The sequence below is a fragment of the Kitasatospora sp. NPDC094016 genome (assembly GCF_040304045.1).
Lineage (GTDB): Bacteria > Actinomycetota > Actinomycetes > Streptomycetales > Streptomycetaceae > Kitasatospora.
In genome coordinates, this window is the sequence record NZ_JBEOUK010000001.1 from 283333 (window position 1) to 452699 (window position 169367).

General features: G+C 73.4%; 141 protein-coding genes, 1 tRNA gene and 3 riboswitches (1 of these 145 running past the window's edge). Of the genes, 81 read left to right on the top strand and 61 right to left on the bottom strand.

Annotated elements, in window-relative coordinates:
* Positions 1-473 carry the 3' portion of a hypothetical protein gene (locus ABT015_RS01215; protein ID WP_350875380.1) on the top strand. The gene continues 208 nt to the left of window position 1, outside the view, so only the last 473 of its 681 coding nucleotides appear in the window; the start codon falls outside the window, past its left edge; the stop codon is at positions 471-473.
* Between the two features lie 71 nt (positions 474-544).
* Here the strand turns inward: ABT015_RS01215 and ABT015_RS01220 are convergent, their stop codons facing one another.
* Positions 545-1297 (bottom strand): lysoplasmalogenase, encoded by a 753-nt coding sequence (locus ABT015_RS01220; protein WP_350875382.1) that lies wholly within the window; start codon positions 1295-1297, stop codon positions 545-547.
* Positions 1298-1531: 234 nt separating this feature from the next.
* Between ABT015_RS01220 and ABT015_RS01225 the strand changes: the two genes are divergently transcribed.
* The gene (locus ABT015_RS01225; RefSeq protein ID WP_350875385.1) at positions 1532-3373 is read left to right on the top strand and encodes a DUF2398 family protein; all 1842 of its coding nucleotides are present in this window, start codon (positions 1532-1534) and stop codon (positions 3371-3373) included.
* 151 nt (positions 3374-3524) lie between these two features.
* Here ABT015_RS01225 and ABT015_RS01230 read toward each other — a convergent pair whose 3' ends face one another.
* The 4 genes from ABT015_RS01230 to ABT015_RS01245 all read right to left on the bottom strand — a co-directional run bounded on the left by ABT015_RS01230 (position 3525) and on the right by ABT015_RS01245 (position 7417).
* On the bottom strand, positions 3525-3710 hold the full coding sequence (locus ABT015_RS01230; RefSeq protein ID WP_350875387.1) for a hypothetical protein: 186 nt from the start codon (positions 3708-3710) through the stop codon (positions 3525-3527).
* 118 nt (positions 3711-3828) lie between these two features.
* The gene (locus tag ABT015_RS01235; RefSeq protein WP_350875389.1) at positions 3829-5472 is read right to left on the bottom strand and encodes a BCCT family transporter; all 1644 of its coding nucleotides are present in this window, start codon (positions 5470-5472) and stop codon (positions 3829-3831) included.
* 256 nt (positions 5473-5728) lie between these two features.
* Positions 5729-6388 carry a TetR/AcrR family transcriptional regulator gene (locus tag ABT015_RS01240; protein ID WP_350875391.1) on the bottom strand — a complete coding sequence of 220 codons (660 nt, stop codon included), beginning with the start codon at positions 6386-6388 and terminating at the stop codon, positions 5729-5731.
* Positions 6389-6517: 129 nt separating this feature from the next.
* Complete coding sequence (locus tag ABT015_RS01245) at positions 6518-7417, bottom strand: acyl-CoA thioesterase (protein ID WP_350875393.1); 900 nt, start codon at positions 7415-7417, stop codon at positions 6518-6520.
* Positions 7418-7553: 136 nt separating this feature from the next.
* On the opposite strand from ABT015_RS01245, the gene ABT015_RS01250 reads away from it, so the two are divergent.
* The 3 genes from ABT015_RS01250 to ABT015_RS01260 all read left to right on the top strand — a co-directional run bounded on the left by ABT015_RS01250 (position 7554) and on the right by ABT015_RS01260 (position 12781).
* Positions 7554-8957, top strand: a complete 1404-nt coding sequence (locus tag ABT015_RS01250; RefSeq protein ID WP_350875395.1) for an SWIM zinc finger family protein — start codon at positions 7554-7556, stop codon at positions 8955-8957.
* Positions 8954-11719 (top strand): DUF7824 domain-containing protein, encoded by a 2766-nt coding sequence (locus ABT015_RS01255; RefSeq protein ID WP_350875397.1) that lies wholly within the window; start codon positions 8954-8956, stop codon positions 11717-11719. The genes ABT015_RS01250 and ABT015_RS01255 overlap by 4 nt, the downstream gene beginning before the upstream one ends.
* A 117-nt stretch (positions 11720-11836) precedes the next feature.
* Positions 11837-12781: a DUF389 domain-containing protein gene (locus ABT015_RS01260; protein ID WP_350875399.1), complete on the top strand. Its 945-nt coding sequence runs from the start codon at positions 11837-11839 to the stop codon at positions 12779-12781.
* A gap of 34 nt (positions 12782-12815) precedes the next feature.
* Here the strand turns inward: ABT015_RS01260 and ABT015_RS01265 are convergent, their stop codons facing one another.
* From ABT015_RS01265 to ABT015_RS01275, 3 genes are all read right to left on the bottom strand, one after another.
* Positions 12816-14000, bottom strand: coding sequence for an MBL fold metallo-hydrolase (locus tag ABT015_RS01265; protein WP_350875688.1), 1185 nt, complete (start codon positions 13998-14000; stop codon positions 12816-12818).
* 367 nt (positions 14001-14367) lie between these two features.
* Positions 14368-14820, bottom strand: a complete 453-nt coding sequence (locus tag ABT015_RS01270; protein WP_350875401.1) for a MaoC family dehydratase — start codon at positions 14818-14820, stop codon at positions 14368-14370.
* Positions 14821-14929: 109 nt separating this feature from the next.
* Positions 14930-15373 carry a pyridoxamine 5'-phosphate oxidase family protein gene (locus ABT015_RS01275; protein WP_063350036.1) on the bottom strand — a complete coding sequence of 148 codons (444 nt, stop codon included), beginning with the start codon at positions 15371-15373 and terminating at the stop codon, positions 14930-14932.
* Positions 15374-15569: 196 nt separating this feature from the next.
* Between ABT015_RS01275 and ABT015_RS01280 the strand changes: the two genes are divergently transcribed.
* From ABT015_RS01280 to ABT015_RS01350, 15 genes are all read left to right on the top strand, one after another.
* Positions 15570-16430, top strand: a complete 861-nt coding sequence (locus ABT015_RS01280; RefSeq protein ID WP_350875403.1) for a hypothetical protein — start codon at positions 15570-15572, stop codon at positions 16428-16430.
* Positions 16431-16617: 187 nt separating this feature from the next.
* Positions 16618-17190, top strand: coding sequence for a hypothetical protein (locus ABT015_RS01285; RefSeq protein ID WP_350875405.1), 573 nt, complete (start codon positions 16618-16620; stop codon positions 17188-17190).
* Entirely contained in the window at positions 17184-18128 is a 945-nt protein-coding gene (locus ABT015_RS01290) for a hypothetical protein (protein WP_350875407.1), read from the top strand. Before ABT015_RS01285 ends, ABT015_RS01290 begins: the two co-directional genes overlap by 7 nt.
* 269 nt (positions 18129-18397) lie before the next feature.
* Positions 18398-19213, top strand: a complete 816-nt coding sequence (locus ABT015_RS01295; RefSeq protein ID WP_350875409.1) for an SAF domain-containing protein — start codon at positions 18398-18400, stop codon at positions 19211-19213.
* Entirely contained in the window at positions 19213-20505 is a 1293-nt protein-coding gene (locus ABT015_RS01300) for a hypothetical protein (protein ID WP_350875411.1), read from the top strand. The genes ABT015_RS01295 and ABT015_RS01300 overlap by 1 nt, the downstream gene beginning before the upstream one ends.
* Positions 20495-22129 (top strand): TadA family conjugal transfer-associated ATPase, encoded by a 1635-nt coding sequence (locus ABT015_RS01305; protein ID WP_350875413.1) that lies wholly within the window; start codon positions 20495-20497, stop codon positions 22127-22129. Before ABT015_RS01300 ends, ABT015_RS01305 begins: the two co-directional genes overlap by 11 nt.
* Entirely contained in the window at positions 22126-23088 is a 963-nt protein-coding gene (locus ABT015_RS01310; RefSeq protein WP_350875415.1) for a type II secretion system F family protein, read from the top strand. The genes ABT015_RS01305 and ABT015_RS01310 overlap by 4 nt, the downstream gene beginning before the upstream one ends.
* The gene (locus ABT015_RS01315; RefSeq protein WP_350875417.1) at positions 23085-23963 is read left to right on the top strand and encodes a hypothetical protein; all 879 of its coding nucleotides are present in this window, start codon (positions 23085-23087) and stop codon (positions 23961-23963) included. The genes ABT015_RS01310 and ABT015_RS01315 overlap by 4 nt, the downstream gene beginning before the upstream one ends.
* 53 nt (positions 23964-24016) lie before the next feature.
* Positions 24017-24310, top strand: coding sequence for a hypothetical protein (locus ABT015_RS01320; RefSeq protein ID WP_350875419.1), 294 nt, complete (start codon positions 24017-24019; stop codon positions 24308-24310).
* Positions 24307-24723 carry a TadE/TadG family type IV pilus assembly protein gene (locus ABT015_RS01325; protein ID WP_350875421.1) on the top strand — a complete coding sequence of 139 codons (417 nt, stop codon included), beginning with the start codon at positions 24307-24309 and terminating at the stop codon, positions 24721-24723. The genes ABT015_RS01320 and ABT015_RS01325 overlap by 4 nt, the downstream gene beginning before the upstream one ends.
* Positions 24724-24776: 53 nt before the next feature.
* Positions 24777-25238, top strand: a complete 462-nt coding sequence (locus tag ABT015_RS01330; RefSeq protein WP_350875423.1) for a TadE/TadG family type IV pilus assembly protein — start codon at positions 24777-24779, stop codon at positions 25236-25238.
* 164 nt (positions 25239-25402) lie between these two features.
* On the top strand, positions 25403-25849 hold the full coding sequence (locus ABT015_RS01335; RefSeq protein ID WP_350875425.1) for a hypothetical protein: 447 nt from the start codon (positions 25403-25405) through the stop codon (positions 25847-25849).
* Entirely contained in the window at positions 25849-29871 is a 4023-nt protein-coding gene (locus ABT015_RS01340; RefSeq protein ID WP_350875427.1) for a BTAD domain-containing putative transcriptional regulator, read from the top strand. Before ABT015_RS01335 ends, ABT015_RS01340 begins: the two co-directional genes overlap by 1 nt.
* Before the next feature lie 90 nt (positions 29872-29961).
* The gene (locus ABT015_RS01345) at positions 29962-30639 is read left to right on the top strand and encodes a tetratricopeptide repeat protein (protein WP_350875429.1); all 678 of its coding nucleotides are present in this window, start codon (positions 29962-29964) and stop codon (positions 30637-30639) included.
* Positions 30640-30862: 223 nt separating this feature from the next.
* On the top strand, positions 30863-33076 hold the full coding sequence (locus tag ABT015_RS01350; RefSeq protein WP_350875431.1) for a hypothetical protein: 2214 nt from the start codon (positions 30863-30865) through the stop codon (positions 33074-33076).
* A gap of 160 nt (positions 33077-33236) precedes the next feature.
* On the opposite strand, the gene ABT015_RS01355 is transcribed toward ABT015_RS01350, so the two are convergent.
* The 4 genes from ABT015_RS01355 to ABT015_RS01370 all read right to left on the bottom strand — a co-directional run bounded on the left by ABT015_RS01355 (position 33237) and on the right by ABT015_RS01370 (position 38313).
* Entirely contained in the window at positions 33237-34607 is a 1371-nt protein-coding gene (locus ABT015_RS01355; RefSeq protein ID WP_350875433.1) for a S53 family peptidase, read from the bottom strand.
* Positions 34608-34860: 253 nt separating this feature from the next.
* A complete protein-coding gene (gene fabG, locus ABT015_RS01360; protein ID WP_350875435.1) occupies positions 34861-35658 on the bottom strand; it encodes a 3-oxoacyl-ACP reductase FabG in 798 nt (265 codons plus the stop codon).
* 134 nt (positions 35659-35792) lie between these two features.
* Positions 35793-36995 (bottom strand): thiolase family protein, encoded by a 1203-nt coding sequence (locus ABT015_RS01365; RefSeq protein WP_350875437.1) that lies wholly within the window; start codon positions 36993-36995, stop codon positions 35793-35795.
* Positions 36996-37149: 154 nt separating this feature from the next.
* Complete coding sequence (locus ABT015_RS01370; RefSeq protein ID WP_350875440.1) at positions 37150-38313, bottom strand: acyl-CoA dehydrogenase family protein; 1164 nt, start codon at positions 38311-38313, stop codon at positions 37150-37152.
* Between the two features lie 141 nt (positions 38314-38454).
* Between ABT015_RS01370 and ABT015_RS01375 the strand changes: the two genes are divergently transcribed.
* Positions 38455-39132 carry a TetR/AcrR family transcriptional regulator gene (locus ABT015_RS01375; RefSeq protein WP_350875442.1) on the top strand — a complete coding sequence of 226 codons (678 nt, stop codon included), beginning with the start codon at positions 38455-38457 and terminating at the stop codon, positions 39130-39132.
* Between the two features lie 67 nt (positions 39133-39199).
* Here the strand turns inward: ABT015_RS01375 and ABT015_RS01380 are convergent, their stop codons facing one another.
* From ABT015_RS01380 to ABT015_RS01415, 8 genes are all read right to left on the bottom strand, one after another.
* Positions 39200-40426, bottom strand: a complete 1227-nt coding sequence (locus ABT015_RS01380) for a nitric oxide synthase oxygenase (RefSeq protein ID WP_350875444.1) — start codon at positions 40424-40426, stop codon at positions 39200-39202.
* Between the two features lie 120 nt (positions 40427-40546).
* Positions 40547-41974, bottom strand: coding sequence for a sugar porter family MFS transporter (locus ABT015_RS01385; protein ID WP_502897252.1), 1428 nt, complete (start codon positions 41972-41974; stop codon positions 40547-40549).
* Positions 41975-42150: 176 nt separating this feature from the next.
* Entirely contained in the window at positions 42151-43122 is a 972-nt protein-coding gene (gene egtD, locus ABT015_RS01390) for an L-histidine N(alpha)-methyltransferase (protein WP_350875448.1), read from the bottom strand.
* A 45-nt stretch (positions 43123-43167) separates the two neighbouring features.
* Positions 43168-43917, bottom strand: a complete 750-nt coding sequence (gene egtC, locus ABT015_RS01395; RefSeq protein ID WP_350875450.1) for an ergothioneine biosynthesis protein EgtC — start codon at positions 43915-43917, stop codon at positions 43168-43170.
* Positions 43917-45260 carry an ergothioneine biosynthesis protein EgtB gene (gene egtB / locus ABT015_RS01400; RefSeq protein WP_350875452.1) on the bottom strand — a complete coding sequence of 448 codons (1344 nt, stop codon included), beginning with the start codon at positions 45258-45260 and terminating at the stop codon, positions 43917-43919. The genes egtC and egtB overlap by 1 nt, the downstream gene beginning before the upstream one ends.
* Positions 45257-46546, bottom strand: a complete 1290-nt coding sequence (gene egtA / locus ABT015_RS01405) for an ergothioneine biosynthesis glutamate--cysteine ligase EgtA (protein ID WP_350875454.1) — start codon at positions 46544-46546, stop codon at positions 45257-45259. The genes egtB and egtA overlap by 4 nt, the downstream gene beginning before the upstream one ends.
* Positions 46547-46816: 270 nt before the next feature.
* Positions 46817-47962: an aminotransferase class I/II-fold pyridoxal phosphate-dependent enzyme gene (locus ABT015_RS01410; RefSeq protein ID WP_350875456.1), complete on the bottom strand. Its 1146-nt coding sequence runs from the start codon at positions 47960-47962 to the stop codon at positions 46817-46819.
* Positions 47963-48061: 99 nt separating this feature from the next.
* On the bottom strand, positions 48062-48526 hold the full coding sequence (locus tag ABT015_RS01415) for an SRPBCC family protein (protein ID WP_350875458.1): 465 nt from the start codon (positions 48524-48526) through the stop codon (positions 48062-48064).
* 277 nt (positions 48527-48803) lie between these two features.
* Here ABT015_RS01415 and ABT015_RS01420 point away from each other — a divergent pair, with 277 nt between their 5' ends.
* The 4 genes from ABT015_RS01420 (at position 48804) to ABT015_RS01435 (ending at position 55549) form a co-directional block, all read left to right on the top strand.
* The gene (locus tag ABT015_RS01420; protein ID WP_350875460.1) at positions 48804-49610 is read left to right on the top strand and encodes an SAM-dependent methyltransferase; all 807 of its coding nucleotides are present in this window, start codon (positions 48804-48806) and stop codon (positions 49608-49610) included.
* Between the two features lie 17 nt (positions 49611-49627).
* Entirely contained in the window at positions 49628-49774 is a 147-nt protein-coding gene (locus ABT015_RS01425; protein WP_350875462.1) for a hypothetical protein, read from the top strand.
* Positions 49771-51885: a putative bifunctional diguanylate cyclase/phosphodiesterase gene (locus ABT015_RS01430; protein ID WP_350875464.1), complete on the top strand. Its 2115-nt coding sequence runs from the start codon at positions 49771-49773 to the stop codon at positions 51883-51885. The genes ABT015_RS01425 and ABT015_RS01430 overlap by 4 nt, the downstream gene beginning before the upstream one ends.
* Before the next feature lie 217 nt (positions 51886-52102).
* A complete protein-coding gene (locus ABT015_RS01435; RefSeq protein WP_350875466.1) occupies positions 52103-55549 on the top strand; it encodes a protein kinase domain-containing protein in 3447 nt (1148 codons plus the stop codon).
* Positions 55550-55569: 20 nt separating this feature from the next.
* Here the strand turns inward: ABT015_RS01435 and ABT015_RS01440 are convergent, their stop codons facing one another.
* Positions 55570-56199, bottom strand: a complete 630-nt coding sequence (locus ABT015_RS01440; protein ID WP_350875468.1) for a GTP cyclohydrolase II — start codon at positions 56197-56199, stop codon at positions 55570-55572.
* 348 nt (positions 56200-56547) lie between these two features.
* On the opposite strand from ABT015_RS01440, the gene gdhA reads away from it, so the two are divergent.
* The 4 genes from gdhA to ABT015_RS01460 all read left to right on the top strand — a co-directional run bounded on the left by gdhA (position 56548) and on the right by ABT015_RS01460 (position 60927).
* Positions 56548-57936: an NADP-specific glutamate dehydrogenase gene (gene gdhA, locus ABT015_RS01445; protein WP_350875470.1), complete on the top strand. Its 1389-nt coding sequence runs from the start codon at positions 56548-56550 to the stop codon at positions 57934-57936.
* A gap of 138 nt (positions 57937-58074) precedes the next feature.
* Positions 58075-58944 carry an AraC family transcriptional regulator gene (locus ABT015_RS01450; protein WP_350875471.1) on the top strand — a complete coding sequence of 290 codons (870 nt, stop codon included), beginning with the start codon at positions 58075-58077 and terminating at the stop codon, positions 58942-58944.
* Between the two features lie 233 nt (positions 58945-59177).
* Positions 59178-60086 (top strand): NADP-dependent oxidoreductase, encoded by a 909-nt coding sequence (locus ABT015_RS01455; RefSeq protein ID WP_350875473.1) that lies wholly within the window; start codon positions 59178-59180, stop codon positions 60084-60086.
* A 76-nt stretch (positions 60087-60162) separates the two neighbouring features.
* Positions 60163-60927: a VOC family protein gene (locus tag ABT015_RS01460; RefSeq protein WP_350875475.1), complete on the top strand. Its 765-nt coding sequence runs from the start codon at positions 60163-60165 to the stop codon at positions 60925-60927.
* 90 nt (positions 60928-61017) lie between these two features.
* Here the strand turns inward: ABT015_RS01460 and lnt are convergent, their stop codons facing one another.
* Both lnt and cobN read right to left on the bottom strand, forming a co-directional pair.
* On the bottom strand, positions 61018-62715 hold the full coding sequence (lnt, locus tag ABT015_RS01465) for an apolipoprotein N-acyltransferase (RefSeq protein ID WP_350875477.1): 1698 nt from the start codon (positions 62713-62715) through the stop codon (positions 61018-61020).
* Positions 62716-62804: 89 nt separating this feature from the next.
* Positions 62805-66455, bottom strand: a complete 3651-nt coding sequence (gene cobN, locus ABT015_RS01470; protein ID WP_350875479.1) for a cobaltochelatase subunit CobN — start codon at positions 66453-66455, stop codon at positions 62805-62807.
* A gap of 304 nt (positions 66456-66759) precedes the next feature.
* Positions 66760-66845, bottom strand: a riboswitch (cobalamin riboswitch).
* Between the two features lie 168 nt (positions 66846-67013).
* Here cobN and ABT015_RS01475 point away from each other — a divergent pair.
* Genes ABT015_RS01475 through ABT015_RS01485 form a run of 3 tightly spaced genes read left to right on the top strand, consistent with a single transcriptional unit; the run spans position 67014 to position 70482 of the window.
* On the top strand, positions 67014-68342 hold the full coding sequence (locus ABT015_RS01475) for a ferredoxin-like domain-containing protein (RefSeq protein ID WP_350875481.1): 1329 nt from the start codon (positions 67014-67016) through the stop codon (positions 68340-68342).
* On the top strand, positions 68339-68965 hold the full coding sequence (locus ABT015_RS01480) for a precorrin-8X methylmutase (protein ID WP_063350072.1): 627 nt from the start codon (positions 68339-68341) through the stop codon (positions 68963-68965). Before ABT015_RS01475 ends, ABT015_RS01480 begins: the two co-directional genes overlap by 4 nt.
* Positions 68962-70482: a precorrin-2 C(20)-methyltransferase gene (locus ABT015_RS01485; RefSeq protein WP_350875484.1), complete on the top strand. Its 1521-nt coding sequence runs from the start codon at positions 68962-68964 to the stop codon at positions 70480-70482. The genes ABT015_RS01480 and ABT015_RS01485 overlap by 4 nt, the downstream gene beginning before the upstream one ends.
* Positions 70483-70554: 72 nt before the next feature.
* Here the strand turns inward: ABT015_RS01485 and ABT015_RS01490 are convergent, their stop codons facing one another.
* Positions 70555-72294, bottom strand: coding sequence for a TIGR03767 family metallophosphoesterase (locus ABT015_RS01490; RefSeq protein WP_350875486.1), 1740 nt, complete (start codon positions 72292-72294; stop codon positions 70555-70557).
* Positions 72295-72525: 231 nt separating this feature from the next.
* On the opposite strand from ABT015_RS01490, the gene ABT015_RS01495 reads away from it, so the two are divergent.
* Both ABT015_RS01495 and ABT015_RS01500 read left to right on the top strand, forming a co-directional pair.
* Positions 72526-73800 carry a cobalt-precorrin-5B (C(1))-methyltransferase gene (locus tag ABT015_RS01495; RefSeq protein ID WP_502897251.1) on the top strand — a complete coding sequence of 425 codons (1275 nt, stop codon included), beginning with the start codon at positions 72526-72528 and terminating at the stop codon, positions 73798-73800.
* A gap of 137 nt (positions 73801-73937) precedes the next feature.
* On the top strand, positions 73938-75467 hold the full coding sequence (locus ABT015_RS01500; RefSeq protein ID WP_350875492.1) for a UDP-N-acetylglucosamine 1-carboxyvinyltransferase: 1530 nt from the start codon (positions 73938-73940) through the stop codon (positions 75465-75467).
* Between the two features lie 94 nt (positions 75468-75561).
* On the opposite strand, the gene ABT015_RS01505 is transcribed toward ABT015_RS01500, so the two are convergent.
* The 5 genes from ABT015_RS01505 to ABT015_RS01525 form a co-directional block, all read right to left on the bottom strand.
* On the bottom strand, positions 75562-76314 hold the full coding sequence (locus ABT015_RS01505) for a cobalt-precorrin-6A reductase (protein WP_350875495.1): 753 nt from the start codon (positions 76312-76314) through the stop codon (positions 75562-75564).
* The gene (gene cobM / locus ABT015_RS01510) at positions 76311-77072 is read right to left on the bottom strand and encodes a precorrin-4 C(11)-methyltransferase (protein ID WP_350875497.1); all 762 of its coding nucleotides are present in this window, start codon (positions 77070-77072) and stop codon (positions 76311-76313) included. The genes ABT015_RS01505 and cobM overlap by 4 nt, the downstream gene beginning before the upstream one ends.
* Entirely contained in the window at positions 77069-78307 is a 1239-nt protein-coding gene (gene cbiE, locus ABT015_RS01515) for a precorrin-6y C5,15-methyltransferase (decarboxylating) subunit CbiE (RefSeq protein WP_350875499.1), read from the bottom strand. Before cbiE ends, cobM begins: the two co-directional genes overlap by 4 nt.
* A 103-nt stretch (positions 78308-78410) precedes the next feature.
* Entirely contained in the window at positions 78411-78830 is a 420-nt protein-coding gene (locus ABT015_RS01520) for a gamma-glutamylcyclotransferase family protein (protein WP_350875501.1), read from the bottom strand.
* 98 nt (positions 78831-78928) lie between these two features.
* Positions 78929-79522, bottom strand: a complete 594-nt coding sequence (locus tag ABT015_RS01525) for a dihydrofolate reductase family protein (RefSeq protein ID WP_350875503.1) — start codon at positions 79520-79522, stop codon at positions 78929-78931.
* A 149-nt stretch (positions 79523-79671) separates the two neighbouring features.
* On the opposite strand from ABT015_RS01525, the gene ABT015_RS01530 reads away from it, so the two are divergent.
* Entirely contained in the window at positions 79672-80247 is a 576-nt protein-coding gene (locus ABT015_RS01530) for a TetR/AcrR family transcriptional regulator (RefSeq protein ID WP_350875505.1), read from the top strand.
* An 81-nt stretch (positions 80248-80328) separates the two neighbouring features.
* Here the strand turns inward: ABT015_RS01530 and ABT015_RS01535 are convergent, their stop codons facing one another.
* Both ABT015_RS01535 and ABT015_RS01540 read right to left on the bottom strand, forming a co-directional pair.
* The gene (locus ABT015_RS01535; protein WP_350875508.1) at positions 80329-80892 is read right to left on the bottom strand and encodes an EF-hand domain-containing protein; all 564 of its coding nucleotides are present in this window, start codon (positions 80890-80892) and stop codon (positions 80329-80331) included.
* A gap of 120 nt (positions 80893-81012) precedes the next feature.
* Positions 81013-81444: a cytidine deaminase family protein gene (locus ABT015_RS01540; RefSeq protein ID WP_350875510.1), complete on the bottom strand. Its 432-nt coding sequence runs from the start codon at positions 81442-81444 to the stop codon at positions 81013-81015.
* A 41-nt stretch (positions 81445-81485) separates the two neighbouring features.
* Between ABT015_RS01540 and ABT015_RS01545 the strand changes: the two genes are divergently transcribed.
* Positions 81486-81638, top strand: a complete 153-nt coding sequence (locus ABT015_RS01545; protein ID WP_350875512.1) for a hypothetical protein — start codon at positions 81486-81488, stop codon at positions 81636-81638.
* Between the two features lie 34 nt (positions 81639-81672).
* Here ABT015_RS01545 and ABT015_RS01550 read toward each other — a convergent pair whose 3' ends face one another.
* The 4 genes from ABT015_RS01550 to ABT015_RS01565 all read right to left on the bottom strand — a co-directional run bounded on the left by ABT015_RS01550 (position 81673) and on the right by ABT015_RS01565 (position 87315).
* The gene (locus tag ABT015_RS01550; protein ID WP_350875514.1) at positions 81673-83382 is read right to left on the bottom strand and encodes a dipeptide ABC transporter ATP-binding protein; all 1710 of its coding nucleotides are present in this window, start codon (positions 83380-83382) and stop codon (positions 81673-81675) included.
* 13 nt (positions 83383-83395) lie between these two features.
* Positions 83396-84388: an ABC transporter permease gene (locus tag ABT015_RS01555; protein ID WP_063350084.1), complete on the bottom strand. Its 993-nt coding sequence runs from the start codon at positions 84386-84388 to the stop codon at positions 83396-83398.
* Positions 84389-84522: 134 nt separating this feature from the next.
* Complete coding sequence (locus tag ABT015_RS01560) at positions 84523-86274, bottom strand: ABC transporter substrate-binding protein (protein WP_350875517.1); 1752 nt, start codon at positions 86272-86274, stop codon at positions 84523-84525.
* A 75-nt stretch (positions 86275-86349) separates the two neighbouring features.
* The gene (locus tag ABT015_RS01565; RefSeq protein ID WP_350875529.1) at positions 86350-87315 is read right to left on the bottom strand and encodes an ABC transporter permease; all 966 of its coding nucleotides are present in this window, start codon (positions 87313-87315) and stop codon (positions 86350-86352) included.
* 305 nt (positions 87316-87620) lie between these two features.
* Positions 87621-87716: riboswitch (ZMP/ZTP riboswitch) on the top strand.
* A 29-nt stretch (positions 87717-87745) separates the two neighbouring features.
* Here ABT015_RS01565 and ABT015_RS01570 point away from each other — a divergent pair.
* The gene (locus tag ABT015_RS01570) at positions 87746-89272 is read left to right on the top strand and encodes a glycine hydroxymethyltransferase (protein WP_350875531.1); all 1527 of its coding nucleotides are present in this window, start codon (positions 87746-87748) and stop codon (positions 89270-89272) included.
* A 72-nt stretch (positions 89273-89344) separates the two neighbouring features.
* Here the strand turns inward: ABT015_RS01570 and ABT015_RS01575 are convergent, their stop codons facing one another.
* Positions 89345-90775: an aldehyde dehydrogenase family protein gene (locus ABT015_RS01575; RefSeq protein WP_350875533.1), complete on the bottom strand. Its 1431-nt coding sequence runs from the start codon at positions 90773-90775 to the stop codon at positions 89345-89347.
* Positions 90776-91371: 596 nt separating this feature from the next.
* Here ABT015_RS01575 and ABT015_RS01580 point away from each other — a divergent pair.
* The gene (locus ABT015_RS01580; RefSeq protein ID WP_350875535.1) at positions 91372-92361 is read left to right on the top strand and encodes a class I SAM-dependent methyltransferase; all 990 of its coding nucleotides are present in this window, start codon (positions 91372-91374) and stop codon (positions 92359-92361) included.
* A 113-nt stretch (positions 92362-92474) separates the two neighbouring features.
* Here ABT015_RS01580 and ABT015_RS01585 read toward each other — a convergent pair whose 3' ends face one another.
* Together ABT015_RS01585 and ABT015_RS01590 are read right to left on the bottom strand one after the other, a co-directional pair.
* On the bottom strand, positions 92475-94148 hold the full coding sequence (locus tag ABT015_RS01585) for an APC family permease (RefSeq protein ID WP_350875537.1): 1674 nt from the start codon (positions 94146-94148) through the stop codon (positions 92475-92477).
* 328 nt (positions 94149-94476) lie between these two features.
* Positions 94477-94561 (bottom strand) — tRNA-Leu (locus tag ABT015_RS01590).
* A gap of 384 nt (positions 94562-94945) precedes the next feature.
* Between ABT015_RS01590 and ABT015_RS01595 the strand changes: the two genes are divergently transcribed.
* Entirely contained in the window at positions 94946-95473 is a 528-nt protein-coding gene (locus ABT015_RS01595) for an ATP-binding protein (RefSeq protein ID WP_502897253.1), read from the top strand.
* Positions 95474-95505: 32 nt separating this feature from the next.
* Here ABT015_RS01595 and idi read toward each other — a convergent pair whose 3' ends face one another.
* Positions 95506-96162 (bottom strand): isopentenyl-diphosphate Delta-isomerase, encoded by a 657-nt coding sequence (gene idi, locus ABT015_RS01600; RefSeq protein WP_350875539.1) that lies wholly within the window; start codon positions 96160-96162, stop codon positions 95506-95508.
* Positions 96163-96654: 492 nt separating this feature from the next.
* Between idi and ABT015_RS01605 the strand changes: the two genes are divergently transcribed.
* The 15 genes from ABT015_RS01605 to ABT015_RS01675 all read left to right on the top strand — a co-directional run bounded on the left by ABT015_RS01605 (position 96655) and on the right by ABT015_RS01675 (position 114356).
* Positions 96655-97410 (top strand): phosphocholine cytidylyltransferase family protein, encoded by a 756-nt coding sequence (locus tag ABT015_RS01605; RefSeq protein WP_350875541.1) that lies wholly within the window; start codon positions 96655-96657, stop codon positions 97408-97410.
* A complete protein-coding gene (locus tag ABT015_RS01610; protein ID WP_063350092.1) occupies positions 97398-98459 on the top strand; it encodes an iron-containing alcohol dehydrogenase family protein in 1062 nt (353 codons plus the stop codon). Before ABT015_RS01605 ends, ABT015_RS01610 begins: the two co-directional genes overlap by 13 nt.
* Positions 98460-98550: 91 nt before the next feature.
* A complete protein-coding gene (locus ABT015_RS01615) occupies positions 98551-99288 on the top strand; it encodes a CDP-alcohol phosphatidyltransferase family protein (RefSeq protein WP_350875693.1) in 738 nt (245 codons plus the stop codon).
* Positions 99285-100184: a glycosyltransferase family 2 protein gene (locus ABT015_RS01620; protein ID WP_350875543.1), complete on the top strand. Its 900-nt coding sequence runs from the start codon at positions 99285-99287 to the stop codon at positions 100182-100184. The genes ABT015_RS01615 and ABT015_RS01620 overlap by 4 nt, the downstream gene beginning before the upstream one ends.
* Positions 100185-100320: 136 nt before the next feature.
* Entirely contained in the window at positions 100321-101262 is a 942-nt protein-coding gene (locus tag ABT015_RS01625) for an ABC transporter permease (RefSeq protein ID WP_350875545.1), read from the top strand.
* Positions 101255-102064, top strand: coding sequence for an ABC transporter ATP-binding protein (locus ABT015_RS01630; protein WP_350875547.1), 810 nt, complete (start codon positions 101255-101257; stop codon positions 102062-102064). Before ABT015_RS01625 ends, ABT015_RS01630 begins: the two co-directional genes overlap by 8 nt.
* Positions 102065-102355: 291 nt before the next feature.
* The gene (gene hpnC / locus ABT015_RS01635; RefSeq protein ID WP_350875549.1) at positions 102356-103303 is read left to right on the top strand and encodes a squalene synthase HpnC; all 948 of its coding nucleotides are present in this window, start codon (positions 102356-102358) and stop codon (positions 103301-103303) included.
* A gap of 41 nt (positions 103304-103344) precedes the next feature.
* Positions 103345-104202 (top strand): presqualene diphosphate synthase HpnD, encoded by an 858-nt coding sequence (hpnD, locus tag ABT015_RS01640; RefSeq protein WP_350875695.1) that lies wholly within the window; start codon positions 103345-103347, stop codon positions 104200-104202.
* Between the two features lie 142 nt (positions 104203-104344).
* On the top strand, positions 104345-105781 hold the full coding sequence (gene hpnE / locus ABT015_RS01645; protein ID WP_350875551.1) for a hydroxysqualene dehydroxylase HpnE: 1437 nt from the start codon (positions 104345-104347) through the stop codon (positions 105779-105781).
* A 254-nt stretch (positions 105782-106035) separates the two neighbouring features.
* Positions 106036-107124, top strand: a complete 1089-nt coding sequence (locus tag ABT015_RS01650; RefSeq protein ID WP_402454941.1) for a polyprenyl synthetase family protein — start codon at positions 106036-106038, stop codon at positions 107122-107124.
* A 7-nt stretch (positions 107125-107131) separates the two neighbouring features.
* Complete coding sequence (gene shc / locus ABT015_RS01655) at positions 107132-109216, top strand: squalene--hopene cyclase (RefSeq protein ID WP_350875553.1); 2085 nt, start codon at positions 107132-107134, stop codon at positions 109214-109216.
* The gene (locus ABT015_RS01660; RefSeq protein WP_350875555.1) at positions 109213-109893 is read left to right on the top strand and encodes a phosphorylase family protein; all 681 of its coding nucleotides are present in this window, start codon (positions 109213-109215) and stop codon (positions 109891-109893) included. Before shc ends, ABT015_RS01660 begins: the two co-directional genes overlap by 4 nt.
* A gap of 2 nt (positions 109894-109895) precedes the next feature.
* Entirely contained in the window at positions 109896-110924 is a 1029-nt protein-coding gene (gene hpnH / locus ABT015_RS01665) for an adenosyl-hopene transferase HpnH (RefSeq protein WP_350875557.1), read from the top strand.
* Positions 110925-111049: 125 nt separating this feature from the next.
* Positions 111050-112960 carry a 1-deoxy-D-xylulose-5-phosphate synthase gene (gene dxs, locus ABT015_RS01670; protein ID WP_350875559.1) on the top strand — a complete coding sequence of 637 codons (1911 nt, stop codon included), beginning with the start codon at positions 111050-111052 and terminating at the stop codon, positions 112958-112960.
* Positions 112950-114356 carry an aspartate aminotransferase family protein gene (locus ABT015_RS01675; protein ID WP_350875561.1) on the top strand — a complete coding sequence of 469 codons (1407 nt, stop codon included), beginning with the start codon at positions 112950-112952 and terminating at the stop codon, positions 114354-114356. The genes dxs and ABT015_RS01675 overlap by 11 nt, the downstream gene beginning before the upstream one ends.
* Positions 114357-114439: 83 nt before the next feature.
* Here the strand turns inward: ABT015_RS01675 and ABT015_RS01680 are convergent, their stop codons facing one another.
* Positions 114440-114715, bottom strand: a complete 276-nt coding sequence (locus tag ABT015_RS01680; RefSeq protein ID WP_350875563.1) for a DUF6343 family protein — start codon at positions 114713-114715, stop codon at positions 114440-114442.
* A gap of 77 nt (positions 114716-114792) precedes the next feature.
* Here ABT015_RS01680 and ABT015_RS01685 point away from each other — a divergent pair, with 77 nt between their 5' ends.
* Positions 114793-114993, top strand: coding sequence for an I78 family peptidase inhibitor (locus ABT015_RS01685; RefSeq protein ID WP_063350104.1), 201 nt, complete (start codon positions 114793-114795; stop codon positions 114991-114993).
* A 105-nt stretch (positions 114994-115098) separates the two neighbouring features.
* Here ABT015_RS01685 and ABT015_RS01690 read toward each other — a convergent pair whose 3' ends face one another.
* Both ABT015_RS01690 and fabG (ABT015_RS01695) read right to left on the bottom strand, forming a co-directional pair.
* Entirely contained in the window at positions 115099-115866 is a 768-nt protein-coding gene (locus tag ABT015_RS01690) for a phosphatase PAP2 family protein (protein WP_350875565.1), read from the bottom strand.
* A 231-nt stretch (positions 115867-116097) separates the two neighbouring features.
* On the bottom strand, positions 116098-116865 hold the full coding sequence (gene fabG / locus ABT015_RS01695) for a 3-oxoacyl-ACP reductase FabG (protein WP_350875567.1): 768 nt from the start codon (positions 116863-116865) through the stop codon (positions 116098-116100).
* 375 nt (positions 116866-117240) lie between these two features.
* Between fabG (ABT015_RS01695) and ABT015_RS01700 the strand changes: the two genes are divergently transcribed.
* Positions 117241-118137 (top strand): MarR family winged helix-turn-helix transcriptional regulator, encoded by an 897-nt coding sequence (locus ABT015_RS01700; RefSeq protein ID WP_350875569.1) that lies wholly within the window; start codon positions 117241-117243, stop codon positions 118135-118137.
* Positions 118138-118379: 242 nt separating this feature from the next.
* Here ABT015_RS01700 and ABT015_RS01705 read toward each other — a convergent pair whose 3' ends face one another.
* Positions 118380-119243 carry an aldo/keto reductase gene (locus ABT015_RS01705; RefSeq protein ID WP_350875571.1) on the bottom strand — a complete coding sequence of 288 codons (864 nt, stop codon included), beginning with the start codon at positions 119241-119243 and terminating at the stop codon, positions 118380-118382.
* A 481-nt stretch (positions 119244-119724) separates the two neighbouring features.
* On the opposite strand from ABT015_RS01705, the gene ABT015_RS01710 reads away from it, so the two are divergent.
* From ABT015_RS01710 to ABT015_RS01760, 11 genes are all read left to right on the top strand, one after another.
* Positions 119725-121497, top strand: a complete 1773-nt coding sequence (locus tag ABT015_RS01710; protein WP_350875573.1) for an ABC transporter transmembrane domain-containing protein — start codon at positions 119725-119727, stop codon at positions 121495-121497.
* A 64-nt stretch (positions 121498-121561) separates the two neighbouring features.
* Positions 121562-123334, top strand: a complete 1773-nt coding sequence (locus tag ABT015_RS01715) for an ABC transporter ATP-binding protein (RefSeq protein WP_350875575.1) — start codon at positions 121562-121564, stop codon at positions 123332-123334.
* A gap of 168 nt (positions 123335-123502) precedes the next feature.
* Positions 123503-123748 carry a LapA family protein gene (locus ABT015_RS01720; RefSeq protein ID WP_350875577.1) on the top strand — a complete coding sequence of 82 codons (246 nt, stop codon included), beginning with the start codon at positions 123503-123505 and terminating at the stop codon, positions 123746-123748.
* 47 nt (positions 123749-123795) lie between these two features.
* A complete protein-coding gene (locus ABT015_RS01725; protein ID WP_350875699.1) occupies positions 123796-124524 on the top strand; it encodes an amino acid ABC transporter ATP-binding protein in 729 nt (242 codons plus the stop codon).
* A gap of 10 nt (positions 124525-124534) precedes the next feature.
* Positions 124535-125455, top strand: a complete 921-nt coding sequence (locus ABT015_RS01730) for a glutamate ABC transporter substrate-binding protein (RefSeq protein WP_350875579.1) — start codon at positions 124535-124537, stop codon at positions 125453-125455.
* A gap of 12 nt (positions 125456-125467) precedes the next feature.
* Entirely contained in the window at positions 125468-126112 is a 645-nt protein-coding gene (locus ABT015_RS01735; RefSeq protein WP_350875581.1) for an amino acid ABC transporter permease, read from the top strand.
* Positions 126109-126978: an amino acid ABC transporter permease gene (locus ABT015_RS01740; RefSeq protein ID WP_350875583.1), complete on the top strand. Its 870-nt coding sequence runs from the start codon at positions 126109-126111 to the stop codon at positions 126976-126978. The genes ABT015_RS01735 and ABT015_RS01740 overlap by 4 nt, the downstream gene beginning before the upstream one ends.
* Positions 126979-127085: 107 nt before the next feature.
* Entirely contained in the window at positions 127086-128000 is a 915-nt protein-coding gene (locus ABT015_RS01745) for a LysR family transcriptional regulator (RefSeq protein WP_350875585.1), read from the top strand.
* Positions 128001-128124: 124 nt separating this feature from the next.
* Positions 128125-128706 carry a cysteine dioxygenase family protein gene (locus ABT015_RS01750; RefSeq protein WP_350875587.1) on the top strand — a complete coding sequence of 194 codons (582 nt, stop codon included), beginning with the start codon at positions 128125-128127 and terminating at the stop codon, positions 128704-128706.
* Between the two features lie 13 nt (positions 128707-128719).
* A complete protein-coding gene (locus ABT015_RS01755; RefSeq protein ID WP_350875701.1) occupies positions 128720-129829 on the top strand; it encodes a YeiH family protein in 1110 nt (369 codons plus the stop codon).
* A gap of 85 nt (positions 129830-129914) precedes the next feature.
* Complete coding sequence (locus ABT015_RS01760; protein WP_350875589.1) at positions 129915-130622, top strand: spermidine synthase family protein; 708 nt, start codon at positions 129915-129917, stop codon at positions 130620-130622.
* A gap of 132 nt (positions 130623-130754) precedes the next feature.
* On the opposite strand, the gene ABT015_RS01765 is transcribed toward ABT015_RS01760, so the two are convergent.
* The 3 genes from ABT015_RS01765 to ABT015_RS01775 all read right to left on the bottom strand — a co-directional run bounded on the left by ABT015_RS01765 (position 130755) and on the right by ABT015_RS01775 (position 134045).
* Positions 130755-132467, bottom strand: coding sequence for a hypothetical protein (locus ABT015_RS01765; protein ID WP_350875592.1), 1713 nt, complete (start codon positions 132465-132467; stop codon positions 130755-130757).
* Between the two features lie 129 nt (positions 132468-132596).
* Entirely contained in the window at positions 132597-133502 is a 906-nt protein-coding gene (locus ABT015_RS01770; RefSeq protein WP_350875594.1) for a TetR/AcrR family transcriptional regulator, read from the bottom strand.
* A gap of 33 nt (positions 133503-133535) precedes the next feature.
* Positions 133536-134045 carry an NUDIX hydrolase gene (locus ABT015_RS01775; RefSeq protein ID WP_063350117.1) on the bottom strand — a complete coding sequence of 170 codons (510 nt, stop codon included), beginning with the start codon at positions 134043-134045 and terminating at the stop codon, positions 133536-133538.
* 156 nt (positions 134046-134201) lie between these two features.
* On the opposite strand from ABT015_RS01775, the gene ABT015_RS01780 reads away from it, so the two are divergent.
* Positions 134202-135425 carry a serine hydrolase domain-containing protein gene (locus tag ABT015_RS01780; protein ID WP_350875596.1) on the top strand — a complete coding sequence of 408 codons (1224 nt, stop codon included), beginning with the start codon at positions 134202-134204 and terminating at the stop codon, positions 135423-135425.
* Between the two features lie 22 nt (positions 135426-135447).
* On the opposite strand, the gene ABT015_RS01785 is transcribed toward ABT015_RS01780, so the two are convergent.
* From ABT015_RS01785 to ABT015_RS01800, 4 genes are all read right to left on the bottom strand, one after another.
* Positions 135448-135771, bottom strand: coding sequence for a nuclear transport factor 2-like protein (locus ABT015_RS01785; protein ID WP_350875598.1), 324 nt, complete (start codon positions 135769-135771; stop codon positions 135448-135450).
* 427 nt (positions 135772-136198) lie between these two features.
* On the bottom strand, positions 136199-137407 hold the full coding sequence (locus ABT015_RS01790) for an IS701 family transposase (RefSeq protein ID WP_350875600.1): 1209 nt from the start codon (positions 137405-137407) through the stop codon (positions 136199-136201).
* 54 nt (positions 137408-137461) lie between these two features.
* Entirely contained in the window at positions 137462-138985 is a 1524-nt protein-coding gene (exaC, locus tag ABT015_RS01795) for an acetaldehyde dehydrogenase ExaC (RefSeq protein WP_350875603.1), read from the bottom strand.
* Between the two features lie 269 nt (positions 138986-139254).
* Complete coding sequence (locus tag ABT015_RS01800; protein ID WP_350875605.1) at positions 139255-140202, bottom strand: terpene synthase family protein; 948 nt, start codon at positions 140200-140202, stop codon at positions 139255-139257.
* A gap of 323 nt (positions 140203-140525) precedes the next feature.
* On the opposite strand from ABT015_RS01800, the gene ABT015_RS01805 reads away from it, so the two are divergent.
* Both ABT015_RS01805 and ABT015_RS01810 read left to right on the top strand, forming a co-directional pair.
* The gene (locus ABT015_RS01805) at positions 140526-143537 is read left to right on the top strand and encodes an ATP-binding protein (protein ID WP_350875607.1); all 3012 of its coding nucleotides are present in this window, start codon (positions 140526-140528) and stop codon (positions 143535-143537) included.
* A gap of 182 nt (positions 143538-143719) precedes the next feature.
* On the top strand, positions 143720-144784 hold the full coding sequence (locus ABT015_RS01810; RefSeq protein WP_350875609.1) for an aldose epimerase family protein: 1065 nt from the start codon (positions 143720-143722) through the stop codon (positions 144782-144784).
* Here ABT015_RS01810 and ABT015_RS01815 read toward each other — a convergent pair.
* Entirely contained in the window at positions 144777-145370 is a 594-nt protein-coding gene (locus tag ABT015_RS01815) for a GNAT family N-acetyltransferase (protein ID WP_350875611.1), read from the bottom strand. The two genes, ABT015_RS01810 and ABT015_RS01815, sit on opposite strands and share 8 nt — an antisense overlap.
* 309 nt (positions 145371-145679) lie before the next feature.
* Between ABT015_RS01815 and ABT015_RS01820 the strand changes: the two genes are divergently transcribed.
* From ABT015_RS01820 to ABT015_RS01840, 5 genes are all read left to right on the top strand, one after another.
* Complete coding sequence (locus ABT015_RS01820; protein WP_063350123.1) at positions 145680-146957, top strand: extracellular solute-binding protein; 1278 nt, start codon at positions 145680-145682, stop codon at positions 146955-146957.
* 127 nt (positions 146958-147084) lie between these two features.
* On the top strand, positions 147085-148086 hold the full coding sequence (locus tag ABT015_RS01825; protein WP_350875614.1) for a carbohydrate ABC transporter permease: 1002 nt from the start codon (positions 147085-147087) through the stop codon (positions 148084-148086).
* Positions 148087-148126: 40 nt separating this feature from the next.
* Positions 148127-149032 (top strand): sugar ABC transporter permease, encoded by a 906-nt coding sequence (locus ABT015_RS01830; RefSeq protein ID WP_350875616.1) that lies wholly within the window; start codon positions 148127-148129, stop codon positions 149030-149032.
* 37 nt (positions 149033-149069) lie between these two features.
* The gene (locus ABT015_RS01835) at positions 149070-150788 is read left to right on the top strand and encodes a glycoside hydrolase family 13 protein (RefSeq protein ID WP_350875618.1); all 1719 of its coding nucleotides are present in this window, start codon (positions 149070-149072) and stop codon (positions 150786-150788) included.
* Positions 150789-150813: 25 nt separating this feature from the next.
* On the top strand, positions 150814-151833 hold the full coding sequence (locus ABT015_RS01840; protein ID WP_350875620.1) for a LacI family DNA-binding transcriptional regulator: 1020 nt from the start codon (positions 150814-150816) through the stop codon (positions 151831-151833).
* A 118-nt stretch (positions 151834-151951) separates the two neighbouring features.
* On the opposite strand, the gene ABT015_RS01845 is transcribed toward ABT015_RS01840, so the two are convergent.
* Positions 151952-153286, bottom strand: coding sequence for a transglycosylase family protein (locus ABT015_RS01845; protein WP_350875622.1), 1335 nt, complete (start codon positions 153284-153286; stop codon positions 151952-151954).
* Positions 153273-153443, bottom strand: a riboswitch (cyclic di-AMP (ydaO/yuaA leader). (Overlaps the previous gene by 14 nt.)
* Positions 153444-153864: 421 nt before the next feature.
* Entirely contained in the window at positions 153865-154833 is a 969-nt protein-coding gene (locus tag ABT015_RS01850) for a hypothetical protein (protein WP_350875624.1), read from the bottom strand.
* Between the two features lie 559 nt (positions 154834-155392).
* Between ABT015_RS01850 and ABT015_RS01855 the strand changes: the two genes are divergently transcribed.
* Entirely contained in the window at positions 155393-155656 is a 264-nt protein-coding gene (locus ABT015_RS01855; protein ID WP_280679710.1) for a DUF397 domain-containing protein, read from the top strand.
* 391 nt (positions 155657-156047) lie between these two features.
* Here the strand turns inward: ABT015_RS01855 and ABT015_RS01860 are convergent, their stop codons facing one another.
* Positions 156048-156569, bottom strand: coding sequence for an ATP-binding protein (locus ABT015_RS01860; RefSeq protein ID WP_350875627.1), 522 nt, complete (start codon positions 156567-156569; stop codon positions 156048-156050).
* Between the two features lie 418 nt (positions 156570-156987).
* On the opposite strand from ABT015_RS01860, the gene ABT015_RS01865 reads away from it, so the two are divergent.
* Positions 156988-157854 carry a Sco1979 family transcriptional regulator gene (locus ABT015_RS01865; RefSeq protein ID WP_063350131.1) on the top strand — a complete coding sequence of 289 codons (867 nt, stop codon included), beginning with the start codon at positions 156988-156990 and terminating at the stop codon, positions 157852-157854.
* Between the two features lie 77 nt (positions 157855-157931).
* Here the strand turns inward: ABT015_RS01865 and ABT015_RS01870 are convergent, their stop codons facing one another.
* On the bottom strand, positions 157932-158510 hold the full coding sequence (locus ABT015_RS01870; RefSeq protein ID WP_350875630.1) for a TetR/AcrR family transcriptional regulator: 579 nt from the start codon (positions 158508-158510) through the stop codon (positions 157932-157934).
* Positions 158511-158772: 262 nt separating this feature from the next.
* Entirely contained in the window at positions 158773-160287 is a 1515-nt protein-coding gene (locus tag ABT015_RS01875; protein WP_350875632.1) for an MFS transporter, read from the bottom strand.
* Between the two features lie 87 nt (positions 160288-160374).
* On the opposite strand from ABT015_RS01875, the gene ABT015_RS01880 reads away from it, so the two are divergent.
* Positions 160375-160806, top strand: coding sequence for a MarR family winged helix-turn-helix transcriptional regulator (locus ABT015_RS01880; protein WP_350875634.1), 432 nt, complete (start codon positions 160375-160377; stop codon positions 160804-160806).
* Positions 160807-160869: 63 nt separating this feature from the next.
* On the opposite strand, the gene ABT015_RS01885 is transcribed toward ABT015_RS01880, so the two are convergent.
* From ABT015_RS01885 to ABT015_RS01905, 5 genes are all read right to left on the bottom strand, one after another.
* Positions 160870-161817 (bottom strand): M56 family metallopeptidase, encoded by a 948-nt coding sequence (locus ABT015_RS01885; protein WP_350875636.1) that lies wholly within the window; start codon positions 161815-161817, stop codon positions 160870-160872.
* A 140-nt stretch (positions 161818-161957) separates the two neighbouring features.
* Positions 161958-162524, bottom strand: a complete 567-nt coding sequence (locus ABT015_RS01890; RefSeq protein ID WP_350875638.1) for a DUF5134 domain-containing protein — start codon at positions 162522-162524, stop codon at positions 161958-161960.
* Between the two features lie 188 nt (positions 162525-162712).
* Complete coding sequence (locus ABT015_RS01895; protein ID WP_350875640.1) at positions 162713-163468, bottom strand: amino acid ABC transporter ATP-binding protein; 756 nt, start codon at positions 163466-163468, stop codon at positions 162713-162715.
* Entirely contained in the window at positions 163465-164286 is an 822-nt protein-coding gene (locus ABT015_RS01900; protein ID WP_350875703.1) for an amino acid ABC transporter permease, read from the bottom strand. The genes ABT015_RS01895 and ABT015_RS01900 overlap by 4 nt, the downstream gene beginning before the upstream one ends.
* Before the next feature lie 146 nt (positions 164287-164432).
* Positions 164433-165326 (bottom strand): ABC transporter substrate-binding protein, encoded by an 894-nt coding sequence (locus ABT015_RS01905; protein ID WP_350875642.1) that lies wholly within the window; start codon positions 165324-165326, stop codon positions 164433-164435.
* Between the two features lie 543 nt (positions 165327-165869).
* Here ABT015_RS01905 and ABT015_RS01910 point away from each other — a divergent pair.
* The 3 genes from ABT015_RS01910 to ABT015_RS01920 are packed head-to-tail and all read left to right on the top strand — an operon-like array spanning position 165870 to position 169098.
* The gene (locus ABT015_RS01910) at positions 165870-167270 is read left to right on the top strand and encodes a DUF6421 family protein (RefSeq protein ID WP_350875644.1); all 1401 of its coding nucleotides are present in this window, start codon (positions 165870-165872) and stop codon (positions 167268-167270) included.
* Positions 167267-168025 (top strand): SDR family NAD(P)-dependent oxidoreductase, encoded by a 759-nt coding sequence (locus tag ABT015_RS01915; protein ID WP_350875646.1) that lies wholly within the window; start codon positions 167267-167269, stop codon positions 168023-168025. Before ABT015_RS01910 ends, ABT015_RS01915 begins: the two co-directional genes overlap by 4 nt.
* Positions 168022-169098 carry a threonine aldolase family protein gene (locus tag ABT015_RS01920; protein ID WP_350875705.1) on the top strand — a complete coding sequence of 359 codons (1077 nt, stop codon included), beginning with the start codon at positions 168022-168024 and terminating at the stop codon, positions 169096-169098. Before ABT015_RS01915 ends, ABT015_RS01920 begins: the two co-directional genes overlap by 4 nt.
* Positions 169099-169367 lie beyond the last annotated feature (269 nt).

The window sequence follows — 169367 nt, forward strand, 5'->3', positions numbered from 1 at the left end:
ACGGCGGTCCGGCCACTCTCACCCTGGGCTCCGACGGCAAGCACAGCGGCTCGGCCCGGCTGGCCGGCCAGCACTCCGGGGACAGCAGGATCGACGGCACCTGCCCGGACGGCGGGGCGTTCTCCACCAGCGTCAAGACCGTCGCGGCCGCCGGCGTCCCGGTGGCCGGCTCCGACAGGGGCTCCGAGAAAGGCCCTGAGAAAGGGCCTGAGAAAGGCCCCGAGAAAGGCCCCGAGAAGGGCCCCGAGAAGGGTCCCGAGAAAGGCCTCGGTGACTGGGGCAAGGCGGCCGGCGAGTGGGCGGGTTCGCTCGGCCAGTCCGGCGCCGGCGGCCAGCAGGTCGCCCCGCACGGTGCCGTGAACACCGGCCTCGGCGGTTCGGTCGCGGCCGATCCGGCGGAGCTGGCCGGGGGCCTGGCCCTGGTGGCAGGCGGCCTCGGAGGCTTCTGGCTGCTGCGGCGGCGCGGTGCCTGATGGGCACCGCGCCTTTTTCGTCTTTCCCGCGCGCCGTCGGACCCTGACCGGGCCGGCGGCGCACAGGCGTGTCAGCCGGCCTGCGGCGCGGGGTTCTGCTGCAGCTGAGGCCCGTGCCCGTGCCCGTGCTCGTGCTCGTGCTCGTGCTCGTGCCGGAGGGTGCCGCTGGCCAGCAGGTACTGGGCCAGGACGTACGTCGCCATGATCCAGAACTGGTGCCCGGGCAGCTCCCGCCACTTCGCCAGCTGGGTGGCGATCAGCGTGTCGGACAGCAGGAACAGCGCTCCGCCCAGCCCGGTCCGCCAGCCCAGCCCGGCCGAGGTGACGGCCGTGGAGGCGAGCAGCAGGCTGTAGCCGGCCACCGGGATCCGCAGGTCCCCGAGGTCCGGCCAGAGCTGCCCGACCATGGCCGCCCAGGCGGTTGCGTACGCGGCCGCCACCACCAGGGCCCGCCGACGGTCGGTCAGCGCCCCGCGCCGGACGAACATCGTCACGTAGCAGATGTGCGCCGCCGCGAACGAGCCCATCCCGGCCAGGAACGCGGTGTCGTTCTTCAGCTGGAGCAGCACGTCCCCGCCCGCGCTCAGCAGCAGCGCCGGGGCCAGCGGCTTCGGCGCCCGCCGCCCGGCGGAGGCGGCCGCGGCGACGCTGTGCGCGGCCAGCAGCGGCATCAGGGCCGGCTTGGTGGCGTTCTGCAGCACGGACGCGCCGGAGGCGATCGCGCCCAGGTGCGTCGCCGAGGCGGCCGCGAAGCCGCCGAGCAGACCGGCGGCCGAGCGCAGACGGCCGCCGAGGACGGCACGGGTGGTCGTACGGATGCTCATGCGGCTGCTGACCTCCGGGGTCGGGCGGTGGGGGAGTGTGACGAACCCTAGGCGACCCGGCGGTACGGCGGAAGAGCGGGTTACCGGTGCGTAACCCGGGTGGTGCGGGGCGGGTGGCCGCGTGGCGGCGGGTGCGGGCCGGCGGGCGGCGTAGCGGAGGGCCGCCGGTCACTTCGGCGCACGGCCGGTTGCTGCCACCGGGTGACGCGGCCACCGTCTAGTCTGGTCCCCGACATGGAGCAGCAGGAGTACGCGGTCGGTGCCACCCGGGTGGCTGCCGGCAGGCCGGACGGGCGCACGGGCGGGACGGGGCTGAGGAGCACCGACGCCCTCCTCGCCGTACGCGAGCCCGCGGCCGGGGCGGCGCCCGAAGCCGTGTCCGGCCCCCGTGCTGACGCCGCGCCGACCAGGCCCGCGCCCGAGCCGGGCGCCGCCCCCGCGCTCTCGCCCGACCCGGGCCTGCTCCGGCTCGCCCACTGGTTCGCCGCCGCCACCCCCGGCACCGCCGACGACCTGTGCGCCGCGTCCTTCGGCCTCTACCCGGCCCGCCATCTCGGTGCCCCCGCCGAAGCGGCGCCCGACGCCGACGTCAGCTGGTGGCACGGCCCCACCGCGCACGCCACCGCCGCCCTGCGCTCCCGGGAGCCCCGCCCCGTCGGCGGTCTGCGCCGCGCCCGGCGGGACGCCTCCGCGCTGCCCGTCGTCCGGTCAGGTGCCAAGCCGGGCAGGCCCGGCAGGCACCGCAAGCCCGAGCGCACCCGCCCGGTGCCGGGCGCGCAGGATCGTTCCGGCCAGGACCTTCCGATACCGGCCCCGGCCCTGCTTGTCGCGGACGTTTCCGCCCCGGCCCTTCCCACCGTCGACCTTCCTACCGTCGACCTGCCCGCCGTCGACCTGCCCGCCGCCGAACGCCGGATCGCCGCCCGGCTGCTGCTCGCCCACCCGCTGGTCACCGCCTCCGGCCCGCACGCCGACGGCTTCCCGTTGATCCGCCGTCACCGCGACTGGCTCGTCGAGCGCTTCGACGCCCTGCTCGGCTACCGGCTCGTCGTCGGCCCCTGGCACGCCCGGCTCTGCAAGGCCGGCCTCGGCCCCGGCGCCGCCCGTCGCCTCGAACACCCCGCGACCGGAGCCCCGTTCACCCCCGCCGGCTACGCCCAACTCGCTCTCGCCCTCGCCCTGTTGGTCGACGCCCCCGAGCAACTTCGGTACGGGCGGCTGCTCGACGCCATGCGCGCCGCGGCGCCGGGCCTCGCCGCCGGCCCGGCCGACCGTGCGATGGCCCTCGCCGCGCTCGCCGACTGGCAGGTCCTCGGCGAACTGCCGGTCGGCGGGGCCGACCCGGCCGACCCCGCCGACCGGGACGCCGTACTGACCGTCGACCGCGAACTCGCCCGCGCCGTCCCGGCCGGCCCGCCCGCCCTCGCCGACGACGCCGCCGACCTGATCCGTCGGGCCGCCGCCGCCGAACCCGCCACCGCCGTGCGCCGCCTGCTCGCCGAGACCCCCGCCGTCCTCGACGCCGATCTCCCCGAGGACCGGCGCGCCTGGCTGCACGAGCACCGGCTGAGCGGCCCGGCCGCGCTCGCCGACTTCCTCGGCCTGGAGACCGAGCTGCGGACCGAGGGCGTCGCCCTGCTCGACCCGGCCGACGAGCTCACCGACCTCGTCTTCCCCGGCGCGGGCCCCCTGTCGCAGGCCGCCCTGCTGCTGCTCGAAGGCCTGGTGGAGGAAGTCCGCCCGCTGCCCGGCGAGACCACCGCCGGCGGTGACGTCCCGATCCCCGACGCGCTGATAGACGGCCTCCTCGGCGACATCGCCGACGAGTACGGCCTCCCGGCCCGCTGGCGCCGCGACTACCTCGCCGACCGCACCGCGCTGCGCCGCGACGCCCTCGACCTGCTCCACGACCTCGGCCTGATCACCCCCACCCCCCGCGGCAGCCGCCCCCCGGGCTGGCTCCTGCGCCCGCCCGCCGCCCGCTACGCCCCCGCCCCGGACTTCCATCCCGTCCCCGGCACCGGCCGCCACTCCCGCCCCGCGCCGGCCGGGGCCCGGGAGCAGCGGCGCGCCTGAGGCCGGTCCGCCGCCCGGCTCCGCCGTCGCGCTTCGCCGCTCCGCCGTCGCCGGAAAGGCGGAAGCACCGCGTCCGGGGGTGGACGACGGTGCTGAGGGGATGGCTCGGACGGTCGGTCGGTCGCGTTCTCGCCGGTCGCTCTGTCGAGGGTCACTTTCTCGCGGTGGCCGTGGTGGCGGCGAGGGTGCCGTGCTGGACGGTCTCGACGGTGGCGCCGACGCCGAAGGTGCCGAGGGCGATGGAGGCGAGGACGGCGGTGGCGGCGAGGAGGCGGCGGTGGCGCCGGGGAAGCGGGAAGCGCGGTTCCTGGTAGGGCGCCTGAGGGCTGGCGTTCATGACAGGGAGGGTCCCAGGGTGGTGTGAACGGTCGGTACGCGCGGGTGAAGTCCGGGCGGGGGTTGGGCGTCGGTTGGCCGCGTACGCCCCACCTGCGAGGGTGGGGCGTACGCGCTGGTCAGCGGCGTGGTGTGCGTTCGGCGAGGGCCTCGCCGACGGCGACCCGGACGGCGTCGCGCAGGCCGTGCACGGGGTGCAGGCGGGACGGGCCGGCGGCCGGGTCCTCGCGGAGCTCCTTCACCAGGGACACGCAGAGCAGCAGCATCACGACCACGAACGGCAGCGCGACCAGGATCGTCGCGTTCTGCAGCGCGGTGAGCCCGCCGGCCAGCAGCAGGGCGGCGGCGACCCCGCCCATCAGCACGCCCCAGACGACCACGAGCCAGGTGCGCGGGTGCAGCGAGCCGCGGCTGGAGAGAGAGCCGAGGACGAGGGAGGCGGAGTCGGCGCTGGTGATGAAGAAGGTCATCACCAGCAGTACGGCGACGACGCTGGTGACGGAGCCGAGCGGCAGCGCGCGCAGCATCTCGAACAGCGAGGCCTCCGCGCCCTTCGGGATGGTCGCGACCAGGTCGGCCGCGCCGGTGGAGACCAGTCGGATCGCGGTGCCGCCCATCACGCAGAACCAGATCACGGTGGCTCCGCTGGGCACCAGCAGGACGCCGAGCAGGAACTGCCGGATGGTGCGGCCGCGGGAGATGCGGGCGATGAAGGTGCCGACGAAGGGGGCCCAGGAGAGCCACCAGGCCCAGTAGAAGATCGTCCAGGAGCCGAGCCAGCTCTCGTCGGTGAAGGCCCCGGTCTGGGTGGACATGCCGAGCAGGTCGGAGAGGTAGCCGCCGACGGTGGAGGGGATCGCGTCCAGCGTGAACACCGTCGGACCGAACACGAAGACGAAGAGCATGATCAGCGAGGCCAGGACGACGTTCGCGGTGGAGAGCCACTTGACGCCCTTGTGGACGCCGGAGAAGGCGGAGAGCACGAAGGCGGCGGTCAGCGAGCCGATGATGATCAGCTGGGCGTTCTGGGTGTTGCGCACGGAGGTGATGTAGCCGAGGCCGTCGGCGACCTGGAGCGCGCCGAGGCCGAGGCTGGTGGCGGAGCCGAAGACGGTGGCGAAGACGGCCAGCAGGTCGATCGCGCGCCCGGGCCAGCCGTCGGCGCCGCGCTGGCCGATCAGCGGGACGAAGGCGGCCGAGATGCGGTTGCCGCGGCCCTTGCGGAAGGTGGTGTAGGCGAGGGCGAGGCCGCCGACGGCGTAGATCGCCCACGGGTGCAGGGTCCAGTGGAACAGCGAGAACTCCAGGGCCTGCTGGGCGGCGGCCGCGCTCTGCGGTTCCAGGCCGGAGCCGGGCTGCGGGGTGGCGAACAGCTGGAGCGGCTCGCCGACGCCGTAGAACATCAGGCCGATGCCCATGCCGGCGCTGAACATCATGGCGACCCAGGCGAGGGTGGAGAACTCGGGTTCGTCGTCGTCGCGGCCGAGCCGGATGCGGCCGAAGCGGCTGAAGGCGAGCAGCACGGTGAGGACGAGGAAGACGTCGGCGGCCACCACGAACAGCCAGCCGAAGTTGTGCAGGACCCAGCCGAGCGCGCTGCTGGAGGTCCGGCCGAGCGAGTCCTCGGCGAAGACGCCCCAGGCGACCACGGCCAGCACCAGGGCGGCGCTGATCCCGAACACCACCCGGTCGGCGGGCAGGGTCGCGGCGGGTTCGTCGGGCGCCTCCGCGGGTTGGCCGGGCTGCGGCGGCTGGCTGCTCATCGGGTGGACTCTCCTGCCTCGGGGCGGACGTGGGCTTCGGCGACATCGGCGGATTAAAGCTGCATGTCGCACTATGTCCAGTTCGTGCCGCGAGGGGCGGGAGGGCGCGCCGGGGAGGCGGAGGGTGGGGACTTACGTCCCGTCAGGCCGGGTGCTCAGCCGCGTGCTCATGGGCCGGGGCGTGCGCGGCGGGCCGCAACCGCGGGCGGAAGCCGTCCGGCACCGGGGAGTTGAGCCGGCTGTCGCGTCGGACGGGTCAGGGCCGGTGGGCGCCGGACGGGACCTCGTACGGCGCCGGGTACGGCGTCTCGTACGGGTTCAGCACCAGCCGCACCACGTCCTCCAGCCGCCGCCGGGCGTCGCCGAGGGTGGTGCGGCCGGTCACCCAGGCGGTCAGCTCGCCCTGCCAGGCGTGGGCGACGATGTGCCGCACCAGGTCGCTGGCGGCGGCCGGCACCTCGGTCGTCACCGCCTGGAGGGCGGTGCTGTCGGCCCGGGCCATGCCCTGCAAGGTCTCGCTGGCGAACGGATCGGTGGAGGCGGCGACGGCCACCCGCAGCCGGGCCAGCTCGGGCTGGCGCTGGTAGGCCCGCATCCCGCCGCGGACGAAGCGGACCGCCCGGTCGGTGGCCCCCAGCCCGGCGCGCGGGCCGCGCAGCTCCGCCACCAGATCGGCCAGCAGCAGGCGGTGCCACTCGGCGATCGCCGCAGCCAGGAGGTGGTCCTTGGAGGAGAAGTAGCGGTACGCCGTCCCCAGGGCGACTCCGGACCGCTCGCAGACCTGTTTCATCTGCAGCCGTTCGACGCCGATCTCGTTCACCAGGGCGAGCGCGGCCGCGATCAGGCTCCCGCGGCGTTCGAGCTGGCGCGGAGACATCGCCTCCACCGGCCGTGGTGACAGGTCAACCTTGGTCACCCGCACCATGATACGGGCCGGGGCCGCTCAGGAGTATGACGCCGACCGGCCCCCTTGCGTTCGCCGTGCGGTCACCGTCGCCGGGGCCGGGAGCGATGACCGCTTCGTCCCGTCCCGTCCCGCGCCGGGTCAGCGCAGCCGGCGGATCAGCGACTCCTGCACGGCGGAGGCGACCAGCCGCCCGTCCCGGTCGTAGAACTCGCCGAGCGACAGCCCCCGGCCGTCCGAGGAGGACGGGCTGCGCTGGGCGAACAGCAGCCACTCGTCGGCCCGGAACGGGCGGTGGAACCACATCGCGTGGTCGAGCGAGGCGATCAGCAGCCGGGGCGGCTCGGTGCGCTGGAAGAAGTTCGGCTGCTCGTGCAGCCCGGCGGTGGAGGCCAGCGTGAGGTCGGAGAGGTAGGTGAGCGCGCAGACGTGCAGGAGCGGGTCGCCCTCGGGCAGCGGGGAGGCGATGCGCAGCCAGACGAACTGCTGCGGCATCCCCGGCACGGACGCCGGCACGCCCGGCGCGTCCGGCGGGACGAAGCGCAGTTCGAGGTCGCGGAAGCCGCCGGTGCCGGTGATCGCCGCGCGCAGGGCCGGGTCCCAGAGCGAGAAGGCGTCCGGCAGGGTCTCCGGCCCGGGCAGCGGCGGCATCGTGCGGTGGCGGTCGGTGGCGGTCTCGGGGCGCTTGAAGGAGGCGGAGAGGGTGAAGATCGCGTTCTGGTTCTGCACCGCCGTCACCCGGCGGGTGGTGTAGGAGACGCCCTCGCGGACCCGTTCGACCTCGTAGCGGATCGGCTGGGACGGGTCGCCGGGCAGCAGGAAGTAGCCGTGCAGCGAGTGCACCGCGCGCAGGCCCTCGCAGGTGCGGCCGGCGGCGGTGAGCGCCTGCGCGGCGACCTGTCCGCCGAAGGCGCGCATCGGCGCCCCGGCGTGGCAGCGGCCCCGGAACGTGTTCTCGTCCAGTCGTTCCAGCTCCAGCAGTCCGGCGAACGAGCCGGCCGGGCGGTCGGCCCGGATTTCCTGTTCGGTCAGGTCGGTCACGGGCCCATAGTGGCAGAATTCCGCCGCGCCGCGATGTGACCTGGGTAACGCCCGGGGGCTCCGGCATTCGGTAGAACCTGTTTCAGTACGGTCGCGGCCCGACGGATTGTCAGTGCCCTCACCTAGCGTGTTCGACATGACGCAATCCGCACACGCGTACGCCTATCTGCGCCCGTCCGCCGTCCTCGACGGCGCCGACGGCCGGCGCCTCGACCTGGCCACCTCCGGCGGCGCCACCCCGCTCGGGGAGGCGGCCAACCCGCGCTTCTTCGCCGGCTTCCTGGCCGACCCGGCGCCGGCCGCCGCCGCGCTGCTCGCGGTCGCGGACGTCGCCGCCGCGCGGTACTACCAGCCGCAGCTGCGCGCCTCGCTCGACCCGGTGGTCACCGCCAACGGGGACCGGCTGCGCTTCGAGTCGTTCTCCGGCTGCTGCGGCGTCTACGCCCGGCTCGACGTGCTCCAGGCCGGCCTCGACGGCGACGAGATCGGCCACGGCACCACCAACGTGGACGTCAACAACCCGCTGCGGGAGGCCCTGACCAGGATCGGCCCGACCGACCCGCTGCACCTCGCGGTCGGGCCGGACGCGCTGGAGGTCACCAGCTTCGACGGGCCGCTGGTCGAGCGGAAGGTGCCGCTGCCGCAGCGCTGGCTGCGCGGCTTCGCCGAGACCCAGGTCGTCGCCGCCGGCTTCGACCTGCGCGCCGAACTGCCCGCCGCCGAGGCGGTCCGCTTCCTGCGCTCGCTGCCGCGCGGCGGCCGCTCCAGCACGGCCTGGGTCGTTCCGGCCGGGCGGACGCTGCGGCCCACCACCCGGCCGGTGCCCGGCGCGGTCTGCCTGCCCGGGCCCGACCGGCTGGTGGCGCTCCAGCGGGTGCTGCGGCACGCGCTCGCCCTGCGGGTGTACGGCCCGGTCGCCGCCACCGGCCCGGCCGCCTCGGCGTGGGAGGTGGTCCTGCCCGGCATGCGGCTCACCCTGACCCTCTCGCCCGACGCCTCCCGGGGCTTCTCCGGCGAGGGCGGGGTGCTCGGCGCGCTCGCCACCGGCACCGCCGAGCAGGACGCCGACCTCGTCGCGGTGCTGCTCGCCTGGGAGCCGCGGATCGAGGTCACCGACCTCGCCGAGCAGTCCGGGCTCAGCCACGAGCGGGTCCGCGCCGCGCTCACCCGGCTCGGCACCGCCGGGCAGATCGGCTACGACACCGCCGAGGCCGCCTACTTCCACCGCCAGCTCCCGTACGACGCCGGGCGGGCCGAGGCCGCCAACCCGCGGCTGCGCGCCGCCCAGGCCCTGGTCGCGGCGGGCGCGGTGCGGCTGGAGCCGGGCGGCACGACGGCCGTCGTCACGGTGGACGACCACATCCAGCGGGTGCGTACGGACGAGGCGGGGTGCCTCGGCTGCACCTGCCTCTGGTGGGCCAAGTACCGCGGCGGGCGCGGTCCGTGCAAGCACGCGCTGGCGGTCGCGATGGTGCGGGAGGCGGCCCGGCGGGCGGCCGGGGAGCGGGTTTCGACGGTCGTGAAGGAGGTCCGGGCGTGAGCGGGGTGGCACCGGAGTCGGTAGCGGTACCGGAGTCGGTTGGGGTGCGGACGCCGGAAGCGGGGCAGGGCGCGACCGCGGTCGAGGACCTGCTCGCCGCCGTCCGGGGCGGGCGAATGCCGCAGATACCGGCGCTGGTCGCCGCGCTGGACCAGGCGCAGCGCCGGACGTGCCTGCCCGCGCTGAAGGCGCTGCGCAAGGAACTGCGCGAGGAGTGGTCGAAGGAGGCGCTCGCCACCAAGGGCGCCCTGATGCTGGCCGGTGCCGGCTGCCACACCGGCCCGGCCGGCGCCGCCAGCTGGCTCGGCGCCCGCGACTTCACCTCGCGGGAGTGGGCCAACCACCCCGCGTTGGCCCAACTCGTCGCGGCGCAGCCAGTGGAGTGGCAGATCGAGGTGGCCACCCGGCTCGCCGCCCGTCAGGCGCCGCGCTGGGGTTGGTCGCTGTACCCGGTGATCGAGGCCGTGGTGCGCCGCACCGGCTGCGCGGTGCCGCAGAGCGAGCCCTTCGTCCGCGAGTGGACGGACCGCAAGCGCCTGGGCAGCGGCCCGCGGCCCACCCTGCTCGCACTGCTGCGGGCCGACGCGTTCACCCCGGTACTGCTGCCCCAGGTGTTCGAACTCGCCGACGTCGGCGGGCCGTTGTCCTGGCGGTTCAGCCCCCGCCCCGGGGACGCCTGGACGGAGGCGATCGCCGAACTCGCCACCGTCGGCGACCTGGACCGGGCCGACCTGATCGACCGCTGCCTGGCCCGGCTGCTGCGCGGCGGCAAGCCGGCCGACCAGCGTTTCTTCCTCGACGTGCTGCGGGCCCTCGCCCCGACGCCGCAGGAGTACGCGGCCCGGGTACGGGACGTGCTGCCGCTGCTGGACGGGCTGTCGGTGGTCGCCGGGCACGCCCAGGACGTGCTCGCCGGGCTGGACGAAGCCGGGCTGATCGAACCCGAGGTACTGGTCGAGTCCTCCGCGGTGGTGCTGTTCCGGGCCGAGAAGAAGCTCGTCCGCGCCCAACTCGGCTGGCTGGAGCGGGCGGCCCGGCGCGCACCCGGGCGGTCCGGGCCGGTGGTGCTCGCAGCCGCCGAGGCGTTCGGGCACCCGGACCAGGCCGTCCAGGAGCGGGCGCTGAACGTGGTGGCCCGCCACCTGCGCGCGGCCGGGGAGGCCGTCCTGCCCGAACTGCGGCTCGCCGCCGAGGCGCTGAACCCCGCCCACCACCGGCGCGCCGGCGAACTGTTCGGCGCACCGGTCGGTGGCGACGGCGACGACGACCCGGACACCGGGTGGAACGAACTCCTCCCGCCCGCCCCCCAGCCCCTCCCGATCGGCCCGCCGATCGCCTCGGCGGCCGAACTCGCGCAGGAGCTGTCCGCCCTGCTCGCCGCCGACGAGCCGGAGCCGGCGGTCTTCGAGCGCGTGCTGGACGGCCTGGTCCGCCAGGCCCACCAGGACCGGGCGGCGCTCGCCGAGGCGCTGGAGCCGGTCCGGCGGGTCCACCCGTGGCACGGCGTCGACCGCTGGCGCGACTGCTCGCCCCGGGACGTCCTCCACGTCGCGGCCGCGGTGGCCGGCGAGACGCCGCCGCACCGGATCTGGGACTTCCTCGGCGGCAAGGGCCGCTCCCCGCTGCGCGGCCGGAACAACACCGCGCAGGGCACCGCCCTCGCCGCCCGGCTGGAGGAGGCAGCCTGGCAGGTGACCGCCGACCGGCCGCCCTACCTGCTGGCCATCCCGACCGACACCACCGGGGCGCTCGACCCCGGCACGCTGGTCGAACGCCTCGCCGGGTACCAGGCGGCGGGCGTCACCCCCGGCCGAGCCGACCTGTGCGCGGCCCTGCTGCGGGTCGGCCCCCGCGCCGACGCCGGGGTGCTGCGCGCCGCCGAGGCGCTCACCTCGCCGTCCGGGCGGTGGGCCGCCCAGTGGCTGCGCACCGGCGGCCTGCCCGACCAGCCGTCCGAGCGGGTGCTGTTCGCCCCCGGCCGGGGCTCGAAGCGCGGCCACCAGTACGCGGACCGCTGGTGGGAGGACGTCCGGCGGGTGGCCGTCGCCCAACCCGGCATCGGGGCCGGCCCGAAGGGCCCGGACGGCGAGCGGCTCGCCCCCGAGTTCCGGGCGCTGCTGGAGGGCACCGAGCCGAGCGTGGCCCGGGCCCGCAAGGTGGGCGACTGGACGTGGCGGCCTACGGCGCACTGGGCCGCGATGCTCCCCTGGCACCGGGAGGAACTGGCGGCCCGGTGGCTCGACCACTTCGCCGCCGGCGCCGACCGGGACGAGCGCGACGCGGGCCGGCTGCTACCCGCTCTCGCCGAGGCCGGCGGCCCGGCCGGGCTCGCCCTGCACCTGGCGCTGGCCTACGGCCTGGGCGCCCGGCACGCCGAGGACCGGACGGCGGCCGTCGACGCCCTGCTGGTGCTCGCCGCCCGCGGCGACCTGGACGGCGCGCAGCTCGGCCGCGAACTCGGCGCGCTGGTCGACTGCGGCGCGGTGAAGCTCAACCGGCTCGCGGCGGCGCTCACCCTCGCTGCCGGGACGGGCGCCTACGGCACGGTCTGGTCGGTGCTCGGGCCCGCGCTGCCGGCCCTGCTGGGCGGCGAGGGCACGCCCGCCCGGGGCCTCGGCGACCTGCTCGCCCTCGCGGCGGACTGCGCCCGGCGCACCCGCGCCCGGGGGCCGGTGGCCGAGGTGACGGCGACGGCGGAGCGGGGCGGATCGAGCCGCCTGGTCAAGGAGGCCCGCGCGCTGCGGGACGTCCTGGCGGGGTGACGCCGCAGCCGTCGGCGGGGCGAGGTGCACCACCGGGTGACGGCGGGTCGCCGGCGGCGTCGGGTCACGGCCTAGGGTGGGCGGGACTTTCGCCCGCCCCGTCCCACCGGAGTGCTCGTGTTGCACCTGCGCCTGATCGTCCCGCCCGACCTGCGGGAGCCCGTGCTCAGCAGCCTGGACGCCGTGGTCGGGGTGACGCACGTCGTGGTGCTGCCGGGCGCGGCCGTACGGCCTGCCGGGGACGTGGTGCTCTGCGACGTCGCCCGCGAGTCGGCGGACGAGGTCCTGGGGGTGCTGCGCGAGACCGGTCTGCCCGAGCGCGGGGCGATCGACGTCTCCGGCATCGAGCTGACCCTCTCGGCGGCCGCCGACGAGGCCGAGCGGCTGGCCCCGGGGGAGGGGGCGGACGCGCTGGTCTGGGAGTCGGTCTCCGAGATCACGCACGAGGAGTCCACCCTCACCTGGGTGTTCCTGGCCTTCCTCACCGTGGCGACGATGCTGGCCGCGTGCGGCGCGGTGCTGGACAGCGCGGTCCTGGTCGTCGGGGCGATGGCGGTCGGGCCGGAGTTCGGGCCGCTGGCCGGGCTGTGCGTGGCGCTGGTCCAGCGGCGGCTGCGCCCGGCGCTGCGGTCGCTGAACGCGCTGGTCACCGGCTTCGCGGTGGCGATGGCGCTGACCGTCGGGTTCTCTCTGCTGATGGACGGGCTCGGGCTGTTCAGTGAGGCCAAGTTCGCCGCCGCGCGGCCGAACACCTCGTTCATCTGGCAGCCCGACGCGACGTCCTTCGTGGTCGCCTTCCTGGCGGGCATCGCGGGCGTGCTCTCGCTGACCTCCTCGAAGGCCGGGATGCTGGTCGGAGTGGCGATCTCGGTGACCACGGTGCCCGCCGCCGCCAACGCCACCGTCGCGCTCGGGTACGGGGAATTCCGCCAGTTCTGGGGCTCCAGCGTGCAGTTGCTGCTGAACCTGCTGGGGATCGTGCTGGCCGGGGTGCTGACCCTGCTGGTGCAGCAGCGGGCCTGGGCGCTGATCCGCCGCCGGCGGCCGGGGGCGGACAAGTGACGGCGGGCAGGTGACAGCGAACAGATGACAGATGTCAGCGAACAGATCGTGAAATCTGCTCGCCGGGATCCGTCGCCCGCTCCCGGACCGGCACCGCGCTGCGGTCCCGGACCAGCGGCTCGATGCCGCGAGGCGTGGCCGCGACCGCGCGCCACCACAGCCGCAGCGCGGGCGGGTCGACCGGTTCGAAGGGCTTGCCGGGCCGGGGCACCGCCAGTCGGGCGCCGAGCGCCTGGGCAGCCGTGACCACCCGTTCGGCGGGCTCCTCCCAGGGGTGCGTCGCCAGGTTGAAGGTGCACCAGTGGATCGGCAGCAGCAGATCGCCGCCGAGGTCCAGGTGGGCCCGGACGCCCTCCTCGGGAGTCATGTGCACCTCGGGCCAGAAGTCGCTGTACGCGCCGACCTGCATCAGCGTCGCGTCGAACGGCCCGAGCCGGCGGCCGATCTCGGCGAAGCCCGGGAAGTAGCCGGTGTCCCCGCTGTGGAAGATCCGGTGCCCGCCGCCGGCCACCACCCAGGACGCCCAGAGGAACAGCGCGCTGGTGCGCGGGCCGCGGCTGCAGTAGTGCCGGGCCGGGGTGGCGGTGAGGGTGAGCCCGGCGACCTCGACCGACTCCCACCAGTCGAGTTCGGCGATCCGCCGGGCCGGTACTCCCCAGCGCTCCAGGTGCGCGCCGACGCCGAGCGGGACGGCGAACACCGCGTCCGTCCCGATCAGCGCGCGGATGGTGGCCATGTCGAGGTGGTCGTAGTGGTCGTGGGAGATCACCACCACGTCCACCGGCCCGAGTTCGGACAGCGGCAGCGGCATCGGGTGCAGCCGTTTGGGCCCTGTCCAGGCGAACGGCGAGCAGCGCTCGCCCCACACCGGGTCGATCAGGACCCGCCGCCCGCCGATCTCGGCGAGCACGGTGGCGTGGCCGAGCCAGGTGAGCCGCAGTCCGGAGTCCGGCGGCAGGGCGAGGTCGACCGGGAGCAGCCGGTGCACGGGTACGGCGGCGGTCGGTGCCCGGCGGGTCTTGTCCCCGGTCAGCTGGGCGCGGGTGATCTCCAGCGGGCTGCGCTCGTAGACCAGGCGGCGGGTGGGCAGCGGGTTGCGGAAGGCGCCGTCGGCGAACTGCGGGGAGTGGTGGATCCGGGCCAGCCGTTCGCCCCGGGGCTCGGCTCCGAAGGCCTCGGCCCGGACCCGGTGCCAGGCCGCGCGGGGCAGTCGGGCCAGGTCCGACCCGGTGCGGTTCGCCGTCGGGCCGAGGGCCGGGCTGGTGGTCGGGCTGCTGGTCGGAGGGGTGGTGAACTGCGAGGACAGACCGGCGAGGCGGGAGAACCAGGGGGCGGGGCGGGGCAAGGCTCCTCCAAGGACGGTCACGGCTACCGGGCATGCCGGGGCGCGTATCCGGGAGACTGGTGAGGCCGCTGCGATACGACAACCATCTCGTCGGAGATTACTCGTCATGGGCCGTCCGGACCTGGTGAGCGGCCCCGCGCGGGCCAATCGGCGTACCCCGCCCCGGCCTCCGCGCCCACCGCCCGGCCGCGCGCCCGGGGCCACCGCCCGGTGCCGCTACGCGGAGAACCGTCCAGGACCGCTACGCGTAGAAGCGGGTGATCGTCTCCGCGACGCAGTGCGGCTTGGCGCTCTCCGCGCTGGTGATGGTGAACCGCACCAGCGCCTGGACCCCGCCCGGCACCTCGGTGGCCGAGAGCAGTTCGGCGGTGGCCCGGATCGCGGTGCCCACCGGCACCGGCGCCGGGAAGCGCACCTTCTCCGAGCCGTAGTTCAGCGCCATGCGCACGCCCTCGACGCCGTAGCACTCCTTCGCCAGCACCGGGATCATCGACTGGGTCAGGTAGCCGTGCGCGATGGTCGAACCGAACTGGCTCTCCTTGGCCCGCTCCGGGTCCACGTGGATCCACTGGTGGTCGCCGGTCGCCTCGGCGAACAGGTCGATCTGCCGCTGTCCGATGGTGTGCCACTCGCTGGTGCCCAGTTCGGTGCCGACGGCGGCGGTCAGATCGGCGAGGGAGGCGAAGCTCGTCACGGTGCGCTCCTGGGGGAGGGGTCAGGACGCCGGAAGCGTATGCGTACCCGCCGGTATCTGTCAGCGGTACGGAACCGGGAACCCGGGGGCGCGGCGGCCCGCGGGTGTTTCAGGACCGCAGCGCCCCGCGCCCCAGCGCGTCCTGCCCGGTCGGGAACAGCCGCCGGCCGCTGACCAGTTCCGGCACCAGCGCGACGAACAGCGGTTCCGGGTCCCCCACCCACGGCCGCAGGCCGGACCGCAGCACCCGCCGCACCTGCTCGGGCTCGCGCACCACGTCCGCCCGGCCGTGGACCAGCACGCTCCAGCCCGTCCGGGTGACCGGGTCCAGCAGGTCCGCCTGGAAGGCCACCACCGTGCCGTCAAGCCCGCGCGCGGTGGCACTTCCCCGGCGCACGGCGAGCACCAACCGCCCGTCCAGGACCTCGAAGGAGACCGGTAGCACGGCCGGCAGTGCGTGCTCGGTGTACACCACGCGCCCGACGGGCACGGTGCTGAGCAGCCGCAGGCACTCGGCCTCGCTCAGGGTCTCCACACGGTCCTCACGCTCCATGCGTCCGATCGTCCTCCGGTCGGAGCGCGTGCCGATAGGGCCCATGGTCCCTGAGCGGACGGGCCGGGAGCCCCGTCGGCGGCCGCCCGGAGCGGTAGCCTGCCCGGCGGCGGTACGGTACGCGCCCCTGCTCACCACGGCAGCGGCGGGCGCGGCGGGCGGCCCCGGGTGCGCTGGGGCCGGCATGGGAGGGGGCGTGCGGATGGTGGGCGGGGTCGACCTGGTGGTGATCGGGGCGAACGGCGGGCCCGATCGGGGCTTCGGGGGCTCGGCGCTGGCGCCGGACGGCGCCCGGCTGCTCGCGCGGGTGCTGCCCGGGATGTGCTTCGACGTCGGTGCGGCCGGCTGCCGGGTCACCGAGGTGGCGCCGGACGCGGACGCCAACGCGATGCTCACCGCCGTCCGGGAGGCCGCCCAGCACCCGGGCCGGTGGCTGGTGGTCTGCCTGGTCGGCCAGTTGGCGGTCGATCCGCGCGGGCGCCGGCTCGCCCTGGTGACCGGCGGCAGCACCGCCGACAACGCCTACCGGCGCGGCCTGGCCTGGGACTGGGTGGTCAGCGCGATGGTGCACGGCGACCACGAGGAGGCCCTGCTGCTGGTCGACGCGGTGGCCGACCGGGACACCTGGGCGGCGCTGGAGCGCGGCGGCGGCGAGGACGGCGCGGGCGAACTACTGGCCTACCCGCGCGTCCCGCTGTGGGGCCGGGTCGGCCGGTACACCCCGGGCAGACGCGGCCGGGACGCCGTACTGCCGGGTGGTGAGGGTTCGTTCAGCCACGCCCTGACCACCGTGCTGCGGCAGGGTGTCCCGGGCGCCCCGGCCGCCGTCGCGCCGCTGGACCTCCAGCCGTCCGTCGCCGCGCTGCTCGACGGGGGCGAGGCGCCGGGTAGTTCGGGTGCGCCGGGCGCGCGCCTGCTCGTTCCGCCGCAGGGCGGGCGCCTGTTGATGCGCAATCGGGCCGCGGTTCGGGGCGCATTGGCCGGATTGTCGCTTTCCGAAGAACTGTTGGCCGTTCTGTGGCGGGAAAGTGCCCCGACGGAACCGCCTTCCGCGTAAGGTCAGGTGGCCTGAGGTGTTGCCGTGATGGGGTGGGTTGGCGAAGAATCGATCCCCAGCGGAAACACTTGCGGGACGACGGAATTCTTCCGGCGGCCACGGATCACGAATTGGTCGGTCGCGACGAGGTGGGGCGATGCGGCAGCGCGGAAATGTGTTGCGCCCTGGGGCGGTTGGGGTCGGTGGGGTGGTTCTGGTGTTGCTCCTCGGCGCCTGTGCGAGCGGCGGTTCCGGTGGTTCCGTCGATCGGCTCGGAACGGCTGCGCCCAGTGTCGCGGGAGTGGATCCGGTACCTCCTTCGGGTGGTTCGGTAAACACCTCGATCGCGCCGACGGACGGGCCGGAAGGTGCCATGGGGCGACTGGCCCTGAGGACGTATCAGGACTGGTGGCAGGCCCAGACCGAGGCATTCGGGCGGTCGGATTCGGACGGATTCGCTCTGGAGACGTACTCCTCCGGTCGGGCCCTCACCGACACCCTGGTCAGCCTCCGCCAACTTCGCGACGCCAAACTGGTGATGACCGGAACGCCGCGCAATTCGGCGGTGGTCAAGGCCATCGACCTGAAAGCCGATCCGCAGACCGCCGTGATCGAGGACTGCGTCGACGTATCGGGATGGCATCGCGTCGACGCCGTCACCCAGGTGGCGAAGGATCCGGGCGACCGACTGAACCGCTACGTCGCGACCGCGTCCCTGCGCTGGTTCCAAGCACGTTGGCTGATCTACGACTTCAAGCGGGAGGTGGACCGGGCATGCTGAACACGCGTAAACCGGCCCGGCGATTCGCGATCCTCGCGCCGTTGTCCGCCGGGTTGCTGTTGGCCTCGGCGGTGTCGGCGGCGGCGGACGAACCGCCGGGCGGAGGTGCCGAGCAGTGTTACCCGGACGTGATCTGCTCCGGGGTCAACACCGGTGGCACCAAACCGAAACCCGGACCGTCGCAGCCCGGCGGTGGCGGCGGGGGCGGTACGAGCGACGGGCCGCTGCTGTGCAGCTACCACGACCAGCAATGGCCCTGCCACGACCCGGAGCGCGGCTGGTTCAACAGCGGCGTCGGGTGCTACTTCCGCCCGCTGGACAACCCGCCCCCCGAGGGCGCCCCGGAGTGGCAGGGCCACAAGCCGTCCGAGGGCGCGCTCTACTCGAAGGTCTGCCCGCAGACGGGCGGCGGGCAGGACGGCGCCGAGATCGTGTTCGAGGCCACCTCGCCGGCCGGGCCGCCGGCGCTGAACCTGGTGGACGTCGGCTTCGGCTTGGCCCACGAGATGCGCTTCCCGAAGCCGACGGCGGGTGTCGCGCCCAAGGGCACGGCGGTGGTGAAGGCGCCGGTCTGGCTCTGGTTGGACGGTGTGGCGGCGCCCGCGCCCAAGACGCTGTCCGTCCCGGGCGCCTCGGTCACCGTCACGCCGGTGCTGAGGAGTGTGACCTGGGTCTTCGACAGCGGCGTCTCCGTGACCTGCGACAAGGCCGGGACGCCGTACGACGCCAAGTACGGCGCCGCCAAGTCCCCCGACTGCGGCTACGAGTTCGCCGTGGGCTCGGGCACCAGGAAGAGCGGCGTCTTCGACGGCACGGTGACGGCGAACTGGGTGGGCGAGGTCGTGGTCACGGGGCCGAACGCGAAGACCTTCGACGTCAAGATGCCGCAGTCCTCGAACTTCACGCTCAAGGTCGCCGAGGTGCAGGTCCTCAACTGACCCGGCGGCGGACGTCCGACGCCCCGCGGCCCGGCCGCGGGGCGCCGGAGGCCCGGCCGCACGCGACCACGGCACCGCAGCCCGGGCGCCGAAGCCCGGCACCGGCGACCTGACCAGCGACGGCCTGACCAGCGATGACCCGAGCAGCGATGACCCGAGCAGCGAGAACCCAGTACTGACGATCCGGAACGAGCACGAGGGAAGGGCGGAACCCGGTGGAGAACCGTACATTCGCGACGCCGGGATCCGGCACACCCGCAGGGGCCGCGGTGTCCGTGGCGGTCCCGGACCAGGGGCAGGGGCCGGGCGAGGCCCCGGGCAGCGGCGCGGGCAAGGGCAAGGGGCGCGCCGCCCCGCACGTCCCCGGCCGGACGCTGCGGGCCCGGCGGCGGCGCCCGGCGGTGCTGGCGATGGCCGTCGCGCTGATCGCCGCCGGCGGCCTGGGCGGCGCGGTGCTCTACGACAGCACCGGCCAGCGGGTCGCCGTGCTGGCGCTGGCCCGGGACATCCCGTGGGGGCAGGTGATCACCGACGACGACCTGGTGGTGGCCCGGATCGCCGGCGATCCGGCGCTGCGGCCGCTGTCCGCCACCGAACGGGACAAGGCGGTCGGCATGCGGGCCGCCACCGACCTCAAGCGCGGCGCGATGCTCACCAGGGGCGACGTCGCGCAGACCCTGGCGGTGCAGCCCGGCCAGATCGTGGTCGGCGTCTCGGCCAAGCGCAGCCAGCTGCCCGCCAGCCGGCTCCAGCCGGGGCTGCAGATCGTCGTGGTCTACACCCCGGACAACACCAAGGCCGACTCGATGCCCGCGACGGTCATCACGGTCGGCCGGGTGGACACCGACGGCAGCCAGGTGATCGACGTGGCCGTCGGCGCGGCGGACGGCCCCCGGCTGGCGCAGTGGGTGGCCGGTGGCCGGATCCAGGTCCTGCTGGCCCCCCGCGCCGCCGCGGCGGGCGGCGCGACCGGGACCGCCGCTGCGGGCACCGGCGGCAGCGCCGCGCCGACCGCCCCGTCGACCGGGACCACCCCCGGCGCTGCCACGGCCCCCGTGCCCCCGACCGGGGCGGGTGGCGCCTGATGGCGGTGATCGCGGTGGCCGGCGGCCCGGGCGCGCCCGGCGCGACCACGGCGGCCCTGGCCCTGCTGCTGGCCTGGCCGCTGGAGTCCGGGCGGCGGGTCCTGCTGGTGGAGGCCGACCCGGACGGCGGCGCGGTGCTCGCGGGCGCCCTGGAGGGCCGGGTCGACGCGGTGTACGGGCTGCGCAACCTGGCCGTCGCGGACCGCCGCGGACTGCTCGCCGAGACCATCTGGGAGCAGCTGATCGACCTCTCGCCCGAGGGCACCGCCGAGCGGCTGCTGCTGCCCGGGCTGACCGACCCCACCCAGGCCCCGGGCCTCGCCTACACCTGGGAGCCGCTCGTCGACCTGCTGCACGGCCTCGAACCGCAGGGCTACGACGTCATCGTGGACCTCGGCCGCTCCGGCGCCACCGGCGTGAGCGCCGTGCTGGCCCGCCGGGCGGACGTGGTCGCGGTGACCGTCCGCACCACACTGCGCGGCCTGAGCTCGGCCCGGCCCCGGCTGTCCGCGCTCGCCGAGGACCTCGCCACGGCCGGCACCGGGGTGGACGCGCTCGGACTGCTGCTGGTCGCGGAGGGGCCGTACTCGGGGCCGGAGGTGGCGCGCGAGTTCGGCCTGCCGGTGCTGGGGCTGCTGCCGCACGCCACCCGCACCGCCCGGGTGCTCTCCGACGGCGGTGACATCACCGACCGGCGGTTCATCCGCTCGGAGCTGATGCGGACGGCGCGTTCGGCGGCGGACGAGGTGCAGCTGCTGGTCCGCCGCCGTCGCCAGCGGCTCGCGCCGACCGCCGCGCCCGTCCCGGCCCAGCTCACCGCCGCGGCCCGGACCGGGGTTCCGGCCCAGCCCCCGACCGCGGTGCACGCCCAGTCCCCGGTGCCCGCCCCGCAGGCGGCCGCGCCGACGGCGTACCGGCCGGTGGAGGAGGAGCAGCCCTCGTACACCCCGCCGCAGCCGGTCGGGCCGGTGATCACCACCGGCCCGGTGGCGCCGCTGGCCGGGCTGGCGCCCCAGCCGGCCGCTCCGGCCCCGTTCCCGGAGCACGTCCAGCAGCAGTCGCAGCCGCCGTACGGGCCGCAGGCCGGCTACGTCGCGTACGACCAGCAGGGCGGGTTCACCCCGTACGACCAGCAGAGCGGGGCCCCGTACGGCCAGCAGCCCGGGTACGTCCGCCCGGAGGCCGAGGACGACGGCCGCTACCCGCTCCAGCAGCCCGCCGTGACACCCGATCAGACACACCCGAACGGTCCGCAGCCGTACAACCCCGGGGAGGTGCTCCGTGCGCGGTAGCCCCCTGCACCAGCACCCCGCGGCCGACCCGGCCGCACTGCCCTGGGCTACCCAGGCACAGGCACAGGCCCAGGCCCAGACGCAGGCGCCGGCGGACGCCCCGCCCCGGGCCTACCGGCCGGGCCCCGTCGCCCCGCAGCCCGCGCCACCGCCGTACGTCCAGGCGGGCGGCGCGGCCACGCCCACCGCCGTGCCCTCCCAGCTGCCCTCGCTCGACCTGCGCGGCGCCGCCACCCGGCCGGCCGTCGACCCGCAGGTCGCCCGCGAGCTGAAGCGCCAGGTCGCGGCCGAACTGCACCAGCAGATCACCCGGTTGACCGCCACCTCGGGCGCCGAACCGGACCGCGCCACCCGCCGCCAGCGCGGCCGCGCGCTGATCGAGGAGGCGGTCGCGCGCTGGTCCGACGCCTACGCGCAGACCCACGGCATCCCGCCCACCCGGGAGCAGGACCGCGCGCTCGCCGAGGCCGTCTTCGACCTGCTGTTCCGGGCCGGGCGGCTCCAGCCCTACCTGGACGACCCGGAGATCGAGAACATCCTGATCAACGGCTGCGACGACGTCTGGGTCTCCCGGGTGCACCAACCCCTGCGCCAGGTGCCGCCGGTGGCCGAGAGCGACGCCGAACTCGTCGAACTGCTCCAGGACCTGGCCCGCCAGCACGGCGGCGGCGAGCGCAGCCTGTCCACCGCCAGCCCGACCCTCGCGCTGCGCCTGGAGGGCGGCATGCGCCTCCAGGCGCTCACCGAGGTGACGCCCCGCCCGTACGTGGCGATCCGGCGCCACCGGGTGGCCTCGGCGACCCTGCCGGAGATGGTCGAACTCGGCACCCTGGACAGCACCCTGGCCGCGTTCCTGGCCGCCGCGATCCGGGCCCGCAAGAACGTGATGATCACCGGCACCCAGGGCGTCGGCAAGACCAGCCTGCTGCGCGCGATGGCCGCCGAGATCCCGCCGGACGAGCGGATCGGCACCCTGGAGTCGGAGTTCGAGCTGTGGCTGCACACCCTCGGCCACCTGCGCCAGGTCGTCCCGATGGAGGCCCGCGAGGGCAACGGCGAACGCGTCGAGGGCCGCCTGGCCGGCGAGTTGACGATCGGCGACCTCATCCCGGCGGCGCTGCGGATGACGCTGTCCCGGATCATCGTCGGCGAGGTCCGATCCGGCGAGGTCGTCCCGATGCTGCGGGTCATGACCAACGGTGAGGGCGGCTCGATGTGCACCCTGCACGCCCGCGGCCCGCACATGGTCGTCGACCGCATCGCCGAACTCTGCCTGGAGTACGGCTCGCACATGACCGACTCGCTCGCCTACCGGCTCACCGCCAACGCCCTGGACCTCATCGTGCACGTCGCCATGGTCGACGAGACCGCCGTCGGCGGTCGCCGGCACCGCTTCGTCTCCCACGTCCTGGAGGTCGCCGGCCTCGGCGAGAGCGGCCGGCCCGCGCTGAACACCGTGTTCGGCCCCCGGGTGGACCTCGGCGAGCCGCGGGCCGTCCCGCACACCCCGCCGCAGTGCCTGGACGACCTGCGCCGGGCCGGCTTCGACGCCGCCCTGCTCGGCTCCCGCTACGGCGGCTGGGCCACCCCGCTGCAACTGCGGATCGGCGGTGGCGCGCGATGATGCTGCTGTTCGCTCTGTGCGGGCTGGCCGTCGCGGGCGGCCTGGTCGCCCTGGTGGCCTGGGCCCGCGGCAGCGACCCGGCGGACGGGGACGAGACCCCGGAGCGGAGCAGCCCGCTGGCCGGCCGCGCCCACGTCTTCTGGTACGGCGCCCCCGGCGCCGCCTCGGCCCGGGTCGCCCGGCTGCGCCGGATCCAGCTGCCGCTCGCGCTCGCCGGTGCCCCGCTCGCCTGGCTGTTCACCGGCATCCCGCTGGCCGCCCTGCTGGTGCCGCTGGCCGTGTTCGGCCTTCCCTGGCTGTTCGACACCACCCGCCCGGACACCCGCCGGATCGAACGCCTGGAGGCGCTGTCCGAGTGGACCCAGCGCATCGCCGACGTGCTGCTGCTCGGCGTCGGCCTCAACCAGGCCATCGTCACCAGCCGCCGCACCGCCCCCGCCGCCCTGGAGGAGGAGATCGGCGAACTGGCCGCCCGGCTCCAGGCCCGCTGGCGGCCCGAGGAGGCGCTCCAGGCCTTCGCCGACAGCGTCGCCGACGCCACCGCCGACAAGGTGCTCGCCGCGCTCGTGCTGCGGTCCGGCGACAGCGGGCCCGGCCTGGCCCGGGCGCTGGCCGACATGGCCGACTCGGTGCGTGAGGAGGTCCGTCAGCGCCGCGCCATCGAGGCCGACCGGGCCAAGCACCGCACCACCATCCGCTGGCTGGTCGGCATCATCGTGCTGGTCGTCACGGTCGGCTCCTTCAACACCGAGTACACCCGGCCGTACGGCACGCTGCTCGGGCAGATCGTGCTCGCCGTCGTCGCCGCCCTGTTCGTCGCGATCATCGCCTGGATGCGCGCCCTCGCCTCGCACCCGCCGGTGCCTCGACTGCTGGCGCCCGACCGGCGTGGCAAGGCCGGGCGCCGCGCCCCGGTGCGTGAGGACGAGGCGCTCCAGCAGCTCGGGGAGGTCCGGTGATCTCCCCCTGGTCCGTGCTGGCCGGGGCCGTCGCCGCCGGTGGCGTCGCCCTGCTGATCGCCGAACTGCGGCCCGCGCCGCCCGACCTGCGCCAGGCCCTGGACCGGCTGCACCGCACCCCCGCCGAGCGGGCCGCGGACCCGGACGAGCGGCCGAGCTGGTACGACCGGATCGGCGAGCGCTCGATCGGCCTGCGCGGAGTGTCCCTGCCGCACCGCGAACTCGCCCTGATCGGCCGCGCCCCGGCCCGGTTCATGGTGCACAAGCTGCTGTTCGCCGCGATCGGCCTGCTGCTGCCTGCCTACCTGGGCGCGATGGCCGTGCTGATGGGCATCGGCCTGCCCTTCGCCCTGCCGCTGCTGGCCGGGCCGCTGCTGGCCGGCCTGCTCTGGTTCGTCCCCGACGCCATCGTGCGCGGCGAGGCCAAGGAGGCGCGCACCGAGTACCTGCACGGCATCGCCGCCTACCTCGAACTCGTCGCCCTGGAACGGGCCGCCGACTGCGGGCCCGCCGAGGCGCTGCGCCGCGCCGCCGCCGTCGGGCGAGGCACCGTGTTCCGGCGCATCCGCGACGCCCTCGACCGCGCCGCCACCGACCGGCTCCCGCCCTGGGCCGGACTCGACGCGCTCGCCGAGGAGTTGGGGCTCAGCCCGCTGCAGGACGTGGCGGACATCATGCGGCTGTCCGGCACCGACGGCGCCGCCGTGTACGACACCCTGCGGGCGCGCGCCAAGGGCCTGCGCGGCGAGCTGCTCGCCGAGGACCTCGCCCGCGCCAACGCCGACAGCGAGCGGATGGTCGCACCCGGAGCCGCCCTCACCCTGCTGATGACCGTCCTGATCGTCTTCCCCGCACTCCACCAGATGCTCAACTGACCCTCCTCGCAGGGCATCTGGCATCACACCGCACTCCACCCCGGGAGATCCGAATGACCGTCCGACTCGTTCACCTGGCAGGCCGGCTGATCCGGCCCGTCCTGCTGCCCGTGCAGTTCGCCCTGCTGCTGTTCACCCTGCGGCTCGGCCGGCTGCGGGCCGCCCGCGCGCGCGGCGACCGCGGTGCGATCAGCATCGAACTCGCCCTCGCCATCATCGCGTTGGTCTTCGTCGCGGGCGCCGTCGCGACCGCGCTCTACCTGCTGAAGGACAAGGTCGTGCAGAAGGTCGAGCAGGACCCGAACATGCCGGGTGCGGGCGCCGCCGCAGGAGGCGCCACCAAGTGACGTACCGACCTCGCCGCCGCGGCGACCGGGGGTCGATGAGCGTGAGCCTCGCCATCGTCTTCCCGGTCGTCCTGGTGCTCCTGATGCTCGTCGTCCAGGCCGCGCTGCTCTGGTACGACCGCCAGCTCGCGCTCACGGCCGCCCGCGAGGGCGTGGACGCCGGCCGGATCCAGGGCAACGCGACGGACGAGGTGAAGAACGAGGCGGCGCGCCGGCAGGCCAGGGACTTCCTCGACCGGCAGGGCGTGCACTCGTACACGGTGACGACCGACGGCAGCACGCCCGAAGTGGTCCGGGTGACGGTGGCGGTGCGCCCGCCGCTGCTGATACCCGGGCTGTCGGCGCCCGCCCTGAGGCAGTTCGCCGAGGCGCCGCGCGAGCGCTTCGTCCCGCCGGTGGCGGTGGCGCCGTGAGACGGCGGACCCGGGCCGATCGGTGGGCGGCGCTCCGCGCCGAGGGCCGTTCCGTGCCCCGCGCCGCGCGCCGGCCCCGGTGGTGGCCGGTCCGGCGGAGCGACGGCGGCGCGGTCGCCATCGAGGCGGCGATCGTCGTGCCCCCGGTGGTCGGGCTGGTCCTGGTGGCCATCGCCGCCGGGCGGGTGCAGACCACGGCCGGTACGGTCGAGGCCGCCGCCCGGGCCGGCGCCCGCACCGCCTCGCTGCAGCGCAGCGTCGACGGGATGACGCAGCCGGGCCGGGACTCGGCCCTCGCGACGCTGCGCCAGCAGGGCGTCTCCTGCCGCAACGGGAACGTCCAGGTCGTGCCCGGCCAACTGGACCTGCCCGGCGGCGCCGTCACGACCGTCAAGGTCACCGTGGTGTGCGACGTCGAACTGGCGGACCTGCTCGGCGGACCGTCCGGCGTACCCGTGACGAAGCACCTCGTCGGCGAGTTCACCTCCGTGGTGGACCGCTACCGGGGCACATGACGACCCGGGGCGGCACCCGGCGGGACACGGGCCGCGACGGGGGATTGGGGACGGCCCGCGCGGGGGAGACGCAAGCGGAGAGCGCACGGGGGATGACGCGACGGAACCGGCCGGCGCCCGGTGGGGGCCGGTGGCGAGGACGAGGGGCGGGAGGGGCAGGGGGGATGGAAGTGCCTGTCAGGGCGCGGCGCCGGCGCCGCTCCGACCGGGGCGCGGTCGCCCTCTTCGTGGCGATCTGCGCGGCCTACGTCGTGCTCGTCATCGCCCTGGTGATCGACGCCGGCGGCCGGTTGCGGGTCGCCGAACGCACCGACGCCTACGCCCAGGAGGCCGCACGGGTCGGCGGACAGCAGCTCGACCAGGCCGCCGTCCTCCAGGGAAAGGGCTTCAGAGTCCAGCAGGACTACGTCCGGCAGGCCGCCGACGCCTACCTGGCCCTGTACGGCCTTCAGGCCGGCGAGGTCGAGTTCTCCGGCGACGGCAAGGTCGTCACCGTCACCGTGCGGGCCGACTACCGGCCCGTCCTGCTGGGCGCGCTCGGGGAGCGGAAGGTAACGGGCAAGGGCAGTGCGACCCTCGTCCACGGAGTCGAGAAAGCGGAGACCGACTGATGGCCGCGCCACGTGCCAAGGACCAGGCCCGAACCGCCCCGGGCCGGGCTCGAACCGCCAAGGGCCGGAGCCCCGGGGCCAAGGACCAGGCCCGGGGCGCCAACGGCCGGGCCCACACCGGACACCGGGCCGCGGGCCGCCCCGCCGCCCCGGCGCCCCGCCCACCGCGCGGGCGCGGCCGCGGCGCGGCCCTGATCACCGCGCTCGCCGCGCTGGTCACCCTGCTCGCCCTGCTGCTCGGTGTCCCCGCGCTGCTGCTCTACGGCACCCGCGCGGTCGCCGCGATGGGCGACGTCGCGCCGGAGGGCGTCGGCCAGGCGCTCACCGGCCCGGACGACGGCCGGCTGTTCCTCTGGCTGCTGGTCGTGGTCGGCTGGCTCGCCTGGGCCTGCTTCGCGTTCTCCGTGCTGCTGGAGATCCCCGCGCAACTGCGCGGCCGGATCGCCCGCCGCATCCCCGCCTTCGGCTGGAGCCAGCGGATGGCGGCCGGCCTGGTCGGCTCGGTGTTCGCGCTGATGCCGGTCGCCGGCTCGGCCTTCGCCGCCACCCCGGCCCACACCGCCACCGCCCCGGCGCAGTTGGCGGCCGGCGTGCAGCGCGCCGCCCTGCCCGCCGCGCAGGCCGCGCCCGCCCTGGCGCCCGCCGCAGAGCAGAACCCCACGTACACCGTGCGGGACAGCCGGCCCGCCGACAGCCTGTGGTCCATCGCCGAACGCCAACTGGGCTCCGGCGAACGGTGGGTGGACATCGCCAAGCTCAACGACGGCCGGGTGATGGACGATTCCGGCACCCGCTTCGACGCCGACCGGCCGATCCAGCCGGGGTGGGCGCTGCTGATGCCGGGGGACGCGAAGGCGGACGGGTCGGCGCCTGCTCCTGCGCCTGCTCCCTCGTCCGAGCCCGCGCCCGCCCCTGCTCCCGGTGCCGGGTCGGCCCAGGTGCCGCAGGCCGGGACGGAGCCGGGTGCGGGCGGGCACGCGACGGTCACCGTCCAGGGCGGGGACAGCCTGTCCGCCATCGCCCAGAAGGAGTTGGGGGACGCCGAGGCCTGGCCGAAGCTGTTCGAGGCGAACAAGGGCGCCCAGGCGCCGGACGGGGAACGGCTGACCGATCCGGACGTACTGGTGCCCGGGATGGTGCTCACGGTGCCGGGGGCGGCCGCTCCCGCGCCTGCTTCTGCGCCTGCTCCCTCGTCCGCGCCCGCTCCGGCGCCGCAGCCGACGCCGTCGACCGGCCAGCCGCCGGCCGACCAGGCGCCCGCCACCCCCGCCCCCGCGCCGACCCAGGCCGCGCCGGCCCCGGCCGCGTCCCAGCCCGCCACCCCGGCACCCACCCACGCACCCACCCACGCGCCCGCACCCGCCGCGCACGCCGAACCGTCGGCCGGCGACGACTACTCCATCGCCCTCACCGCCTCCACCGTCGGTGTCCTGCTCGCCGCCGTCATGGTCGGCACCGTCGCCCACAAGCGCGGCACCCAACTGCGCGCCCGCCGCCCCCGGCACCGCATCACCATGCCCGACGCCGAGGCCGCCGCCTTCGAGAACGAGCTCAGGGCCCGTCAGGACGACGCCGGCCTCGACCTGCTCGACCGCGCCCTGCGCACCATGGCCCGCAACACCGTGCGCGGCGGCAAGCGCCTGCCCGCCATCGTCGCCGCCCGGATCACCCCCGGCCACACCATCGAACTGCACCTCTCCGGCCCGGCCACCCCGATCGCGCCGTTCCGCGCCGCGCACGCCGCCAACGTCTGGTGGTGCAGCCTCGACTCCGGCGACCTGCTCAGCGCCGCCCAGGCCCGCAAGACCGCCGCGCCCTACCCCGCCCTGGTCACCCTCGGCACCTCGCCCGACGGCTCGGTCGTCCTCGCCGACCTGGAGGCCGTCCGGCTGCTCCACCTCTCCGGCCACCCCGACGACGCCCGCGACATCCTGCGCACCCTCGCCGTCGAACTCGCGCACAGCCCGCTCGCCGACCGGCTCCACCTGCACCTGGTCGACCTCGCCGAGGAGGTGCCGATCAGCGGCCCGGCCGCCGAACGCATCCACCGCCACCCCACCCTGGAGGCCGCGCTCGCCGCCCTCGGCCCGCGCACCGCCAAGGCCCGCGCCACCCTGGTCGCCGCCGAGGCCGCCAGCCCGCGCGACGCCCGCAGCCGAGGCCAGGCCGACGAGTCCTGGACCCCCGAGATCGTGCTCTGCGCCCAGCAGCCCGGCGGCGAGGTCCCCGCCGAACTCGGCCGACTGCTCGACGCCCGGCCGCGCACCTGCGTCGCCGTCATCACCCGCGCCCCCGAACGCGGCACCGGCCCGGTCGCCCGCTGGACCCTCCCGGCCACCGGCCAGGCGGCCATCCCCGGCCTGCACCTCACCGTCGAACTCCAGCGGCTCAGCGACCAGCAGTACGACCAGGTCGCCGAACTGCTCCGCGCCGCCGACGACCTCACCCAGCACCCGGCCCCCGCCTGGACCCTGGACGGTCCCGGCCTCGACCCCGACGCGGACGACGACGCCGCCGACACGGCCGAACTGCCCGCCGCCGTACCCGTACTGGCCGCCGTCGGGGCCCCCGCGGCCGGCGCGCAGGGCGGTACGGACACGGCCGCCGGGCCCCAGCTGCTCGCCCGGGTCATCGGCACCGGCGCCAGCCCGTTCGCGGGCACCGACCCGGCGACGCCGGTGCCGGCCCCTCCGGCCGCGCCGGGGCGGTACGCGGTCAACGGGCAGGGGCGGCAGGCCGCCTCCGCCGAGACCGAGGCCGAGGCCGGGGCCGGGTCCGGTACCGGGATCGGTACCGGGAGTGGGGTCGGGACCGAGGAAGAGCTCGTGGTCGGTCAGGTCGTTGACGAGGCCGCGGACGAGGCCACCCGGGACCTGCGCCGCCCGGACGCGGTGGCGGGGGATGCGGCGGAGGCACCGCAGCAAGCCCCCGCGGCCGTCCTCGCAGTGCCGTCCGTCCAGCCCGTGCCGTCCGTGCCCGCCGTCCAGCCCGTCCAGCCCGTCGAGCCGGCCCCGGTCCACCAGCCCGCGCCCGCGCCCTCCGGCGTCGACCCGCGCGTCCCGTCCCGGCCGGAGCCCTCGCCCGACCTCGTGTCCGGTACCGAAGCCGAGGCCCTGGCCGAAGCCGGTTCCCAGGCCGGTTCCCAGGCCGATTCCTACGCCGAGCCCGGCCCCGCCGCCCCGGTCGCCCAGACCACCCCCGGGCGCAGCGACAGCGACGACCTGCTCGCCATCCTGCGCTCCCCGGAGGCCCACGCCGCCCGCAACGCCCCCCGGATCCGCCTGCTCGGCCCGGTCGACGTCGCCGGAGCCCTCGGTACCGCCGAACCCGGCGCGCTGTCCCGGCTCACCGAACTCGCCGTCTACCTCGCGCTGCGGCCCGGCGCCGACCACCACGCCCTCGACCACGACCTCCACCCCGGCGCCGCCCACCTCGACCCGCACCCCACCGCGGCCGACGCCAAGAGCCCGCTCCCCGGCAAACTCGCCGACCTGGCCGCCTGGTTCGGCACCTCGCCCGAGGGCCGCGCCTTCCTGCCGACCGACACCACCGACGGCTACTCCTTCACCCCCGTCGTCACCTGCGACTGGGACGAGTTCCGCAGCCTCTACCGGCGCGGCATGCGCAGCACCAGCGCCACCGCCGACGCCGCCCTCGCCCACGCCCTGGCCCTGGTGCGCGGCGCCCCGTTCGCCGAGGCCCCGCCCGCCTCCTACGGCTGGGCCGAGGCCGAACGCCAGGACATGATCGCGGCGATCGTCGACACCGCCCACGAACTGGCCGCCCGCCGCCTGCAGTACGGCGACCACCGCAGCGCCGAGGCCGCCGTCTTCCGCGGCCTCGCCGTCGCCCCGGACGTCGAACTCCTGCACCGGGACCTCTTCTACGCCTACGCCTCGGCCGGCGCCCGCGACCAACTCCTGCGCGCCGTCAACCGTCTCGACGCGCTCAGCCGCCGCACCGGCCGTGACCTCGACGCCGACACCGTCGCCCTGCTCCGCGATCTGCTGGCCGGTTCCTGACGTCCCGTGCATGCCCCTGCCCGGCCGCCCCTCGGGGCGACCGGGCAGCTGTAGTGCCACGCCGAGCAGAACCAGACGAGGGAAAGTCCAGTGCTCCAGCACCTCATCGACCAGGACGAGGACCTTCGAATGGTCCCCGCCGACCGCAACGAGCTGACCACTGCGGTCGGCCGACTCAACGAGGAATTGCAGGGCTTGCCCGGGGAGGCCGACCCCGCTCGTACCCGGGTCCTGACCAGGTGGATCGGCATCGGTCAGATGTGCTTGGGCCACCACGAGGAGGCCCGTAGGAACCTCCGGCGCTCGCTCGACCTCGCCGCAGCGCTTGGCAACACCCGGGCCGTCGTCGCCACCGGGCTCAACCTGGCCGACGCGCACCGCTACGCCGGGGACGTCCAGGGCGCGGACGCGCTCTACCGCGGCGCGCTGAACCTCGCGCGAAGCCAGCACCCGGAACTCGTGGACTTCGCGCTCCAGCACACCGGCAAGCACCTCATGGAACGCGGCGACCTCGCGGATGCCCACACCCATCTCCAAGAAGCGCTGTGCCTGCGGATCGCCAAGGGGGACACCGACCTGGTCGAGTCCACGCAGGCCGCACTCGACCGGGTCGAGCTGCTGATCGGCCAGGCCGCCGCATCGGCGGCGGACGGGGCGGTGCCGCCGCCAGTGGAGCGGCCAGTGGACCTCATGGCTCCAGTCCCGCACCACGGCCAAGAACCTTCCACCGGTCCCTGGGGGGTTCCGGAGCGGAAGGTGATGCCCTGAGAACCCGTTGCGGGCCCGAGGTGGATAGGGGTCGTGGCCCCTTGCACCTCAGGGAACAGGAGAGCTGTACCGGGGCCTGCCATGACGGTGCGACAGCGGGCCGTGTGGCGCGCCGATCGGAGACCCGGCCTGGATCGGGTGTGCCGGGATCTCGTAGGGTGGCGCGACGGGAGTGGTGGTAGGCACCACCCAGCAAGGGCATCAGACGCCGCGGAGCGGCGGGGTGGGCGGTGACCAGAAGATGGCGGAGACGACAGCTGTCCCCGGAGGCCCCGAACCGGCAGCGGACTCGGGCCCCTGGGACGCCGTACCGCCGCCGCGCACCCCGGCCGAGGAGCACCCGCCCGGGCCCGCCGCGCTCTACGAGCCGCCGCCCGTGCCCCCGCTCCCGCCGTCCGCTCCGGCAGCCCCGCCGACGGCTCCGACGGCGGCGGCCACGGTGCCGGGCCCGCCGCCGACCGCGCCCACCGGATGGACCCTCACCGGCATGGCCGCCGTGGGCGCGCCGCCGTCCGCGGCCACGCCGCCGCCCTTCCCGGCCCCGGCCGTGAGTGCTTCCGGTGCGGGCGGACCGGGGGCGGCGCCGCGCGGACGGATCCTGGTCGTCGAAGGCGGTTACGGCAACTCCGGGCGCCGTGCCTGGGGTCGGGGCGGTCCTGCCCAGGCGTCGGTGCTGTCCGCGATGCTCGCGGCCGTCTCACCGCAGGTGCTGCTCGCCGCGGACGCGGTGGACGCCGTCCACCTCCCCGGCGCCAGCGACCCGCACACCGTCCTCGCCCACCTGCGTGCCGCGTCCCGCCATCCGGGGCCGCTGCTCGTCCACTTGGGCGGTCACGTGGTCGCCGACAAGCGCGGCGGACAGCTCCAGCTCACCCTGCGCGACTCCAAGCAGGACGGCCTGCCCTGGCAGGCCGTCGCCGCCGAGCTGAGCCACCGCCCGGCCGAGTGGCAGACCCTCGTCGTCGCCGACCTCAGCGCCGACCAGAACGCCTGGCCGTACCTCCAGGGCGCCGCCTCGCCGCTCAGCGAGGGCATCCCGCTCTGGGCGGTCGTCAGCCCGGACCCGGAGCAGATCGGCACCTTCACCCGCGCCCTGATCGAGGCGCTGCACGGCGGCCGCCCCGGAGCGGGCGACGTGCTCGCGCCCGAGCAACTGCGGCAGCAGGTGTACTCGGTGCTGCGGCCGGACGTCGTCATCCTGGCCACGCACGCCCCGGACCGCCCGGTCTTCCGCAACACCGCCCGCCGTGGCGACGGTCCGCCGGCCGAGGTGTCGACGCCGGCCGACGCGACGCCGGCTGACACGGTGCCGCCGGTCGACGCAGTGCCGGTAGATGCGGTGCCGGTCGATGCCGTGCGCGCCGATGTGGTGTCGTCCGGGCCGACCGCGCTGTCGGTGCCGCCGGCGCCGGGCCGGGCGGAGTCACAGGACGCCGTCGTCGAACCGCCCGTGGCGCCCACGGCCCCGCCGCCGTCGGCCTCCCCGGCTCCCGCGGCCGAGGCCGGTCCGGTGAGCCTGGTCAAGGCCGGCGTGCCGCCCACCCCGCCGAGGCCGGCCCGCCCGGTCAGCCTGCTGAAGGGGCAGCCGGCCGGTCCGGCCGGCGTGACCCTGCACAAGCCCGCTCCGGCGGACGCTGCACCCGAAGCCGTCGAGGCGTCCGCGGGCGTGACGCTGGCCAAGTCCCAGCAGCCGGAGTTGGAGCCGGAGTTGGAGCCGGAGTTGGAGTCCGAGCGGGAGCCGGGTCAGACACCGGCGGACGCCGGCACGCTGACGCCGGAACCGCGGGACGCCGTCCCGACGCAGGCACCTCCCGTTGACGAGGCCCCCGCCGACGCGGCGCCGACGGCGGAGGCGGCGGACGACACGGCCCCGACCGACGACGAGGCCCCCGCCGACGCGGTACCGGCGGACGAGGTACCTGCCGATGCGGTACCCGTCGACGCTCCGGTGTCCGGTCAGCCGCGTGCCGACTACCGGGAGGCCATCGGCCGGATCGTCCGCAGCGCGGACGCCGGCGAGCACGAGGCCGCCACCGAACTCGCCTTCGCCCTCGAACTGGAGGCGATCGCCGAGCACGGCGCCGTCTCCGAACCGGTCCTCCAGGTGCGCCAGGTCCGGGCACACGTGTGCCGTCTCGCGGGCCGGCCGGCCGAGGCCGCGGACATCTACCGCGAGGTGGCCCTGACGCTGCTCGGTTCGCAGGGGCCGGACCACCCGGAGACCCAGCAGGCGGCCACCAACGCCGAGGCCTGCTGGCGTTCGGTCCCCGACCGTGCGGCGGCCCTTCGGATCGCCCCGGAGATCATCGAGCTCCGCGCCTACCTCCCGGGCCCCGACGGCCGCAAGCTCCGCGCCGCCGAGCGCTACCTCGCCCAACTGGCCGCCGCCCCGGAGCCCGCCGCGACGCCTGCCTCCGCTCCGGCGGACCGCGTCTGACCCTTCGCGCCACGCGCGGCTGGGCCGGACGACCGGCACCTGGCCGCGAACAGATGACAGCGGACAGATAACAGATAACAGAAAACAGCGAACAGATAACAGATTTCGAAATCTGTTATCTGTTCGCTGTCGGTTGTTACCTGCTACTCACTGAGGCCCGTCAGCGACCGGCGATGGCGTGGACGAACTTCGCGCCGTCGATGGTGCCGAGGCCGCTGGAGAGGTCGTAGCCCTCGGTGGCGGTGTAGCCGGTGACGCCGCCCCAGGAGTTGTCGCCCTCCTTCACGTCCGTGATGCCGCTCCACGCGCTCGGGAGCAGGTTGAGCCCGTACAGGCGCCAGTTGAGCTGGCCGAGGCGGTGGCCGGCGAGCTGGTCGGCGAGGGCGACGACGCCGGAGAACAGCGGGGTGGCCTCGCTGGTACCGCCGGTGAGGTGCCAGCCGACGGAGGTCGGGTCGTAGGACTCGTAGGTCCAGGCGCCGCCGTCGACGGCCGCGCTCATGCTGATGTCGGGCGTGCCGCGGTGGTTGCCGGTGACGTTGGCGACGCCGGCCTGGTACCACGGGCGCTCGAAGATGCCGGAGACGCCACCGCCGCCGGCGCCGGACTTGTCGTGCCACACCTTGTCGGGCGCGGTGCGCGCGCCGTTGTCGTCCAGGGTGAGCTGGGTGCCGCCGATGGAGGTGACCAGCGGGTCGGAGGACGGCCAGGAGTTGACCTTGTACGGGTACAGGTCGGTGCCGTTGGTCTGCGAGTCGGTGGCGCCGTTGTCGCCGGAGGCGGCGAGCACGGTGACGTTGTGGTCGGCGGCGGCCTGGAAGGCGTAGCGCAGGTCGGTGAGCGACTTGAAGTCGCCCTTGTCGTACCCGGGGAAGGTGTTCTCGGTGGCGCCGAAGCTCTGCGAGATGACGTCGCCGCGGCCGGCCTTGATGAGGGCCTTCTCGGCGTCCATCATCTCGGGCAGGCCGGTGGTGCCCTCGGTCTCGGCGACACCGGTCTCGACCAGGACGATGTGCGCGTCGGGGGCGATGGCGTGGGCGTACTCGACGTCCAGCGTGGTCTCCCCGGCCCAGCCGGTGTGGTCGGGGTTCTTGGGGTCGAAGGCGGGGACGTTGCCCCACTTGACCACCTCGACGTTGGTGTCCTGGATGCCCCACTGCTTGTCGAAGACCTCCAGGTCGTGCTGGATGGTCGGCGAGCCGAAGGAGTCGACGATGACGATCGTGCGGCCCTTGCCGGTGATGCCCTCCTGGTACAGCGGGTTCAGGTTGTAGGCGTTCCGGTACTGCAGCGGCGAGTAGCAGTGGATGCCGATCTGGCTGACGCACTGGGTGGTGGTCAGTGGGGCGGTGCGGCCCTGGGCGTTGTGGTGCCCGAAGGAGGCGGGGCGGACGTGGACGCCCGTGAGGTCGTGCGCGGGGGCGGCGGTCGCGGCGCCGACCGCCGGGACGGCGATGGTGCCGGCCGTGAGGGCGGTGGCCCCGACGGCGAGCAGAGCCAGGGCACGGCGAAGGGGGGCGGGGCTGCCCATGGGACTCCTTGGGGCGCAGGGCCCGACCTGGTCCGGTCGGGTCGGTCCGGCCATCCCATCGACTGCCGCATGATCATGCCATAGTCATTTGGTGGGGTCGCCCGATCAAGGGCATGGTCATGCTCGGCCACGCGAAAAGGTAAAGGCCGTCCCAGGCGAAGGTAACCCCACGCCCGGGACGGTTATGTGACGACACGTCAGTATTATCGTACTAACGCTGAAGGGTCCTCGCAGGTCCCCGCCCGGGCCAGACCTACCGCGCCCCGCCGTTGACGTACAGCGTCTGCCCGCTGACGTACGAGGCGTCCTCGCTGGCCAGGAAGGCGACCACGGACGCGATCTCCTCCGGCTGCCCCACCCGGCGCAGCGGGGTCCGGGCGGAGACCTCCGCCTGCTGGTCCTCGGCCGTGCTGCCGACCCGCTCGGCGGTGGCGGCGGTCATCGCGGTGGCGACGTACCCGGGGGCGACGGCGTTGACGTTGATGTTGAACGGCCCCAGCTCGATCGCGAGGGTCGCGGTGAGCCCCTGGATGCCGGCCTTGGCGGCCGCGTAGTTCGCCTGTCCCCGATTGCCGAGGGCGGAGCGCGAGCTGAGCGAGACGATCTTCCCGTACTTCTGCGCCACCATGTACTTCTGCGCGACGTGGCTGCAGTTGTACGCGCTGGTCAGATTGACGGTCAGGACCGCGTCCCAGTCGGCCTTCGGCATCTTGAAGAACAGGTTGTCCCGGGTGATCCCGGCGTTGTTCACCAGGATGTGCACCCCGCCGAGGTCCGCCGCGACCTGCGCGAACACCGCCTCGACGGCGTCGTAGTCGGCCACGTCGCAGCCGTACGCCCGAGCGGTGCCGCCCTTGGCGGTGATCTCCGCGGCCGTCCCGGCGGCCCGTTCGGCGGTGAGGTCGACGACGGCGACGGTCGCGCCCTCCTGGGCGAGCCGGTGGGCGGTGGCCGCGCCGATGCCCTGTGCGGCGCCGGTCACGACGGCGACCCTGCCCGCGAACCTGCCCGCCAGGCCCGTCACTTCGGCCACTGCGGCTACTTCAGTCATTCCCGGTGCTCCCTTGAACTCGGACGCGAACTCGAACTCTGACGTGAACTCGGACGCGAACTCTGACCTGAACTCGGACGTGAACTCTGACCTGAACTCGGACGTGATGGCGAGCGCGGAACGCGAGCGCGCACTCAGTCAACGTTCTCGACGAGGACGGCAGTGCCCTGACCGACCCCCACACACATGGTGGCGAGGCCGCGCCGGGCGTCGGTGCGGCGCATCCGGTGCAGCAGGGTGGTGAGGATGCGCGCGCCGGAGCCGCCCAGCGGGTGGCCGAGCGCGATCGCCCCGCCGCTCGGGTTGACCAGTTCGTCGGCCTGTTCGGGGGTGAATCCGATGCCGTCGGCGGAGGCCAGGGCCTGGGCGGCGAAGGCCTCGTTGAGCTCGGCGGTGTCCAGGTCGGCCAGCGACCAGCCGGCCCGGCCGAGCACCTTGCGGGTGGCCGGCACCGGGCCGATGCCCATCACGTCGGGGTGCACCCCGACGGAGGCGCCGGCCACGTACCGGCCGAGCGGCCGCAGTCCGAGGTCGCGCAGCGCCTCCTCGCCGACCAGGAGCAGCCCGGCCGCGCCGTCGTTCATCGGCGAGGCGTTGCCGGCCGTGACGGTGCCGCCGGGGCGGAAGGCGGGCTTGAGGCGGGCGAGCTTCTCCAGGCTGGTGTCCTCGCGGATGCCCTCGTCCTGGCCGACCGTCACACCGTCGGGCCGTTCGACCTGGATCAGTTCCGCGTCGAAGTGGCCGTCCTTGCGGGCGGCGGCGGCCCGTTGGTGGCTGCGCAGCGCGAAGGCGTCCTGGCGTTCCCGGCCGATGCCGTACCGGCCGGCCACCTCCTCGGCGGTCTCGCCCATGCTGAGCACGCCGTGCAGGTCGGTCATCCGGGGGTTGGTGAGCCGCCAGCCGAGCCTGGTGTCGTAGGTCTCGATCCGGTGCGGAAGGGCCTCGTCGGGGCGGGGGAGGACGAAGGGGGCGCGGGTCATCGACTCGCAGCCGCCGGCCAGGACGACGTCGGCCTCGCCGGAGCCGATGGCCCGGGCGGCGAGGGTGACGGCCTCCAGCCCGGAGGCGCAGAGCCGGTTGACGGTGGCGCCGGGGACGGTCTCCGGCAGGCCGGCCAGCAGGACGGCCATCCGGGCGGCGTTGCGGTTGTCCTCGCCGGCCTGGTTGGCGGCGCCCCAGTAGACGTCGTCGATGCGGGCGGGGTCGAGGGCGGGGGCGTCGGCGAGCAGGGCGCGCAGCACGGTGGCCGAGAGGTCGTCCGGGCGGACCGTGGCGAGCGCTCCGCGCAGCCGGCCGATGGGTGTGCGGCGGGCTGCGGCGAAGTAGACGGGACGCACGTCGTCGGGCTCCTATCCGGTTGAATTCGAGTGGTCCGAGTGGTGTCCGAGTGGTCCGAGCAGTCGGGACTGTCCGGGTGGTCCGGGTGGTCCAGGTGATGCGGGTGGTCCGATGGACCCTTCCTGGTTGCTCGGATGCGATGAAACGGGCTGTTCAGAAGGCGTTGACCCCGGTGAGGGCACGGCCGATGAGCAACTGGTGGATCTGGCTGGTGCCCTCGTAGAGGGTCATGACCCGCGCGTCGCGCAGGTACTTGCCGACCGGGTACTCGTCGATGAAGCCGTAGCCGCCGAACACCTGGAGCGCGTTGTTGGCGGCCCGGACGGCGGCCTCGCTCGCGTAGAGCTTGGCGACGGAGGACTCGGTGGCGAACGGCAGGCCGCGTTCGATGTGGTCGGCGACTTTCCAGGTGAGCAGCCGGGCGGCCTCGACGTCGACGGCGATGCCGGCCAGCAGTTCCTGGACGAGCTGGTGCGAGGCGATCGGGCGGCCGAACTGCTCGCGCTCGCCGGCGTAGCGGACGGCGGCCTCCAGGCAGGCGCGGGCGATGCCGACGCAGCCCGCCGCGACCGACATCCGGCCCTTGGCGAGCGCGGACATCGCCACCCGGAACCCCTTGTCGACCTCGCCGAGCCGCGCGCTGTCGGGCACCCGGACCCGGTCGAGGGCGAGTTCGGCGGTGGCCTGGCCGCGCAGGCCGAGCTTGCCGTGGATCTCGGTGCGGGTGAAGCCGGGCAGGTCGGTGGGCACCAGGAACGCGGTGATGCCCTTGTGGCCCTGCCGGTCGGGGTCGTCGCCGCCGGTGCGGGCGAAGACCAGGGCGACGTCGGCCCAGGTGCCGTTGGTGATGAACATCTTGGCGCCGCTGATCAGCCAGTCGTCGCCGTCCCGGACGGCGCGGGTGCTGAGGTTGGCCGCGTCGGAGCCGGTGCCGGGTTCGGTGAGCGCGAAGCAGCCGAGCGACTCGCCCGAGGTGAGCCGGGGGAGCCAGTGCCGCTTCTGCTCCTGAGTCCCGTGGCCGTTGACGGACTTGGCGACCAGGCCGAGCGTGACCGAGACGATGCCGCGCACGGCCGAGTCGCCGCGGCCGAGTTCCTCCAGGACGAGGCAGTACGCGAGGTGGTCGCCGCCGCTGCCGCCGTACTCCTCGGGGATGGTGAGGCCGAGGAAGCCGAGTCCGGCCAGTTTGCCGATGATCGCGCGGTCGACGGACTCGGCGCGGTCCCACGCGGCGGCGTGCGGAACGATCTCGCGGTCTGTGAAGGAGGCGGCGAGGTCCCGGACGGCGCTCTGCTCCTCGGACAGCTCCAGGTTCACGGCGGCGGCTCCAGATCCATTAAACTAGCGCTGCAAGTTTTATGGAGGGACTGTAGCCCCGGCCGGCCCGCGCTGGGAAGGGGCGCCTGCCAGAATCGGTCCCCGCCCCACCCGACCGGAGGAACCGGAGGCAGCACCCCGATGGCCCGCCCGCGCACCCCGCTGCTCAGCCGCGAGCGCATCGTCGCCGCTGCTCTGCGGCTGATCGACGCCGAGGGCCTGGCGGCCCTCTCCACCCGGCGCCTCGCCACCGAACTGTCGGTCAGCGGTCCCTCGCTCTACAACCACGTCGCGACCAAGGACGAACTGCTGGACGCGGTGGTGGACAGCGTGATCGGCGAGGTCGACTTGTCGATGTTCGGCACTCCCGACGGCACTCCCGACCGCTCGTCCGGCGGTCGGTCGACGCCCTGGCCGGACGCGCTGCGCGACTGGGCCCGCTCCTACCGCGCCGCCCTCGCCGCCCACCCCAACATCGTGCCGGTGCTCGCCCAGGGCCCGGGCCGCCGGCCGAACGCGCTGCGCCTGGCCGACGCTGTCTTCGGCCACCTGGTCGAGGCCGGCTGGCCGCGCGGCCAGGCCACCCGGATCGGCGCGCTGATGCGCTACTTCGTCACCGGCTCGGCGCTGGCCTCCTTCGCGGCCGGCTTCCCCGCGGACGCCGAGGTGTACGACGCGGCCGACTACCCGCACCTCGGCGAGGCGCACCGGCTGGCCGGGCACCGCGGGACGGTGGACGAGGGCGCCTTCGAGACCGGCCTGGAAGCGCTGCTCGACGGGCTCGTCCTGCGCTTCGAGCGCCTCGCCGAACGCTCCTAGGCGCCGCCGCCGGCCTTCCCCCCGTCCCGCTGTTCTCCCCCGTCCCGCCGTTTCCCTCCCCGCCGCCTCACCAGGGCTCGCGCGGCAGGAAGGCCGGCCGCAGCGACGGGTCCACCGGGTCGTAGTACCGGTGGTAGACGGGCGTGAGCCCGCCGGAGACCGGCGGCACGATCCAGCTCCAGTCCGCCGGGGTCGGTCGGCCGAGCCGCTTCTCCTGGGCGACGTGCCGGAGGAAGCGCTCGGACTCGGTGTGGTGGTCGGCGATCGTCACTCCGGCCTCCTGGAACGAGTGCAGCACCGCGATGTTGAGTTCGATCAGCGCGCGGTCGCGCCAGAGCGTGCGCGCGCTGGAGGTGTCCAGGCCCAGCCGTTCGGCGACGGTGCCGAGCAGGTCGTAGCGGTCGGCGTCGGCGAGGTTGCGGGCGCCGATCTCGGTGCCCATGTACCAGCCGTTGAAGGGCGCGGCCGGGTAGCGGACGCCTCCGATCTCCAGCGTCATGTCGCTGATCGCGGGCACCGCGTACCAGCGCAGGCCCAGGCCGGCGAACCAGTCGTACGCGGGGTGGGTGAGCGGCACCTCCAGGGTGGTGTCGTCCGGCAGCTCGTACTGGTGCGGGCGCTCGCCGGGGCGTTCCTGGACGAGCAGCGGCAGCACCTCGAAGCGGTCCTCGGCGCACTTCCAGCCGAGGTCGCGGGCGAGGGCGGCGAGTTCGGTGCCGGCCGGGTCGCCGACGACGGCGTCGCCGACCCGGTGGCCGGCGTAGCGGACCAGCTGCTGGTTGACGATGCGGGCGGCCGGGCGGCCCGGGCGGTCGGGGGCGAACACCGAGACCACCGGGCGGATCCGTCCGCCGTTGCCGGCCAGCCGCAGGTGCTCGAAGCACTCGGCGGCGATGTCGTCGGCCGAGCCGAGGTGGCGCAGGTCGCGCACCACCAGACTGCGCCAGTACAGCCGGCCGATGCAGCGGGCGGCGTTGCGCCAGGCGAGCTTGGCGCCGTAGGCGAGTTCGGCGGGGGTGTGCTGGTAGCTGCCGGTGCGCTCGATCTCGTCGAGGACGGCCCGTATCCGGGCGTCCGCGGCCCCGGTGGCGGGCTGCTCGCGATGGAAGCGGCGGATGAACTCGGCGGCCTGCTCCGGGTCGGTGAACGGCGACGGCGGTGGCGGTGTGGACGGCGGCGCGGGCGACGGCCGGGCCGCGGCCGGGGCGTGGGCGTGGGTGTGGGCGTACGGGCAGCCGCCGGCGGGGGCGGCGGCTGGTCTGCGGGCGCGGAGCCGGTTGAAGATCAAGGACACATCCCTCCTGGCGAACAGGAGTACCGGACGTGTCCGGGCCGCCGCAGGGAGTGAACGATTCGGCCCCCGCACCCGCGCTGATCGCGCTAGGGTGCGGGGGCCGAAGGTAGGACTGTCGGATCAGCCCATGTCCTCCAGCCGGACGCCCTTGGTCTCCTTCATGAACTTCGCCACGAAGACGATCGACAGCGCCGCGAACGCCGCGTACACCAGGTAGGTCGCCGACAGGTTCCAGCGCGACATCGACGGGAACGACACGGTGATCGCCCAGTTGGCGATCCACTGCGCGGAGGCGGCGACGGACAGCGCGGCGGCCCGGATGCGGTTCGGGAACATCTCGCCGAGCATCACCCAGACGACCACGCCCCAGGACATCGCGAAGAACAGCACGAAGGCGTTGGCGGCGACCAGCGCGACGGTGCCCTGGAGGTCGGGCAGCGTGACGTTGTCGCCGCTGCCGGTGGCGGAGGAGAACGCCCAGCCGGCCGCGCCGAGCGCGACGGCCATGCCGGCCGAGCCGATCAGGGCGAGCGGCTTGCGGCCGATCCGGTCCACCAGCAGGATCGCGATCACGGTGCCGAGGATGTTGATGACCGAGCCGACGAAGCTGATCAGCAGCGAGTTGCTCTGGTCGATGCCGACCGACTGCCACAGGATCGACGAGTAGTAGAAGATCACGTTGATGCCGACCAGTTGCTGGAAGACCGACAGTCCGATGCCGACCCAGACGATCGGCAGCAGGCCGAAGCGCCCGCCGAGCAGGTCGCCGAAGCGCGGGCGGTGGTCGGAGGCGATCAGCCCCTGGACCTCGGCGATCCGGGCGTCGGTGTCGACGCCCTGGCCCTCGACCTGGGCGAGCACGGCGCGGGCGTCGTCCAGCCGGCCGGCCTGGATCAGGTAGCGCGGGGACTCGGGGATCACCGAGGCGAGGGTGAAGTAGACCGCGGCCGGGACGACGCAGATGCCGAGCATCCACTGCCAGGCCTCCAGCCCGAGCAGCTGGCCGCGGGTGTCGCCGCCGGCCGCGTTCGCCAGCAGCCAGTTGACCAGCTGGGAGATCGCGATGCCGAGCACGATCGCGGCCTGCTGGAAGGAGGCCAGCCGGCCCCGGTACCTGGTGGGCGCGACCTCGGCGATGTAGGTCGGGGCGATCACCGAGGCGATGCCGATGGCCGCGCCGCCGAGCACGCGCCAGAAGGCGAGGTCCCAGGCGGCGAAGGGGAGCATCGAGCCGATCGCGCTGACCGCGAACAGCAGCGCGCCCGCCTTCATGACCTTGATGCGGCCGTAGCGGTCGGCGAAGCGGCCGGCCAGCGCGGCGCCGATCGCCGAGCCCAGCAGGGCGGAGGAGACGATCAGACCGGTCACGCCGTCGCCGACGCCGAACTTCTCCTGGATCCCGGAGACGGCGCCGTTGATCACGGAACTGTCGTAGCCGAACAGGAACCCGCCGAGGGCTGCGGCGGCGGTGATGAAGACGACGAAGCCGAGGCGGCCGGGCGCGGAGGCCTCGACCGCCCCGGAGGGCTGCTTGGTGACGCTCACGATCTTGACTCCTGGTACTCAACGCTGAGCTCGGTAGCCGAGATCGTAACCCCTATTCGTTTAAGTCTTGTACACCGGAAACCTCAATTTTTGCTCTGAGGATTCGTAAGGTGAACAAGCAAATTCAGCTGCGCCGACCGTCCCTAGGTAGCCGGTCGTCCCTGCGTCGCCGACCGTCCCTACGCCGGGGCGGACAGTGACAGTCCGAACCGGCCCTCCTCGTCCGTCCACCAGTGGCTCAGCCGCAGCCCGGCCGCCGCCAGCTCGGCGGACACCCGCTCCCGGCGGAACTTGGCGGACACCTCGGTGCGCAGCTCCTCGCCCCGGTCGAAGTGCACCGGCAGGTTCAGGGCCGGGATCTTCACGGTCTGCGCGCGCAGCGAGCGCAGCCGCATCTCGATCCACTCCCGGTCCGGGTCCCACCGTGCGACGTGCGCGAACGCGGCCGGGTCGAAGTCGGCGCCCAGCTCGCGGTTGAGCACGTTGAGCACGTTGAGGTTGAACTCGGCGGTCACCCCGGCCGCGTCGTCGTAGGCGGCGACCAGCACCGACGGGTCCTTGACCAGGTCGGTGCCGAGCAGCAGGAAGTCGCCCGGGTCGAGGGCCGAGCGCAGCCCGCGCAGGAAGACCGCCCGCTCCTCGGGCAGCAGGTTGCCCAGGGTGCCGCCGAGGAAGGCGACCAGCCGGGGGCCGCCCTCCGGGGGCAGGCCGAGCCGGGCGGTGAAGTCGGCCAGCACGCCGTGCACGGCGAGCCCGGGGTACTCCGCGGCGAGCGCGACGCCGGCGGCGGTCAGCGCGCTCTCGCTGACGTCCACCGGGACGTACGTCTCCAGGGTGCCGAGCGCGCGCAGCGCGTCCAGCAGCAGCCGGGTCTTCTCGGAGGAGCCGGATCCCAGCTCGACCAGGGTGCGGGCCCCGGTGGCGGCGGCGATCTCGCCGGCCCGGGCGGTGAGGATGGCCCGCTCGGCGCGGGTCGGGTAGTACTCCGGCAGCCGGGTGATCTCCTCGAACAGCTCGCTGCCCCGCGCGTCGTAGAACCACTTCGGCGGCAGCCACTTGGGTTCGGAGGTCAGGCCGTGCTGCACGTCGTGGCGCAGCGCGCTGCTGAAGTGGTCGGCGGGCAGCAGCCGGGTGAGATCAAATGTGTCCATGACAGGGTGGGTCCTCTGTTCAGAAGATGAAGGGGCGGTGGAGGATCAGTAGTGGCCGCGGAGCTGACGGACGGTGACGCCGCGCTCGTCGACCACCACCAGCGAGCCGTCCGGGACGGCCGTCCAGCCGGGGGCGTCGTCGTACGGCTCGGAGGCCACCACCGTGCCGAGCCCGGGCAGGTCGCGGTGGTGCAGGGTGTCGCCCCAGGCGGTCGCGGCGAGGGTGCGGCCGTCGGTGAGCAGCAGGTTGAGCCGACCGGTGGTGTGCGCGGTGACGTCCGCGACGGTGTCCGCCAGCGCCTCGCCGAGCCCGGCCCCCGCCCGCAGCCGGTGCAGGACCAGGGCCCACAGCAGCGCGGAGTCGGAGCGCGCCTCCAACTCCAGTAGCTCGGCCGGCGGGAGCAGGGCGGCCAGCGCGTCCAGCTTGCCCGGCCAGCCCGCCACCGCGCCGTTGTGACTGAACAGCCAGCGCCCGGCCGCGAACGGCGCCGCCGCGCTCTCGCCCGCCGCGCAGCCCTCGGTGGCGGAGCGGACCGCCGCCAGCAGCGCCCGGGTGCGGATCACCCGGGCGAGGTCGGCGAACGCGGCGTCCGCCCAGATCGGCCCGGACCGGCGGTAGCGGGCCGGCACCTCGTCGCCGTCCGCGTACCAGCCGAGGCCGAAGCCGTCCGCGTTGACCGTGCCGTACTGCTGCGCCCGGGGCGCCCAGGACTGCCGGTACAGGCCGTGCGGCGGGTGCACCAGCAGCTCCCGCGGCGCGACCGGCTCACCCAGGTAGGCGAGGTGGCGGCACATCAGGCCACCTCCAGGTCGCGGGCGGTGCGGAACCCGGCGAAGATCTGCCGCCGGACGGGGTAGTCCCAGTTGCGGAAGGTGCCCCGGCAGGCGACCGGCGCCACCGCGAAGCAGCCGCCGCGCAGCACCTTGTACTCCGGTCCGAAGAAGACCTCCGAGTACTCCTGGTACGGCCAGGCCCGGAACCCGGGGTAGGGGCGGAAGTCGCTGGCCGTCCACTCCCACACGTCGCCGATCAACTGCCGTACGCCGTACGGGGACTCGCCCGCAGGGTAGCCGCCGGCCGGGGCCGGGCGCAGGTGCCGCTGCCCGAGGTTGGCGTGCTCGGCCCCGGGGGCCTGGTCGCCCCACGGGTAGCGGCGGGAGCGGCCGCTACCCGGGTCGTGCCGGGCCGCCTTCTCCCACTCCGACTCGGTCGGCAGCCGCCGTCCGGCCCACCGGGCGTAGGCGTCCGCCTCGTACCAGCTGACGTGCAGGACGGGCTCGTCCGCAGGGACGGGCTCCACGGTGCCGAACCGGCGGCGCAGCCACTGGCCGCCGTCCAGCCGCCAGAACAGCGGGGCGGTCAGGTCGGCCCGCCGCCGGTGCTCCCAGCCCTCGGGCGTCCACCAGCGCGGCTCGTCGTAGCCGCCGTCCGCGATGAACCGCTGGTACGCGGCGTTGGTGACGGGCGTGGTGTCCAGCAGGAAGGCGGGCAGCTCGACCACGTGCGCGGGGCGCTCGTTGTCCAGCGCCCACGGCTCGGTGTCGGTGCCCATCGTGAACGGTCCTGCGGGGACGAGCACTTCGGCGGGCAGCGCGGCCGCGTCCGCCGGGGCGGGCGGCGGCGGGGGAGCGGTCAGCGCCGGCTCCCCCGGGCGGAGCTGGTGGGTGATCAGCATCGTCTCGTCGTGCTGCTGCTCGTGCTGGGCGATCATCCCGAATGCGAACCCGGCGTCCAGCAGTGGCGCCCCCTCCAGCGGACTGGCCGCCAGCAGGTCCAGCACCCGGCCGCGCACCTCGTGCGCGTACGCCCGGGCCTCGGCGGGCGCCAGCAGCGGGAGGCTCGGCCGCTCGGCCCGGGGGTGCTGGAACGCGTCGTAAAGCGGGTCGATCTCCGGGTGCATCGGGTCGCGGCCGCCGACGTTGCGCAGCAGCCAGAGTTCCTCCTGGTTGCCGATGTGTGCCAGGTCCCAGACCAGCGGGGACATCAACGGCGAGTGCTGGGCGGTGAGGTCGCCGTCCCCGACGCAGTCGGTGAGCGCGGCGGTGCGGGCGCGGGCGGCCGACAGCTCGGCCGCGATGGTCTCGCGCAACTCCTCGGTGCCCGCCGCCGGGGCGGCAGGGGGGCGGACGTCGGTCATGGTGCGGCCTCCTCCGGAGGAGTGCGTCGGGTGCCGGAGCGCAGGGCGTCCAGTTGGTCGTCGGCCGGGCAGCGGCCGCGCGCGGGGTAGCGCTCGGCGAACTCGGCGACGGCGGCGCGCAGCCGGCCGGCGCCGGGCAGGCGGCCCAGCGCGGCGTCGGCGGCGGCGAAGCAGGTCAGGGCGGCGCGGCGCAGCTCGGGATCGGTGACGGCCAGCGTCGCGGCCCGGCGCCAGACGTCGCTGCGCGGCGGGCGCGGACCGTCCGGGCGGCCCAGCGGCTCCAGCGCGGCGAGCGCGGCCTCGGCGGCCAGCGGGTCGTCCAGCAGCGCGGTCACCAGGGCGGTGGGCACCACCCAGCCGTCCCCGGGCTGGGCGTCGATCATGCGCAGCTCCAGGTGGCCGCGTGGGCGCACCGGCGGGAACAGTGTGGTCCGGTGGTAGTCCAAGTCGCCCAGCGTGGGCGGGCGTTCGCCGCCACCGCGGACCCAGTCGCGGAAGGTCAGGCCGGGCGGGGCCGTCCACGGCAGCCCCTCGGGGCGGCGCACGCACAGCACCTCGGCGTCCAGCACGTACTGCGCCCAGGCCTCGTTCGGGTCGCCGTGGTCCGGCTCCGGGGCGAGCGTGCGGGTCGGGTCCATCCGGGACCAGACGGTCTGCCGGGTGGACCGGTGACCGGTCGGCCTGCCGTCCAGCAGCGGGGAGTTGGCGAAGGCGGCGACCAGGACCGGGCCGAGCAGGTGGGTCAGCCGCCAGCGGCGCTCCACCGCGTGCGGGCCGTCCGTGTCGCCGGCGTCCAGGCACACCTGCACCGAGGCCGTGCCGGTCATCATGATCCGGCCCCAGGGGCCGGCGGAGTCGAAGAACCGCTCCATCGCGAGGTAGCGGGGGTGGTCCAGGACCATCAGGCGGGGGCGGGCCAGCGGGTCCGTCCCGGTGCCGGTGAGGCGCAGGCCCTGCGCCGCGAAGGCGGCCCGCAGGGCGGTCAGATCGCGTCGGGTGTCCTCGACGCAGGCCAGGAGGCCGGTGGCGGGCGGGGAGCTGAGCTCGACCTGCCCGCCGGGTTCGAGCGTGAGCCGCGAGCCGGAGGGGAGCGAGGCCCCGTCCGGGCCGCCGAGTGGCAGCGACTCCAGTGCGGCGTGGACCAGTTCCGGTCGGACGGGCTTGCCGGGACATCGGTCGTCGTGGACGAACCACTCGACCTCGACGCCCACCAGCCGGGGCGGTCCGATCTTGAAGCAGACGCCCGACACGTGGCTGAGCGCCCCCGACTCGGTCAGCGGGGTCACCCCCGGTGGGGGCGCTGGGGGGCTCTGCCGGTCGGGTGGAGTGGTGCGGGATGTGGGTATCACCGGACTTACCATCCTCGGGGTCAGGATTGCGGCCCGAACTACCCTGCCCAGTCTGCTACGGAGCATGCGGGGGCGCTTCGCAAATATCGCGTGAACGTTCGTTTCTGCAGGTCAGGGGTGGCGCGATCGGGTGAATCCGGGGATCCGGGGCGGCTCTCCGGGCGTGCGCGGGGGTGCGCGGGGGTGCGGTGCGGGGCGGCGGTGCGGTCACAGCCGGTCCAGGCGCTCCAGGACAGTGTCCAGCACCGGGCCCGGCAGGGCGTAGTTCAGCCGCAGCGCGCCCCGGCCGCCGGGGCCGAACTCGGCGCCGTCCGAGGCCTCCAGGCCGCAGCGCTCCAGCAGCGCCCGGCGGGCCCCGTCCGGCGGCAGCCCCAGCGCGGCGGCGTCCAGCCAGAGCAGGTAGGAGGACTGCGGCGCGGAGTGGACGGCGGGCCCCAGACGGCCGGTGAGCCGGGCGCGGGCGGCGGCGAGGTGGGCGAGCAGCGCGTCCAGCCACGGCCCGCCCTCGGCCAGCGCCGCCCGCTGGACGGTCTGCTCCAGCAGGCCGCCCTCCCAGAGGCCGAAGCCGGCCAGTACCTCGGTGAACCGGGCGCGCAGGCCCGGATCGGGGACGAGCGCGAAACTGCTCGGCAGGCCGGAGCAGTTGAAGGTCTTGCCGACCGAGTTCAGGGTGACCACCCGGGGCCGCAGCGCCGCGTCGGCGGCGGCCACCGCCACCGGGTGGACGTACCCGGGGTGGGTGAGGTCGCCGTGCACCTCGTCCGAGACCAGCAGTGCGCCGGCCTCCGCCGCCCGCTCGGCGAGGGCCCGCAGGTCGGCGGTCGGCCAGACCCGGGCGGAGGGGTTGTGCGGGCTGCTCAGCAGGACGGCTCCGGCCGGGTGGGGGAGCGGGCCGTCCGGGAGCCGGTAGCCGTCCGGGCCGGCGGCCAGGGGCAGTTCCCGGTACGGGAGGCCGGCCGCCCGGCACAGCTGGGCGAAGCCGCCCCACTCCGGCGTCGGGAACAGCACCGGCGCCTGCGGGCGCACGGTCTCCAGCAGCAGGCGCAGGGCGGTGCGCGGGCCGCACGGCAGCAGCAGCACCCAGTCCGGATCCACCTCGACGCCGTGCCGCGAGCGGTACCAGCGGGCCACCAGCGCCCGCCCGGCCGGGTCGCACACCGTGTACCCGTACGCGCGGTGGCGGGCCCGGCGCTCCAGTGCGGCGGCCACGGCCTGCGGCCCGGGCAGGTCCATGTCCGCCAGGCCCATCGCGATCACCCCGGGCGCCCCCGCGCGGGCCCACTTGCTGCTGCCCGTCCCGATCCGGTCGAAGGGGGCCGCGAAGCCGAACGCGTCCGGTGCGGTGGTGGGCATGACGGCCTCCGGTGGGTCGGGGTGCGCCGCCACGCTAGCCCCATCCTGCGGAGGACGGGGCTAGAGCCGGACGGGTGGCGGCCGCCACCGGCCGCGTGGTCACCCGCTCGCGGGCCCGCCCCGGCCGCCCAGGTGTGCCGCCAGTCCCCGCCGCCCCCGGAGCATCATCACCGCGTGGTTGGCCCGGAACAGCGGGTGCAGGGGCAGGGCGAGGCGGCGCAGCAGGGGTTTGCCGGGGCGGGTGTCCTCCTCGAAGAGCACACGGCTGCCCGGTCCGTCCGGGGTGACGGTGAACCGCGACCACCCGGTGAGATCGCCCCGCATGGCCGCCTCCAGCACTCCGGCGGCCGGGTCGCGCCGCCGCGCCTCCAGGCGGATCACCAGTCGGTACGGCAGCAGCGCGCGCACCACGACGTCCCCGGACTCCTCGTCGGTCTGCCGGACCTCGAGGACCTCGGGCCACCACAGCGGGTAACCCGGTACGTCCTCCAGTGCCGCGTACACGTCGGGCGCCGGCGCCGCGAGTCGCCACATGCCCTGAAAGCGGTAGTGGTTGGGGTCCACGTGCCCCACCCTAGAGCGCCCCGTTTCGGAGCCGGCCCGTTTCGGTCGGGTTCCCTCGTCGACGGCCGGGCCCCACGGTGGCCCGGCCGTCGGCGGGGACCGGTGTCGGTGAGACGGGAGGCGAACGCTCCGTAAACGTCGCATGCCAGGAGGGAGGTGTTCCGCTTGCAGCCGTTCGGGGTGCAGGGGAGGATCTTGTGTGCTTGTAGTCTCGTCTGTCACAGCAGTTGTCGCGAGGCACTGCATCCCCGGAAAACGGAGTGAAGGAGTCACAGGCATGCGGCGACCGAGCTGGGTACCGGAGGGCACGGACCTGGACAAACCGAACGCCGCGCGGGTCTACGACTACTACCTGGGGGGCTCGCACAACTTCGAGGTCGACCGGGAGATGGCGCGCAAGGCGATGGCCCTGTGGCCGGAACTGCCGCAGATCATGCGCTCCAACCGGGCCTTCCTGCGGCGGGCCGTGTCCTACCTGGCCGAGCGCGGCGTCACCCGCTTCCTGGACATCGGCTCCGGCATCCCGACCTTCGGCGCGGTGCACGAGATCGCCCGCGCGATCCGCCCCGAGGCGACGGTCCTCTACGTGGACCGGGACCCGGTCGCCGTCGCGCACAGCCGCCTGCTGCTGGAGGACGACCCCGGCAGCGAGGTCGTCCAGGCCGACCTGCGCGACGTCCAGGACCTGCTGGCCCGCCCCGAGGTGGCCGCCCTGCTGGCGCGGGGCGAGCCGGTGGCCGTCCTGCTGGTCGCCGTCGCGCACTTCGTCACCGACGACGAGGACCCGTGGAAGCTGGTCGGCACGCTCCGTGACGCCCTGCCGCCCGGCAGCGCGCTGGTCCTCTCGCACGCCTCCCTGGAGGGCCGCCCGGACCAGGCGGAGGACCACCAGGAGCTCTACCGCAGGACGCCGACCCCGCTGACCATGCGCACCCACGAGCAGATCAGCGGGATGTTCGCCGGCTTCGAGCTGGTCGAACCGGGCGTGGTCTACCTGCCGCAGTGGCGCCCGGACCAGCCGGAGACGGTCGGCGAGCACCCCGAGCGGATGACCGGGGTGGCTGGCGTGGGGTTCCGCCCTTGAGCGGACGGATCGGGCGAGTGACCGACGGCCGCGGGCTCCGCGAAGCGGCCGCCGGTCACCCCGCCGTGCCCGCCGCACGGACCACCGCGCCCCCCGCCCGGACCGCCGCCGTCGGCGGCGGCCACCCCGCAGCGGTGACCTCGCGCACCCGGGTGGACGCATGAGAGCCGCCCCGGTGTCCGGCAGCGCAGAGCGGTTCCACGAGGCCTGGGCGCGACTGCTCTCCGCCGACCACGGCACGGCCGTCCACCCCGGGCTGCTCGGCCGACTGATCGCCCGGACCGCCGCCCTGCTCCACCGCGCGCAGCTGGGCGAGCCGTTCGAGCCCCGGCTGGCCGAGCGGGCCGGCGCGGAACTGGTCGACGCACACTTCACCGACCCGGTGGTGCTGGCCCGGGCGGTGGAACTGCTCCAGGCGCATCCGCTCGGCGACGACCGCGGCCCGGCCCTGACCGGCGCCTTCGCGGCCGGCTGGGCCGCCGCCCTTCGCGAGCGCACGCTGCGGGAGCAGGAGGCGATCCGCACCGCCGCCGACACCGCCCGCAAGGAGGCCGAGCGGGCGCTGCGCGCTTCCGAGGCCCGGTTCCGGGCGCTGTTCGAGAGCGCGGCCATCGGGATCGGCATCGGCGACACCGACGGCAACATCCTGGCGGTCAACAAGGCGCTTCAGGAACTGTTCGGCGCGAACCCGGAGGACATGACCGGCCGCCGGGTCGGCGATCTCGTCCACCCCGAGGACACCCCGGGCGTGTGGGAGGCGTACGAGGAGCTGATCAGCGGCAAGCGGGACTACTTCCAGTTCGACAAGCCGTACTACCGCCAGGACGGCGAGGTGGTCTGGACCCATCTGACCGTCTCGCTGATCCGCGACGACGACGGCGTCCCGCAGTACCAGGTCGCGATGCTGGAGGACGTCACCGACCGCTACCGGCTCCAGGAGCGGCTGCGCCACCAGGCCACCCACGACCCGCTGACCGGCCTGCCGAACCGGGCGGCCTTCTTCGAGCGGCTGGAGAAGCTGTTCGAGGATCCGGACCCGGGCGCCAGGTTCGGCCTCTGCTACGTCGACCTCGACGGCTTCAAGGTGGTCAACGACAGCCTCGGCCACGACACCGGGGACCAGCTGCTGTCCGCCGTGGCGGCCCGGCTGAAGGCCGCGCTCAACCCGCTCGGCCACCTGGTGGCCCGGCTCGGCGGCGACGAGTTCGTGGTGCTGCTGGAGAACTGCCGGGGCGAGCAGGAGGCCGTCGCGGCGGCGAAGACGGTGCTCAAGGCGCTGGCCGGGCCGGTGCTGATCGGCGACCACAAGCTGGCCGTGGGCGCGAGCGTCGGCGTGCTGGAGCGGCGGGTGTCCACCACCACCCCGGGCGCGGCCGTCCGGGCCGCCGACCTGACGCTGTACCGGGCCAAGGAGGCCGGCCGCGGCCGCTGGACGCTGTTCGACCCCAAGGAGAACGCCCGCGCGGTCAGCCGTTACGCGGTGTCGGTGCGGATGCCGGCCGCCCTCGACCGGGGCGAGTTCTTCATCGACTACCAGCCGCTGTACGCGCTGGCGGACGGCCGGCTGGCCGCGGTGGAGGCGCTGGTGCGCTGGCGCCACCCGCAGCTCGGCGTGCTCGGCCCGGACGAGTTCGTGACCACCGCCGAGGAGACCGGGCTGATCATGCCGCTCGGCCGCTGGGTGCTGGAGCAGGCCTGCGGCCAGGCCGCGGACTGGGTCAAGCGGTTCGGCGACGCCGCGCCGCAGCTGAACGTCAACCTGGCGGTCCGCCAGGCGCGCAGCACGGCGCTCGTCACCGACCTCGGCCGGATCCTGGACACGACCGGCCTCGAACCGGCCAGGCTGCAACTGGAGATCACCGAGTCGACCGTGGTCGGGCCCGAGGACGAGGCCCTGCGCACCCTGCACGGGCTGGTGGACCTCGGCGTGTCGCTGGCCGTGGACGACTTCGGCACCGGCTGGTCCAACCTCGCGTACCTGCGCGACCTGCCGGTCTCCGGGCTGAAGATCGCCGGTTCCTTCGTCGGCGACCTGCACGATCCGGAGAAGGACGAGTCCACCGGGTGGCGGATCGTCAGCGGCCTGGTGTCGATGGCGCACGCGCTCGGGCTGACCGTCACCGCCGAGGGCGTGGAGACCCGCAAGGACGCCGAACGGCTGCGGACCATCGGCTGCGACTGGGCGCAGGGCTGGCACTTCGGCCGCCCGGTGCGGCCGGGTGAGATCGCCCGTCGGATCGCCGAGGAGCCCCGGGGGCGCCCGGTCGGGGGCTGACGCGGCGGGGCGTCGGGGGCAGGGCCGGGGCAGCTGGGGGAGGCCCGCGGCGGTGTTCGGCGGCGGTCGTGCAACCGCTCGGTCGCGTTCCGGAAAATCGGCCAACACCACGGCCCACCATGCGGGATGATGACGCGTCAAAATCACCACCCGGGGCCGTGCGGCGCGTGGCTACGGCCCCGCGCCGGCCCCGGGAAACGGGGAGGGGAGCGCCGCCATGGCCACACCGGAGGACGCCGGCCCGGCCGGCGACGACCGACCAGGCCCCTGGCCGGAGAGCGGCCCCGGATCCCGGACCGATCCCCCGACCAGGGCGGACCGGCGGCCGTGGGGGCGGCGCCTCGGTGTCGTGCCGGACCGGCCGTCCCGGCTCGGCGCCGTCCCGCACACCCGGACGGACCCCGACGCCGCGACCGGGCGGGCGCCGGGCGGCGGGGCCCGCTTCGACCCGGAGGCCCCGACCAGGGTCCAGCGGGCCGCGCCGGAGCGGGTCGACCCGGAGGCCCCGACCAAGGTCCAGCGGCGCGCGGGCACCGGGCGCGCCGCCGCCCCCGGCTGGGCCGACAACGTCGGCCCCGGGCCCAGCCGCAGCGGCGAGGGCCCCGTGGGCGAGGCGTCGAAGGGCGGGGTACCGAAGGGCGGGGTTCCGGAGGGCGAGGCCTCGAAGGGCGGGGCTCCGGAGGGTGCGGGGCCCGCCGGCGGACGGTTCGCGGGCGCTTTCCCCGACGCCCTGCGCGGCCGCTTCGACCCGCTGGGCGTGGCCGGCTCCGGCACCGAGGGCACCGTCTGGCACGTCCGGCGCACCGACGGCGGCGGCGAGGCCGCGGTGAAGGTGACGGCCGCCGGCCAGTCCATGGACGCCGACCTGCTCGGCTACCTGCGCAACGACGACTACCGCCGCCACGTCCCGCACATCGTCGACTTCGGCCGGGTCGGCCACCGCGGCGCCGAACTCGACTGGGTGGCGATGGAGTACCTGCCGGTCACCCTCGCCGACCACTTCGCCGAACTGCGCGAGCGCGGCCGGCACACCGACCCGCGGGAGGCCGAGCGGATCGTCTACGAGCTCGTCGCCCTGCTCGACTTCTGGCAACGACGGATCGAGCGCAACCCGCTGGACTTCAAACCGGCCAACGTGCTGGTCCGCCCCGGCCGCGCGCCCGGGGAGTTCGTGATAGCCGACTTCGGCGGCGTCGCCCGGCTCACCGCCAGCCGCCGCTTCACTCCCGAGACGATCGTCACCATCCCGTACATGGCCCCCGAGCTCCTGGCCGGCCGCAACCACGAGGCCGGGCCCTGGTGGGCGCTCGGCAACATCCTGTACGAGCTGTTCACCGGCCGCCCCCGCTTCCTCGGTGCGGACGGCCTGCTGATCAGTGACGAGGTGCTCCAGCTGGAACTGGTCCTGGGGGACGAGGTCGACCTGTCCGCCCTCGCCGACCCCCGCCAACTGCTCCTCCTCCAAGGGCTGTTCACCAGGAATCCGGAGGACCGCTGGACCGCCCCGCAGGTCCGCAGCTGGCTGGCCGGCGGCAGCCCCGCGGTGGTCCGGCGGCAGACCCGGGCCGACACCGGCCGCACCCACCGGCCGATCACCTTCTTCGGCTCCCCCTTCACCGACCCGGCCAAGCTCGCCGAGGTCCTGCTCCGGCGCTCCGGCGACGCGGCCCGCTGGCTCTCCGCCGGGGGAGCCGAGCGGCTGCGCGACTGGCTGCGCGACGACGTCCAGGACAACGTCTTCGACCTGCACCACCTGACCGACGTCGCCCGGGCGCCCGGCTCCCGCCGCGACGCCGTGGCCGCCCTCGCGGTGCTCGCCTTCGGAGCCGCCTTCGCCCCCTCCGCCACCCCCTACTACCTCGACCGCCCGATCGACACTCCCGGGCTGGAACGCATCGCCACCGAACCGGACGGCGCCGCGTTCATCGACGCGCTGGTCCGGGGCGGCGCCCCGGCCGTCGCCGCCCGCTACGACTGCTTCCACCCCGAGTGCTCCGGCGAACACTGCTCCCGACTGCTCGCCCTGGCCCGACTCCCGGACGTCCTGGCCGAAGTGGACCGTGCCGCCCGCACCGTCGGCGGCGGCCGGCGGGGCGGCGACGGGCTCAGCCCGCAGGAGCGCGAGGAGGCACACCGGCTGGTGGTGTGGCTGAGCGTGCGCCCCGAGGAACGCGACCGGCTGCTCGGCCGGCTCTCGCCGCTGCCCACCGCCCTGCACCGGCTGCCGCTGCCCGAACGGGCGGCGGAGCTCGCCGCCCTGGTCGCGGCGGTGGTGGTGGACGCGGCCCTGGCCGCCGGCTCCGGGATCCGCACGGCCGTACGCGCCGCGGCGCGCCGGCCCGCGCCGGACCCGATCGCCGCGCCGGAGGCGGTCCGGCGCCGCTGGTCGGCGCTGCGGCGGCGGGCGGTGGGCGCCGACCCGGGGGACGACGCCGGGCGCGCTGCCCTGGTCGCCGCCGAGACGCTGCGCCCGCGCGGCCGGGGCCGGGGCGAGCGATCCGACGGCGCTGACGGCCGGGAGGGCGGTGCAGGGCGGGAGAGCCGGGCCGGCCGGGACGGGTGGCCGGGGCGGCTGTGGCAGGGCGGGCGTGAACGGACGCCGGTGGACTGGGCGGCCCGGCTGCGGGCGTGGTGGCCGCACGCCCGGACCGGCCTCCCGCGCCGGGCGGGCGCCGTGCTGCTGCTGTTCCTCGCCCTCGGGTCGCTGCTGTGGGCGGGGGCGGTGTTCCGCTATCCCGTCGAGGCCGGGGTCCAGCTCAAGATCTCGCCGGACGGCGCCTTCGGCGGGCCGTTGAAGAAGGCCGGCGAGCACGCGGCGCAGCAGGTGGTCGGCCAACTGGGAGCGGCGCTGGTCGCCGCCGCCGTCCTCGCCTTCTTCCCCGCCCGGATCGGCCTCGGCACGGCGGCCCTGACCGGAGTCGGGGCCTTCGCCATCGGCTACCTGCGGCTCGGACCGCCGATGACGGGCCTGGAGATGCCGAGACCGGTGACCGAGCGGGTGGTCATGTTCGAGGGCGGGATGGGAAGTTGGGCCGGCCTCGCGGCGGTGGCGGCGATCGTGGCGTCGCTCGTGCTGACCGAGCGCGCGGCGAACCGGCTGCTGAAGCCCGCGCACGAGGCCCGGCGGCAGGTGCGGGAGGCCTGGCGGCGGCTCGCCGGGCGGGGAGCGGCGCCGCGGTGGGACGGCAAGCAGTGGCGGCCGGGCCCCGTGGGCGCCCGCGACCGCGCGCTGTTCGCGCTCGGGAGCACCTGTGTGCTGGCCCTGCTGCTGTGGGCGGCGGTCGAGGTTCGGCTGGCGGCCACCGGGCACCACCCGACGCCGGACTCCTGGGGGACCGGCCGGACCGGCGCGGCCTACCAGTCCGGGTTCGTCGTCCTGCTGGCCGTCGTCTCCCTCGCGAGCACCCTGGGGACGCCGGGCACCGCCCGGGCGCTCCTCGGCTGCTGGATCCCCGCCACCCTGGTGCTCGGTGCCTGGCCCGGACCGCTCGGCCCGGTCGAGGCGCTGCGGATCCCGGTGTTCCAGGGGCAGTTCGCGGCCGTCGCGGAGTTCTGGGGGCACGGCGCGTTCTGGGCCGCGCTGCTGGTCGCGCTCCCGCTCGCCGGGTACGGGCTGCTGCGCACGGTCCGGGCACGGGTGGCGGGTACGGGGGCGGGCGGCTGACGGTCCAGTCGCCGTCCGGCTCAGCCGACCAGCCGGGAAAGTTCGATCGAGTGCCCGGTCCGCTCCGCCTTCGCTCGCAGGTAGCGCACGTTGCTCGCGGACAGGTGCACGCCGGTCGGCACCCGCCGCAGCACGTTGATCCCGAGGTCGGCCAGTTGCTGCGCCTTGTCCGGGTTGTTGCTCAGCAGGTCGATGCCGGTGGTGCCGAGGGTGGTGAGCATCTGGGCGGCGGCGGTGTAGTCCCGGCCGTCCTCGGGCAGGCCGAGCGCCGTGTTGGCGTCGTACGTGTCCAATCCGGAGTCCTGCAAGGAGTAGGCCTCCAGCTTGTTGTAGAGCCCGATGCCCCGGCCCTCCTGCCGCAGGTACAGCAGGTAGCCGCCGGCCTCGGTGATCCGCTCGACCGACTCGCGCAGCTGCGGGCCGCAGTCGCAGCGGTCCGAGCCGAAGACGTCGCCGGTCAGGCACTCCGAGTGCAGTCGCACCAGCGGCGTCCCGCCCTCCGGCACCTCGCCGAACGCGAGCGCCAGGTGCTCGGCGCCGTCGGTGAGGCCGTGGAAGGTGACGGCCTCCGCCTCGGCGCGGTAGCCGTCGGAGAAGGTCAGCGGGATGCGCACACGCGAGCGCACCGTGGCGGGGCCGGGCTGCGGCATGGGTGGGCCTCCGTCGATGAGGAGATGGGTCGGCGAACCGACGAACCGATGGGGTCGAGAGGGGCGGGCCGGGTGGCCCGGGGTGGATCGGATGTCGATGACCGTACTCGTTAGTTCCAATTTGAACAACTAAATACTGTCCGTGCCCAATGTGACTACGGACCGTGGTTCAGTCGGGCTCCGTGCGGACGCGAGGGCGCTGGTGGATCGTACGGTCCGCGATGCGTGGGGTTTCAGCATGTGGATGCGTCGGGAGCCGGACTGTGGACACTGCGAGGATTGCCCCGTTTCCTGGGCACGGGAATGCCTCGCGAACGAGCACCGACGACCACGGAAGGTCCTGATCAGATGCCCGCAACCCCTCCCGCCGCCACCTCCCCGACCTCCTTCGACGCCGAGCAGCGCGTGATCGAGGCGCTCTACGCGGACGTGGTCCGCCGGAACAGGGGTGAGACGGAGTTCCACCAGGCGGTCCACGAGGTCCTGGAGACCCTCGGGCCGGTGCTCGCCCGCCGCCCCGAGTTCGTCGACGCCCGGATCATCGAGCGGATCTGCGAACCCGAGCGGCAGCTCATGTTCCGGGTGCCGTGGACGGACGACTCCGGCGACATCCACGTGAACCGCGGCTTCCGGGTCGAGTTCAGCAGCGTCCTCGGCCCGTACAAGGGCGGGCTGCGCTTCCACCCCTCGGTGAACCTCGGCATCGTCAAGTTCCTCGGCTTCGAGCAGATCTTCAAGAACGCGCTCACCGGACTGTCGATCGGCGGCGGCAAGGGCGGCTCCGACTTCGACCCCAAGGGCCGCTCGGACGCCGAGGTCATGCGGTTCTGCCAGTCCTTCATGACCGAGCTGTACCGCCACCTCGGCGAGCACACCGATGTCCCCGCCGGGGACATCGGCGTCGGCGGCCGGGAGATCGGCTACCTGTTCGGCCAGTACAAGCGGATCACCAACCGCTACGAGACCGGCGTGCTCACCGGCAAGGGCCTCGGCTGGGGCGGCGCGCAGGCCAGGACCGAGGCGACCGGCTACGGCTGCGTGCTGTTCACCGCCGAGATGCTGCACAGCCGCGGCGAGAGCCTGGACGGGCGCCGGGTCGTCGTCTCCGGCTCCGGCAACGTCGCCATCTACGCGATCGAGAAGGCGCAGCAGCTCGGCGCGACCGTGCTCACCTGCTCCGACTCCACCGGCTACGTGGTGGACGAGAAGGGCATCGACCTCGCGCTCCTCAAGGAGGTCAAGGAGGTCCGGCGCGGCCGGGTCGCCGACTACGCCGAACTGCGCGGCAGCCACGTCCGGTTCGTCGAGGGCCCGGGCGTGTGGAGCGTGCCCTGCGACGTCGCGCTGCCCTGCGCCACCCAGAACGAGCTGACCGGGACGGACGCGCTGGCCCTGGTGCGGGGCGGGGTGCTGGCGGTCGCCGAGGGGGCCAACATGCCCACCACCCCGGAGGCGGTCCGGGTGTTCCAGGAAGCCGGGGTGGCCTTCGGCCCGGGCAAGGCGGCGAACGCGGGCGGCGTCGCCACCAGCGCCCTGGAGATGCAGCAGAACGCCTCGCGGGACTCCTGGACCTTCGCCCGCACCGAGGAGCGGCTGGCCGGGATCATGAAGCACATCCACGACTCCTGCTTCACCACCGCCGAGCGCTACGGCCACCCGGGCGACTACGTGGTGGGCGCGAACATCGCCGGCTTCGAGCTGGTCGGGGACGCGATGCTGGCCCAGGGCCTGATCTGAGCCCTGCCGGCCGGCGCCGACGGCGCGGCTCGCCGCCACCCGGCGATCGGTACCCGACCGGAGCGGGCACCGATTGTCGGGTGCGGCAGGGTGGGTCCTTCCTACGGTGGTGATCAGTAAGGGAAGGACGGGGTCGGAGTGCTGGAACACCTGAACCGGGCGATGGAGCACATCGAACGGACCCTGGACCAGGAGGTCGAGGTCGCCGAGCTGGCCCGGATCGCGATGACGTCGGAGTACCACTTCCGACGGCTGTTCTCGATGCTCTCCGGGATGCCGCTGTCGGACTACGTCCGGCGCCGTCGGTTGACCGTCGCCGGGGCCGAAGTCCTCGGCGGGGAGCGGACGTTGCTGGAGGTCGCGATCCGGTACGGCTACACCTCGGGGGAGGCGTTCGCCCGGGCGTTCCGGGCGATGCACGGGGTCGGGCCCGGTGAGGCCCGGCGCGAGGGCGCGGTGCTCAAGTCCCAGCCCCGGATGTCCTTCCGACTCGTCGTGGAGGGAAGCAGCAGTATGGAATACCGGATCATCGAGCAGCCGGACTTCCGGATCATCGGTCGGCGGGCTCGGGTCCCGCTGGTGCACGAGGGGGTGAACCCGGCCATCGCCTCGTTCATCAAGGGGCTCGGCCAGGAGACCGTCGACCGGATCTCGGCGCTCTCCGGCCGCGAGCCGGAAGGCATCCTCTCGGTCACCGAGTTCTTCTCGGAGAGTCGCGAGGAGGGTGTCGAACTCGACTACTACCACGCGGTGGTGGCGGACGCGGGCACCGTCGTCCCGGACGGCCTGGACGTTCGGGAGGTGCCGGCGGGGACCTGGGCGGCCTTCTCCAACACCGGGACCTTCCCGAAGGCCCTCCAGGAGATGTGGCGGGACGTCTTCACGCAGTGGTTCCCCTCCAACCCGTACGAGTTCCGGCCGGGGCCGGAGATCCTGCGTACCCGGTTCCTGCCGGACGGCCAGGCGGAAGCCCAGCTGTGGATCCCGGTGGCACGGGCGCTGCGCTGACGGGCGGCCGTTGACGGCTGACAACTGACAAAAAACAGATGACAGATAACAGATTTCGAAATCTGTTATCTGTCATCTGTTTTTTGTTCTCCCTCCGGTGCCCACTGTCGACGCCCGCCGCCCCGCCCGCCCCCGTTCGGCCCAGCAGCGCCCGCACCCGTCCTCCCCCGCCCGCATGCTGGGGCGGGGGAGGACGGGGGATCGCAGCCGCTACCCGAGGAGTGGGATCACCGATGGCCAAGGCATTCGGCTTCGTCGACTACGGCGGGCCGGAGACACAGGAGTTCCTGGACCGCCCGGTGCTGGAGCCCGGCCCCGGGCAACTGGCGATCGCGGTCGGTGTGGCCGGGGTGAACCCGGTGGACTGGAAGATCCGCACGGGCCTGCTCGGCCGGGAGCGCGAACTCCCCGCCGTCATGGGCCAGGAGGCCTCGGGCGTGGTCCTGCAAGTCGGCCCCGGGGTCACCGGGTTCACTCCGGGCGATGAGGTGTTCGGCCTCGCGGCCGCCGGTGCCTATGCCGAGCAGACGCTGCTGCACGCCGAGTTGAGCGCCCTCAAGCCCGAGGGCGTCGGATTCGACCAGGTCGCCGTCCTGCCCGTGTCGGCGGCCACCGCGGACGACGCCGTCCGTGACCTCGGCCTCGGCGCCGGCCGGACGCTGCTGATCCTCGGCATCGCCGGCGGTGTCGGCAGCGCGGCCGCCCAGATCGCCCGCAGTCGCGGCCTGACCGTCCTCGGCACCGCGAGCGACGCCAACCGCGCGTACGTGGAGTCCCTCGGGGCGGTGCCGGTCCGCTACGGCGACGGCCTCGTCGAACGGATCGCGGCCGCCGCGCCCGACGGCGTCGACGGCATCCTCGACCTGGTCGGGGGCGACGCCCTGCGGGCCGCCGCCCCCGTGCGCGAGGAGCGTACGGACCTGGTCAGCACCGCCGACCCGGCCACCGTGGCCGAACTCGGCGGCCGCTACATCACCCGCTCGACGACCTCCGAGAGCCTGTCCGCGCTGGCGGCCCTGGTCGCCGCCGGCGAGCTGGATCCGCACGTCACCGGCCGCTACCCGCTGGACCGCGCCGCCGAGGCGCTCGCCTTCGTCGAATCCGGCCACGCCCGCGGCAAGGTGGTACTCGAAGTCGCTTGACCCACAACAAGAGTGACGATCAGTCAGTTCAGACCGAGAGATCGAGAACCGAGAGAAGAAGTCGAGAGAAGAAGCCATGAAGCAGAACTCCGTGACCATCGGCGGCCCCTGCTGGGTCGAGCTGGGCACCTCCGACCCGGCCGCCGCCAGCACCTTCTACAGCGAGTTGTTCGGCTGGCGGGCCGAGGCCGACGTGCGCCCCGAGGCCAACGGCTACACCCAGATGTTCCTCGGCGACGCCCCGGCGGCCGCCGTCAGCCCGCGGTTCGCACCGCAGCAGCCCATCGCCTGGTCGACCTGCTTCGCGGTCACCGACACCGACGCCACCGTCGCGAAGGTCGAGGATGCCGGCGGCAAGGTCCTGAAGGAGCCCACCGACGCGTCCGACCTCGGCCGCTTCGCGGTGGTCGGGGACGGTTCCGGCGCGGTCTTCCTGCTCTGGCAGGCCCGCGCGTTCGCGGGCGCCGGGGTGTTCAACGAGCCGGGCGCGCTCGGCTGGGTGGAACTGCTCACCCGCGACCCGGCCGGTGCGACCGCCTTCTACCCGGCGGTCTTCGGCTGGTCCGTCAGCCCGTCAGAGCAGTACACCCAGTGGGGCCTGGGCGGCGAGGACTTCGGCGGCATGCTGGTGATGGACGACCGCTTCCCGCCGCAGGTGCCGCCGCACTGGCTGCCGTACTTCTCGGTCGCGGACGTCGACAACACCGTCGCCCGGGCGAGCGGCCTCGGCGCGGACGTGCTGATGGCGGCCACCGACGTGCCGGGCGGCCCCCGGATCGCCGTGCTGCGCGACCCACAGGGCGCGTCGTTCGGCGTCCACCTGGCCGGCGCCGAGGGCTGACCCCCACCGGAGACCACGTCCCTGTCGACGTCCCTGCTCACGCCCCTGCCGAGGACCCCGCCGTCCTCCCGGCGGGCGTAGCCTCCGCCCTCACGCCGGGCGCCGACCGCGGCTGGAACGCCACGCCGCCGCCGTCGCGCCCGCCGTGACGAGCAGCGCGCTGATCGGCACCACGTCGCCGATCCGGTCGTACCAGGTCAGCGTCCCGGGCTCGGTGAGCGGCAGCCGGACGGTCAGCGCGCCGGTGCCGTCGGTACCGAGCCGGGCGAGCTCGCGGCCCTGCGCGTCGAAGGCCGCCGACACCCCGGTCAGCGAGGCCTGCACGGCCGGCCGGCCGGTCTCGGCGGCCCGGATCGCCGCCAGCGAGACGTGCTGTTCGGGTGCCCAGGTGTGCTGGAAGGTCGAGGTGGAGGACTGGTAGACCAGCACCCGGGCGCCGTCCCGCGCGGCGGTGCGGGCGAGGTCGGGGAAGGCCGACTCGAAGCAGATCAGCGCGCCGACCGGCAGCGGTCCGCCGGCCCGGTCGGTGACCGGCAGGACGTGGAAGGCGGTGCCGGGCGCCCGGTTCTCGCCGGCCGCCCGGCTGACGCCGGCGATCCAGCCGAGCACCGGCCGCAGCGGGATGTACTCGCCGAAGGGCACCAGCCGGATCTTGCGGTAGCGGTCCAGTACGCCCGCGGGGGAGACCAGCACCGCGTCCTTGGAGATCCGCCCGTCCGCCTTGCGGGCGTCCTCCCCGGCGATGATCTGCGCCCCGGTGACGGCGGAGAGCCGGCGCAGCTGGTCGAGCGCGGCCGGGTCGCGGTCGAGGTCGGCGGTGGTGCTGCTCTCGCCCCAGACGACCAGGTCCACCGGCTGCCCGCCGAGCGCGGCGGTGGCCTGGGCGCTGGCCTCGAACCGGGCCTGCGGGTCGTCCACGATGCCGGGCTGGACCAGCGCGACGGTGACCGCCCCGGCCGGGGCGGGGGCGTCGCGCAGCGCGAACAGCAGCGGGCCGGCGGCCAGGACCAGGACGGTGGTCAGCGCCGCAAGGGCACGCGGTCGCCGGTGCACGGCGGTCAGGACGATCAGCACCCCGGTGTTGGCGGCCGCGACGGCCGCGCTGACCAGCCAGATCCCGCCGGTCGAGGCCAGTCCGAGGATCGCCGGGTGCTGCCACTGGGTGGCGCCGAGCAGCGCCCACGGCCCGCCGAGCGCGTCCCAGGAGCGTGCGTACTCGGTGGTCACCCAGACCGCCGGGACAACGAGCAGCGCGAGCAGCGCCCGACGGCCGGTCAGCGGCGGGTGCAGCAGCCGGTGGACGGCGTACCCGAAGCCGCCCTGGAGCGCCCCGAACAGCACGGCGAGCACCGGTAGCCCCGGCCCGATGGACGGGACCAGCCAGTACATCGCGGTCAGGATGAAGCCCGCCCCGAACCACCACCCGCGCACCGCCGCCTCCCGCCCGCCGGGCGCGCGCTGCATCAGCAGCATCCCGGGGACGAGCGCGACCCAGGCCAGCCAGGCCTGCCCCGGCGCCGGGAAGGCGAGCACCGGTACGGCCCCGGCCGCCAGGGCGCCGAACCGCGCCCGGTAGCGGTGCGGGTGAGCCTGCGGGTGGCCGCCGTGTCCGGACTGCCCGCCGGGTTCGGACTGCCCGCCGGGTTCGGAGTGCTCGCCGTGCTCGGAGTGCCCGGGAGGTTCGGGGCGCCGGGGGTGCCCGGGATCCGAGGAGTGCTCGGGCTGCTCGGGGTGCGAGGAGTGCGGCGTGCGCCGGGCGGGGCTGGTGAGGGCGAGGCGGCGGGGCATGCCCCGTATTGTCCGCTTGGACGGACTACGCCACCAGTGTTCCTGTCACCCGAATGGGCTACGGGAACACCGGTGGCCACCCCCGTGACTCAGCCCTCGTCGCCCTCCAGGTCCCCCTCGGTCTCCAGGAACGCGGCCTGCAACTGCGCGATCAGCTCCGGGTCGGGCTGCTCCCACAGCCCGCGGCTGGCCGCCTCCAGCAGCCGCTCGCTGATCCCGTGCAGCGCCCACGGGTTGGCGCCGGTCAGGAACTCCCGGTTGACCGGGTCGAGCACGTACTCCTGGGTGAGCTTCTCGTACATCCAGTCCGCCACCACGCCGGTCGTGGCGTCGTAGCCGAACAGGTAGTCCACCGTCGCGGCCATCTCGAACGCGCCCTTGTACCCGTGCCGGCGCATCGCCTCGATCCAGCGCGGGTTGACCACCCGGGCGCGGAAGACGCGGGCGGCCTCCTCGGTCAGCGTCCGGGTGCGGACCGTCTCCGGGCGGGTCGAGTCGCCGATGTAGGCGGTCGGCGCCTTGCCGGTGAGCGCCCGGACGGTGGCCACCATGCCGCCGTGGTACTGGAAGTAGTCGTCCGAGTCGGCGATGTCGTGCTCGCGGGTGTCGGTGTTCTTCGCGGCGACGGTGATCCGCTTGTACGCGGTCTCCATCTCCTCGCGGGCCGGCCGCCCGTCCAGCCCGCGGCCGTAGGCGTAGCCGCCCCAGACCGTGTACACCTCGGCCAGGTCGGCGTCGGTGCGCCAGTCCCGGCTGTCGATCAGCTGGAGCAGGCCCGCGCCGTAGGTGCCAGGGCGGGAGCCGAAGACGCGGACGGTGGCCTTGCGCTCGTCGCCGTGCACCGCGAGGTCGGCCTGGACGTGGGCGCGCACGAAGTTCTGCTCCGCGGGCTCCTCCTGGGCGGCGGCCAGACGCACCGCGTCGTCCAGCAGGGCGACCACGTGCGGGAAGGCGTCGCGGAAGAAGCCGGAGATGCGCAGCGTCACGTCGATGCGCGGGCGGCCCAGCTCGGCGAGGGTGATCGGCTCCAGGCCGGTGACCCGGCGCGAGGCGTCGTCCCAGACCGGGCGGACGCCGAGCAGGGCGAAGGCCTCGGCGATGTCGTCACCGGCGGTGCGCATCGCGCTGGTGCCCCACAGCGACAGCCCGACCGAGGGCGGGTAGGCGCCGTCGTTGTCGGCGGTGTACCGCTCGACCAGCGAGGTGGCGAGCGCCTGGCCGGTCTCCCAGGCGAGCTTGCTCGGGACGGCCTTCGGGTCGACGGAGTAGAAGTTGCGGCCGGTCGGCAGCACGTTGACCAGGCCGCGCAGCGGCGAGCCGGACGGCCCGGCCGGGACGAAGCCGCCGCGCAGCGCGTGCAGCACGGCGTCCAGCTCGTCGGTGGTGGCGGCCAGTCGCGGTACCACCTGGGTGGCGGTGAAGGTCAGCACCTCGTGGACGGCCTCCGGCAGCCCGGCGGCGACCTTCTCCACCGCCTCGACCGCCCAGTCCTGCGCCTCCATGGCCTCGACCAGGGCGCGGGCCTGGGCCTCGGCGGCGTCGGTGGCCCCGAGGGTGAGCGCGGCCTCGTCCAGCCCGAGCGCCTCGCGCAGGCCCGGCAGCGCGCTGACGCCGCCCCAGATCTGGCGGGCGCGCAGGATGGCGAGCACGATGTTGACCCGGTCGGTGCCGGCCGGCGCCTGGCCGAGGACGTGCAGGCCGTCGCGGATCTGGGCGTCCTTGATCTCGCACAGCCAGCCGTCGACGTGCAGCAGGAAGTCGTCGAAGCCGTCGTCCTCGGGGCGCTCGTCCAGGCCGAGGTCGTGGTCCAGCTTGGCGGCCTGGATGAGGGTCCAGATCTGCGCGCGGATCGCGGGCAGCTTGGCCGGGTCCATCGCGGCGATGTTGGAGTGCTCGTCCAGCAGCTGCTCCAGGCGGGCGATGTCGCCGTAGGAGTCGGCGCGGGCCATCGGCGGGACGAGGTGGTCGACCAGGGTGGCGTGGGCGCGGCGCTTGGCCTGGGTCCCCTCGCCCGGGTCGTTGACGAGGAACGGGTAGATCAGCGGCAGATCGCCCAGGACGGCGTCCGGGCCGCACTCGGCGGACAGCGCGGCGGTCTTGCCGGGCAGCCACTCCAGGTTGCCGTGCTTGCCGAGGTGGATGACGGCGTGCGCGCCGAAGCCGCCGTCGGCCTGCGCGGCCTCGATCCAGCGGTAGGCGGCCAGGTAGTGGTGGCTCGGCGGCAGGTCGGGGTCGTGGTAGATGGCGACGGGGTTCTCGCCGAAGCCGCGCGGCGGCTGGATCAGGACGAGCAGGTTCCCGGAGCGGATCGCGGCCAGCACGATGTCGCCGTCCGGGTTCTGCGAGCGGTCGACGTAGAGCTCGCCGGGGGCCGGGCCCCAGTGCTCCTCGACCTGCTCGCGCAGCGCCTGGGGGAGCGTGGCGTACCAGCGGCGGTAGTCGGCGGCGGGGATGCGCACCGGGTTGCGGGCCAGCTGGTCCTCGGTGAGCCAGTCCTGGTCGTAGCCGCCGGCCGCGATCAGGGCGTGGATCAGGGCGTCGCCCTCGTGGGAGGCGTCGAGCGAGGAGTCCTGGGGCGCATCGGAGGAGCCGTCGTTCGTGCCGTCCAGTCCGGGCAGGTCCGAACCCAGGTCCATGCCCTCCGCGCGCAGCCGGTTCAGCAGGCGGATCGCGCTGGCCGGGGTGTCCAGGCCGACGGCGTTGCCGACCCGGGCGTGCTTGGTCGGGTAGGCGGACAGCACGAGCGCGAGGCGGCGCTCGGCGGCCGGGATGTGTCGCAGCCGGGCGTGCTTGACGGCGGTGCCGGCCACCCGGGCGGCGCGCTCCGGGTCGGCGGCGTAGACGGTGAGGCCGTCCTCGTCCAGCTCCTTGAAGGAGAACGGGACGCTGATCAGCCGGCCGTCGAACTCCGGCACCGCGATCTGGGTGGCGGTGTCCAGCGGGGACAGGCCGTCGTCGCTGGCCTCCCACTGGGCGCGCGACCAGGTGAGGCAGAGCGCCTGGAGGATCGGCCGGTCCAGGGCGGCGAGCGCGCCCGCGTCCCAGGCCTCCTCGTCGCCGCCGGCCTGCGCGTCGGCCGGGCGGGTGCCGCCGGCGGCGAGCACGGTGGTGACGAGCGCGTCGGCCTCGCCGAGCGCGGCCAGCAGTTCGGGCTCGGCGCCGCGCAGGGAGGCGCAGTAGTAGGCCCTGGCCTGCGCGCCCTGGTCCTCGATCGCCCGGCAGAGCGTCTCGACGAAGGCGGTGTTGCCGCTCATGTGGTGGGCGCGGTAGTAGAGCACCGCGACCGTCGGGCCGTCCTGCGTGCGGGCTTCGCGCTCCAGCGGCCCCCAGGCCGGGGCGGAGGCGGGCGGGGCGAAGCCGTGGCCGGTCAGCAGCACGGTGTCGGAGAGGAAGGCGGCCAGCTCGGCGAGGTTGGCGGCGCCGCCGTGCGCGAGGTAGGCGTGCGCCTCGGCGGCGATGCCGGCCGGGACGGTGGACAGCTCCATCAGCTGGGCGTCGGGGGCCTGTTCACCGGTCAGCACGATCACCGGGCGGGGGCCGGCCAGCAGCGCGTCCAGGCCCTCCTGCCAGGCGCGGCGACCGCCGAGCAGGCGCACCACGACGAGGTCGGTGCCCGCCAGCAGTGCGGGCAGGTCCTCGGGGGTGAGCCGGGCCGGGTTGCCGAGCCGGTAGCGGACCGGGCCCTCGGCGGCGCGGGCACTGAGCAGGTCGGTGTCGGACGTCGACAGCAGCAGGATCATGCGAAGGCCCTCCCGGCCTCGGAGCCGCCCTGAGCCGAAGGGCGCGCCGGCGTGGAAAGTGACGAGTGACGAGCGACGGACGAAAGCGCGCGGCACGCGACCGGCGAAGGAGTGCGGCGGCGTGTGGCCGGCGAAGGCGAACGACGGCGTGTGGCCGGCGACCGAAGGAGCGCCGAGGCGTCGGCGAAGCGCCCGCAGTCGGGCGGGCGTGAGGCGCCCGGGGACCCGGGCACGGGCATGCGGCAGCGCATTGCTCTTCGAGCCTTCCTCGGGGTCCGCGCCCCGGGCCGGTGGAGGACGGCAGGAGTTCCTGGCTCCCGCGGCCGTCCGGTCTCCCGGTGAACCGCGGTCACAGTGGCGGGACCGCACCGGGCTTGCACCGGTTTCCTCCCCTGCGCCGTCGCTGGCGTGCGGACGGTCCGCGGGGGACCGTCCGCCAGCATCGTACGGGGTGCGGCTGACCTGGGGGAGGGCGATCCCGGGGAGGCCGCCCGGAGCGCCCGGGGTGTGAGGCGACGGACAAAGGCAACCGATCGGATCATCTGTATGCTCGCGCCCATGCCACCGACACCCGACGCCACCGCGCCGGGCGCCGCGGTGCCCGACCGGGGGCGCGCGGACGCCTGCCCAGGGGCCCTTCGTCTACACCCGGCCGACGACGGCGCCCTGGCCCGGGTCCGCCTGCCCGGCGGTCTGCTGACGGTGCGTCAGGCGCTGGCGCTGGCAGACGCCGCCGAGGCGCTCGGCGACGGCGAACTGGAGACCACCTCCCGCGGCAACGTCCAACTCCGCGGCCTGGCTTCGCACTGCGGGGCCGAACTCGCCGAACGGCTGCGCGCCGTCGGCCTGCTGCCCTCGGACACGCACGAACGGGTCCGCAACATCGTGGCCTCCCCGCTCGCCGGGCTCGACGGACACGGTTTCGCCGACGTGCAGGCCTGGGTGCGGGAACTGGACGCGCGGCTGTGCGCGAGCGACTGGGCGGCCGGGCTCTCCGGCAAGTTCCTGTTCGCGCTGGACGACGGGCGGGGCGACGTCGCCGCGTTCGACGCCGATGTGACATTGATCGCAGGCCCGGACGGGTCGGCGCTGCTGCGCCTGGGACGGGCCGCCCACGGGCGTCCGGTGCCGGCGGGGCGGGAGGTGACGGCCGTGCTCGACGCGGCTCGGGCCTTCCTGCACGCGCTGCGGGAAAGCGGGCGCAAGGCCTGGCACCTGCGCGAGGTCCCCGAGCTGCTGCCGGCCGGGCCCGTGTCGGTGCCCGCCTTCGTCGGGGCCGCGCCCGCGGTCGGCGTGGTCCGCACGGTCGGCCCGTTCCCCACGGTCGGCCGGCTGGCCACGCCGGCGGGCGGGGCCGTGGCGGGCGGGCTGTCGGTGGGCATGCGCTTCGGCCGGGCCGGTGCCGCGCAGTGGCGGGAACTCGCGGGCGCCTGTGCCGGGGAGATCCGGCTGACGCCCTGGCGCGGCGCGGTGCTGCCGGGGGCGCCGGCCGACCGGCTGCCCGCGCTGGCGGCGGCCGGGTTCCGGACCGCGCCCGGTTCGCCCTGGGAGCGGGCCACCGCCTGCACCGGGCTGCCGGGGTGCGCCAAGTCGCGGACCGACGTCCGGGCCGACGCGGCGCGGGCGCTCGATGCGGCGTGCGCGCTCGATGCGGCCGTCGCCGGGAGCCTGCCGGTGGTGGGCCTTCCGACCGCCGGTCTCCCGGTGCACTGGTCGGGGTGTGAACGACGCTGCGGTCATCCGGCCGGGCGGTGGGTGGACGTGCTCGCCACCGGGCAGGGCTACCGGGTGACGGTGAACGGTCCGGCGGCCGCCGGGGCGGCCGTGGACGTGACGAACGAGGAGATGGCCGAGGCGGTCGCCGAGGCCAGGAGGACCACGAAGTGATCGAGTACGAGAAGGACGGCGCGTCCATCTACCGCCAGTCCTTTGCCACCATCCGTGCGGAGGCCGACCTGGCCGCCCTCCCGGCGGACGTCTCCCAGGTCGCGGTGCGGATGATCCACGCCTGCGGGATGGTCGACCTGGTCGAGGACCTGGTGTACTCGCCGGGCGTGGTCGCCTCCGCGCGCGCGGCGCTGCGGGCCGGGGCGCCGATCCTGTGCGACGTGAACATGGTGGCGAGCGGCGTCACCCGCAAGCGGCTGCCCGCCGACAACGAGGTCGTGTGCACCCTCACCGACCCGTCCGTGCCGGAGCTCGCCCGGAAGATGGGCAACACCCGCAGCGCCGCCGCCATGGAACTGTGGCTGCCCCGGCTGGAAGGCGCGGTGGTGGCCGTCGGCAACGCGCCGACCTCGCTGTTCCGGCTGCTGGAGATGATCGAGGCCGGCGCGCCGCGCCCGGCCGCGGTGATCGGCGTCCCGGTCGGCTTCATCGGCGCCGCCGAGTCCAAGCAGGCCCTGGCCGAGCACCCGTCCGGCCTGGAGCACCTGGTGGTGCGCGGCCGGCGCGGTGGCAGTGCGATCGCCGCCGCCGCCGTCAACGCGATTGCGAGCGAAGAAGAGTGACGGATCGTCAGATCACTGGTACTGGCCGACTCTACGGGGTCGGGCTCGGCCCCGGCGACCCGTCGCTGGTGACCGTCCGGGCGGCCGAACTCATCGGCAAGGCCGACGTGGTGGCCTACCACAGCGCCCGGCACGGCCGGTCCATCGCGCGCTCGATCGCCGAGCGCTATCTGACGGATGGTCAGATCGAGGAGAAGCTGGTCTACCCGATCACGGTCGAGACCACCGACCACCCGGGCGGCTACCGGGGCGCGCTGGACGACTTCTACGAGGAGGCCGCCGCCCGGCTGGCCGCCCACCTGGACGCCGGCCGCGACGTCGTGGTCCTCGCCGAGGGCGACCCGCTGTTCTACGGCTCGTACCAGCACATGCACAAGCGGCTCGCGCACCGCTACCCGACCGAGGTGGTGCCGGGCGTGACCTCCGTCAGCGCCGCGGCCGCCCGGCTGGGCCAGCCGCTGACCGAGGCCGAGGAGACGCTCACCGTCATCCCGGGCACGCTGCCCGAGGAGGAGCTGACGGCGCGGATCGCCGCCGCCGACTCCGCCGTGATCATGAAGCTGGGGCGCACCTTCCCGGCCGTTCGGCGGGCACTGGAGCGGGCCGGCCGGCTCGACGACGCGCAGTACGTCGAGCGCGCGTTCATGGACGGGGAGCGCATCCTGCCGCTCGCGGAGGTCGAGGGCGAGACCGTCCCGTACTTCTCGGTGGCGGTGCTGCCGAGCAAGGTCGCGCCGCTGGAGCCGGTGGAGCGGCGGACGGACGGCGCGGGCGCGGTGGCCGTCATCGGCACCGGACCGGCCGGGCCGCTCTGGCTCACCCCCGAGGCGCGCGGCGTCCTGGCCGAGGCGACCGACCTGGTCGGCTACACCACCTACCTGGACCGGGTGCCCGAGCGGCCGGGGCAGCGGCGGCACGCTTCGGACAACAAGGTGGAGTCCGAGCGTGCCGAGTACGCCCTCGAACTGGCCCGCCGCGGGCACAAGGTCGCGGTGGTGTCCTCGGGTGACCCGGGCGTCTTCGCGATGGCCACCGCCGTCCTGGAAGTCGCCTGTGAGGAGGCCTACCGGGACGTTCCGGTGCGGATCGTCCCGGGGATGACCGCGGCGCACGCGGCCGCCTCCCGGGCCGGTGCCCCGCTCGGGCACGACTACGCGGTGGTGTCGCTGTCGGACCGGCTCAAGCCCTGGGACGTGGTCGCCCGCAGGCTGCGCGCGGCGGCCGAGGCGGACCTGGTGCTCGCGCTCTACAACCCGGGATCGAAGTCGCGCACCACGCAGGTCGCCCTCGCCCGGGACCTGCTGCTGGAGTACCGCGCGCCCGAGACGCCGGTGGTGATGGCGCGCGACGTCGGCGGGCCGACCGAGCGCGTGCGGATCGTCCGGTTGGGCGAGCTGGATCCGGCGCTGGTCGACATGCGGACGATCCTGCTGATCGGCTCCTCGCAGACCCAGGCGGTCGAGCGGGGCGGTGGCGTGGAGGTCGTCTGGACGCCGCGGCGATACCCGGAGTCGTGACGGGCGACAACTGACGACTGACAGATGACAGCTAACAGATTTCATCATCTGTTAGCTGTCATCTGTTTTCTGTTACCGGGTCGGCTTGGTGATCACCAGCTCCGTGTTGTGGTCCTCGCCCGCGCCCAGCAGTGCCGCCGGCCGGCCGTTCGGGTCGTTGTACGACAGCTCGCGGTACAGCGCGGCGAGGTTGGCGTCCGAGGTGCTGCCGAAGTCCGTGCCGTACGGAGCGGAGGACTCGATCAGCGTCGTGAACAGGGAGAGCGTGCCGTCCCCGTTGTCCGCGATCTCGATGATGCGCCCGTGCTGCGGGTAGTCGATGTGCGAGGCGGTGTTGATCTCCCAGAACGCCCGCTCCGGCACCGCGTGGCCGTGCGCCGTGACCTTGTTCATGTGGGTGTGCCCGTTCACCCACGCGATCACGTTCGGGTAGCGCTGGAGCAGCGCCACCAGCTCGTTGCCGTCGTGCCGCTTCTCGAAGATGTTGCGCGGGTCGGGCAGCAGGTTGCCCATGGTGGTGCTCGTGTGGTGGCTGAACAGGAGGATCACCTCGTCCGTGCTGCCGCCCGTCACCTTGCGCCCGTCGGTGTCGTACCAGTGCCCGCTGTGCGCCTTCAACTGCTGTTCCAGCCAGCGCAGTTGCGCGGTGCCCAGGGAGCCGTCCGCGAATCCGGCCTGGTTGGTGGTGTCCAGGCTGATGCCGACCACCTTCTCCGAGACGCGGAAGGTGTAGTAGAGCTTGCCGCTGCTCACCATGTCCGAGGTGAAACCGTGTCCGTACGGGCCCGCGCCGGTGTGTGCCGGGTTCAGGTGGGCCTTGGCGAACTCCTTGAGCGTGAAAGGCCGTCGGCGCTCGTCCGGGGTGATCCGGCGCACCGCGTCGCCGCTCGCGAGCAGCTTCGCGAGCAGGAGCGCGGCGCCGGCCGGGTCGCGGCGCAGCGAGTCCATCAGCTGGGCCGCGTCCGCGTCGTCGCAGCCCTCCAGCTTGTACTGGCCGGTGTAGAGGTCGTTCAGCAGCCCGAGGTCCGGCAGCGAGCCCTCCAGGCTGTCGTCGTGGTTGCCGACCGTCGTGTACCAGGGCGTACGCAGGCCGGGGGCGTCGAACGGCCGCCCGGCGGCGTCGAGGAAGCCCGGTATCCGCGGGAAGCCCTTCGCCTTGTAGCCGTCGTTGTAGGCGAGTTCGGGGTTCCAGTAGGCGGCGTTGCCCGAGTTCTGCACGCCTTCGTAGCGGTTCGGGTCACCGGTGTTCTGGGCGAGCCGGCCGCCGCCCATGACGGTGAGGTACCAGTCGAGTTCGGCCTGCTCGTGGTTGTCGGTGTTGTCGCCGGTGGCCATCACCATGCTGAACGGCATCCCGGTGTAGGGGCCGCCGTCGAGCGCGTTGACCCGCTCGACGAGGGCCGAGACGCCGCGGGCGTTCAGGGCCTCCTGCGGCCGGTACGCACTGCCGTTGAACCGGGCCAGGTACTCGAAGCGCACCGGGGACTCGGTGTCCACCAGGTGCAGGTCGCTGAACTGGACGAAGCTGGCCAGCCCGGTCCGCCGGTCGTCCCGCCCGGTGCCCGGCGCCGCCAGGTCGCCGCGCACCACCAGGGGCCAGCCCGGCCCGGCCGTCAGTCGCTTGTACCCGCCGGTGCCGACGGGCGTGGCGACCTGGTCGAGCGTGGTGCCCGTCGTCCTGACCGCCCGCGCGGCGGTGGCCGCCAGTGCGCGCTCGCGCTCCGCCGCCGAGGCGAACTGCCCGCCGCCCAGCGACAAGGCCGACCAGGCGGCGGCCACCGACGTACCGGTGAGGAACGTACGCCGACTCATCCCTGCCACAAAAACCCCCACATGCTGATGGCCCGGCCGGACAACCCGGACACCGGACCCCGTGTCATGAACCCGCCTCTGGCGGACCGCCAGATTACTCACTGGTAGGGGTGGGGTGCGAGGCCCGTGCGGAGAACTCTTCGGGAACGCGGGGCAGCGGCCGCTCCCCGACTCGGACACCGGGCCGCGGGGCCCTGCTCCACCGCCCCCGGTCGGGGCGCGGCCGGGCGAATGGGGGAAAATCGGCACCGACGGCCGGTGCGGCCGCACCTCAACGGAGCCGGAAGCGAGACGCAGGTGGCCAAAGCGGGAGTCGAGGCGGGAGCCGAGGCGGGGGGCCGGGCCGGCCAGCTGAAGAGCAGCGGCCTGCGGCACGGCTGGACCACGGGCGCCTGCGCCACCGCCGCCACCAAGGCCGCGTACACCGCGCTGCTGACCGGTGAGTTCCCGGACCCGGTGACCATCACCCTCCCCAAGGGCCAGCAGCCGGCCTTCGCCCTCGCCGCCGATGAACTGACCGCCGGGGCCGGGGTCCTCGCCGTCAGGGCTCTCGCCGCCGGGGGCCGGGCCGCCGTCCCGCCCGGGCCGGCGAGCGCGATGGCCGCCGTGGTCAAGGACGCCGGCGACGATCCCGACGTCACCCACGGCGCGCTGATCCGCTCGACGGTGCGGGCCGGCGAGCCCGGCGCCGGAGTGGTGTTCCGGGCCGGCCCCGGGGTGGGGACGGTCACCAAGGCGGGCCTGCCGCTGCCCGTCGGCGAGCCCGCGATCAACCCGGTGCCCCGGCAGATGATCCGCGACGCCGTGGCGGAGGTGGCCGCCGCGCACGGCGGCAGCGGGGACGTGGTGGTCGAGATCTCCGTGGACCACGGCGAGGAGATCGCCCGTTCCACCTGGAATCCACGGCTGGGCATCCTCGGAGGCCTGTCCATCCTCGGCACCACCGGTATCGTCGTCCCCTACTCCTGCTCCGCCTGGATCGACTCCATCCGCCGCGGCGTGGACGTGGCCCGGGCGGCGGGCCGCACCCACGTGGCCGGCTGCACCGGCTCGACCTCCGAGAAGGTCGCCGTCGCCGTGCACGGACTGCCCGAGGACGCGCTGCTCGACATGGGCGACTTCGCGGGCGCCGTCCTCAAGTACCTCAAGCGCCACCCGGTGCCCCGGCTGACGATCGCGGGTGGCTTCGCCAAGCTGTCCAAGCTCGCGGCCGGTCACCTCGACCTGCATTCGGCGCGCTCCCAGGTGGACAAGGGGTACCTGGCCGAACTGGCGCGGCGCGGCGGGGCCGGCCCGGTGTTGGCCGAGGCGGTGGCCGCCGCCAACACCGGGTTGGAGGCGGTGCAGTTGTGCCGGGCGGTCGGGGTGCCGCTGGGCGATCTGGTCGCCGAGGCGGCGCGGGCGACGGCGCTCGGGGTGCTGGTCGGCTCGCCGGTGGCGGTGGACGTCATCTGCATCGACCGCGCGGGCACCGTCGTCGGCCGGGCGGAGCCGCTCGGGCCGTGACGCTCTCACAGAATCGCGGCAATACCGCCTGGTGATGTGAAGATCTGACGTTCATGCGGGACTAGAAACGGACAAAAGGAGTGTCACGCCCACCCCCGGCTCTGTCGTCATCTCAACCATGAGATATGGTCTGGCGAGTGACAGGCGACTACCTCACCCGTATCGGCACCCTCATCCGTACCGCCCGCCAGCACCGCGGCTGGTCCCAGGCGCAGCTCGGCGAGGCCCTCGGCACCAGCCAGAGCGCGGTCAACCGCATCGAGCAGGGCAAGCAGAACGTCAGCCTTGAGATGATCGCGCGCATCGGCGAAGCCCTCGACAGCGAGATCGTCTCCCTCGGCTACTCCGGCCCGATGCACCTGCGGGTCGCCGGCGGCACCCGGCTCTCCGGCGCCATCGACGTCCGCAGCAGCAAGAACGCCTGCGTCGCGATCCTCTGCGCCTCACTGCTGACCACCGGACGCACCACGCTGCGCAGCGTCGCCCGGATCGAAGAGGTCTACCGCATCCTCGAGGTGCTCACCAGCATCGGCGTCAAGAGCCGCTGGACCAACGACGGCCGCGACCTCGAACTCACCCCGCCCGCCGAGCTCGACCTCGCGGCGATGGACGTCGAGGCGGCCCGCCGCACCCGCAGCGTGCTGATGTTCCTCGGCCCGCTGATGCACCGCGCCAGCCGCTTCGCCATCCCGTACGCGGGCGGCTGCGATCTCGGCACCCGCACCGTCGAGCCGCACCTGACCGCGCTGCGCCGCTTCGGGCTGGAGGTCGCCACCACCGGCGGCGCCTACCACGCCTCGGTCGAGCCGGGCACCCCGCTGGACCGTCCGATCGTGCTGACCGAGCGCGGGGACACCGTCACCGAGAACGCCCTGCTGGCCGCCGCCCGGCACGACGGCGTCAGCGTCATCCGCAACGCCTCGCCCAACTACATGGTCCAGGACCTGTGCTTCTTCCTGGAGAAGCTGGGCGTGCGGATCGAGGGCGTCGGCACCACCACCCTCACCGTCCACGGCGTCCCGGAGATCACCTGCGACGTCGACTACACCCCGGCCGAGGACCCGGTGGAGGCGATGAGCCTGCTCGCCGCCGCCGTCGTCACCTCCTCCGAGCTGACGATCCGCCGGGTGCCGATCGAGTTCCTGGAGATCGAACTCGCGGTGCTGGAGGGGATGGGCCTCGACTACGACCGGACCCCCGAGTACCGGGCCCACAACGGCCACACCCGCCTGGTCGACCTCACCGTGCGCCCGTCCAAGCTGACCGCGCCGATCGACACCATCCACCCGATGCCGTTCCCCGGCATCAACATCGACAACGTGCCGTTCTTCGCGGCCATCGCCGCGGCCGCCCACGGCACCACGATGATCCACGACTGGGTCTACGACAACCGTGCGATCTACCTCACCGAGCTGACCCGCCTCGGCGCCGACGTCAAGCTCCTCGACCCGCACCGCGTCCTGGTCCAGGGCCCCACCCGCTGGCGCGCCGCCGAGATGATGTGCCCGCCGGCGCTCCGCCCCGCGGTCGTCATCCTCCTTGCGATGCTCGCCGCCCAGGGCACCTCCGTCCTGCGCAACGTCTACGTCATCAACCGCGGCTACGAGGACCTCGCCGAGCGCCTCAACTCCATCGGCGCGCAGATCGAGACCTTCCGCGACATCTGATTCGATCCGGACCTGAACGGCGGTCAGATGGCCGACCGGCCCCACGCGTTGGGCCCGGTCGGCCCGGTTGGTTCGATCGGCCCGACCCGCCGTTCTAGCGCAGGTGCTGCAACCACCGCACTGCGCCCGGTACGTCCGGGGCCACCGGTACGCCGTCCGGGACCGGCGGACGCCGCACGATGACCACGGGCAGGCGCAGTTCGCGTGCGGCGGTGAGTTTGGGCGCGGTCGCGGCGCCGCCGCTGTCCTTGGTGACCACGATGTCGATGCCCCGCTCGCGCAGCAGCGCCCGTTCGCCGTCGAGCGTGAACGGCCCCCGGTCCAGCAGGACTTCGAAGGACGGCGGCAGCGGGGGCTCGGGCGGGTCGACCGACCTGGCGAGGAAGCGGACCCCGTCGAGGTGGGCGAACGCGGCGATGCCCTGCCGTCCGGTGGTGAGGAAGACCCGCTCCCCGCGCCGCGGCAGCAGCTCGGCCGCGGCGGCGAGCGAGGGTACGGGGAGCCAGCGGTCCCCGGCGACCGGTGCGAAGCCTGGCCGCCGCAGCACCAGCAGCGGTACGTCGGTGGCCGCCGCCGCGAGTGCGGCGTTCTGCGAGATCCCGGCGGCGAACGGGTGAGTGGCGTCGACGACCGCGTCGACCCGTTCGCCGCGCAGCCAGTCGGCCAGCCCGTCCGGGCCGCCGAAGCCGCCGATCCTCACCTCTCCGGCGGGCAGCCGGGGTTGGGCGACCCGGCCGGCCAGCGAACTGGTGACCCGCAGGGACGGCAGCTCGACGAGTGCGGCGGCCAGCGCCCGCCCCTCCGTCGTCCCGCCGAGGATCAGGACGTGCCGGGTCACGGGGTTCACGCCCCGCAGGGCTCGTGCGGGCGCTCGCGCTCCGCCGAGTAGAGGTGGCTGTCGCGGAACTGCTCGGCGGCCAGCGTCCGTCCGACCAGGATGACGGCGGTGCGCACCACGCCCGAGGCCTTGACCTGCCCGGCGATGTCGGCGAGGGTGCCGCGCAGCACCAGCTCGTCCGGGCGGCTGGCCATCGCGACGACGGCGGCCGGGCAGTCGGCGCCGTAGTGCGGGAGCAGCTGCTCGACGACGTCGTCCACGTATCCGGCGGCCAGGTGCAGCACCAACAGGGCGCCGCTGCGGCCGAGGGTGGCCAGGTCCTCGCCCTCGGGCATCGGGGTGGCGCGCTTGGCGATCCGGGTGAGGATGACGGTCTGGCCGACGGTCGGGACGGTCAATTCCCGCTTGAGCGCGGCCGCGGCGGCGGCGAAGGCGGGCACGCCGGGGACGATCTCGTACGGCACACCGGCCGCGTCGAGGCGGCGCATCTGCTCGGCGACGGCGGAGAAGACGGACGGGTCGCCGGAGTGCAGCCGGGCCACGTCCTGTCCGGCCTGGTGCGCGCAGACCAGCTCGGCGATGATCTGGTCCAGGTTGAGCTGCGCGGTGTCGACGAGGCGGGCGCCGGGCGGGCATTCGTCGAGCAGTTCGCGCGGCACCAGGCTGCCGGCGTAGAGGCAGACCTCGGCGCGGGCCAGGAGGCGCTGGCCGCGCAGGGTGATCAGGTCGGCGGCACCGGGGCCGGCTCCGATGAAGTGGACGGTCACGACGCGTTCTCCTGAGGGGTGTTGGGCTTGACGGCGGACCACTGGGTGACCGGCATGGCCTGCCGCCACCCGGTGAAGCCGCCCACCGGAACGGCGTGCGCGACGGCGAGCTTGACGAGCTCCCCGCCGTGGCGCCGGTACCACTCGGTGAGCAGCGCCTCGGATTCCAGCGTCACGGTGTTGGCGACGATCCGGCCGCCTGGTCGCAGGGCGGCCCAGCAACTGTCCAGCAGGCCGGTCGCGGTGAGGCCGCCGCCGATGAACACCACGTCGGGGGTGGGGAGTTCGGTGAGCGCGGCGGGGGCCGGACCGGTCACCACGCGCAGTCGTGGCACGCCTAGGGCGGCGGCGTTGCGGGCGATCCGCTCGGCCCGCACCGGGTCGCGTTCGATGCTGACGGCCTGGCAGTCGCGGTGCGCGCGCAGCCACTCGACGGCGATCGAGCCGGAGCCGCCGCCGACGTCCCAGAGGAGTTCGCCGGGGGAGGGTGCGAGGGCGGCGAGGGTGGCGGCGCGCACGTGCCGCTTGGTGAGCTGGCCGTCGCTCTCGTAGGCGGCGTCGGGCAGGCCGGGGACGAGCGGGCTGCGGGGGCCGTCGCCGAGGTCGACCGCGATGACGTTCAGCGGGTCGCCGGGCGGGTGCGGCCAGTCGTCGGCGGTGCCGTCGAGCTGGCGTTCGGCCGGGCCGCCGAGCTGTTCGAGCACGCGCAGGCGGGCGGCGCCGTACCCGCGCGCGGTGAGCAGCGCGGCGACGGCGGCCGGGGTCGTGGCGTCGGCGCTCAGCACGAGCAGGCGGCGGCCGGGGTTCAGGGCCAGGGCGAGGGTGTCCAGCGGACGGCCGACCAGGCTGACCACCTCGGTGGACTCCAGCGGCCAGCCGAGTCGGGCGCAGGCGTGGGAGACGGAGGAGGGGTGCGGCAGGACGCGCAGCCGCCCGGCGCCGACCGTCTCGGCGAGGGTGCGGCCGATGCCGTAGAACATCGGGTCGCCGCTGGCCAGGACGGCGACCCGGCGGTCCGCGTGCGCGGCGAACAGTCCGGGGACGGCCGGGCGCAGGGGGGACGGCCACGGGACGCGCTCGGCGGCGACCTCGTCGTGGGGGAGGAGGTCCAGCTGCCGGGGGCCGCCGACGACCACCTCGGCTGCCCGCAGGGCGGCGCGGCCGGTGGTGGAGAGGCCGGGCCAGCCGTCGGCCCCGATCCCGACGACGGTGATCGGGGGTGGCAGCTCGGGCACCTGGTGGCTCCTTGTCGTTCGGCGGGCGCCGTGAGTAGAGAAAACAACTATCGGGGCAGCCTACCTGGCGGTATCCGGCAGGTCGTCTCCCGCCCGTCACCCGTTACCGGTCCGTCCAGTCCCCCGAGTCGATCACCGCGGGCCGCTCCCGCAGCCGGCTCTCGACGACGGGCCCGGCGAAGTACACCCAGGCCTCCCGCACCTCGCCCGCCGCCGTCCGTACCGGCAGTCGCCGTCGTACGTACAGGCCCGTTCCGTCCGCCCGGCAGTCCTCCAGTCGGTCCAGCGCCGTGAGCGCTCCGGCGTACGCGCCGGGCCGTACGGTGATCAGCTCGCCCACGATCCGGCGCCCGGGCGTCGCGTCCGGCACCGCGTACGGGTACCCGGGGCCGTCGTGCAGCGTGGCGCCGTCCAGCACGGCCGGGCGGATGTCGGCGCAGCGTCCGGCCAGGTGGGCGGCGTGGTTGCGGCCGCCGCTGCGCAGGGTGCCGTAGACGAAGAACGGCAGGGCCTCCTCGGACACGGGTTCGACCTCTCGGCTCGGGGGAGCGCCCACGGTACGTCCTCGCGCCCGCGTCGCGACAGCGCCTCTTGCCCCGCGCGTCCGCCGGGTGGTGTGCGTCAGGCGGCGTCCGGCGCGGTCCGCGCGTAGGTGAGGACGACGTTGCCGCGTTCGAAGACGCGGCTGTCGGTGAGCGTGAAGGCGCGGGGCTCGAACTCCGCGCGGAACAGCGGGATGCCCGATCCGACCACCACCGGGTACTGCTTGATGATCAACTCGTCGATCTCGGGCAGCAGCCGGCCGGCCAGGTCGGCGCCGCCGCAGAGCCAGATGTCGAGTCCGTCCTGCTGCTTCAGTCGGCGGACGAGGGCCACCGGGTCCTCCGAGGTGACCTCCACCGCCGGGTCCGGGCTGGCGCCGAGGGTGCGGGAGACCACGATCTGCCGCAGGTGGGCGTAGGGGCTGGTGAGGCCCACGGCCAGCCCCGGTGCGTAGGTGCCGCGGCCCATGACGACGGTGTCGAAGCGCTTGTTGGGCGCCTCCGCGATGCCGAACGCCGCGCGGCCGGGGGTGGGGATGGTCTCCGGGTACTCGGCGAGGAGCGTCGAGGTGTAGTCCTCGGTGAGGAACGGCGCGAAGAAGTCGAAACTGTCGTCCGGGCCGGCGATGAAGCCGTCGATGGTGGTGCCGATGAAGTAGCTGAGCTTGCGCATGCAGGTCCTCTGGAGTCGGAAAACGGCGCGGGTCGTGCGGCCCGTCGCCTAACCACTACGACTATAGTGCTCCAGCCGTAGTGGTTGCCAAGGTGTTTTCAAGCCTGGGCGCCCCGGCCCCCGAAAACCCCGCGAGAGAGAATCGGGCCATGGTCCAGAACCCCGCCCGCCGCACCGCCCTCGCCGACGCCGCCATCGAGGTCCTCGCCCGCGACGGCGCCCGCGGTCTCACCTTCCGCGCGGTCGACGTGCAGGCCGGCGTCCCGAACGGCACGGCCTCCAACTACTTCGCCAACCGCGACCACCTGCTCCACCAGACCGCCCGGCACATCCACCACCGGCTCACCCCGGACCCGGCCGTCATCGCCGACCTGCTGCGGGCCCCGCGCGACCGCGCCCTGGTCGCCGCCCTGATGCACGACCTGATCCGCCGCATCTCCGCCGACCGGGCCGGCTACCTCGCGATGCTCGAACTGCGCCTGGAGGCCACCCGCCGCCCCGGCCTGCGGGCCCAGCTCACCGGCACCATCCGCGAGCAGCTGGAGGCCAATGTCGCCTACCACCTCGACGGGGGGCTGCCCGGTGACCGCGAGACCGTCCTCGTCCTCTACCTCGCGATGACCGGCCTGATCGTCGAACATCTCACCCTGCCCGAGGTGTTGGGCGACGACAGCCTGCCCGCCCTGATCGAGACCATCGTCGAGCGCATCGTCCCCGCCGCCTGACCCCCGGCGGGCACGGCGACTCGGGCGGGCCGCCGGCCTCGCGTTCCGGCGGGCGAGGGGGCGACTGTGCCGGAGGGGGTGTCAGAGGGTGTGCGGGGGCTTGCCCGTCCACCAGTTGCCGGGGGCGTCGGGGTCGCGGCTGGTCCAGAACTCGATGATCGCGCTGGTGAACTCGGCCGCGGAGAGGGTGCCGTCGCCGTCGCGGTCGAGGTGGCGGAAGGCCTCGTCGGCGTCGTCGCGGGAGAGACCGGCGAAGTGGCCGCGCTGGAAGACGAAGAACTCGCCGGCGTCGACCGTTCCGCTGCGGTCGGTGTCGGCGACGGCGAGGAAGGCGTCGGCGAGTGCGCCGAAGCTGGTCCGCGCGGCCTCGGGGTCGTCGGAGAGGGCGCCGGTCGAGCGGACGAACTGTTCGCGGGTGATCGCCTCGGTGCCGGCGGGCAGGTGGGCGAGGTGCAGGTCGTGCCAGACCGCCAGGTAGGCGCGGACGATGACGGCCTCGGCCTCCGAGCCCTCCTGGTGGCCGAGCGAGCGGGCGACGGCGAGGCCCATGAGGACGTGGTCCCGTTCGGTGAGGAGCCCGTCGCCGTCGGCGTCGAGGTGGTCGAACCCGTGGTTGATCTTTGCTGTGAGCAGGTCGTCCGACAATGTGCCCCCTCGGTTGGCGATCACTACGACACGTCGCCAGCACGCTAGTGCCTGGAGTCGCGCTCGCGCAGCCGAACGACGGGCGAACGGCCACACGGGCACGACTCAAGGGCGAGGGCGCTAGCCGTCCTGGTGCTCGGCCCAGACGTACGCCTCGGGGAGCAGATCGAGGATGGGCAGGGCGAGCAGCTCCGTTCCCCGCCTGACGATGACCTCGACCGTCGGGAAGTAGTCGAGCAGCACCTGTCGGCAGCGGCCGCATGGCGGCACGACGCCCCGGTCCTGGTCGCCGACCGCGACGACCGTGGTGAGGTCGTACGCGCCCTGGCCGGCGGCCGCGCCGATGAGGACGAGCTCCGCGCACGGGCCGCCGGTGAAGTGGTAGGCGTTCACGGCCGTGACGATCCGCCCGTCGGCGTTGCGTCCGGCGGCCGCGACGGTGTGGTTGTCGCCCCGGCAGTAGCGCCGGGCCACCGCCCGGGCGGCCTCGACGAGCTCGTGGTCGACGGCTGCGCGGTCTCCTGCGGAGTCGGATTGATCGCTGGCGGACATATTCGCTGGGGCTCCTTGATCGCACATGACAGGCTTCGAGCATGGACCGACCGCCCCTGATCGTGCCAACGCTTTACACGGGCCCCTTCATCCTTCGCCCCTGGCGCCTCACCGACCTCGCCGTGGTCCGGGAGGCGGGCACCGACCCGTACATCCCGCTGGTCACGACCGTCCCGGCCGCCTCCGCCGGGTAGAGGACGAGCGGCCGGGGCCCCGCGAGGCCAGGGCTTAGTGCACCGCCGCCAGCAGCTCCCGGGTGTACTCGGTGTGCGGCGCGCTGAACAGGCGGTCGCGGTCGGTGGACTCGACCAGTCGGCCCCGGTGCATCACAGCCACCCGGTCGCAGAGGTGCCGCACCACGGCGAGGTCGTGCGAGACGAACAGGAAGGCGACGCCGAGGTGTTCGCGCAGCTCCATCAGCAGGTTGAGCACCTGCGCCTGGACCGAGACGTCGAGGGCCGACACCGGTTCGTCCGCGATGATCAGGCGCGGCTGCGGGGCGAGGGCCCGCGCGATGCCGATCCGCTGGCGCTGTCCGCCGGAGAACTCGTGCGGGTAGCGGTCCAGGTGGGCGGCGGGCAGCCCGACCTGGTCCAGCAGTTCGGCCGAGCGCTTCCGCCGCTGCGCCGCGTCGAGTGAGGTGTGCAGGCGCAGCGGGGTGTCGAGGGTCTGGGCGACGGTGCGGCGCGGGTTGAGGGAGGCGTACGGATCCTGGAAGACCAGCTGGATCTCCCGGCTGAGCCGGCGCCGCAGCTCCCGGCCCGGGCGGGTGGCGTCCTGGCCGTCGTACAACACCGTTCCCGAGGTGGGCTGTTGGAGGCCGGCCAGGACGCGGGCGGTGGTGGACTTGCCGGAGCCGGACTCGCCGACCAGCCCGAGCGTCTCGCCGGGGGCGATCCGCAGTCCTACGCCCTCCACGGCCCGGACGGGCTCGGTGCGCAGGCTGGGGAGGCGGCGCCGCCCGGGGAAGTGGACGGCGAGGTCCGCCACTTCGACGAGCCAGCGCTCGGGGCGCCCGACCGTCCGGGGCGTGAATTCGACGTCGGGTGACGGATCGTCAACTGTCGGCAGTGGTGCACCGGGTGCGGAGTCCAGGGTGAGCGCCGCCCCGACCAGTGCGCGGGTGTACGGCTCGCGCGGCGCGGCCAGCAGCTCGGCGGTCGGCGCGGACTCGACCTGGACGCCGCCGCGCAGCACGAGCGTGCGGTCCGTCGTCCCGGCGACCACGCCGAGGTCGTGGCTGACCAGCAGCACCGCCGTGCCGTGCTCGCGCTGCAACTCGCCGAGCAGGTCGAGGACCTGCCGCTGCACCCGGGAGTCCAGGGCGGTGGTGGGCTCGTCGGCGATCAGCACCTTCGGGTCGTTCATCAGCGCCATGGCGATCATCACCCGCTGGCGCATCCCGCCGGAGAACTGGTGCGGGAAGTCGCGCACCCGGGCGGCCGGGATGCCGACCCGGTCGAGCATCGCGGCGGCCCGTCGGCGGGCCTCGGTGCGACCGGCGCCGGGGTGGTGCAGCCGGTACATCTCGGCGAGTTGGGCGCCGACGCCGTGGAAGGGGCTGAGCGAGGTGAGCGCGTCCTGGAAGACCAGCGCGGCCCGGCCGCCCCGGACCGGGCGCAGCGCGGACTCCGTCGCGCCCACCAACTCCTGGCCTTCCAGCCGGATCGAGCCGGTGACGGTGGTGGTGCGCGGGTCGTGCAGGCCGAGGACGGCGAGGCCGGTGGCCGACTTGCCGGAGCCCGACTCGCCGACCAGGCCGATGACTTCACCGGCGGCGAGGTCGAAGGAGAGCCCCCGGACGGCGGTCACGGGAGCGCCGCCGCGCGGGTCGGCGAAGGTGACGGTCAGATCGCGAACGCTCAGCACGGGCTCTGCGGCAGGCGCGGCACCGGGCCCAGGGGTGGCCCCGGGCGCGGACTCAACAGTGGACGTCATCGAACGGCTCCAGTCAGCTCAGGCGGATTCGCGGGTCGAGCCAGGCCACCACCAGGTCGGCCAGCGCGACGAACAGCACCACGAAGCAGGCGGCCAGCAGCACCGCGCCGACCACCGCGGGCAGGTCCTGCCCGGACACCGCCTGGGCGGCGAACCGTCCGACCCCGTTCAGTCCGAACACCGTCTCGGTGATGACCGCCCCGCCGAGCAGCACTCCGGCCTCCAGGCCGAGCAGTTGCACCAGCGGCCCGGCGGCGCCGCGCGAGGTGTACTTGAGGTGGGCGCGCAGTCGGCCGAGGCCCTTGCCGCGCGCGGTGCGGACGTACTCCTCGTTCATCGTCTCCAGCAGCTGGGAGCGTGAAAGCCGGGCGAAAACAGCGGAGTTGACGAAGCCGAGGACGAGCCAGGGGAGCAGCAGCCCGCCCGCCCAGGCCGCGAGGTCCTCGGTCGGCGGGGTGTAGGAGGGCAGGGGCAGCAGGCCGGTGGAGTAGACCAGTGCCCACTGGGCGACGTACCCGAGGAAGTAGATCTGCACGCTGGCGCCGACGAGGGTGAAGCCGGAGAGCAGCCGGTCGGTGCGGCCGCCGTGCCGTAGCGCGGAGACGAAGCCGGTGCCGAGGCCGAGCACCAGCAGGACGGCGAGGGCTCCGGCGGTGAGCGAGAAGGTGACCGGCAGGTGGTCGGCCAGGGCCTCGGTGACGGGCTGGTGCAGCCGGTAGGAGTAGCCGAGGCAGGGCGCGTCGCAGTGGATGACCGAGCCGTCCACGTCGCTGATGTCGCGCCCGGCGACGACCCCGGTGAGGTAGTCGGTGTACTGGGTGAGCAGCGGCTGGTCCAGGCCCATGCTCTGGCGCACCGCCGCGACTTGGCCGCTGTCGCAGCGCGGGCCGCAGGCGGCGCGGGCCGGGTCGGCGGGCGCGGCGTAGAAGAGGGCGAAGGCGGCGGCGGAGACCGCGACCAGGACGGCGAGGGCCTGGAGGGTCCGCCGCAGGGCGAAGGAGAGCATGGCCGGTCCGGGGTCGACGGGACGGGGAGGCGTACGGGGAGGCGTACGGGGAGGCGCCCGCGGGGGCTGCGCGGGCACACGGGGACTTCAGGGGCCCGCCCCCGCACCGACCGGCGCGGGGGCGGGTACGGCGGTCAGGACTTCAGGTACAGCCACGCCAGGCTGACGGTGCCGTAGATGGGGTGGATGAACGCCCCGCCGACGTTGGAGCCGCGCACCTGGTTGACGTTCGCGTAGACGAACGGCAGCACCGGGACGTCCTGCATCACGGTCTTCTCCAGCGCGTACAGCTCCTTGGCCTTGGCGCGCGGCTCGCCGATCTGGTTGATCCGGTCGATCTCCTTGTCCACCGCCGGGTTGCGGTAGCGCGCGGAGTTGAGGTCGCTGCCGGCGCGGCCGTCGAAGGAGAACGGGATCAGCGTGGACGGGGTCGGCCAGTCGACGGAGGAGGTCTCCTCGAACAGGTCGTACGGGGAGTCGGCGCGGTGCACCTCGTCCAGGAACGCCTTGGGGTCGATCGGCTTGGGCACGATGGTGATGCCCGACTTGGCGAAGCCGTCCACCAGCACCTGTGCGGTGCGCTGCCCGTCCGGGGTGTTCCTGTACCCGTAGGTCAGGCTCGTCGGCGCCTGCTTGGCCTTGGCGAGCGCGGCCTTGGCGGCCTCCGGGTCGCCTTCGGGCTTGACCGGGTAGAGGTCGTACTTCTCCCAGTCGATCAGCGCCGGCGAGCTGAGCGTGGTGGCGAGTTCGCCGATCCGGGAGCCGCCCTGGACCTGGCGGGCCTGCTGGCGGGGGTAGCCGAGGTGCAGGGCCTTGCGGACCTCGACGTCCGGCACCCGCTCGTTGTTGATCACCAGCTGGGTGACGAAGGCGCCCTGGCGCCCGGAGACGACCAGGTCCTTGGCCTTCGGGTCGGTGTCGGCGGTCTGGTACAGCTCGGGGGAGAGCACGTCGGAGGCGGTGGTGGCGCTGGCACCGCCGTCGCGCCCGGACAGGATCTCCTGGTTGATGTTGAGCGCCTCCTTACCGAACGTGAAGACGAACTTGTCCGGGTACTGGCTGCGGATCGGGTCGGTCTCGGCCTTCCAGGCGGGGTTGCGCTCCAGCACCATGCGGGTGTTCTGGACGTGCTCGACGATCCGGTAGGGGCCGGTGGCGAACGGCTGCCGGTCGTAGTCCGTCCCGGTGTCCTTGTCCCGGCGCACCGGCGAGGACGAGGACTGCGCGGCCATGTACGGGACGTCGGCCTGCGGCTGCGGGAAGTGGAAGACGACGGTGTGCTCGTCGGGCGTCTCGATCGCGGCCAGGTCGCCGTCCTGCGGGCCGGAGTACTTGGCGCGCGCCGCCTCGTAGCTGGCCTCGCCGGTGAGCCACTGCGGCCAGTACGGCGGGCCGACCTCGTAGCCCTTGCCGAAGCTGCGCTCGATGCCGTACTTGACGTCCTGGGCGGTGATCGGCTTGCCGTCCTCCCAGGCCACGCCGTCCTTGAGCCGGTACGTCCAGGTGCGCCCGCCGTCGCCGGAGGTACCGGTGTCGGTCGCCAGGTCGCCGACCAGCTTGGCCTTGCCGTCGACGACCTGGTACTGGGTCAGCTGGCGGCCCCAGAGCAGCGAGGCGTTGTACGTCGCGCCCGCGTAGACCTTCTGCGGGTCGAGGTGGCGGAACTCGACGCTGTTGTACACGTTCACGGTGCCGCCCACGCGGGCGCCGGCGACGGCGGGGGCCGGGCCGGCGCTCTCCTTCTCGCCGCCGAGTGCGGCGGTCAGCGGGGACGTCTCCTTGGCGGCCGCCCCGGCGGGCGCCGGGCCGGTGCCCGCGCCGGCCGAGCAGGCGGTCGCCAGCAGGGCGGTGGCGACGACGGCGAGGGACGGTCTGGTCCAGCGCATGGCGAATCTCTCCTTGCCCCGGGAGCCGGGGCGGGTCGGGGCGGGCTTGGGGTGATGGGCGGGGAAGGGCGGGGCTCAGCGGACGGCGCGCGGGTCCAGCGCGTCCCGGACGGCGTCGCCGAGCAGGTTGAAGGCGAGCACGAAGAGCAGCAGGGCGACACCGGGGAAGACCATGTAGGTCGGGTCGGCCTGGAAGACCTCGGAGCCGCGGGAGATCATCCGGCCCCAGTCCGGGATCGGCTCCGTGATGCCGACACCGAGGAAGGACAGCACCGCTTCGGAGGCGACGAAGGTCGGCACCGCCATGGTGGCGTGCACCAGCAGCTGCGAGCGGACGTTCGGCAGCAGTTCGTGGACGACGACATGGAATCGGCCGGCGCCCTGGGCCCGGGCGGACTGCACGAAATCCCTTTCCCGGAGCGACCGCACGGTGGCCCGCAGGGAAAGCGCGAGCGGAATCCAGCCGAACGCGGAGAAGACCAGGATCAGCACCAGGAACTGCATCCACTCCGGTTCCGCGGCGCCCGGATCGACCAGCCGGGACTGGATGACGGGGCTCAGCGCGAGGAGCAGGAGCAGGGTCGGAAAGGCCAGCAGCACGTTGGCCAGGAAGCCGAACAGTCGGTCGGCGATCCCGCCGAGGTAGCCGACCGCGACCCCGGCCAGCACGCCGAGCGTGGTGGTCACGGCGGCGGAGGCGAAGGCGATCAGCAGCGAGGTGCGGATGCCGTAGAGCAGCTGGGTCAGGACGTCCCGGCCGAGCCCCGGCTCCAGGCCGAACCAGAAGTCGCCCGAGATGCCGCCGTTCGGCAGGACGGGCAGGCCGCTGTCGCTGAGCAGGCCGGGGGAGTTCTGGCCGTAGTGCTCGACCGGGTTCTTCCCGTACAGGGCGGCGATCAGCGGGGCGGCGAGGGCGAGCAGCAGGAAGAGCAGGACGACGGCGAGGGCGGCGGCGCCGACCCGGTCGCGCAGGAGCCGGCCGAGCAGCCTCGGCGCGGCGGGTGCGGGGACGGAGCCCGCTGCTGTTTCGACCACGGCCATGAGAGGCGTACTCCCCGAATTCTCCGCCGCCCTGTGGGTGAGGGTGCGCTGGTGTGCATTTCCGAACCGGCCCCCGGGGGTTTCCCGTCGGCCGTTCGAGCGTCATCAGACCGGATGCGCGGGGAGGTCCGCAAATCACCTCCGGCGGTTTTCCCCGGCATTGTTTCGGCGCGTATTGCGGCTTCATTCGGCGTCATTTCGCTGCAATACCGTCGTTGCAGAAGAACGGACATCAAGGGGCGAAACGGGCGTGCCGTCCCGAATCCTGAGATCTCCGCCACATTCCCCCGGGCATTGGTACGATCCCGGGGAGCCGCGACTGGCGCGCACGGATGGAATCGACCATCGGGAAGCGGCTCCGTGCACCCGCACGACAGTTGCCGAGCGCCTGGGCCGTCCGTACTCGTCCGTGCACCACGAGGAGACCGCCTTGGCCACCCCGCACACCCCTCATGCCGTCGAGGCCGCTCAGGCCCCGCACACCCCTCATGCCGTCGAGGCCGCTCAGGCCCCGCACACCACCGCCGGCGCGGCCGCCGACACCGCCTTCCGCAACGCCCTCGACGTGGTCGCCGGCGTGGAGCCGCGGATCGCCGCGGCCATCGGCCAGGAGCTGGAGGACCAGCGCGCCTCGCTCAAGCTGATCGCCAGCGAGAACTACGCCTCCCCGGCCGTCCTGCTCGCCATGGGCAACTGGCTCAGCGACAAGTACGCCGAGGGCACCGCGGGCCGGCGCTTCTACGCGGGCTGCCGCAACGTCGACACCGTCGAGACCATCGCCGCCGAGCACGCCCGCGCCCTGTTCGGCGCCGACCACGCCTACGTCCAGCCGCACTCCGGCATCGACGCCAACCTCACCGCCTTCTGGGCCGTCCTCTCCCAGCGGGTGGAGAGCCCGGCGCTGGAGCGGGCCAAGGTCCGGGGCGTCAACGACCTCACCGAGCAGGACTGGGCGCAGCTGCGCCAGTCGCTCGGCAACCAGCGGATGCTCGGCATGTCCCTGGACGCCGGGGGCCACCTCACCCACGGCTTCCGGCCCAACATCTCGGGCAAGATGTTCGACCAGCGCAGCTACGGCACCGATCCGGCCACCGGCCTGATCGACTACGACGCGCTGCGCGAGACCGCCCGGGAGTTCCGCCCGCTGATCCTGGTCGCCGGCTACTCCGCCTACCCGCGACTGGTCGACTTCCGGCGGATGCGCGAGATCGCGGACGAGGTCGGCGCGACCCTCATGGTCGACATGGCACACTTCGCCGGCCTGGTCGCGGGCAAGGTGCTGACCGGCGACCACGACCCCGTCCAGCACGCCCAGATCGTCACCACGACCACCCACAAGTCGCTGCGCGGACCGCGCGGTGGCATGGTGCTGTGCGACACCGAACTGGCCGAACACGTCGACCGCGGCTGCCCGTTGGTGCTCGGCGGACCGCTCTCGCACGTCATGGCCGCCAAGGCGGTCGCCTTCGCCGAGGCCCGCCGGCCCGAGTTCCGGACCTATGCCCGCGCCGTCGTGGACAACGCCCGGGCGCTCGCCGAGGGCCTGCTGCGCCGCGGCGGCCGGCTGGTCACCGGCGGCACCGACAACCACCTGGTCCTCGCCGACGTCTCCGGCTACGGCCTGACGGGGCGTCAGGCGGAGGCGGCGCTGCTGGACTCGGGCGTCGTCACCAACCGCAACTCCGTTCCGCAGGACCCGAACGGCGCCTGGTACACCTCGGGCGTGCGCCTCGGCACCCCGGCGCTCACCACCCGCGGCCTCGGCACCGCCGAGATGGACGAGATCGCCGCCCTGATCGACACCGTGCTGCGCGCCACCACCCCGACCACCACCGCGGGCGGCGCCCCCTCCAAGGCCCAGTACCGCCTCGACGACGCCGTGCGCGACGGCGTCGCCAAGCGCGCCGCCGACCTCCTCGCCCCCTTCCCCCTCTACCCGGGCGTCGACCTCACCTGACCGGCCCCGCCTGGCCGGCCGCGATGCCCGGGGGTTCGGGCATCGCGGTCGGCACCCCGTCCGGCGCCGCGGTCAGTACTGCAGCGACTTGTACTGGAGGAACTCCTCCAGGCCGTGGCGGCCCAGTTCACGGCCGAGGCCGGAGCTCTTGTAGCCGCCGAACGGGGCGAGCGGGTTGAAGCGGCCGCCGTTGAGGTCGACCTGACCGGTGTCGAGGCGGCGGGCGAAGGCGGCGGCGGTGCCGGTGTCCGGGGCCCAGACGCCGCCGGCCAGGCCGTACTCGGTGTCGTTGGCGAGTTCGGCGGCGTGGTCCTCGTCCCGGTAGGGGAGGACCACCAGGACGGGGCCGAACACCTCCTCCCGGGCGATCGCCATGTCCCCCGTGACGTCGGCGAGCACGGTCGGCCGGACGTAGAAGCCGGAGGGCAGGCCCGGGACGGGCTCCGCGCCGCCGACGACCAGCCGGGCGCCCGCGGCGAGCGCGCCCTCGACGTAACCGCGCACCCGGGCCAGTTGCTTGGCGTTGACCAGCGGGCCGATCCGGGTCTGCGGGTCGGTCGGATCGCCCGGGGCGTACTTGGCGGCGGCCTTCGCGGCTGTCGTGACGGCCTCCTCGTACTGGTCCTGGTGCACCAGCAGGCGGGTCCACGCGCTGCACGTCTGGCCCGAGTTGGCGAACACGTTGGCGATGTTGACGTTGACCGCCCGGGCCAGGTCCGCGCCCGGCAGCACCACGTTGGCGGACTTGCCGCCGAGTTCCAGGGCGACGCGCTTCAGGCCCCGGCCCGCCGTCTCGGCGACCTGCCGGCCGACGGCGGTGGATCCGGTGAACGAGACCATGTCCACGTCCGGGTGGGCGGCGAGCGCCGCACCCGCCACCGTGCCCGTGCCGGTCACCAGGTTGAACGTGCCCGCGGGGAAGCCCGCCTCGTGCACCAGCCGGGCGAACAGCCGGGCCACCAGCGGGGTGTCCTCGGCGGGCTTGAGGACCACCGGGCAGCCGGCCGCCAGGGCCGGGACGGCCTTGGCGACGATCTGGTGCAGCGGGTAGTTCCACGGCGTGATGGCCGCGACCACTCCGGCGGGCTCGGCGAGCACCACCGAGTTGCCGATCCGCTCCTCGAAGGGGTGCTCGGCGAGCAGTGTCAGGTAGGAGGTCGCCACGGTCAGTGGCGCCCCGGCGTGCACGGCGGCGGCGAAGCCGACCGGGGCGCCGAGTTCGGCGACCACGGTGGCGGTGATCTCCTCCTGGGCGGTGGCGATTCCGTCCCGCAACCGGGTCAGCAGGGCGAGCCGGTCCGCGCGGGCGGTCGTCGCCCAGCCGCGGGCCGCCCGGCGGGCCGCGGCGACCGCGGCGTCGACGTCGGCGGGCCCGCCGGCGGGAACGGTGGCGAGCACCTGCTCGGTCGCCGGGTTCAGCACCTCGATCGACCCGGCGTCGTCCAGGGAGGGCTGCCAGGCGCCGTCGATGTACTGGTCGCCGTACTCCGCGTACTGCTGCACCGAGTGTCCTCTCATCCGGTCGGCCGCTTTGACCAGCAGCGCTGGTCAAAGAACCAGTCAAGGCGGCCCGGGTGGCCGCGCGCAAGAGCCAATCCGGCCCGGTGGGCCGGCGGGTTGCCCCGGGGCGAACCGCGCGGTGTTCTCGTCGAACGGCTCGGCCTCGACGCCCGCGCGCCGCCCGTCCGACCGCTCCAGGGCCTCGCACGGCCACGGCACCGGGCGGCCGCCCGCCGCCGTCTGCGCCGTCGGTTCCACTGCCCGCCGCTGGACGTCCAGTTGACGATCCGCGTGCGATGTGACCGGCCGTGCCGTGGTCCGCCGTCGCGGGACCCCGGACGAACCGTCCCGAAGGCTCCCTGTTCACCCTCCGGCAGCGAAACGACGGTCCGCGAAAATCATTGCGCGAAAAGCTCCTCACACCCGTGGGCACCGCTGTAGATTGCAGCGAACTCAGCGGTGAGGCACTACTGTTGCCAATGGTTCGTAGTGGTGCACATGGTCCGGGACCAGCGCGTCCCACGGTCGGGCGGGGGCTGCCACCGGGCTGAGGTCTGGCTCAAATCCGCAGGTCATCCGTACCGCAAAAGGAGCATCCCGTGACCGATGCCGCGTTGAAGGACGAGTCGCAGCGGCCCGCCGAACCAGCCGTGCTGGACGACGTTCCGGGCTGGTTCTGGGACCATGACCGGCACTCGTTCGACTGGTTCATGGGGCGGCAGGAGAAAGCCGGGGTCACCGGCGACCTGCTGGAGATGGGTGCGTACCTGGGCCGCAGCGCGATCGTGATCGGTGAGCACCTCCAGCCCGGCGAGTCCTTCACCGTCTGTGACCTCTTCGACTCGGACGCGCCGGACGACGAGAACGCGGCCGAGATGGACACCTCCTACCGGAAGTCGCTGACCCGCTCGGCCTTCGAGGTCAACTACCTCGCCTTCCACGAGGAACTGCCGGAGATAATCCAGGCCCCGACCTCCGCCCTGGCCGGCGGGCGGATCGCGGCGGGCACGTTCCGCTTCATCCACATCGACGCCTCGCACCTGTACGAGCACGTCGTGGGCGACCTCCAGGTGGCCCGGGTCGCGCTCCAGGACCAGGGTGTCGTCGTCCTGGACGACTACCGCTCGCAGCACACCCCGGGCGTGGCCGCCGCGACCTGGGGCGCGGTCTTCAACCACGGGCTCAAGCCGATCATGTTGACCGAGTGCAAGTTCTACGGCACCTGGGGGGATCCGGAGCCGTTCCAGCGCGACCTGCTCGACCGGGTGGACCTCGCCGAGGGCTGTTACCTCAGCTCCGAGACCCTGAACGGGCAGCAGGTGCTCCGGATGACCGGCAGCTCGGACGGGATCGACGCGTTCCGCCCCTCCCGCCACCACCGGCGGCTGGCCTCCGAGGCGGCCCGGAACGAGGCCTCGCAGTCCCGCCGGGCGGCCCAGGAGGCCCAGGAGGAGGCCGCCCGCGACCTCGCCGCCCGCCGGGCCCGCGCCGCCGAACTGCGCCGCCCGGCCAATGTCGCCAAGCGCGCCGCCCGCGACCTGCTCCCCCCGGTCGTCACCGCCGTCATCCGCCGCGCCCGCCGCGGCTGACGGGTTCGACCGGCACCCGGCGGAACCCCGTCCTGTCCCGTCCCATCCCGGCCCCGCCAACGCCGAAGGGCCGGTCGACGAACTCGACCGGCCCTTCACCGTTGCACGCGTCCTCAGGCCCGCGAGGCCTCCCGCGGCTCCTGACCGGAGCCCGCAGAGCCGTCGGCGCCCTCGCCGGCCGCGGCCTCCTCGGCCAGCTCGCGCCGGACGGCGGCCAGGGACGGGTTGGCCCAGGCGCTGGCGACGCCCCAGCGGTAGAAGGCCAGCGCGATGGCCGCGACGACCAGCAGGTCCCAGCCCTCGGGCAGGTAGCCCTGGCCGCCGAAGTCGGTGCTGCCGGCCCAGGAGACGCCGGCCATCACGAACAGGTACGCGACCATCCAGGCGCCCGCCTTCAGGTGCGGCTTCAGCTCGGCCCACGGCTTGCGCAGCTCGTACCAGGCCCAGATCGGCAGACCGGCGGCCATCAGCAGGATGACCTTGCCGGTGAGCGGCCAGCGGGCCCAGTACAGGACCAGCGAGCCGAACACCATCGCCACGGGGGCGATGACCGGCATGGCCCGCAGCCGGACCGGCCGGGGCAGGTCCGGCGCCAGGCGGCGCAGCGCCATCACGGCGACCGGGCCGGTGACGTACGAGATCACGGTGGCGACCGAGACGATCTCGGCCAGCGAGCCCCAGCCGCGGAAGACCGCGAGGAACAGGAAGGCGACCACCAGGTTGAGCACCAGGGCCGGGCGCGGGATGCCGGTCTTGGCGTCGACCTTGCCGAAGATCTTCGGCAGGTGGCCGTTCTCCTGCACGCCGTGGATCATGCGCGAGGTGGTGGCGGCGTAGATCATGCCGGTGCCGCTGGGGGAGACGAAGGCGTCCGCGTACAGCAGCAGGGCGAGCCAGTTGAGGCCCCAGACCATCGCGAGGTCGGCGAGCGGCGAGGTGTAGGCGAGGTTGCTCCAGCCGTGCGACAGGTCGGCGGCCGGGATGGCACCGAGGAAGGCGATCTGCAGCGCGACGTAGATCACCAGGGCGATCAGGATCGAGCCGATGACGGCCTTGGGCAGCGACTTGCCGGGGTTGCGGGCCTCGCCGGCCAGGTTGAGCGGGGACTGGAAGCCGTTGAAGGCCCAGACGATGCCGGACACCGCGACGGCGGTGAACACGGCGCTCCAGCCGTTCGGCGCGAAGCCGCCGTGGTCGGTGAAGTGGGCGGTGTCGAAGTGGGCGAACAGCAGCGCGCCGGCGGTCAGGGTCGGGACGATGACCTTGAAGACGGTGATCGCCGTGTTGGTCTTGGCGAACATCGTGATGGCGAACCAGTTGAGGATGAAGTAGCCGACCAGCAGCACGCTGGCCAGTGCCACCCCGCTCAGGGTGAGTTCCTTGCCGTTGTACAGCCCCTGTGCCCAGCCGAAGTGCCAGGAGCTCATGTACTGGACGGAGGCGGTGGCCTCGCCGGGGATGACCGAGACGATGGCGATCCAGTTGGCCCAGGCGGCGAGGTAGCCGGCCAGCGAGCCGTGCGAGTACTGGCCGTACCGGACCATGCCGCCGGCCTTGGGGAACATCGACCCGAGCTCGCTGTAGGTGAGCGCGATGGTCAGTGCCACCGCGGCCCCGATCACCCAGGCCAGGATCGACGCGGGGCCGGCCAGCCGGGCGGCGCGCTCGGCGCCGAACAGCCACCCGGATCCGATGATGGACCCGAGCCCCACGGCGGTCAGGCTGATGGTGCCGAGCGATCGCCGGTAGTTCTGATGTGATGCCGTCGGAGACTCTGGCTCACTCAACGTATCGGTCCTCTCGCTCGGGGTTTCATCGGGTGGTGTCGTGGTTTTTATGCTGGTTTCCGGACAAACGGAGACAGCCTATGGGGCCAAAAGGGGCGAATACCTCAAGGGAAGCTCAAACTGTCCGATCGTTGCCATCTCGTGTCCGCTTTCCGGGTCACGGCAGGCGCAGAAGTCACCCGGGTCACAGCGGTTGCGGGGGTCGCGACCGCCGCAGCGGCCACCCGGTCCGCGGGGAGAACCCGCGAGAACCCGTGGACGGCGGCGGCGCGCCGGGAAAAAGAAATTCCCCGCGGGTTCCTTTCGGATCCCACGGGGAATTCGGTTGTGTCCGAGGGGGGACTTGAACCCCCACGCCCGATAAAGGGCACTAGCACCTCAAGCTAGCGCGTCTGCCATTCCGCCACCCGGACGGGGTGTGTGCTTCGGGGTTTTTCTCGCCCCCTCGGCGACAGAGAGAACATTACCAGGGTTCTGGAGTGCTTCTCACCTGCGTTTCCCCGGGTGGGGGGACGTCCGGGTCGGCAGGGGTGGTCGGGCTGGCTGGGATGGGTCGCCACGGTGCGCGAACCCCGGCCGAAGCGGTGGCGAGCGCGAAGGAAACGGTCGACCCCGGCGGCGGCCGCGGTCCGTTCCGGCCGGAAGCGGTCCGACACGGGCAACTTGTCGACGGTGCCACGGTCCCGCCGGTGCCTCTCCTAGCCTCTGTGGATCGAGGGCGCCATGAGCGGAACGCCTGATTCCCGGGTCGCGGACACTCCCGGGTCGCGGACGAAGGGCGGCTGGACGTGGAGCAGATCAGCGGGGCGGCGAAGGCCGAGCCGAGACGCGCCGGGCCGGAGCGCGCACCCGCCGAGCCGAGACGCACCGGGCCGGAACGCGCACCCGCCGGACCGGTCGAGGGCGTGTGGCGCTTCCCGGTGCCGGCCGAGGAGGCCTCGGTGCCGCTGACCCGGCACGCGGTCCGTGACCGCCTGCTGGCCCAGGGGATGGCCGGGGTGCGCTACCAGGAGCTGGTGGACGACGTGCTGCTGATCGTCTCGGAGCTGGTCGGCAACGCGGTGACGCACGCGGCGAAGCTGTCGCCGGAGGTGACGACCGAGCTGGTGGTCCGCCGGGGCTGGGTCCGGGTGTCGGTCGAGGACGGTGACCCGTACCGGCCGAAGGCGCTGGAGAGCGACACCGGGCGGACCGGTGGCCGCGGCCTGCTGCTGGTGAAGAGCGTGACGCTGCAGGCCGGCGGGGTGTGCGACGTGGAGCGGACGGGGGAGGGCGGCAAGGTCATCTGGGCCTCGCTGCCCGTTCCCCCGGAGGCCGACGACTGAGCGCCGCGGGCCCGCTCGCCGGTTCCGCCCGTCTACCAGTCCCGTCCGGCGATCTCGCGGATCCCCGGCAGCGCCGCCTCGAAGACCGTCTCGAACCACACCGAGAACGGCCGCTCGGCGCGCAGTTCCCGCAGTTCCTGCGCGGTCACGAAGGCGTAGTCGTCCACCTCGTCGGGGTTGGGCTCGACGGGCGCGGTCACCAGCCCGACGAACAGGTGGTTCCACTCCCGCTCGATCAGCCCGGAGGCCTCGTCCGGCAGGTCGTAGCGGACCGTGCCCGCCTCGCAGAGCAGCGCCGGCGCGATGCCGAGCTCCTCGGCGGTGCGGCGGGCGGCGGCGACGAACGGCGGCTCGTCCGGGTACGGGTGGCCGCAGCAGGTGTTCGACCAGACGCCGGGGGAGTGGTACTTGCCGAGCGCCCGCCGCTGGAGCAGCAGCCGCCCCTGGCGGTCGAAGAGGAAGACCGAGAACGCGCGGTGCAGCCGGCCGGGCTGCTGGTGCGCCCAGAGCTTCTCGGCGGTGCCGGTGGTGACGCCCTCGTCGTCGACCAGTTCCAGCAGGATCTCGGGACCGGCGCCGGCGGTCCCGGTCGAGGCCCCCGGGGCGACCGTCACGTCCGTCTCGACGTCGAGACCGGTGTCGATCTCGGAGTCGAAGTGTGTCGGGTTGGTCGGCAGGCTCTGGGGCATGGGGCCTCTTTCGGGAGGGGGGAGCAACGGAAGCATCGGGGTACGTCCGGTACACCGGGTGCAGCGGACGCAGCGGGGGCACCGGCGCCGGCGTCGGGCTCCAGTCTGCCGTATGGGTGGCGGTGGGTACGGGTCCCACGCACAACCGGGCGGATCATGACCATCGGCAGGTCGATTCCGGGCAGAGATGGGCCCGATACGTTCCCGGAAGGGTCATCGGAATAGCAGGGCTGTTCGGTATCCGTTCCCATCGCGTTCGATCACCGCCTCGTCCTCGCGTTCGATCACCGCATCGCCACCCTCCCGTCACCTCGCAGCCCCCGGCCGCGTTCGGGCCGGCCGCCCGGGTCGCCTACCATCGCTTACGGCACGGTGCCCGCACTCGCGGCGGCACCGGCGCGCCGATTCGCGGCCCGGCCGGACGGAAAGCCGGTGCCCCGGCACCCCGCGCGCACCGCCCCGCGCACCGCACGACGGATCAGGAGACCCCGCATGATCGGCCTCGTTCTGGCAGCCGGCGCCGGCCGCCGGCTGCGCCCGTACACCGACACCCTGCCCAAGGCGCTGGTGCCGGTCGACGGGGAGCGGACCGTGCTGGACCTCACCCTCGGCAACTTCGCCGAGGTCGGCATCCGCGATGCCGCGATCGTCGTCGGCTACCGCAAGGAGGCGGTGTACGACCGCAAGGACGCCCTGGAGAGCAAGTACGGCGTCAAGCTCCACCTGGTCGAGAACGACAAGGCCGAGGAGTGGAACAACGCGTACTCGCTCTGGTGCGCCCGCGAGCTCTTCGCCGAGGGCCTGCTGCTGGCCAACGGCGACACCGTGCACCCGGCGTCCGTGCAGCGCACCATGCTGGAGGGCAACCAGCGCCTCGTCGAGGCCGGCACCGCCCCCGGCATCCTGCTGGCCCTCGACACGGTGAAGAAGCTCGCCGACGAGGAGATGAAGGTCGTCGTCGACCCGGCCGCCGGCATGCGCCGCATCACCAAGCTGATGGACCCGACCGAGGCCACCGGCGAGTACATCGGCGTCACCGTGATCAACCCCGCCGCCGCCGTCGACCTGACGGACGCGCTGCGCGCCACCTACGAGCGCGACCCGCAGCTGTACTACGAGGACGGCTACCAGGAGATGGTCAACCGCGGCCTGCGGATCGACGTGCAGCCGATCGGCGAGGTCTCCTGGGTCGAGGTCGACAACCACGACGACCTGGCGAAGGCGCGGGAGATCGCGTGCCAGTACTGACCCGGCTGGTTCCGTCGCCGCTGTTCGTCGAGGTCCGCCCGGGCGCGCTGGACGCGCTCGGCGGCATCCTCGCCGACCAGCGGCTGTCCGCCTCGGGCCGGATCGCGGTGGCGATCAGCAACGGCTCGGGCGCGGCGATGCGCCGGCGCCTGGAGCCGGCCCTGCCCGGCGCCGACTGGTACAACGTGGACGACGGCAGCCTGGACAGCGCGGTGCGCCTGGCCGAGTCGGTGCGCGGCGGGCACTACGACGCGATGGTCGGCCTCGGCGGTGGCAAGATCATCGACGCCGCCAAGTACGCCGCCGCCCGGGTCGGCCTGCCGCTGGTCGCGGTCGCCACCAACCTGGCCCACGACGGCATCTGCTCGCCGGTCTCCACGCTCGACAACGACGCCGGCCGCGGCTCCTACGGGGTGCCCAGCCCGATCGGCATCATCGTCGACCTGGACGTGATCCGGCAGGCCCCGCCGCGCTTCGTGGCGGCCGGCATCGGCGACGTGGTCTCCAACATCTCCGCCTGCGCGGACTGGGAGTTGTCGCACGCGGTCACCGGCGAGCCGGTGGACGGACTGGCCGTGGCGATGGCCCGCTCGGCCGGCGAGAACCTGCTGCGGCACCCAGGTAACACTCAGGATCAGGACCTCCTCACGGCCCTCGCGGAAGCCCTGGTACTGTCCGGCATCGCGATGAACATCGCGGGCAGCACCCGGCCTTCCTCGGGCGCCTGCCACGAGATCTCGCATGCCCTGGACGTGCTGTACCCCAAGCGTTCCGCCCAGCACGGCGAACAGGTCGGCCTCGGCGCCGCGTTCGCCAGCTTCCTGCGGGGCGAGCGCGAGCTGACCGGTCTGATCGTGGAACGCCTGGCGAGCCACGGGCTGCCGGTGACCGCAGCTCAGATCGGCTTCACCGAGGCGGAGTTCACCGACGCGGTGCACTACGCTCCGAACACCCGCCCGGGGCGCTTCACCATCCTTGAGCACCTCGACCTCTCCCCCTCAGCAATCAGGGACGCGTACGCCGACTATGTCCAAGCCGTCAACAGCTGACCCCTCCACCGCGGGCGCCGAGCGGCCCCCGGTGGACCTGACCCGCCGGCCCTCGATCGAGGAACTGCGCGCGGTGATCCACCCGGAGGGCATGCTCCAGCGCCGCAGCGCCGAGCACTGGGCCGGGCGCCTGTACATGCGGCGGATCTCGCTGCGGATCACCCGCGTGCTCTCCACCGTGACGGCGATCACGCCGAACGGCCTGACGTACCTGATGATGTTCACCGGCGTCCTGGCCGGCGCTGCGCTGGTCGTGCCGGGCATCGCGGGCGCGGTCCTGGGGGCCCTGCTGATCCAGGTCTACCTGCTGCTGGACTGCGTGGACGGCGAGGTGGCCCGCTGGCGCCGGCAGACCTCGCTCACCGGCGTCTACCTGGACCGGGTCGGCCACTACATGTCCGAGGCTGCCCTGCTCACCGGGCTGGGCCTGCGCGCCACCGACCTGCTGCACCGCGAGGGCGGCGGCTCGCACTGGGAGTGGGCGTTCCTGGGCACGCTGGCCGCGCTCGGCGCGATCCTGATCAAGTCCGAGACGGACCTGGTGGACGTGGCCCGGGCCCGCAGCGGCCTGACGGCGGTCGAGGACGGCGCCTCGGTGCCGCGCTCGTCCTCGGTGGCCAAGGCCCGCCGGGCGGCCTCCTTCCTGAAGTTCCACCGCCTGGTCGGCGCGGTCGAGGCCTCGCTGCTGATCCTCGCGGCCGGGATCGCCGACGCCGTCCACGGCGGGCTGTTCTTCACCCGGATCGCGGTGGTGGCGCTGGCGGCGATCGCCATGCTGCAGACCGTGCTGCACCTGCTGAGCATCGTCCTCTCCAGCAGGCTGCGATGAGCGCCCCGACCAGCGCGGAGAGCTTCCGCCTCGGAGCCGTCATCATCACCATGGGCAACCGCCCCGAGGAACTTGCCGCCCTGATCGAATCGGTGCGCGCCCAGGAGGGCGCGGCGGTCGAGCTGGCCGTGGTGGGCCAGGGCGCCGAGCTGCCGCCGCTGCCGGAGGGCGTGCGCAGCGTCGAGCTGCCGGAGAACCTCGGCATCCCGGGCGGGCGCAACGTCGGCATCGAGCTGTTCGGCCGCGACGGCCGGGACGTGGACGCCGTCCTCTTCCTGGACGACGACGGGCACCTGCCGCGCACCGACTCGGCCCGCCTGCTGCGCGAGGCCTTCACCGCCGACCCGGAGCTGGGCATCGTGGCCTTCCGGATCGCCGACCCCGACACCGGCGTGACCCAGCGCCGGCACGTCCCCCGGCTGCGCGCCAGCGACCCGCTGCGCTCGTCCCGGGTGACCACCTTCCTGGGCGGCGCGACCGCCGTGCGCTGCGCGGTGTTCGAGCAGGCCGGGCAGCTGCCCGCGGAGTTCTTCTACGCCCACGAGGAGACCGACCTCGCGTGGCGCGCGGCGGACGCCGGCTGGGCCATCGACTACCGCGCGGACGTGGTGCTGCACCACCCGACGACCTCGCCGGCCCGGCACGCCACCTACTTCCACAACATCGCCCGTAACAGGGTTTGGCTCGCCAGACGGAACCTTCCGGCCCTGTTGGTGCCTCTCTATCTGGGAACCTGGTTCCTGCTGACCCTGGCCCGCCGCCCCTCCTCGGAGGCGCTGAAGGCCTGGTGGGGCGGGTTCCGGGCGGGCTGGCGCGAACCCTGCGGTCCGCGGCGGCCCATGCGATGGCGTACCGTTTGGCGATTGACCAGGCTGGGCCGGCCACCGGTCATCTGATCGAATGATCGATCGCTGCGGCCGGTGACCACACACCGGCCGGACTCTCCCCGTGATCCAGTGGATCCCCATCGGCGCAAGGCCGGCGGACCCCCGTCGACCGGCCGCCCCGACCGATCCCGCGTGAAGGACGAATGTGTCGACAGTGAGTGAACCCGTCAGCCTCTCATCCCCCAGGGGGGTGGACGCGGGCCTGACCCCCAAGCAGCTTGCGGACAAGTACGGCCTGGCCGTGAGCGGCAGGCGGCCCGGCCTGGTCTCCTACACCAAGCAGCTCTGGGCCCGGCGCCACTTCATCTGGGCCTTCGCCACCGCCCGCCTGGTGGCCCAGTACACCGACGCCAAGCTCGGCCAGCTGTGGCAGGTCGTGACGCCGCTGCTGAACTGCGCGGTGTTCTACCTGGTCTTCGGTGTGATCCTGAAGAGCAAGGACAACTTCCCGCCGGACACCTACATCGCCTGGCTCTGCATCGGTGTCTTCGTCTTCCAGTTCACCCAGAACGCGGTGCAGTCCGGCACCCGGGCGATCGCCGACAACCTCGGGCTGATCCGCGCGCTGCACTTCCCCCGGGCCTCGCTGCCGATCGCGTTCACCGTGATCCAGCTCCAGCAGCTGCTGATCTCGATGGTGGTGCTGGTCGGCACCGTGCTGGTCAGCGGCATCAAGCCGGGCCGGACCTGGCTGCTGATCATCCCGGCCCTGGTGCTCCAGATGATGTTCAACACGGGCATCGCCCTGGTCATGGCGCGGCTCGGCTCCAAGACCAGCGACATCTCCCAGCTGATCCCCTTCGTGATGCGGGCCTGGATGTTCCTGTCCGGCGTGATGTTCAGCATCCAGGACAAGATCCACGAGTGGCCCAAGTACATCCAGACGCTGATGGCCCTCAACCCGGCCTCGGTCTACATGGACCTGCTGCGGCACGCCTTCGCGCCGATCATCTACAACAGGCACCAGCCCCAGCACCAGGAACTCCCGCTCCACCAGTGGACCTACGGCATCGGGTGGGCGGTCGTGATGTTCGTGATCGGATACGTCTTCTTCTGGAAGGCCGAGGAGGAGTACGGCCGTGGCTGACGTCGAACTGAGCAAGCTGGACACCATCCGGGACGCGGACGTCGCCCGCGAGCCCACCGTCGTCGTCGACGACGTGCACATCGTCTACCGGGTGCACGGCGCCGGCTCCGGCAAGGGCAGCGCCACCTCGGCGCTGAGCCGCATCATCAGCCGCAAGCGCTCCGCGGGCGTGCGCGAGGTGCACGCCGTGCGCGGCGTCAGCTTCACCGCCTACAAGGGCGAGGCGATCGGCCTGATCGGCTCCAACGGCTCCGGCAAGTCGACCATGCTGGCCGCGATCGCGGGCCTGCTGCCGACCGAGAAGGGCGGCATCTACACCAACGGCCAGCCCTCGCTGCTGGGCGTGAACGCGGCGCTGATGAACGAGCTCACCGGTGAGCGCAACGTCATCCTCGGCTGCCTGGCGATGGGCATGGCGCCGGCCGACGTGCGCAGCCGCTACCAGGACATCGTGGAGTTCTCCGGCATCAACGAGAAGGGCGACTTCATCTCGCTGCCGATGCGCACGTACTCCTCCGGCATGGGCGCCCGCCTGCGCTTCGCCATCGCCGCCGCGAAGACCCACGACGTGCTGCTGATCGACGAGGCGCTGGCCACCGGCGACCAGGCGTTCCAGCAGCGCAGCAAGAAGCGGATCGACGAACTGCGCAAGTCCGCCGGTACGGTCTTCCTGGTCAGCCACGACAACAGTTCGATCCGCGAGGTCTGCGAGCGGACGATCTGGATCGAGGCCGGCGAGCTGATCATGGACGGCCCGACCGAAGAGGTCGTCGGCCGTTACGAGCGCGGCGAGCGCCCGTAGCGGCAGGCCGTCCAGGGGGCCGGTTCCGGGGATTCCGGGGCCGGCCCCCTGTCCGTGCGCCCCCGCCGGTACCCCGGGTGGCCCGCCGCCGCGGGGGTGAGCGCCCCCGTGCGCCGGGCGGGGCGCTCTTCTCCGGCGCGCCCCGTGGTGTCAGGCTGTATGCGCGGGGGCGGTGTGCCGGAGGTGGCGCCCCCGCTCGGACGCGTGTCCGAGTCGGGCCGGTGATGCCCAGCGGTGTAGAACGGGGGAGTGACAGCAGTGTCGGCTTCGGCCCAGCCCAGAGATACGTCGGTGAACCGCTCCGCGGGGGAGACCCTGGACAAGGCGGGCGCGGAGAACTTCCCGGTCGCCCCGTTCTTCCTGCCCGCGGCCTGGCGCGGCGACCTGATGGCCGTCTACGGCTACGCCCGGCTGGTCGACGACGCCGGCGACGGCGACCTGGCCGATCCGGCCGCCACCGCCGCCCTGCTCGGGGTCGAGGCCGCGCCCCCGGCCACCCCTTCGGCCCAGTCCGGCCCGCCGACTCCGCAGGACGTCGCCTTCCGCCTCGCACTGCTGGACGGACTGGAGCGCGATCTCGACCGGGTCTTCGAGGCGGCGCTCCACCCGGGGGCCTCCGAGGGCCCCCGCCACCCGCTGCTGCGCGGCCTCGTCCCGCTGGTCGACCGGCACGGGCTCACCCCGGAGCCGTTCCGCCGCCTGATCGAGGCCAACCGGGTGGACCAGACCACCACCCGCTACGCCGGCTACGACGACCTGATCGGCTACTGCACCCTCTCCGCCGACCCGGTCGGCCGCCTGGTGCTGGCCATCGCCGGCGTCGCCACCCCCGAGCGGATCGAGCTGTCCGACGCGATCTGCAGCGCCCTCCAGGTGGTCGAACACCTTCAGGACGTCGCCGAGGACCTCGCCCACGGGCGGATCTACCTCCCCGCCGAGGACCTCGCCCGGTTCGGCGTCACCGAGGCGGACCTCGCCGCCCCCACCGCCGGCGGCCCGGTGCGCGAGCTGATCGCCTTCGAGGTGCGGCGGGCCCGCACCCTGCTCGACCGCGGCGCGCCATTGGTAGGTACGGTTCGGGGGAGGCTTCGACTGCTCCTGGCGGGATTCACCGCCGGCGGGTACGCGGCCCTGGCGGCCATCGAGGACGCCGGGTACGACGTGCTCGCGCAGCAGGCGAAGCCGGACAAGCGCCGCCTCGCAGCGAAGGCGGCGGCCATCTTCGCGAAGGGAAGGTGAACGCCCGAGTGGCGGCATCACCACTGGCGTCGGCCCAGGTCATGGCGGCGTACCGGTACTGCGAGGCAGTCACCGGACTTCAGGCACGCAACTTCAGCTACGGCATCCGGTTGCTGCCCGAACCCAAGCGGCTGGCCATGTCGGCCCTGTACGCCCTGGCCCGCCGGGTCGACGACATCGGCGACGGGGACCTCCCGTCCGACCGCAAGGCCGAGGCGCTGGTGCGCACCCGGGAACTGGTGGACGAGGTCCGCGCCGGGGCGGTCGCCGAGGACGACACCGACCCGATCAAGGTCGCCCTGGCCGACGCGGCCCGGCGCTTCCCGATCCCGCTCGGCGGCTTCGACGAACTGATCGACGGCGTCGAGATGGACCTCAAGGGCGCCGAGTACCAGACCTACGAGGAGCTGAAGGTCTACTGTCGCTGCGTGGCCGGCTCGGTCGGCCGGCTCTCGCTCGGTGTGTACGGCTGCGACGACCCCGAACGCGGCGCCGGCTACGCGGACACCCTGGGCCTGGCACTGCAGCTCACCAACATCCTGCGCGACCTGCGCGAGGACGCCCTGAACGGCCGCACCTACCTGCCCGCCGAGGACCTGGCCCGGTTCGGCTGCGAGCAGGGCTTCGCGCTGCCCAGGCCGCCGGTCGGCGCCGACTTCACCGGCCTGGTGGCCTTCGAGGCCGCCCGCGCCCAGGCCGCCTTCGAGGAGGGCCTGCGGCTGCTGCCGATGCTCGACCGCCGCAGCCGGGCCTGCACCGCCGCGATGGCGGGGATCTACCACCGGCTGCTCGGCCGGATCGCCGCCGACCCCGAGTCCGTCCTGCGCGGCCGGGTCTCGCTGCCGGGCTGGGAGAAGGCGTACGTCGCGCTTTCCGGGCTCGCCGGGGGGCGTTCTTGATTCTCACCGCAGTTCTGTCACGCTGTGTCAGCGGGGAATCACAAGCGGGCAGGGCAGTGTTGACCACGACCGGGCCGGTCACGAGCGTGCCGGCCGGAGCGACCGCCGCAGGGCGGTCCAGCAATCGCGAGGGGGAGGGCCGATGACCGGGCGAGCCGATGCCGCGCGCCCGGCCGCCGTGGTGGTCGGCGGCGGCCTGGCCGGGATCACCGCCGCGCTGCGGCTGGCCGAGGCCGACCACCGGGTCACGCTGGTCGAGGGGCGGCCCAGGCTCGGCGGGCTGGCGTTCTCCTTCCAGCGCGGCGAGCTGACCGTCGACAACGGCCAGCACGTGTACCTGCGCTGCTGCACCGCCTACCGCGGCCTGCTGGAGCGGCTCGGCGCCGCCCGGCTGGTCCACCTGCAGGACCGGCTGGACGTCCCGGTGCTCTCCGTCTCGGGGCCGGACGCGGCCCCGGTGCGCACCCTCGGGCGGCTGCGCCGGGCCGGCCTGCCCGTCCCGCTGCACCTGGCCGGCAGCCTCGCCCGCTACCCGCACCTCGGGCCGGCCGACCGCGCCCGGGTGGTCCGCGGGGCGCTGGCGCTCCAGGGCCTGGACCTCGCCGACCCGGCACTGGACGAGATCTCCTTCGGCGAGTGGCTGCGCCGCAACGGGCAGAACGCGAACACCCTCGCCGCGCTCTGGGACCTGGTCGGCGTCGCCACCCTGAACGCCCGCGCCGACCAGGTGTCGATGGCGCTGGCGGCGATGGTCTTCAAGACCGGCCTGCTCTCCGAGCCGGGCGCCTCCGACATCGGCACGGCCGCCGTCCCGCTCGGCGTGATCCACCACGACCGGGCGCTCGCCGAGCTGGAACGCGCCGGCGTGAAGGTGCTGCTGCGCGCCCGCGTCGCGGAGCTCAAGCCGGCCGTGCCCCAGCACGCCGTCCATCTGGAAGGCGGCGCGGAGCCGCTCGCCGCCGAGACCGTCGTGCTGGCCGGCGCCCAGGACAGCGCGGCCGCCCTGCTGCCCCCGAACGCCCTCCCCGGCCAGGACCGGCTGGCCGACTTCGGCACCGCGCCGATCCTCAACGTGCACGTGGTCTACGACCGCAAGGTGCTGCGCCGGCCGTTCTTCGCCGCCCTCGGCTCCCCCGTGCAGTGGGTCTTCGACCGCACCGCGCACTCCGGCCTGGTCGGCACCGGGCTCGGCCGGGCCCACCCCGGCGCCCAGTACCTGGCCCTCTCGCAGTCCGCCGTCCAGGACGAGATCGACCTGCCGGTCGCCGAGCTGCGCCGCCGGTACCTGCCGGAGCTGGCCCGGCTGCTCCCGGCCGCCGCCGGGGCCGAGGTGCTGGACTTCTTCGTCACCCGTGAGCGCACCGCCACCTTCGACCCGGCGCCCGGCAGCGCGCTGCTGCGCCCGTCGGCCCGCACGGACGTCCCCGGCCTGCTGCTGGCCGGCGCGTGGACGGCCACCGGCTGGCCCGCGACCATGGAGGGGGCCGTGCGCAGTGGCCACGCCGCGGCGGACGCGGCGCTCGCCGCTGCCGGCGGCCGGCTCCCGGTGGACCGGGGCGACGGGAGGTGGCCCCGGTGACGGCGGGCGCCGCCGGGGACCCCGCCAGAGCCGGCGGGCCTCCCGTCGCCCGCACCGGCGGGAACGACACCGGCCGCACCGGCGGCACTGACAGCGGTGACACCGGCACCAGCCGCACCGACCCGAGCCGCATTGACCCGAGCCGCACCGACACCGGCCGCACCGACACCGGCCACATCGACACCAGCCGCACCGACAGCGCAAGCACCCGGCAGCCCCGGGCGGTCCGGCACCACGAGGGAGAGGGAACGCACGTGGAGTCACGCACCGGCATCGCCGTCGGAGGCACGGCGCACGCCGAACCGGTCTCGGTGCCGGAGCTGCTGGCCCGCAGCCGCACGCTCTGCACCCCGCCGCTACGGTCCGCCGTCGCCCGTTTGGCCGCACCGATGGACACCGTCGCCGCGTACCACTTCGGCTGGATCGACCGGGACGGCACCCCCTCCAAGGGCGACGGCGGCAAGGCCGTGCGTCCCGCCCTGGCCCTGCTCTCCGCCCGGGCCACCGGCGCCGCCGCCGAGGTCGGCGTGCCGGGCGGGGTCGCGGTTGAACTGGTGCACAACTTCTCCCTGCTCCATGATGATCTGATGGACGGTGACGAGACCCGGCGGCACCGGGCCACCGCCTGGACGGTCTTCGGTTCGGCCCAGGCGATCCTGGCCGGCGACGCGCTGGCGACGCTCGGCACGGAGGTGCTGCTCGACGCCGCGGTGCCCGGCGGTACGAGCCCCACCGACGCCGCGCGTGCCGTCCGGCTGCTCACCACGGCGACCCGCCGACTGATCGACGGCCAGGCCATGGACGTCGCCTTCGAACAGCGCGACAGCGTCACCGTCGCCGAGTGCCTGGAGATGGAGGGCGGCAAGACCGCGGCGCTGCTGGCGGCCGCCTCGGCGATCGGCGCCGTCCTGGCCGGGGCCGACGACAAGGTCTCCGAACCGCTCGAGCGTTACGGCCACCACCTGGGCCTGGCCTTCCAGGCGGTGGACGACCTGCTCGGCATCTGGGGCGCCACCGAGGTCACGGGCAAGCCGCACTGGGGCGATCTGCGCCAGCGCAAGAAGTCCCTGCCGGTCGCCGCCGCGCTGGCCGAGGGCGGCGCGGCCTCGCGCCGGCTCGCCGAGCAGCTGGCCGACCCGAAGGGCCGCGGCGAGGAGGGCGAGCCCGAGCTCGCCGCCCGGGCCGCGCTGATCGAGGAGGCCGGCGGCCGCGCCTGGACCCAGGAGGAAGCCCGCCGCCAGCACACGACTGCCCTCGCCGCCCTGGACGAGGTGCCCATGTCCGACGAGGTGCGCGAGCACTTCGTCGCACTCGCCGAATTCGTGGTGGTACGAGAGAGGTGACGTTACGTTGACAGCAACCGCGGACGGCCGGCTCGACCCTGAGTACGATTCCGAGCCGGTCGCGGTGGGCGACCGCCCCCCGACCCTGCTGGGCGCCGGGCGGTGGCAGCCCGAGGACACCGACCAGCTCCGGCCGGCCGGTGAGGCGGACGTCGGAGCGGCCGACGCGCAGGAGGCCCTGGCCCGTGCCACCACCCACCTGCTCTCGCTGCAGAGCTCCGAGGGCTGGTGGAAGGGCGACCTGGAGACCAACGTCACCATGGACGCCGAGGACTTACTGCTACGGCAGTTCCTCGGGATCCGGACCGAGGACCAGACCAAGGCCACCGCCGAGTGGATCCGGTCCCAGCAACGGGAGGACGGCACCTGGGCCACCTTCCACGGCGGGCCGGCCGAACTGTCCACCACCGTCGAGGCGTACGTCGCCCTCAAACTCGCCGGCGACGACCCCGAGGCCCCGCACATGGTGGCCGCCGCGCGGTACGTCCGCTCCGCCGGGGGCATCGCGGCCGCCCGGGTCTTCACCCGGATCTGGCTCGCGCTCTTCGGCTGGTGGCCGTGGGAACGGCTCCCCGAGATGCCGCCAGAGATCATCTTCCTGCCCAAGTGGCTGCCGCTGAACATCTACGCCTTCGGCTGCTGGGCCCGCCAGACCATCGTCCCGCTGACCATCGTCTCGGCCCACCGCCCCGTCCGTCCGGCGCCCTTCCCGCTCACCGAGCTGCACACCGACCCGGACCACCCCTACCCCGACCGGCCGCTCGCCCCCGCCACCAGCTGGGACGGCCTCTTCGAGCGCCTCGACAAGGTCCTGCACGCCTACCACCACCGCGCCCTGCGCCCGCTGCGCCGGCTCGCCGTCTCGCAGGCCTGCCGCTGGATCGTCGAACGGCAGGAGGCCGACGGCTGCTGGGGCGGCATCCAGCCGCCGGCCGTGTACTCGCTGATCGCCCTGCACCTGGAGGGCTACGAGCTGGAGCACCCGGTGATGAAGGCCGGACTCTCCTCCTTCGACCGCTTCACCGTGCACACCGAGGACGGCCGGCGCTGGCTGGAGGCCTGCCAGTCCCCGGTCTGGGACACCTGCCTGGCCACCATCGCACTGGTCGACGCCGGGCTGCCGGCCGACCACCCGGCGCTGGTCTCGGCCGTCGACTGGATGCTCGGCGAGGAGATCCGCAAGGACGGCGACTGGTCCGTCCAACGGCCCTCGCTGGCCCCCGGCGGCTGGGCCTTCGAGTTCGAGAACGACACCTACCCCGACATCGACGACACCGCCGAGGTGGTGCTCGCGCTGGGCCGGGTCGACCACCCCGACCCGGCCAAGGTCGATGCGGCGATGGACCGCGGCGTGCTCTGGAACCTCGGCATGCAGTCCAAGAACGGGGCCTGGGGCGCCTTCGACGTCGACAACACCAGCACGCTGCCCAACAAGCTGCCGTTCTGCGACTTCGGCGAGGTGGTCGACCCGCCCTCCGCCGACGTCACCGCCCACGTGGTGGAGATGCTCGCCGAGACCGGCCGGGCCCGCGACCGGCGCACCCGGCGCGGCGTCGAGTGGCTGCTGCACAACCAGGAGGCGGACGGCTCCTGGTTCGGCCGCTGGGGCACCAACTACATCTACGGCACCGGCTCGGTGCTGCCCGCCCTGGTCGCGGCCGGCGTCCCGGACGAGCACCCGGCGATCCGGCGGGCCGTCCGCTGGCTGGAGGACCGGCAGAACACCGACGGCGGCTGGGGCGAGGACATGCGCTCCTACGAGGACCCGGCCCGCTGGGCCGGGCGCGGCGACTCCACCGCCTCGCAGACCGCGTGGGCGTTGATGGCGCTGCTCGCGGCCGGCGAGGGCCCGGACGGCCGGGCCAACCCGGCGGTGGAACGCGGCGTGGACTGGCTGGTGCGCACCCAACTGCCCGAGGGCACCTGGGACGAGCCGCAGTTCACCGGCACCGGCTTCCCGTGGGACTTCTCCATCAACTACCACCTGTACCGGCTGGTCTTCCCGGTCACCGCGCTCGGCCGCTACCTGCACGGCAGCCCCGCCTTCGGCCGCAGGAACGGCGACACCCCGGCGATCGGGGCGGCGCGGTGACCACCGCACCGCTGCTGGTGCTCTGCGCGCTGGGCCCCGAGGTCTGGGCACTGCGGGGCGGCGACTGGCGCGGCGCGGCGGGCGGGCCGCCGGTGCTGGTGCGCACCGGCATGGGCCGGCGGCGGGCCGCGCTGACAGTCCGCCGGCTGCTCGGCTCCGCCCCCGGCGGCTACGGCGCGGTCGTGGTGGCCGGCTTCGGCGCCGCGGTCGGCCCGGGCGTGCTGCCGGGCGACATCGTGGTCGCCGACGGCGTCCGCGACGCGGAGGGGCACCTGTACCCCGTCGACTCCGGACCGGAGCTCGCCAGGGCCCTCAAGGAACTCGGCCTGACCGCGCACGCCGGGGTGCACCACACCGCCGACCACGTCGTCCGCGGCCTCGAACGGCGGGCCCTGCACCTCCAGGGCGCGCTCGCCGTCGACATGGAGGCCGCCGCCGTGCTGGCCGCACTGCGGGAACGGCGGCCGACGCTGCCCGCCGCCGTCCTGCGGGTGGTCGTGGACACCCCCGAGCGCGAACTGCTGCGGCTCGGAACCCTCCCGGCCGGGGTGCGTGCCTGGCGGACCCTGCGGGCGGCGGTACCCGCCCTGGTCGACTGGTACCGGCAGGAGTCCCGGCCCGGCCCCGCGGACCTGAACCACCCCACATCCTCGACGCTCCCCCAGGAGGCGAGCTAGCCATGGCCATGCCGTTGCGCCAGACCGTGCGGGTCGGCACCTACCTCATGCAGCAGAAGCTGCTCAAGCGCCGGGACAAGTTCCCACTGATCGTCGAACTGGAGCCGCTGTTCGCCTGCAACCTCGCCTGTGAGGGCTGTGGCAAGATCCAGCACCCGGCGGGTGTGCTGAAGCAGCGGATGCCGGTGGCCCAGGCGGTCGGCGCGGTCCTGGAGTCGGGTGCCCCGATGGTCTCGATCGCCGGCGGCGAGCCACTGATGCACCCGCAGATCGACGAGATCGTCCGCCAGCTCGTCGAGCGCCGCAAGTACGTCTTCCTCTGCACCAACGCGCTGCTGATGCGCAAGAAGATGGACAAGTTCAAGCCCTCGCCGTACTTCACCTTCGCCGTGCACATCGACGGCATGCGCGAGCGGCACGACGAGTCGGTGGCCAAGGAGGGCACCTTCGACGAGGCGGTGGCGGCGATCAAGGAGGCCAAGCGGCGCGGCTTCCGGGTCACCACCAACAGCACCTTCTTCAACACCGACACCCCGCAGACCATCGTCGAGGTGCTGGACTTCCTCAACGACGAGCTCAAGGTCGACGAGATGATGATCTCCCCGGCCTACGCCTACGAGAAGGCCCCCGACCAGGAGCACTTCCTCGGCGTCGACCAGACCCGGGAGCTCTTCCGCAAGGCCTTCGCCGGCGGCAACCGGAGCCGCTGGCGGCTCAACCACAGCCCGCTCTTCCTGGACTTCCTGGAGGGCAAGGCCGACTTCGAGTGCACCCCCTGGGGCATCCCCAACTACTCGCTGTTCGGCTGGCAGCGGCCCTGCTACCTGATGGCCGACGGCTACGTGCCCACCTACCGCGAACTCGTCGAGAAGACCGACTGGAGCAAGTACGGCCGCGGCAAGGACCCGCGCTGCGCCAACTGCATGGCGCACTGCGGCTACGAGCCGACCGCCGTACTCGCCACCATGGGCTCGCTCAAGGAGTCGCTGCGCGCCATCACCGAGACCATCGGCGCCAACCGCGGCCACTGAGCCGGTCGTTCGACCGCGCCACCGCTCCCGAGGACACCCCGTCCGGCCCGGGCCCCGCGCCCGGGCCGGACCCGCCCCGCCGGGAGGCGGCACCGCCGCACCACTCCGAGTCGTGAGGTGTACCCATGTCACTGCTCTCCAGCGTCACGTCCCCGGCCGAACTGCGAAAGCTTCCGGCGGCCGAACTCCCGCTGCTCGCCGACGAGATCCGCGCGTTCCTGATCGACGCCGTCACCCGCACCGGCGGACACCTCGGGCCCAACCTCGGCGTGGTCGAGCTGACCATCGCCCTGCACCGGGTCTTCGACTCCCCGTACGACCGGATCGTCTTCGACACCGGCCACCAGAGCTACGTCCACAAACTGCTCACCGGCCGCCAGGACTTCTCCCGGCTGCGGATGAAGGGCGGGCTCTCCGGCTACCCCTCGCGCGGCGAGTCCGACCACGACCTGGTCGAGAACTCGCACGCCTCCACCGCCCTGTCCTACGCCGACGGCCTCGCCAAGGCCGCCCGACTGCTCGGCCAGCACGACCGGCACACCGTCGCGGTGATCGGCGACGGCGCGCTCACCGGCGGGCTCGCCTGGGAGGCGCTCAACAACATCGCCGAGGCCCGCGACCGGCCGCTGGTCATCGTCGTCAACGACAACGAGCGCTCCTACGCCAGGACCATCGGCGGCCTCGCCAACCACCTGGCCACCCTGCGCACCACCCAGGGGTACGAACGCTTCCTCGCCCTCGGCAAGGGGGCGCTGCAGCGCACCCCGCTCGTCGGCCAACCGATCTTCGACGCGCTGCACGGGGCCAAGAAGGGCTTCAAGGACGCCTTCGCGCCCCAGGGCATGTTCGAGGACCTCGGGCTGAAGTACCTCGGGCCGATCGACGGCCACGACCTCGGCGCCGTCGAACAGGCGCTGCGCCAGGCGCGCAACTTCGGCGGCCCCGTCATCGTGCACTGCCTCACCGTCAAGGGCCGCGGCTACCGGCCCGCCGAACAGGACGAGGCCGACCGCTTCCACGCCGTCAACCCGATCGACCCGTACACCTGCCTGCCGATCTCGCCCAGCGGCGGAGTCTCCTGGACCTCGGTGTTCGGCGACGAGCTGGTCGCGCTCGGCGCCGAGCGGCCCGACCTGGTGGCGATCACCGCGGCCATGCTCCAACCGGTCGGCCTGGCCCGCTTCGCCAAGGCCTTCCCGGAGCGCACCTTCGACGTCGGCATCGCCGAGCAGCACGCCGTCACCTCCGCCGCCGGCCTCGCCACCGGCGGCCTGCACTCGGTCGTCGCCGTCTACGCGACCTTCCTGAACCGGGCCTTCGACCAGGTCCTGATGGACGTCGCCCTGCACCGGCTCGGCGTCACCTTCGTCCTCGACCGGGCCGGCGTCACCGGCACCGACGGCGCCTCGCACAACGGCATGTGGGACATGTCGATCCTGCAAGTCGTCCCGGGCCTGCGGCTCGCCGCCCCGCGCGACGCCGACCAGCTGCGGGCCCAACTGCGCGAGGCCGTCGCGGTCGAGGACGCCCCCACCGTGATCCGCTTCCCCAAGGCCACCATCGGGCCCGCCGTGCCGGCCGTCGAGCGGATCGGCGGGATGGACGTCCTGCTGCGCACCGGCCGGCCGTCGGAGATCCTCCTGGTCGCGGTCGGCAGCACCGCCGCCGCCTGCCTGGACGCCGCCCGGCTGCTGCTCGCCGAGGGCTTCACCGCGACCGTCGTCGACCCCCGCTGGGTCAAACCGGTCGACCCGGCCCTGCCGGAACTGGCCGCCGCCCACCGGCTGGTCGTCACCGTCGAGGACAACGGCCGCACCGGTGGCGTCGGCGCCGCCGTCGCCCAGGCGCTGCGCGACGCCGACGTGGACGTGCCGGTGCGGGTGCTCGGCCTGCCACAGGAGTTCCTCGGCCACGCCGCACGCGGGGAGATCCTGGAGGAGACGGGCCTGACCGGCACCGGAGTCGCCGCGCAGACCGCCGTCTTCGCCAAGAACCTGCTACCGAACCGAGGAGCGAACCAGCGTCATGCCGGCTGACCCCGACCGCACCGCCGCCAGCTTCGACCTCGCCGCGCTGATCGCCGAACGCGGCGCCGAGCGGTACGAGCTGCACGGCCGCCACCTCAACCCGCAACTGCCGCGCATGCTGCACACCATCGGGTTCGACAAGTACTACGAGCGCGCCAAGGGCCCGTACTTCTACGACGCCGAGGGCAACGAGTACCTCGACATGCTGGCCGGCTTCGGCATCTTCGCGCTGGGCCGCCACCACCCCGTCGTGCGGTCGGCGATCCAGCAGGTGATGGACCTCGACCTGCCGGACCTGGTCCGCTTCGACTGCTCGCCGCTGCCCGGGCTGCTCGCCGAGCGGCTGCTCTCGTACGCGCCCGGGCTGGACCGGGTGTTCTTCGGCAACAGCGGCACCGAGGCGGTGGAGACCGCGCTCAAGTTCGCCCGGTACGCCACCGGCCGCAGGCGCGTCCTGTACGCCGACCACGCCTTCCACGGGCTGACCACCGGCTCGCTCTCCGTCAACGGGGAGAGCGGTTTTCGCAAGGGCTTCGACCCGCTGCTGCCGGACACCGCCATCCCGCTCGGCGACCTCGGCGCGCTGGCCAAGGAGCTGAAGCGCGGCGACGTCGCGGCCCTGATCGTCGAGCCGATCCAGGGCAAGGGCGTCCTGGCGCCGCCGCCCGGCTGGCTGCGCGCCGCGCAGGCCCTGCTGCACGAGCACAGGGCGCTGCTGATCTGCGACGAGGTGCAGACCGGGATCGGCCGTACCGGCGAGTTCTTCGCCTACCAGCACGAGGAGGGCGTGCTGCCCGACCTGGTCTGCGCGGCCAAGGCGCTCTCCGGCGGTTACGTGCCGGTCGGGGCGACGCTCGGCAAGAGCTGGATCTTCGAGAAGGTGTACTCCTCCATGGACCGGGTGCTGGTGCACTCGGCCAGCTTCGGCGCCAACGCCCAGGCGATGGCGGCCGGACTGGCGACCCTGGAGGTGATGCGCGAGGAGAAGGTGGTGGAGAACGCGCGTCAGGTCGGCGACCAATTGCGCGAGCGGCTGGCCGCGCTGGTCGACCGGTACGAGCTGCTCGCCGAGGTGCGCGGCCGGGGTCTGATGATCGGCATCGAGTTCGGCCGGCCCAAGTCGCTCAAGCTGCGCACCGGATGGACGGCCCTGCAGGCCGCGCGCAAGGGGCTGTTCGCCCAGATGGTGGTCGTTCCGCTGCTCCAGCGGCACCGGATCCTGACCCAGGTGTCCGGTGACCACCTGGAGGTGATCAAGCTGATCCCGCCGCTGATCATCACGGAGCGCGACGTCGACCGGTTCGTGGACGCCTTCACCGACATCATGGAGGACGCTCACCGGGGGAGCGGGCTGATGTGGGACTTCGGGCGGACGCTCGTGAAGCAGGCGGTCGGCAGCCGCTGAGCTGGTACCGAGCCCGTGGTCGGCGGCGGTGCGAGAGTGGGAAGTCGGCCGGGCCGACTTCCCACTCCGTGGGAGACACCGTGTCAGAGCTCGGTCCGGCGGCGCCGGATGACCACGATGAGATCGACGGTGGCGAACAGGGTGAGCAGACCGCAGGCGACGGCGAAGCCGGTCAGAGTCCCCTGGCTGGGGGCGCCGTCGGTAGGGGAGGCCGCCGCCCAGATCGCGAAGCCCGCCGTCGCGAGCGCGAACAGCGGCGTGAAGGTCAGCGACAGCAGGTAGCGGAGCTTGAGGTCGCTGCGGGCGGTGCTCGGCTCGGTGCCGCTGCGCCACGGCCGTCGCGGGGTGGTGGTGCGCATGGCCGTTCACCTCCGGGCCGCGCGGGTGGGGGCTACGATTCCAGTCTACGTCCGTGGGGGAGAGCGGGGGAGACGCGATGACGGGGTCGGACGCGGCGGCGGACGCCGAGGGCTACGCGGGGCTGCGGATCGAACGGGCCCGGGAGCTGGCCCGGCGGCACGGCTGGGCCTCGGTCCGGGTGCTGGAGCCGGGGGCGATGATGACCATGGACCACCGTGAGGGCCGGCTCAACCTCGCGGTGCGCGACGGTGTGGTCGAGCGCAGCTGGGAGGGGTAGGGCCTCCCTCCCGGTGGTCGACGTCCTCGATGGTCGGGGTGCCCGGCGGTCGCGGTGCCCGGTGGTCGCGGTGCCCGGTGGTCGCGGTGGCCGTGGCGTGCGGGCTCAGTGGCCCGGCCGTCGGGCCAACCGCTGTTCGGCGGCGACGACCATCGGCTCCAGCAGTGGCAGCGAGAGCAGTACCAGCAGTCCGGCGGCCCAGCCGGCCAGCACGTCGGTGACCCAGTGGGTGCCCAGGTAGAGCGTGGTCAGGCCGATCGAGCAGGCGGTGGCGGCGGCGATCACCGCGCCGGTGCGCCGCCAGCGGACCGCGAGGTAGGCGAGCACGCCCCAGGTGACGACCGCGTTGGCGGTGTGACCGGACGGGAAGATGGTGCCGCCGGAGAACAGTTCGGGCGAGCCGACGTACTGGGCGTAGTGCGGGCCGAGCCGACCGGTGACGATCTTGACCGCGCCGACCGTGACGTTGAGCAGCAGCAGCGCGACGGCCATCACCAGCAGCGGGCGCAGCCGCCCCAGCCGGTGCGCGCGCCAGCCGAGCCAGACGAAGGCGGCGATGGCGGAGGGGCCGCGTTGCCCGGCGACCACCCAGGTGTCGAGCAGCGGTTCCAGGCTGGGCCAGTGTTCGTAGGGGCGGAACAGCCGGACCGACCAGTCGAGGTCGACCAGGGCGGTGTTGAGCAGGACACCGGCCAGGACCAGCAGGTAGGCGACGCAGGTCACGGCGAGCATGGCGGCCTGTCGGCGGCTCATCGGCGGCCAGCCGGGCTCGCGGCGGTGGGCTCGTTCGGGGCTCGGGCGCTCGCGGTGGGTGGTGGTGAGCTGCTCCGGCCCCTGGTTGGGATAGGGCGCGGGGGTACTCGGGGCTTGCACGGGGGTGACCTTACCCATCCCGCCGGGGCTATTCCGGAGGGATTTGTCATTTTCCCGTGAAATCGACAATTGGCGGGGAGAGGTCCGCCCGGGGAGTGATTTCCGCGATTCTCGGATCGAATGCCAGTGTGGTGTTCGAATGATTCTGCAAAAGCCCCGGTAAAGAAAACGGAGCGGGAGGCCGACGAGTCCGGCTTCCCACTCCGTGGTAACCCTGTGTAGGTTCCGTGCTCAGTCGAGGGGGCCACCCGCGACGTAGATCACCTGCCCGGAGACGAAGCCGGCACCCTCGCTCGCGAGGAAGGAGATGGTGTGGGCGACGTCCTCAGGCAGACCGACCCGTTGGACCGGGATCTGGGAGGCCGCAGCGCGCTTGAAGTCTTCGAAGTCCATGCCGACCCGGGCGGCGGTGGCCGCGGTCATGTCGGTGGCGATGAAGCCGGGTGCCACGGCGTTGGCGGTGATCCCGAACTTGCCCAGCTCAATGGCCAAAGTCTTGGTGAAGCCCTGCAGACCGGCCTTGGCGGCCGAGTAGTTGGCCTGGCCGCGGTTGCCCTGGGCGGAGGAGGAGGACAGGTTGACGATGCGGCCGAAACCGGCGTCCACCATGTGCTTCTGCACCGCGCGGGTCATCAGGAAGGCCCCTCGCAGGTGGACGTTCATGACCGTGTCCCAGTCGGACTCGGACATCTTGAAGAGCAGGTTGTCGCGGAGCACGCCCGCGTTGTTGACCAGCACGACGGGGGCGCCGAGTTCGGCGGCCACCCGGTCGACGGCGGCCTGCACCTGGTCGGCGTCCGAGACGTCGGCGCCCACGGCCAGGGCCCGGCCGCCGGCCGCGGTGATCCGGTCGACGGTGTCCTTGCCGGCGGTCTCGTCCAGGTCGAGGACGGCCACCGCGTAGCCGTCGGCGGCCAGTTGCACGGCGGTGGCGGCGCCCAGGCCGCGGGCGGCGCCGGTGACGACGGCGACCCGGGGGGCGGTGCTCTGCTCGGTCATGCGCGCTCTCGTCTCTCTCGGGGTGGTCTCCGCGGGGAGCGCCCCGGGGAGGGTGGCCACACCCTACCCGCGAGTAGGGAGGGCGAACAGGGTCGGCGAGCCGCACGTGACGGTCGGTAAGGACCGACCGGTCGGCTTTCTACTGAGAACGGGTTACCGAGAGAGCGTGGCGGGCGCGTAAATATGCCAATGTTGCCGAACCTGCGTCTACTATCCGCCCCTGCCTGCCAGCAAGGGCCCGCCGTTTGTATAGTGTCCGCCAGCAGCCACCGGCTGCACGGCTGGAGCGCCCTCCCTCATAGCTGGACGCCCACTCGCCGTTACTGCCCCACCCGGGTGTCCCACACACACCGGGTGTGACATCGGGACGGATACATGGTGCTGGGGGAGATCCCGACGACCCGCGTGTCCGCGCGACTGCAACAGTCGCCCGGACACCTGATTCGCGTTGCACAGCAGGTTCACACCAGGCTGTGGTCCGAGCATGTCGGAGCCGATCTCACGGCTCCGCAGTTCGCCGTTCTGCTGGTCCTGGCCCTCGAACCGGGTGCCGACCAGCGGACGGTCGGCGAGCGAGCCTCGCTGGACAAGGCGACGATGGCGGAGATGGTCGCGCGGCTGGTCCGTCGCGGCTTGGTGCTGCGAAGGCGTGACCCGGCCGACGGCCGGCGAAAACTGCTCGCGCTCTCGCAGAGCGGTGCCCAGGCGGTGCGTGAGGCCACCGGCGGTGTGGTCCGCGTGCAGCGCACCCTGTTCGAGCCGCTGACGGCGGAGGAGCAGGTGGAGATCGTGCGGGTGATGGCCAAGATAGCCAGGCTGGAGCCCGCCGCGGTCGCCGTGTTCTCCGACACGCGGCCGATACTGGACGCGCAGCGGGCGATCGGCTACCTGATCAGGGTGGGCCAGCAGGTGCACACCAAACTCTGGTCGGAGCACGTCGGTGCGGAGCTGACGGCTCCGCAGTACGCGGTGCTGGACGCGCTGGAGCTGGAACCGGGCGCCGACCAGCGCACGGTCGGTGAGCTGGCCTCGCTGGACAAGGCGACGATGGCCGAGATGGTCAGCCGGCTGGTGCGCCGCGGTCTGGTGCAGCGCCGGCGCGACCCCTCGGACGGGCGCCGCAACCTGCTGTCGCTCTCGCCGGCGGGCCAGGACCTGCTGCACCGTTCGACGGCCGGCGTGGCCGAGGTCCAGCGGCTGCTGCTCGCCCCGCTGGACGAGGGTGAGCACGGGCCCGCGCTGGCGCTCCTCGGCAAGGCGGCGCGGCTCTAGAGGGATCCTTTGAGCGCCAGCCAAAACGATTCGCCAACGTACGGAAGGCCCGGTGTGTTGAGGGCCTGAGGCGTTGGCGATTCAAGGAGTCGGCGGCTCAAGGTGTTGGTGGCCCGCCCTGCCGGAGGCCGCTGCTCATTGGCGACGGCGGATCGTGGCACACCGAAGACCGCCCACCCCTGATCGGGGTGGGCGGTCGTTCGACATGACCGCTCGTCAGAGAAGTCGAACGGCGGGTGCCGTCAGTTCCAGTCGAACTCCTGCGGGTCCGGACCGATCCGCGTGCCGGTGGCGACGCCGGCGATCGCGGCGAGGTCCTCGGCGTCCAGCTCGAAGCCGGCGACGTCCAGGTTCTCCCGGATGCGGGCGGGGGTGACCGACTTCGGGATCGCGATCACACCGCTCTGCAGGTGCCAGCGGAGCACCACCTGGGCGACCGTGCGGCCGTGCTTCTCGGCGATCTTCGCCAGCGCCGGCTCGGCGAGCAGCTCCTTGCCCTGGCCCAGCGGGCTCCAGGCCTCGGTGGCGATGCCGTGCTGGGCGTGGAAGGCGCGCAGCTCGGTCTGCGGGAAGTACGGGTGCAGCTCGACCTGGTTCAGCACCGGGACGACCGAGGTCTCGTCGAGCAGCCGGGTGAGCTGCTCGGGCCCGAAGTTGGAGACGCCGACCGACTTGACCCGGCCGTCCGCCTTCAGCTGCTCGAAGGCCTTCCAGACGTTCAGGTAGCTGCCGTGCTTCGGGCGCGGCCAGTGGATCAGGTAGAGGTCGACGTAGTCGAGGCCGAGCTTGGCCAGCGACGCGTCGAACTCGCGCAGGACGGCGTCGCGGCCCTGCTCGCCCGACCAGTCGCGGGTGCCCGAGTTCCACAGCTTGGTGGTGATGTAGAGGTCCTCGCGGGCCACGCCGCCGGCCAGGGCCTCGGTGATCGCCTGGCCGGTGCCGGCCTCGTTCTCGTAGATGGCCGCGGTGTCGATGGAGCGGTAGCCCGCCTCGATCGCGGTGCGGACGGCGGCCGTGGCCTCGGCGTCCGGGACCTGCCACACGCCGAATCCGAGCTGCGGGATCTGCGCGCCGTCGTTCAGCGTGACGTTGGGGATGTTGCTCACGGGAAGGGGTGCCCTCCTGATCGTCCGTGTGATTCCAGAAGGGGGCAACTGGCACCCGGGCGGGATTGTTCCCGCCGTTCGGGGGAATCTTGCGGGGGCCGGAGGCCCGTTCCGGTGGGGATCCGGGGGCCGGGTGGCGAAAAAACCTGTTGCGCAGATCACATCGGGGTTGGCAGGCTCGCGGCCATGACCTCCTGAGATCCGGGCCCTTCGTGCCCCTCCCGCCTCCGCCCGGCCGTCCCGTCCGGCTGTCCCGTCCGGCGCCGCCCCGGACGCGCCGATGCCGCCGGTGCGAGGCGCCGCGCTGTCGCCCGCCGCCGTCCGGCTTCCGCCGTTCGCGCGAGCCGGGCCCGCCGTGCCGCGAGAGCCGTGCCTCCGGCTCGTGACCTTCTCCCTGCGTGTCCGCTCACGCCTGTTCGCACCCCTCAGCACCCCTCAGCACCCTCCAGCACCGTCCCGCACCCTTCTGTATCGGAGCGTCATGCTGCTCACCCCCCTGCCGTTGGCCGACCCCGGCAGTCCCGATCTCTCCTCACCCCTGGCCCTCCTGCGCTGGCTCCAGCGCGGCCAGCGGCGCGGGCAGGTGCTCGCCACCTGCTGGGCGCTGCTGGAGATGGGCGGTCAGGCGGCGCTGCCGATACCGCTCGGGTGGGGCGTGCAGGCTGCCGTCGACGGCGAGGCCGCCGGGATCTGGCGGGCCGGCGCCCTCGCGGTGGCGCTCGCCGTGCTGTCCGCGCTCGGTTCCGTGCTGCTGCACCGCCAGGCGGTCTGGAACTGGATCCACGCGGCGTGCCACGTGCGGCAGCTGGTGTCCCGGCAGGCCTCGCACCTGGGCGCCGGGCTGTCCCGCCGGATCGCCACCGGCGAGGTCGTCGCGGTCGGCAGCGGGGACGTCGAGCGGATCGGCTGGTACGTCGAACTCGTCGCCCGGGTCCGGGCCGCGGTGATCGTCTGGCTGGCCGTCAGCTCGGCCGTGCTGGTCGTCGAACCGGTGCTCGGGGTCGGGGTGCTGCTCGGCGTCCCGGTGCTGGCGGCCGCCGTCTGGCCGCTGATCGGGCCGTTCGAGCGGCGGTACGAGCAGCAGCGCACGCTCGGCGGCAAGGCCACCGAGCTGGCCGCCGACACCGTGGCGGGGCTGCGGGTGCTGCGCGGCATCGGCGGCGAGGAGCTGTTCCTCGACCGGTACCGGGCCGCCTCCCAGAAGGTCCGGGCCGCGGCCGTCCGATCGGCCCGGCTCTGGTCGCTGATGCAGGCCCAACAGGTCCTGTTGCCGGGCCTGTTCGTGATCGGGGTGACGTGGTACGGCGCCCGGCAGGCGGCCTCGGGCGAGCTCGCCGTCGGCACCCTGATCGCCGTGTACGGCGCCACCGCCTTCCTCGCGGCGCCGCTGCGGATCCTGGGCGAGGCCGCACACGCCTGGAGCGTCGCCCGGGTCTCCGCCGGGCGCGCCGTCCGGGTGCTCTCGCTCAGCCGCACCAGCGGCGTGGCCGAGGCCTCGCTGAACAAGACGGGGAACGCCGACCTGTTCGATCCGGCGACCGGGCTGACCGCACGGGCCGGGGAGCTGACCGCGGTCGTCTGCGGGGACCCGGACTTCGCCGGGGCGCTCGCCGAGCGGCTCGGCGGGCACGTCCCGGTTGCCGACGGCGAGCCGGAGCAGCCCTCCGTCCGGCTCGGCGGGACGGAGTTGGACGCGGTGCCGCTGGCCGAGGCCAGGGCGGCGGTGCTGGTCCACGACAAGGAGCCGGTGCTGCTCTCCGGCACCCTGGCCGGGCTGTTCGACATCCCGTCCTCGGGGCGGGTCTCGGTGGCCGAGGCGCTGGCCGCCGCCCGGTCCGACGACGTGCTGGAGGCCCTGGTGGACGGCTCGCCGGAGTGCGAGGGCGACGCGATGCTCGCCCGGATCACCGAGCGCGGGCGCTCGCTGTCCGGCGGGCAGCGCCAGCGGCTCGCCCTGGCCCGCGCGCTGCTGGCCGACCCGCCGGTCCTCGTCCTGGACGAGCCGACCAGCGCGGTGGACGCCCACACCGAGTCCAGGATCGCCACCGGACTGCGGGACACCCGGGCCGGGCGCACCACCGTGGTCTTCGCGACCAGCCCGCTGCTGCTCGACCAGGCGGACCGGGTGGTGCTGCTGCGCGACGGCCGGGCGGCCGTGGTCGGGCGGCACCGCGACCTGATGCGGACCGAGCCGGCCTACCGGGCCGTGGTCACCCGCGAAGAGCAGCCGGAACCGGTGGGGGAGCCGGTATGAGCGGCCGCGTGGACACCCGCGCCGTCCGTCCCGCCCGACCCGCCGCACACCTGAGGAGCACGTCATGAAGCCCCCCGTCCATGAGGAGCAGGGGCCGGCCACCACCCTGCCGGTCGGCTCACCGGCCGCCGTGCGCGCCTACCTGCGCCTGCTCGCCCGGCGCCACCGCGGCGGGTTCTCCGCGGTGGTGGGGTTGCACTCGGTGGCCACCGTGGCCGGGCTGGTCGGCCCCTGGGTGCTCGGCAGCCTGGTCGAGTCGCTGGCCACCGGCACCGCCGAGGCCACCATCGCGGTCGCGGTCGGCTGGTACCTGTTGGCGCTGGTGGTGCAGTCCGCCTTCACCGGCTGGTCCCGGATGCGCGGTGCCGTCCTCGGCGAGCGGGCGCTGGCCGACCTGCGCGAGGACTTCCTGGTCCGCTCGGTCGCGCTGCCCACCGGCGTGCTGGAGCGGGCCGGCACCGGGGACCTGGTCTCCCGGGGCACCACGGACATCGACCGGCTGGACAAGTCGGTGCGCGAGGCCGCGCCCGAACTCGCCGTCGCCATCGTGTCGTTGCTGCTGGTGATCGGCGCCCTGCTGGTCACCTCGCCGCTGCTCGCGCTCACCTCGCTGGTCGGCCTGCCGCTGCTGCTGGTCAGCTCCCGCTGGTACTTCAAGCGCGCGCCGCAGTCCTACCGCAACGAGTCGGCCGGGTACGCCGCGGTGAACACCGTGCTGGCCGAGACGGTGGACGCCGGGCGGACGGTGGAGACGCTGCGCCTGGGCGACCAGCGGATCGCCCTGACGGACCGCAAGCTGGGCGAGTGGCTCGCCTGGGAGCGCTACACCCTGTGGCTGCGTTCGGTCTGGTTCCCGACCGTCGACGCGTTCTACTCCTCGGCGGTGCTGGCCACCCTGCTGCTCGGCGGGCTGTTCACCCTCAAGGGTTGGATCACCGTCGGCGAGTTGACCGCGGGAGTGCTGTACGCGCAGATGCTGGCCGGGCCGGTCGACCTGATCCTGCGCTGGTACGACGAACTGCAGATCGGCCAGGCCTCGCTGGCCCGGCTGGTCGGCGTCCGCGAGGTGCCGGAGCACGAGGGCGACGAGTCCAGCCACCCCGACGGCCGCCGGGTCGAGGCCCGGGACGTCCGGTTCGGCTACCGGGAGGGCGCCGACGTCCTGCACGGCATCAGCCTGGACGTCGCGCCGGGCAGCAGGGTCGCGCTGGTCGGGCCGTCCGGGGCGGGCAAGTCCACGCTGGGGCGGCTGCTGGCCGGGATCTACGCCCCCGGGCGCGGCAGCGTGACGCTCGGCGGGGCGGCGCTGGCGCGGATGCCGGCCGAGCGGGTGCGGGCGGAGGTCGCCCTGGTCAACCAGGAGCACCACGTCTTCGTCGGCACCCTGCGGGACAACCTGCGGCTGGCCGCGCCCGGGGCCGAGGACACCGAACTGCGCTCCGCGCTGGACGCGGTGGACGCCGGCGGCTGGGTGGACGCGCTGCCGCACGGCCTCGACACCGAGGTCGGCTCCGGCGGCACCGTGCTGACCCCGCCGCAGGCCCAGCAGCTGGCGCTGGCCCGGCTGGTGCTGGCCGATCCGCACACCCTGGTGCTGGACGAGGCCACCTCGCTGCTGGACCCGCGTGCCGCCCGGAACCTGGAGCGCTCGCTCGCCCGGGTGCTGGAGGGCCGCACGGTGATCGCCATCGCCCACCGGCTGCACACCGCGCACGACGCGGACGTGATCGCGGTGGTCGAGGGCGGCCGGATCAGCGAGTACGGCAGCCACCCGGAGCTGGTCGCGGCCGGCGGCCCGTACGCGGCGCTCTGGCGTTCCTGGCGGGACGAGCGGTAGCGGGTCGGCACTGTCGAACCCGTACGGCGCTGCCGAACCCGTACGGCGCCGTTGACCCGTAAGGCACTTCAAACCCGCACGGGGTCGGATTACCCCGTGCGGGTTACTCCCTCGCCCATCAGGGCGCGTAACCGGGCAAATCGGAGCCCCGGCCCGCAGACTGCTCCGGTGACCAAGATTTCGGACGGCTCGGCCGGCTCCAAACGCAGTGAGATCGCGGGGATCCCCACCCGGTACATCGGGATCGGCGTCCTCGTCGTCCTCGCCGTGTGGTTCCTGTTCGCGAACCTCGACAAGGTGAAGATCCAGTTCTGGGTGTTCACCGTCACCGCGCCGCTCTGGATCGCGCTGCTCGCCACGCTGCTCGCCGGCGGCGCGCTGGGCTGGCTGCTGAAGGGGCGTCGCGGCCGGTGACCAGCGTTCCCGGGCCGGCCCAGGCGGGGCCCTCGGCCTTCACGCCGCTGATCGAGGTGCGCGGCGTCAACAAGCACTTCGGGGACCTGCACGTCCTCCAGGACATCGAGCTGACCGTGGGCCGCGGTGAGGTCGTCGTGGTCATCGGACCGTCGGGCTCCGGCAAGTCCACGCTCTGCCGGGCGATCAACCGCCTGGAGCCGATCGAGGACGGCACCATCCTGATCGACGGCGAGCCGCTGCCCGAGGAGGGAAAGGGGCTGGCCCGGCTGCGCGCCGAGGTCGGCATGGTGTTCCAGTCCTTCAACCTGTTCGCGCACAAGACCGTGCTGCAGAACGTCTCGCTCGCGCAGATCAAGGTCCGCGGCCGGCCCCGGGCGGAGGCGGACGCCAAGTCCCGCGCCCTGCTGGAGCGGGTCGGGCTGGAGGCGCACGCCGACAAGTACCCGGCCCAGCTCTCCGGCGGCCAGCAGCAGCGGGTGGCGATCGCCCGGGCGCTGGCGATGGACCCGAAGGCGCTGCTGTTCGACGAGCCGACCTCGGCGCTCGACCCCGAGATGATCAACGAGGTGCTGGACGTCATGCGCCAGCTCGCCCGCGAGGGCATGACGATGGTCGTGGTCACCCACGAGATGGGCTTCGCCCGGGCCTCCGCCAACCGCGTCGTCTTCATGGCCGACGGCCGGATCGTCGAGGACCGCGCCCCGGAGGACTTCTTCAGCGCTCCGGAGAGCGAGCGCGCCCGGGACTTCCTGTCCAAGATCCTGAAGCACTGAGGCGGCGCCCGTGACGAGCAAGACCACGCCCGCCGCCCGGAGCCGGACGGTGCTCGCCGCCGTCCTGCTGCTCGCCGTGCTGGCCGCCGGCTGCGGCAAGCCCGGCACCCCGCCGCCCAAGGGCCCGCAGGCGAGCGCGCTGCCCAGCTACCAGGTGCGCGACGCCGCCTCCATCACCGGCTCGCCGACCCTGGACGCCGCCCGGAGCCGGGGTCACCTGGTGGTCGGCGCCAAGGAGGACCAGCCGTACCTGGGCGAGAAGAACCCGGCCACCGGCGTGTACTCCGGCTTCGACATCGAGATCGCCAAGATGGTCGGCGCCTACCTCGGCTTCCCGCCGGACCGGATCGAGTTCAAGACCATCGCCTCGGCCAACCGCGAGACCGCGCTGCAGAACGGCCAGGTGGACTTCTACGTCGGCACCTACACCATCAACGACAACCGGAAGAAGCTGGTCGGCTTCGCCGGGCCGTACTTCGTCGCCGGGCAGTCGCTGCTGGTGCGCAGGAACGACAACACCATCCACGGCCCGCAGGACCTGGACGGCAAGAAGGTCTGCTCGGCGGCCGGTTCGACCCCGTACCAGCGCATCCAGTCGCAGTACCCGAAGGCGAAGCTGATCGGCTACGACACCTACTCGGCCTGCGTGGACAACCTGATCACCGGCCAGGTCGACGCCGTCACCACGGACAACGCGATCCTGCTGGGCTACGCGGCCAAGGTGCCGGACGAGCTCAAGGTGGTCGGCCCGCTGTTCTCCCAGGAGCCGTACGGGATCGGCACCCCGAAGAACGACACCGTGCTGCGCCTGGCCCTGGACGACGCGCTGGCGCAGAACGAGCAGAACGGCAACTGGAAGAAGGCCTACGACGCGACCCTGGGCCTGTCCGGGGAGCCGGCGCCGACACCGCCGCCGATCGACCGGTACTGAGAGGGCCGCGCCGTGAAAACGCTGACCGACAACTGGTCGACCTACTGGGACGGCTTCCTCGGCACGCTCTCGCTGTTCGCGGTGAGCGCCGTGCTGTCGCTGGTGCTGGGAGTGATGATCGCGGGTTTCCGGGTCTCACCGGTCCGGCCGCTGCGGGTGTTCGGGACGGCGTGGGTGACGCTGCTGCGCAACACGCCGCTGACCCTGCTGTTCTTCATCGTGGTGCTGGGCCTGCCGCGCTTCAACATCACGCTGCCGTTCTTCGTCTTCGCGGTGGCCGCGCTCGGCTGCTACACCTCGGCCTTCGTCTGCGAGGCGATGCGTTCGGGCATCAACACCGTGCCGGCGGGGCAGGGGGAGGCGGCGCGCAGCCTGGGCATGAGCTTCGGGCAGACGATGAGCGTGGTGGTGCTGCCGCAGGCGTACCGGTCGGTGGTCGCGCCGATCGGCAGTGTGATGATCGCGCTGGCGAAGAACACGGCGATCGCCGGCTCGTTCAGCGTCACCGAACTGCTCGGCACCTACCGGACGATCAACGAGCTGGGTTACAGCATCATCTGGACCTTCGTCTGGATCGCCGTCGGCTACCTGATCATCACCCTGGCCGTCAGCGCCGTCTTCAACCTGCTGGAACGACGAGTGGCGGTGTCGCGATGACCGTTGGATCCTCGGCGCTGTACGACATCCCCGGTCCGAAGGCGCTCGCCCGCCACCGGCTGTACGGGGGGATCGCGCTGCTGCTGATCGCGGCGCTGATCGGCTGGATCGTCTACATGCTGTTCCACACCCACCAGTTCACGTACCGGAAGTGGATGCCCTTCGAGTACCGGGGCGTCCAGGACCTGCTGCTGAGCGGGCTCGGCAACACCCTCAGGGCCTTCGGCTGGACGGTGCTGTTCGCGCTGCCCTTCGGGGCGCTGTTCGCGGCCGGGCGGCTGTCCGACCACAAGGTGGTGCGGGTGCTCTCCGCGGTGGTGGTGGAGTTCTTCCGGGCCATGCCGCTGCTGGTGATGATCTTCTTCGTCTTCGTCGCGCTCAAGGTGCAACCGCTGTGGGCGCTGGTGACCGGGCTGGTGCTGTACAACGGCTCGGTGCTGGCCGAGGTCTTCCGGGCCGGTGTGCTCGCGGTACCCAAGGGGCAGCGCGAGGCGGCCTACGCGCTCGGCCTGCGCAAGACCCAGGTGATGACGTACGTGCTGGTGCCGCAGGCGAACCGGGCCATGCTGCCGGCCATCATCAGCCAGCTGGTGGTCGCGCTCAAGGACACCTCGCTGGGCTTCCTGATCACCTACGAGGAGTTCCTGCACGCGGGCAAGCTGATCGCCACCAACCTCGACTACGACCTGCCGTTCATCCCCGTGGTGATCGTGATCGCGCCGATCTACATCGGCATGTGCCTGCTGCTCTCCTGGCTCGCCCGCTGGGTCGAGCGCCGCAGCCGGCGCAGCCCGAGCATGCGGGGCGGGGCGCCGGTGGTCAAGGCCGGGGTGGCGATGGGGCTGCCGCCGTCCGCGCAGCAGTGAGAAGTCTGGTTCGATCCTGAACCATAGGTGCGGGTGGGGATAGAGCGGGCATCTCCAATTTCCTCTTATGATTGCGGAGGTTCGACGACGACGACCGGGGGAGGGCCATGGAGCCGGTATTCGACTCGCGGCACATCAGGACGTTCCACGAGGTCGTCAGAGCGGGCTCCTACTCGGCCGCCGCCCGTGAGCTCGGCTACACCCAGCCCGCCATCACCCAGCAGATGAAGGCGCTCGAACGCACCGTCGGCGTCGCGCTGTTCACCCGGGCCGGGCGCGGACTGCGGCTCACCGAGGCGGGCGAGGCGCTCTCCCGGCACGCCGAACTGATCCTCGGCAGCCTCTCCGCCGCCCAGCAGCAGCTCGCCGCGCTCGCCCGGCTGCGGGCCGGGCGGGTGCGGGTCTGCGCCTTCCCCAGCGCCAACGCCACGCTGATACCCGAGGCGATGGCCCGGCTGCTCGCCGAACACCCCGGTGTGCGGGTCGAGCTGCTGGAGGCCGAACCGCCGGACTCCGTCCAGCGACTGCTGCGCGGGGAGTGCGACATCGCGCTGGCCTTCCGCTACCCCGGCAGCGCGACCGAGGTGCCCGACGGGCTGGACGAGATCCCGCTGATGGAGGACCTGCTCACCGTGCTGCTGCCGGTCGGGCACCCGCTCGGCCGCCGGCACGCCGTCCGGCTCGCCGACCTCGACGGCGAGCGCTGGATCGCCGGGTGCCCGCGCTGCCGGGCCAACCTGCTGAACGTCTGCGCGGAGGAGGGCTTCGCGCCGGACATCGTGTTCTCCACGGACGACAACCTCGCGGTGCAGAGCCTGGTCGCCGCCGGGGTGGGGATCGCGCTGATGCCCGCGCTGGTGCTCTCCTTCATGTGCCACCGCAAGGTCACCGGGCGGGCCGTCGAACCGCACCTGCGCCGGCAGGTGAGCGCGTACGTGCTGCGCGAGCACCGGCGGATCCCGGCCACCGGGCTGGTGCTGGACCACCTGCGGCGGGCGGCGGCGAGCCGGATCGGGTGCTGACCGGATCGGGTGCCGAGTCGTGGCCCCGGCGAGTGCTCGCCGGGGCGATTCATAAGCTGAGGTTGGGGGGAAGCTTAAGAACCCTCGTTGGACGTGATAGGTCGGTGCAGCCGAACCTGCTGGCATGACACTCCCAGCCACGGTCGGCAACGACCGGCTCACCGAGCGGATGACCGCCCTGATCGGCGAGATCCGTGCCGTCGTGGACCGCGGACTGCCCCCGGAACTCACCGCCTACCTGGTCGGCGAACGCCTCGCCCCGCACCTGCACGCCGACCCCGACGGGCCCGACGCGCTGCTCACCCCCGCCCAGCGCGAGGGCGACCCGAAGCGCTACCGCCAGCACGTCCTGCACGCCGAGGAGGACGGCGGCTTCTCCGTCGTCGCCCTGGTCTGGCTGCCCGGCCAGCAGACCCCGATCCACGACCACGTCTCCTGGTGCGTGGCCGGCGTCCACCAGGGCCAGGAGAGCGAGACCCGCTACCGACTGGTCTCCGACGGCCGCACCGCCCACCTCGTCGAGACCGAGCACGTCGCCGGCCCGGCCGGCACCGTCGCCGCCTTCGCCCCGCCCGGTGACATCCACCTGGTGCGCAACGCCTGCAACAGCACCGCCATCTCCATCCACGTCTACGGCGCGGACGTCGCGCGGCTCGGCACCAGCATCCGGCGCGTCTACCGGCTGCCCGCCGACCAGCAGCAGTGAGGGCGGCGTGGCACTGACCATCCGGGAGCGCGCCACGCGCACCCGCTCACTGCCCCCGCTCGGCGGGGACGCCCCCGGCCTGCTGCTCGCGGCGGCCGGGGTGGCCGCCGCGATCGCCGTCCACGCGGCCGTGCCCGCCGTGCCCAAGCTCACCGCAGCCGTCGTGCTCGGGATGGCGGCGGCGCACCTGCCCGGGCTGCGCCCGGTGGTGCGCGGGGTGGCCCGGCCGGGGCTGTCCATGGCCGGCAAGCGGCTGATGCGGCTCGGCATCGTCCTGCTCGGGCTCAAGCTCAGCCTGGACGACGTGCTCGGCCTCGGCTGGGCCACCGTCGCCATGGTGCTCGCGGTGGTCGCGGCCACCTTCACCGGCACCCTCTGGCTCGGCCGGCGGCTCGGCCTGCCGGGCGACCAGCCGCTGCTGGTCGCCACCGGGTACTCCATCTGCGGAGCCTCGGCGATCGGCGCGGTCAGCCAGGCGGCCGGCAGCGAGGAGGAGGACGTCGCCGCCTCGGTGGCCCTGGTCACCCTGTGCGGGACGCTGGCCATCGCCGTGCTGCCGCTGCTCCAGCAGCCGTTCGGGCTGGGCGACGTGGAGTTCGGGCGGTGGGTCGGCGCGAGCGTGCACGACGTCGGGCAGGTGGTCGCCACCGCGCAGACCGGCGGGGCGGGCGCGTTGCGGGAGGCCGTCCTGGTCAAGCTGATGCGGGTGATGCTGCTGGCGCCGTTGGTCGCCGGGATGGCCGTCACGGTGCGGCGCCGGGCGCGACGGGCCGGGGAGGCCGTCGCCGGGGCTGGCCAGGAGTCCGGGGCCGGCCAGGAGTCCGGGGAAGGCCCTGCGAAGAGCCCGGTCAGGACCGGTAGCCGCCCGCCGATCGTCCCGCTGTTCGTGGCGGGGTTCCTCGCGATGATCGTGCTGCGGACCACCGGGGTGCTTCCGGAGCGGGCGCTCACCCTCGCCGGGGATGCCCAGGAACTGCTGCTGGCCGCCGCGCTGTTCGGCCTCGGCAGCGCCGTGCACCTGCCGACCATGGTCCGCACCGGCGGGCGCCTCGCCCTGCTCGGGCTCGGCTCCTGGGTGGTCGTCGCGGGCGTCTCCTACGCCGGGGTGCTGGTCACGACGTGACGGGCGCAGGGGCGGACTCGGCTATTGTCGGGCGGGTACTCGTCCGCCGGGACGCTCCTGCACCCGAGTCCGCTGAGGAAGCCGCATGTCCACCGCACTGCCCGAACGGGACGCTCACGAGGCCGTCGTCACGCTCGACCGGCGGGACGGCCCGTTCGGCGAGGTGGTACTGCGTCGGCGCGGTCGGCACTTCGAGATCATCGCCAACGGCTGCTTCCTGATGGACACCGCCGACGGCCGCTCCGAACGCCTGCTGATCCAGGCGGCGCTGGACGAACTGGACCGCACCGGCGCCCCCGCGGAGCCCTCCGTGCTGATCGGAGGCCTCGGCGTCGGCTTCTCGCTGGCGTACGCGGCGGCCGAGCCGCGCTGGGGGCGGATCGCCATCGTCGAGCGCGAGAGCGCCATCATCGACTGGCACCGGAGCGGGCCGCTCGGCGCCTTCTCCGGCGGCGCGCTGGAGGACCAGCGGGTCCAGGTCCTCCACACCGACCTGCTGGAGTACCTGGCGGCGGCCGACGGCGCGCGCTACGACGCGCTGTGCCTCGACATCGACAACGGCCCGGACTGGACCGTCACCGACTCCAACGCCGGGCTGTACGGCGCCGACGGGCTCGCGGTGCTCTGGCACCGGCTGCAGCCGGGCGGGGTGCTGGCGGTGTGGAGCGCGCAGCCCTCCGCGGACTTCGAGGAGGCACTGCGGGCGGCGGGCTTCTCCGACGTCGTCACGCACGAGATCCCGGTCAGCCGCGGCGTACCGGACGTGGTCCACCTGGCCCGGCGCGCGGGCTGACGGCGCAGGGCCTCCCAACCTTCCTTCCGGGTCCGGGCGTTGTCCACCGCTGCGGTCAACTGCCTGACTTCAGCGTCGCGTTGTCGCGGCCTCCGCAGGGTGGACCCTGGTGGAGGGGGCAGTTGTCGGGGCTCAGCCGAACGGCCTGGTCTCCGGGCCCGAAGCCTCCGCCGCGTCGGTCTCCGTCGTCTCCTCCGGGGTGGACGGGAGGCTTCCCGGGGCGAAGGGGTTGAAGTCCGGCGGGGGCACCATGACGGGCGTGCCCTTCCGCGGGGCGTCCTGCGCGGCAGCAGCCTGCGCGGGAACGGCCGGCGGTGCGGAGGGCGGCGGCGGGACGGCCGGGCCCTGCGCCGCGAGCGTGGTGCCGAACGGGTCCGACTGGTCGGCCGTCACCGTGCCGAACGGGTCGGTGGCCGGGGCGGCCGCTGCCGGGGGCGTCTCCGGGGTGGACGGGAGGCTTTCCGGGGCGAAGGGGTTGAAGTCCGGCGGGGGCACCATGACCGGCGTGCCCTTCCGCCTGGCCGGCGCCGCCTGCGGCTCGGCGTCGGCCGGGGAGGCCTCCGCGACGGGTGCGAACGGGTTGAAGTCCTCGGGCGGCAGCTGCGCCGGCACCTCTTCCGGCTCCTGCTCGACGGGAGCGGGAGCGGCAGCAGACGCGGCGGGCACGGGCGCGCGCACGGCGCCGGCCACCTCCCCGTCCCAGCCGAACTGAACGCTCTTCAGCAGCTCCGCGAACGCCCGCGTGTACAGGTCCCAGTCCTCCGGCTGCGCCGTGGACAGCTGGACGCAGAGCACGGTGCCGCCGTCCGGCAGCGGGACGAAGGCCTCGACCGCCGAGGTGACCACCCAGCGGCGCTGCCCGTCGGCGGACAGCGGCCCCGGCACCGGGACGGTCCGTCCCTCGACCAGGACGGCGGCCGGCCCGGCCGGCAGCAGGACCGTCCACACCTCGGCGTGCCGCCGGACGGTGGCGAGCTCGGTGGCGAGCGCGGTGATCGGCAACGGGTGCCGGGCGAGCGAGACGACCAGGGCGGCGTCGGAGGCCCGGCCGTCCACGTCCAGCGCGCAGACGCCCGCGTAGACCGTGCCGGCGTCGTGGACCAGGTCGGCGAGGGTGGCGGAGATGACCGCGAAGTCGCGGCGCTGCTCCGGACCGTCACCGCTGAACAGCTCCTCGGCGACCTCGGCCAGATGCCCGGTCAGTTCCTCGGCGGCCGCGGCGGTGGCCGGGTCGACGCCGTCCGCCCCGCCCGCCGGCGCGGGCACCGTACGGGAGCAGACCCCGGCCGGACCGCCGGGGGAGGTCAGCGGGTGGAAGCCGGGCGGGACCACGAGTCGGACCTCGGCACCCGCGCCGGTGGCCAGTTCGACCGGCCGGCGGGTCTGCTGCCCGGCGGCCAGCGCGGCCAGTGCCGGGGCGAACGGCGGGCGCAGCTTGGGGTCGGCGAACTCGCCGGTGACCGGCAGTTGGAACAGCGCGGCCGAGGTGGTGCCCCGGTCGGCGATCGCGCCGCGCACCGCCCCGCCGCCGTAGCGGGTGTGCAGGGCGGCGGTCACCCGGTCGGCGACCCGGGCGCCGGTGCCGGGGCGGGCCGTGCCGGCGGTGAGCACCGTGCCGAGCCGGTCCACGGCCGCGTGCACCGGGCCGTTCGGGGCCAGCGGGAGGCCGAACAGCGCCTCGGCGGCGGGGTGTTCGGCCGGACGCAGGGTGCCGAGCGAGGCCGCAGGATGGCGGGAGGTGCGCTCGTCGAAGAGGGCGTCGGTGAGCGTGCCGAGGGTCGCGCAGACCTGCTCCGCCGCTGCGAAGGGATTGGCCTCCGCGCTGAACTGGACGTCCTGGGTCAACTGTTGAGCCCCCCGCTCTGCTGCGTCTGCGGTCCGCTGGTTCGGCTGGGTCCGTGCGCGCCGTGGTGGCGTGCCGTCGGATCCGTGCTCATTCCTATCAGAGCCCGCTGTCGGGACCGAACCGGCCGATCACCCGATGGGAGCCGCGGCCGTTTCGCCCGTGGCCTGCGGGGACGTTTCGCCGGACGGTGCGGTGGCGAGCGCGGTGACCGCCTCGGCGATCCCGGGGACGGCGAACAGTCCGGCGAGCTCCCGCACCAGGCGTCCGGTCGGGCCGTCAGGACGCTCGTTCGCGAAGAACGAGGCGAGTTCGGCGGCGAGTGCCGGCTCCCGGGCGGCGGTGAGGGTGAGGGAGGCGACGAACTCCTGCACCAGGTGCAGCTGCAGGTCCTCCAGTGGCACCGAGCGCTCGGCCAGCCACTCCAGCGAGGTGATCTCGGCGTTGGCGATCCAGGCCCGGACGGTCAGCCGCAGCCCGGGGCTCGGCGTGGGGATCGCCAGGTGGGAGAGGATCTGGTCGTGGGCGGCCCGCCGTACCTCGTCGATCACCGCCGAGGTGCCGGCGCTGGCCGCCACCGAGCCGCCGCGCAGCAGGGCCGCGAAGCCGGGCCCGTGGCTCTGCACGAAGTCCAGGTAGCGGCCCATCACCCGGTACAGCCGTTCGGACAGCGGCCCGTCGGCGGCCTCCTCGAAGCGCGCCGAGAGCTCCCGCCCGGCCCGGCGCAGCGACTCCTCGTACAGCGCCTGCTTGCCGGGGAAGTAGTGGTACACCAGCGGCCGGGAGGCCCCCGCGGCGGCGGCGATGTCGTCGATCGACACCTCCTCCGGCGGGCGACGGCTGAACAGCTCCAGCGCGACGGCGATCAGCTGTTCGCGCCGCTCGTCCACGCTGAGCCTGCGGCGCGGCCGCTCACCGGCAGCCGCCCGGTCCGGCGTCCGGCCCGCCGCCCGGTCCGGTGCCTGCTTCGAGGCCTGCTCCGGGGCGGGAGTCCGTGCAGCGCGGGCGGCCGTCGGCGACGGCGTACGGGAGGCCATGCGCGCCACCCTATCCGCCGTCCAGGGCCGGGCCTATGCGGCGTGGAGGTCCAGGTAGCGGCGGTAGGCCTCGCGGCCGTCGGGGACGAAGTGGTCGCGGGCGAGGCGGTCGGCGAGCTCGGCGGGGGTGAGCCAGGCGTGCCAGGCGACCTCGGACTCCTGCGGCTGGACCGGGCCGTCCCACTCGGCCTCGTACATGTCGCTCCACCAGGAGAGCCGGTCCTGCCGGAAGAGGAACTTGAAGAGCGGGCGCGGGGTGATCCCGTGGACGCCGAGCTCCTCCTCGGCCTCGCGGACGGCGGCCTCGGCGTACGTCTCGCCGGAGCCGACCACGCCGCCGACGAACATGTCGTACGCGCCGGGGGCGAACAGCTTGGTGTCGGTGCGGCGGTGGACGAAGATCCGCCCGGCCGGGTCGCGGACCAGGATGAAGACGCACCGGTGGGTGAGCCCCTGCCGGTACACCTCCCCGCGCAGCGCCGTCCCGATCACCCGGTCGTGCTCGTCGACGACGTCCAGCAGTTCTTCGGCAGGGTTGGTCATGATGGACAGGTTAGGGTTTCGGGGCCCGCTTCGAACGCTTTTCGAGTGAGATCCGAGCTCGATTCGCGCGTGAGCCGCATGCCATTCGTATGTGATTCGTGTGCGATCGGACGCGGGCGGGAAAGCAGGAACCGGACAGGCTGAGGGCGGCGCGCGATGGTGGAGATCTGGGGCGAGACGGCCGAGGGGTTCGAGCCCGTACGGGAGGCCTTCGCGCGGAACTTCCACGAGTACGGCGAACTGGGCGCGGCCTTCGCGCTGTACGTGCGCGGCCGCAAGGTGGTCGACCTGTGGGGCGGTGACGCCCGGCCCGAGGTCGGCGGGCGGCCCGCACCGGCGGTGCCCTGGACGGCGGACACCGCCCAGGTGCTGCGCTCGGTCACCAAGGGCCTGACCGCGAGCACCGCGCTGCTGCTGGCCGAGCGCGGCCTGCTCGACCTGGACGCCCCGGTGGCCTCCTACTGGCCCGAGTTCGCGCAGGCCGGCAAGCGCGGGGTGCCGGTGCGCTGGCTGCTGTCGCACCAGGCCGGGGTGCCCGCGCTGGACGTGCCGCTGCGGTTGGAGGACGTGCTGACCTGGGAGCGCGCGGCGGCCGCGGTGGCCGCGCAGGCGCCCGCCTGGGAGCCGGGCACCGCGCACGGCTACCACCCGTACACCTTCGGCTGGCTGGTCGGCGAGGTGGTGCGGCGGGTGAGCGGGCGCACGATCGGCCAGTACTTCGCCGAGGAGATCGCCCGGCCGCTCGGGCTGGACCTGTGGATCGGGCTGCCGGCCGGGGCCGCGCCGAGGGTCGGCCGGCTGGTCGACCTGCCCGCCCCGGAGGCGGCCCGGACCGGGCCGAGCGGGCTGCGGCTGCGACCCAAGCAGTCCGTCCGGGACGCCTACCAGGATCCGGCCTCGCTGACCGCGCGGTCCTTCGCCTCGGTGCGCCCCGGGGTGGACCTCAACGACCCGGCGGTGCAGGCCGCCGAGATCCCCGGCGCGGGCGGCATCGGCACCGCCCGCTCGCTGGCCCGGTTCTACGCGGCGCTGATCGGCGCCGCCGACCGCCCGGACGGCTCCGGCGCGCTGCTGCCGCCGCTGCTCGGGCCCGGGGTGCTGACCCGCGCGGCCGGGCCCGAGGTGAGCGGGCCGGACCGGGTGCTGATCGTCAACTCCACTTTCGGCCTGGGCTTCTGGCGGCACGGCCCGACCGCGCCGATGGCCTCCCCGGCGAGCTTCGGCCACCCCGGCCGGGGCGGCTCGCTGGGCTTCGCCGACCCGGAGCTCGGGCTGGGCTTCGGCTACGTCACCAACGGCATGCAGCCGGGTGTCACCGGCGACGTCCGCTCGCGCAACCTGATCCGCGCGGTGCGGGGGTGCCCGGGGCTGTCCGGGTAGCGCCGGGTGCGGTCCCGATCCGTCAGGCCTGGCCGGTCTCGAAGCGGGTGATCTTCGGGCCGGTGAGGGTGAAGCGCCAGGCGGTGCGCATCTCGCCCCAGGTGTCGTTGGTGAAGTTGGCGACCAGGGCGTGGCCGCCGTCCGATTCGGTCTGGACGTCCATCCGGCCGCGGACGGTGAAGATCTCCTTGTCGATCCACTCGGCCAGGTCGCGGTCGGAGCCGTCGTCGGACATGGTCGCGTCCGGGGTGAGGGTGGCAAGGAAGGCGTCGCGGTCGCCCGCGTTGACCGCGGCGACGAAGGCGCGCACGGTGGGGTCGGAGAGCTTGGCGGGGGAGATGGTCATCGGGACTCCCGGGGGTGAGGGGCGGGGAGTCCTGTTTACGGCGTTCGCCGGGTGTGTTCGGGCATGTCGGCGGCGCGTCGAGAAAATCGCGCATTCATGTGCTTAGATCCCGAAATGGGCGTTTTGCCCTACGGAGGGTTGCGCAGCGTGGACGTCCGGAAGGGCGTTCGCGCTGCGGCCACGGGGAGTGGCGGCGGAGCGGGAGGCCGGGACCGGTCTCCCGCTCCGTGTTTGCGCGGTTCCTGATTCCGCGTCTCGTGATCCGCGTCCCGTGAAGGGCGCGGCGTGCGCGAGGCCGCGGCCTAGCTAGTAGTGCTTTGTTAGGTGGTGTCGTAGGTCTGCCATGGGACGGGTTGTCGGCAGGTGGGGCAGTGGCCGGTCCAGGTGGCGATGAGGTGTTGGAGGAGGTCCAGGGCCTGGCCGAAGGTCAGGCCCTGGACAGGGCTTTTGGGAGGGCCCGCTGTTCGGTGAGGAACAGGTGGGCAGCGCTGACGAGGGTGACGTGGCGGTGCCAGCCGATGAAGGAGCGTCCCTCGAAGTGGTCCAGGCCCAGGCGGGTCTTCAGCTCGCGGTAGTCGTGCTCGATCCGCCAGCGTGACTTCGCCAGCCGGACCAGGTCCCTGGCGGGAATGTCGGCGGGCAGGTTGGAGATCCAGTACCTGACCGGCTCGGCCTCGTTCTCGGGCCACTGGGCGATCAGCCAGGTGAGCGGGATCGTGCCGTCGTCGGCCGGCTTGGGACGACGGCCGGCGAGGCGGACCCGCAGCAGGACGAAGTGCGAGCTCATCGCCGCCTTGGAGCCCTTGCGCCAGGTCACGCTCCGCCCGGCCCGGCGTCCTGCGGCCAGCACGTGCTCACGCAACGGAACCGGGCGCGTGCGGTAGCGCCGCAGCGGACGCGGCCCCAGACCCCCGTAGGCGGGCTGATACGGTTCGGCATCCTCGCCGTGGGCGGTCATCTCGCCCTTGGCCTGCAGCACGTAGGCCAGGCGGCGGTCCTCCAGCCCGTGGCGGAAGTCGGCGTTCGCCCCGTAGGCGGTGTCCGCGACCAGCACCGCGGGCCGCAGCCCGGTGGCGGCGAGCTCGTCGAGCATCTCCAGGGCCAGGGCCCATTTCGGCCGGTGGTGTTCGTCCTCGGGGATCCGGCAGGCCGCCCGCCGGCCGGCCGCCTCGGGCCCGTCCCAGGACTCGGGCAGGAACAGGCGCCAGGACAGCGGGCAGGAGGCGGTGCCGGAGACCGCGTGGACGCTGACGCCGATCTGGCAGTTGCCGACCTTGCCCAGGGTGCCGGAGTACTGGCGGGCGACCCCGGGCGAGGCCCTGCCGTCCTTGGGGAAACCGGTGTCGTCCACGGCCCACACCTCCGGCCGAACCGCCCGCACCGCCCGCCTGGCCAGCCGGGCCCGGACGTCCTCGACCGGCCAGGTCGAGGACGTCATGAACTGCTGCAACGCCTGATGGTCGACCCCCAGGCGCTCGGCCATCGGCTGCATCGACTTGCGCCGGCCCTCCAGCAACAACCCCCGCAGATACAGACTGCCCTTGGCCCGCTGATCACAGCGGGCCAAGGGCGCGAACACCTCCGCCGCGAACTCCTCCAACCGCCCCCGCCACAACGCAAGCTCCCCAGCCCTCATACCACCAGAGAACTCCCAACCACACGCTGCGACAAGCCTCCTAACAAAGCACTACTAGAAGAGCCCGACGGCGTCCGGGGAGTAGCTGACCAGCAGGTTCTTGGTCTGCTGGTAGTGCTCCAGCAGCGCCTTGTGGTTCTCCCGGCCGATGCCGGAGTTCTTGTAGCCGCCGAAGGCCGCGTGGGCGGGGTAGGCGTGGAAGCAGTTGGTCCACACCCGGCCGGCCTGGATGGCGCGCCCGGCGCGGTGGGCGGTGTTGAGGTTGCGGGTCCAGACGCCCGCGCCCAGCCCGTACTGGGTGTCGTTGGCGAGGGTGATCGCCTCGGCGAAGTCCTCGAAGCGGGTGACCGAGACGACCGGGCCGAAGATCTCCTCCTGGAAGACCCGCATGCTGTTGACGCCCTCGAACACCGTGGGCGTCACGTAGTACCCGCCGGCCAGGGCGCCGCCGAGGTCGGCCCGCTCGCCGCCGGCCAGCAGCTTGGCACCCTCGGCCTGGCCGATCTCGAAGTAGGAGAGGATCTTCTTCAGCTGTTCGACGCTGGCCTGCGCGCCGACCTGGGTCTCGGTGTCCAGCGGGTCGCCCTGGCGCATCGCGCGCACCCGCTCCAGGCCGTCGGCGAGCAGTCGCTCGTAGACCGAGGACTGGATCAGCGCCCGGCTGGGGCAGGTGCACACCTCGCCCTGGTTGAGGGCGAACATCGCGAAGCCCTCGACGGCCTTGTCGTAGAAGGCGTCCGAGGCGTCGGCGACGTCCGCGAAGAACACGTTGGGGCTCTTGCCGCCGAGTTCCAGCGAGACCGGGATCAGGTTGTCGCTGGCGTAGCGGGCGATCAGCCGGCCGGTGGTGGTCTCGCCGGTGAAGGCGATCTTGCGGATGCGGTTGCTGGAGGCCAGCGGGGCGCCGGCCTCCTCGCCGAAGCCGGTGACGATGTTGACCACGCCGGGCGGCAGCAGGTCGGCGGTCAGCTCGGCCCACAGCAGCACCGAGGCAGGGGTCTGCTCGGCGGGCTTGAGCACCACCGCGTTGCCGGCCGCGAGCGCCGGGGCGAGCTTCCAGACCGCCATCAGGATCGGGAAGTTCCACGGGATGATCTGGCCGACCACGCCCAGCGGCTCGTGGAAGTGGTACGCCACGGTGTCCTCGTCGAGCTGGGACAGGCCGCCCTCCTGGGCGCGCAGCGCGCCCGCGAAGTAGCGCAGGTGGTCGACCGCGAGCGGGAGGTCGGCGGCCAGCGTCTCGCGCACCGGCTTGCCGTTCTCCCAGCTCTCCGCGACGGCCAGCCGCTCCAGGTTCGCCTCCATCCGGTCGGCGATCCGCAGCAGCACCTGGGCCCGCTCGGCGGGCGGGGTGCGGCCCCAGCCGGGGGCGGCGGCGTGGGCCGCGTCCAGCGCGGCCTCGATGTCCTCGGCGGTGCCGCGGGCGACTTCGGTGAACACCTCGCCGGTGACCGGGGTCGGGTCGCCGAAGTACTCGCCGCGCACCGGCGGGGTCCAGTCGCCGCCGATCCAGTGCTCGTACCGGGAGCGGTAGGCGACGATGCTGCCGGGCGTGCCGGGGGGCTGGTAGACCGTCATGCTCTGGTGTCTCCTCGCGACGTCGGGCGCCGCCCGGACCGGGCGGTGCGGGCGGCGCGCCGGGCCGCGCCCGGCGCGGGGCGGCCCGGCGGGAGGGTGCGGACACGCAATTCGGGGCGTCCGCCCGCCGGGGCGTCCGCCGTCGAGCACGATAGCCGCCCGGCGCGGGGTGCGGCTACGGTCCGTGCGCGCGGCTCGTACGGACGGTGCGCGTTCCGGCCGTCGCGCCGGGGCGCGCGCCGTGTCTCCGCGCTCCGGTCGGGACGGTGTCAGACCGCGTGGTAGCGGCCGGTGCGGGACTCCCAGTACAGGTAGCCGGCGAGCCAGGTGACCAACCCGTCCGCGTACCGCTGGGCGATCGTCCGTTCGACCCGGGAGAGCCCCAACTCCCGGTACACGTCCGGCAGTCGGCCGTGCAGGTCCCGGCACCGCTCGACCATCAGCTGTGCCTCCTCCAGCACCACCGCGCAGGCCTCCTCGGCCGAGCAGCGGCGCTCGCGCTGGACGATCATCACCAGGTTGTTGACGTCGCCGCGCGGGGCCTCCAGCGGGAACGACCGGACGTCGTTGCTGAGCGAGGGGATGTCGGCGGCCAGCTGGCGCAGTTGACGCAGCACCGGGTGGTGCAGGACGGCGGCGGGGACCTCGAACTGGCCGAGGCGTTCGACCATGTCGAAGATGGTCTCCATCGCCGCGGTGCCTCGTCTGAGCACCAGGTAGCCGTCGCGGTCGGGTGGCCGGGTGGAGATGCGGCCGGCGGCCTCGGCGGGATGACTGGCCAGGTACCACTCCCAGTTGTACGCGGCGCGGGCCTGCCAGCGGGCGGGCATGCCGCGCACGCTGCGGTCCCAGAGGTCGGCGAAGGCGGTCTCGACCGGCGAGTCCTGGTCGGGGCGGGCGCCGTGCAGGACGGCGATCAGCCGCTCGCAGATGGGCGCGACCTCTGTCGGGCGGCGGCCGAGCGGGCCGTCGAACTGGTCGTCGAAGAGGAAGTAGAAGCCCATCAGGTCGGCGGCGAGGGAGAGTTCGTCCGGGCCGGTGTCGGGGTAGCCGAGGGCGGCGAGGTCGACCACCTCCCAGTGGGCGTACCCGGGGTGGTCGACGTCGGGGAGCAGCGGGTGGCGGACCAGCCAGTCACGGTGCAGCGCGGTGGCCTGCGGACCGTGCGGGCTGCGGCGGTGCGGGAACGGAATCTGAAGTGAGGTGTCGTCAGACATCGGACTCCCGGTGCGGCGAAGGGTGGGGGCACTAGTGGTTCGAACGCTCGGTGTGGGGGGAGTTGACGCGGCGAGGCTCCCGGGGAGAGGGTGGTAGCGAAAGATCATCTTCGCCTCGCGGGCCGTAGGGTATCTGATGTAATGATCGGACGTTAGGGGTATAGGGCAATTGCCCTTGGCAAGGCGTCCGAACCCTCACCGTCCGCCCCAGCCTGCGCGAATGCCCCACAGTGAGTGCCACGCAGCGCTAACCTCGGCTCCACGGGCAGTGATGCGAGCAGCGACACGGGCTGTGACGCGAGTGGCGAGGCGGAGGCACGACGGTGACCGAGCAGGACAACGAACTTCGGACGGGATCAAGTTCCGGCCGGGACGGCGACAGCACCTCGCCGAGGGTCAGGCTGCGCGACCGCGACGCCGAACTGCGCTCCGTCGAAACGGCCGTCGACAAACTCTGCTGCGAATTCGCGGCCGGCGGCACCGAGATCGGCGAACTGCTGGCCTTCTCCGGCCGCCCCGGCATCGGCAAGACCAGCCTGCTGCACGAGGTCCGACGGGTCGCCAAACTCCGCGACCGCGCCACGGTGTTGTTCGCCCGCGGCGGCGAACGCCAGTTCAACGAGCCCTACCACGTGCTGCGCCAGCTCCTCCAACCCCTCCTCACCAGCCTGGAACCCGACGAGTTCCGCCAGGTCATGGGCACCTGGGAGGAGGTCGTCGGACCGGCCATGGGCCTCAAGCGGCCCAAGGCCGGCGCCCGCCGCCTCGACCCCCAGGGCGTGCGCGACGGCCTCGACTACGTCCTCACCCAACTCGCGCCGCGCCGGGCCCCGCTGGTCATGATCGTCGACGACCTGCACTGGGGCGACCACGAGTCGCTCTCCTGGCTCACCCAGTTCGCCGTCCGCTCCCGCGAACTGCCCGTCCTGCTCGTCTTCGCCTTCCGCGAGGACGAGAGCGACTGGCCGACCGAGATCCAGCAGCACCGCAAGGCCGTCCTCGGCCTCGCCACCAGCAAGCACGAGCTCAACCGGCTCTCGCTGGTCTCCGTCACCGACATGATCCGCGCCGAACTCGGCGACAAGGCCGAGGACGCCTTCTGCTACGAGTTCTGGAACGTCGTCAACGGGAACCCCTTCGAAGCCGTCGCCCTGCTCGACCAGGTCCGCGACCAGGACCTCGAACCGGTCGAGGAGAACTCCCAGCAACTGCGCGAACTCGCCGTCGACGCCACCGGAATGACCCTCAAGAGCTGGATCGACCGGCTCGGCTCCGGCACCCTGCGCTTCGCCTGGGCCTGCGCGATGCTCGGCACCGACATCCGGGTCGACCTCGCCACCCGGATCTGCGCCCAGACCACCGAGGGCGCGCGCGACGCCATCAAGCAGCTGCGCAAGCAGCGCGTGCTCACCCAGACCCCCAACGGCAACCTGGAGTTCGTCCACCCGCTGATCGGCAGCTCGATCTACAACACCATGCCGGAGGCCACCCGCACCGGCATGCACGGCGTCGCCGCCGCCGAGATCGAGAACGCCGGACTCGGCCTGCTCGCCGCCTCCCGCCACCTCGTCGAGACCTTCTCCGGCGAGGGCGACGACAAGACCGTCCGCAAACTGCGCCGGGCCGCCGTCGAACACCTGCTGATCGGCGCCCCCGAAGCCGCCCAGCGCTGTCTGCACCGCGCCCTCAACGAACCACCGGCCGACGACATCCGCGCCGAGGTGCTGTACGAGCTGGGCTGCTCCGCGCTGCTCACCGACCCCGTCGCCACCGTCAACCAGCTCAAGCTCGCCCTCGACCCCGAGGAGGGGCCGCTGCGCCCCGAACTGCGGGTCGACGCCACCTTCCGGCTCTCCGAGGTGCTCGCACACAGCGGCGAACTGCGCCAGGCCGCGGTTGTCTGCCAGGACGAGGCCGAGCAGACCGCCGACCCGGCCGGCCGACTCCGGCTCCAGGCCGCCTCGTTCATGTGGCACGCCTTCCGCAAGTCCGAGGACGACGGGCCCGGCCGATCCACCCGGCTCGGCCTCATGTGCGACGGCCTCAGCACCCGCGACGCCGCCGACCGGGCCGTCCTCGCGATGCGCGCCTGGGACCTCACCCTGCGCGGCGCCCCCTCCACCGAGGCGCTGACCTACGCCGACGCCGTCCTGGACGCCGGCCGACTGCCCAAGGGACTCGGCTGGACCAACAGCACCTGGGGCTTCGAACTGCCCTCCATGCTCGGCCTCACCTACACCTACAACGACCGCATCGCCCAGGCCGAGCGGCTGTTCGCGGACGCCATCATCCAGTTCGAGGTGGCCGGGTGGAGCGGTGCCCACCGGGGCTTCGCGTACTTCCTGATGGGCCTCGCCCGCTTCCGCCGCGGCCTGCTCGCCGAGGCCGAGGACTTCCTGCGCCGCGCGCTGCGACTGTCCGAGCGGATCGGCCCCAAGCTGCCGCTCGCCTGGGACGCCGTCGGCGTCCTGGTGGACACCCTGCTCGCCCGCGGCCGGACCGAGGAGGCCTGGGAGCTCGCCGTCAAGTTCGGCTTCCACCCGCCGTACCACGCGACCGCGATGGTGCTGCCCGACGCGCCCTCGCTGTACGGCAAGCTGCTGATCGCCAAGAAGCGCTACGCTGGGGCGGCCGCCGCACTCACCGAGGCCGGCGCCCAACTGGAGGCCCGCGGCTGGCACAACACCGTCTGGGCGCCCTGGGCCGGCCACCTCGCCATCGCGATCGCGGCCGACGAGCCCGACCGGGCCCGCGAGTACGCCCATAAGGCCGTCCAGGACGCCCGCACCTTCGGCACCGCCTCGGCGATCGGCACCGCGCTGCGGTTGAACGCCCAGATCGAGGACGGCCAGCAGGCGGTCGAGTTGCTGGAGCAGGCCGTGATGTACCTCGGCCAGTCGCCGGCCGGGTACGAGCACGCCGTCGCGCTGGTCGACCTCGGCGCCGCGCTGCGCCGGGTCGGACGGCTGGAGGACGCGCAGGAGTACCTGTACCAGGGCATCGAACTGGCCCAGCACTGCTCGGCCGAGGGGCTGGTCGACCAGGCGCGGCGGGAACTGGCCAACTACGGCCTGCGGCCCAACCGGCTGGGGCTGCGCGACTTCCGGGAGACGCTCAGCCAGCCCGAGTGGGAGGTCGCCAACCTCGCGGTGCAGGGCGTGCCGCCGCAGCGCATCGCCGACGAGCTCGGCGTGCACCTCAGCCTGGTCAACCGTCGACTGGCCGCGGTCTACCGCAAGGCGGGCAGCGGGCCGGACGGCCTGGCCTCCGCCCTTGGGCTGCCGACGCAGCCGCGCGGGGCCACCCGGCCGGGGGCGGAGCCCGAGGAGGAGTAGCCGCGGGCGGCCCGGGCGCGTGGGCGGCGGGCGCCCGGGCGGCGCGCGGAGGCGCGGGAGTGCTCCCGGCGCGGTCGCCGTCGCTAGGCTGACGCAGACGTGGGATCGCCGCGGCGACCCCCTGGACGGACCCGGAACCGGGGCGGTCACGGCACCCCGCGACCGCCAGTGAGGAGCAGGCCATGGCGAGCGAGGCCACCAGCGTGCGGCACGAACCCCTCGACCCCTCGGGCGCGGGCGCCGCGATTGAGCGCTGGACGCTCTCCGCCGGCCCGTACGAGGCGAGCGTGCTCACCCTCGGCGCCACCCTGCACACCCTCACCGGCCCGGACCGCGCCGGGCGCCCCGCCCAACTGCTGCTCTCCACCGACCAGCTGACGCAGATCCTCGGCCCGGCCCGGCACTACGGCACCGTGGTCGGCCGGTACGCCAACCGGATCGACGGCTCCAGGATCACCATCGACGGCGAGGAGCACCCGCTCGCCCCGACCGGCGGCGGCATCACCATCCACGGCGGGCCGGACGGCTTCGCGCAGCGGATCTGGGAGGCCGAGCGGATCGAGGGCGGGGTGCGGCTGCGGCTGCACAGCCCGGACGGCGACCAGGGCTTCCCCGGCGCGCTGGACGTCACCGTCTCCTACACCCTCGACCAGGCCGGCGAGCTGGTGATCGCCTACCGCGCCGTCACCGGCAAGCCGACCGTGGTCAACCTGACCAACCACGCGTACTTCAACCTTGCGGGTGAAGGCAACGGCGACGTCCTCGGCCACCTGCTCACCCTCGACGCCGACGCCTACACGCCGGCCGACGAGCGGCAGATCCCGTACGGGCGGACCGAACCGGTGGCCGGCACGCCGTTCGACTTCACGGTGGCCACGCCGATCGGCAAGTCGGTGCACGACGACCACCCGCAGCTGGCCGGGCCCGGCGGCTACGACCACAACTGGGTGCTCCGGGACCGGCCGGCCGACGGCAGCCCGGCCAGGGCGGCGCTGCTGGAGGACCCGGTCAGCGGTCGCACCCTGGAGGTGCTGACCACCGAGCCGGGCGTCCAGGTCTACACGGCCAACAAGTTCCAGGGGGCGGTCACCGGCGCGAGCGGCGTTCCGTACGGGCCGTTCGCCGGGATCGCGCTGGAGACCCAGCACTTCCCGGACTCCCCGAACCACCCGGCGTTCCCGAGCACCGTGCTGCGGCCGGGGGAGGAGTTCCGCTCGACCACCGTGCTGCGGTTGGGCGTCAGCTGAGCGCTCCGGGCGCGTCCGGGGTGAGGCCCTGCCGCAGGTCCGGAGTGAGGTCCCGTACGAGGTCCCGGCGCATGCAGAGCCGGGGCCAGCGGTCGAGACCGTGCTCGGCCTCCTTGCGGCGGATCTCCCGCAGGCCCGGGGTGAGCTCGTGGTCGGCGAGCGGGCGGAAGCCGCAGCGGGCGTAGTAGGGGGCGTTCCAGGGGACGTCGGCGAAGGTGGTGAGGGTGAGCGCGGGGGCGTCGGTGCCGGCCGCGAGGTGTTCGATCAGGGCCCGGCCGATGCCCCGGCGGGCGTGGTCGGGGTGGACCGACACCTGTTCGATGTGCAGGGCGCCGTCCACCGGCTCGGCGAGCAGGTATCCGGCGATCGGACCGGTACCGGGACCGGGTTGCCGGGGCAGGTCGGTCGCGTCGGGGACGGCGACCAGGGCGACGCCCGCGTCCAGGTAGTGGGCCAGCTCGTCCGGGGCCGGTGGTTCGTCGTCGGCGATCTCCGGCATGCCGATCGCGGCGAAGGGGGCCCCGGCGGCCCGCTCCAGTTCGCACAGCAGCGGCAGTTCGTCCCTCATGGCGGCTCTGATACGCATGCGTTCAGTCTGCTGCAAGCGGTTTCCGGCCAGGGATGGTGGTGCTCTCGGCCATCCGGTACCGGTCTGAAGCGGGCGAACCCGGACATTTGGTCGGACTGTCCACTACCGTGCGGCTACGTCCAGGACACGTGGGCGTAACGATCGCCGTTTCTTTCAGAAACTTGCTGCAAGGACTTTCCGTCGCTATTGCGCCGCTGTTAACTTCCTTCCGAGCCCGACGGCAGCAACGGTGCAGTCGGCACGAGGCAGCCATTATGTGCCTGTCTCCGAAGATCTCGGGCACCCCCACCCTCCCAAGGAGTTCTCATGCGGCGTGGCATCGCGGCCTCTGCCCTCGTTGTGGCCCTCGCGGTCTCGATGGCTGCCTGTGGCAGCAGCGGCTCCAGCTCAAACGGCAAGGCCGACGGGCCGGTCACCCTCACCTACTGGGACACCTCGAACGCCACCAACGAGGCGCCGAACTACCAGGAGCTGGTCAAGAAGTTCGAGGCCGCCAACCCGAACGTCAAGGTCGACTTCGTCAACGTCCCGTTCGACCAGGCGCAGAACAAGCTCCAGACCGCCATGGGGGCCAAGGGCGCTCCGGACGTGTTCCGCTCCGAGGTCGGCTGGACCGCCGCCTTCGCCAAGGCCGGCTACCTGGAGCCGCTCGACGGCACCCCGGCCGTCGCCGACACCTCCGCCTTCCAGCCCAGCCTGATCCAGCAGGCCAAGTTCGACGGCAAGCTGTACGGCGTGCCGCTGGTCACCGACACCCTGGGCCTGCTCTACAACAAGGAGCTGTTCGCCAAGGCCGGCATCACCGACGCCCCCAAGACCTGGGACGAGCTGAAGACCGACGCCGCCGCGCTCAAGGACAAGGCCGGTGTCGACGGCTTCTGGCTGAAGGCCGCGGACGGCTACTACGCGATGCCGTTCCTGTTCGGCGAGGGCACCGACACCGTCGACGCCGCCGGCAAGAAGATCACCGTCACCTCGCCGGAGGCCGTCAAGGCCATCGAGACCTACAAGACGATGTTCACCGCGCCCGGCATGGCCAAGGCCGACGTCACCACCGACGCCTACGCGCACATGATGGACGCCTTCAACAACGGCAAGGTCGCGGCCATCGTCCAGGGCCCGTGGGAGATCACCAACATCTACAAGGGCGCCGCGTTCGCCGACAAGAACAACCTCGGCATCGCGCCCGTCCCGGCGGGCTCCAGCGGCAAGTCCGGTGCGCCCACCGGCGGGCACAACATCTCCGTCTACGCCGGTGCCGACCAGGCACACAAGGCCGCCGCCGAGAAGTTCGCCGCCTTCATGACCTCGGCGGAGAGCCAGGCCTTCATCGCGCAGAAGAACTCCACCCTGCCGACCCGCTCCGACGCCTTCACCGCCGACGTCAAGGCCGACCCCGGCATCGCCGGCTTCCAGGCCGTCCTCGGCAGCGCCAAGCCGCGCCCCGAACTGCCCGAGTACAGCTCGCTGTTCTCCTCGCTCGGCACCAACCTGGGCAAGGCCGTCCAGGGCACCGGCACCCAGGACGCGCTGAACACCGTCGCCACCGACTACGCCAAGCTGCTGCCGGGCTTCGCCAAGTAGTCGCCGTCGGCCGTCCGAGCCGCCGCCGCTCCAGGCCCTGTCCGGGACCTGGCGGCGGCGGCCACCCGGCGGGCCCGGCGGCCGGACCCGCTCTCCCCGAGACTTCCCCCCGAGAAGGTGTCAATCGATGTCAGTCGCCGTGCAGGGCGCCACCGGCAAGGGCAGCCCGGAGCGCGAGCAGCGTCCGGGCCTGCTGGAACGCGTCAAGCGCTCCTACGCCAAGCACTGGTACGCCTACGCGATGATCGCCCCCGTGGTGCTGGTCCTCGGTGCGCTGGTGCTCTACCCGCTGGTCCAGGGCCTCTGGCTCACCCTGACCGACGCCAACAGCCTCAACGTCGCCCGCAAGATCGGCGTCAACGAGATCCCGGCCAGCTACAACTTCGTCGGCTTCCACAACTACGCCGACATCCTGTGGGGCCCCGGCTCGTACGACCGCTTCTGGTCCCACTTCGTCTGGACCATCGCCTGGACGGCCATCTGCGTCTGCCTGCACTACAGCCTCGGCCTGGGCCTCGCCCTGCTGCTCAACAAGAAGCTGCGCGGCCGCGCCGCCTACCGGATGCTGCTCATCCTGCCCTGGGCCGTGCCGACCTTCGTCACCGTCTTCTCCTGGCGACTGATGCTGTCCGACGGCGGTGTCGTCAACAGCATGCTCGGCTTCCTCCACCTGCCCGAGCCCGGCTGGCTCACCGACCCGTGGGCGCAGAAGTCCGCCGCGATCCTGGTCAACACCTGGGCCGGCGTGCCGTTCATGATGATCTCGCTGCTCGGCGGCCTGCAGTCGATCCCGGCCGAGCTGTACGAGGCCGCCGAGATGGACGGCGCCACGCCGTGGCAGCGCTTCCGGTACGTCACCCTGCCCGGGCTGCGGGCTGTCTCCTCCACCGTCGTTCTGCTCGGCGTGATCTGGACGTTCAACCAGTTCAACGTCATCTTCCTGCTCTTCGGCACCGGTGCGCCCGACGCCCAGCTGCTGGTCACCTGGGCCTACCGCCTCGGCTTCGGCCAGATCCCCCGGGACTACGCGCAGTCCGCCGCCTACGGCGTGATCCTGCTGTCCATCCTGATCGTCTTCACCGCCTTCTACCGGCGCTGGCTCGCCCGCAACGAGCAGGCCAACGGCTGAGGCCCCGGACCCAGTTGACCCACGAAGGCAGGTACCCCCGATGAGCACCACCACCGAACTCCCCACCCCCGCGACGACCGTGACCCCGGCCGCCCGGCCGGCCAAGGTCCGCCGGCGCGGTGAGAGCAGCCCGCTGGCCAGGGCGCTGTCCCACGGCACCCTGATCGTGGCCGGCCTGATCGCGCTGTTCCCGGTGGCGTGGATCCTCTTCGTCTCGCTCGGCCCGGACAAGACCGACTACCTCCACCCCGGCGCGATCCTCGACAAGCTCACGCTGTCGAACTACCACCACGTGCTGTTCGACACGGACTTCTTCACCTGGTTCGGCAACGCCCTGCTGGTCTCCGGCGTCACCACCGTGTTCGGCGTCCTGGTCGCCGCCACCACCGGTTACGCCGTCTCCCGGATGCGCTTCCCCGGCCACCGGCCGCTGATGTGGTCGCTGCTGGTCACCCAGATGTTCCCGATCGCGGTGCTGATCGTGCCGATGTACACGATGCTCTCCGACCTCGGCCTGCTGGACAGCTACCTGGGCCTGATCCTGGTCTACTCGACCACCACCGTGCCGTACTGCGCCTGGCTGCTGAAGGGCTACTTCGACACCATCCCGGTGGAGATCGACGAGGCCGGCCGGGTCGACGGGCTCAGCCCGTTCGGCACCTTCTGGCGGCTGGTGCTGCCGCTCGCCCGCCCGGGCCTGGCGGTGGCCGCCTTCTACTCCTTCCTCACGTACTGGGCCGAGGTGCCGTTCGCCTCCACCTTCATGCTCAGCTCCGACAAGTACACGCTGGCCGTGGGCCTGCAGACCTTCGTCAGCGAGCACGACGCCCAGTGGAACCTGATGGCCGCGACCGCCGTGCTGATCGCGATCCCGTCGGCAGCCTTCTTCTACCTGGTGCAGCGTCACCTGGTCACCGGTCTGACCGCCGGTGCCTCCAAGTCGTAACGCTCCTCGCTCCTCTAGTCCCCAAGGGATACCGTCCATGACCCAGAACCTGGCCGACACCTCCCGGCCTGCCGCCGACGCCGCCGCCCACGAGGCGGTCACCCCGGCTCCTGCGACTGGCGGCGCGTCCAGAGGCTGGTGGCGGGACGCGGTCATCTACCAGGTGTACCCGCGCAGCTTCGCCGACTCCAACGGCGACGGCATGGGCGACCTGCCCGGCATCCGCAGCCGCCTGCCGTACCTGCGCGACCTCGGCGTGGACGCGGTCTGGCTGTCGCCGTTCTACGCCTCGCCGCAGGCGGACGCGGGCTACGACGTCGCCGACTACCGTGCCGTGGACCCGATGTTCGGCAGCCTGCTGGACGCCGACGCGCTCATCCGGGACGCCCACCAGCTGGGGCTGCGGATCATCGTCGACCTCGTCCCCAACCACTCCTCGGACCAGCACGAGTGGTTCCAGCGCGCCCTGCGCGAGGGCCCCGAGTCCCCGCTGCGCGAGCGGTACCACTTCCGCCCCGGCAAGGGCGAGAACGGCGAACTGCCGCCCAACGACTGGGAGTCCATCTTCGGCGGCCCGGCCTGGACCCGCAGCGAGAACCCGGACGGCACCCCCGGCGACTGGTACCTGCACCTGTTCGCCCCCGAGCAGCCCGACTTCAACTGGGAGAACCAGGCCGTCGCCGACGAGTTCCGCTCGATCCTGCGGTTCTGGCTCGACATGGGCGTCGACGGCTTCCGCATCGACGTCGCCCACGGCCTGGTGAAGGCTCCCGGCCTGCCCGACCTCGGCGGCTCGGACCAGCTCAAGCTGCTCGGCAACGACGTCATGCCGTTCTTCGACCAGGACGGCGTGCACGAGATCTACCGCAGCTGGCGCAAGATCCTCGACGAGTACCCGGGCCAGCGGATCGGCGTCGCCGAGGCCTGGACCCCGACCGTCCAGCGCACCGCCAACTACGTGCGCCCCGACGAGCTGCACCAGGCCTTCAACTTCCAGTACCTGGGCACCGGTTGGGACGCCGCCGAGCTGCGCGAGGTGATCGACGTCTCGCTCGACTCGATGCGCCCGGTCGACGCCCCCACCACCTGGGTGCTGTCCAACCACGACGTCACCCGGCACGCCACCCGCTTCGCCAACCCGCCCGGCCTCGGCACCCAGATCCGCACCCCCGGCGACCGCGAGCTCGGCCTGCGCCGCGCCCGCGCCGCCACCCTGCTGATGCTCGCGCTGCCCGGCTCCGCGTACATCTACCAGGGCGAGGAGCTCGGCCTGCCGGACGTCACCGACCTGCCGGACGAGGTCCGCCAGGACCCGTCGTTCTTCCGCAAGGCCGGGCAGGACGGCTACCGCGACGGCTGCCGCGTCCCGATCCCGTGGTCCGGCACCGAGGCCCCGTACGGCTTCGGCCCGGTCGCAGGCGGGCCGTCCTGGCTGCCGCAGCCGGCCGAGTGGGCCGTGCTGAGCGTCGAGGCGCAGACCGGCGACCCGGCGTCCACCCTGGAGCTGTACCGCAGCGCGCTCGCCGTGCGCCGCTCCCAGGACGACCTCGGCGCCGGGACGGCCGTGGAGTGGCTGGACGGCCCCGAGGGGACCCTGGCGTTCCGCCGCGGCTCCTTCGTCTGCACCGTCAACACCACGGACGAGCCGGTCCGGATAGCGGCGCCCGGAAAGCTGCTGCTCTCCTCGGTGGAGCTGGTGGTCGACGGCGGCGAGACCGTGCTCGCGCCGGACAGCACCGGCTGGTGGGCGGTCTGACGTGGTTGCAATAGGCTCTGGGACCGTGACTACGGCGCGACTCTCAGACATCGCGGCGCAGGCGGGGGTCAGCGAAGCCACCGTCTCCCGCGTACTCAACGGCAAGGCGAACGTCTCCGCCGCCACCCGGCAGACCGTGCTGGCGGCGCTCGACGTGCTCGGCTACGAGCGGCCGACCCGACTGCGTCAGCGCAGCGCCGGCCTGATCGGGCTGATCACGCCGGAGCTGAGCAACCCGATCTTCCCCGCACTGGCCCAGGTGATCGAGCAGGTGCTCAGCCGGCACGGGTACACCCCGGTGCTGTGCACCCAGACGCCGGGCGGGTCCACCGAGGACGAACTGGTCGAGATGCTGGTCGACCGGGGCGTGGCGGGCATCGTCTTCGTCTCCGGGCTGCACGCCGACTCCACCGCAGACCACGACCGCTACGCCCGGCTGACCGGCCGAGGGGTGCCGTTCGTGCTGATCAACGGCTACAGCGAGCGGATCGACGCGCCGTTCATCTCGCCGGACGACCGGGCCGCGATGTGGATGGCCGTCCAGCACCTGGCCGAACTCGGGCACGAGCGGATCGGGCTGGCCGTCGGGCAGCGGCGGTACGTGCCGGTGCTGCGCAAGATCGAGGGCTTCACGGCGGCGATGCGCGAGGTGCTCGGGCGGAGCCAGGAGGAGGCCGAGGAACTCGTCCACCACACGCTGTTCAGCGTGGAGGGCGGGCACGCGGCGGCCGGCGCGCTGCTGGACAAGGGCTGCACGGCGATCGTCTGCGGCAGCGACATGATGGCGCTCGGGGCGATCCGGGCGGTGCGGCAGCGGGGGCTGTCGGTGCCGCACGACGTCTCGGTGGTCGGCTTCGACGACTCGCCGCTGATCGCCTTCACCGAGCCGCCGCTGACCACGATCCGCCAGCCGGTCGAGGCGATGGCGACCGCGGCGGTGGACGCGCTGCTGGAGGAGGTCGGCGCAAACGCGGCCCAGCGCGGGGAGTTCATGTTCCAGCCGGAGCTGGTCATGCGCGGGTCCACGGGGGCCTGCGCGCGCTGAGGACGGTCAACGGACGGGCCCCGGAGAGCAACTGCTCTCCGGGGCCCGTTGCGTGCTGTCCGGGTGCCGGGTCAGCCCTCGTGGTCCGTGGGGCGGCTCCTGCACCCGGCTGTCGTGCTCAGACCCGGCCGGCGAAGTCCGGCGCCCAGTTGGCGACGGTCTGCAGGCGCACGCCCGAGCTCGGGTTGGCGGCCTCGACGTACTGGCCGCCGCCGATGTAGATCGCGACGTGGTAGACGCCGGAGTTCTGGCCGTTGTTGGACCAGAACAGCAGGTCGCCCGCCTGGAGGCTGTCCAGCGAGACGCGGGTGCTGGCGGCGGCCTGGTCGGCGGCGACGCGCGGGACGGAGACGCCCGCGGCGCGCAGCGCGGCCTGGGTCAGGCCGGAGCAGTCCCAACCGCCGTTGCCGGTACCGCCGTAGACGTACGCCTGGCCGACCTTCGACTGGGCGAAGGAGACCGCGGCGGCCATGCTGCCGGTGGCGGCCGGGGCCGGCGCCGGGGTCTGTGCCTGGGCGGCCGGCTTGGAAGCCGGCTTGGTGGCCTGGGGCTGAGCCTGGGGCTGAGCCTGGGGCTGGGCCGCCGGCTTGGTGTTCGCGGCGCCACTGTCGGAGGTCTGGCCGGACTTCTGCGAGCGGTCGAACCAGGTGAAGTCCGAGCCGGACGTGGCCGACGAGCCGGACTGCTGGGCCTGGCCGCCGTCCTTGAACGAGAGGCGCTGACCCGGGTAGATGGAGTCCGGGCCCTCGGTCAGGGTGCCGCGGTTGAGCTCGTACAGCCGCTGCCAGCCGCCCTGGAGGTTGTGCTTGTCGGCGATCGAGGACAGCCAGTCGCCGGAGGCCACGGTGTAGTCGTCGGTCTGGGGCTGGGCGCTGTTCTGGGCCTGGTTCTGGCCCTTCTGCGCCTGGTCCTGGGCCGGTGCGGCCGGCTTGGCGGGCTTCGGGGCCGGGGCCTGGGTCTGCGCGGGCTTGGCGGCCGGGGCGGCCGGCTTCGCGGCGGGCTTGGTGGCGGTCGAGCCGGCAGCCGAGCCGGCCGAGGTGTCGACGGCGGCAGCGGCGCCGCCCTTGGTCAGGCCGGCCTGGACCGAGCACACCGGCCAGGCGCCGGGGCCCTGCGAGGCGAGGACCTTCTCGGCGACGGCGATCTGCTGGTCCTTGGTGGCCTGGTTGGCCTGGGGGGCGTAGGCGGTGCCGCCGAAGGCGGCCCAGGTGCTGGAGGTGAACTGCAGGCCGCCGTAGAAGCCGTTGCCGGTGTTGATGCTCCAGTTGCCGGTGCTCTCGCACTGGGCGACCTTGTCCCAGGTGGCGACGGAGGCGGCGGAGGCGGTGCCGGAGGTGAGGCAGGGGATGGTGAGGCCGACGCCCGCGACGCCGATGGCGGCGATGACGCGTCGGGTACGGCTGGACAGACGGGTGCCGTTGGTGGGCAGCATGAAGACGCGGTCCTCTCCCACGCCTGCGAGGTGAGCTGTCGGATTCGGGCTGGAGTTGCCCGGCCGCGCTGTGGGCGCGGCTTCACCCCTAGCCCTGGATCGTTCCGGGGAACGGTCCAGGGCGACTTACCTGTGGGTCCCCCGCTCCTGCCGTGGTGCGTTTTCGCGCTGCCAGGACATCCGACGGCAGGACTCGGCGTCGCGGATGAACTGGGTTCGTGTGGCCACGAACGGGGAGCACGTTAAGCAGACTTAAGTTCAAACTGCAAACACCTGTGACGCGCATCACGGTTTGGTGAGAACGATCGTTCCTCTCGCTCGCCATGATCAAAAATGACCGATCTCCGGCAACCCGGCGAAGGATGCGCACAACTGTCTGCGCTTCAGGATGCGGGTGACGGAGGGTCGGACCGCCCGGGGGGCCGCCCGCCGGGAGGGCGGCCTGTCCGCACTGTGGCCATCGGGGGGCGCGTCGAGCAATGGCGAACAAATGCGGATAGAACGGACATCACGCCTATTCGCCTTTTAATTCCCTTACGGGACAAGCGGGAAGGGCCCGGGACGGTTGCGTCCCGGGCCCTTCGCACGTGCGGTGACCGCTACTGGCCGGCCGACTCCCCGGCGGCGGCGTGAGCCGCGTGACCGCCGCGGCCGGAGTGGTCGGCGTGGGCGCCCCCGGCGGCCTCCGCCGCCTCGGCCTCGGCCTGCGCCAGGGCCTCGGGGGAGGGTGCGGGCAGCGCGGCCAGGTAGGTGGAGGCGATCAGCTGGCCGACCGTCGGGTAGGCGCCCAGCGGCGCCGCGGACGGGCAGCCGGTCTCCTCGGCGGCCGTGGCGAGCAGTTCGGAGTCGGCCTCCGGGCCGATCACCAGCGGGGCCAGCGCCGGGCGCTGGGAGCCGGTCTCCTTGAGGTGGTTGACGGCCGCGGCGACCGAGCCCGGCACATCCAGCGCGGCGGGTACGACCGGGACGGCCAGCCGGGCCGCCAGCAGGACACCGGTGATGCCGGCCGCGGCAGCGGCCTCCTCGCCGCCGACGGTGGTCAGCACGACGCCGTCCGCGGCGGTCGCGATGGCGAACAGCCGGGCCCGGTCGGCACGCGCCAGGCCGGCCTCGGACAGGCGCACGTGCACGGCCTCGGCGAGCAGCGGGTGCGGGCCGAGCACGTCGGTGACGGGGGCTCCGTACTCGGCGGCGAGGGCGTGAAGTTCGGTCAGGAATCCGTGCGGGCCGGGTACCAGCGGCACCAGGACCGGCGCGGGCAGGCCGGCCTCGGCGGCCATGGCCAGCAGTTCGGCGACGGTGCGGTCGTCGCTGTCGGCGCCCTGGGCGGCTTCGCCCGGGAGGTAGCCGACGGCGGTCTGGATGCCGCTCTGCTCGCTGCGGACGATCGACAGCAGCTCCTCGACGACCGAGCGGGACTCGGGCCCGGCGGTCGCGGGCACGGCGAGCACCAGGGCCGGGGATCCGGCCGGGATCTCGGGGCGCTCGGGGCGACGGTGGCGCCCCCGCGCACGGGAGCCTGGAGTGCGGACGGGCAGTGGCGCGCCCGGGATGGCTGCGGTGCTCATGCCGGAGATCGTAGGACATCGGCCCGTCAGGCCCGCATTCGGCTGCCGGTCGGGTTTCGCGTGGTCATGGCGGGTGCGCCGCGCTCCCGTCGTGACCGTCCGGGCGGTTTGCCCGCAATCCGGACATATCTCACCCAGCCCTCGAGCGATCACCACTCGTTGCCCTGACGTGTCCGACGGGGCGTCGAGTTGCCTCTGTGGCGCGTGAGATGTCTCACAGCCGGGACGTCGCCTGACGGAGGGTCACGAAGGCGCGACTCCGGGCGTCTGAAGATCAACATTCAGCGGGGGACCGCTCACGGCCGGTTATCGAGAATCTGACGATTCACTCGGCTATGTCCGTTTACGTACCGTCAGGAGAAGGGTCCGTGAAGAGTTCGGAACTGCCGGTGAAAGGCCTCGTGCACCTGCACTGTCCCGTGCTGATGCACGTGCACAGCAGCTATCATCGCGTCAAGTGAGGCGTTGTGCCGGGCCGGTACGGGGCCGGTCCGTTCGTTCGGCGGGTGCCGGGAGCGCCGCGCTGGACGACCACTCCGGAGCTCTTCGGGAGATTTCTATGCACGACTCGCAGGACACGCACGGCTCGTACGACACCTACAACGGGATGGCGGCCGCCGACCTCAAGGGGGTTGTCTGGCAGAAGAGCCTGCACAGCAACTCCCAGGGGAACTGCGTCGAGTTCGCGGCCCTGCCGGGGGGCGATGTGGCGATGCGCAACTCGCGCTTCCCGGAAGGTCCGGCGCTCATCTACACCCGGGCCGAGATCGCCGCCCTGCTGTTGGGGGCCAAGGACGGGGAGTTCGACCACCTGGCGGTCTGACCGGCCGTCGTCCTGCCATCGGGGGGCCGTCGTGGGTGCTGACACCGCGACGGCCTTTGTCTTTTCCGGAGCCGGTCCGGGGCCGCGCGACGGGTGCTCTCGCGACGGGAGTTCTCGCGGCCGGCCGCGCGCAGGTGCGGCGGGTGGTCCCGCGCACGGCTGGGGGCCCGGACGCGGACGGGGGTCGGGCCGCCGGGGTGCCCGGCCGTCGGTTCGGCCGTCGGTCCGGTCGGCTCGTCCGGGGGGCGGGCCCGGGAATCGTCGTGGGAATCGTTCTGAGGGCCGAGCCGGGGCCCGTGGCGCACCTGTGCCAGGCCCGTCGATCCGCCCCGCGGAGCCCGGGGTGCGGTCCTCCCGGGGCCTGCCTCGGCCGGCCGCGCGCCGCCTGGCGCTAGGCCGAGCGCCGGTGCCGTCCACCGAGTTCGGAACCGGTGGCCGGCTCCGCCTCGAACAGGGCCCAGACCACCTTGCCGCTGCCCAGCGGGTGCCAACCCCAGGAGCGGCTGAAGGACTCCACCAGGTGCAGTCCGCGGCCGGACTCGGCGACGAAGTCCGCCTCCCGGGCGACCGGGCCGATGCAACTCGGGTCGCTCACCGCGCAGACCACCTGGGGAGAGCGGTGCACGAGGCTTATTCGGATCGGCAGCCGGCCTTCGGGGGTCGGCTGTATGGGAAAGTCGTACTCGCCCTGGGCGCCACCCGCAGGGTCGGGCCGTGCGCCGACCGCATGCCGCAGTGCGTTGGTCACCAGCTCCGAGGCCACCAGCGCGACGTCGTCGAACAGCTCCATCAGGCCCCAGCGCTGAAGAGAGGTTCTGGCGAAGTCGCGCGCGGTTCTGACGGCTTCGAAGCGAGGAGCGAGCGTACAGGTGACCACATGGGGGTCAACCGCCAAAGCCGTACCGGTGCTCATGAAGAGCTCCTCCCATAAGGGGGCGGACACGGCTGGACCCGCCGGGGTCATGCCGGTCACCTCCGACTCGCTCGGCCGCTCGGCCGCCCCCTCGACCAGCGCGCGCGCACACGTTCCCCCGGTGGCGCGGGGGAACGCTGCCGGGTCGGTGCACGGAGTCGCGCGTGGGGTCGACGCGGAGCCCGCGGGAATGCCAGGGATGTGCAGGTGCACGTGCACCATGGTGGTGTGCGCTCACTGCAGATGCAAGAGTCGATTCACGTGCAGTCGCACTATTGGCATATGCAAGCGCCGGATGCACGTGCATCCTGGTGTGTGGAGTGTGGAACTGATAGGAACATCCGTCAGTATCGGCACCGTGAGCGCTCAACTGATGGCAGACTGTGCGCTGTTTGCCCAAGGTGGAGGTTTCGACCGCATGACCACAGTTCAGCCGGGCGGCGGCTCGATGGTCCGCCGGATCCTCCTCGGTTCTCAGCTGCGTCGCCTGCGTGAGACGCGTGGCATCACGCGCGAGGACGCCGGCTACGCGATCAGGGCCTCGGAGTCCAAGATCAGCCGCATGGAACTCGGCCGCGTCAGCTTCAAGGAGCGCGATGTCGCCGACCTGCTCAGCCTCTACGGCGTGGACGACGGCCTGGAGCGGGAGGCACTGCTCGGGCTGGTCCGCGAGGCCAACAAGTCCGGCTGGTGGCACAGCTTCAACGACGTGCTGCCGGGCTGGTTCCAGACCTACGTCGGCCTGGAGGAGGCCGCCCAGCTGATCCGCACCTACGAGGTGCAGTTCATCCCCGGACTGCTGCAGTCCGAGGAGTACGCACGGGCGGTTTTCGGACAGAGTCGGCCGGTCGTCAGCGAGGAGGAGATCGAGCGGCGGGTCAGCCTCCGCCTGCGTCGCCAGAAGCTGCTGACCGAGGGCGCCAGCCCGCGACTGTGGGCCGTGATCGACGAGGCCGCTCTGCGCCGCCCCGTCGGCGGGCCCAAGGTGATGCGCGGCCAGGTGCAGTACCTGATCGACGTCGCCGAGCAGGCCAACGTCGTGATCCAGGTGATGCCGTTCCGATTCGGCGCGCACGCGGGGGAGTCCGGGGCGTTCACGATCCTGCGCTTCCCCGAACAGGACCTCGCGGACGTCGTTTACCTGGAGCAACTCACCAGCGCGCTGTACCTCGACAAGCGGGACGACGTCGACGCGTACATCCAGGTCATGGAGCGGCTCTGCGTGGACAGCCTCACGCCCGAGCGGACCGTGGACCTGCTGGCCTCGATCCTCAAGGAGCGCTGAGGGGAACTCCCAGCGGAGCGTACGGGTCCGGCGCCCGCGATCGGTCGCCCGGACACCGAGCCGCCGTCCACCCGCCGTCAGCCGCGGGCCGGCGGCCGTTCGCGTTCCGGCGGCAGTGCCTGCGGCGGGGTGCCCAGCTCCCAGGGCAGGTCGTAGCGGCGGAACAGGTCGGCCCGGATGGGTGCCAGCGGGAGTTCGGCGCCCGGCAGCAGCACCCCGATGCAGCCGCCCATCAGCGCGCTGCGCAGCACCGCGTGCTCGGCGGCCGGGTCCGGCGCGCCCCAGTCGAGCAGCAGGCCCTGGAGGATCGCGCCGAGCTGCTGCTGCTCCGGGTCCTGGACGAAGGCGCCGGAGTCCGGGTCCAGGATCAGCGCGAGGTGTGAGCGCATCACCCGTGGATGCTCCAGGGCGAGGGTGAGGACCGCGTCGATCGCGCGGGCCAGCCGGGCCGCCGGCGTGGCGTCCGGGGTCAGTTCGGCGAGCGCGCCGGAGAGCGACTGGTGCATCATCCGGTGCGTCGCCGACTGCATCAGCAGCCGTTTCCCGTCGAAGTAGTAGGAGAGCAGCCCGCGGGCGAGCCCGGCCCGCTCGGCGATGTCGGTCAGCGTGGTGCCCGCGTATCCGTGCCGGTCGACCAGTTCGACGGTGGCTCGCATGATGCGCCGACGGGAGCGTTGCCGCATCTCCTCATTGACCGAATCCCCGCGAGGTGCCATCGTGTCTGCTCCGAACGTTCGTTGGCTCCGGGCCAATATACTGGCGGAGCCGGTAGTCGCACCGTGAAACCGCGCGCCGGTGGGCGCCGCTCGGGCGCCCGGTACGAAGACGGCCGGCTCCACCAAAACGGGGGTTTGGTGGAGCCGGCGCCATTGTCCGACGGCGGGGGGCCGGGGGCCGGCCCCGGGCGGCGGTCTACGGTCAGCGGTTGGTCAGGACTTCGGTCCGCGCCGGGCTCGACCCGACCGGGGGGTAATCGTAGTCCGGCACCGGCGCGGGAGCCGACTTCCGCCGCCGGTCGACCAGGGCACCCACCGCGGCGATCAGCAGGCCGAGCAGCGCGACCGCCGTGACGAACACCAGGGCCGGCCGGTAGCCGTCCAGCTGTGCCTGCGGGCTGTCACCGCCGGCACTGCCGGCGGTGATCATCGCGGTCGCGCCGGCCAGGACCACCGCGGTGCCGACCTGGATCGCGGTGTTGACCAGGCCGGAGGCCAGTCCCTGCTCCTCGTCGCCCACGCCGTCGGTGGCGGCGATGTTCACCGAGGGGAAGGCCAGCGCGAAGCCCAGGCCGAGCAGCAGCATCGAGGGCAGGACCAGACCCAGGTACGAGCTGTGCTCGTCCAGCCGCAGGAACAGCGCGAACGCGCCGACCAGGGCCAGCAGGCCGATCGGCAGCAGCCGACCGGTGCCGAAGCGGTCCACGATCGGGCCCATGAACGGTGCCGAGAGCGCGATGAACGCGCCGGCCGGCAGCAGCCCGAGGGCCATCTGCAGCGCCGACCAGCCCAGCAGGTGCTGCAGGTAGAGGGTGACGACGAACTGGAACCCGCCGTACGCGCCGGCCATGGCGAAGGCGATCACGTTGGCCCGGGCGACCGAGCCGTTGCGGAAGATGCCGAGCCGGACCAGCGGGTGGGCGGTGCGGCTCTCCACCAGCAGGAAGGCGGCGGCCAGTGCGGCGACCACGACCAGCGAGCCGACGGTGCGCAGGCTCAGCCAGCCGGCGCCCTGCGCCTCGGTGGCGGTGAACACCAGCAGCAGCACGGTCGCGGTGCCGGTGATCGCGCCCAGCACGTCGTAGCCGCCCTTGGCACGCTCCTCGGCGGGGCGGGGGAGCAGCCGGACCGCGAAGAGCAGGGCGAGCAGCGCGACCGGAACGGGCATCAGGAACGTCCAGCGCCAGCCGACCGAGGTGAGCAGGCCGCTGAGCACCAGGCCGAGCGAGAAGCCGCTGGCGCCGCAGGTGGTGTAGATCGACAGCGCCCGGTTGCGGGCGGGGCCCTCGGCGAAGGTCGTGGTGATGATCGACAGGCCGGCGGGGGCGGTGAAGGCGGCGCTGACGCCCTTGAGGAAGCGGGCGGCGATCAGCAGCCCGCCGTCGTCGACCAGGCCGCCGAGCAGTGAGGCGGCGGCGAAGACGCCCAGAGCGACCAGGAAGACCCGGCGGCGGCCGAGCAGGTCGGCGGCACGGCCGCCGAGCAGCAGCAGGCCGCCGTAGCCGAGCACGTAGCCGGAGACCACCCATTGCAGGGCGGAGGTGGAGAGGTGCAGCTCGGAGCCGATGGACGGAAGGGCGACGCCGACCATGGAGACGTCCAGGGCGTCCAGGAACATGGCGGCGCAGAGCACGATCAGGGTGCCCCAGAGGCGGGGTGTCCAGCTCAGCCCGCTGGTTGACGGGGCGTCGGGTGACGTGGCGGTCGCGGTGGTCATGGGGAGGACAGTACATGCGCGTGCATTCAATGCAAATGAATAAGATGTGAACACATAATTTTACGGCGCACATGCTAGGGTGGCACCGTGGCTGATCTCGACTCCCCGGCGGAGGCCGGTCTCGTCGCGCAATGGCGCGACCTGCTGGCCCGGCATGCCGCCACGGCCTGCATGCTCGATCGCGAGCTGGGTGACAAGTGCGGGCTGGGCGTGAGCGAGTTCGAGGTGCTGGAGCGCCTGGTGGAGGGGTGCCAGGGCGGCGGTCATGCGCTGCGGGCGCAGGAACTGGCCCACACCGTCCACCTCAGCCAGAGCGCGCTGTCCCGGGTGATCGCCCGTTTGGAGAAGGGGGGACTGGTCACCCGGGCCATGTGTGAGAGCGACCGGCGGGCCATCGTGATCACCCTGACCGGGGCCGGTCGGGAGCGGTACGAGCAGGCCAGGCCGCTCCATCGCGAGGTGCTCGAACTGACCCTCGGCACCCCGCTCGGGCCGCTGGGGGAGCCGCCGACAGGCTGACCTGTTGTCAACTCGGGGGGTCGGCCGCTGGGTTGGACCTTTCCGGAGGGGCCGGGGGCCTTCTCAGAGGAGCGAGGTCAGCCCCGGGGCGACGGCCAGCAGGACGGCCGCGGCAGGTGCGGCGAGGGCGGCGACGGTGAGGCGCAGCCGGTGTGGCACGGACAGTCGCGGACGGCCCGCGAGCAGCCGGTCCACCCGCCGCGGGGACTGTGCCAGACCGGGCGGGCAGGAGCCGAACACGCCGCGGTCCAGGTTGAGTTCGGCCAGCGCGAGGGCGGTGGTGTGCCGGCCGTGCCGGCGCGCCGCCCGGTCGTCGGCCGCCAGCTCCACCAACTCCTCCACCTGGGCCCGGAAGGCGCTGAACACGCCGACTCCAGGGAAGCCGGAGGCGAGCGCCTGCGCGCACTGCTGGAGCCAGTGGTGCCGGGCCCGGACGTGCCCGCGCTCGTGGCTCAGGACGGCGGCCAGCTCCCGGTCGGTCAGCTGCTGGAGGGCACCGGTGGTGACCACCAGGCGGGAGTCCGGGCCGGGCAGCGACCACGCCTGCGGGCGGACGTTCTCCAGCACCACCAGCCGCTCCCGGCGACTGCGTGCGGCCGCGATGGCCTCGGGCAACTCCGGAGCGCGGACAGTCAGTTGAGCATGCCGGTGGTCGCGGATCGCCTTCGCGGAACGGACTTCGCGGGTGAGCGCCAGCACCGTCTGCAGGCCGCCCGCCGCCAGCACCGCGGCGCACAGCCGGCCCCAGCCCTCGGCGTCCTGGAGGCCGTACGCGGCCTCGACGCCGTGCGGGGCGCCCGAGAACACCAGGGCGCGCAGTTCGGGCAGCGCGGCGGAGGCGGCCAGCAGCAGGCCCAGGACGCAGCACAGCAGCACGGCCACCACCAGGCACTGCCATGCCAGCAGTGCCAGCACCGGTTCGCGCTCCGCCCAGCGGGCCCGGGCCAGCAGCCGGGGCGCGACGGTCGAGAGCAGCAGTCCGAGCAGCAGCAGGCCGATCAGGGCAGTCATCGTATGGGCTCCCCGAGTACGCACGGAACGCGACAACGCGCTCCCTGCCAACCTATGCGCTGATGACGTCCGGAGGAACGGCTTTCGACCGGCCAGTGACCAACGCCACGTCAGGGATGGGGTCTTGGATCGATCCGGGCTCACATGGTCAGGAGCATGGCGAACATGCCGATGCCCATGGTGAGCCGGCAGGCCCGGGGCAGCCCGGCGGTGCCGAGTGCCATGGTCCCGGAGGGGGTGTGCAGGAGCCGGGTGCCGACCCACAGGGAGTAGGCGCCGAAGTAGAGCAGGAGGGAGCCGGTCAGCAGTGGCGTGCCCGCGTCGGCGGCGTGGTGGTGATGGCCGGGGGTGGCGGTCATCGCGAGCGCCATGTACGTCATGGCGAGCGCGCCGATCGCGTGGTGCAGCCGGTGTGCCCGGCGGGCCGGGGCGCGTACGGCGGCGAGCAGGAAGGCGGCGGCGGGGAGGCCGAACATCCAGGCCCAGACGGTGGCCGGGACGGCGCCGCCGGTCACGGCCATGGCGGCCATGCCGAGCCCCATCAGGGCCTCGGCGGCATCGGACTCCCGGGCGAGCAGGCGGCGGGCGCCGAAGTGGTGGGTGGTGTCGGTGGCGCAGGGGGAGTGGCGTAGCCGGGTGAGGCAGTAGGCCCCGGCGGTGGCGGTGAGGAGCGCGAGCAGCCAGCTGATCAGCGAGGGTCCGTGCAACGGCGGCCTCCCGGGGCGGCGGGGGCGGGCGGCCGGCGGCGGCGTGGCCCGCCGACCGCGGTCTGGACGGTCGTCCCGTCCACGATCACCGCTGTGGCCGGGGCGCGGGCAGGGCGCGTACCGGGGCGCACAGTGGTGCCCCCCGGTGTGCGGCCACCGGGCACACGCTCCGCCGCCCCGGCCGGGGCTCAGCCCGCGAGCCGCCCCGAGGCGACGACCCGGCTGAGGAACCGTCGCGTCCGCTCCTCCCGAGGATCGCCGAACACCTGCTCCGGCGGCCCCTGTTCGAGCACCACCCCGTCGTCCAGGAAGCAGACCTGGTCGGCCACCTCGCGCGCGAACCCCATCTCGTGGGTGGACAGGACCATCGTCATGCCCTGCTCCTTGAGGTCGCGCACCACCGAGAGCACCTCCCCGACCAGGACCGGGTCGAGCGCCGCGGTGATCTCGTCGAGCAGCAGCAGCCGGGGCCCGGTGGCCAGCGCCCGCACGATGGCGACGCGCTGCTGCTGCCCTCCGGAGAGCCGGTCCGGGTACTCCTTCGCCTTGGCCGCCAGCCCGAGCCGGTCGAGCAGCCCCAGCGCCTCCGCCTCCGTCTCGGCCCGCCCCCGTCCGTGCACCCGGCGCGGGGCGAGCGTGATGTTCTCCAGCACGGTCAGGTGCGGGAACAGGTTGTAGGACTGGAACACCACGCCGATCCGGCGGCGGACGGCGTCCTGGTCCGTGCGCGGGTCGGTGATCTCCTCCCCGTCCAGGAAGACGGCCCCGTCGTCGATCCCCTCCAGCAGGTTGACGCACCGCATCAGCGTGGACTTGCCGGAGCCGGACGCCCCGATCAGTGCCGTCACCGAGTGTTCGGGCACGGCGAACCCCACGTCGCGCAGCACCACCTGGCCGCCGAAGGTCTTGCGCACGGACTCCAGCCGGAGCACGTCCCCGCTCACACCGCACCTCCCTGGAACTGCCGACGGTTCGTCCGCGCGGTCAGCCAGTCGGCGAACCGCGTCAGCGGAATGGTCAGCACGATGAACACCAGCCCCGCCACCAGGTACGGCGTGAAGTTGAACGACCGGGCCGCGATGATCTTGGCCGCGTACACCGCGTCGATCGCCCCGCCGATCGAGACCAGCCCGGTGTCCTTCTGCAGGCTGACCAGGTTGTTCAGCAGTGGCGGCACCACCCGCCGCACGGCCTGCGGGAGCACCACGTACCGCATCGCCTGCGCGTTGGTGAGCCCGAGCGACCGGGCCGCGGCCCGCTGGCTGGGGTGCACCGACTCGATGCCGGAGCGGAACACCTCCGACACGTACGCGGAGTACGTCAGCACCAGCGCCGCCCCGCCGAGCACCAGCGGATCGGTGGTCACCCCGCCGAGCCGCAGCGCCGGCACCCCGGTGATCATCACCAGCAGGCAGATGATCATCGGCAGCCCGAGGAAGAAGTCCACGTACGCGGTGGCCAGCAGCCGCACCGGCAGGAACACCGGCCCGCGCAGCGTCCGCAGCACCGCGAGCAACAGGCCGAACACCAGGATCAGCGCGCCGCAGCCGAGCATCAGCTCCAGGTTGAGCCGCAGCCCCTTCAGCACCTCGGGCAGCGCCTGGCGGGCGTAGTCGGCGTTGAAGAAGGTTTTCCGAGTCACCTCCCAGCCGGGGGAGTTGACGACCAGCAGGTAGAGCGCCACCGCCGTGGCCAGGGTCGACCCGGCGGCCATCAGCGCCGACCGGCGGGCCCGGCCGCGCCGGTACGCCTCGTGCGCCAGCCGCCGTTCGGACGGGCGGTAGCCGTCGTCGTCCCCCTTGCCCCCGCCGCCGTCGAGGCCCTTCTCGTCGCGCCCCTCCCCGTCTCGGCCCTCCGCGTCTCGGCCCTTGGCGACCGACGCCGGACCGGCCGCCACCGCGTCGCCGCTCACTTGAGCACCGGTGCCGAGACGGCGTCGGAGAGCCACTGCTTCTCCAGCTTCGCGAGCGTGCCGTCGGAGCGCAGCGCGTCCACCGCCCGCGACACGCAGCCGGTCAGCTTCGAGCCCTTGTCCAGCACCAGACCGAACTGCTCGCTCTTCGACGCCCCCTCGAACTGGCCGACCACCTGCGCCTGCGGCACCTCGGCGCCGGTGATGTAGAAGGCCGTCGGGAGGTCCACCACGAGCGCCTCGATCTGCCCGTTCTTCAGCGCGGCCTTCGCGAGGTCGTTGGAGTCGAACACGGCCGGCTGGACACTCGGCTTGATCGTGTTGGTGATGGTGTCGAGGCTGGTGGTGCCGACCTGCGCGCCCAGCTTGGCGCCCTTCAGGTCCGCGATGCTCTTCGCGCCCGCCGCCTTGGAGTTCTTCAGCGCGATGACGGCCTGGCGCACGTCGTAGTAGCCGGAGGAGAAGTCGACGGCCTGCTTGCGCTCGTCACTGACGGACACCTGGTTGACGTCGAAGTCGAAGTCCTTGGCCCCGGGCGAGGTGGCCTTGCCGAACGGCGCGACCACCCAGCTGACCTTCTCCCTGGGGTAGCCCAGCTTCTCCGCCACCGCGAAGGCCACGGCGGACTCGAACCCCTTGCCGTTCTCCGGCTTGTCCTCCGTGAACCACGGGTCGTACGCGGGCTTGTCGGTGCCGACGGTCAGCGTCCCCGCCGTCCGGGTCGCCAGCGCTCCCGGCGCGCAGCCCGCGGCGGTACCGGCCGCACCCGGGGAGCCCGAGGCGGCGGCCCCGTCGGACTTGGCGTCCTGCGGCGCGCACGCGGTCAGCGCGGCGGCCGCGGCGAGCAGCGCGGCGAGGGGCAGAGCGGCGGACGGCTTGCGGATGGTCATGGCAGGGCTCCAGTGAGGAAGGGCCGGGCGGGGCAGGAGATGCGAAGGGCCGGGCGGGGCAGGGGAAGGGAAGGCGACGGGCGGGGCAGGGGAAGGCGACGGAGCGGGCCGGGGCCGGCCGCGGGCCCGGCGGGTCACTTCCCCCGGTGGCGGCGCCGGAACACACACGGCATGGTCGGCGTACGGGCCCGCGTCCGCGGCGCCCTCCGAGCCGAATCAGCGACAGCGGCGGCAGAGGCCGCGCACGCGACAGCAGGCGTGACAACAAGAGGGCGCCCGGAACAGGCCGATGTGGCACTCGGTCACCGTGATCACCGCCGGGAGCATGGCGGGAGGTTCGCATTCCGACGGCGCGTCTGTCCAGAGCATCCAGATCCCTGTCCACATGGCGGACGCCCGGTCGGCGGGCCCGCGCCGCAGGGCCTCGCGAGGGCCTCGGCGGAGCCACGCCGGAGCTTTGTCGGTTGCGACCCCCTTGAACAGGAGAACCTTTCGTACTTATGGTGTCTCCGTTGAAATAACTCCTGTCGAAGTGAGTCCCCGATGCAGAATCTTTCGCCAAGGCTCGCTGCGGCGGCCGACGCCCCGGTCTCGAACCTCGCCGGCCACCCGGCCTGGCTGCGTCTGAAGGAGGCCGTCGAGACGCTGCGCCCGCTGCAGTCCAAGGACGGCTCGATCGACCTGTCCGCAGTCCAGCGGCACACCGTCGACCCGCTGGTGGCCACCGTCCGCGCCGCCGTCGAGGAGCTCGCCCCGCTGTTCCCGCACGACGCCGCCTACCTGGCCGCCGTCGACGCGGACCTGGCCAAGTGGGCCGACACCGGCTTCCGGGAGCCCGACTTCCTGGACTCGCTGCTCGCCTTCCACCCCGCCGACCAGCGCGAGGACGGCCTGGAGCACCTCGTCGTCTTCCCGATGTACACGCAGAACGGCAACCCGAACCGCAACCTGGAAGCCGTCCTGCTGAGCGTCGTGTGGCCCGACTGGCTGGCCGAGCTGGAGCGGACCCGCTTCGACAACCCGATGTTCGTGCCGATCACCTTCACCGACTTCACGGCCGGCTACGACACCAACTCCGCCGTCCTCTTCCCCGAAACGGTCGCCGTGCGCAAGGCGCCGGAACGTTTCACCTGGGGCGGTATCTTCTGCGACCGCGAGGCCGCCCGCTTCCGCGCCGTCACCACCAGCGCCGTCCAGCAGCTCGGCCTGGAGATCCCGGCCGACGCCGAGGGCCTGCTCAAGGACCAGGACCGCGCGCAGGAGACCTTCGTCCTGTGGGACCTCGTCCACGACCGCACCCACAGCCACGGCGACCTGCCGTTCGACCCCTTCATGATCAAGCAGCGCAGCCCGTTCTGGATGTACGGCCTGGAGGAGCTCCGCTGCGACCTCACCACCTTCAAGGAGGCGGTGAAGCTGGAAGCCGAGGGCAACGCGCACGCCCGCGACGTCCAGTACGCGGTCCTCTTCGACCGCCTGTTCCGCTTCCCGGTCAGCGGCGACCGCGTCCGCAACTACGACGGCATGGGCGGCCAGCTGCTCTTCGCCTACCTGCACAAGCACGACGCGCTGCGCTGGCGCGACAACCGCCTCAGCATCGACTGGGACCGGGCCCCGCAGGTCACCAACGAGCTCTGCGCCGAGATCGAGACCCTCTACCGCGACGGCATCGACCGGCCCAAGCCGGCCCACTGGATCGCCGCCTACCAGCTGGTCTCCCGCTACCTCACCCCGCACCCCGCCTCCACCTGGGCGAAGGGCCCCGAGGCGCTGCCGCTCGACATCACCGACGGCAAGGCCCTCAACAAGGCGCTGTGCGACGCGGTGCTCCCGGACGAGTTCCCGCTGAGCATGTTCTACGAGGCCTTGTCCAAGAAGCTCGGCGGCGTCATCGCCGCCACCGCCGGCATCACCGGCACCGGTATCCAGGGAGCCGCCGCGTGACCACGACCACCAAGTCCCCGCTGACCGGCAAGGTCATCGCCGTCGCCGGAGCCAGCGGCCCGGCCGGCCAGGCGGTGCTGCGCCGCCTCACCGCCGACGGCGCCACCGTGATCGGTGCCGACATCGACGCCCAGCGCCTCGAGTCCGCGCTGGACGCCACCCGCATCGCCGTGCGCGGGGCCAAGGTCAGCGGACAGGTGATCGACCTGCTCGACCCGCAGGAGGTCCACGACTGGGCCGACCACCTGGAGGCCGAGCACGGCCACGTCGACGGTCTGTTCCACCTGGTCGGCGGCTGGCGCGGTAGCAAGACCTTCTTCGACACCCGCCTGGACGACTGGGACTTCCTGCACGACACCGTCGTGCGCACCCTCCAGCACACCTCGCTGGCCTTCCAGCCCGCCCTGGTCCGCAGCTCCGCCGGCCGCTACGCGATGATCTCCGCCGCCGCGGCCCACAAGCCCACCGCCGGCGGCGCCGCCTACGCGGCCGCCAAGGCCGCCACCGAGGCCTGGACCCTCGCCATGGCGGACTCCTTCAAGAAGGAGACCACCGCCCCCGACGGCGAGCCCACCGCGGCGGCTGCGATCCTGGTCATCAAGGCGCTGGTCAGCCCCGAAATGCGGGCCGAGAAGCCGGAGGCGAAGTTCGCCGGCTTCACCGACACCGCCGACCTCGCCGGACACCTGGCGGGCCTCTGGGACCGCCCCGCAGCAGAACTGAACGGACAGCACCTGTGGCTGACAGCCCGATGACCGACCTCACCCGTACGGACGCGGTACGGCGGCACGACCCCGCCGTCCGCGGCTTCGCCAGCGACAACTACGCCGGCGTGCACCCGGAGATCCTCGCCGCGATAGCCCTCGCCAACGGCGGCCACCAGATCGCCTACGGCGAGGACGACTACACGGCCCACCTCCAGGACGTCTTCCGCCGCCACTTCGGCGACAAGGCCGAGGCCTACCCCGTCTTCAACGGCACCGGCGCCAACGTGGTCGCCCTCCAGGCGCTGCTCCCGCGCTGGGGCGCCGTGGTCGCCGCCGAATCCGCTCACATCAACGTGGACGAGGGCGGCGCCCCGGAGAAGATGGGCGGTATCAAGCTGCTCACCGTCCCCACCCCGGATGGCAAGCTCACCCCCGAGCTGCTCGACCAGCAGGCCTGGGGCTTCGGCGACGAGCACCGCGCACAGCCGCTCGCGGTCTCCATCACCCAGAGCACCGAGCTCGGCACCCTCTACACCGCCGACGAGATCCGCGCGATCACCGAGCACGCCCACCAGCTCGGCATGCTCGTCCACGTCGACGGCTCCCGCCTGGCCAACGCCGCCGCGGCGCTCGGCCTGCCGCTGCGCGCCTTCACCACGGACGTGGGCGTCGACGTGCTGTCCTTCGGCGGTACGAAGAACGGCCTGCTGTTCGGCGAGGTCGTGGTGGTGCTCAACCCCGAGCGGGTGCGGAACATCAAGTTCCTGCGCAAGACCTCGATGCAGCTCGCGTCGAAGATGCGCTTCCTCTCCGTCCAGTTCGAGGCGCTGCTCTCCGGCGACCTCTATCTGCGCAATGCCGGGCACGCCAACGCGATGGCGAGCCGGCTGGAGGCGGCCGTCCGCGGGATCGACGGCGTCGAGATCGTGCGCCCGGTCCAGGCGAACGCGGTGTTCGCGATCCTCCCGCGCGAGGTGAGTGAGCGGCTGCAGAAGCACTACCGCTTCTACTTCTGGAACGAGCACACCGGCGAGGTGCGCTGGATGTGCTCGTACGACACCACGGAGGCCGACATCGACGGCTTCGTGGCGGCCATCGCCGAGGAGATGGGCCGCGTCTGACGGCGCCTGAACAGCGGATCGCCCCTGCCCGGGACCCTGGGCAGGGGCGATTTGCATGTGGCGGTCCTGTCCCCGTACAGTTCCGGAGTCGCCGCGAGAGAGCGGGGGCAAGTGGAAAGCGAATTCCGATGAATGAGACTCCGGAAAACGGAGCGGAAAACATCTGATAGGCTTGAAACACGAAAGAACGAAGCGCCCGGAGGGCCCGCTGGAAGGCGGTCTGAAGGAAGTGTCCGTTCCTTGAGAACTCAACAGCGTGCCAAAAGTCA

Bases quoted from the DNA above. Each gene is read 5' to 3' on its own strand.
- ABT015_RS01220 (WP_350875382.1), bottom strand. From the start codon at position 1,297: ATGAGCATCCGTACGACCACCCGTGCCGTCCTCGGCGGCCGTCTGCGC.
- ABT015_RS01225 (WP_350875385.1), top strand. From the start codon at position 1,532: ATGGAGCAGCAGGAGTACGCGGTCGGTGCCACCCGGGTGGCTGCCGGC.
- ABT015_RS01230 (WP_350875387.1), bottom strand. From the start codon at position 3,710: ATGAACGCCAGCCCTCAGGCGCCCTACCAGGAACCGCGCTTCCCGCTT.
- ABT015_RS01235 (WP_350875389.1), bottom strand. From the start codon at position 5,472: ATGAGCAGCCAGCCGCCGCAGCCCGGCCAACCCGCGGAGGCGCCCGAC.
- ABT015_RS01250 (WP_350875395.1), top strand. From the start codon at position 7,554: ATGACGCAATCCGCACACGCGTACGCCTATCTGCGCCCGTCCGCCGTC.
- ABT015_RS01275 (WP_063350036.1), bottom strand. From the start codon at position 15,373: ATGGAGCGTGAGGACCGTGTGGAGACCCTGAGCGAGGCCGAGTGCCTG.
- ABT015_RS01290 (WP_350875407.1), top strand. From the start codon at position 17,184: ATGCTGAACACGCGTAAACCGGCCCGGCGATTCGCGATCCTCGCGCCG.
- ABT015_RS01300 (WP_350875411.1), top strand. From the start codon at position 19,213: ATGGCGGTGATCGCGGTGGCCGGCGGCCCGGGCGCGCCCGGCGCGACC.
- ABT015_RS01310 (WP_350875415.1), top strand. From the start codon at position 22,126: ATGATGCTGCTGTTCGCTCTGTGCGGGCTGGCCGTCGCGGGCGGCCTG.
- ABT015_RS01320 (WP_350875419.1), top strand. From the start codon at position 24,017: ATGACCGTCCGACTCGTTCACCTGGCAGGCCGGCTGATCCGGCCCGTC.
- ABT015_RS01335 (WP_350875425.1), top strand. From the start codon at position 25,403: ATGGAAGTGCCTGTCAGGGCGCGGCGCCGGCGCCGCTCCGACCGGGGC.
- ABT015_RS01340 (WP_350875427.1), top strand. From the start codon at position 25,849: ATGGCCGCGCCACGTGCCAAGGACCAGGCCCGAACCGCCCCGGGCCGG.
- ABT015_RS01355 (WP_350875433.1), bottom strand. From the start codon at position 34,607: ATGGGCAGCCCCGCCCCCCTTCGCCGTGCCCTGGCTCTGCTCGCCGTC.
- fabG (WP_350875435.1), bottom strand. From the start codon at position 35,658: ATGACTGAAGTAGCCGCAGTGGCCGAAGTGACGGGCCTGGCGGGCAGG.
- ABT015_RS01375 (WP_350875442.1), top strand. From the start codon at position 38,455: ATGGCCCGCCCGCGCACCCCGCTGCTCAGCCGCGAGCGCATCGTCGCC.
- egtD (WP_350875448.1), bottom strand. From the start codon at position 43,122: ATGGACACATTTGATCTCACCCGGCTGCTGCCCGCCGACCACTTCAGC.
- egtC (WP_350875450.1), bottom strand. From the start codon at position 43,917: ATGTGCCGCCACCTCGCCTACCTGGGTGAGCCGGTCGCGCCGCGGGAG.
- egtB (WP_350875452.1), bottom strand. From the start codon at position 45,260: ATGACCGACGTCCGCCCCCCTGCCGCCCCGGCGGCGGGCACCGAGGAG.
- ABT015_RS01410 (WP_350875456.1), bottom strand. From the start codon at position 47,962: ATGCCCACCACCGCACCGGACGCGTTCGGCTTCGCGGCCCCCTTCGAC.
- ABT015_RS01420 (WP_350875460.1), top strand. From the start codon at position 48,804: ATGCGGCGACCGAGCTGGGTACCGGAGGGCACGGACCTGGACAAACCG.
- ABT015_RS01430 (WP_350875464.1), top strand. From the start codon at position 49,771: ATGAGAGCCGCCCCGGTGTCCGGCAGCGCAGAGCGGTTCCACGAGGCC.
- ABT015_RS01435 (WP_350875466.1), top strand. From the start codon at position 52,103: ATGGCCACACCGGAGGACGCCGGCCCGGCCGGCGACGACCGACCAGGC.
- ABT015_RS01440 (WP_350875468.1), bottom strand. From the start codon at position 56,199: ATGCCGCAGCCCGGCCCCGCCACGGTGCGCTCGCGTGTGCGCATCCCG.
- gdhA (WP_350875470.1), top strand. From the start codon at position 56,548: ATGCCCGCAACCCCTCCCGCCGCCACCTCCCCGACCTCCTTCGACGCC.
- ABT015_RS01455 (WP_350875473.1), top strand. From the start codon at position 59,178: ATGGCCAAGGCATTCGGCTTCGTCGACTACGGCGGGCCGGAGACACAG.
- ABT015_RS01460 (WP_350875475.1), top strand. From the start codon at position 60,163: ATGAAGCAGAACTCCGTGACCATCGGCGGCCCCTGCTGGGTCGAGCTG.
- lnt (WP_350875477.1), bottom strand. From the start codon at position 62,715: ATGCCCCGCCGCCTCGCCCTCACCAGCCCCGCCCGGCGCACGCCGCAC.
- cobN (WP_350875479.1), bottom strand. From the start codon at position 66,455: ATGATCCTGCTGCTGTCGACGTCCGACACCGACCTGCTCAGTGCCCGC.
- ABT015_RS01475 (WP_350875481.1), top strand. From the start codon at position 67,014: ATGCCACCGACACCCGACGCCACCGCGCCGGGCGCCGCGGTGCCCGAC.
- ABT015_RS01490 (WP_350875486.1), bottom strand. From the start codon at position 72,294: ATGAGTCGGCGTACGTTCCTCACCGGTACGTCGGTGGCCGCCGCCTGG.
- ABT015_RS01495 (WP_502897251.1), top strand. From the start codon at position 72,526: ATGGGGGAAAATCGGCACCGACGGCCGGTGCGGCCGCACCTCAACGGA.
- ABT015_RS01525 (WP_350875503.1), bottom strand. From the start codon at position 79,522: ATGCGCAAGCTCAGCTACTTCATCGGCACCACCATCGACGGCTTCATC.
- ABT015_RS01530 (WP_350875505.1), top strand. From the start codon at position 79,672: ATGGTCCAGAACCCCGCCCGCCGCACCGCCCTCGCCGACGCCGCCATC.
- ABT015_RS01540 (WP_350875510.1), bottom strand. From the start codon at position 81,444: ATGTCCGCCAGCGATCAATCCGACTCCGCAGGAGACCGCGCAGCCGTC.
- ABT015_RS01545 (WP_350875512.1), top strand. From the start codon at position 81,486: ATGGACCGACCGCCCCTGATCGTGCCAACGCTTTACACGGGCCCCTTC.
- ABT015_RS01550 (WP_350875514.1), bottom strand. From the start codon at position 83,382: ATGACGTCCACTGTTGAGTCCGCGCCCGGGGCCACCCCTGGGCCCGGT.
- ABT015_RS01555 (WP_063350084.1), bottom strand. From the start codon at position 84,388: ATGCTCTCCTTCGCCCTGCGGCGGACCCTCCAGGCCCTCGCCGTCCTG.
- ABT015_RS01560 (WP_350875517.1), bottom strand. From the start codon at position 86,274: ATGCGCTGGACCAGACCGTCCCTCGCCGTCGTCGCCACCGCCCTGCTG.
- ABT015_RS01565 (WP_350875529.1), bottom strand. From the start codon at position 87,315: ATGGCCGTGGTCGAAACAGCAGCGGGCTCCGTCCCCGCACCCGCCGCG.
- idi (WP_350875539.1), bottom strand. From the start codon at position 96,162: ATGCCCCAGAGCCTGCCGACCAACCCGACACACTTCGACTCCGAGATC.
- ABT015_RS01605 (WP_350875541.1), top strand. From the start codon at position 96,655: ATGATCGGCCTCGTTCTGGCAGCCGGCGCCGGCCGCCGGCTGCGCCCG.
- ABT015_RS01615 (WP_350875693.1), top strand. From the start codon at position 98,551: ATGCTCCAGCGCCGCAGCGCCGAGCACTGGGCCGGGCGCCTGTACATG.
- ABT015_RS01620 (WP_350875543.1), top strand. From the start codon at position 99,285: ATGAGCGCCCCGACCAGCGCGGAGAGCTTCCGCCTCGGAGCCGTCATC.
- hpnD (WP_350875695.1), top strand. From the start codon at position 103,345: ATGGCGGCGTACCGGTACTGCGAGGCAGTCACCGGACTTCAGGCACGC.
- hpnE (WP_350875551.1), top strand. From the start codon at position 104,345: ATGACCGGGCGAGCCGATGCCGCGCGCCCGGCCGCCGTGGTGGTCGGC.
- hpnH (WP_350875557.1), top strand. From the start codon at position 109,896: ATGGCCATGCCGTTGCGCCAGACCGTGCGGGTCGGCACCTACCTCATG.
- dxs (WP_350875559.1), top strand. From the start codon at position 111,050: ATGTCACTGCTCTCCAGCGTCACGTCCCCGGCCGAACTGCGAAAGCTT.
- ABT015_RS01675 (WP_350875561.1), top strand. From the start codon at position 112,950: ATGCCGGCTGACCCCGACCGCACCGCCGCCAGCTTCGACCTCGCCGCG.
- ABT015_RS01680 (WP_350875563.1), bottom strand. From the start codon at position 114,715: ATGCGCACCACCACCCCGCGACGGCCGTGGCGCAGCGGCACCGAGCCG.
- ABT015_RS01685 (WP_063350104.1), top strand. From the start codon at position 114,793: ATGACGGGGTCGGACGCGGCGGCGGACGCCGAGGGCTACGCGGGGCTG.
- fabG (WP_350875567.1), bottom strand. From the start codon at position 116,865: ATGACCGAGCAGAGCACCGCCCCCCGGGTCGCCGTCGTCACCGGCGCC.
- ABT015_RS01700 (WP_350875569.1), top strand. From the start codon at position 117,241: ATGGTGCTGGGGGAGATCCCGACGACCCGCGTGTCCGCGCGACTGCAA.
- ABT015_RS01710 (WP_350875573.1), top strand. From the start codon at position 119,725: ATGCTGCTCACCCCCCTGCCGTTGGCCGACCCCGGCAGTCCCGATCTC.
- ABT015_RS01715 (WP_350875575.1), top strand. From the start codon at position 121,562: ATGAAGCCCCCCGTCCATGAGGAGCAGGGGCCGGCCACCACCCTGCCG.
- ABT015_RS01740 (WP_350875583.1), top strand. From the start codon at position 126,109: ATGACCGTTGGATCCTCGGCGCTGTACGACATCCCCGGTCCGAAGGCG.
- ABT015_RS01745 (WP_350875585.1), top strand. From the start codon at position 127,086: ATGGAGCCGGTATTCGACTCGCGGCACATCAGGACGTTCCACGAGGTC.
- ABT015_RS01750 (WP_350875587.1), top strand. From the start codon at position 128,125: ATGACACTCCCAGCCACGGTCGGCAACGACCGGCTCACCGAGCGGATG.
- ABT015_RS01760 (WP_350875589.1), top strand. From the start codon at position 129,915: ATGTCCACCGCACTGCCCGAACGGGACGCTCACGAGGCCGTCGTCACG.
- ABT015_RS01770 (WP_350875594.1), bottom strand. From the start codon at position 133,502: ATGGCCTCCCGTACGCCGTCGCCGACGGCCGCCCGCGCTGCACGGACT.
- ABT015_RS01775 (WP_063350117.1), bottom strand. From the start codon at position 134,045: ATGACCAACCCTGCCGAAGAACTGCTGGACGTCGTCGACGAGCACGAC.
- ABT015_RS01780 (WP_350875596.1), top strand. From the start codon at position 134,202: ATGGTGGAGATCTGGGGCGAGACGGCCGAGGGGTTCGAGCCCGTACGG.
- ABT015_RS01785 (WP_350875598.1), bottom strand. From the start codon at position 135,771: ATGACCATCTCCCCCGCCAAGCTCTCCGACCCCACCGTGCGCGCCTTC.
- ABT015_RS01790 (WP_350875600.1), bottom strand. From the start codon at position 137,407: ATGAGGGCTGGGGAGCTTGCGTTGTGGCGGGGGCGGTTGGAGGAGTTC.
- exaC (WP_350875603.1), bottom strand. From the start codon at position 138,985: ATGACGGTCTACCAGCCCCCCGGCACGCCCGGCAGCATCGTCGCCTAC.
- ABT015_RS01800 (WP_350875605.1), bottom strand. From the start codon at position 140,202: ATGTCTGACGACACCTCACTTCAGATTCCGTTCCCGCACCGCCGCAGC.
- ABT015_RS01810 (WP_350875609.1), top strand. From the start codon at position 143,720: ATGGCGAGCGAGGCCACCAGCGTGCGGCACGAACCCCTCGACCCCTCG.
- ABT015_RS01815 (WP_350875611.1), bottom strand. From the start codon at position 145,370: ATGCGTATCAGAGCCGCCATGAGGGACGAACTGCCGCTGCTGTGCGAA.
- ABT015_RS01820 (WP_063350123.1), top strand. From the start codon at position 145,680: ATGCGGCGTGGCATCGCGGCCTCTGCCCTCGTTGTGGCCCTCGCGGTC.
- ABT015_RS01825 (WP_350875614.1), top strand. From the start codon at position 147,085: ATGTCAGTCGCCGTGCAGGGCGCCACCGGCAAGGGCAGCCCGGAGCGC.
- ABT015_RS01830 (WP_350875616.1), top strand. From the start codon at position 148,127: ATGAGCACCACCACCGAACTCCCCACCCCCGCGACGACCGTGACCCCG.
- ABT015_RS01835 (WP_350875618.1), top strand. From the start codon at position 149,070: ATGACCCAGAACCTGGCCGACACCTCCCGGCCTGCCGCCGACGCCGCC.
- ABT015_RS01850 (WP_350875624.1), bottom strand. From the start codon at position 154,833: ATGAGCACCGCAGCCATCCCGGGCGCGCCACTGCCCGTCCGCACTCCA.
- ABT015_RS01855 (WP_280679710.1), top strand. From the start codon at position 155,393: ATGCACGACTCGCAGGACACGCACGGCTCGTACGACACCTACAACGGG.
- ABT015_RS01860 (WP_350875627.1), bottom strand. From the start codon at position 156,569: ATGAGCACCGGTACGGCTTTGGCGGTTGACCCCCATGTGGTCACCTGT.
- ABT015_RS01865 (WP_063350131.1), top strand. From the start codon at position 156,988: ATGACCACAGTTCAGCCGGGCGGCGGCTCGATGGTCCGCCGGATCCTC.
- ABT015_RS01870 (WP_350875630.1), bottom strand. From the start codon at position 158,510: ATGCGAGCCACCGTCGAACTGGTCGACCGGCACGGATACGCGGGCACC.
- ABT015_RS01875 (WP_350875632.1), bottom strand. From the start codon at position 160,287: ATGACCACCGCGACCGCCACGTCACCCGACGCCCCGTCAACCAGCGGG.
- ABT015_RS01885 (WP_350875636.1), bottom strand. From the start codon at position 161,817: ATGACTGCCCTGATCGGCCTGCTGCTGCTCGGACTGCTGCTCTCGACC.
- ABT015_RS01905 (WP_350875642.1), bottom strand. From the start codon at position 165,326: ATGACCATCCGCAAGCCGTCCGCCGCTCTGCCCCTCGCCGCGCTGCTC.
- ABT015_RS01910 (WP_350875644.1), top strand. From the start codon at position 165,870: ATGCAGAATCTTTCGCCAAGGCTCGCTGCGGCGGCCGACGCCCCGGTC.
- ABT015_RS01920 (WP_350875705.1), top strand. From the start codon at position 168,022: ATGACCGACCTCACCCGTACGGACGCGGTACGGCGGCACGACCCCGCC.